The organism is Streptomyces sp. JNUCC 63, from assembly GCF_054366325.1.
On sequence record NZ_CM135963.1, the window covers coordinates 8,085,801 to 8,310,350 of the forward strand.

At 69.7% G+C, this 224,550-nt stretch carries 204 protein-coding genes, 23 pseudogenes and 1 riboswitch (1 of these 228 cut by a window edge); of the genes and pseudogenes, 112 read left to right on the plus strand and 115 right to left on the minus strand.

The window, feature by feature from the left end:
• The 3 genes from ACX25U_RS37610 to ACX25U_RS37620 all read left to right on the plus strand — a co-directional run.
• Positions 1–192, plus strand: partial view of a helix-turn-helix domain-containing protein gene (locus ACX25U_RS37610; RefSeq protein ID WP_454386716.1) — the 3' portion only. 528 nt of this gene lie to the left of the window's left edge; 192 of the gene's 720 nt are visible here — the last part of the coding sequence; the start codon falls outside the window, past its left edge; the stop codon is at positions 190–192.
• Between the two features lie 80 nt (positions 193–272).
• Positions 273–827, plus strand: a complete 555-nt coding sequence (locus ACX25U_RS37615) for a dihydrofolate reductase family protein (RefSeq protein ID WP_454386718.1) — start codon at positions 273–275, stop codon at positions 825–827.
• A gap of 121 nt (positions 828–948) precedes the next feature.
• Positions 949–1,083: a hypothetical protein gene (locus tag ACX25U_RS37620; protein WP_458633791.1), complete on the plus strand. Its 135-nt coding sequence runs from the start codon at positions 949–951 to the stop codon at positions 1,081–1,083.
• A gap of 153 nt (positions 1,084–1,236) precedes the next feature.
• Here the strand turns inward: ACX25U_RS37620 and ACX25U_RS37625 are convergent, their stop codons facing one another.
• Positions 1,237–1,734 carry a hypothetical protein gene (locus tag ACX25U_RS37625; protein WP_454386722.1) on the minus strand — a complete coding sequence of 166 codons (498 nt, stop codon included), beginning with the start codon at positions 1,732–1,734 and terminating at the stop codon, positions 1,237–1,239.
• A 646-nt stretch (positions 1,735–2,380) separates the two neighbouring features.
• On the opposite strand from ACX25U_RS37625, the gene ACX25U_RS37630 reads away from it, so the two are divergent.
• Entirely contained in the window at positions 2,381–2,884 is a 504-nt protein-coding gene (locus ACX25U_RS37630) for a hypothetical protein (protein ID WP_454386724.1), read from the plus strand.
• 110 nt (positions 2,885–2,994) lie between these two features.
• A complete protein-coding gene (locus tag ACX25U_RS37635) occupies positions 2,995–3,591 on the plus strand; it encodes a nucleotidyltransferase family protein (RefSeq protein ID WP_454386725.1) in 597 nt (198 codons plus the stop codon).
• Here the strand turns inward: ACX25U_RS37635 and ACX25U_RS37640 are convergent.
• Together ACX25U_RS37640 and ACX25U_RS37645 are read right to left on the minus strand one after the other, a co-directional pair.
• Entirely contained in the window at positions 3,566–3,838 is a 273-nt protein-coding gene (locus ACX25U_RS37640; protein ID WP_454386727.1) for a hypothetical protein, read from the minus strand. The two genes, ACX25U_RS37635 and ACX25U_RS37640, sit on opposite strands and share 26 nt — an antisense overlap.
• A gap of 24 nt (positions 3,839–3,862) precedes the next feature.
• On the minus strand, positions 3,863–4,036 hold the full coding sequence (locus ACX25U_RS37645) for a hypothetical protein (RefSeq protein ID WP_454386728.1): 174 nt from the start codon (positions 4,034–4,036) through the stop codon (positions 3,863–3,865).
• 391 nt (positions 4,037–4,427) lie between these two features.
• Between ACX25U_RS37645 and ACX25U_RS37650 the strand changes: the two genes are divergently transcribed.
• From ACX25U_RS37650 to ACX25U_RS37660, 3 genes are all read left to right on the plus strand, one after another.
• Positions 4,428–4,985 (plus strand): dihydrofolate reductase family protein, encoded by a 558-nt coding sequence (locus ACX25U_RS37650; protein WP_454386730.1) that lies wholly within the window; start codon positions 4,428–4,430, stop codon positions 4,983–4,985.
• Between the two features lie 1,077 nt (positions 4,986–6,062).
• The gene (locus ACX25U_RS37655; protein WP_454386732.1) at positions 6,063–7,925 is read left to right on the plus strand and encodes a twin-arginine translocation signal domain-containing protein; all 1,863 of its coding nucleotides are present in this window, start codon (positions 6,063–6,065) and stop codon (positions 7,923–7,925) included.
• Positions 7,926–8,099: 174 nt separating this feature from the next.
• On the plus strand, positions 8,100–8,549 hold the full coding sequence (locus tag ACX25U_RS37660; protein WP_454386734.1) for a hypothetical protein: 450 nt from the start codon (positions 8,100–8,102) through the stop codon (positions 8,547–8,549).
• A 113-nt stretch (positions 8,550–8,662) separates the two neighbouring features.
• Here the strand turns inward: ACX25U_RS37660 and ACX25U_RS37665 are convergent, their stop codons facing one another.
• The 4 genes and pseudogenes from ACX25U_RS37665 to ACX25U_RS37680 form a co-directional block, all read right to left on the minus strand.
• Positions 8,663–9,088: a hypothetical protein gene (locus ACX25U_RS37665; RefSeq protein WP_454394852.1), complete on the minus strand. Its 426-nt coding sequence runs from the start codon at positions 9,086–9,088 to the stop codon at positions 8,663–8,665.
• A gap of 19 nt (positions 9,089–9,107) precedes the next feature.
• Positions 9,108–9,338: pseudogene (locus tag ACX25U_RS37670) on the minus strand (replication-relaxation family protein); the annotation flags it as partial.
• Positions 9,239–9,559 (minus strand): hypothetical protein, encoded by a 321-nt coding sequence (locus ACX25U_RS37675; protein WP_454394853.1) that lies wholly within the window; start codon positions 9,557–9,559, stop codon positions 9,239–9,241. The gene ACX25U_RS37675 and the pseudogene ACX25U_RS37670, both read right to left, overlap by 100 nt.
• Before the next feature lie 455 nt (positions 9,560–10,014).
• A complete protein-coding gene (locus ACX25U_RS37680) occupies positions 10,015–10,392 on the minus strand; it encodes a transposase (protein WP_454386736.1) in 378 nt (125 codons plus the stop codon).
• Here ACX25U_RS37680 and ACX25U_RS37685 point away from each other — a divergent pair.
• The 4 genes and pseudogenes from ACX25U_RS37685 to ACX25U_RS37700 all read left to right on the plus strand — a co-directional run bounded on the left by ACX25U_RS37685 (position 10,371) and on the right by ACX25U_RS37700 (position 14,417).
• Positions 10,371–10,712 (plus strand): YciI family protein, encoded by a 342-nt coding sequence (locus tag ACX25U_RS37685; protein WP_454386738.1) that lies wholly within the window; start codon positions 10,371–10,373, stop codon positions 10,710–10,712. The two genes, ACX25U_RS37680 and ACX25U_RS37685, sit on opposite strands and share 22 nt — an antisense overlap.
• Positions 10,713–12,128: 1,416 nt before the next feature.
• A complete protein-coding gene (locus ACX25U_RS37690) occupies positions 12,129–12,329 on the plus strand; it encodes a hypothetical protein (protein ID WP_454386740.1) in 201 nt (66 codons plus the stop codon).
• A gap of 115 nt (positions 12,330–12,444) precedes the next feature.
• Positions 12,445–12,817 (plus strand): annotated as a pseudogene (locus ACX25U_RS37695) (transposase); the annotation flags it as partial.
• Between the two features lie 154 nt (positions 12,818–12,971).
• Positions 12,972–14,417, plus strand: coding sequence for an NF041680 family putative transposase (locus tag ACX25U_RS37700; protein WP_454383905.1), 1,446 nt, complete (start codon positions 12,972–12,974; stop codon positions 14,415–14,417).
• A 499-nt stretch (positions 14,418–14,916) separates the two neighbouring features.
• On the opposite strand, the gene ACX25U_RS37705 is transcribed toward ACX25U_RS37700, so the two are convergent.
• Positions 14,917–15,378 (minus strand): hypothetical protein, encoded by a 462-nt coding sequence (locus tag ACX25U_RS37705; protein WP_454386741.1) that lies wholly within the window; start codon positions 15,376–15,378, stop codon positions 14,917–14,919.
• 465 nt (positions 15,379–15,843) lie between these two features.
• Here ACX25U_RS37705 and ACX25U_RS37710 point away from each other — a divergent pair.
• Positions 15,844–17,036, plus strand: a protein-coding gene (locus ACX25U_RS37710; protein ID WP_454386743.1) for an IS3 family transposase whose coding sequence is annotated in 2 segments (ribosomal slippage) — positions 15,844–16,108 and positions 16,108–17,036 — 1,194 coding nt in all. Because the reading frame shifts where the segments join, the coding sequence is not laid out codon by codon here.
• A 448-nt stretch (positions 17,037–17,484) separates the two neighbouring features.
• Here ACX25U_RS37710 and ACX25U_RS37715 read toward each other — a convergent pair.
• Positions 17,485–19,134, minus strand: a complete 1,650-nt coding sequence (locus ACX25U_RS37715) for an ISAzo13 family transposase (RefSeq protein ID WP_454386745.1) — start codon at positions 19,132–19,134, stop codon at positions 17,485–17,487.
• A 220-nt stretch (positions 19,135–19,354) separates the two neighbouring features.
• Between ACX25U_RS37715 and ACX25U_RS37720 the strand changes: the two genes are divergently transcribed.
• The 5 genes from ACX25U_RS37720 to ACX25U_RS37740 all read left to right on the plus strand — a co-directional run bounded on the left by ACX25U_RS37720 (position 19,355) and on the right by ACX25U_RS37740 (position 24,302).
• Positions 19,355–20,359: a hypothetical protein gene (locus tag ACX25U_RS37720; protein ID WP_454386747.1), complete on the plus strand. Its 1,005-nt coding sequence runs from the start codon at positions 19,355–19,357 to the stop codon at positions 20,357–20,359.
• A complete protein-coding gene (locus ACX25U_RS37725; RefSeq protein ID WP_454386749.1) occupies positions 20,356–20,667 on the plus strand; it encodes a hypothetical protein in 312 nt (103 codons plus the stop codon). Before ACX25U_RS37720 ends, ACX25U_RS37725 begins: the two co-directional genes overlap by 4 nt.
• A gap of 424 nt (positions 20,668–21,091) precedes the next feature.
• On the plus strand, positions 21,092–21,940 hold the full coding sequence (gene ltrA, locus ACX25U_RS37730) for a group II intron reverse transcriptase/maturase (RefSeq protein ID WP_454386751.1): 849 nt from the start codon (positions 21,092–21,094) through the stop codon (positions 21,938–21,940).
• A gap of 558 nt (positions 21,941–22,498) precedes the next feature.
• Complete coding sequence (gene ltrA, locus ACX25U_RS37735; protein WP_454386622.1) at positions 22,499–23,764, plus strand: group II intron reverse transcriptase/maturase; 1,266 nt, start codon at positions 22,499–22,501, stop codon at positions 23,762–23,764.
• 175 nt (positions 23,765–23,939) lie between these two features.
• Complete coding sequence (locus ACX25U_RS37740; protein ID WP_454386753.1) at positions 23,940–24,302, plus strand: group II intron maturase-specific domain-containing protein; 363 nt, start codon at positions 23,940–23,942, stop codon at positions 24,300–24,302.
• 544 nt (positions 24,303–24,846) lie between these two features.
• Here ACX25U_RS37740 and ACX25U_RS37745 read toward each other — a convergent pair.
• Positions 24,847–26,262, minus strand: coding sequence for an IS4 family transposase (locus tag ACX25U_RS37745; RefSeq protein ID WP_454383449.1), 1,416 nt, complete (start codon positions 26,260–26,262; stop codon positions 24,847–24,849).
• 178 nt (positions 26,263–26,440) lie between these two features.
• Positions 26,441–26,845, minus strand: coding sequence for a gas vesicle protein GvpJ (gene gvpJ / locus ACX25U_RS37750; protein WP_454386755.1), 405 nt, complete (start codon positions 26,843–26,845; stop codon positions 26,441–26,443).
• Between the two features lie 562 nt (positions 26,846–27,407).
• On the opposite strand from gvpJ, the gene ACX25U_RS37755 reads away from it, so the two are divergent.
• The 5 genes and pseudogenes from ACX25U_RS37755 to ACX25U_RS37775 all read left to right on the plus strand — a co-directional run bounded on the left by ACX25U_RS37755 (position 27,408) and on the right by ACX25U_RS37775 (position 33,370).
• Positions 27,408–28,670 carry an IS701 family transposase gene (locus ACX25U_RS37755; protein ID WP_454386757.1) on the plus strand — a complete coding sequence of 421 codons (1,263 nt, stop codon included), beginning with the start codon at positions 27,408–27,410 and terminating at the stop codon, positions 28,668–28,670.
• A gap of 908 nt (positions 28,671–29,578) precedes the next feature.
• Positions 29,579–30,634, plus strand: coding sequence for a hypothetical protein (locus ACX25U_RS37760; RefSeq protein WP_454386759.1), 1,056 nt, complete (start codon positions 29,579–29,581; stop codon positions 30,632–30,634).
• Between the two features lie 347 nt (positions 30,635–30,981).
• Positions 30,982–31,167: pseudogene (locus ACX25U_RS37765) on the plus strand (hypothetical protein); the annotation flags it as partial.
• A 639-nt stretch (positions 31,168–31,806) separates the two neighbouring features.
• A complete protein-coding gene (locus ACX25U_RS37770; RefSeq protein WP_454386761.1) occupies positions 31,807–32,247 on the plus strand; it encodes a hypothetical protein in 441 nt (146 codons plus the stop codon).
• A gap of 50 nt (positions 32,248–32,297) precedes the next feature.
• Positions 32,298–33,370 (plus strand): IS630 family transposase gene (locus ACX25U_RS37775; RefSeq protein WP_454385098.1). Its coding sequence is split into 2 segments (ribosomal slippage): positions 32,298–32,781 and positions 32,781–33,370, totalling 1,074 coding nucleotides; the frame shifts between segments, so codons are not numbered across the junction.
• 28 nt (positions 33,371–33,398) lie between these two features.
• Here ACX25U_RS37775 and ACX25U_RS37780 read toward each other — a convergent pair.
• The 4 genes from ACX25U_RS37780 to ACX25U_RS37795 all read right to left on the minus strand — a co-directional run bounded on the left by ACX25U_RS37780 (position 33,399) and on the right by ACX25U_RS37795 (position 35,169).
• On the minus strand, positions 33,399–33,614 hold the full coding sequence (locus tag ACX25U_RS37780; RefSeq protein WP_454394689.1) for an IS3 family transposase: 216 nt from the start codon (positions 33,612–33,614) through the stop codon (positions 33,399–33,401).
• Positions 33,615–33,640: 26 nt separating this feature from the next.
• Positions 33,641–33,949 (minus strand): transposase, encoded by a 309-nt coding sequence (locus ACX25U_RS37785; protein WP_454386763.1) that lies wholly within the window; start codon positions 33,947–33,949, stop codon positions 33,641–33,643.
• A complete protein-coding gene (locus ACX25U_RS37790; RefSeq protein WP_454386764.1) occupies positions 33,912–34,196 on the minus strand; it encodes a transposase in 285 nt (94 codons plus the stop codon). The genes ACX25U_RS37785 and ACX25U_RS37790 overlap by 38 nt, the downstream gene beginning before the upstream one ends.
• A 292-nt stretch (positions 34,197–34,488) precedes the next feature.
• Positions 34,489–35,169, minus strand: coding sequence for a GntR family transcriptional regulator (locus ACX25U_RS37795; protein WP_454386768.1), 681 nt, complete (start codon positions 35,167–35,169; stop codon positions 34,489–34,491).
• Positions 35,170–35,237: 68 nt separating this feature from the next.
• Between ACX25U_RS37795 and ACX25U_RS37800 the strand changes: the two genes are divergently transcribed.
• Together ACX25U_RS37800 and ACX25U_RS37805 are read left to right on the plus strand one after the other, a co-directional pair.
• Positions 35,238–35,660, plus strand: a complete 423-nt coding sequence (locus tag ACX25U_RS37800) for a VOC family protein (RefSeq protein ID WP_454386770.1) — start codon at positions 35,238–35,240, stop codon at positions 35,658–35,660.
• On the plus strand, positions 35,657–36,418 hold the full coding sequence (locus ACX25U_RS37805) for an SDR family NAD(P)-dependent oxidoreductase (RefSeq protein WP_454386771.1): 762 nt from the start codon (positions 35,657–35,659) through the stop codon (positions 36,416–36,418). Before ACX25U_RS37800 ends, ACX25U_RS37805 begins: the two co-directional genes overlap by 4 nt.
• A gap of 178 nt (positions 36,419–36,596) precedes the next feature.
• On the opposite strand, the gene ACX25U_RS37810 is transcribed toward ACX25U_RS37805, so the two are convergent.
• Complete coding sequence (locus tag ACX25U_RS37810; RefSeq protein ID WP_454386773.1) at positions 36,597–37,316, minus strand: IS6 family transposase; 720 nt, start codon at positions 37,314–37,316, stop codon at positions 36,597–36,599.
• Positions 37,317–37,468: 152 nt separating this feature from the next.
• On the opposite strand from ACX25U_RS37810, the gene ACX25U_RS37815 reads away from it, so the two are divergent.
• On the plus strand, positions 37,469–38,515 hold the full coding sequence (locus ACX25U_RS37815) for an IS110 family RNA-guided transposase (RefSeq protein ID WP_454386775.1): 1,047 nt from the start codon (positions 37,469–37,471) through the stop codon (positions 38,513–38,515).
• 434 nt (positions 38,516–38,949) lie between these two features.
• Positions 38,950–39,255, plus strand: a complete 306-nt coding sequence (locus ACX25U_RS37820; RefSeq protein ID WP_454394691.1) for a DUF317 domain-containing protein — start codon at positions 38,950–38,952, stop codon at positions 39,253–39,255.
• A 41-nt stretch (positions 39,256–39,296) separates the two neighbouring features.
• Here ACX25U_RS37820 and ACX25U_RS37825 read toward each other — a convergent pair.
• Both ACX25U_RS37825 and ACX25U_RS37830 read right to left on the minus strand, forming a co-directional pair.
• Positions 39,297–39,713, minus strand: a pseudogene (locus tag ACX25U_RS37825) (hypothetical protein); the annotation flags it as partial.
• Between the two features lie 184 nt (positions 39,714–39,897).
• Positions 39,898–40,053 (minus strand): annotated as a pseudogene (locus tag ACX25U_RS37830) (relaxase); the annotation flags it as partial.
• 302 nt (positions 40,054–40,355) lie between these two features.
• Between ACX25U_RS37830 and ACX25U_RS37835 the strand changes: the two are divergent.
• Positions 40,356–40,916 carry a Chromate resistance protein ChrB gene (locus ACX25U_RS37835; protein ID WP_454394693.1) on the plus strand — a complete coding sequence of 187 codons (561 nt, stop codon included), beginning with the start codon at positions 40,356–40,358 and terminating at the stop codon, positions 40,914–40,916.
• Positions 40,913–42,118: an MFS transporter gene (locus ACX25U_RS37840; protein WP_454386777.1), complete on the plus strand. Its 1,206-nt coding sequence runs from the start codon at positions 40,913–40,915 to the stop codon at positions 42,116–42,118. Before ACX25U_RS37835 ends, ACX25U_RS37840 begins: the two co-directional genes overlap by 4 nt.
• Positions 42,119–42,487: 369 nt before the next feature.
• On the opposite strand, the gene ACX25U_RS37845 is transcribed toward ACX25U_RS37840, so the two are convergent.
• Entirely contained in the window at positions 42,488–42,706 is a 219-nt protein-coding gene (locus ACX25U_RS37845) for a hypothetical protein (RefSeq protein WP_454394855.1), read from the minus strand.
• A 215-nt stretch (positions 42,707–42,921) separates the two neighbouring features.
• On the opposite strand from ACX25U_RS37845, the gene ACX25U_RS37850 reads away from it, so the two are divergent.
• The 3 genes from ACX25U_RS37850 to ACX25U_RS37860 all read left to right on the plus strand — a co-directional run bounded on the left by ACX25U_RS37850 (position 42,922) and on the right by ACX25U_RS37860 (position 46,024).
• On the plus strand, positions 42,922–44,184 hold the full coding sequence (locus tag ACX25U_RS37850; RefSeq protein WP_454386779.1) for a DUF418 domain-containing protein: 1,263 nt from the start codon (positions 42,922–42,924) through the stop codon (positions 44,182–44,184).
• Positions 44,185–44,673: 489 nt separating this feature from the next.
• The gene (locus tag ACX25U_RS37855; protein WP_454386781.1) at positions 44,674–45,138 is read left to right on the plus strand and encodes a hypothetical protein; all 465 of its coding nucleotides are present in this window, start codon (positions 44,674–44,676) and stop codon (positions 45,136–45,138) included.
• Between the two features lie 238 nt (positions 45,139–45,376).
• Positions 45,377–46,024 (plus strand): transposase family protein, encoded by a 648-nt coding sequence (locus ACX25U_RS37860; RefSeq protein ID WP_454386783.1) that lies wholly within the window; start codon positions 45,377–45,379, stop codon positions 46,022–46,024.
• Between the two features lie 586 nt (positions 46,025–46,610).
• On the opposite strand, the gene ACX25U_RS37865 is transcribed toward ACX25U_RS37860, so the two are convergent.
• Together ACX25U_RS37865 and ACX25U_RS37870 are read right to left on the minus strand one after the other, a co-directional pair.
• Positions 46,611–47,087 (minus strand): histidine phosphatase family protein, encoded by a 477-nt coding sequence (locus tag ACX25U_RS37865; protein ID WP_454386784.1) that lies wholly within the window; start codon positions 47,085–47,087, stop codon positions 46,611–46,613.
• 378 nt (positions 47,088–47,465) lie between these two features.
• Positions 47,466–47,855, minus strand: a complete 390-nt coding sequence (locus tag ACX25U_RS37870; protein WP_454386786.1) for an ArsR/SmtB family transcription factor — start codon at positions 47,853–47,855, stop codon at positions 47,466–47,468.
• A 133-nt stretch (positions 47,856–47,988) separates the two neighbouring features.
• On the opposite strand from ACX25U_RS37870, the gene ACX25U_RS37875 reads away from it, so the two are divergent.
• Together ACX25U_RS37875 and ACX25U_RS37880 are read left to right on the plus strand one after the other, a co-directional pair.
• A complete protein-coding gene (locus ACX25U_RS37875; protein ID WP_454386788.1) occupies positions 47,989–49,971 on the plus strand; it encodes a heavy metal translocating P-type ATPase in 1,983 nt (660 codons plus the stop codon).
• Positions 49,968–50,366, plus strand: coding sequence for a (2Fe-2S) ferredoxin domain-containing protein (locus ACX25U_RS37880; RefSeq protein WP_454386790.1), 399 nt, complete (start codon positions 49,968–49,970; stop codon positions 50,364–50,366). The genes ACX25U_RS37875 and ACX25U_RS37880 overlap by 4 nt, the downstream gene beginning before the upstream one ends.
• A 59-nt stretch (positions 50,367–50,425) precedes the next feature.
• Here ACX25U_RS37880 and ACX25U_RS37885 read toward each other — a convergent pair.
• Positions 50,426–50,632: pseudogene (locus ACX25U_RS37885) on the minus strand (GNAT family N-acetyltransferase); the annotation flags it as partial.
• A gap of 198 nt (positions 50,633–50,830) precedes the next feature.
• On the opposite strand from ACX25U_RS37885, the pseudogene ACX25U_RS37890 reads away from it, so the two are divergent.
• Positions 50,831–50,923: pseudogene (locus ACX25U_RS37890) on the plus strand (hypothetical protein); the annotation flags it as partial.
• 520 nt (positions 50,924–51,443) lie between these two features.
• Here ACX25U_RS37890 and ACX25U_RS37895 read toward each other — a convergent pair.
• From ACX25U_RS37895 to ACX25U_RS37905, 3 genes are all read right to left on the minus strand, one after another.
• Positions 51,444–52,636, minus strand: a protein-coding gene (locus ACX25U_RS37895) for an IS3 family transposase (protein WP_454385104.1) whose coding sequence is annotated in 2 segments (ribosomal slippage) — positions 51,444–52,366 and positions 52,366–52,636 — 1,194 coding nt in all. Because the reading frame shifts where the segments join, the coding sequence is not laid out codon by codon here.
• A 64-nt stretch (positions 52,637–52,700) separates the two neighbouring features.
• The gene (locus ACX25U_RS37900) at positions 52,701–55,190 is read right to left on the minus strand and encodes an ATP-binding protein (protein WP_454386791.1); all 2,490 of its coding nucleotides are present in this window, start codon (positions 55,188–55,190) and stop codon (positions 52,701–52,703) included.
• A complete protein-coding gene (locus ACX25U_RS37905; RefSeq protein ID WP_454386792.1) occupies positions 55,187–55,567 on the minus strand; it encodes a hypothetical protein in 381 nt (126 codons plus the stop codon). The genes ACX25U_RS37900 and ACX25U_RS37905 overlap by 4 nt, the downstream gene beginning before the upstream one ends.
• 960 nt (positions 55,568–56,527) lie before the next feature.
• On the opposite strand from ACX25U_RS37905, the gene ACX25U_RS37910 reads away from it, so the two are divergent.
• Both ACX25U_RS37910 and ACX25U_RS37915 read left to right on the plus strand, forming a co-directional pair.
• Positions 56,528–57,811 (plus strand): MFS transporter, encoded by a 1,284-nt coding sequence (locus ACX25U_RS37910; RefSeq protein ID WP_454386794.1) that lies wholly within the window; start codon positions 56,528–56,530, stop codon positions 57,809–57,811.
• The gene (locus tag ACX25U_RS37915) at positions 57,808–59,199 is read left to right on the plus strand and encodes an amidase (RefSeq protein ID WP_454386796.1); all 1,392 of its coding nucleotides are present in this window, start codon (positions 57,808–57,810) and stop codon (positions 59,197–59,199) included. The genes ACX25U_RS37910 and ACX25U_RS37915 overlap by 4 nt, the downstream gene beginning before the upstream one ends.
• Positions 59,200–59,249: 50 nt before the next feature.
• Here ACX25U_RS37915 and ACX25U_RS37920 read toward each other — a convergent pair.
• Positions 59,250–59,480: pseudogene (locus ACX25U_RS37920) on the minus strand (GlcG/HbpS family heme-binding protein); the annotation flags it as partial.
• Positions 59,481–59,651: 171 nt separating this feature from the next.
• On the minus strand, positions 59,652–60,011 hold the full coding sequence (locus ACX25U_RS37925; RefSeq protein WP_454394695.1) for an aldehyde dehydrogenase family protein: 360 nt from the start codon (positions 60,009–60,011) through the stop codon (positions 59,652–59,654).
• A 17-nt stretch (positions 60,012–60,028) separates the two neighbouring features.
• On the opposite strand from ACX25U_RS37925, the pseudogene ACX25U_RS37930 reads away from it, so the two are divergent.
• Positions 60,029–60,937: pseudogene (locus ACX25U_RS37930) on the plus strand (glycerol-3-phosphate dehydrogenase/oxidase); the annotation flags it as partial.
• A gap of 77 nt (positions 60,938–61,014) precedes the next feature.
• On the opposite strand, the gene ACX25U_RS37935 reads toward ACX25U_RS37930, so the two are convergent.
• The 3 genes from ACX25U_RS37935 to ACX25U_RS37945 form a co-directional block, all read right to left on the minus strand.
• Positions 61,015–61,746 carry a YoaK family protein gene (locus tag ACX25U_RS37935; protein WP_454386798.1) on the minus strand — a complete coding sequence of 244 codons (732 nt, stop codon included), beginning with the start codon at positions 61,744–61,746 and terminating at the stop codon, positions 61,015–61,017.
• The gene (locus ACX25U_RS37940) at positions 61,743–62,192 is read right to left on the minus strand and encodes a GlcG/HbpS family heme-binding protein (RefSeq protein ID WP_454386800.1); all 450 of its coding nucleotides are present in this window, start codon (positions 62,190–62,192) and stop codon (positions 61,743–61,745) included. The genes ACX25U_RS37935 and ACX25U_RS37940 overlap by 4 nt, the downstream gene beginning before the upstream one ends.
• Before the next feature lie 62 nt (positions 62,193–62,254).
• Complete coding sequence (locus tag ACX25U_RS37945) at positions 62,255–63,655, minus strand: aldehyde dehydrogenase family protein (protein WP_454386802.1); 1,401 nt, start codon at positions 63,653–63,655, stop codon at positions 62,255–62,257.
• 196 nt (positions 63,656–63,851) lie between these two features.
• Here ACX25U_RS37945 and ACX25U_RS37950 point away from each other — a divergent pair, with 196 nt between their 5' ends.
• The gene (locus ACX25U_RS37950; protein WP_454386804.1) at positions 63,852–65,585 is read left to right on the plus strand and encodes a PucR family transcriptional regulator; all 1,734 of its coding nucleotides are present in this window, start codon (positions 63,852–63,854) and stop codon (positions 65,583–65,585) included.
• A gap of 220 nt (positions 65,586–65,805) precedes the next feature.
• Here the strand turns inward: ACX25U_RS37950 and ACX25U_RS37955 are convergent, their stop codons facing one another.
• The 4 genes from ACX25U_RS37955 to ACX25U_RS37970 form a co-directional block, all read right to left on the minus strand.
• Complete coding sequence (locus tag ACX25U_RS37955; RefSeq protein ID WP_454386806.1) at positions 65,806–67,215, minus strand: MFS transporter; 1,410 nt, start codon at positions 67,213–67,215, stop codon at positions 65,806–65,808.
• Positions 67,212–67,682, minus strand: a complete 471-nt coding sequence (locus ACX25U_RS37960) for a RidA family protein (RefSeq protein ID WP_454386808.1) — start codon at positions 67,680–67,682, stop codon at positions 67,212–67,214. The genes ACX25U_RS37955 and ACX25U_RS37960 overlap by 4 nt, the downstream gene beginning before the upstream one ends.
• Complete coding sequence (locus ACX25U_RS37965) at positions 67,675–69,231, minus strand: gamma-glutamyltransferase (RefSeq protein ID WP_454386810.1); 1,557 nt, start codon at positions 69,229–69,231, stop codon at positions 67,675–67,677. The genes ACX25U_RS37960 and ACX25U_RS37965 overlap by 8 nt, the downstream gene beginning before the upstream one ends.
• Positions 69,232–69,593: 362 nt before the next feature.
• Positions 69,594–70,055: a transposase gene (locus tag ACX25U_RS37970; protein WP_454386812.1), complete on the minus strand. Its 462-nt coding sequence runs from the start codon at positions 70,053–70,055 to the stop codon at positions 69,594–69,596.
• A gap of 666 nt (positions 70,056–70,721) precedes the next feature.
• Here ACX25U_RS37970 and ACX25U_RS37975 point away from each other — a divergent pair.
• From ACX25U_RS37975 to ACX25U_RS38000, 6 genes are all read left to right on the plus strand, one after another.
• Positions 70,722–71,447: a TenA family transcriptional regulator gene (locus tag ACX25U_RS37975; protein WP_454386814.1), complete on the plus strand. Its 726-nt coding sequence runs from the start codon at positions 70,722–70,724 to the stop codon at positions 71,445–71,447.
• A gap of 104 nt (positions 71,448–71,551) precedes the next feature.
• A complete protein-coding gene (locus ACX25U_RS37980; RefSeq protein ID WP_454386816.1) occupies positions 71,552–71,896 on the plus strand; it encodes a Rieske (2Fe-2S) protein in 345 nt (114 codons plus the stop codon).
• Positions 71,897–71,899: 3 nt separating this feature from the next.
• Positions 71,900–73,168: an NAD(P)/FAD-dependent oxidoreductase gene (locus ACX25U_RS37985; RefSeq protein WP_454386818.1), complete on the plus strand. Its 1,269-nt coding sequence runs from the start codon at positions 71,900–71,902 to the stop codon at positions 73,166–73,168.
• 2 nt (positions 73,169–73,170) lie between these two features.
• A complete protein-coding gene (locus ACX25U_RS37990; protein WP_454386820.1) occupies positions 73,171–73,521 on the plus strand; it encodes a Rieske (2Fe-2S) protein in 351 nt (116 codons plus the stop codon).
• A 98-nt stretch (positions 73,522–73,619) separates the two neighbouring features.
• A protein-coding gene (locus ACX25U_RS37995) for an IS630 family transposase (protein ID WP_454385098.1) occupies positions 73,620–74,692 on the plus strand; the annotation gives its coding sequence in 2 pieces (ribosomal slippage) (positions 73,620–74,103 and positions 74,103–74,692; 1,074 coding nt in all).
• An 86-nt stretch (positions 74,693–74,778) separates the two neighbouring features.
• On the plus strand, positions 74,779–74,919 hold the full coding sequence (locus tag ACX25U_RS38000) for a hypothetical protein (protein ID WP_454386821.1): 141 nt from the start codon (positions 74,779–74,781) through the stop codon (positions 74,917–74,919).
• Positions 74,920–75,241: 322 nt separating this feature from the next.
• Here ACX25U_RS38000 and ACX25U_RS38005 read toward each other — a convergent pair.
• The 4 genes and pseudogenes from ACX25U_RS38005 to ACX25U_RS38020 all read right to left on the minus strand — a co-directional run bounded on the left by ACX25U_RS38005 (position 75,242) and on the right by ACX25U_RS38020 (position 82,407).
• Positions 75,242–76,361, minus strand: a pseudogene (locus ACX25U_RS38005) (integrase core domain-containing protein).
• A 222-nt stretch (positions 76,362–76,583) separates the two neighbouring features.
• Complete coding sequence (locus ACX25U_RS38010; RefSeq protein ID WP_454386823.1) at positions 76,584–80,288, minus strand: FHA domain-containing protein; 3,705 nt, start codon at positions 80,286–80,288, stop codon at positions 76,584–76,586.
• A 49-nt stretch (positions 80,289–80,337) separates the two neighbouring features.
• Positions 80,338–80,781, minus strand: a complete 444-nt coding sequence (locus tag ACX25U_RS38015; protein WP_454386825.1) for a CBS domain-containing protein — start codon at positions 80,779–80,781, stop codon at positions 80,338–80,340.
• 402 nt (positions 80,782–81,183) lie between these two features.
• A complete protein-coding gene (locus tag ACX25U_RS38020) occupies positions 81,184–82,407 on the minus strand; it encodes an ISAs1 family transposase (protein ID WP_454386827.1) in 1,224 nt (407 codons plus the stop codon).
• Between the two features lie 143 nt (positions 82,408–82,550).
• Between ACX25U_RS38020 and ACX25U_RS38025 the strand changes: the two genes are divergently transcribed.
• A complete protein-coding gene (locus tag ACX25U_RS38025; protein WP_454386829.1) occupies positions 82,551–82,835 on the plus strand; it encodes a hypothetical protein in 285 nt (94 codons plus the stop codon).
• A 233-nt stretch (positions 82,836–83,068) separates the two neighbouring features.
• On the opposite strand, the gene ACX25U_RS38030 is transcribed toward ACX25U_RS38025, so the two are convergent.
• Positions 83,069–83,383 (minus strand): hypothetical protein, encoded by a 315-nt coding sequence (locus ACX25U_RS38030; protein ID WP_454386831.1) that lies wholly within the window; start codon positions 83,381–83,383, stop codon positions 83,069–83,071.
• A gap of 94 nt (positions 83,384–83,477) precedes the next feature.
• Here ACX25U_RS38030 and ACX25U_RS38035 point away from each other — a divergent pair, with 94 nt between their 5' ends.
• Positions 83,478–84,191, plus strand: coding sequence for a recombinase family protein (locus tag ACX25U_RS38035; protein WP_454386833.1), 714 nt, complete (start codon positions 83,478–83,480; stop codon positions 84,189–84,191).
• A 164-nt stretch (positions 84,192–84,355) separates the two neighbouring features.
• Here ACX25U_RS38035 and ACX25U_RS38040 read toward each other — a convergent pair whose 3' ends face one another.
• Positions 84,356–84,565 (minus strand): hypothetical protein, encoded by a 210-nt coding sequence (locus tag ACX25U_RS38040; RefSeq protein ID WP_454386835.1) that lies wholly within the window; start codon positions 84,563–84,565, stop codon positions 84,356–84,358.
• 72 nt (positions 84,566–84,637) lie between these two features.
• Positions 84,638–85,150, minus strand: a complete 513-nt coding sequence (locus ACX25U_RS38045) for a DUF3293 domain-containing protein (RefSeq protein ID WP_454386836.1) — start codon at positions 85,148–85,150, stop codon at positions 84,638–84,640.
• 195 nt (positions 85,151–85,345) lie between these two features.
• Positions 85,346–85,455, plus strand: a riboswitch (SAM riboswitch).
• A gap of 56 nt (positions 85,456–85,511) precedes the next feature.
• On the opposite strand from ACX25U_RS38045, the gene ACX25U_RS38050 reads away from it, so the two are divergent.
• A complete protein-coding gene (locus tag ACX25U_RS38050) occupies positions 85,512–86,579 on the plus strand; it encodes a hypothetical protein (RefSeq protein ID WP_454386837.1) in 1,068 nt (355 codons plus the stop codon).
• 419 nt (positions 86,580–86,998) lie between these two features.
• Here ACX25U_RS38050 and ACX25U_RS38055 read toward each other — a convergent pair whose 3' ends face one another.
• Together ACX25U_RS38055 and ACX25U_RS38060 are read right to left on the minus strand one after the other, a co-directional pair.
• Positions 86,999–87,364 (minus strand): group II intron maturase-specific domain-containing protein, encoded by a 366-nt coding sequence (locus tag ACX25U_RS38055; RefSeq protein ID WP_454394696.1) that lies wholly within the window; start codon positions 87,362–87,364, stop codon positions 86,999–87,001.
• 69 nt (positions 87,365–87,433) lie between these two features.
• Positions 87,434–88,786, minus strand: coding sequence for an IS110 family RNA-guided transposase (locus tag ACX25U_RS38060; protein WP_454386838.1), 1,353 nt, complete (start codon positions 88,784–88,786; stop codon positions 87,434–87,436).
• Between the two features lie 305 nt (positions 88,787–89,091).
• On the opposite strand from ACX25U_RS38060, the gene ACX25U_RS38065 reads away from it, so the two are divergent.
• Both ACX25U_RS38065 and ACX25U_RS38070 read left to right on the plus strand, forming a co-directional pair.
• Positions 89,092–89,475 (plus strand): hypothetical protein, encoded by a 384-nt coding sequence (locus tag ACX25U_RS38065; protein ID WP_454386839.1) that lies wholly within the window; start codon positions 89,092–89,094, stop codon positions 89,473–89,475.
• Between the two features lie 32 nt (positions 89,476–89,507).
• The gene (locus ACX25U_RS38070) at positions 89,508–90,500 is read left to right on the plus strand and encodes an IS3 family transposase (RefSeq protein ID WP_454386841.1); all 993 of its coding nucleotides are present in this window, start codon (positions 89,508–89,510) and stop codon (positions 90,498–90,500) included.
• Here ACX25U_RS38070 and ACX25U_RS38075 read toward each other — a convergent pair.
• Positions 90,495–90,824: a hypothetical protein gene (locus ACX25U_RS38075; protein ID WP_454386842.1), complete on the minus strand. Its 330-nt coding sequence runs from the start codon at positions 90,822–90,824 to the stop codon at positions 90,495–90,497. The genes ACX25U_RS38070 and ACX25U_RS38075 overlap by 6 nt on opposite strands.
• On the opposite strand from ACX25U_RS38075, the gene ACX25U_RS38080 reads away from it, so the two are divergent.
• Together ACX25U_RS38080 and ACX25U_RS38085 are read left to right on the plus strand one after the other, a co-directional pair.
• Positions 90,816–91,370, plus strand: coding sequence for a group II intron maturase-specific domain-containing protein (locus ACX25U_RS38080; protein ID WP_454386844.1), 555 nt, complete (start codon positions 90,816–90,818; stop codon positions 91,368–91,370). The two genes, ACX25U_RS38075 and ACX25U_RS38080, sit on opposite strands and share 9 nt — an antisense overlap.
• Positions 91,371–91,456: 86 nt before the next feature.
• A pseudogene (locus ACX25U_RS38085) lies at positions 91,457–92,098 on the plus strand (integrase core domain-containing protein); the annotation flags it as partial.
• 93 nt (positions 92,099–92,191) lie between these two features.
• On the opposite strand, the pseudogene ACX25U_RS38090 reads toward ACX25U_RS38085, so the two are convergent.
• A pseudogene (locus ACX25U_RS38090) lies at positions 92,192–93,043 on the minus strand (aldehyde dehydrogenase family protein); the annotation flags it as partial.
• A gap of 408 nt (positions 93,044–93,451) precedes the next feature.
• Here ACX25U_RS38090 and ACX25U_RS38095 point away from each other — a divergent pair.
• From ACX25U_RS38095 to ACX25U_RS38110, 4 genes are all read left to right on the plus strand, one after another.
• The gene (locus ACX25U_RS38095; RefSeq protein ID WP_454386846.1) at positions 93,452–93,652 is read left to right on the plus strand and encodes a MaoC/PaaZ C-terminal domain-containing protein; all 201 of its coding nucleotides are present in this window, start codon (positions 93,452–93,454) and stop codon (positions 93,650–93,652) included.
• On the plus strand, positions 93,649–93,840 hold the full coding sequence (locus ACX25U_RS38100) for a hypothetical protein (protein WP_454386848.1): 192 nt from the start codon (positions 93,649–93,651) through the stop codon (positions 93,838–93,840). Before ACX25U_RS38095 ends, ACX25U_RS38100 begins: the two co-directional genes overlap by 4 nt.
• A gap of 162 nt (positions 93,841–94,002) precedes the next feature.
• Positions 94,003–94,563 carry a MerR family DNA-binding transcriptional regulator gene (locus ACX25U_RS38105; RefSeq protein WP_454386850.1) on the plus strand — a complete coding sequence of 187 codons (561 nt, stop codon included), beginning with the start codon at positions 94,003–94,005 and terminating at the stop codon, positions 94,561–94,563.
• Positions 94,564–94,596: 33 nt separating this feature from the next.
• The gene (locus ACX25U_RS38110; protein WP_454386852.1) at positions 94,597–95,745 is read left to right on the plus strand and encodes an acyl-CoA dehydrogenase family protein; all 1,149 of its coding nucleotides are present in this window, start codon (positions 94,597–94,599) and stop codon (positions 95,743–95,745) included.
• Positions 95,746–95,805: 60 nt separating this feature from the next.
• On the opposite strand, the gene ACX25U_RS38115 is transcribed toward ACX25U_RS38110, so the two are convergent.
• Together ACX25U_RS38115 and ACX25U_RS38120 are read right to left on the minus strand one after the other, a co-directional pair.
• Complete coding sequence (locus tag ACX25U_RS38115) at positions 95,806–97,764, minus strand: oxidoreductase (RefSeq protein WP_454386854.1); 1,959 nt, start codon at positions 97,762–97,764, stop codon at positions 95,806–95,808.
• Between the two features lie 2 nt (positions 97,765–97,766).
• Positions 97,767–99,377, minus strand: a complete 1,611-nt coding sequence (locus tag ACX25U_RS38120) for an FAD-dependent oxidoreductase (RefSeq protein ID WP_454386856.1) — start codon at positions 99,375–99,377, stop codon at positions 97,767–97,769.
• A 509-nt stretch (positions 99,378–99,886) separates the two neighbouring features.
• Here ACX25U_RS38120 and ACX25U_RS38125 point away from each other — a divergent pair.
• Positions 99,887–100,192 (plus strand): annotated as a pseudogene (locus tag ACX25U_RS38125) (transposase); the annotation flags it as partial.
• A gap of 64 nt (positions 100,193–100,256) precedes the next feature.
• Here the strand turns inward: ACX25U_RS38125 and ACX25U_RS38130 are convergent.
• Positions 100,257–100,541: a hypothetical protein gene (locus ACX25U_RS38130; RefSeq protein ID WP_454394857.1), complete on the minus strand. Its 285-nt coding sequence runs from the start codon at positions 100,539–100,541 to the stop codon at positions 100,257–100,259.
• 193 nt (positions 100,542–100,734) lie between these two features.
• On the opposite strand from ACX25U_RS38130, the gene ACX25U_RS38135 reads away from it, so the two are divergent.
• Positions 100,735–101,922: a TauD/TfdA family dioxygenase gene (locus tag ACX25U_RS38135; RefSeq protein ID WP_454386858.1), complete on the plus strand. Its 1,188-nt coding sequence runs from the start codon at positions 100,735–100,737 to the stop codon at positions 101,920–101,922.
• Between the two features lie 107 nt (positions 101,923–102,029).
• On the opposite strand, the gene ACX25U_RS38140 is transcribed toward ACX25U_RS38135, so the two are convergent.
• Both ACX25U_RS38140 and ACX25U_RS38145 read right to left on the minus strand, forming a co-directional pair.
• A complete protein-coding gene (locus ACX25U_RS38140; RefSeq protein ID WP_454394698.1) occupies positions 102,030–102,236 on the minus strand; it encodes a transposase in 207 nt (68 codons plus the stop codon).
• Positions 102,202–102,924: an ABC transporter substrate-binding protein gene (locus ACX25U_RS38145; RefSeq protein WP_454386860.1), complete on the minus strand. Its 723-nt coding sequence runs from the start codon at positions 102,922–102,924 to the stop codon at positions 102,202–102,204. The genes ACX25U_RS38140 and ACX25U_RS38145 overlap by 35 nt, the downstream gene beginning before the upstream one ends.
• Before the next feature lie 239 nt (positions 102,925–103,163).
• On the opposite strand from ACX25U_RS38145, the gene ACX25U_RS38150 reads away from it, so the two are divergent.
• Positions 103,164–104,543: an FAD-binding oxidoreductase gene (locus ACX25U_RS38150; protein ID WP_454386862.1), complete on the plus strand. Its 1,380-nt coding sequence runs from the start codon at positions 103,164–103,166 to the stop codon at positions 104,541–104,543.
• Here ACX25U_RS38150 and ACX25U_RS38155 read toward each other — a convergent pair.
• Complete coding sequence (locus ACX25U_RS38155) at positions 104,529–105,314, minus strand: aldehyde dehydrogenase family protein (RefSeq protein WP_454386864.1); 786 nt, start codon at positions 105,312–105,314, stop codon at positions 104,529–104,531. The genes ACX25U_RS38150 and ACX25U_RS38155 overlap by 15 nt on opposite strands.
• A gap of 126 nt (positions 105,315–105,440) precedes the next feature.
• Here ACX25U_RS38155 and ACX25U_RS38160 point away from each other — a divergent pair, with 126 nt between their 5' ends.
• The 3 genes from ACX25U_RS38160 (at position 105,441) to ACX25U_RS38170 (ending at position 107,871) form a co-directional block, all read left to right on the plus strand.
• Complete coding sequence (locus ACX25U_RS38160) at positions 105,441–105,890, plus strand: MaoC/PaaZ C-terminal domain-containing protein (RefSeq protein ID WP_454386866.1); 450 nt, start codon at positions 105,441–105,443, stop codon at positions 105,888–105,890.
• A 238-nt stretch (positions 105,891–106,128) separates the two neighbouring features.
• Positions 106,129–106,689: a MerR family DNA-binding transcriptional regulator gene (locus ACX25U_RS38165; RefSeq protein WP_454386868.1), complete on the plus strand. Its 561-nt coding sequence runs from the start codon at positions 106,129–106,131 to the stop codon at positions 106,687–106,689.
• Positions 106,690–106,722: 33 nt separating this feature from the next.
• Positions 106,723–107,871, plus strand: a complete 1,149-nt coding sequence (locus tag ACX25U_RS38170; RefSeq protein ID WP_454386870.1) for an acyl-CoA dehydrogenase family protein — start codon at positions 106,723–106,725, stop codon at positions 107,869–107,871.
• Between the two features lie 74 nt (positions 107,872–107,945).
• Here the strand turns inward: ACX25U_RS38170 and ACX25U_RS38175 are convergent, their stop codons facing one another.
• The 3 genes and pseudogenes from ACX25U_RS38175 to ACX25U_RS38185 all read right to left on the minus strand — a co-directional run.
• Positions 107,946–108,830, minus strand: coding sequence for an FAD-dependent oxidoreductase (locus ACX25U_RS38175; protein WP_458633792.1), 885 nt, complete (start codon positions 108,828–108,830; stop codon positions 107,946–107,948).
• A complete protein-coding gene (locus tag ACX25U_RS38180) occupies positions 108,797–110,125 on the minus strand; it encodes an FAD-binding protein (protein ID WP_454386874.1) in 1,329 nt (442 codons plus the stop codon). The genes ACX25U_RS38175 and ACX25U_RS38180 overlap by 34 nt, the downstream gene beginning before the upstream one ends.
• Positions 110,126–110,288: 163 nt before the next feature.
• Positions 110,289–110,612 (minus strand): annotated as a pseudogene (locus ACX25U_RS38185) (FAD-dependent oxidoreductase); the annotation flags it as partial.
• Between the two features lie 95 nt (positions 110,613–110,707).
• Here ACX25U_RS38185 and ACX25U_RS38190 point away from each other — a divergent pair.
• The gene (locus tag ACX25U_RS38190; protein ID WP_454386876.1) at positions 110,708–111,952 is read left to right on the plus strand and encodes an MFS transporter; all 1,245 of its coding nucleotides are present in this window, start codon (positions 110,708–110,710) and stop codon (positions 111,950–111,952) included.
• A 36-nt stretch (positions 111,953–111,988) separates the two neighbouring features.
• On the opposite strand, the gene ACX25U_RS38195 is transcribed toward ACX25U_RS38190, so the two are convergent.
• The gene (locus ACX25U_RS38195) at positions 111,989–113,611 is read right to left on the minus strand and encodes a thiamine pyrophosphate-binding protein (protein WP_454386878.1); all 1,623 of its coding nucleotides are present in this window, start codon (positions 113,609–113,611) and stop codon (positions 111,989–111,991) included.
• Between the two features lie 126 nt (positions 113,612–113,737).
• On the opposite strand from ACX25U_RS38195, the gene ACX25U_RS38200 reads away from it, so the two are divergent.
• On the plus strand, positions 113,738–115,369 hold the full coding sequence (locus ACX25U_RS38200; protein ID WP_454386880.1) for an FAD-dependent oxidoreductase: 1,632 nt from the start codon (positions 113,738–113,740) through the stop codon (positions 115,367–115,369).
• Positions 115,370–115,463: 94 nt separating this feature from the next.
• On the opposite strand, the gene ACX25U_RS38205 is transcribed toward ACX25U_RS38200, so the two are convergent.
• Genes ACX25U_RS38205 through ACX25U_RS38220 form a run of 4 tightly spaced genes read right to left on the minus strand, consistent with a single transcriptional unit; the run spans position 115,464 to position 120,180 of the window.
• Positions 115,464–116,174 (minus strand): ABC transporter ATP-binding protein, encoded by a 711-nt coding sequence (locus ACX25U_RS38205; RefSeq protein ID WP_454386882.1) that lies wholly within the window; start codon positions 116,172–116,174, stop codon positions 115,464–115,466.
• Positions 116,171–116,908: an ABC transporter ATP-binding protein gene (locus ACX25U_RS38210; RefSeq protein WP_454386884.1), complete on the minus strand. Its 738-nt coding sequence runs from the start codon at positions 116,906–116,908 to the stop codon at positions 116,171–116,173. The genes ACX25U_RS38205 and ACX25U_RS38210 overlap by 4 nt, the downstream gene beginning before the upstream one ends.
• Before the next feature lie 34 nt (positions 116,909–116,942).
• On the minus strand, positions 116,943–118,208 hold the full coding sequence (locus ACX25U_RS38215; protein WP_454386886.1) for an ABC transporter substrate-binding protein: 1,266 nt from the start codon (positions 118,206–118,208) through the stop codon (positions 116,943–116,945).
• 25 nt (positions 118,209–118,233) lie between these two features.
• Complete coding sequence (locus ACX25U_RS38220) at positions 118,234–120,180, minus strand: ABC transporter permease (protein WP_454386888.1); 1,947 nt, start codon at positions 120,178–120,180, stop codon at positions 118,234–118,236.
• Positions 120,181–120,285: 105 nt separating this feature from the next.
• Here ACX25U_RS38220 and ACX25U_RS38225 point away from each other — a divergent pair, with 105 nt between their 5' ends.
• Positions 120,286–120,672: a nuclear transport factor 2 family protein gene (locus tag ACX25U_RS38225; RefSeq protein ID WP_454386889.1), complete on the plus strand. Its 387-nt coding sequence runs from the start codon at positions 120,286–120,288 to the stop codon at positions 120,670–120,672.
• Between the two features lie 98 nt (positions 120,673–120,770).
• Here the strand turns inward: ACX25U_RS38225 and ACX25U_RS38230 are convergent, their stop codons facing one another.
• Positions 120,771–121,025 carry a hypothetical protein gene (locus tag ACX25U_RS38230; protein ID WP_454386891.1) on the minus strand — a complete coding sequence of 85 codons (255 nt, stop codon included), beginning with the start codon at positions 121,023–121,025 and terminating at the stop codon, positions 120,771–120,773.
• Positions 121,026–121,061: 36 nt separating this feature from the next.
• Positions 121,062–121,454 carry a TauD/TfdA family dioxygenase gene (locus ACX25U_RS38235; RefSeq protein WP_454394700.1) on the minus strand — a complete coding sequence of 131 codons (393 nt, stop codon included), beginning with the start codon at positions 121,452–121,454 and terminating at the stop codon, positions 121,062–121,064.
• A gap of 406 nt (positions 121,455–121,860) precedes the next feature.
• On the opposite strand from ACX25U_RS38235, the gene ACX25U_RS38240 reads away from it, so the two are divergent.
• Positions 121,861–123,966: a hydantoinase/oxoprolinase family protein gene (locus ACX25U_RS38240; protein WP_454386893.1), complete on the plus strand. Its 2,106-nt coding sequence runs from the start codon at positions 121,861–121,863 to the stop codon at positions 123,964–123,966.
• A gap of 3 nt (positions 123,967–123,969) precedes the next feature.
• On the plus strand, positions 123,970–126,255 hold the full coding sequence (locus tag ACX25U_RS38245; RefSeq protein WP_454386895.1) for a hydantoinase B/oxoprolinase family protein: 2,286 nt from the start codon (positions 123,970–123,972) through the stop codon (positions 126,253–126,255).
• Between the two features lie 330 nt (positions 126,256–126,585).
• Here ACX25U_RS38245 and ACX25U_RS38250 read toward each other — a convergent pair whose 3' ends face one another.
• The 8 genes from ACX25U_RS38250 to ACX25U_RS38285 all read right to left on the minus strand — a co-directional run bounded on the left by ACX25U_RS38250 (position 126,586) and on the right by ACX25U_RS38285 (position 134,132).
• Positions 126,586–127,653 (minus strand): phosphotransferase family protein, encoded by a 1,068-nt coding sequence (locus ACX25U_RS38250; protein WP_454386897.1) that lies wholly within the window; start codon positions 127,651–127,653, stop codon positions 126,586–126,588.
• Positions 127,643–128,428 carry an enoyl-CoA hydratase/isomerase family protein gene (locus ACX25U_RS38255; RefSeq protein WP_454386899.1) on the minus strand — a complete coding sequence of 262 codons (786 nt, stop codon included), beginning with the start codon at positions 128,426–128,428 and terminating at the stop codon, positions 127,643–127,645. Before ACX25U_RS38255 ends, ACX25U_RS38250 begins: the two co-directional genes overlap by 11 nt.
• A gap of 167 nt (positions 128,429–128,595) precedes the next feature.
• On the minus strand, positions 128,596–129,444 hold the full coding sequence (locus ACX25U_RS38260; RefSeq protein ID WP_454386901.1) for a 3-hydroxyacyl-CoA dehydrogenase family protein: 849 nt from the start codon (positions 129,442–129,444) through the stop codon (positions 128,596–128,598).
• A gap of 33 nt (positions 129,445–129,477) precedes the next feature.
• Positions 129,478–130,680 (minus strand): acyl-CoA dehydrogenase family protein, encoded by a 1,203-nt coding sequence (locus ACX25U_RS38265; protein ID WP_454386903.1) that lies wholly within the window; start codon positions 130,678–130,680, stop codon positions 129,478–129,480.
• Complete coding sequence (locus ACX25U_RS38270) at positions 130,680–131,456, minus strand: SDR family NAD(P)-dependent oxidoreductase (RefSeq protein ID WP_454386905.1); 777 nt, start codon at positions 131,454–131,456, stop codon at positions 130,680–130,682. The genes ACX25U_RS38265 and ACX25U_RS38270 overlap by 1 nt, the downstream gene beginning before the upstream one ends.
• Positions 131,453–132,310, minus strand: coding sequence for a CoA-transferase (locus ACX25U_RS38275; RefSeq protein ID WP_454386907.1), 858 nt, complete (start codon positions 132,308–132,310; stop codon positions 131,453–131,455). The genes ACX25U_RS38270 and ACX25U_RS38275 overlap by 4 nt, the downstream gene beginning before the upstream one ends.
• Positions 132,311–132,312: 2 nt before the next feature.
• Positions 132,313–133,221, minus strand: a complete 909-nt coding sequence (locus ACX25U_RS38280) for a CoA transferase subunit A (protein WP_454386909.1) — start codon at positions 133,219–133,221, stop codon at positions 132,313–132,315.
• Positions 133,222–133,334: 113 nt separating this feature from the next.
• Positions 133,335–134,132: an enoyl-CoA hydratase/isomerase family protein gene (locus tag ACX25U_RS38285; RefSeq protein ID WP_454386911.1), complete on the minus strand. Its 798-nt coding sequence runs from the start codon at positions 134,130–134,132 to the stop codon at positions 133,335–133,337.
• A gap of 130 nt (positions 134,133–134,262) precedes the next feature.
• On the opposite strand from ACX25U_RS38285, the gene meaB reads away from it, so the two are divergent.
• From meaB to ACX25U_RS38330, 9 genes and pseudogenes are all read left to right on the plus strand, one after another.
• Positions 134,263–135,267, plus strand: coding sequence for a methylmalonyl Co-A mutase-associated GTPase MeaB (gene meaB, locus ACX25U_RS38290; protein ID WP_454386913.1), 1,005 nt, complete (start codon positions 134,263–134,265; stop codon positions 135,265–135,267).
• The gene (locus ACX25U_RS38295; RefSeq protein WP_454386915.1) at positions 135,264–136,931 is read left to right on the plus strand and encodes an acyl-CoA mutase large subunit family protein; all 1,668 of its coding nucleotides are present in this window, start codon (positions 135,264–135,266) and stop codon (positions 136,929–136,931) included. Before meaB ends, ACX25U_RS38295 begins: the two co-directional genes overlap by 4 nt.
• Before the next feature lie 47 nt (positions 136,932–136,978).
• On the plus strand, positions 136,979–137,386 hold the full coding sequence (locus ACX25U_RS38300; protein WP_454386917.1) for a cobalamin-dependent protein: 408 nt from the start codon (positions 136,979–136,981) through the stop codon (positions 137,384–137,386).
• Positions 137,387–137,533: 147 nt separating this feature from the next.
• A complete protein-coding gene (locus tag ACX25U_RS38305; protein WP_454386919.1) occupies positions 137,534–138,343 on the plus strand; it encodes an SDR family oxidoreductase in 810 nt (269 codons plus the stop codon).
• Between the two features lie 11 nt (positions 138,344–138,354).
• Positions 138,355–139,343 (plus strand): annotated as a pseudogene (locus tag ACX25U_RS38310) (formylglycine-generating enzyme family protein).
• Between the two features lie 328 nt (positions 139,344–139,671).
• Positions 139,672–139,977, plus strand: a complete 306-nt coding sequence (locus ACX25U_RS38315) for a sulfatase-like hydrolase/transferase (RefSeq protein ID WP_454394702.1) — start codon at positions 139,672–139,674, stop codon at positions 139,975–139,977.
• A gap of 239 nt (positions 139,978–140,216) precedes the next feature.
• Positions 140,217–140,396: a hypothetical protein gene (locus ACX25U_RS38320; RefSeq protein ID WP_454386921.1), complete on the plus strand. Its 180-nt coding sequence runs from the start codon at positions 140,217–140,219 to the stop codon at positions 140,394–140,396.
• Positions 140,397–140,435: 39 nt separating this feature from the next.
• Entirely contained in the window at positions 140,436–140,864 is a 429-nt protein-coding gene (locus ACX25U_RS38325; RefSeq protein ID WP_454386923.1) for a hypothetical protein, read from the plus strand.
• Between the two features lie 140 nt (positions 140,865–141,004).
• Positions 141,005–141,748: an SDR family NAD(P)-dependent oxidoreductase gene (locus tag ACX25U_RS38330; RefSeq protein WP_454386924.1), complete on the plus strand. Its 744-nt coding sequence runs from the start codon at positions 141,005–141,007 to the stop codon at positions 141,746–141,748.
• A gap of 82 nt (positions 141,749–141,830) precedes the next feature.
• Here the strand turns inward: ACX25U_RS38330 and ACX25U_RS38335 are convergent, their stop codons facing one another.
• The 4 genes from ACX25U_RS38335 to ACX25U_RS38350 all read right to left on the minus strand — a co-directional run bounded on the left by ACX25U_RS38335 (position 141,831) and on the right by ACX25U_RS38350 (position 145,666).
• The gene (locus ACX25U_RS38335) at positions 141,831–142,283 is read right to left on the minus strand and encodes a nuclear transport factor 2 family protein (protein ID WP_454386926.1); all 453 of its coding nucleotides are present in this window, start codon (positions 142,281–142,283) and stop codon (positions 141,831–141,833) included.
• Between the two features lie 108 nt (positions 142,284–142,391).
• Positions 142,392–142,919, minus strand: coding sequence for a VOC family protein (locus tag ACX25U_RS38340; protein WP_454386928.1), 528 nt, complete (start codon positions 142,917–142,919; stop codon positions 142,392–142,394).
• Entirely contained in the window at positions 142,916–144,067 is a 1,152-nt protein-coding gene (locus tag ACX25U_RS38345) for an acyl-CoA dehydrogenase family protein (RefSeq protein ID WP_454386929.1), read from the minus strand. Before ACX25U_RS38345 ends, ACX25U_RS38340 begins: the two co-directional genes overlap by 4 nt.
• A 51-nt stretch (positions 144,068–144,118) precedes the next feature.
• The gene (locus ACX25U_RS38350; RefSeq protein ID WP_454386931.1) at positions 144,119–145,666 is read right to left on the minus strand and encodes a class I adenylate-forming enzyme family protein; all 1,548 of its coding nucleotides are present in this window, start codon (positions 145,664–145,666) and stop codon (positions 144,119–144,121) included.
• 129 nt (positions 145,667–145,795) lie between these two features.
• Here ACX25U_RS38350 and ACX25U_RS38355 point away from each other — a divergent pair, with 129 nt between their 5' ends.
• Entirely contained in the window at positions 145,796–147,313 is a 1,518-nt protein-coding gene (locus ACX25U_RS38355; protein WP_454386933.1) for a class I adenylate-forming enzyme family protein, read from the plus strand.
• 170 nt (positions 147,314–147,483) lie between these two features.
• On the opposite strand, the gene ACX25U_RS38360 is transcribed toward ACX25U_RS38355, so the two are convergent.
• The 3 genes from ACX25U_RS38360 to ACX25U_RS38370 are packed head-to-tail and all read right to left on the minus strand — an operon-like array spanning position 147,484 to position 149,782.
• Positions 147,484–148,275, minus strand: a complete 792-nt coding sequence (locus ACX25U_RS38360) for an enoyl-CoA hydratase/isomerase family protein (RefSeq protein WP_454386935.1) — start codon at positions 148,273–148,275, stop codon at positions 147,484–147,486.
• Positions 148,276–148,286: 11 nt separating this feature from the next.
• Positions 148,287–149,309: a phosphotransferase family protein gene (locus ACX25U_RS38365; protein ID WP_454386937.1), complete on the minus strand. Its 1,023-nt coding sequence runs from the start codon at positions 149,307–149,309 to the stop codon at positions 148,287–148,289.
• Positions 149,306–149,782: a hypothetical protein gene (locus ACX25U_RS38370; RefSeq protein ID WP_454386939.1), complete on the minus strand. Its 477-nt coding sequence runs from the start codon at positions 149,780–149,782 to the stop codon at positions 149,306–149,308. Before ACX25U_RS38370 ends, ACX25U_RS38365 begins: the two co-directional genes overlap by 4 nt.
• A 156-nt stretch (positions 149,783–149,938) precedes the next feature.
• Here ACX25U_RS38370 and ACX25U_RS38375 point away from each other — a divergent pair, with 156 nt between their 5' ends.
• Entirely contained in the window at positions 149,939–150,667 is a 729-nt protein-coding gene (locus tag ACX25U_RS38375) for a hypothetical protein (RefSeq protein ID WP_454386941.1), read from the plus strand.
• Positions 150,668–150,698: 31 nt separating this feature from the next.
• On the opposite strand, the gene ACX25U_RS38380 is transcribed toward ACX25U_RS38375, so the two are convergent.
• Complete coding sequence (locus ACX25U_RS38380; protein WP_454386943.1) at positions 150,699–151,151, minus strand: nuclear transport factor 2 family protein; 453 nt, start codon at positions 151,149–151,151, stop codon at positions 150,699–150,701.
• 1 nt (position 151,152) lies between these two features.
• The gene (locus tag ACX25U_RS38385) at positions 151,153–152,241 is read right to left on the minus strand and encodes an LLM class flavin-dependent oxidoreductase (RefSeq protein WP_454386945.1); all 1,089 of its coding nucleotides are present in this window, start codon (positions 152,239–152,241) and stop codon (positions 151,153–151,155) included.
• Between the two features lie 91 nt (positions 152,242–152,332).
• Here ACX25U_RS38385 and ACX25U_RS38390 point away from each other — a divergent pair, with 91 nt between their 5' ends.
• The 12 genes from ACX25U_RS38390 to ACX25U_RS38445 all read left to right on the plus strand — a co-directional run bounded on the left by ACX25U_RS38390 (position 152,333) and on the right by ACX25U_RS38445 (position 165,345).
• Positions 152,333–153,325 (plus strand): DUF7064 domain-containing protein, encoded by a 993-nt coding sequence (locus ACX25U_RS38390; RefSeq protein ID WP_454386947.1) that lies wholly within the window; start codon positions 152,333–152,335, stop codon positions 153,323–153,325.
• Positions 153,322–154,377, plus strand: coding sequence for a quinone oxidoreductase family protein (locus ACX25U_RS38395; protein WP_454386949.1), 1,056 nt, complete (start codon positions 153,322–153,324; stop codon positions 154,375–154,377). Before ACX25U_RS38390 ends, ACX25U_RS38395 begins: the two co-directional genes overlap by 4 nt.
• A gap of 14 nt (positions 154,378–154,391) precedes the next feature.
• Positions 154,392–155,540 carry an acetyl-CoA C-acetyltransferase gene (locus tag ACX25U_RS38400; protein ID WP_454386951.1) on the plus strand — a complete coding sequence of 383 codons (1,149 nt, stop codon included), beginning with the start codon at positions 154,392–154,394 and terminating at the stop codon, positions 155,538–155,540.
• A 99-nt stretch (positions 155,541–155,639) separates the two neighbouring features.
• Positions 155,640–156,431, plus strand: a complete 792-nt coding sequence (locus ACX25U_RS38405; protein ID WP_454386953.1) for an enoyl-CoA hydratase/isomerase family protein — start codon at positions 155,640–155,642, stop codon at positions 156,429–156,431.
• Positions 156,432–156,478: 47 nt separating this feature from the next.
• The gene (locus tag ACX25U_RS38410; RefSeq protein WP_454386955.1) at positions 156,479–157,255 is read left to right on the plus strand and encodes an SDR family NAD(P)-dependent oxidoreductase; all 777 of its coding nucleotides are present in this window, start codon (positions 156,479–156,481) and stop codon (positions 157,253–157,255) included.
• Between the two features lie 172 nt (positions 157,256–157,427).
• Entirely contained in the window at positions 157,428–158,462 is a 1,035-nt protein-coding gene (locus ACX25U_RS38415) for an ABC transporter substrate-binding protein (RefSeq protein ID WP_454386957.1), read from the plus strand.
• Positions 158,463–158,503: 41 nt separating this feature from the next.
• Entirely contained in the window at positions 158,504–160,189 is a 1,686-nt protein-coding gene (locus tag ACX25U_RS38420; protein WP_454386959.1) for an FAD-dependent oxidoreductase, read from the plus strand.
• A gap of 112 nt (positions 160,190–160,301) precedes the next feature.
• Positions 160,302–161,345 (plus strand): ABC transporter substrate-binding protein, encoded by a 1,044-nt coding sequence (locus ACX25U_RS38425; RefSeq protein WP_454386961.1) that lies wholly within the window; start codon positions 160,302–160,304, stop codon positions 161,343–161,345.
• A 217-nt stretch (positions 161,346–161,562) separates the two neighbouring features.
• Positions 161,563–162,438 carry an ABC transporter ATP-binding protein gene (locus tag ACX25U_RS38430; RefSeq protein WP_454386963.1) on the plus strand — a complete coding sequence of 292 codons (876 nt, stop codon included), beginning with the start codon at positions 161,563–161,565 and terminating at the stop codon, positions 162,436–162,438.
• Positions 162,439–162,451: 13 nt separating this feature from the next.
• Entirely contained in the window at positions 162,452–163,291 is an 840-nt protein-coding gene (locus tag ACX25U_RS38435; protein ID WP_454386965.1) for an ABC transporter permease, read from the plus strand.
• Complete coding sequence (locus tag ACX25U_RS38440) at positions 163,284–164,483, plus strand: alpha-hydroxy acid oxidase (RefSeq protein WP_454386967.1); 1,200 nt, start codon at positions 163,284–163,286, stop codon at positions 164,481–164,483. Before ACX25U_RS38435 ends, ACX25U_RS38440 begins: the two co-directional genes overlap by 8 nt.
• A gap of 280 nt (positions 164,484–164,763) precedes the next feature.
• Entirely contained in the window at positions 164,764–165,345 is a 582-nt protein-coding gene (locus ACX25U_RS38445) for an SDR family NAD(P)-dependent oxidoreductase (RefSeq protein ID WP_454386969.1), read from the plus strand.
• Positions 165,346–166,112: 767 nt separating this feature from the next.
• On the opposite strand, the pseudogene ACX25U_RS38450 reads toward ACX25U_RS38445, so the two are convergent.
• Together ACX25U_RS38450 and ACX25U_RS38455 are read right to left on the minus strand one after the other, a co-directional pair.
• Positions 166,113–167,054, minus strand: a pseudogene (locus tag ACX25U_RS38450) (IS110 family RNA-guided transposase); the annotation flags it as partial.
• 181 nt (positions 167,055–167,235) lie between these two features.
• A complete protein-coding gene (locus ACX25U_RS38455; RefSeq protein ID WP_454386971.1) occupies positions 167,236–167,376 on the minus strand; it encodes a hypothetical protein in 141 nt (46 codons plus the stop codon).
• Between the two features lie 72 nt (positions 167,377–167,448).
• Between ACX25U_RS38455 and ACX25U_RS38460 the strand changes: the two genes are divergently transcribed.
• Both ACX25U_RS38460 and ACX25U_RS38465 read left to right on the plus strand, forming a co-directional pair.
• Complete coding sequence (locus ACX25U_RS38460; protein ID WP_454386973.1) at positions 167,449–167,760, plus strand: transposase; 312 nt, start codon at positions 167,449–167,451, stop codon at positions 167,758–167,760.
• Positions 167,757–167,960 (plus strand): hypothetical protein, encoded by a 204-nt coding sequence (locus ACX25U_RS38465; protein WP_454386974.1) that lies wholly within the window; start codon positions 167,757–167,759, stop codon positions 167,958–167,960. Before ACX25U_RS38460 ends, ACX25U_RS38465 begins: the two co-directional genes overlap by 4 nt.
• Before the next feature lie 200 nt (positions 167,961–168,160).
• Here the strand turns inward: ACX25U_RS38465 and ACX25U_RS38470 are convergent, their stop codons facing one another.
• Entirely contained in the window at positions 168,161–168,823 is a 663-nt protein-coding gene (locus ACX25U_RS38470) for a response regulator (RefSeq protein ID WP_454386976.1), read from the minus strand.
• On the minus strand, positions 168,820–169,947 hold the full coding sequence (locus tag ACX25U_RS38475; protein WP_454386978.1) for a sensor histidine kinase: 1,128 nt from the start codon (positions 169,945–169,947) through the stop codon (positions 168,820–168,822). The genes ACX25U_RS38470 and ACX25U_RS38475 overlap by 4 nt, the downstream gene beginning before the upstream one ends.
• A 220-nt stretch (positions 169,948–170,167) precedes the next feature.
• On the opposite strand from ACX25U_RS38475, the gene ACX25U_RS38480 reads away from it, so the two are divergent.
• A complete protein-coding gene (locus ACX25U_RS38480) occupies positions 170,168–170,599 on the plus strand; it encodes a DUF6223 family protein (protein ID WP_454386980.1) in 432 nt (143 codons plus the stop codon).
• Between the two features lie 237 nt (positions 170,600–170,836).
• A pseudogene (locus tag ACX25U_RS38485) lies at positions 170,837–170,985 on the plus strand (IS5-like element IS4811 family transposase); the annotation flags it as partial.
• A gap of 32 nt (positions 170,986–171,017) precedes the next feature.
• On the opposite strand, the gene ACX25U_RS38490 reads toward ACX25U_RS38485, so the two are convergent.
• Positions 171,018–171,236 carry a hypothetical protein gene (locus tag ACX25U_RS38490; protein WP_454386982.1) on the minus strand — a complete coding sequence of 73 codons (219 nt, stop codon included), beginning with the start codon at positions 171,234–171,236 and terminating at the stop codon, positions 171,018–171,020.
• A 597-nt stretch (positions 171,237–171,833) separates the two neighbouring features.
• Positions 171,834–172,418, minus strand: a complete 585-nt coding sequence (locus ACX25U_RS38495) for a hypothetical protein (RefSeq protein ID WP_454386984.1) — start codon at positions 172,416–172,418, stop codon at positions 171,834–171,836.
• 642 nt (positions 172,419–173,060) lie between these two features.
• Between ACX25U_RS38495 and ACX25U_RS38500 the strand changes: the two are divergent.
• Positions 173,061–173,204 (plus strand): annotated as a pseudogene (locus ACX25U_RS38500) (IS256 family transposase); the annotation flags it as partial.
• 32 nt (positions 173,205–173,236) lie between these two features.
• On the opposite strand, the pseudogene ACX25U_RS38505 reads toward ACX25U_RS38500, so the two are convergent.
• The 3 genes and pseudogenes from ACX25U_RS38505 to ACX25U_RS38515 form a co-directional block, all read right to left on the minus strand.
• Positions 173,237–173,398 (minus strand): annotated as a pseudogene (locus ACX25U_RS38505) (IS630 family transposase); the annotation flags it as partial.
• 365 nt (positions 173,399–173,763) lie between these two features.
• A complete protein-coding gene (locus tag ACX25U_RS38510; protein ID WP_454386986.1) occupies positions 173,764–174,285 on the minus strand; it encodes an SMI1/KNR4 family protein in 522 nt (173 codons plus the stop codon).
• Positions 174,286–174,298: 13 nt separating this feature from the next.
• Positions 174,299–182,992, minus strand: coding sequence for a golvesin C-terminal-like domain-containing protein (locus ACX25U_RS38515; protein ID WP_454386988.1), 8,694 nt, complete (start codon positions 182,990–182,992; stop codon positions 174,299–174,301).
• A 335-nt stretch (positions 182,993–183,327) separates the two neighbouring features.
• Between ACX25U_RS38515 and ACX25U_RS38520 the strand changes: the two genes are divergently transcribed.
• On the plus strand, positions 183,328–183,867 hold the full coding sequence (locus ACX25U_RS38520; RefSeq protein WP_454386990.1) for a hypothetical protein: 540 nt from the start codon (positions 183,328–183,330) through the stop codon (positions 183,865–183,867).
• 328 nt (positions 183,868–184,195) lie between these two features.
• Here the strand turns inward: ACX25U_RS38520 and ACX25U_RS38525 are convergent, their stop codons facing one another.
• A complete protein-coding gene (locus ACX25U_RS38525; protein WP_454386992.1) occupies positions 184,196–185,740 on the minus strand; it encodes an IS1182 family transposase in 1,545 nt (514 codons plus the stop codon).
• Positions 185,741–185,836: 96 nt separating this feature from the next.
• Between ACX25U_RS38525 and ACX25U_RS38530 the strand changes: the two genes are divergently transcribed.
• The 3 genes from ACX25U_RS38530 to asnB all read left to right on the plus strand — a co-directional run bounded on the left by ACX25U_RS38530 (position 185,837) and on the right by asnB (position 188,973).
• Positions 185,837–186,553 (plus strand): hypothetical protein, encoded by a 717-nt coding sequence (locus ACX25U_RS38530; protein WP_458633793.1) that lies wholly within the window; start codon positions 185,837–185,839, stop codon positions 186,551–186,553.
• Positions 186,554–186,611: 58 nt separating this feature from the next.
• Entirely contained in the window at positions 186,612–186,902 is a 291-nt protein-coding gene (locus tag ACX25U_RS38535; RefSeq protein WP_454386996.1) for an integrase core domain-containing protein, read from the plus strand.
• 229 nt (positions 186,903–187,131) lie between these two features.
• The gene (gene asnB / locus ACX25U_RS38540) at positions 187,132–188,973 is read left to right on the plus strand and encodes an asparagine synthase (glutamine-hydrolyzing) (RefSeq protein WP_454386998.1); all 1,842 of its coding nucleotides are present in this window, start codon (positions 187,132–187,134) and stop codon (positions 188,971–188,973) included.
• 173 nt (positions 188,974–189,146) lie between these two features.
• Here asnB and ACX25U_RS38545 read toward each other — a convergent pair whose 3' ends face one another.
• Entirely contained in the window at positions 189,147–189,416 is a 270-nt protein-coding gene (locus ACX25U_RS38545; RefSeq protein ID WP_454387000.1) for a hypothetical protein, read from the minus strand.
• Positions 189,417–189,513: 97 nt separating this feature from the next.
• Between ACX25U_RS38545 and ACX25U_RS38550 the strand changes: the two are divergent.
• Positions 189,514–190,634: pseudogene (locus tag ACX25U_RS38550) on the plus strand (integrase core domain-containing protein).
• 82 nt (positions 190,635–190,716) lie between these two features.
• Here ACX25U_RS38550 and ACX25U_RS38555 read toward each other — a convergent pair.
• Both ACX25U_RS38555 and ACX25U_RS38560 read right to left on the minus strand, forming a co-directional pair.
• Positions 190,717–191,361, minus strand: coding sequence for a TetR/AcrR family transcriptional regulator (locus tag ACX25U_RS38555; protein WP_454387002.1), 645 nt, complete (start codon positions 191,359–191,361; stop codon positions 190,717–190,719).
• Positions 191,358–191,993, minus strand: a complete 636-nt coding sequence (locus ACX25U_RS38560) for a TetR/AcrR family transcriptional regulator (RefSeq protein ID WP_454387004.1) — start codon at positions 191,991–191,993, stop codon at positions 191,358–191,360. Before ACX25U_RS38560 ends, ACX25U_RS38555 begins: the two co-directional genes overlap by 4 nt.
• A gap of 211 nt (positions 191,994–192,204) precedes the next feature.
• Here ACX25U_RS38560 and ACX25U_RS38565 point away from each other — a divergent pair, with 211 nt between their 5' ends.
• Positions 192,205–193,455: a flavin reductase gene (locus ACX25U_RS38565; protein ID WP_454387006.1), complete on the plus strand. Its 1,251-nt coding sequence runs from the start codon at positions 192,205–192,207 to the stop codon at positions 193,453–193,455.
• Between the two features lie 3 nt (positions 193,456–193,458).
• Here the strand turns inward: ACX25U_RS38565 and ACX25U_RS38570 are convergent, their stop codons facing one another.
• The 16 genes from ACX25U_RS38570 to ACX25U_RS38645 all read right to left on the minus strand — a co-directional run bounded on the left by ACX25U_RS38570 (position 193,459) and on the right by ACX25U_RS38645 (position 210,875).
• Entirely contained in the window at positions 193,459–194,802 is a 1,344-nt protein-coding gene (locus tag ACX25U_RS38570) for an FAD-dependent oxidoreductase (RefSeq protein WP_454387008.1), read from the minus strand.
• Positions 194,799–195,611, minus strand: coding sequence for an aspartate/glutamate racemase family protein (locus ACX25U_RS38575; RefSeq protein ID WP_454387010.1), 813 nt, complete (start codon positions 195,609–195,611; stop codon positions 194,799–194,801). The genes ACX25U_RS38570 and ACX25U_RS38575 overlap by 4 nt, the downstream gene beginning before the upstream one ends.
• Before the next feature lies 1 nt (position 195,612).
• On the minus strand, positions 195,613–197,067 hold the full coding sequence (locus ACX25U_RS38580) for an FAD-dependent oxidoreductase (RefSeq protein ID WP_454387012.1): 1,455 nt from the start codon (positions 197,065–197,067) through the stop codon (positions 195,613–195,615).
• Complete coding sequence (locus tag ACX25U_RS38585; protein ID WP_454387014.1) at positions 197,064–197,654, minus strand: cysteine hydrolase family protein; 591 nt, start codon at positions 197,652–197,654, stop codon at positions 197,064–197,066. The genes ACX25U_RS38580 and ACX25U_RS38585 overlap by 4 nt, the downstream gene beginning before the upstream one ends.
• 55 nt (positions 197,655–197,709) lie before the next feature.
• Entirely contained in the window at positions 197,710–198,480 is a 771-nt protein-coding gene (locus ACX25U_RS38590) for an SDR family NAD(P)-dependent oxidoreductase (RefSeq protein ID WP_454387016.1), read from the minus strand.
• Positions 198,474–199,904: an FAD-dependent oxidoreductase gene (locus ACX25U_RS38595; RefSeq protein ID WP_454387018.1), complete on the minus strand. Its 1,431-nt coding sequence runs from the start codon at positions 199,902–199,904 to the stop codon at positions 198,474–198,476. The genes ACX25U_RS38590 and ACX25U_RS38595 overlap by 7 nt, the downstream gene beginning before the upstream one ends.
• Positions 199,901–200,857, minus strand: coding sequence for an isocitrate lyase/PEP mutase family protein (locus tag ACX25U_RS38600; protein WP_454387019.1), 957 nt, complete (start codon positions 200,855–200,857; stop codon positions 199,901–199,903). Before ACX25U_RS38600 ends, ACX25U_RS38595 begins: the two co-directional genes overlap by 4 nt.
• Before the next feature lie 7 nt (positions 200,858–200,864).
• Positions 200,865–201,800: a VOC family protein gene (locus tag ACX25U_RS38605; protein WP_454387021.1), complete on the minus strand. Its 936-nt coding sequence runs from the start codon at positions 201,798–201,800 to the stop codon at positions 200,865–200,867.
• 34 nt (positions 201,801–201,834) lie between these two features.
• Positions 201,835–203,007, minus strand: coding sequence for a hydroxylase (locus ACX25U_RS38610; protein WP_454387023.1), 1,173 nt, complete (start codon positions 203,005–203,007; stop codon positions 201,835–201,837).
• 59 nt (positions 203,008–203,066) lie between these two features.
• Positions 203,067–203,918 carry an alpha/beta fold hydrolase gene (locus tag ACX25U_RS38615; protein WP_454387025.1) on the minus strand — a complete coding sequence of 284 codons (852 nt, stop codon included), beginning with the start codon at positions 203,916–203,918 and terminating at the stop codon, positions 203,067–203,069.
• A 122-nt stretch (positions 203,919–204,040) separates the two neighbouring features.
• Positions 204,041–205,213, minus strand: coding sequence for a hydroxylase (locus tag ACX25U_RS38620; protein WP_454387027.1), 1,173 nt, complete (start codon positions 205,211–205,213; stop codon positions 204,041–204,043).
• A 31-nt stretch (positions 205,214–205,244) separates the two neighbouring features.
• Positions 205,245–206,291 carry an ABC transporter permease gene (locus ACX25U_RS38625; protein WP_454387029.1) on the minus strand — a complete coding sequence of 349 codons (1,047 nt, stop codon included), beginning with the start codon at positions 206,289–206,291 and terminating at the stop codon, positions 205,245–205,247.
• Positions 206,292–206,293: 2 nt separating this feature from the next.
• Positions 206,294–207,883 carry a sugar ABC transporter ATP-binding protein gene (locus ACX25U_RS38630; protein WP_454387031.1) on the minus strand — a complete coding sequence of 530 codons (1,590 nt, stop codon included), beginning with the start codon at positions 207,881–207,883 and terminating at the stop codon, positions 206,294–206,296.
• A 3-nt stretch (positions 207,884–207,886) separates the two neighbouring features.
• Entirely contained in the window at positions 207,887–209,068 is a 1,182-nt protein-coding gene (locus ACX25U_RS38635; RefSeq protein ID WP_454387032.1) for a sugar ABC transporter substrate-binding protein, read from the minus strand.
• A 56-nt stretch (positions 209,069–209,124) separates the two neighbouring features.
• Positions 209,125–209,967 (minus strand): fumarylacetoacetate hydrolase family protein, encoded by an 843-nt coding sequence (locus tag ACX25U_RS38640; protein ID WP_454387033.1) that lies wholly within the window; start codon positions 209,965–209,967, stop codon positions 209,125–209,127.
• Positions 209,964–210,875, minus strand: a complete 912-nt coding sequence (locus ACX25U_RS38645) for a VOC family protein (RefSeq protein WP_454387035.1) — start codon at positions 210,873–210,875, stop codon at positions 209,964–209,966. The genes ACX25U_RS38640 and ACX25U_RS38645 overlap by 4 nt, the downstream gene beginning before the upstream one ends.
• A gap of 214 nt (positions 210,876–211,089) precedes the next feature.
• On the opposite strand from ACX25U_RS38645, the gene ACX25U_RS38650 reads away from it, so the two are divergent.
• Positions 211,090–211,935 carry an alpha/beta fold hydrolase gene (locus ACX25U_RS38650; protein WP_454387036.1) on the plus strand — a complete coding sequence of 282 codons (846 nt, stop codon included), beginning with the start codon at positions 211,090–211,092 and terminating at the stop codon, positions 211,933–211,935.
• An 87-nt stretch (positions 211,936–212,022) separates the two neighbouring features.
• On the plus strand, positions 212,023–212,442 hold the full coding sequence (locus ACX25U_RS38655) for an SDR family oxidoreductase (protein WP_454387037.1): 420 nt from the start codon (positions 212,023–212,025) through the stop codon (positions 212,440–212,442).
• Between the two features lie 24 nt (positions 212,443–212,466).
• Here the strand turns inward: ACX25U_RS38655 and ACX25U_RS38660 are convergent.
• A pseudogene (locus tag ACX25U_RS38660) lies at positions 212,467–212,718 on the minus strand (4-hydroxy-2-oxovalerate aldolase); the annotation flags it as partial.
• Here ACX25U_RS38660 and ACX25U_RS38665 point away from each other — a divergent pair.
• The gene (locus ACX25U_RS38665) at positions 212,608–212,883 is read left to right on the plus strand and encodes an alpha/beta fold hydrolase (protein WP_454387039.1); all 276 of its coding nucleotides are present in this window, start codon (positions 212,608–212,610) and stop codon (positions 212,881–212,883) included. The pseudogene ACX25U_RS38660 and the gene ACX25U_RS38665 overlap by 111 nt on opposite strands.
• A 69-nt stretch (positions 212,884–212,952) precedes the next feature.
• Here ACX25U_RS38665 and ACX25U_RS38670 read toward each other — a convergent pair whose 3' ends face one another.
• Positions 212,953–213,702 (minus strand): IclR family transcriptional regulator, encoded by a 750-nt coding sequence (locus ACX25U_RS38670; protein WP_454387041.1) that lies wholly within the window; start codon positions 213,700–213,702, stop codon positions 212,953–212,955.
• A gap of 70 nt (positions 213,703–213,772) precedes the next feature.
• Between ACX25U_RS38670 and ACX25U_RS38675 the strand changes: the two genes are divergently transcribed.
• From ACX25U_RS38675 to ACX25U_RS38700, 6 genes and pseudogenes are all read left to right on the plus strand, one after another.
• A complete protein-coding gene (locus tag ACX25U_RS38675; protein ID WP_454387043.1) occupies positions 213,773–214,579 on the plus strand; it encodes a 2-keto-4-pentenoate hydratase in 807 nt (268 codons plus the stop codon).
• Between the two features lie 9 nt (positions 214,580–214,588).
• Positions 214,589–215,551, plus strand: coding sequence for an acetaldehyde dehydrogenase (acetylating) (locus ACX25U_RS38680; protein ID WP_454387045.1), 963 nt, complete (start codon positions 214,589–214,591; stop codon positions 215,549–215,551).
• Positions 215,548–216,573 (plus strand): 4-hydroxy-2-oxovalerate aldolase, encoded by a 1,026-nt coding sequence (dmpG, locus tag ACX25U_RS38685; protein ID WP_454387047.1) that lies wholly within the window; start codon positions 215,548–215,550, stop codon positions 216,571–216,573. The genes ACX25U_RS38680 and dmpG overlap by 4 nt, the downstream gene beginning before the upstream one ends.
• Before the next feature lie 188 nt (positions 216,574–216,761).
• A pseudogene (locus ACX25U_RS38690) lies at positions 216,762–216,923 on the plus strand (transposase); the annotation flags it as partial.
• An 88-nt stretch (positions 216,924–217,011) separates the two neighbouring features.
• Positions 217,012–217,650 carry a transposase gene (locus tag ACX25U_RS38695; RefSeq protein ID WP_454387048.1) on the plus strand — a complete coding sequence of 213 codons (639 nt, stop codon included), beginning with the start codon at positions 217,012–217,014 and terminating at the stop codon, positions 217,648–217,650.
• 104 nt (positions 217,651–217,754) lie between these two features.
• On the plus strand, positions 217,755–218,030 hold the full coding sequence (locus ACX25U_RS38700) for a transposase (RefSeq protein WP_454394703.1): 276 nt from the start codon (positions 217,755–217,757) through the stop codon (positions 218,028–218,030).
• A 287-nt stretch (positions 218,031–218,317) separates the two neighbouring features.
• On the opposite strand, the gene ACX25U_RS38705 is transcribed toward ACX25U_RS38700, so the two are convergent.
• From ACX25U_RS38705 to ACX25U_RS38725, 5 genes are all read right to left on the minus strand, one after another.
• A complete protein-coding gene (locus tag ACX25U_RS38705) occupies positions 218,318–218,593 on the minus strand; it encodes an IS3 family transposase (RefSeq protein WP_454394705.1) in 276 nt (91 codons plus the stop codon).
• The gene (locus ACX25U_RS38710) at positions 218,556–219,668 is read right to left on the minus strand and encodes an IS110 family RNA-guided transposase (RefSeq protein ID WP_454387050.1); all 1,113 of its coding nucleotides are present in this window, start codon (positions 219,666–219,668) and stop codon (positions 218,556–218,558) included. Before ACX25U_RS38710 ends, ACX25U_RS38705 begins: the two co-directional genes overlap by 38 nt.
• Positions 219,669–220,151: 483 nt before the next feature.
• Entirely contained in the window at positions 220,152–221,246 is a 1,095-nt protein-coding gene (locus tag ACX25U_RS38715; RefSeq protein WP_454386658.1) for an IS110 family RNA-guided transposase, read from the minus strand.
• Positions 221,247–221,353: 107 nt separating this feature from the next.
• A complete protein-coding gene (locus ACX25U_RS38720; protein ID WP_454387051.1) occupies positions 221,354–222,130 on the minus strand; it encodes an IS3 family transposase in 777 nt (258 codons plus the stop codon).
• A complete protein-coding gene (locus ACX25U_RS38725; protein ID WP_454387053.1) occupies positions 222,127–222,414 on the minus strand; it encodes a transposase in 288 nt (95 codons plus the stop codon). The genes ACX25U_RS38720 and ACX25U_RS38725 overlap by 4 nt, the downstream gene beginning before the upstream one ends.
• Positions 222,415–222,608: 194 nt before the next feature.
• Between ACX25U_RS38725 and ACX25U_RS38730 the strand changes: the two genes are divergently transcribed.
• Positions 222,609–223,025 (plus strand): VOC family protein, encoded by a 417-nt coding sequence (locus tag ACX25U_RS38730; protein WP_454387055.1) that lies wholly within the window; start codon positions 222,609–222,611, stop codon positions 223,023–223,025.
• On the opposite strand, the pseudogene ACX25U_RS38735 reads toward ACX25U_RS38730, so the two are convergent.
• Positions 223,022–224,007, minus strand: a pseudogene (locus ACX25U_RS38735) (IS5 family transposase). The gene ACX25U_RS38730 and the pseudogene ACX25U_RS38735 sit on opposite strands and share 4 nt — an antisense overlap.
• 381 nt (positions 224,008–224,388) lie before the next feature.
• On the opposite strand from ACX25U_RS38735, the gene ACX25U_RS38740 reads away from it, so the two are divergent.
• Entirely contained in the window at positions 224,389–224,463 is a 75-nt protein-coding gene (locus tag ACX25U_RS38740; protein WP_138044330.1) for a 50S ribosomal protein bL37, read from the plus strand.
• Positions 224,464–224,550: the final 87 nt, after the last annotated feature.

The following is a 224,550-nucleotide window of genomic DNA, read 5'->3' on the forward strand; positions in this document are numbered from 1 at the left end:
CAGGCGGCGGTACTGATCCAGGAGGGTGTGCCGGCCCAGGACGTCGTGCACCGGCTGGGCTACTTCGACCAGCCGCACCTGGCGCGGTCCTTGAACCGGTACATCGGCCGGACCGCCACTCAGCTGAGCGCTCCGGACAGGGCGGAACCTCTGTCGCTTCTGTACAAGCCCTCGTCCTCGGCGCCCGCATAGTCTTCCTGACATCGCCGACGGGGGTCGGCTCGTCCCGGCCGGGACCGGGCAGACGACCCCTAACTGATCACGGAGGAATCATGCGCAAGGTCGTTTCGGGTCTGTTCGTCTCGCTCGACGGTGTCGCCCAGTCGCCGAACGAGTGGCAGTTCGCGTTCGACGAGGAGATGGGCGCGGCGCTGGGGGAGACGCTGGAGACGGCCGACACGATTCTGCTGGGCCGGGTGACCTTCACCGAGTGGGCCGGCTACTGGCCGACGGTGACCAGCGGCGAGGACGCCGGCTTCGCCAAGTGGATCAACGACTCGCCCAAGTACGTCGTCTCCTCCACGCTGAACAGCGTCGAGGACTGGGCGAACAGCACGCTCATCAACGGCGACCTGGCGGCCGCGATCGAGGAGCTCAAGGCGGGCGAGGGCAAGGACATCACCGTCGCAGGCAGCCCGACGCTGGTGCGTTCGCTGCTGGAGCAGGACCTGTTGGATGAACTGGTGCTGCTGATCCACCCGGTGGTGGCCGGCGAGGGCCGCAAGAAGCTGTTCGCCGACGACGCCACCCTGAAGAAGTTGCAGCTGGTGAGCGCCCGGCCGACCAGCAGCGGAGTGATCATCGCGACGTACCGTCCGACGCGCTGAGCGCTGCTCGGCGCGGGCTGGGTACAGGGACGGGCAGCTGGCCGCGATCTGCTTCTTCGTGGTGGGACTCATCACCGGCCCGGCCTCCTTCTGCGGTGCGTTCCGCACCGCGATGCCACGGATGAGCAGCCGGATCGGCGCCGTGTTGTGGCCACCGGGGGCCACCCGGATGGTGGGCGGGCTGTGCAAGGCGCTCGGGATCGGCATCGCCGTCTTCGGCGCGGTCGCCTTGATCGGATGGCTGGCCATGCCCTGACGGCCCACGAAGTGTCTCTGAATCGGCCCCGGGGGACGAGGAACATTGGAACTGCGACTCTTACCCCCGCCCTCATCCCTCGGCGACGCGCCACGCACCGCCACGAGCCCCGGCATCCGGTGGGCGACCTGAGCTTGGCCGCCTCACCTCACCTCATCTCCCGAACCGGCGGCGCGCCCGGCGCAGCCCGAAGGACCGGTCGGCCTGGTCGTCGAGGTACTCCCGGCAGGCGTCGATGAACGGAATCGTCAGTGCGCTGGTGGGGTCACCAGCCGGGCCGGGCCCGGCGTCGACGTCCAGGCCGTGGACGAGTCGCGCGCACTCCTCGACGAGCTGCAGCGCGGCCGCCTGGACGTCCGGGCCGCCCTCGAGGAGGACCGCGCCCAGGCGCTGCTCGAGATCCTGCAGGTGCCCGCGGGCCTGGTCCCGCTCCTCGAACCGGGCCGCGGTGGGCAGAGCCGGCCACCGGTCGACGATGCCGGCGATCTCGACCGCGGGCTCGACGAACGCGAGAAAGGCCTCGGCGCGCCGCAGGTTGGTGCTGGCCCGCCTGCTGGATGCTGCCACGCCGGTCCGGACCACGTAGTAGGCCACGATCCCGCCCGCGGCCGTAACGGCGAACGCGGCAGCGAAAGCGGCGGTGGAGTCCACGCCCGCATTCTGCCGGGCAGGTGAGGTGACGCGGTATCGGCCCGAGGCGCCACGTCACCTCACCCGGCCCGCTCCTCCCATACGGTGCGGCGCCCTCCTGCCCGGCGCCGCGTGTACGAGTCAGACCAGCCGACGACCCCGACCACACCACCGACCACGAAGGCCCGACCGCGGTCACGATGCGACAACACCCCCGCCGACCGGGTCGGCATCCCCGCCGACAACCCGTCCGGCAACTGTCCGCGCGTGAGCGCGCCTTGGGTGGCGTGTCCGCAGGTCACCAGGCCTGCCGGGCCGTGGTCGGGGGTCCGGCATCCCCCCGTGTGCCTCTCGCAGCCGACTCCCGAACAGAAAAGGGAGGGAGGGTGGGGCGGGCTGTGGCCGGCGGTCGGCGCGGCGGGGGATCGGGCGCCCTCGGGGGTGTCGTTGCGCGTCGGCGGGGCCTTGCGTGCTCCGTGCCGGGCGGGGCCCGGCACGCCAGAGGAACGGGTGGGCGGGGCGCAGCGACAGCTGGCTATGTTCACAAGGCTGACGGTCTAAAGATCACCAGCAGCATCAGTTCCGTGAACGGCTGCGCCGTATGCGGCGGCGGCTGGTGGTGCCGGTGGATCGTCCTGCAGTGGGGCTCGTGGGGCATGCTGTCGCGGTGAGTGATTCCCCATCCGAGTGGCAGGCCTGGCTGAACGGTCTGGACGCGCGCCGAAGGTCGGCTGCAAAGTCGTTGCGTGCCCGGTTCGAAGCACTCGGCGCGGCCGATGCCGACGACTGGGCCAAGTCGGAGATCTGCGAGGATCTTCCGCATCTCGCGCGGTTCGTGCTGCTGCGAAGCCTGTGGCGTGGTCCGATCGACGGTTGGGCCGATCCGGGTGCGTTCGATCAGCTTCCGGCCGCGCAACGGCTCCTTGCCGCTGGGGCGAACGAAGAGGATCTCGTTCGCCTGGCACGAGCCGTCGCCTATGAAGCGGTGTTCGCGACGCTCGACGAGCTCGACTCCGGCAGCGATGTGAACGTGTCGGGGATCGATGTCGGCTGGATCGTCATGGAGTCGGGCGAAGACGGCGCCCCGACCGGGCGAGCCCTCTCGGGTCTGCATGAAGACCTCTCGACCATGGACCCGAGCGGGCGGGATGGGGCGGACTTCTGGCAATGACCTTGGACGAGGTGCCGCAGGAATCACGGCTGTATGAGGATGCGGGTCCGAAGGAGTTCGAACGAGGCCCGGCCGTGATGCTCTGGCAGTGATCGTGGTAGGCAAGGCGGATGCTTGGCCGACTTCCTCTCATGGAGCAACTCGACGGCTTGTGGTCCGTGCTCTCCCAAAACGAGGTATTGACCGACGTGATGACCAGGGCGGCAGCACTGGAGTTGCCCGGCTGGTACGTGACGGCGGGCTGCCTGTTCCAAACGGTGTGGAACGTGGTCACCGGCAGGCCCCCGACCAACGGCATCAAGGACTACGACGTCTTCTACTTCGACGGCAACGACCTCTCCTGGGAAGCAGAGGACGCGGTGATCAAGACGGGTCAGGGAGTGCTCGCCGGCCTGTCGGCCGAGGTGGAGATCCGTAACGAAGCCCGCGTGCACCTTTGGTATGAGGAGAAGTTCGGGGTGCCCTGTCCGCCGCACCAGTCCACCGAGGCCGCGATCGACTGCTTCGCCGCGACGACGTGCTGCCTGGGCGTCCGCCTGGAACCCGATGGAGGATGGCGCGTCTATGCACCTCACGGGCTCTCCGACGTGTTCAACCTCGTCGTTCGGCCCAATCCGGTGCTTGCCCCGCGGGAGGTCTACGAGACCAAGGCGGCGCGTTGGAAGGACGAGTGGCCGGAGCTCACAGTCCTGCCGTGGCCGAGTTGATATCCGGACCTGCCTCGCTACCGACTCGTTCGGCTTCGTACAGCTTGCGGGCCTCGTTCACGGCACGCTGCCAGCTGCGGGGCACGCCGTGCTCACGGGCCAGCTGCGCGGCCAGCCCGCGGCTGTGCCCGCCGGCCTTGCGCAGCGCCTCGAGCGCGACCGCGACGGCCCGCTCGCGCTGCTCCCGGCTCGGCCCGCCTCGGTTGGCGCCCTGCCCGTCGCCGGGCCGGCGCTCCGCGGTGCCCAACCGACCGGTGCCGACCTCCTGTTGTCAGGCCGCCCAGAACGCTTCGACGGCCTGCTGGTCGAAGTAGTTGATGCGGCCGATGGCGCATGCGACTTCCGGATGCCGCCGGTCTTCCGGCTGCTGATGCCGTTGGCCGTACCAGCGGGCCGCCGTCGCCGCCGACGCACCCGTCAACTCCCGAATCCAGGCACGGCTCACCACCCACCGCCCCTCATGCATCCGACACACCAAGTTGGACCGCTACCGGCTCTGTGCACTCCAGCGCGGACGCGGCCGTGATTGTCTTACCGGACCCGGTCGCCGCGAAGAACATCCCGCTGAGTGCGTTGTGGCCAATCGAGCGGCGTTCGAGAGGCGGTCGAGGCGCGAGCGGCGGCCAGCACCGATGCCGTAGTAGGCCACTCGCTTCGCGTAGCGGGTGGCCAGGGCACGGAACTGCGCGGGCAGCCCGCCGACGAGGTGCGCTTCGTCCGGGATCTGACGGTTGACGGAACCGGCCGGCCAGCCGATCGATGAGTTCCGGGTCGTGCGGAGGTCACAGCCTGCAGGACCGCTGGCAGACTGACGCGCTCGTACCCGGAGGAGACGCATGGCAAAGCTCATCTACTCGATGATCACCTCGCTCGACGGCTACGCCGAGGCGGCGGAGGGCGACCTCGGCACAGGTGCCGAAGACCCGGAGGTGCATACCTTCATCGGCGACGTCTTCCGCCACGTGGGCACGTACCTCTACGGTCGGCGGATGTACGAGACGATGGTCTTCTGGGAGACCGTGCACACCGCGCCCGACGTGCCGCCGCACATCCTGCAGTACGCGGACGACTGGAAGGCCGCGGAGAAGATCGTGTACTCCACGACGCTGGAGTCGGTGTCCAGCGCGAAGACCAGGATCGAGCGGACCTTCGACCCGGAAGCGGTGCGCAAGCTCAAGGCCGAGGCTGATCACGACCTCACCGTCGACGGCCCGAACCTCGCGGCCCAGGCGATCGCGGCCGGCCTGGTGGACGAGTACCACCTGTTCATCACCACGAGCGTGGTCGGCGGCGGCAAGCGGTTCTTCCCCGACGGCGTGCGCCTCGATCTCGAGCTGGTCGAGGAGCGTACCTTCGACAGCGGACTGATCTATGCGCGCTACCGGACCCGCTGAGCCGCACCGGTTGGTCTCACCTGCCGGCGGCCGAGCCGGGGCAGGCGAGACCGAGCCGCAGGCGAGGAGCGGGGCGCCAGCGCGTTGGTGGCACCAGCCCAGTGACAACAGCACCCGGAGCGGTCAACGGTCAGTGCAGAGGACCGTTCACAAGTTGGCCGCGCACTTGGCCGCCGCCCCCGAGAGGCGGGTGGACCCGGGCATCGCGGAGGCCGTGGATCGGCAGAACCAGGGCGATGCGCGAGCTGAGCCGGCGGGCGTTCCCGGAGCCGGAGATGTCCTCGGATGACCAGCCGACCCCGATCGAGGCGGCCCGCGTCCAGCGCCGCCGCGAGTCTGCCACCGCTACACCCGCGCCGGCCCGGCGAGCGCTACCCGCTCACCAGCATGGCCCGGACACACCACGGGCCCCCGGGGGATCAGCCATGACCGGACGCGCCCGGCGGATGGTCGAACCAGTCGAGCGTGTCCAGGCCTGCCGCAGCTGATGGGTAGTGTTGTGCGGTTTTCCGGGCGCGTCGTGCCGGGTTGTGGCATACCGGGGATGCGGGCCCCCGGCGGGCGAGGCCGGGACCGGGAGGGAAAGGGACGGTGGGACCGTGCGCGTGGGGCAGGCGAGGGAACTGATCGGCCAGGCGGTGACGGACGCGGTGCGCTCCGGGTTCGCGGCCTGGTTCAACGACATGGATTACGCGAGGCATCCGGCCCCGCCCCCGGCGTTCCAGGCCGGGGGCGAGCGCGCGGGCCACGACATGCGACAACACCGCCCCCGACCAGGCCCACATCCCCGCCGACAACTGACCGCGCGTGAACGCGCCTTGGCGGCGTGTCCACAGGTCACCAGGCCTGTCCGGTTGCGGTCAGGGGCCCGACATCCCCCTATGCGCCTCTCGCAGCCGACCCCCAGGACAAGAAAAGGGAGGGTGGGGCGGGCTGGGGCTGGTGGTCGGCGCGGCGGGGGATCGCTCGGTCGGTTGGCCGCCAGTGTTGGGGTGTGCTTGTTCGCGTGATCACATCTGCTTCACCTGCACTGGCCACCCTCAGGCTCAGAGTCCGACAGTTGAGGAACGGTGGAGCATGAGTCCGATATCACGCCGCGATGTGTTGAAGACGACGGCAGCGGTGACTGCCCTGGGAGCCGGGCGTCTTGCGCTGGGGCCCCAGCCTCTTGCCGCAGCGGCCACCACGGACGGCGCCGTCGCACGTCCGGTGTCCATGGCGATGCACATCCACGCCTCCTGGAGCGAAGGCGCCGCCAGCATGCACGGCCACCTCGACCAGGCGACCCGCGCCGGCATCGACGTGCTGTGGTGGACCGAGCACGACTTCCGGATGGCCGAGCACGGTTATCCGAACCTGGTCCACATGGACGGCCCCGCGGAACAGGTGAACGGGGTGGCATGGTCGTGGGCCGAGAAGCGCGAGGGGACCCTCGCGTCGTCGCAGGTCCTGTGGGACAAGGCGATGGCCTCCCCCGGCGACGCGTCCACGCCCGGGTCGGTACGGCTCTCGGCGACCTCGGCCGGCCGCGACGCGGCGGCGGTGAGGATCTCGGCGAGCGCCGCGAACACCGTGGCCCAGCGGTCGCTGTACGACCAGACCATCGAGGTCGACGTCTTCCCTGCCGAGGTGTCGCCGCACGCCTGTCTCGCTGTGGTGGTCACCACGAGCTGGCGTCCGGCCACCGCGGGCCGGCCCGCCGGCAAGTACACGCTGACCTACCTCGTGGACGGGACCCAGGGCAAGTCCCGGAGCCGGTCCGGGCTGAACGCCGTGGTACACCTGCCCGCCCGGCAGGGACGGTGGAACACGCTGCGGATGTCCCCGGCCGAGGACATCGCGAGGTTCTGGCCGGACCTGGAGAACCGCGACGCCGCGATGCTCTCCCTGACCCTCGGCGCGGTCAGCGAGCAGGAGCGTCCCGTCGACGGCTGGTTCGACCTGCTGCGCATCTCCCGCCCGGCACGCTCGGCCGACGACTCCCTGCAGGTGCAGGCCGCGGTGATGGCCGGCTACGCCGCACGGTTCCCCGCGGTGCGCCAGTACCAGGGCCTCGAGGTCTCCCTCATCAAGCCCACGCACGTCAACTGGTACGGCCCCAGGATCACCATGCCCACGTTCACGAAACCCCGGCCGGTCGCCGACCCCGACCCGGCAGCCGCACTCGCCGTCATCCAGATGATCCACTCCACCGGCGGCCTCGCCTCCTACAACCACCCCTTCGGCACCGGCCGCCCCGCCGAACTCCCGCCCGCGGGGCAGGACGCCCTCCGTGCGGCGGTCGCCAAGACCGTCCTCGCCGACCGGGCCATGGGCTGCGACATCCTCGAGGTCGGCTACCCGAGCCGTGGCGGAGTCGACCTCGACCGGCACTCACAGCTCTGGGACGTCTGCTCGCGCAACGCGCTGTTCCTCACCGGCACCGGGGTCAGCGACGACCACTCCGGCCAGAACTGGCTCGGCCAGGAATCCAACTTCGTCACCTGGGCGCACGCACCCAGCCGCGACCTGGACGACCTGCTCGCCGCGCTGGCCGCCGGACAGGTCTACTTCGGTGACCCCGCGCGCTTCTCCGGCGTCGTCGACCTCCTCGTCGACGGGGCTGCCCCCATGGGCTCCGTCACGACGTCGACGGCCGCGACCCGTAGCGTGCGCGCCATCCTCACGGGCCTTCCCGCCGACGGATTCGTGCGCGTCGTGCAGGGCACGGTCGACCTCGCCGGAGCGGCCAAGCCCGAACCCGGCACCACCTTCACCGACATCCCGGCGTCCTCGTGGGCCCAGGGGTTCGTCGACCTGTCCATCGACACCAGGGCGCCCCGGTTCGTGCGCGTCGAGGTACGGGACCGGACCGGGCGCGCCATCGCCCTGTCCAACCCCGTCTGGCTGCTCCGCGACACCCCCGACGGAGGCATCCCCGCGGCACGAAGCGTGCGCTGACGCGGTTTTCCCGCGGAGCGTCTTCGGGACGCAGTCGGTCCCACCAGCGTCTACGCCGCTGGTGGGACGGCCGGGCGCCGCGTAGCAGGGTGCGGGCGCGGGCGACGCCTCTGGCGGTTGCGGTCCACGGCGGCGCGGCCGAGGCTGATCCGGGGCGCGGCGAGGCCCATCCCCTTGGCGAAGGTGCGGGCCTGTGCAAATGCGTTCCATGGCGGCGAACAGGCTGTCCGCGGCTTGTTCGGCAGCGTCCCGTTCCGCGGGCAGGTCGAAGGCGCGGGCCGGTTCGGTGAGCAGCGGAGCGCCTTCCTGAAGGACGCCGAGTTCGTGCATCCGGTCGTTGGACCGGACTTCGGTCACCTGAACTCCCCTTGGTTCCCGCTCGGTTCGGGCCGCGGCCCGGAAGCGCCATCCAAGCCGATGGCGAGCATGCAGGAAGAGCTCGCCGGCCGACCGCCGATAGACGACGGTCCCGTTGTCCTCGCCGCGTGTGGATGCGCTGCGCAGGGGCACACCGAAGTTCAGCAGTTCCAGCAGGTCAGCACGGAGACGTACGACGACGGCCGGGGCCCCGGCACAGGCGGATCCGGATCAGCAAGATTGATCACAACATCACACAGACCCTAGCTGGCACTGTCAGGCCAACTGGCTGGGCAACGCTGTGACCAGCTGTGGTTGGGCCTGTGGTCGGGGTGGTGGGCAGCGGCTACGCCAGGGCGGGCAGGGGCTGCGCGGGGCGTCTACAGGGGCGCGGAGTGCACCCAGCTGACGGTGCTGCCGGGGTCCCGGACCGGGCGCCACACGGGCTCCGCAGGGCCACCCTGCAGTACGTCGACCAGCGGCGCCGCCAGCACGGGGACGTCGCGCAGGAAGCCGACCGGCGCCGGGTCCGCGGCGGCCGCGCGCAGGGCCTTGATACGGGTCTGGATGCCAGCGGGTCCGGTGCCGTCCAGGACGAACAGCAGCCGCGGGAAGAGCGGGTAGTGCCGCCGCCACTCCTCCTGCAACGGCTCCGCGCCGGCCGGCCGCTGCCGCCTGCCGGGCGCGGGCACGTAGGGGTAGAGGCGGGCATACGAGGTGAGCTTGGCGGCCAGGCGTTCGGGGCCCGTGGTGGCCCGGCCGGCCCTCCACGAAGGCTCGCAGCATCGTTCCCTCGCCGCCCTCACGGCCGCGCCGGTAGAACAAGAGGGCGTCGGGGATGACGGCCTCGCCGCCCCCGATGGGGTGGTAGACCTCGGGGATCCAGTCCAGCGGCCGGCACAGCTCGCCGCGGTGCCGCGCGTCCTTAAGGAAGGCGAGTGCGGTCTCGGTCACGGTCAGCGCGTGCCCAACCCGCAGCCGCGCCGCGGTCCGGTCCGACACCGTTCTTGGCGGTCGCCGCCCCCGCAGCTCCGGCCACTCGCACGCGACCTGCACCCCGTACCGGGTGGGAAACCACACCCGGGTCCGCCGGCCTGCGGCAGGGTGATCCGGTCGACCAGCCCCTCGGTGCGCAGCTTGGCCGGCCGGCGCCGGGTCTGCTCGATCCGCACCTGGGGATTGAGGATGAGGTGCATCTGCTCGGTGGTCGCCATCCGGTACTGCGCCAGCACCGCCAGTGCCATCCGGTCCCCGCCGCCCGCGTCCACGTCCGCCATCGCCCGTCCCGCTCCTCCCATACGGTGCGGCGCCGACCCTGTCCAGCGCCGCGTGTACGAGCCAGACCAGCCGACGAGTCCGACCACACCACCGGCCACGAGGACCCGACCGCGGTCTCGATGCGACAACACCACCCTGGACCAGACCGATATCCCCGCCGACAACCCGTCCGACAACTGTCCGCGCGCGGCCGCGCCCTGGGTGGCGTATCCGCAGGTCACCACGCCTGTCCGGCCGTGGTCGGGGGCCCGGCGTCCCCCTGTGCGCCTCTCGCAGCCGACCTCAGAACAGGAAAGGAAGGAGGGTGGGGCGGGCTGTGGCCGGCGGTCGGCGCGGCTGGGGGATCGGGCGCCCTCGGGGGTGTCGTTGCGCGTCGGCGGGGGCCTTGCGCGCTCCGCGCCGGGCAGGGGCCCGGCGCGCCAGGGAAACAGGCTCTTCGGACATTCGGTGGGGGTCATGGGGTGAGTCCGCCGGCGGCGAGGAGCGTGCGTAGCCGGTAGGTGTGACGGTTGCGGAACCCGTGGGCGAGGCGACGGTGCAGCTCGATGATCCCGTTGATGGCTTCGGTGCCGGCGTTGTTCGCGCGGCTGGTCGCGACGTATGCCAGGAACGCGTCCCGCCACCGGCGTGGTGTGCGGCCGAGCCGGGCGATCTCGGGGATCGGGCAGCTGTGGAACGTGTCGACGACCTTCTCGGCGATCGGCCTCCCCTCGGGCAGGTCCTTCTCGTGGTAGGCGGATCGGAGCTGCTGCGCGCTCGCGTCGGCGAGGATGGGTCCGATCCCTGACGTGCGGAGAAGGAGTCGACGCGATGACGAAGTACCTGATCTCATTCCCCAGTGGTGCCATGGTGTTTCCCGACGAGGATCTGCAGGCGGTTTCGGATGCGGCGCACGCGGTGGTGGAGGAGGCGAAGGACGCCAGGGTGTGGGTGTTCGGCGGTGGCATCGACGAGAGCGTTCCGCCTGTCATGGTCGATGGGGACGGGACCGTGACCGAGGGTACGTACCCACAGACGAAGCAGCTCGAAGGCGGCTACGCGGTACTGGAGTTGCCCTCCCGCGAGGCGGCACTGGAATGGGCTGCGAAGATCGCGGTTGCCTGCCGGTGCGCGCAGGAGGTGCGCGCGTTCCAGTACGATCCCGCCGGCTGAGTCGCCGCGCCCTGGTGACGGGGGCGGCGGGAGCGCGGCGCCGGCACGAGGGCACGGAGAAGTCCGGGAAACAGGTGGGCGGGCAGGGCGGCGCAGCGGCCGCAGAGCCTGTCACGATGCCCCTGCGGAAGACTTTCCCCCTGCTCGGCTTCGTACCGCTCGCGGGCCTCGTTCACGGCGCGCTGCCGGCTGCGGGGGACACCGTCGTGCTCACGGGCCAGTTGCGCGGCCAGCCCGCGGCGGTGCCCGCCCGCCGTGCGCAGTGCCTCGAGCGCGACCGCGACGGTCCGCTCGCGCTGCTCCCGGCCCGCCCCGGTTCGCCCCCAGCCCATCACCCCGGCGACGTCCGGCTGCGCCCAATCGGCCGGTGCCGATGTCCTGTTGCCAGGCGGCCCAGAATGGTTCGGCGGCCTGCTGGTCGAAGTAGTGCCTGCCTTCCACCGTGCACACCACCTCCGGATGCCGCCGGTCTTCCGGCTGCTGCTGCCGCTGGGCGTACCAGCGGGCCGCCGTCGCCGCCGACGCACCCGTCAACTCCCGAATCCAGGCACGGCTTACCACCCACCGCCCCTCATACACGCGACGCAGCTGTCCCTCCTCAGCACCCGGCACCGCCACTCTCGCTGCGAAGGGGAGTGGGGTTGTCACCGTGCTGAATCGGACGTCACGGGACAGGTCTGCGGCGGTTGTTCTGGAGTGATGCCGTGGTCGGTGCCATGGTGCTGACGCGATCACGGTGGCGACGGGATGACGACTGGCTGGTCGGTGTGGTGCAGGTTCCGGAGCGGTCCGGGTGCGGTCTTTTCAGGAGGCGTCGATGTAGGCGAGGTGGGTGCCGCACACGGTGGGCACTTCCCCCTGGTAGGTGGACCTCACAGTCCAGTGTCCAGGATGTCCACCTACCAGGGGGAAGTGCCGCCTTCGAATACGCCCAGGGCCACCGGTGGGAAGGCCCCGCCCTCGTGCGGGGCCTGCAGGTCACCCTCGAAAACGCTCGCCCCATCACCGGATGGGGCGAGCACTCGATACCCGCCTTCGCCCGCCGCCGCAACCAGTACCTGTACCGCACCTGCCGCAACTAGCAGTTCGCATGGTGGCTGCGAACCAACCGGGACGCACCTGACGCACCGCCCTCCACCTGGCAGCCGCCGGAAGATCCTGACGCGCCTCAACAGCTGACCTTCCCGTAGGCCGCTCGGCCCGACGGCCAGCCAGGTCGCCGGGCCCGTGATGCCGCGTGGCGCCCTCGCGCTCTCCTTCGGTGGAGTCGGGGCGTACCGTCGAACGCGTGAGCGACACTGGCGACATGCCCGAGCCGGTACTGGCCCGCCCGTGGCGCCGCGACGACGGGCTTGAGCCGAGGGTCACGACGTACCCGTGGGTCGGCGGCCCGGCGCTCGAGGTGTGTCACGGCGTATGGCGATGGACATCCTGGCCGCCGGCGCCACACGGAAGATCACGGAGATGACGGCGGGCGGCACTGTGCCGGCGGCCGAGCTCGTCGACGCTGCCCGGCTGGAAGGCCAGGCCGCCACTCTGAGCCGCGCGCTGTCCGTGCTTGCACAGCCACATGCCCGGCATCCCAAATACCGACAGGAGCGGCGCCCACGAGGCTGACGGTGCACGGTCGTGGAGGTCTGACGTAACGGCCTCGGCTGGCGCGATGCCGTCGTACGAAGCCGCGTCGGCAAGCGTAGACCCTGCCCGCTGGCTGGCGATGTTCGATCAGGTCATGGCCCGGATCGCGGGCAGATCCAGACGAGTTGAGCCCCGTGCCGCAGCCCGGGCCGATACAACGCCTGCTGCGCTATGCCCGCTGGGACGCCGATGCCGTCCACGACGACCTGCGTGCCTACGCCGCAGACCATCTCGGCACCGACGGCGGCGTTCTCGTCGTCGACGAGACCGGCTTTGTGGAGAAGGGCCGGGCCTCGGCAGGCGTGCAGAGGCAGTACACCGACACCGCGGGACGTATCGAAAACGCCCAGGTCGACGTGTTCCTCGCCCTGGCCACCAGCCGGGGACGGGCCCTGATCGACCGACGGCTCTACCTCCCCGAACACTCCTGGTGCACTGATCCCGAACGCCGCACCGCGGCCGGGATACCCCTACCAGGTCAGGCACTGGGCCTCAGCTTGAGGTTTAACGTCGCTGGTCACTCGACCTGCTGAGATCAGCGAGATCCGGGCATGTGCAGGGCGGCCGTTCGCCACGCTTCGAGATGTCGAGTAACGAAGTGCGAGAGAACGGCCGCTGCCCATGAGTCTGCCCGTCGATCCGCCCACGTGCGAGGCGTTGGGCCTGTTGTCCCGCTTTCGGGTCGAGTTCTACGAGTGCCTGTACAGCCGCGCGGATGCGCTCTTCGAGCTCACCGACGCGGTGCTGTGCGCGGACGGGCCGGTGAAAACCCTGGTCGAGCTCTCCTTGGCGGCCGAGCACCGGCGGGGACATGGCGCGCTGTACGCCGCCCTGGACCGTGGCTGGCTGGAGCCGACACGGTTGCGCCGCACGCTGGCGGGCCTGCCGCTGCCGAAAGCAGCCGACGGACGGATCGTGCTCGCGGTGGACGTGTCGCACTGGCTGCGGCCCGACGCTCCCACCAGCGGCGAGCGGCTGTTCTGCCATGTCTACGGACGCGGCGACCGCAGCTCGGACCAGCTGGTGCCCGGCTGGCCCTACTCCTTCGTCGCGGCCCTGGAGTCCGGCCGCACCTCCTGGGTCGCGTTGCTGGACGCGGTCCGCCTGGGCCCGGCCGATGACGCGACCACCGTCACTGCCGCCCAACTCCGCGATGTCGTCGAGCGGTTGACGAGCGCAGGCCACTGGAGACCGGGCGATCCGGACATCCTGATCGTGATGGACTCCGGCTACGACGTCGCCTACCTGACCCACGCTCTCGCCGACCTGCCCGTCGTGCTGGTCGGGCGCCTGCGCTCGGACCGCGTCATGCTCCGCGACCCCGGCCCCGCCCGGTCGGGTCCCCGAGGCGGGCGTCCCCGTCGGCATGGCGGCGTCCTCACGTTCAAGAAGCCCGACAGCTGGCACGAGCCCGACGTCACGACCGCCACGGACACCACCCGCTACGGCACGGCCACCGCGACGGCCTGGGACCGGATGCACCCCCGGCTCACCCACCGCGGACCCTGGCTGAACCACGCCAAGGAAGAACTCCCCGTCCTGCACGGCACGCTGATCCGCCTGAAAGTCGAGCACCTGCCCGGTGACCGCGACCCGAAACCGGTCTGGCTGTGGTGCTCGGCCACCGCCGCCGCACCGGCGGATGTGGACCGCTGGTGGCAGTCGTTCCTCCGCCGCTTCGACCTGGAGCACACCTTCCGGCTGATGAAACAGACCCTGGGCTGGACCGCCCCGAAGGTCAGGAATCCCGACACGGCCGACCTGTGGACCTGGCTGATCATCGCCGCACACACCCAGCTCCGCCTCGCCCGGCCCCTCGCCGAGGACCTCCGCCGGCCCTGGGAACGGCCCGCGGAACCCCGCCGTCTCACCCCCGCCCGGGTCCGCCGGGGGTTTCGCAACGTCCGCGCGACAGCAGCCCGCCCGGCAAGCGCGCCGAAACCGTCCCGACCAGGCCCTGGACGGCCTCCGGGCTCGAAGAACAAGCAACGGGCCAGGCGCCACGACGTCGGCAAGACCGTCAAACGCGCCGAATCGATCAAGGAACACCAAGCCCAGCGAGGTTAAACGTCAAGCTCAGAAGCCGTATCTCAACCGATCACGGAACGTGCGGGTCGAACAGGTTTCCCGCCGGGGTGATCTTCCCGTTGTACGCGCATGAAGACAGGGCCTCGAGGTAGCTCGGGGATGCGAATCTAACCGAGCAATGCCGGAAGCCGTGACCGCCGCGAACGTGGGCGACCGCGAAGCGGCCACCGGCCTGCTGACCCGGCCGCGGAACATGCACCGGGACATCTGCCTGGTCTGGGCCGACGGCGGCTAGGGCGCCTGCGAGGCTGACCTGGAGTCCTTCGATCTCGCCGAGCCGGCCTTCGCGCTCGGCCTCGGCGATACGCCCCGGCGGATGAGTGAACCGAATGTAGTGCCAGGGGGCGGAAGCATCCTCCATGGCAGGGGGCCTGCTCGGCGTGTGTGGCATGCCCCGTTCCCCCTGATCGGGGACCGGGGGACGGGTCAAGCCCACGGCCCGTCCCCCCACTGTCGCCTCTCAGCGGAGCGTGTGAGGCTATGCGGTGTAGCAGTGAGGCCGGCCGTAGTAGTCGAGTTCGCAGATGACCCGGTCGTAGTCGTGGAAGCGTGTCCACATGAAGGCTGTGGGGGACTGGGCCCAACTGCCGTCCTGGTAGATGTAGTTCGATTCGACCATGACGCCGTCCGCGTCGTAGAACCAGCCGAATTCGCTGTCGCTGGACTTCCCGGACGGGAGCCACCTGGTGTTGCAGTTCCAGGTGGCCCGGACCACGTTGGCGCTGCCGTCATTTCCGCCGCTGGGGTTCCAGATCTTGCACTTGCTGGCGCCGTCGCTCAGGAAGCGGGCAGTCTTGACGGTGTAGCTCGACGGCAGCCTGTTCTCCACCGTCCCGAACGCGCCCGCATGAGCCGTTGACACCGGGCCCGCGAGGGTGAGGCCGTTCGCCCCGAGCATTAGGAGGGCGATGGCTGCGATGCGAAGCTTGTTCTTGATCAAATTTTCCTCCTGTGATGCCGTCTCGACGGGCTGATTCTGGTAATCATGGTGTATGGCATGTCAATGTCAAGTTTGGACACGGAGTGTGCCGTGCCGTAGTCGTCGGGCGCGGCGCAGGTTTGGCGGAGAACCCTGGCGCGCTCGACACACCACGGGAGTTGGGCCCGCTCGTCACAGCCCGAGGTACGCATGCGGCCCAGGCGGTGGCCGCGGGCCACGCCGACGCGCTGCGGGACCTGGGCCGGGGCTCAGACCGGACAGACGAGCGCACCGTCACCGGGCCGGGCCACTCACGGGCGGCTTGGGTTCACGGGTTGCGGACGTACCTGCCTGTGCAGATGTTGATGTAGTTGTTCGAGTCGAAGGTTCCGCCCTTGCCGGGGAAGTACCAGCTGAGCTGCACTGATCTTCGTGGAGTCCCTGAAGCCTGGGTTACGCTTCCAGGCGTAAGGAGAACCACGAGCAGTGCCAGCACCCCGTAAATACCCCGATGAACTCCGTGAGCGTGCCGTGCGCGAGGTCCGCTCGACGGGACGCCCGGTTGCCCACGTCGCCCGCGAGCTCGGCATCCACAAGGAGGCTCTGCGGTCCTGGGTCCGCCAGGCTGAGGCCGACGCCGGCGAGCGCGACGACCGCCTCACCAGTGCTGAACGCGACGAGCTGAAGGAACTCCGCAAGGAGAACGCCGAGTTGAGGCGGGCCAACGAGATCCTCAAGGCCGCCAGCGTGTTTTTTGCCCAGGAGATCGACCGTCCCCGGACGAGGCCGAGCAGGTGATCGACCATCTGCGCGACAAGGGCCTCGGGGTCGATCCCGTCTGCCGGGTGCTGGACCTGTCCCCGTCGACGTACTTCGCCCGTAAGACGCGGCCGAAGTCGGCCCGCCGCCTCCGCGACGAGGAGCTGATTCCGCTGGTCACGGCGGTGTGGGAGGACTCCGGCCGCACCTACGGCGCCCGCCGGGTCACCCGCGCGCTGGTCCGTGCCGGACACCAGGTGGCCCGGTGCACGGTGGAGCGGTTGATGCGCGAGCTCGGCATCGAGGGCGTCATCCGTGGCCGGCGGCGCCGCACCACGGTCCCGGAGCCGTCCGCGCCGCGCCCGCCGGACCTGGTCAACCGCCGGTTCGCCGCTGAGCGGCCGAACCAGCTGTGGCTGGCCGATCTGACCTACATCCGCACCTGGTCGGGCTGGGTCTACGTGGCGTTCGTCCTGGACGCGTACTCCCGCCGGATCGTGGGCTGGCAGGCCGCCACCCACATGCGCGCGGACCTGCCGCTGGACGCGCTGGAGATGGCGCTGTGGCGGCAGAAGATCAAGAAAGACGCCGACCTGATCCATCACAGCGACCGCGGGTCGCAATACGTGTCCATTCGGTATACGGAGCGTCTCGCCGAGGTCGGCGCCTCCGCGTCGGTCGGCTCCGTCGCGGACTCGTACGACAATGCGATGGCCGAGGCCCTGAACGGCACGTTCAAGGCCGAGTTGATCGACCATCAGGGGCCGTGGCGGGACTTCGACGAGGTCGAGCGGGCCGTCTTCCAGTGGGTCGCGTGGTACAACGGTGAACGGCTCCACTCCGCCCTCGGCTACGTGCCCCCCGACGAGTACGAACAGGCGTACTGGACGAGACAGGAGCAAGTCCCGCAGACCGCTTGATCACACGATCGCGGACTCCACGAAAGTCGGGGCAGCTCAAGCTGATTGCCCGGTAGGAGTGGGTGCCCCGGCAGTCTGCGAGAGCGAAGGCGACGACCTGCTGACCTCGGTCACTCCGGCTTGTTCGCTTCCCCAGGAAGACCAGCGAACGCCGGTCACCAGTCCGGTCGGATCACCGCCGTTGAAAACGGTGGCCGGTTTGATCACGCCGTACCCCCTGCTGGTAGGGCCCCACAAGGTGCCCAGGGCGGGAAGCGTGGTGGCCGTGACGGGTCGCCAGGCGAAGGCGGTGACAGCGTCAGCCAGGACGGTGTTGGCCTTCTTCGTTTGGGCCATGAGGCGGGGACCAGTGGCCTGGGAGGTGCCGTCGGTGGTGACTGAAGCTGCGCCATCTTGAAGTGGCTGGTCAGGGAGCTGTTGATAAATAACTCCTTGATCTTGGTGCGGGTCATGAGCTCGCGAGATCGTGCCCGGCGATTGCGGCAAGTTGTTGTGCCGTGGTCACGGTGAGGGCGCCGGTGGAGGCAGTGTGACCGAGTGCGGTGAGTACCGGGGTTGCGTCCCAGAGGGTCGCGCCGATCCTGCTCTTGCTCAGGCCGGTCGCCTCGGCGAGCACGGCGTTCGTCATGGACCAGCGTTTCTTGAGGAGGAAGACGACGAGTTGGTCGGCGGCGGAGAGTCGCCTGCCGCCGGCACCGGGGCCACCGTCGGGACGCTTTCCGGGAAGGAGGATCGGTGGATGTTCGGCACGCCAGGCGCGGTAGCGGGCGGCGAGGTCATCGAAGGCCGGGGGCTCCAGGCCGGTGAGGCTGGGGTGGCGCAGCCAGGTGGGGAGTTTGTCGCCGGCGGGGAAGCGGCCGAACTCGGCGGGCCGTGCCGGAGGCGGCGGGGCGAGGGGTTCGGGGCGCAGGGTGTAGTTCCAGGTGCCGTGCCAGTCGTGCGGGCTGAGGGGGAGGCGGTCCATGACGTCGTCGGGGACGGTGACGCCGGTGGGGTAGGCGCCGGGGTCGAGTTCGGCGTGGACGGCCAGTCCGGTGCGGGTGCGGGTCGCGCCGATCGTGCTGACCACGACTTCATGGCTGGTCAGGGGCCTGCCGCGCCAGTTGATGCTGATCTGGGAGAACAGCCGGTGCTCTATTTTGTTCCATTTTGAAGTACCCGGAGGGAAGTGACACACGGTCACCTCCAGGCCGCTCTCGTGGGCGAAGGCGGCGAGCTCGCTCTTCCAGGCGCGGACCCGGTAGCCGTTGGAGCCGCCGGCGTCGGCGGTGATCAGCAGGCGCGCGGCACGCGGGTAGCGGTGTCGTCCTTCCCCGCCCCACCAGCGTCGCAGGGTGGCCACGGCGAAGGCGGCGGTGTCGCCGTCGCAGCCCACCGACACCCAGCCGGCGTCCGCGCCGATGTCGTAGATCCCGTACGGCACCGCCTTCTTGGCTCCCTTCTCGGGGAAGTCGTGGGCGCGTACGCGGACCGGCTGCCCGGCCCGGTGCCACTCGCGCCCGGCGACCGCGTAGTTGCCCAGGGTCTCCTTCTTCTTGGTGTCTACGCTGATGACCGGCTGCCCGTCCGCGAGATACGTCTTGACCTGGTCGTTGATGTAGTGGAACTGGGCGTCCCGGTCCGGGTGGCGGGCGCCTTCGGTGGTGCGTGAGGTGCCCTGCAGGGAGAATCCTTCGGCCTTCAGCAGCGCGGCCACCGTGTCGTGGCCCACCCGGTGCCCCTGGCGGGACAGCTCCGCGGCCAGGGCCCGGGTGGACTTCACCGTCCACCGCAGCGGCGACTCCGGATCTCCCCGCTGGTCCGGCTCCACCAGCGCCAGCAGGGCCGGCACCAGCTCTGGATCAACGTCCCGCAGCTGCTTGCGGCCCGCGCCCGCCGCCCGAACCCGGCCATCGGGCTCCTCACCGCGTTCCAGCTCACGCAGCCCGCGCGACACCGTCGACTCCGCCACCCCCGCAGCACTCGCCACCAGGCGAATCCCGCCGTGCCCCCGCACTCGGGCAGCGGCCCCCAGCACCAGCCGTCGCTGCCGCTCGTCCAGATGCGGCAGCAACAGCCCGAACGCCTCCGCCAGCCCCGCCTCGATCCCCTCCGACACACCCGAATCCTACGGGCCAACAGCCCTCAGAAACCAAGGAGTTATTAATCGACAGCTCCAAGGGTACGACAAAGCCGCCGGCGCCCTGCGCGACTACGCGTTCGCGCTGGAGGTCGCCAAGGCCCACTACTCCAACGGCAAGGCGAACGAGCAGGCCCTCGCGAAACTGATCCACACCAAGGGCACGGCGATCACCCGCGAAGCCCAGGAGGCCGAGCCGATGCGCCAGTGGGAGGACATGCGGGCCACCACCGGTGTCATGGACTTCTTCGCCGAACTCACCATGGACGTCGACGACATCCGCGACGACGCGAACCGGCTGCACGACGCCGCCGGCGGCGATTTCCATCTGGCCAGGACCACCGAGCAGGAGGCACGCGAGATCTGCGTGCATCAGCTCAAGCAGGCGTACGACTTGTTGCCGGACTTCCGCATGGGCTTCATCCACCGCGTCGACATCGTCCCGGCCATCGCCGAGTTGCGGCGAGAGGCGGCCGAGGCAAGTACGAACCCGCTGACGCGGCTGCCCGGCAGCGGTCCCAAGCAGGATTACTTCCCCACCGCCGGGACCGACATCGTCTCCCCGACGCTGCGCGACATCCGACTCCAGGTCGCCAACCTCCCAGGCGCAAAGGACAGTTACTGGAGCCCTCCCGCCAACGCCCAGGAGCGCGCCGACTGGATCGCCGCGAACAAGGAGATCATCAGGGCTGCGGCCCGCAACTCGGGGCTGCCGCCGGACATGGTCGCGGGGATCGCCTGGCAGGAGATCGGCGGACAGCCCGGCATCCTCGACGACATCACCGACACCATCCGTGAACAGGCGGACTCCCCGTTGAGCCCGATCGCGCCGGAGAGCCTGCCCTGGCGTCTCGGTGGCGATCCCGACAACACTTCCATGGGGCCCATCGCCATCCAGGTGCGACGCGGCGCCGAGGTCCTCGGCTACGACCCCGCCCACCTCACCGACCAACAGCGCAGCATGGTGGAGGAGGCCCTCCAGGATCCCGCGCAGAACATCTTCATCGCCTCGGAGTACCTGGCCCAACTCAAGGCGGAGAGCGAGTTCGCCAATGTGCCGGCGGAGGAGATGACGCCCGCCCAGTATCAGGAGCTCGCATCCCGCTACAACGGCGGCCCGTACTGGCAGACCGACGATGCTCGGGCTTACGGCCGTGGCTTCACGAACAACTTGGACCAGGCAAGGAGCGCGCTGCGCCGATGACTCACCCTTCCCACGTGGACGACGACCGCGGCTGCCTCCGCCTGGTCCTCGCCGTACCACTCATCCTGCTCACCCTCATCGCCGCTTACTTCTGCTGGACGGCACTGACCATCCGTCCCTCCGGTCCCTGGGACGACGACGCGTACTCGGGGATCGTTCTGTCGTGCGTCCTCACCATCGGGGCTGCCGGGGCGGCGGCAACGTTGTGGGTGGTGCCGTCGGTGCGACGGGTCATGCGGTGGTGGTGGATAGGTCCGGCCCTGTTGCTGGGAGTGGTCGCGGGGGTGCGATGGATCGCAGGCGGATAGGCCGCTTTGCCGCCACCGCTGCGTCCACCTGCCCATACCGTCCTCAGGCAGTTGCTCCCGTCCCAGCACGCGGTTGATGTTCCATCCGCCAATGCCTTGCGACTTCAGGATCCCGGGACAAGCCTGGCGGGTGACCGCTTATTGGCCAGGCGGTGTCCGGCATGAAGGCGGCGCGAGCCCGGTCTGCGGCTTCCGTACGGAACGTGGGAAGGCGTGTCGCGATACTGCCCTGGCTCAGCGGCCGGGGCGACAGGGAGAACCCGGTGCGGAAGCCCTCCGGCCGGGTGCTGAGTACCGTTGCGCGGCGCGCCGGCGGACCGGCTCGTAGTAGTGGGGAAGCCCCGGTAATCGGGGTGGAGCGAAGGGGCCGGGTCGTTCGTGACTGGTTTGTTCGGTCAACCGGAAGTTCTCCGGGAGGAGCGGGATGGACGAGTTGAAAGCGTCGGCCAAGCCGTTCGGCATCTCCAAGCAGGAGGTGTGGGACGCCTGGGTGAAGGTGAGAGGGAACAAGGGCTCGTCCGGGGTGGACGGGGTGTCGATCGAGGCGTTCGAGAAGGACCTGAAGAACAACTTGTACAAGGTCTGGAACAGGATGTCCTCGGGCACATACTTCCCGCCGGACGTCAAAGCGGTGCCGATCCCCAAGAGCGGGGGTGGCACCAGGGTGTTGGCGGTGCCCACCGTCGCTGACAGGGTCGCGCAGACGGTGGTGGCCGGACATCTGTCGGAGCGGGTGGAGCAGATCTTCCACCCGGACTCCTTCGGGTATCGGCCGGGCAAGTCGGCTCTGGACGCCGTCGCGTCCTGCCGGGAGCGGTGCTGGCGGTTCGACTGGGTGGTCGAGTTCGACATCCGGAAGTTCTTCGACACCGTCCCGTGGGACAAGGTGGTGGCTGCGGTCGAGGCGCACACCGACGCCCGTTGGGTGGTGCTGTACGTCAAGCGGTGGCTGGCCGCGGGGCTGCGTCTGCCCGACGGGTCCACGACGGAAAGGGTGGAGGGCACGCCACAGGGTTCTGCGGTGTCGCCCGTCCTGGCGAACCTGTTTCTGCACTCCGCGTTCGACGCGTGGATGGTCCGGGAGTACCCGGGCTGCCCGTTCGAGCGTTACGCCGACGATGCGGTGGTGCACTGCCGCACCCTGGCGGAAGCGGAACGGGTCCTGGCCGCGCTGCGGTCCAGGATGGCCGAGGTCGGTCTGGAGTTGCATCCGGACAAGACCCGGATCGTGTGTGTGCCACGCGCGCAGAGGGAGAGGTCGGCATGTAGGTAGGTGACCTTGAACTCCGTGCTGCTGCGTGGGAGATGAAGGATTGTTGGCCCTTCAACGTCGCCCTTCGGGGGGTGGCGTTAAACCGCCTCATGCTGCGTTGGTTTGAAGACCGTCGTGGTGAGCGATGAGGAAAAGGCGTCGCAACAGGCGTCAGGTGGGGATCGGGAAGGCGAGCGCAAGCGAATCGCTGCTGAAGTGTCGAAATTGGTTTGAGTCGGCATCAAAACTGGGGCGCGTACGAGGTTCCAGGATAAGTCTGGCGGACACCCGGTTACTGGCCAGGCGGTGCCCGGCATGTAGGCGACGCGAGCCCGGTCTGCGGCTTTCACGTGGAACGTGGGAAGGCTGGTCCCGACACTGGGTCCGTCCGGGAATGGGCGGGCGCGAGAGGGAGTGTCTCAAGCGGCCAGAACCGTAAGGGATTGAGTACCGTCGCGGGATCGGCATTCGGACCGGCCCATAGTAGTGACGAAGGCTCTGTAATGGAGAGGGAGCGAAGGGGTCGGACCGTCCGTGGGAAGTTCGTTCGGGCAACCAGAGAACTCTGGGAGGGATCGAGTGGGCGAACCGAAGTCGAAAGAAAAGCCGTTCTATATCGCCAAGTGGCTTGTGTGGGAGGCGTATCAGAGAGTCAAGGCCAATCAGGGGGCTCCGGGTGTGGACGGGTGCTCGATCGAGGATTTCGAGGCCGACCTGAAGAACAATCTCTATCGGGTGTGGAACCGCATGTCCTCGGGGAGTTACTTTCCGCCCCCGGTGAAGGCAGTGGAAATACCGAAACCCCATGGCGGAGTCAGAGTCCTCGGGGTGCCCACCGTGGCGGATCGGATCGCGCAAACAGTGGTGGCCATGGAACTGGAAAAGAGGGTGGAGCCGCGGTTTCACCCGGATTCCTATGGATACCGGCCGAACCGGTCTGCGCTGGACGCGGTGGGGACGTGCCGGCAGCGCTGCTGGGAGAACGACTGGGTGCTGGACTTGGACATCCAAAAGTTCTTCGACAGCGTGGACCACGAGTTGATGGTCAAGGCGGTTGAGGCAAACACTGACCAACCATGGGTGGTGCTGTATGTAAAGCGGTGGCTTGTTGCACCGATACAGCACGCCGACGGTTCCCTGCACGAGCGGACCCGGGGGACTCCCCAGGGTTCTGCGGTATCGCCTGTGTTGGCCAATCTCTTTCTCCACTACGCGTTCGACATGTGGATGGCCCGGAAATTTCCGGGCGTTCGGTTCGAGCGGTACGTGGACGACGGAGTGGTGCACTGCGTCAGCAAGCAGCAGGCGGAGATGCTGCGAGACGCAATCGGTCAGCGGATGGTCGAAGTCGGGCTCACACTTCACCCGGACAAGACCAAGGTGGTGTACTGCAAGGACAGCAACAGGCGAGGTGAGTTCGAGAACACCTCGTTCACGTTCTTGGGGTACACCTTTCGTCCCCGCAGGGCGCACAACAAGCGGAAAGGGGTGAGGTTCACCTCGTTCCAGCCTGCGATGAGTCGGGAGAAGCTGATCGAGAAAGGCCGGGAGGTTCGCAGTTGGCGGCTTCACCGGCGGCCCAACGACACCCTGATAGACCTCGCGAAGGCGATCAACTCGATCGTGCGAGGCTGGATGACCTACTGGGGCCGGTTCTACCGAGAACAGATGATTCCACTCCTCAAGCGCATCAACACCTACCTGTTGCGCTGGGCCCGTAAGAAATATAGACGGTTGCGTGGGTTCAAACGTCTGAAAGCGTGGTGGATCAGGGTGACAAAGATTGCCCCGGGTCTGTTCGCGCACTGGGCATGGACACACCGTTTTCATCCGACTGGATGGTAGGAGCCCGGTGACGGGAGACTGTCACGCCGGGATCTGTGGGAGCCCGGGGGTGAGATTCCCCCGGGCTACCCGACACTGCAAGGACGACAACCGTCGGGGCCGGTTTCCGGTCACCGGGTTCACGTTCCTGGGGTTCACGTTCCGGCCGCGAGGTGCCAAGGACAGACACGGGGTGATGTTCGCCGCGTTCCTGCCCGCCATCAGTAATCAAGCCCTGAAGAGGCTGAGCAGGACAGTGCGGTCCTGGAGACTGCACCGGCGCACCGCGCAGGAGTCATCTGATCTGGCACGGACGGTCAATCCGGTGGTCAGGGGATGGATGAACTACTACGGGCGCTTCTACCGCTCAGCGCTGTATCCGCTGCTCCACCGCATCAACACCTACTTGCTGCGGTGGATCCAGAAGAAGTACCGGGTGGGGATGAAACAGGCCCTGCGGCGGCTGGCCCGTGGCCATACGCGGCGCCCGAAGTACTTCGCTCACTGGACCTGGACGGCCCCGGCAGGGGCGAGGCCCAGAACGACAAGAGCCGTATGACGGGAGACTGTCACGTACGGTTCCGTGGGAGCCCGGGGGTGAGATTCCCCCGGGCGACCCGACTACTAGGACGGGGTGATGCGGTCTGTGGAGGCAGGGGACACGGAGCGGCGCCGGGGCCGCGTCGGACGGGCAGGGCCCCGGGCGGGTGGTCGTGTCCGCGGGCGCAGGCGGTCAGGGCGAGAACCCCGTGCCCGACGAAATCGGCGCCCACGACCGGCATCACGCCGACTCCCCGCCAGTTCATGGGCCCCTGGTGCATCGGCACGGTCCCTTACTGACACTCAGAAGGCTCCCCTGACCCAGGTGGTTTCAGCGCGTCCACTCGTACGACTCGGCGTCTTCCCATCCGGCGTTATGGTCGTCGTCGCTGAGCAGGTCGTTCACCTCGGCCTCGGTTAGTTCGCTCGCATCGTCCATGGCCTCATGCTGCCGAGCCAGCCGGATGGACGGTGCCGTCAGCCGCCCGACGCTGGCCGGGAACCTGCGTTCGACCGTCACCGTTCAAGATCGAAAAGACAACAGCTACTCAACGCCGCTGCGTTTAGCGATGTGAGCGGGATGCAAGCCCCTTCTCCATGATCGTGATCTCGGTGTGGAGGGTGTAGTTCTGGGCGGTGGCGGGGTGCTTGCCGACGTTCGGGGCGTACTTGCTGTGGCTCTTGAGGCTGCGGGCTTTCATGCGTCGGCGGCGAAGGGCTGGCAGCAGGTTGTCCAGCAGCGCGCGGCCGATGGCTCCGACCAGACGGACGGGACCGTGGGGAAAAACGCCGGAGGCGGTCACGATCTGGTCGCGGGCGGCGTTCAGGGCCACGGTGAAGCTGAGCCGGTCCATGTCCAGGCCCGGCCGGTGGGCCGCGGCGTCGACAGCGGTGCGGATCAGGGCCTGGTAGACGGTAAGGATGCCCCAGACTTCCTGATCCAAGTCGGCGGGATGCCCGGAGCGCAGGACGCGGCCGTCCAGCAGGGTCGCCTTCAAGCTCGCATACGTGGTCTCCGCCTGCCACCTCTCGTGATACAGCGACACCAGGCGCTCGGCGGGGTGACGGGCGGGGTCGGTGAGACTGGTGACCAGCCGCCATTGCTCACGGCGTACGGTTCCGTCCGCCAGCGTCACCGTGATCCACGCCTCGATCACGCGGACGGTCAGCATGCCGTAGCCGTGTCCGGCCCGATAGGGCCCGGACAGGCGGGTCAGATAGGAGCCGTCCGGCAGACGGCGCTGGACGAGGGGGCGGCGGCTGGCCGAGGAGCGCACCAGGAACTGCGCCCCGGTGGTATGGATGTCACGTAGGAAAGCGACCGCGTCGAAACCGGCATCCGCCAGGACCAGCATTTTCGCCTCCAGATGAGCCAGCAGTCGCCTCGCGTAGGCGAGTTCACCGTCGCTCTCGGGTCCGAACGCGGCGGCGATTACAGCGCGGGTGCCTGTCTCGACCAGGGTGACCAGGCGCAGCAGTGGATAGCCGAACTCACGTTCCTGGCCGCTGCGCTTGGGGAAGTGGCAAGTGACCGGGGAGCGATCGGGTAACTGCAGGCTGGTGCCGTCGAAGGCGACCGTGCGCATCCCGCACCACCAAGCCCCTGCCGTATTTCTCGCGGCCACGGCCCCGGCCAGCGTCTCGAACAACACCCGCAACGGCCGCGCGCCCAGCCTGCGGCGGGCCCGCGAGAGCGACGAGGAGTGCGGTCGCGCTACCGGCAGCCCGGCCAGACCAGCGGTGAGCTTGTCCCACACCGCCCGGTACGAGCAGTCCTCGAACAAGGCCAGCGCGAGGACGAAGTACACCACCACCCTCGCCGGCAGCAGACGGATGCGCCGCTGCACCGCGCGGGTCTCGGCCAGCACCGCGTCCACCAGCGCGAAGTCCACGATCTGCGTCAACTCGCCCAGGTGCCCCGGCGCGAACACACCCCCGGCCGTCTCGATCGTGCGCGTGATGACAGACTTCTCCAGCAACGGGACTCCCGGACTTGATGATCACCTTGCTCGACACAAGCTGATCTACCAGGGGTCCCGTTCCTGCTGCTCAGGCAGGGGTTGCCAACGACTCAAGATCCCTAACGCAGCGGCGTTGAACAGCTACTCACTCAGGCGACGGGGTGTGAGCTGTGGATGATGGCGTAGACGTAGGTGCTCATCGTTCCTCGTCCCGGCGGTGGCGCGGCCGGGCGGCCTCCCTCTCGCGGCCCTCGTCGCGCGCCTGCTGGAAGGCATCGGCGATGGCCTCCGCAGCGCCGGACAGCGCCCCCTTCGTCTTGGCTTGACTGCCGGAACCGGTGAGCTGGCCGCCGACGATCTCCGGCAGTCCGACCGGCTTGCGCGGCCCTGCCTCCAGGTCCAGGCGGTTGCAAGCCTCGGCGTACCGCAGGTAGGTGTCCACGCTCGCCACCACGACCCGCACATCGATCTTCAGGATTTCGATTCCGACCAGGGAGACCCGCACGAACGCGTCGATCACCAACCCTCGGTCGAGAACCAGCTCCAGTACGTCGTACAGGCCACTGGAACCTCCCCCGCCCTGCGCTGCCACCACACTCACCCTGACCAGCTCCCTCGACTGTCCATGGCCCCATCACCCCAGCCCGACGACCGCATCCGCATGAGATCCACAGGCACGACTGCCACCAGCGAACCTCCCCGAGTGACCCCACCCATCCGGATCAAACAAATGTGCGGTAATGAGAGCGCAGCGTTGGCCGACGGGTGGCCATCGCCGCGTTCGTCCGTGACCATGTCGAGTACCCGGCCCCAGAGCCGGAGCCCTGCCCCTCTACACCGCCCGCGAGATCGAAGAGGCCACCGGCATCAAGGCCGCCACGATCCGCGTCGAGCGGCGCTGCGCGACCGACGACCCCGACCGCTCCCGCGAGTCCCCGCGCGCGCCGTACGCCCAGCCCTGGAAGTGGGTGCCCTGCCCGCACGCCTGCGGCTACGTCGGCCAGCCGGAGATCCGCCCGAGCATCCTGTACGGACCGGCCTCGCAGATCAGCCCGAGCAGCTAGTGTGCTGCGCCGCATGATTTGCGGCGCAGCACACTAGTAGTGCTTTGTTAGGTGGCCCGGTTGTCCCAGCGGGAGTGGGGTTGTGATCTCCTGCCAGGTGTGACACCTGAGGAGATGGAACAGGTCCGTCCGCGTCTGGAGGCGTTCGCGGCGGAGATGCTCGGCTCGCTGGCCCGGCGGGACCAGCGGGCGAAGGGCGAGCTGTACCTGCGCGGGCTGATGCTGGATGGCAAGCGCAAGTCGATGCAGCCGATGGCCGAGCGCCTGGGGGTGGACCACCAGCAGCTCCAGCAGTTCGTTTCTTCCTCGACCTGGGATTACGTCAAGGTCAGGGAGAGGTTGGCGCGTTGGGCGGCAGCGCACATCGCGCCCGAGGCGTACGCCATCGACGACGTGGGCTTCCCCAAGGACGGCTATGACTCCCCGGGTGTGGCCCGGATGTACTGCGGCGCGCTGGGCAAGCGCGGCAACTGCCAGATCGGGGTCAGCGTCAATCTGGTGTCCGACTGGGCCTCCTCGGCCGTCGACTGGCGCCTGTTCCTCCCCGAGAGCTGGGACGACGCACAGCAGGGCGAGGACGCGTTGCTGGCCGAGGCGATCCGCAGGCGACGGGTCAGGGCGGGTGTCCCCGAGGCCGAGTGGCACCGGGAGAAGTGGCGCCTGGCCCTTCAGATGCTCGACGAGATGCGCGAGGAGTGGGAGCTGCCCGGCCTGCCGGTCGTCGCGGACGCCGGATACGGGGATGCCACCGGCTTCCGGCAGGGGCTGACCGAGCGCGGCCTGGCCTACGCGGTCGCGGTCAAGGCCACCACCACCGCCCACCCCGGCGATGCGGTCCCCGAACGCCCGCCCTACAGCGGCCGGGGTCGCCCGCCCGTGCCGGCCTACCCCACACCGCACACCACCCTGCGCGCGCTGGCCCTGGCCGCCGGACGCGGCGCGGCGCGGACCGTCACCTGGCGCCAGGGCAGCAGGACCACCAAGAACAACCCCCGCGCCGAGATGCGCTCGCGCTTTCTGGCGCTGCGGGTGCGGCCGGCCAACCGCACCATCCGCCGGGGCGCCGACGGCTCGCTGCCCGAGTGCTGGCTGCTGGCCGAGTGGCCGCCGGGCTCCGCCGAGCCCACCGACTACTGGCTGTCCACCCTGCCCGCCGGCACCCCGCTGCGTGAGCTGGTGCGGATCGCCAAGATCCGCTGGCGAGTCGAGCACGACTACCGCGAGCTGAAGGACGGCCTGGGCCTGGACCACTTCGAGGGCCGCAGCTTCCACGGCTGGCACCGGCATGTCACCCTCGCCGCACTGGCGCAGGCGTTCTGCACCCTGCTACGGCTCGACCCAAAAGTCCCTGCGCCGGCCTGACCCTCTACGCGGTCCTCCGCCAGCTCCAGGCCCTGCTGGCCACCTGGACCGGCGCATGCTCGATATGCGGCCAGCCAGCGCCGACCCCAGAACCCCACCACAGAACCTAACAAAGCACTACTAGCTGCCCACCCGGGCTTGCCCAGGTTCTGATCAGGGCCGCGAGCCAGGTGATGCCTCGCTGTCCGGCCCGGTGGCATCGGCTCCACTGACACGGCCGGGGGCGTGCGACAGCATCACTGCTGCCTGCCAGCGAAGGGAGGCGATCGCCTCGGCCAGCTGGTCACGCAGGCACACACCCGCATCCATTCCGGCTGCCGCCGCGGTCGATCCCGGGCCGTCCGACTGGCCCTGGCCACCCAGTTCTGAATCTCTCAAGCGAGCTGGTCCGCAAGGGCAAGCACCACAGCAGCGGCAACGATCATCGCTGAGCAGATGACCATCACGGCCCGGCCCCCGCCGTCACGCTGGACGCCGTCGCTCAGGTCATCCCGCTCGGGCCGGGAGCCAGTAAGCCCGAGCGGTGCCGCATAGGGCACAGCGTCGTCGATGCGAGGATTCACGCCCGGACCAACGCGTGATCAGGATTTTCGGCACAGCACCACCGCCGTCATCACCCGTTCAGCCCACGCTGCCTTCACGGCGGCGCCCACCCGGGGCCGCGGGGTCGGGCCGCCCCGGAAGGTCTTCCCCGCCTGTTGCCTGGGCCCAACAGGGGTGGCAGGCGACAGGCATGAAGCGTCCCAGCCGATCTTAGCCGTACCGGACGCGAACCCAGCCGCCGGGCAATCTTGCTGGGGGTCCCACAAGATGGTCCCTGGTTGCCCGGCCTCGGGAATGCCCGACAGGCAGCCGATTCCCGATGCGCGGCCCTCTGGCCGGCCGCCTGACCTCCAGGGAGCACCCCTATGACAGTGATGACGGACGCGCTCGTACCGGCGCTGGAGGACGCCCGTGAGGCGCATGAGGCGCTCGTCGACCGATTGCGGGCGGATGTGACGGTCACGCCGTCCGGCCCGTACCGGCAGATGCTCGAGCGCCAGGTGGACGACGTCCAGGACAACCTCCAGCGCATCGAGCACCACGTGCGCGATCTGCGGCCCCGCAGCGGGCTTGTCGGAGACAGCGTCGATATCGCGCGGTTCATCTCGCGCAGCGCCGTGCGCACCGTCATGCTGCCGCTGACCATTGGATCCACGCTCGTGACGGAAATGCTGCGCGGCCGGCGGCCCAACGACGAGCGGCGGCTGCTGAGGAACGCCCAAGACGAGTACGCGGTCACAGCCCGTGCGCTGGCGGCCTGCCGGGCCGGGCAGAGCATCGCCGAAGAGGTCCACGATAAGGCCACCGCCGACCTGCTCGCCGCACTGCGCCGCCAGGACGAGGAACTGCTCGAAAGGCTGGAGGACAGCGTCGTCCAGAACGCCCGGGCCGTGGCGGCCGCGGCCAACGGCTTCATCCAGGAGAACGGCGGCGGCTGGGCCGACGCGGCCGCCCGCGCCGTGCGGACCATCACCGACCGGGTGCAAGACGTCGCCCAGACCGGCAGCCGGCGGGCCAGAGGTGCCGCCGAGGGCGCGGTGCGCGAGATGCCCGAGCCGACCCGCATGGCCGAAGAGGTCCAGGGTGCGGTGACCCGGGAGGAGGAGTTGCCGATCGCCCGCTTCAGCCAGCTCAGCGTCGACGAAATCCAGCAGCAACTGCGCACACTCTCCCAGTCGGACCTGACGGTCATCGAGGGATACGAGCGCACCCACTCCAACCGCCCCCCGGTCCTGGACGCCATCGAGCAGCTGCGCGGCAGCGAACCCTGGCCCGGCTACGACACCATGGACCCGGACAAGATCACCGCCCAGTTGCAGAACGTCCCCGCCAGCGTCGCCCGCCAGGTCCAGGAGTACGAACGGCGCCACCAGCAGCGCCAGAAGGTCGTCTCCGCCGCCGAAGCACGCACCACCCTATGACGCCAACAGGGCGAAGATTGCCTGATGCGGCACTGATAGCCTGTTGTTGGCGGCCCGCACAGGGCCGTACGGACGGCCACGAGAGGCCCTACCCCCGCCGACCGGGGTAGGGCCTTTTTGCGTCGCAAGGGCCGTGCGCTGGACGTCCCTTTGCCGCCCGGCCCCGAACTGGGGGCACGCCCGGCTGGGCCTCGGTCAGCCCGCCGACGGGGTCTTCCTGGGGCCAGGATGGGGCCGGAAGGACAGTGAAACCCCGTGAACGATCACCACAGCCCGGATACTCCAATGCCCGCTGACCTGCACAGACGGCGAAAACAGGGAGAGGGAGTGAACCATGAGGCAACGCTCTGGCGATCTTCCTCCTCGACGGCCACCACAAACTGGAGGCCGCAGCCACAGCAGGCCGACCGGTGCAGCTCCTCTCGCTCCTGGCCCTGGGCGAGGGCCTTGCCCAATCCGAGGACTACGCCCGACTGCCTGCCCTGCGCACTCAACCCCGCTCGGCCCGAGAAACCGAAGAGCGGATGACGTAAGTGGCCCCGTCCTCCTATGCCCTGGGGCGGTGGCGTAGGTGTCAGGCTCTTGGCGATCTCCGCCAGTCCGTGATCGAGGTCGTCATCAGCCCAGGAGGGTTCGTAACATCGCAAAGGCCGACGCGACCCGCCGCGGCCTTGCTCGATCAGCCACTCCGGCGGCGCGGGCCGCAGCCGCTCGGCGGTGTGCCTCTTGTTCTCCCGCCGTTGTTCGATGGCGATCCGTCGGCCGGTCTGAGCGAGTGAGGCCTTCGCCCTCCCGTCCTACTGCTTGTGCTGCGCGTCTTGTCCTGCGCAATGGCGGTGCGTATACGAGTGTGCAGGGCGGGGCGGTGGGCGGCGGCTGTGCGCACTGGGGTGGCTTGTCGGGCTGCGCACGTGCGGTCGCGGGGTGTGCCCGCGCAGTCCCCTGCACGCCTCTGTGCACCGATTGCGCAGTCGCTGCGCAGTGCACTGAAGATCCGCCATCTTGAAGGCGCTGGTCACGGGGCTGGTGTGAGTCGTTGATCATCTCCTCGTGCCGGTCGCGGGCGGTTGTCGGAGTTCAAGATCGTCTGCCGTTTCGGTGATCACGTATCCATGGGTTCCCTGGCGTGCGCGGGACGCCTGTCCGTACGATCCGGGCGGGAGGTGCGTCAGGTGGCCCAGGATGCGGAACCCAGCCTTCGTGAGCTGATCGCGGCCCGCAGGGCCGAACTCAAGGTGCTAGCAGAGAAGTTGAGCCAGCAGCTTCAGGAGGTGCGCGACGGGCTGGAGGAGCTCGATGTCGCCGAGCGGGTCGCACGCCGGCTGGCCGAGCAGTTGCACGCCGAAGCGGAGCGGGAAGCGACGTCGGCCCTGGCTGCCGGGCAGGTCGCGGGCCGTGCGGTGCTGCTGGTGCCGCAGCGCGAGCGCGGCATGGACGAGGCGATGCTCCCTGCGGACTACCAGCGGATCATGGGTGTGGTGCGGCGTGCGGACGGGCCGGTCATGGTCAAGCAGGTCTGCGCCGAACTGGGGATGTCCTCCGAGCCGGCCCGCTCGGAGGCGCTGCACGCGAAGCTGAACCGGCTGGCCGAGCGGGGCTGGCTGCGCAACTGAGTTTGGCTTCTCGGGGTGACGAATAGTGTATATGGGTGTATTCCGGAGGTATGCGGTACCCCGATGGTGGCGGCCTGACCGCGAAGCAACGTGCCCAGCGGGAGCGGCTGCGGTTCGAGGCCGCCGAGATGTTCGCCCAGGGGGTCCCGCCGCCCGAGGTGGCCAAGCGGTTGAGGGTCTCCCGGAAGTCGGCCTACGCCTGGCACGCACGCTGGCGCGAGAAAGGACCGGACAGCCTTGCCTCCAAGGGGCCCAGCGGCTTCCCCAGCCGGATGCGACCGCAGTGGCGGGCCTGGCTGGAAGCGGAGCTGGACCGCGGTCCCGCCGCTCACGGCTGGACCGAGGACCAGCGCTGGACCCTGGCCCGCGTGGCGACCGTGATCGCCCGCCGGTTCCACGTCCGGTTCAGCCTCAAGCATGTCTCGCGCATCCTGCACCAGATGGGCTGGACCGTGCAGAGCCCCGTGCACCGGGCCGCCGAACGCGACGAGCAGGCCGTAGCGACCTGGGTCAAGGAGGCCTGGCCCCGCGTGGGAAAACCGTGAGGAACCGGGATGCCTGGCTGTGCTTCGAGGACGAAGCAGGGCAGAGCATCAGGCCGCCCAAGGCGCGTACCTGGTCCCGACGCGGCCATCCGCCGGTGGTCAGGGTCAGCGGCAAGGGCTCCGGGCGGATCTCCCTGGCCTCGATGCTGTGCACCAAGCCCGGCACCCGCACCCGGCTGATCTACCGGATGCTGGTTCAGCACGCCGGGCGGAAAAAGGAGAAGAAGGGCTTCAAGGAGCCGGACCTCGCGGCGCTTCTGGACGCGGCGCACGCCGAGCTCGGTGCGGAAATCGTGCTGGTATGGGACAACTCCACGCAGCACACCGACCGCGCGATGCGTGACCTGCTCGCCGCACGATCCTGGCTGACGGTGTTCCACTTCCCGCCGTACAGCCCGGAGTTGAATCCGGATGAGGGCGTGTGGGCGAACCTGAAGGGGAGTCTGGGCAACCTGGCAGCGTGCACCACCGACCAGCTCGCGGCCTTCGCCCGGACCCGGTTGAAGAAGATGCAGTACCGGCCCGAGCTCCTCGACGGGTTCATCGCCGAGACCGGACTGGCCCTCGCGCCGCCGTAGAGATCGATGTCACCCCGAGAAGCCAACCTCAGTTGCGGCCCACCGCCACGCCCTCGCGTTTGAGGACGGCGTGCACGCGCGGCGAGCCGTAGATGCCGCCGGAATCCGCGTGGATCTTTTGGATCTGCTCGGTCAGCTCCGCATCCCGGCGCCTGCGCTCGCAGGGCTCGGTCTGTGCGCGGCGCCAGCGGTAGTAGGTGGAGGAGGAGATGTGCAGTTCCCGCAGTACGCACTCGACTCCCAGGTTGGGGTGCTAGTCAAGGAGCGCCGTCACCTGGGCCGGGTCGGGTCGAGCTGCGCCGCGAAAAACGCCGACGCCGTCCGCAGCACCTCGTTCGCCCGCTTGAGCTGGGCGTTCTCCTTGCGCAGGGCCACCAGCTCCTCGCGCTCGGCGGTGGTCAGCCGGTCGTCGCGCTCGCCGGCGTCCGCTTCGGCCTGCCGGATCCAGCCCCGCAGGGCCTCCGGATGCACGCCCAGCTCGATGGCGAGCCGCTTGATCTGCGGCTTCGGATCAGAGGCGCGATACATCCGCACCGCACGCTCACGCAACTCCAACGAGTATTTCCTCGGTGCAGCCATGATCAGATCTCCTCTTGTGAGAACCATCTGACCCTCTGTTACACAACTCCGCATCTCGGGGGAAGCTCACCTTCCACAGCAGGTAATCGACAGGCAGCACAGGCCACTTTACGCCGTTGTCCACCACGTACCTGATCGCGTCGAGTATGTCCCGGTGGCAGTACTTCTCGGGCCGGCCGCCTCGGCCCTCGCCCCCCACCGGCACCGGAATCATGTCGCGGACCACGGCCCACTCCGCGTCCGTCATGTCGGTCGGACAGCGATGCCCGCCGGACGGATTGTCCGCGGGGTTCCCGTACAGCAGTCACACGCCCGCGTGTTCAAAATGGACTCTTCCCCAGCGGACCGATACAACTGCGGCAACAGGGCCTCCCGGTAAGCAGTGGCGTCGACACCCTCTGTGCTACCGGGAGGCCCTGCCTTCATGCCCCGCGCGGCCACAATCACCCGAACAGCACGCCCGTACGGAACCCCCAGCCCCACACTCGGTTTCGAGGAACCCTCTGAGTGTGCACCAGACGCTCCGATGGCCTGCGGCGTCACATTGAGGGGCGCAGGCAAGTGAGCAAGCTGCAGCGAGCGGAGTCGACGTGTTCTTCGGCGCGCCGGGCCAGCGTCTCACGGTCGTCTGAACGCAGGAGCGTCACCAGCTCGCGGTGTTCGTCCACAACGCGAGCACGGTAGTGCTCATAACCTAGGGTGATACGGCGGATCTGGAACAGGTAGATCTGCGAGCGCACGGCGCGCCATGCGTCGACGAGCCTGCGGTTGTTCGCGGCGTCGTAGATCCGGTCGTGGAAGGCGATGTCCAGTGCGAGCAGCCTTGTCCCGGACGCGTCGCCGCTGATCTCTTCCGACATCGCACGGACGAGGGTGTCAAGTTCGGTCAGCTGGTCGGCAGTCGCATTCCTCTGCGCACTGGTCGCCGCGAGACGGTCCAGCGCGGCGCGCAAGGCGTAGACCTCCTCGACGTCCTGGACGGTGACGTCGAGGACGGTGGTGCCACGGTGCCAGACGCTGTGGACGAGCCCCTCGCGTTCGAGGAGCGCGAGTCCTTCACGCACCGATCCGCGGCTGACTCCCAGTGAGGCGGCGAGTTCGACTTCACGCAGCTGCGATCCGGGCGGGAAGTGGCCGGTGAAGATCGCCTCGCGTATGAGATCGGCAGCCTCTTGCGCCAGTCCACGGCGACTGGCTTTGGGGAGCGGTGCGGCAGTCATGCCCTAATGTTGACATTCGACATTGACTGATACAAGGTCAGAGCGCACCGAGTCGAAGGAGCGTTCACATGTCCGTGCGTCCCGGCGTCCACCTGGCCATACCGGTCGACGACCTAGACACCGCACGTCAGTTCTACGGAGTTGTCCTCGGGCTGAGCGAGGGACGGTCCACCGGCCACTGGGTCGATTGGGACCTGCACGGCCACCAGTTGGTGACCCATGTGGTCCCCGGTGGCCCTGTGCCCGCCGGGAGCAGCGAGGTCGACGGGCACGCGGTGCCTATCCCGCACTTCGGGCTGCTGCTGTCGACCGAGGACTTCCACACGCTTGCCGACCGACTCCGCGCGGCGGGTGCCGAGTTCGTCATCGAGCCGTATCGCCGCTTCCCCGACGAGCCGGCGGAGCAGTGGACGATGTTCCTCCGCGATCCGGCCGGCAACGCGCTGGAGTTCAAGGCGTTCCGCGACGAGTCCCAGGTCTTCACGCGATGAGGCGGGTGCTGGTCACAGGGGCGTCGCGCGGAATCGGCCGGGCTGTGGCCCTGGCGTTCGCCGAGCGCGGAGACCGCGTAGGAGTGCACTACGCAGCCAACCGCGCCGACGCCGAGGAAACGCTGCGGCGACTGCCCGGCTCCGGCCACGCCCTGCTCGCGGGCGATCTCGGTGATCCGCAAGAGGCGCGAGACATTGTCGAAGGTGCCGTGCAGAGGCTGGGCGGGATCGACGTCCTGGTCAACAACGCAGCCGCCGCACCGTCCGGCGATACCCGGCACTCCGTGACCGACGTGTCCTACGCAGACTGGCAGCGCATCTGGCACCGCATGGTCGACGTCAACCTGCTCGGCGCAGCGAACGTGACCTACTGCGTCGCCCGACACCTCATCGACCGCGGCGGCACAGGCAGCATCGTCAACGTCGGTTCCCGCGGCGCTTTCCGGGGTGAGCCCGACTTTCCCGCGTACGGCGCGAGCAAGGCAGCGCTGCACGCTTTCGGGCAGTCGATGGCCGTCGCGCTGGCACCGCACGGCGTCGCGGTGACCTCCGTGGCACCTGGCTTCGTCGCGACCGAACGGCAGGCCCCCAAGATGGCAGGCCGAGACGGCGAGACATTGCGCAGCCAGAGCCCGTTCGGACGGGTCGGGATGCCCGAGGAGGTCGCCGCCGCCGTGCTCTACCTGGCCTCACCGGAAGCCGCCTGGTCGTCCGGAACGGTACTCGATCTCAACGGTGCTTCTTATCTACGGACCTGAGGACTCGCAGACGCACCTGCACCCTGCGAAGGACTTCACATCGACGCGACGAAGATTGCCCTTCCACGAGGTACCTCGCCGGTTCTCTTCAGGGCTTGTTCGGGCGTTGTCACGTTGACGGGGGTGTGAGCGGCTGGCGGCGTGCCGGGGCGTGTTGCGGCCTGGCCAGTGTGCTGGGTCAGGCCGCCGCGGCCAGGCCGGTGCTGCCGGTGACCTGGTCCCAGATGGTGAAGCGGGTGATCATCTCGAGGCGGTGTTCGCCGGCGGTCATCAGGTGCCGTCGCGGCCGGAAGTGGGGGGAGATGCCGCTGAAGGCGGCGAGGAATCGATGGGCCGCTCCAGGGGAGCGGAAGCCCTTCATGGCACGCTCGCGCTGGCGGGTGGGCTGGTGGGAGTTCTCTGCCTGGTTGTTGAGGCCCTTGTGGGAGCGGTGCTCGACGGAGGGCATGACCGCGCGGTGGGCCGCGCCGTAGGAGCGCAGCTTGTCGGTGGCGACCACCCGGGGCACCGTACGGGTCTTCTTCAGCAGCCTGCGGAAGAGCCGCCGGGCCGCAGCGGTATCCCGCCGGTTCTGCACGGGGATGTCCAGGACGGTGCCGTCGGCGTCCACGGCCCACCACAGGTACTTCCGTTCTCCGCTGATCTTGATGAAGACCTCGTCCAGGTGCCACTTGTCCCCAGGCCGGGACCGCCGGCGGCGCAGGCCGTTGGCGCAGGCCTGACCGAACTTTGCGCACCAGCGGCGGACCGTCTCATGGGAGACGAGCACACCGCGCTCGAGCATCAACTCCTCGACCTCGCGGAACGACAGCGGGAAGCGGAAGTACAGCCACACGCAGTGCGAGATGATCTCCACCGGGTACCGGTGCCCCTGGTACGACGGCGGCGCGCTGTCCACGGACGACCCCTCCCAGCATGACCAACCCGAAGATCATCCCACCCGGTCAGCCAACGTGATGCGATGAAGGAGCGGGGCCTCCCGCTCCGGCCGGGTGCGGACGATGCTCGGTCCAGGAGAAGTAGCCACCGTCCACAGGCAGGAGGCCCCTGATGGACCAGGAAACAGCCTACGACGGACCGCAGATCGTGGGCATGGACCTGCACCGCAGCCGTTCGGTGCTGCTGCGGATGACGCCGGGGGGCACGCGGCTGGGCCGGGTACGGATCGACAACAGCCCGACCGGCCTGAAGGCCGAGATCGCCAAGGCCGGACCGCACCCGAGGGTGGTGCTGGAAGCCACCTACGGCTGGTACTGGGCCGCCGGCGCCCTCACCGAGACCGGAGCCGAGGTGCACCTCGCCCACCCCCTGGGGGTGAAGATGTTCAGCCACCGTAGGGTCAAGACCGACGAGAGGGACGCCGCCGACCTGGCGGACCTGCTGCGCATGGGGCGCCTGCCGGAGGCGTGGATCGCCCCATCACAGGTGCGCCAGCTGCGGGAACTGGTGCGCTACCGGCACAAGCTGGTCGGCATGCGCACCTCGGCCAAGGACCAGATCCACGCGGTGCTGGGCAAGGCCGGCTTGCATGTGCCGGTGTCCGACCTGTTCGGCCGCGCGGGCGGAGCCTGGCTGGCCACCGTCCCGCTGCACGGCGCCTACGCCACCCGCACAGCCTCGCTGCTCCGGCTGGTCGCCTTCCTCGATGCCGAGATCGCCGGCCTCGACCAGCGCACGGCCCAGGCCCTGGCCGGCCATGCCGGCTACGCGGCGGTGCAGACGATCCCCGGCATCGGCCCGGTCTTCGCCGCCGTGATGGTTGCCGAGATCGGCGACGTCGCCCGCTTCCCGGGCCCCGCCCAGCTGTGTTCCTGGGCCGGGCTGACCCCGCGGCACCGCGCCTCGGACACCAAGGTCCACCGCGGGCCGATCACCAAGCAGGGCTCGTCGCTGCTGCGCTGGGCCTGCGTCGAGGCGGTGCAGCGATGCTCCGCCGACACCCCGATGCGGCGGCTGAGGGACCGCATCATTCAACGCCGCGGCACCACGGCCCGCAACGTCGCCAAGGCCGCCGCGGCCCGCAAGCTGCTCACCTGGGTCTACTACGCGCTGCGCGACGGCGAGGTCCGCTGCCTGGCGAAGACGGGTCCGGCGTGAGCAGGCCGGAACCCGGCCGGCGCGCGATCGCGCACTGTCCGGCCCCCGCCTCGGCGGCGCGGCCGTTAACGTGATTGATCCCGCTTGCCGGAGCGGACCGCCCCATGCAGAGGGCCTGTTCCGCCCTTGCGGCCCGAACAGGGCCCCGCGAAGGGACGACCGGCAGCCGAGCCCGCCCACACCACGACCACACCCTTGGGGCGAGACACCACAACTCCACACCCCTGGTCCCGGCGCGACCAGTCTGCGCCGACCAGGGTGCGGCCTCAAGGCCGTTCGTCCTCGGCTCCGCCTGCGGGCTGCGGGCGCTCCGCCTTGACCCCGCACCCTGGGCTCAGCGCTGCCTGAAAGCGCCCGGAAACCGGAGAAAAAGGACGAGGAGAGCCTCTTGACCACCCCCGCTCCTTCAGGGATGACAGCGCCCCGTCGAGGCCCTGCGGCTGCGTGAGTGGCAGCTCGGCCCGGGCGAGCCCACGCTCGTCATGGGCCAGTTCTCCGCTGACGACTTCAATCTGGTCGTGGACGACCGCGCGGACGTGCACGTCAACTCGAAGGACGGCCGCTTCTACCTCGGATGGTTTCCGCTCGGCCGTCCCGGCACCGACGGGGAGGGATGGAAGATCGCCGTTGCCGGTACGGCGAAGGTTCGTGGCTACAGCATCTCTTTCGACGTGGAGACGTCGGCCGCTGTCGTCGCCGCGGCCGTGGCGCGTGTGCTGGAGACCTCCCGTCGCGTATGACGCCGGAGTCGCGAGCCGGAAGTACTCCCTCGGAGGCGGTTCTCCGTGAAGGTGGCGTGCGTCGCGTCCGCCGGCCCGGCGTGCCGGTTGTGCCAGGCGGTGTCGAGACGCCTCTCGTGCTGCTGGCGGCCGGCCCGGCAGCGCAGCCAGATCTGGTCGCGGGGGGAGAGGACGAGCCAGTCACGGTATGTGCCACATGTGGCACACTCGACCATCTCGCCGTCGAGGACGATCGGCCAGGGCATCATCCGGCCGTCGAGCTGGTCGTGGCTCGGGACACGCAATTCCGGCGGGAGGAAGTCGTCCACCGCCGGGACAGGCTCGTCGGCTCGCATCGCGACTCATATCCGTTCCGCCTCCGGCGGCACCAAGCCGTCCAGCCGAGCCCACATCGTCTCGTGGAGACGGCGCATCGCGCTGATCTCCTCCCCGCGACGGTGGCGTATCCGTTGGAACACCCTGACGTTCTCCCTCGTCTCGTCCTGCACGCGTCATGATCGTGCCCTGAGCCCCGACCTGCTTCAATTCACAAACTCCACAGTCGCGCCCGTCCGTGCCGGGACCCGGACCGCTGCGGTGCCTGCCGGCCCGTACGGCGTGCGGCCTGGTCTGCCCTGGGGTGTTGCTGACCATGCCGCTGGTGTCGGCGGGCAAGTCCGCGGTCCGGCGCAGTCGCCACACCAGGACGTCGCTGGCGGATTCGGCCGTGTCGAGTTCCCGTCGCCCGGCGGCGTGGGCCAGCAGGGCAGCAGGATCATGGCCGGCGGCTTCGGCGTCGGCGAGGGTGGCGGCGAGCGCACCCTTGCGGATGCCCGCGCTGTCGAACGCCACGACGTCGAGCGGCACGTCAGCCGCCCTTGCTCTCGCTGACCCGCCGCTGCACGAGTGTCGCGGAGCAGCAGCCGGGCGCGACGCGCGTCCGGTCGTGACCAGCTTCAGCAGTTTCTCGAAGCCCTCGATGAGGGGTCCGCTGCCCAACATGGCTGGGCAGCGTCGGTCTGGGGCTGCTGGGCCTCTTGGCCACCGGGGTGCTGAGCGCCTGAACCGTCCATCGGACATCGGAGGATGTAACCCCAGCTACATTCGCTGATGTGGCGAACATGGAATCGGCAGGTCGTTGGCTCGTCCTCGTGATCAAGGTCCCCGCGGAGCCGTCCCGGCACCGTGTCGCGGTCTGGCGTGAGCTGCGCAAGATAGGTGCGCTTTCCCTCGGTCAGGGCGTGTGGGCCGTACCGGACGTGCCCGTCTTCACGGACGGTGTCGCCCGGGCGATCGCTCTGACCGATCAGGCGGGCGGGCAGGCCGTCACCCTCAACGCCTCCGGGCGTGGCCCCGAGGACGCTGCCCGCTTCCAGGCGCTGTTCACCGCTGCCCGGTCCGAGGACTGGAAGGAGTTCCTCGCCGACTGCGGAAAGTTCGAGGCGGAGTTGGAGAAGGAGAGCCGCATCGGCAAGTTCACCCTGGCCGAGCTGGAAGAGGAGGAGCAGTCGCTGGAGCGGCTGCGGCGCTGGCACCGTGACCTGACGGCCCGCGACGTGTTCGGCGCCCCGGAGGCGCCGGAGGCGGGCAAGCGGCTCAAGGAGTGCGCCGCGGCCTGCGAGGACTACGCGGAGCGCGTCTTCGCGGCCCTCCACGAGGTGCCGGGGGTCGCCAGCCGATGAGCGGGACGGCTTCGGCGACTTCGGCGGCTTCGGCCCGGCAGATGTGGCCGCTGTACGCGGCCGGGTTCACCACGGCCTTCGGCGCGCACGGCATCGCCGCGAACCTCGGCGGCTTCTCCGCGGACGCGGTCACCTCGCTGCTGGTGCTGGGCGGGCTGCTCGCCTTGTACGACGGCGCCGAGGTGCTCCTCAAGCCGGTCTTCGGCACCCTCGCCGACCGGATCGGTGCCCGCCCGGTGCTGCTGGGCGGTCTCGTCGCGTTCGTGGCGGCGTCCGCGCTGTACGTGGTGGCGGACGCTCCCGGCTGGCTGTGGGCTGCCCGGCTCGGCCAGGGCGCCGCGGCCTCCGCCTTCTCGCCCTCCGCGTCCGCGTTGATGGCCCGGCTCAACCCGGCGGCCAAGCACGGCCGCGCCTTCGGCAGTTACGGCTTCTACAAGTCCATCGGCTACACGCTCGGCCCGCTGCTCGGTGGTGTCCTGGTGTGGGCCGGCGGTCTGCGGCTGCTGTTCGCCGTCCTCACGGTGCTCGGCGCGGTGGTCGCCGTCTGGGCCGCGCTCGCCGTTCCCGCCGTGCCGCCGCTGCCGAAGGCCCGGCAGACGGTGCTGGACCTGGCCCGGCGGCTCGCCGACCCGGCCTTTCTCGCCCCGACCGCCGCGCTCGCCGCGGCGACTGCCGCCCTGTCGGTCGGGGTGGGCTTCCTGCCGGTCTCCGGCCGCGCTGCCGGGCTGGGCACGGTGGCTACCGGGGCCGTGGTGTCGGTGCTCGCCGCATGTGCCGCCGTCGTGCAGCCGCGCGCTGGGCGAGCCTTGGACGAGGGACGCCTCACGACCCGCTCCGGTCTCGCCGTGGGACTCTCGGTCACCGCAGCCGGTCTGGCCTGTGCCATGCTGCCCGACCTCACCGGTGTCCTGCTGGGTGCCGCGCTGATCGGCGCCGGAACGGGTCTGATCACCCCGCTGGGCTTCGCCGTCCTGGCCTCGGCGACCCCTCAGGAGCGCCTGGGCCAGACCATGGGCGCCGCAGAACTCGGACGCGAACTCGGCGACGCAGGTGGCCCGTTGCTGGTCGCCGCCGTTGCCTCCCTTGCCACGCTGACCTATGGCTTCGCCGCGCTCGGGCTTCTCGTCGGGGCGGGTGCGGTGGTGGCGTTCGCTCACCGCCGCTCGGTGCCGGCCGAGCCCGTGACCGGGACTGACGGCTGAATGGTCGCCGGGTTGGGTGTTGGTGTCTGCGACGCAGTGGGCGCCGGGGGAGGAGCATGGTGGCGCCCGACTCCGAGGGCGGTGAGCGGGTGGGGCCGGTAGCGCGTGAATTCGTTGTGGAAGGCGGTGATGTGCTGTGTCACTGCCCGGAGATGGCACTTTTGATGCGATGGTCCGATCGGCGTCGATGAATGCTGATGTCAGGCACGGGACACCCGGGTGGCGTCAGGCTCAGGGCTCAGGAAGAGTGCGGAGCGGATGGACGGGGCTGCCGCAACGGCGAACAGTTGCTGACTGGTGAGTTGATCAAGGGCTCTGCTGCGTTCGAGGGCAGCCCCAGCGACATTGCACAAGCATATGGGACGACGATCACCTCCTGCGACACCGGCGGTTGCGCTGTGGAGACGAAGTAGTCCCGATGACCTTTGACGACAGCACCGGCCCTCCCTCAGCCAGGGCTCGTACGAGATGGGGCAGCTGCTCGGGGTCGTTGTCCTCGAGTAGAAATCCGGCAGTGACCTCGATGTCGTCCGCCGTATTGAGGAGGGCGGTGAAGCCCGTGCGGACCAGGGCTTCGTCGTCGACCATCAGTGCCCGGATCGATCATGTGCGCTCCGCTCGCCGCATGCCGGACACTCGATGCGTCCCACCGCGGCAGCCGGCTCTCGACGGCCCAGAGGCGATTTCCGCCGATCGGCGGCGCGGCCCCAGCCAGTCGGCCAGGAGGGCTTCGGCCGGTCGGCGGGGTGGCTTCGGAGCGGCGCCGCGTGATCCGTGGCGGGTGTTCGGCAATGTCTGAGGACATGACGCAGAACGCATTGTCGGCTGTGCCGACGCAGGTGCCGCGTGAGCTTGCGGTAGATCGCTCCCCTGCCCCCGCCGGCCCGCCATCGACGGGGCGGTTGGTCGGCATCGACCTGGCCCGCGGCCTTGCGGTCTTCGGCATGTACTCCGCCCATGTCGGCCCCGACGTGGCAGTGGGCGGGCCGGTGGGGTTCCTGCTGGAGACGGCCCGAGGCCGCTCCTCCGCCCTCTTCGCAGTGCTCGCCGGCTTCTCGCTGGTCATCATCACCGGCCGCCCGCACCCCCGGACCGGGCGGTCCGGGCGGCAGGCGGTGGCCCGGATCGTGATCCGCGCCGCCGTCCTCCTGGTGTTCGGCTACGCCCTGACCGCCCTGGACACCAAGGTTGACGTGATTCTCAGCTTCTACGGGCTGCTCTTCCTGACCGTCCTCCCGCTGTACCGGTTGCGGGCCGGAACGCTCGCGCTCATCGCCGGTGCGGGCGCACTGATCCTGCCTCAGGTCCTCTATGTGATCCGGAGGTCGATCGAGGGCGGGAACTGGGCGGACGCGGTCACCGCCAGGGACCCGTTGGCCCGGGTCAGCGGCACGGATGGGATCATCGAACTGCTGTTCACGGGGGAGTATCCGGTCCTCACCTGGATGTCGTTCCTGGTCGCGGGCATGGCAGTGGCCAAACTCGATCTCACCCGGCCCGGCATCCGCGCCCGGCTGGCCCTCGCCGGCGGAGCGCTCGCCCTGTTCGGTTACGGCGGCTCCTGGCTGGCCCTGCGCCTGGTCCCGCACGCCCTCGCCGCCGTCGCGGCCGCCACGGGCAGCGGTTCGGCAGCGTCGGGATGGTGGTCCGACGCAGTCGGCGAACCCGAGAGTCACACCCCGCTCGCCTGGCTGCTGGTGGGCGCGCCGCACAGCCAGACGACCTTCTCGATCCTCGGCAACGCGGGTGTCGCCCTCGTGGTGCTGGCCGCGTGTCTGATCGTCGCCGACCGGCTGCCGCGGCTCATCCACCTGGCCACCCCCGTCGCAGCGGTCGGCATGATGGCTCTGACCGTCTACGTCCTGCACATCGTCGCCCTCTGGTTCTTCGCCGACGTCTGGTACGTGGCCGTGATCGAGGCTGAGACCATGAACGCGCTGCCGGTACTCCTCGGCTTCATCGCGGCCGCCGCGCTCCTGGCGGCCGGTTGGACCCGCCTCTTCCGGCGTGGCCCCCTCGAGAACCTGCTCCACATCGCCACCCAGCCCGCGCGGCACGTCAAATAGGGCAGCGCACGCGAGTTGCGCGACGTGGTCATGGCCCGTCCGGCTCCTTTCCCTTCCGGGGCGGCGATGACCGGAGTGCCGGGGCCGTCGGTTCGGTCTCCACTCTGTCGTGGTCGGGAACGATGGCCGCGCGGAAGGAGCGGCCCGCCAGCAGCGGGACAGCCACCAGGCGGCGGTGTGCGGACCGATGCCGTCCCGGACATCTCCGGTCGACTGGCCACGGCCCAGCAGTTCCGCGAGCGCCTTGGCGAAGTGCCAGTGAACCTCCGCGAAGGGCGGTTCCGAGCTCCGGGTCATGGTCCAGTGAAGATCCACCATCTTGAAGTTGCTGGTTACGGGGCTGGTGTGAGTCGTTGATCGTGCTCTCGCGCTGGTCGGGGGCGGTTGTCGGAGCTCAAGATCGTCTGCTGTTTCGGCGATCACGGATCCACGGGTTTCCCGGCGTGCGCGGGGCGCCTGTCCGTACGATCCGGGCGGGAGGTGCATCGGGTGGCCCAGGACGCGGAACCGGACCTTCGCGAGCTGATCACGGCCCGCAGAGCGGAACTGGAGTTGCAGGCGGAGAAGTTGAGTCAGCAGCTTCAGGAAGTGCGCGAGGAGCTGGAGGAGCTCGCCGTGGCCGAGCGGGTTGCGCGTCGGCTGGCCGAGCAGCTGCGCGTGGAGCGGGAAGCGGTGCCGGCACCGGCTGCCGGGCAGGTCGCGGGCCGTGCGGTGCTGCTGGTGCCGCCGCGCGAGCGGGGCATGGACGAGGCGGTGCTGCCCGCGGACTACCAGCGGATCATGGGTGTGGTGCGGCGGGCGGACGGGCCGGTCATGGTCAGGCAGGTCTGCGCCGGGCTGGGGATGTCCTCCGAGCCGGCCCGCTCGGAGGCGCTGCACGCGAAGCTGAACCGGCTGGCCGAGCGGGGCTGGCTGCGCAAGCCGGCCGACGGGAAGTTCACCACCACGCTGTGAGCGTCCGCCCAGGACCGTAACCGAAGGTCCCCCGGCGGCAGTTGGTGTCGTATGCGAAACAAGACCAGCCCCGTCGGGGGCACCGAGACGGTTGTTTACCAGTCCAGCCTCACGCTGTCCACGGCCACCCTGGCCTTCCTCGGTGACCTGCTGCGCGGCCACCTGAAGAAGATCGGCTCGCGGTGGCGGAAGCTGCCGCCCGGAAGAATCGCCACGATCGTCCTTGCCGTTCTCCGCCATGACCAGCGGCTTGCCGACATGGCGGGCGGCAACCGCAATCTCCGCGACCACGGTGCGCCGCTGGGTGATGGAGGTGATCGAACTGCTCGCCGCGCGGGCCCCACGGCTGGACCGGGCGCTGAAGAAAGTCACCCGAAAGGGTGGCCACGTGGTCCTGGTCGACGGCACCCTGATCCGCACCCGGCGCCGCACCGGGAAAGACAACCGCCGCAACTACAGCGGGAAACACAAGACCCACGGCCTGCTCTTCCTCGCACTCACCGACGACAAGGGCCGCCTGCTGTGGATCTCCGCGGCCCGCCCGGGACGCTCCTCGGAGATCACCACCGCCCGCTACAACAGGCTCGTCGAGCACCTGCGCGCCCACGAGCTGGGCGCCATCGGCGACCTCGGCTTCACCGGCCTGGACGACGACCCGGACAACCCCGTGGTCATCACCGGCTACAAGGCCGCCCGCACCAAGCCACTCACGAAGGCGAAGAAGCAGGTCAACAAGCTGATCGCGTCCGTCCGCGCGGTCTGCGAGCACGCCTTCGCACACTTGAAGAACTGGCGCATCCTCACCAAGCTCCGGCTGTCGTCCCGTTACGCGACCACGCTGCTACGGGCGCTGCTCGTGCTGACCAACACCGAGGTCGCACGCTGACAGACGATCTTGGGAGCAGGCAACCGCCCGCGACCAGTACGAGTACGAGATCGCTGACTCACACCAGCCCCGATGACCTGCGGGTTCGAAGTTGGAGGAAGCTCAGTGACTCCGCGTCCGCGAGAGGAAGCCGTGTGAGCCGGGCTGGCGGAAGCGGTCTGTGTGGGCCGGGTCCAGGCCGTCAGCACCTCGGGGACCGGGCACCAGCACTGGACTCGTCTGTGCAGGGCTCGTGTCACGGCTGCACCGTGCCGGGTACCTCGTGGCCAAGCCGGTTCCGGTACCGGGATGAGGTGACGCGACTGCTCCAGCACTGGCCCCGGCCACGACGGCCGGGGCCTCGGCCGACGCTCGGTGTTCGGGATGCGGCGCGAGCCGCTGGGCAGCGCATCACTGCCTGTCTCGCTCTAGCGGACTGTCCGGCTGGCAGCGTCGCCGGACGCGCCCTTCCCGTATGGCTGGCCTGGGTCAGGCCGCTCTTTCCCCACAGAGGTAGGTGCCGCGGTCGCCGACCGTGCGCCGGGGCGCGGTCAGCACGGTGATGGGCAGAGTCGGATGCTGGCCAAGGCCGCGGACGGAAGACGTGTCAGCCGGCTGGGCACTCCAGACGCCATCGCGCCACGTCAAGGAGCCGGTGTACAGAGGCGGTACCTGGAGTGTCCAGAAGACTTGGACCGGTGCGGACAAAGCATGGACGAGTAGTGCCTGCATCACGGCTGGTTCGGCGATGGCCAGCGCGCGGCCCGTGTCTGGGGGCAGGGCGCTGAGCCAGTGCGCGGCCCGTGTCTGGGGGCAGGGCGCTGAGCCAGTGCGCGACACGGCGGCAGAGTTCGCGTACGGTTTCGCCTCCGTGTGGCGCGGCATCCGGGTCCGTGAGCCAGGCGCTGTATCCGTACGGGTCCGCGGCGGCGATGTCGGCCACTGTGCGGCCGCGCCAGGTGCCGTAGTCGAGGTCGCGCAGTGCGGGCTCCACTGCGGCCTTCAGTCCGAGGACTGCGGCGGTCAGCGCTGAGCCGGACGAAGGCGATCTCATGGCCGACGAGTGCGCAGGAAGCGATGCCACGGCGGCGCCCGCGCCCTGGAGCTCGCGCTCACTGAGCGGGGCGTCACCGAAGACCGTGTCTGCTGGGCGCGCACAGAAGCGTCAGGCGGATCGTCATGCAGATGCCCTCCTCTTTGGCCCGGCATGCCGCGGTGACGTGTTTTCCGGCGGCAGCCGCATGGCTGTCAGCGCCACCGGCTCCACGACGCGGAGCACGAGCGGTCGACACATTCCACGTCACGTGCTCCAGGGTCTGCGCACGCTCCTGCCGTTGCCATCCGCCAGGAGTCCGGAACGTCCCTGCCAACTGACCAGTGCGGGCCCGGCCACCTGGCGGACCTCCGATCCGATGGATGGATCCACGCTGAGGGCAGATGCGGTGGCTGTGCCAGGGATGACTCAGCGGGCGCCGGCCACCGTCGCCGGGGCCTCGGCCGGGGTGTCACGCAGGCCGAGGCGCAGGTGCTCCACGTGGTAGAGGGCCTGCTCCAGCAGCTCGGCGACGTGGTTGTCGTACAGCGCGTAGATGACCGACCGGCCCCGGCGTTCGCCCGTCACCAGACCCAGATTGCGCAGCAGGCGCAGCTGGTGGGAGCAGGCCGACTGCTCCATACCGACGGCGTCGGCCAGCTCGGTCGCCGCGCACGGGCCTTCCTGCAGGCGGGCCAGGATCCGCAATCGGGAGGGCGTGGCCAGGGCCTGGAGGGTGGCGGCGACGTCGGCGGCGCCCACGGTTTCGAGGCGCTCGCGCGCGGTGGCGGTGGTCTTGGCGTCAGCTCCGTGGCCCATGGCCTTCATCCTACGGAGCAGAACCCATGAACACATGAATGACTATTCATTTGATCCTGTACGGTGGATGTAGCGGCGCCGGTGTCCGGCTGCCCGCGATCACGTCATGCTGTCGCGAAGGACCTCCGCTCCGATGACCTCCACACTCGCGCCCGCCACGGCCGCCAACCGCGCCGCGCTTCCGCACGACGGGGGTGCGCCCTATCGCCGTACCCGGGTCTTCGCGCTGCCCGAGGCGCGCTGGGCAGCCGTGGCCACCGTCTTCTTCCTGCTCGCGCTGCCGCTGCAGCTGACCGGCGCCCCGGCATGGGCATGGGGCCCGCTGTACGCACTGACCTACGCGGCCGGCGGCTGGGAGCCGGGCTGGGCAGGTCTGCAGGCACTGCGGGAGAAGACCCTCGACGTCGACCTGCTCATGGTCGTGGCCGCACTCGGCGCGGCGGCCATCGGGCAGGCGATGGACGGCGCGCTGCTGATCGTCATCTTCGCCACCTCCGGCGCGCTGGAGGCGCTGGCCACCGCCCGCACGGCCGACTCCGTGCGCGGGCTGCTCGATCTGGCGCCGGCCACCGCCACCCGCGTCGACGCCGACGGCGGTGAGACATCGGTCCCGGTCGAGGGCCTGGTTGTGGGCGACACCATCCTCGTGCGGCCCGGAGAGCGCGTCGGTGCCGACGGCCGGGTGCTCGACGGGGCCAGTGACGTGGACCAGGCGACCATCACCGGCGAACCGCTGCCCGTGGCCAAGGAGAAGGGCGATGAGGTCTTCGCCGGCACTCTTAACGGCACCGGTGCGCTGAGGGTGCGGGTCGAGCGCGACACCTCCGACACGGTGATCGCCCGCATCGTGCGCCTGGTGGAGGAGGCGTCCCGGACCAAGGCGCCCACCCAGCTCTTCATCGAGAAGGTCGAGCAGCGCTACTCGCTGGGCATGGTGGCGGCGACCCTCGCCGTGTTCCTGGTGCCGCTCGCCTTCGGCGCGAACCTCACCGACTCGCTGCTGCGGGCCATGACCTTCATGATCGTCGCCTCGCCGTGCGCGGTTGTGCTGGCCACCATGCCGCCCCTGCTGTCGGCCATGGCCAACGCTGGGCGGCACGGCGTGCTGGTGAAGTCGGCGGTGGTGATGGAGCGGCTGGGACAGGTCGACGCGGTGGCGTTCGACAAGACCGGCACGCTGACCGAGGGCACCCCGCGGGTGACCGACATCCGCCCCGCGACCGGTTCCGGGCTCGACGCGGGCCAGTTGCTGATCCTCGCGGCCGCTGCGGAGCACCCGAGCGAGCATCCGCTGGGGCGGGCCGTCGTGGCTGCGGCGCGTGAGCGCGGGCTCACCCTGCCGGTGGCGGAGGACTTCGCCTCCACGCCCGGGGTCGGCGTGAGGGCCACCGTCGAGGGGCGCGTGGTCGAGGTCGGAGCGCCGGCCCGGCTTCTCGGCGAGGCCGCAGACGCCGACTCGGCGCAGGCCGAGGTGCTCGCCGGTGAGCTCGAGGACGGAGGCCGGACGGCAGTGCTGGTCACGGTGGACGGAGTGCCAGCGGGCATGCTCGGCATCGCCGACCGGCTGCGCTCCGACGCCGCCGCGGCCGCCGCGGCGCTGACCTCCCTGACGGGGACGCCGCCCCTGCTGCTGACCGGCGACAACCCGCGCGCCGCCGCCCACCTCGCCGCCGAGGTCGGCATCCAGGACGTACGGGCCGGGCTGCTGCCCGAACACAAGGTGAACGCGGTCAGGCGACTGGAAGCCGCCGGCCGCAAGGCGATGGTGGTCGGCGACGGCGTCAACGACGCACCCGCGCTGGTCGCCGCCCACACCGGCGTCGCCATGGGCCGGGCGGGCTCCGACCTGGCCCTGGAGACCGCCGACGCGGTCATCGTCCGCGACGAACTCGCCACGGTCCCCACCGTGGTCTCCCTGTCTCGCCGGGCCCGCAGCCTGGTCATCCAGAACCTCGTCATCGCCGGAGTGTTCATCGCCGGCCTGGTCGTCTGGGACCTGGTCGGCCACCTGCCTCTGCCGCTGGGCGTCGCGGGCCACGAGGGCTCCACCGTCATCGTCGGCCTCAACGGACTGCGACTGCTGCGCGAGGCGGCCTGGAAGCGGGCCGCCGAGTGAGCCGCCGCAAGGCACCCACGGCGCAGGCGGCGCCCCGGTGCACGGTCACCGTCTGCCGGGGCTGCTGCTGCGGCACCTCCAAGATCCCCGGCGTCGACCACGCCGCCCAACTCGCCACACTGAAGGCCGCGCTGGGCCCGAGGGCCCAGGTCCGGGCGGTGAACTGCCTCGACAGCTGCGAGCAGGCCAACGTCATCGTCGTACAACCGTCCCCGGCCGGGCGGGCCGCCGGCGGGCGGCCGGTCTGGCTCGGACTGGTCAACGACCCCGACGCGACGGACGACATCGTGGCCTGGGTGCGGGCCGGCGGTCCGGGGCTCGCCGAGCCGCCGGACATCCTCGACCTGTACGAGTTCGGCCCCTCCCGGCGCGTACGGCGGGCCGTGGAGGACTGAGTGGCTGTTCTGTAGCCTCCGGCTGCCTGGGTGTTCGCGTCCATCCGACACAAGCAGGGTCAGAGCAGGCTGAGGACCATGAGCACTTCGTCACGGTCATCGCCGGGAGCGAGGCGCAGGGCCCCAGGCCAGCGACCGACCTCCTTTCAGCCCAGTCGTCCGTAGAACTGTTCCAGGCCGACTCCGCCTCGTGCTGCAAGGTGGAGTTGTTCCAGGCCCATCTCCTCACGGACCACTCTGTGAGCCTCGGTCATCAGTGCTGCGCCGTCGGCTGCAGCGGCTGTCCGTCCGACTGCTGTGGCACTCCTACTGGAGCGGGCCGGGCCGGCCGCACGGGCCGAGCTGCGCCACCAGGTTCGCGCCCGGCAGGGGCAATGGTGAATCGGCGCTCGGAGCACCTGACCGAGCGGGAAGAGGAGTTTCTCCGCTGTATCCGGCGGTGGATCTAAGACAAGGGTGAGGGGCCGTCGGTGCGGCAGCTCGCCCACGACGTCGGGATGCGCAGCACCGCGTCGGTCGCCTGCCACCTGGCCCACTGGAACGGTCCGGCGCGCTGATATGCGACGGCCGCAGCTGGAGCACCTGCCGCCTGGGCCACCAACCGGCACTGCAGGCTCAACTGGCTGCGCAACGCTGTGACCAGCTGTGGCCGGGGCGGTGCGCGACTCCTGCGCCAGGGCGGGCAGGGGCTGCGCGGGGCGTCTCCAGGCTCGGGGGAGTGACTCCAGCTCACGGTGCTGCCGGGATTCCGGACCGGGTGCCACACGGGTTCGGAGGGGCCGCCTTGCAGCAGGTCGGTCAGCGGCGCCGCAGCCGCGCTAAACGTTCGACGCGGGCGCGTACTCCACCCCGAAGACGGCCGCACTGTACGGCCAGGCCCTGGAGTCGGTACGCGCTCTCGTCCAGGCGTGCGCCGACCGGGAGGGAACGCTGGACCGCCACAGCGGTGAATCGTGCCCCACTTGGGCCGCTTGGGTTCTCAAGCGCCCCGAAGTGGGTCACGATTCAGCCGACAGACGCCGGCAGGGCAGGCCGTGTTGAGCTGTCCCGAGTTTCGTAGAGTCCGGCGGTCTTGTTTCAGGCGGACTGCGGGGTGGCTTCCTGTTGCCGCCACCAGTCGCGTTCGTACTCGGCGGGCGGTACGTAGTCGAGGGCGGAGTGGAGCCGTTCCTCGTTGTACCAGGTGACCCACTGGAACACTGCTCGCTCGACCTGATCGAAGCCGGTCCAGGGCCCTTGCATCTCGATCAGCTCGGCCTTGAACGTGCCGTTCAGCGCCTCGGCCATCGCGTTGTCGTACGAGTCCGCGACGGAGCCGACCGACGCGGCGGCGCCGATCTCGGCGAGCCGGTCGGTGTAGCGAATCGACACATATTGCGACCCCCTGTCACTGTGATGGATCAGCCCGGAATCCTTCTTGATCCGCCTCCTCCACAACGCCATCTCCAGGGCGTCCAGCGGCAGGTCGGTGCGCATGTGGTTCGCGACCTGCCAGCCGACGATCATCCGGGAGAACACGTCCAGGACGAACGCCACGTACACCCAGCCCGTCCAGGTGCGGACATAGGTGATGTCCGCCACCCACAGCTGGTCCGGCCGGGATGCGGTGAAGTCCCGGTCGACCAGGTCCGGCGGCCTCGGCGCCGACGGATCAGGCACGGTGGTCCGCCGCCGCTGACCGCGGATGACGCCCTCCAGACCCAGCTCGGCCATCAGCCGCTCGACGGTGCAGCGGGCCACCTGGATGCCCTTGCGCCGCAGCGCGCGGGTGATCCGGCGGACACCATAGGTGCCACCCGACTCGGCGTGGACCTCCTTGATCAACGGCATGAGCTGCTCGTCACGCAGCCGGCGGGCCGACTTCGGCCGCTTCTTGCGCGCGTAGTACGCCGACTCGGACAGCCCCAGCACCCGGCAGGCGAACCCGACCCCGAGACCCTTGTCCCTGAGGTGCTCGATCACCTGGTCGGCCTCGTCCGGGGACGGTCGAGTTCGGCCGCAAAAAACGCGCTCACGGCCTTGAGGATCTCATTCGCCCGCCTCAACTCCGAGTTCTCCCTGCGGAGCTGTTTCAGCTCTTCCCGCTCAGCGGTGGTCAGCCGGTCGTCGCGCTCGCCGGCGTCCGCTTCGGCCTGGCGGACCCAACCGCGCAGGGCCTCCTTGTGGATGCCCAGATCCTTCGCGACGTGCGCAATCGGACGGCCGGTGGCGCGGACCTCGCGGACGGCCCGCTCGCGGAGCTCGTCCGGGTACTTACGTGGTGCTGGCACTGCTCGTGGTTCTCCTTCGGGCCAGGATCATAAGCCTGGCTTCAGGGACTCCACGAAACCGGGGTCAGCTCACCCGGAGCACGCTGAGGAGTTCAGGCCACATACGGTCCAGAGCCTGCGGGTGTTCGGCCGTCGAGAGCACGACGCGCGCGACGGTTCTCTGGACGAACGGGTCTTCCATGAGCGTGCGGGCCGCCTTGCACGCCCACGGGGCATCGGCGCAGGTCTGGGCACAGAACGGCCGAGCCAGGTAGAGCGCTTCCAGGCCGCTCGCCGAACGCCAGCGGGTCATCGCCTGCCTGACTCGTGAGTCGTCGGGAGATCCTTCGCCGTTCTTCACCCGCGGGACGCCGACCAGCAGCGGCGCGTCGTCGCCTTCGCTGTACACGGCGGCCTGGCCGATTCCGAGAGTACTGACGAACCGTTGCTGCGCGTCACTCATCGACATGGTGCCGCCGAGCACGGCACGGTCGTCCGAGGCCACCACCCGGTGAGCGATCTTCAGGTTGGTGTTCTTGACGACATCGGGAGCCAGGCGCACGGGTACCTGGTCGGCGATGAGGACCCCCTGCCCGTAGGCGCGGATCTCCGACAGAAGGTTGGTGAAGGTCTCCACCGCCTGCCCGCGCGGGTCGGCGACGTACTCCGAACGGCCGCGTGTCACATTGCTGATGAGCCGGTGCGCCTCCTCGATCACCAGCAGGTGGGTGAGGTCCTGGGCCTGACCGGCGGCACGGCGGTGCTCGGCGAGTCGGATCAGCAGCAGACCGATCAGGAAGGCCTTGTCGTCATCGTCGCCCATGCCCTCGAGCTCGATCACGGCGGGTACGTCGAGGAGTTCACGCATGGGAAGGGATGCCGCGGCGTTGAGCGCGGCTTCTTTGCCCCCACTTCGCAGCGAGTTGAGCCGGGTGGTCAGTGCGGCCTGGATGTCGTCCGTGGTCCGCTGCTCGTAACCGAGGCTCGGCACGACTTCCCGCACCTTGGCGCTGAGGTCGCCCAGCGTGGGGAACGCGCTCCAGGGCACTTCCCCTTCGCCCAGGCGGAGGTTGCGGTTGGTGCTCAGGTTCCAGCCGCGGTCCTCGTACACCTCGTGGAGGCATCGTTCGAGAACCTGCGGAAGGGGACCCCACATCGCGAAACTGGCACCGAACACGGCCCGCAGCAGATCCAGGCGCTCGCTGACCGACGTGCCCGCCGGAACTTCGAGAGGATTGAGCCGCAGCGGGGCCAGGTCCTCCTTGCCCGGCGTGAAGACCCGTAGCCGCCCGGTCAGTTCCGGATGCTCCAGGAGCACCCGGTACTCGGTCTTGGACGGCTCGATGACCAGGAACGGAGTACCCCGTCGGTGGATCTGGGTGAGCAGGTGAAGGATCGTGTTCGTCTTGCCGGAGCCTGTGACGCCGGCGACGAAGGCGTGACGCGTCAGGCTCTTGGGGGTTACTCCGTAGGGGGTGGCGGTGGTCGCACCCTGCTGGAGAACCTGCCCGAGGAGCACGCTCTGCTGCGTCGCGACCGTTCCGGGTACGACGTCGAAGGCGGGGGCGAGGCGGATCGAGAACCCGTTGGTCTCCAGGTTGGGCAGGTGGACGTAGGCGGCGAGCTGTGTCGAAGTGAGGAGGGTCTGATGCTGGAAGGGCTGGCGATAGTAGCCGGGGGCTGCGGTGTCGGGAACCGGGTCGATCATCGCCCATGACGAGGCGAGCCCCGGAACGTCCTGCCGGTCCCAGACACGCACCGTCTCAGGAAGGGAGAGCCCTCCGGAGAAGACGCCGCGCCACAGACTCGCCACCTGTTCGTAGCCCTCCTCGTCACCGAGAAGATAGACCGCGGTGCGCCAAGCGCCGTTGCTCTGGCCGTCCGTGAAGGCCCTGAGCTGTTTGTCGAGAAGCTCCATGTAGTGATCCGCCAGCGGGCTCGGCACTCCGCCCAGCGCCCTGGCAGTCTGCACCGAGCGCATCTCGTTGATCAGGCGGAGTTTCAGATCCCGTACGAAGCCCTCGCCGACCGGCTGAGCCAGGATCAGGGCGGCCCAGCTCAGCCGGCGCAGAGCGCGCAGCAGGCGGTCGAGCTGCGCGGCGCCGTCGGTGGCGTCCGGCGGTTTGGGTGTGGGGATGCCCATGACCAGGCCACCGATCGGCCATCTGTCCATCGCCGGCTCGTCGGCCACGAGTTCGATGGTGAGGTACAGGGTTCTCAGGGCGGTGGCGAGTAGCCGGCCGTTGCACTCGGCCGACTGGGCGGATGCTTCTGCCGGCAGCCAGGTACCGAAGTGGACGGCGGTGTTTCCGGGCTGGGTGCTGACGACGAACGCCATGGGGACCATGTAGTTGTTCAGGGTGACCAGCAGGTCTCTGGTGATCGGGATGCCCGGCCCGCTGCTAGCCGCGAGCGCCGAGCCCTTGTCCAGCCGTCCCACGCTGGTCGCGCGCAGGACCGTCCGCAGCTCTCCCGGCGCCCGGGTCAGCCGGTCGGCCGGAGTGGACGGTGGCGGCGTGAACCCTACGCGCTGGAGGTGGTCCAGACTCGCTGCCGTCAGGTCGTCGGCGGTCATGGGAGCTCACCCGGACCGCCGACCGGGGCCCCGAAGAAGAGGTTGAAGGCGACCCAGCCCATGAAGGCCAGGACGGCGCAGGCGAAGATGACGGCGAAGACCCAGACGATCTTCGGCGTCTGCTTGGCCTGCACACCGGCGCCCGTGGTCACATTCTCGAGGCGGCTGACGTGCAGGGTACCGGACCGTATGCGGCCGCGAGTGCGGACCCAGTCGCCGTCGTGGATGGAGCCCTCGAAGCCGATGCCCCGCATCTCGACGGGGATGAACATGACGCGCTGTCCGGCGTCGTTGTAGCGCTCGAGCCGGAAGGCCCAGACCGTGACGTCTTCGGTCTGGCTCCGGCGCTCGATCCGTATCTGAAGGCCGCGCACCATGCCTTCGACGGTCTCGCCGGAGGATGGCAGCGTGCGTGCCGGGGGCGAGGACGGCGGGGTGTCGGCAGGCTCCTCGGGGAACCGGGGAGGCCGTGAGGACGGCGGGTCCGGAGCGAACTCGCCGCCGCCCGGTCGATGCCTGGCGACGGGCGAGGGCGGGGCAGTCGGCGGCGGAGGCCACGACGGTCCGGCGCGCTCGCCCGGCGACCACAGTGTGAACGTACGTCTGCAGCCGGGGCACGCGGTGACGCCGGCCGGTACCTCCCTGCCGCAACCTCCCTGCCGCAGTGCTCACATACCCAGATGCTGCCCATGCGAGTCTCTTTCCGCGCGCCTACAGAGCACACCACAAAGGGCCACGGCTTCCATTTCCAGCACACACCCATTGAGTCACCAGGGCAAACGCAGATCCGACCCAGTGGCTGCGGCTTCCGAGCGTGGTCGTCGCTCTCACCGCCCGGGCCTTCACCACGGCGCGAGGCAGCGATGAACAGCACTGACATCGGCCCCGGCCGAACACTTCCGTCATGCCGTTCGACCCTTCGAGCGCGAGGCCGGGGAGAGCGGAGGGCGGGAGACGGGTCACGCTCTGCTCGGACAGTTCCTGGCGCGGTTTCCGACCGGTATGAGCCAGCGAGAGCGGCGGCTTGAAGGCTGTCGGAGTTCCCCTGTTCGACGAGAGCGTCTACCGGGCGGCTTGGGCAGGCCGATCAGAGACGGTGATGCCCGAGCAGGGCCCGTTCCTGGGCGAGGTTCACAATTCAAGCCCCACATGCGAGGCAGAGTGCACGTTGAACCCGTCGTCGCTGATCCGGAGACTTTAGTCTCCTATCATACCGAGCGTGTGCTGGAGGCGGGACTGCGATGGGAAGCGCTGGCGACCAGGTTGTGCAGCACCACACCGAACCGGTCGGGGGAACCGGTCGGAAGCCCCGTATGGGCCGAGATCAGCGGAGGGTGGTGCATGCCGCCACCATCGGGTTCTTCGTCGACGTCGTCGATATCTACCTGCCCGCGGTCGTGCTCGCACCCGCAATGGCACACTTCGTGCCGCCGGGCTCGGGGGTGTCGGCCAGCACTACGATGTTCTACGTGGTGTTCGCGGCAACCCTGCTGGCTCGTCCGGTGGGTTCGGTGATCTTCGGTCACATCGCCGACTCGGTGGGACGCCGCGCCGCCACGGTAGTCGCGATCCCGGGAGTCGGCATCTGCACGCTGCTCACCGCGGCGTTGCCCGGCTATGCCGTCTGGGGTATCGCCTCTTTCGTGCTGCTGACCGCCGTCCGGTTCATTGGCGGGATCTTCATGGGTGGTGCCACTGCGGGACTGACCCCCCTGGCCATGGAGGTGGCCTCGAAACCGATGCGGGGTCTGGTTGGCGGCTATACCAACGTCGGCTATCCGCTCGGGGCCGCGACCATCTCCCTCGTGACCGCGGTGATGTTGCAGCTGGTGCCTGCGAACGGCCCCGGTTCGCCCTATGTGGAGTGGGGTTGGCGCATCCCGTTCGTCTTCGGCGGCCTGCTGACGCTGGCCTACTTGGTCTACTTCCGCCGGGTGGTGGGCGAATCACCGTTGTGGCGGGGCGCGTCCGCCGGCTCCGGGGCCGGGCGGCGGCCGCTGGTCGAGCTGATGCGTGGGCGTAACCGCCGATCGCTGCTGCAGGTACTGCTGCTGATGACCGGGATCTGGATGGGGTTTCACGCCATCACCTCAGCTGTCCCCGGTGTCCTGGTGACGTACTTGGACCGTCCCGCATCAACGGTGACCTATTCGCTGATCGTGGCCAACATCGTGCTGGCCGCGTGCTACTTCGGATATGCGGTGCTCGGCCAGCGCATCGGTAGACGACGGCTGCTGCTCGGCGGAGGTATCTCGGTGGCAACAGTCGGCGCCGGGCTCTACGCGTTGGCGCTGGCCAACGCGGACCACGGCGGCTCGCTGGTCGTCACGATGGCGCTGGTGGGCGTGTGCATGGTGCTGGCTACCGGCCTGTTCCCGGTGGTCTGCACCTACATTGCCGAACGGTTTCCGACCGAGGTCCGCTCGACCGGTTGGGCGGTTGGGTATCAGGTGGCGGTGATCCTGCCCTCGCTCTACAGCGTCTACATGCTCGGCCTGGCCAACGTGATGCCGTACGTCTACACCCCGGTGGTGCTGGTGGTGGTCGGCGGTGTGGTGGCCGCGCTCGGCGCCTGGCTCGGCCCCGAAACCCGCGACGTCGACTTGGAGGTAGTCCAGTGAGTGAGCTGTGGCATCTGTCGGCGGAGCAGCTCGCGGCGCTGGTCCGGCGAGGAGAGGTGCGCGCCGGCGAGGTGCTGGAGGCGCACCTGGAGCGGATCGAACGGGTGGACCCGCTGGTGAATGCGCTGCCGGTGCGCCTGGTCGAGCGGGCGCGAGCGGAAGCGGCTGCACTGGACTCCGGACAGGTCGAGGCCGATGGTGCCCTGGCGGGTGTCCCGATCGCGATAAAGATCAACACTGCTGTGGCCGGGGTGCCGACCAGCAACGGCTGCCCGGGGCTGGCCACCACCCCGGAGGTCGCGGATTCCTGGGTGGTGACGGCACTGCGCCGGCAGGGCGCGATCATCGTCGCGCTGGCCAACGCTCCGGAGTTCTCGCTGCGTTGGCATACGGACAACCCGCTGTACGGGGCGACCGGAAACCCGTGTGCTCCGGGTCGGGTTGCCGGCGGTTCCAGCGGCGGTTCGGCCGCCGCGGTCGCCACCGGCATGATTCCGCTGGCCCAGGGCAACGATCAGGGTGGCTCACTGCGGCACCCAGCCTCGTGCTGCGGCGTGGTAGCCATCCGGCCAACCGTCGGGCTCACTCCGCCGGACGGCATCAACGCCAGTTACGGGACACGGCTGTTCGGGGTCGAGGGCGTGCTCTCCCGAACCGTGGCGGACAACTGGCTCGGGCTGAGCGCCGTCCTGGACGGCCGACCGGATCGGTTTCCGGCACCGACACCGTCGCCGCACGGCATCGACGGTGGCCGAATCGGCGTGGTCACCAGTCCCGGCGGCGGCGGTGTCGATCCTGAGGTCAGCGCGGCGGTGCACCAGGCGGCGTCGATCCTGGCCGATGCCGGGGCGCACATCGAGCTGATCGACCCGCCCGGAATTCGCGACCTCGAACAAGTCCGTGGAACGGTGGTCTATGCCGAAACGCGGGCAGGCTGGCACACCAACCGGATGCTCGGGGATGAGCGGACGACGCTGAGATCGCTGTCCCACATGGAGAACTACTTCCCGGCGGTCGACCTCCCCGGCTACCTGGCAGCGCTGAAACGGCTCACCGAACTGACTGCGCAATGGCATGAGTTCGCAGCGGGTTTCGATGCCATCATCGGCCCGGTGGCCACCGAGCCACCGTTCGAGATCGGGATGGACACTGGCGACGCCGAACGTGCCCACCAAGTGATCGACTCGATGCGGTTCGTCACCGCGATGTCGGCGGTGGGCAGCCCGGTGGCTGTGGTCCCGGTGAGCACCGGAACCACCGGCCCGCTCGGAGTGCAGATCGTCGCCCCGCCCTGGCACGAACGGCGATGTGCCGAGCTGGCCGGCATCATCGAGGCCGCCGTCGGCGCCAGCATGCCGGTCGACCCGGCTGGGCTGGTCGGCGTCTGACCAGCGTGCGGCGGTGTCTTGGAGGCGGTGGGCAGCTGAGGATGCCAGTCGTGGGCCCCGAGATGCGTGGCCCGCTGGTGGCCCGCCGCCGTGAAGGCCTTGGTGATGGCGATCTCCACTCCGGTCAGGCGTGCGCCGGTCATCCGGTGCAGGGCTATGGGGTGGGCGCCGTCGTCGGCGATGCAGATGGTCTGCTTCACGCCGATTCGTTCGGCTTCCGTCTCTGCGGCCTGCAGCATGATCAGGGCGTTTTCGAGGGTCAGCCGGTGCACGGTGAACATCAGGACTCCAGACAGCCGTAGTAGACGGTCTTGGGTGTCGGTGACGAATTCCAGGGCCGTACGGCCGCCCTCGGGGAAGGAGCCGGAGCTGGAGGCGCCCCACCCGCCGAACGGGTGGGCGACGCCGTGGCCGGTCGTGCGGTCGTTGACCTTGGCGATGCCAGAGCGGGCTTACCACACGAAGCGGCCGGTGGTGCCGAGGTCGCGGGTGTGCGCGGCGGTCACCAGGCCGTGTGGGTCCGCGTTGATCACGTCGATTCCCTCTTGGGGGTCGTCGACGGGCACGATGCTGAGCAGCGGGCCGAAGATCTTTGCTGTGTTCAGCGGGTGGTCCTCGGATACGCCTGCCAGCAGGGTCGGAATGACCCAGTACCCCTCCGGATCGAGATCGTGCAGCAGGCTTCCGCGGCCGACCGCTTGTGCCCCTGCGGCTGGGGTGGAGTTGAGCAGCCCGACGAGCCGGTCACGCTGTGCGCGGGTGGCGTCTTCGCCCGGGCCCACCCGGAGCCGGGTCACCTCCTTGCTCGACAGCTCGGTGAACGCGCCGGGTGCCGGGGGACCGGATCCACTCCACCACCGGGCTGATCCTGCGGGCGGAGAAGAGCGTCCTCTTCGTCATCCCGTGGGGGCGGCACTGGATGGTCGGGACCACCGACGCCGACTGGGGCCTGGACAAGGCGCATCCGGCGGCGTCGAGTGCGGACATCGACTACCTGTTGGAGCACGTGAACCCCGTGCTCGCGGCCTCCCTCTCCCGCGACGACGTGCAGGGCGTCTGCGCCGGTCTGCGGCCGCTGCTGGCCGGGGAGTCGGAGGCGAGGAGCAAGTTGTCCCGCGAGCACACCGTGGCGCGTCCGGTGCCGGGGCTCGTGGTGGTGGCGGGCGGCAAGTACACCACGTACCGGGTGATGGCGAAGGACGCCGTGGACGAGGCCGTGCACGCGCTCGACCAGGGGGTCGCGGACTGTGTGACGGAGGAGTGCCGCTGCTCGGCGCCGAGGGCTACCACGCGCTGTGGAACGTGCGGGCCGCACGGCGGCCTGCACGGGCCGGCACGTGGCGCGGATCGAGCACCTGCTGAACCGGTACGGGTCGATGACAAAGGAGCTGCTGGACCTCGTCGCCGCCGACCCCGCGCTGGGGGAGCCGATCGCCGCCGCGGAGGACCATCTGCGGGCGGAGATGGTGTACGCGGCGTCGCACGAGGGCGCCCGGCATCTCGACGACGTGCTGACGCGCCGCACCCGGATCTCCATCGAGACCTTCGACCGCGGGACGCGCTCGGCGCGCGAGTGCGCCGAGCTGATGGCGACGGTGCTCGGCTGGGACAAGGAGCAGGTGGAGAAGGCCGAGCACTACGAGAAGCGGGTGGAGGCGGAGCGCGAGTGGCAGATGAGCCGGACGACCAGGCGGCGGACGCGGTGCGGCTGGGCGCGCCGGACACAGTGCCCCTGTAGTAGTCGCGGTAGTCGTGGCACCCGCGGTGGCGTGGCGGCCGGGCCGGGCGCGGAGCCACGCGCCCGGCCCGGAGCGGTTACGCCCGGCCGCGCAGGAGCAGTGCGGCCGCCGTGGCCGCGGGCGCCACCATCGCCGCGACCGGTGGCGCCCACACGATGAGCAGGCCGCCCGCCACTCCGCCGACGAGCAGGGCGCCGAGGACGGCGGTGCGCAGGCCCGCGTGGGTGCGGTCGCCGTCGGCCAGGCCGGAGATGAGCGAGGTGAGGGTGCCGGTCACGAACGTGGTGGTGATCCCGGCCCGGTCCATCCGGCGTGCGGCGGCGGTCTGCAGGCCCATGGCCGTGGCCGACACCAGGATCAGGCCGGCGCCCGCGGCGGTGCCCGGATGGGTGCCCGTCGCCGCCCAGCCGGTCAGGAAGACCAGGTGCAGGACGAGCGTGCCGTGGAGCGCGGACGACCCGGTGCGGGCGGGGCGGCGGAAGCCCGCCAGCATGCCCGCCGTGAAGCCGGCGAAGGACGCGGTGCAGCGGAGCACGTCGCCGTGCAGGATCTCCGTCCAGGACTCGCCCCGGCCGACGGCCATGCCGACCATGACCAGGTTGCCGGTCATGTTGGCGGTGAAGACGCTGCCAAGGCCGAGGAAGGAGACCGCGTCGGTGACGCCGGCGGCGAGGGTCAGGAGCAGGAGTGCGAGGTCGGTTCGGCGGTGAGGGGTCCGCGCCGGAGACGTGCTGTCCGGCGCGGGCCCGGTCATGCCGGGGGGCCCGTCAGGGACCCCATCGGCTGCTGCGGTGGAGGCGGCGGTCATGCGGACCGTACGGCGATCTTCCGCTCGAAGGCCGCCAGCGCCGCGGCACCGACCGCCTTGTCCTGCTCGCCGTTGCCGCCGCTGACGCCGACGGCCCCGATCACCTGACCCTCGTACACCACCGGGAAACCGCCGACGAATGCGGCGAAGCGGCCGGGGTGCATGTGCTGGATGCCGAACGCCTCGTTGCCGGGCAGGGCCGGGCCCTTCGGCTCCTCGTTGAACAGGTGGGTGGCGCGCTGGTGGCCCGCGGCCGTGAACGCCTTCGCGATGGCGATCTCGACCCCCGTCAGCCGGGCGCCGGTCATCCGGTGCAGGGCGATCGGGTGGGCGCCGTCGTCGGCGATGCAGATGGTCTGCTTGACGCCGATCCGTTCGGCTTCGGCCTCGGCGGCCTCCAGCATGATCAGGGAGTCCTCGAGGGTCAGGCGGTGGACGGTGTGCATGGTTCTCCCGTCGGGTGGGTTGGTTCGGGCTCGGTCGTACGGACCGTCGGTACGGGCCGTCGTCAGGCCAGGACGTTGCAGTACACGGTCTTGGTGTCGGTGAGGAAGTCCAGCGCAGTGCGGCCCCCCTCGGGGAAGGCGCCGGAGCTGGAGGCGCCCCAGCCGCCGAAGGGGGGTGCCACGCCGTTGCCGGTGGTGCGCTCGTTCACCTTGACCAGTCCGTAGCGGGCCGCGCGGATGAAGCGGCCCGCGGTGGCCAGGTCGCGGGTGTGGATGGCGGTGACGAGGCGGTGGTCGTCGGCGTTGATCTCCGCCAGGGCCTGCTCCGGGCCGTCGACCGGGACGACGGACAGCAGCGGGCCGAAGATCTCGCCGGTGATCGCCGGGTGGTCGGCCGGCACGTCCGTGAGCAGCGTCGGCAGCAGCCAGTGGCCGGCCGGGTCGGTGCCGGGGACGAGGGTGCCCTGGCCGGCAATCTTCGCGCCCGCGGCCACCGCGGAGTCGAGGAGGGCGGCGACGCGGTCGCGCTGTGCCGCCGTGGCCGCCGGGCCCATCGCCGCGGCCGGGTCGTCGCCGCGGCCCGCGGTGAGCTTCGCGGCCCGCTCGGCCAGCAGCTCCGTGAACTCCGCCGCCACCGAGCGGTCCACCAGCACCCGGTCCGTCGCCGTGCACACCTGCCCGGTGAGGCCGAAGGCGCCCCCGACGACCTCGGCGGCGGCGTGCTGCAGATCCGCGTCGGCGCAGACCAGGGCGGCGTTGTGGCCGCCCAGCTCGAACTGGACGCGCACCCCGGGCCGTACCGCGCGGTGCAGGGCGGCACCGGTGCGGTTTGAGCCGGTGAACGTGACGGCCCGCACTTCCGGGGCGCCGGCCAGCGCCGCCATGGCCTCCGGGTCGTCGCCCTGGACGACGCGCAGCGCCTCCTCGGGCACGCCGCCGCGGTGGCAGGCGGCGGCCAGCCGCTCGCTCACCCCGGGGGTGACCGGCGAGGGCTTGAAGACGACGGTGTTGCCGGCCGCCAGCGCCGGGGCGATCTTGCGGGCGGCCAGGGACAGTGGGAAGTTCCACGGCGTGATGGCCACGAGGACACCGAGCGGCACCCGCAGCGTGAACGCGGACACCGCGGCCGACTCCGCGGGATAGGTGCTGCCCTCTGCGAGGAAGGCGAGCTGCGCCGCCAGCCGGAACTGCTCGACGGTCTTGGCGACCTCGCCCCGGGCGGCGCCGACCGTTTTGCCCTCCTCCCGGGAGATCAGCTCAGCCAGCTCCACCGCCTCGGCGGCCAGCTGGGCCGCGGCGCCGTGCAGCGCCTCGGCGCGGCGTCCGGCCGGGGCGGCGGACCAGTCGGCGAAGGCGCCGTGTGCAGTTCGCACTGCCTCGACGGCGTCCTCGGGGCCGGCCGCCGGCACCTCGGTGACCAGTTCGGAGGGGTTCGCGGGGTTGTAGGACGTGAGCGTCGTCATGGAGTCATCCCAGCGGTCTGGTGTGCAAGAAGGTTTCCCGTCAAGATGACCTCCACGTCCTCGTCGGCCGTGACCCGGCGTCGCTGGGCTCGTATCTCTGCCTTGTGTGAACCAGCATTCGCCGCGCACGGCCAGGCGGCTTCGTACAAACCGCACCTTCGCCGCAGGAGGATGTAGGCAGATGGCACAAGATGGCATGCACAAGAGGGGTCTCACCGTCGAATCGCTGCTGGCCGAGCCCGTGCTCCGCGGGCGGCTGCTCGGCGGCAAGGCGGGACTGAGGCGGCCGGTCACGTGGTGCCTGCCGCTGGCTGAGCTGCCGCCGGACCCCGGCCCGCAGCGGCCGGTGGCCGGGGCGGACCTGGCCGGCATAGCCGTATACGGGACGGCCGCCGAGCTGGTCTCGGCGACCGACTGCCGGCGGCTGCTGGCCGGGCTCGCGGCGCGCCGGGCGGCCGTGGTGCTCGCCCGGCTGCGGCCGGGGACCGAGCCGGACTTCGGGCCGCTGATGCGGGCCGCGGACAGCGCCGGGCTGCCGCTCGTACGGCTGGCGCCGGAGGCCGACTACCACCGGGTGAGCCGGCTGGTGGCGGTCAAGGCGATCGCCGACACGGCGCACGTGCTGGAGTACAGCGTCCGCGTGCACCGCACCTTGGGCGAGGTCTTCGCCGCCGGCTCCGGGCTGCCGGCGCTGGCCTGGTCCATGGCCACGCTGTCCGGCGGCTCGGTGCTGATCATGGACCAGGACGGCGAGCTGCTGGCCCGGGCCGAGCGGGACCGGGCGGCCTGCGACGCGGAGTGGCGGGAGCTGGCGGAGGCGGTGCACAAGCAGCAGGGATACGCCTTTGAGTCGGGTGACGACATGGCGGCCGACCATGCGCCGGACCACGGGCACGGCCATGCGGGCGCCCACGACCTGGTCGCCGCCGCGCCCTGGGGCGAGCAACTGCACGTGGTCACCGCGCCGGTGCGGGTGGCCGGCGAGCCGTACGGCACCGTCGCCGTCGTCGAGCCCGTGCTGCCGCCCGGAGAGCACGCGCTGGCCCAGCACCGGGTGATCGTCGAGCAGGGCGCGCCGCTGGTGGCGTCCGAGATCCTGCGGCAGCGCTCGGTCACGGAGGCGGAGGAGCGCTCCCGGGACGACTTTCTGGACACGCTGGTGCACGGGCGCTTCACCGACGTGCACGAGCTCCAGGCCCGCTCCCGGCACTACCGGTTCGACACCGAGGCGGCGCACGCGGTCTACGTCGTCCCGATGCAGGCGGTGGGGCCGGCCGCCCGGGCGCAGTCGCTGCCGCGCGCGGTGGGCGCGCTGCGCGGGTCGGCGGGCTTCACGATGGCGGCGCTGATGGGGCAGCTACTGGTGGTCGTCGCGGAATTCGGCGATCCGGGCGAGAAGGCCGAGCTGCGGCGCTTCGGGCGGCAGCTGCACCGGCTGGTGGCGGATCGTGCGGGTGGCGCGGCGCAGGTGGCGTACGGGCGGATGGCGCTGGGCGCGGCGGGGGTGGCCGCGGGCTACCGGGAGGCGCGGATCGCGCTGGAGCTGTCTGGGCGGGTGCCGGTGCCGGAGGTGTGCGGGTACGAGGAGCTGCGGGTGTTCGCGGCGGTCGAGGCGGCGGCGGACTCCGCGCAGGGGCGGGAGTTCGCCGCCGAGGTGCTGGAACCACTGCGGCGGGCGGACGGGCAGACCGGGAACCTGGAGGAGGTCGTGCTGGCGTACATCGCGGAGTCCGGGAATCTGAATGCCGCCGCGCGGCGGCTGCAGCTGCACCGGAACACGATGCTGTACAAGTTGGAGCGGGCGTCGCGGGCGCTGCAGATGGATGTGCGGTCGGCGGAGACGCAGTTCACGGTGTGGCTGGCGCATCGCATCGAGACGCTCAACGATTCTCTGCGAGTCCTGCAGGCCGAACTCTCACCGCCGGCATAGGAGGAGCAGCTCGGCCCCGCCTGGAGCGGGCGGCGCTGGTGGCTCCGCCCCGCCTCCTGGGCGGCTGGCGATGCTCGCCCTCTTCGGCGACCGGGGCAGCCCGGTGGCTCCGCCGCCTCTTTAAGCGACTGGGACCGCCCAAAGGGCGGCACAGGCGGGCAAAGAGGCCCGAGAGCTGCCCCACCCCTACCACGCAGCCGCCCTGCTGTAAGCGCCCCGGTCAGGCCCGGCGCTGGTCACGTCGGCGGCCGGCGGAGACGGTGCCCGCCCTCCCCCAAGCTCTCGGCTTCGCTCGAGCAGCCGGGGTGGAGCCGGCCTTCGTCGTCGCGAAGATCGCTGCTGCCGCTGTCAGGGTCGCGCATGTGGCGTAGACGCGGACCAGGTCTGGCGGCGACGTGCCTAGGAAGGCCACGCACGCCGCGCCCAGGGCGCTCGCTCCGAAGCGGGTCGTGCTGAACAAGCCCAGGCCCGCGCCCGTACGGCCGGATTTCGAGCGGGAGGCACCGGTGGCCGCCGGTGTCTGGACGAACGCGACCCCCGCACCGGCCAGCACCAGCGAAGCCACCACCGGCACCGGCCCCGCGTGCAGCCCGGTTGCCACGGCGAGCAGCACCAGGGCGATGACCAGGGCCAGCAGGCCACAGGTCATCACCGGCCGGCCGCCGAAGCGCTCGGTGGCGCGGCCGGCGGGCGTGGCGAGGCCCACCATGGCGAGCGGCAGCGCCAGCACGGCCACACCCGTGGTGGACTGCGCCAGGCCGCGGGTGCCGACCAGGTACGCGGGCGTGGCCAGCAGCACCGCGCCGAGCGCGAACATCTGCGTTCCGGCGGCGGCCGACGACCGCAGATAGCGCAGCTCCAGCAGATGGCGGGGGCGCAGGAACGGGGCGGGGCGGCCGCGTTCGACGAGGACGAAGGCGGCCAGCGCGAGCAGCCCGGCCACCGCCGTACCCCACACCATGGGCGCGCCCACCCCCTGCCAGGGCACGGCGGACGTCGACACCAGGAACAGCGCGGCGGTGCCCGTGATTGTCAGTGCGCCCGGCCAGTCCAGCCGCGGGCGGGGCGCCCTCCGGTCGTCGGCGGGCAGCAGCAGCCGTCCGCCCAGCACCACCAGCACGGCCAGCGGCACGATCTGCCAGAACACCGCCCGCCAGCCGAAGAGCTCCGACAGCAGCCCGCCCGTCGTCGGGCCGAGCGCCTGTCCGGCACCGTTCGCGGCGGCCCACAGCGACAGCGCCCGGCCGCGCCGCTCTTCGCCGAGGACCTGCACCACCAGGACCATCACCAGGGGCAGCACGGGCGCCGCGGCCAGCCCCTGCACCATCCGGAAGGCCACCAGCACCGGGAGGTTCGGCGCCAGCGCCGCGCCTCCCGCGCCGACGACCATGCACAGCATGGCCGCGCACAGCACCCGCCGGTGCCCGAACCGGTCGCCGAGCCAGCCGGAGAGCGGCATCAGCGCGGCCAGCGTCACCGGGAAGGCGGTGGCGACGAGGACGCCGCGGCTCAGCGGCGCGTGCAGGTCGGCGAGGATCGCCGTCATGGGAACGTTGACGACGGTGTTGCCCATCGTCGTGGTGAGCGTGGCGGTGAGCAGCGGGAGCAGCCCCCAGCGGACGGCCTTCACGGGCGGGTGCCGGAAGGCGCGTCGGGCGGCTGTGTGCCGTCACCGTCCACCGCCGCCGTGAGCTCGATCTCGACCGGCGCGCCGCCGGGCAGCGAGCGGACGCCGATCGCGGACCGTACGGGCAGCGCCGCGTCCGGCAGCGCCGCGCGCAGCCCCGCGGAGGCCCCGTCGGCGACCTTCGACAGCTCGTGGAAGCCGTCCGCGCAGGCCACGTACACCGTCATGCGCAGCAGCCGGCGTATCCGGCCGCTGTCGCCGCCCAGCTCTGCGGCGATCGCGGCGACCGCGTTGCGGGCCGCGAGGCCCGCCACCTCCTGCGCGGCCGGCAGGGCGACCGCCCGGCCGACGACGCCGGTGACCGTGAGCCGGCCGTCGATCCGCGGCGTCATGCCGGCGCTCATCGCGAAGCCGCCGTCCACCACGGCGGCCCGGTAGTCGCCCTGCGGGCGGGGAGCCGTGTCAGACACCGACCGCCACCCCGTCCTGCCGCGAGTCCGCGCCGCCGAGGAGGCAGCCGCGCCCGGCGTCCACCGAGATCACCATGCCGCTGCCGCCGGCGTCCCAGGCGCCGGTCTCGCGTACGGCGTGCCCGCGGGCACGCAGCGCGTCCAGCACGCCGCCGCCGAGCCGGTTCTCGCAGCGCAGCTCGTCCGGCTGGTCGAGGACGTCGGCGTCGCTGCCGGGGTGGATGGTGAAGCGGGGGGCGTCCACCGCCGTCTGCGGGTCGAGGCCGTGGTCGAGGAGGTGGGAGAGCAGCTGGGTGTTCCACTGCACCTGGCCGTCGCCGCCCGGGGTGTTGCCCACGTGCTCCAGCTCGCCGGCGGCGTTCGTCACGAGCCACGCGTTGAGGGTGTGCAGCGGGCGGCGGCGGGGCTGGACGCCGTTGGGGTGGCCGGGGACGAGGTACGCGCCGCGGCCGAGGCGGTTGTTGAGGAGCACCCCGGTGCCGGGAACCGTCGTCTTCGAGCCGAAGGTGAAGGCGAGCGAGTGGATGAAGCTCACCGCGCGGCCCTCGGCGTCCACCGCGACCATGGACGTGGTGTCGCCGTCGGCGGCGCGCGCGTACCCGCGGGGGATGTCGCCGAAGGCGATCCGCTTGCGGGCCACGGCGATCGCCTCGGGCGTGAGCGACTCCCGCCAGGTGTCGCTGTCGCTGCCGCAGCGCTCCACCCGCTCGGCGAAGGACAGCCGCGCGGCGGAGGCCAGCAGGTGCACGGCCTCCGCGCCGAGCCATTCCATGCCGCCGAGGCGGCCGTCGCAGAGCGCCGCCTGCTGCACCGCCATCCAGCCGGGGGAGGGCGGCGGCGTCTGGTGGACGGTGCGGCCCGCGTAGCTCCCGGTGACCGCGGGCTGCGGCGCGACGTCGCCGCACAGCGCCCACTCCTCGCCGCTGAACGGCGCGCCCGCGCCCTTGAGCGCGGCGACGGCTCGCTCGGCGAAGGCGCCGGTGTAGAAGCCGGCCGGGTCGGCGGCCAGCTCCCGGATCGTCCGCGCGAGGTCCGGCTGCGGCAGCTGCTGCCCGACGTCGGGCAGCCGGTCTCCGGGCAACAGCGCCCGTGCCGCCTGCGCGTCCTGTCTGAGTGCCGCCGCCGTGTCCGCGATGTCGCCGCGGGTCTTCTCGGTGCAGGGCAGGCCCGCCTCGGCCGCGCGGGCCGCCCGCTCCCACAGCCGGGACAGCTCCCAGGAGCCGCCCGCGGCGTGCAGTGCGGCGAGGGCGGCCGGGGCGCCGGGGACGGCGACGGACAGCGGGCCGGTCACCGGCACGGCGGACAGGCCCCGGTCCGTATAGAAGGCGTGGTCGCCGCCGTCCGGGCCGTAGCCGCTGCCGCACACCGTCCACACCCGGCCGTCCGGCTCGCGGACCACGGCGAAGGCGTCGCCGCCGACGCCGCACTGGCCGGGCAGCGCGATCCAGGACTGGGCCGCCATGGCGAGGGCGGCGTCCACGGCGTTGCCGCCGTCGGCGAGGACGGCGGCGCCGGCGAAGGTGACGGAGGGGTGGGCGGAGGCGGCCATGCCGCCGGCGGACAGTACCGATGTGCGCCGGGGGGTAGCGCCCTGTGCCCCGGCTGAGGCAGACGTCTGGGACTCGACCATGCCGGGAGTATCCGTCGGCCCGTCCGCGGTGAACCATGTGCAGGCTGACCTCGAACAGTGCGTCGTGCTGGGCGCTCTGCACATTTCGCGGCCCCGGAAACCCCTCCTGCACCCCAGGGGGAAATACCGCGGAAACGCCAAGCCCTTCCCGCCCGCACTCTGCACAAATAATCTTCCGGACAATGTGCATCTTTCGGGCAGGGTTGTGTGTCGGATGGCCGTTCCGGTGGCGGGTTCTCCAGGGTCCTCGGGTGGTGGGCGGGCAGGTCGAGGCAGCGGGTTCAGGTGCGCAGGCGCTGTCCGGTGGCGGTCCACAGGTCGGTGAAGTCGTCTTCCCACCGCCAGCGCTGAGGGAGATGGAGCGTGATCGTCCGGGCTTTGGTGGCAATCCGGGCCGGAACGTGGATCAGGTGGCGGCGGATGGTGCCGGTCCTTGCCTTGGCGTGGAAGGCGGAGGCGAGGCGGCCGGCGGCCCGGGTGAGGTTGTAGGCGGTGGCGGCCAGGGCCAGCCAGGCTGGGGGTCCCCCTCTGGGGGAGTTCGCGGTGAACTTCCCCGAGGGCAGACGGGCGAGCGCGGAGTCCTCCAGATCGGCGAAGTCCTGCTCGACCTGGGCGTGTTCGCGGTGCATCGGTTCGGCCTGGACCAGCTCGAAGGGGCTGTCGGTGAAGATGACGTGGTGGCGACAGACGCCGAACAGCTCGGCCTGCCCTTCAGGAACGCTCTTGGGGTTCAGGCGTTTCACGCGGCGCACGATGAGCCGGGCCGTGGTGTGGAACTGTTTCTTCTTGCTGGTGAACGCGGTGAATTCGATCTCGGCGTCGGAGACCCGGCATGCGTCTTCGTCGTCCCAGACCGCGGCGGTGTACTCGATCGGCGTCCAGGCGTCCTCGGCGATGGACGCGATCGCTTCGCGGATCTTCTATCCTGACCGCGACAGCCAGCGAGAAACGGGCCCCGGCCTTCCTGTAGGCGTCGACGACCTTGTGGGAGAAGAACGCCGAGTCGGCGCGCACGATGATCTGCGCGGTGATCCCCATGGCCCGCACCGTGGTCAGCGCCTCACGCAGCAGACTCGCCGCCCCCCTTGCCGGAGCCTGCCGCCCCCCTGCGCAGCCTCGTGGCGACGATCGCGGCGAACACCGCCGCCGGGCTGTGGGAGGACTTCACTTACGAGGTGCCTTGCTGGTTGCAACGGATGGAAGCGTGCGAACTCCCATCACCGCAGGTCAGCAGGCACCTCTCCTCGTTCCGCCTTCCGCAGTCCAGCCGTGATGCGGTGGATCCAGGCTGAATGCTTACCGGCACCTTGCACACAGATCGCCGCCCGGCCTGTGCACAAACACCATCCTCTCCTCCACGCGGGCCACCTAGCTTGTAGCCACACGGAACGCGGAAAGGACGCCGCAACATGACCGAACTTCTCTCTCGGGATGCATTCCGCAGCGCGCTCGAAGAGGCCATCAAAGGCCGTGAGGCCAAAAACGCCTCCTTCAGCAAGGCATGGGCGGAAGGCCAGCTCAAGCGAGAGCACTTCGCCCGCTGGGCGGAGAACCACTACCACTACGTGGGTCCGTTCGCGGACTACCTCGGGTACATCTACGGCAACACCCCGGACGAATTCACCAACGCCAAGGACTTCACCCTCCAGAACATGTACGAGGAGGAGATCGCCGATATCCGGCACACCGACCTCCTCATCCGTTTCGCGGAGGCGTGCGGTACCACCCGGGAGCGGATCGAAGACCCGAACAACATGAACGCGGTCACCCGCGGCCTCCAGTCCTGGTGCTACGCGGTCGCGATGCGCGAGCACTTCGTGGTCGCCACGGCCGCGCTGGTGGTCGGCCTGGAGTCGCAGGTGCCGAGCATCTACAAGAAGCAGATCATCCCGCTGCGCGAGCAGTACGGCTTCACCGAGGACGAGATCGAGTTCTTCGAGCTGCACATCACCTCCGACGTGGTGCACGGCGAGCGCGGTTACCAGATCGTGCTCGACCACGCCGACACCCCGCAGCTGCAGCAGCGCTGCCTCCAGTTCGTGCGCTGGGGCGCGGAAATGCGCTTCGCGTACACCGGAGCGCTGTACGACCACTACGTACGGCCGGATCTGGAGAACGCCGCGGCGGTCGCGTAAAGCGGCAGCAGGCCGAAAGGGCGGCGGCCGAAAGCCGGCCGCCGCCCTTTCCCTAAGCCGAGATACGCGAAGCCGCCGCACCCGAACGATCCGGAGGAAAACCCATGTCCGACTGGGTGGACGTCGCCGAACTCGCCGATCTCAGCCGGCGCCGCAAGAAACAGGTGACCATAGGCGAGATCGTCATCGCGCTGTTCTACGCCAACGGCGAGGTGTTCGCCTTCGCCGACGCCTGCGTGCACAAGGGCCGCCCCCTATCCCGCGGCACCGTGCTGCACGGCCGGGTCATCTGCCCCGGCCACCAGTGGGCCTTCGACCTGCGCACCGGGCAGGCAGACGACCGCGAGGAGTGCCAGCCCGGCTATCCGGTACGGGTCGAGGCCGGCCGCGTCCAGGTCCGCGCCGACGCCCTCGCCCCGCTCGCCCCCGCCCCGCTCGTCCAGGAGTAAGCCATGCCCGACAGCCCCAGCAGCGTCGCCGTCGTCGGCGCCGGACAGACCGCCGCCGTGGCCGCCCGCACCCTGCGCCGGCGCGGCTTCACCGGATCCCTCACGATCCTCGGCGACGAGGCGCACACCCCGTACCAGCGGCCGCCGCTGAGCAAGGAGCTGCTCGACGGCTCCCAGGAGCCCGCCGACGCCGAGCTGCTCTCCGCGCAGTGGTGCCGGGACAACGACGTCGAGCTGCGCCTCGGCGTCCCCGCCCGGCGCATCGACACCGCGGGCCGCGCGGTGGAGCTGGAAGACGGCTCCCGGGTCCGGGCCGACCGCGTGCTGCTCGCCACCGGCGCCCGCGCCCGGCGGCTGCCCGGCGTCCCCGAGGACGACGACCGGATCATCTACCTCCGCGGCCTCGACGACGCCCTGCGGCTGCGCGAGCTGCTGCGGCCCGGCGGCCGGCTCGTCATCGTCGGCGCCGGCTTCGTCGGCTCGGAGGTGGCCTCGACCGCGCTGGCGCGCGGCGTCACGCCGGTGGTCATCGAGCAGGCGGACGTGCCGCTGGAGCGCGTGCTGGGCACCGAGATGGGCCGGTTCTGCGCGGACCTGCAGCGCTCCCAGGGGGTGGAGCTGCACACCGGGGAGGCGGTCAGCTCGATATGGACCAGCGCCGACGGCGTCGTGGTGCGCACGGACGGCGGTCTCGAGGTGGCGGGCGACGCGGTCGTCGTCGCCGTCGGCGCGCAGCCGAACACGGACGTCGCGCGCGCCTCCGGCCTCTCCGTCTCCAACGGCGTCCTGGTCGACGAGCACTGTCGCACCAGTGTCGAGGGCGTCTACGCCGCCGGTGACGTGGCCAACCACCACCACCCGCTCTTCGACCGCCGGCTGCGCGTCGAGCACTTCGACAACGCCAACAAGCAGGCCATGGCCGCCGCCAAGAACCTCCTCGGCCGGTCGGTGGTGTACGACGACCCGCACTGGTTCTGGTCGGACCAGTTCGGCCTCAACCTCCAGCACTGCGGCGACGCCCACGGCTGGGACCGCCTCGTCGTGCGCGGCTCGGTCGCCGACCGCGACTTCATCGCCTTCTACCTGGCCGACGGCATGCTGCGGGCGGCCTTCGCGGCCGACCGCGGCGGCGATGTCTACGCGGCGAAGGAGCTGATCGCCCGCAAGGCGGTCCTCGACCCACGGCGGCTGGCGGACGAGGACACGGACCTGATGGAGCTCATGGACGAGCTGACGGAGGCGGCCGAGGCCGTCCCGGCGGGAGGGAACTGACCATGGACAGAGATGCGACCTCGGAGAGGGAGACGGCCGTGGAGTATGTGAGGGTGGCCCGCTCCGGGCAGGTCCCGGAGGGCGTCGTACGCCGCTTCTTCGTCGGCGAGCAGGAACTCGCGGTGTCCCGCTTCGAGGGCCGGGTGTACGCAAGCGCCAACTACTGCACCCACCTGGCCTGCCACCTCTCCGCGGGCAAGGTCACCGAGGACGGCCTGCTGTGCTCCTGCCACGGCAGCGTCTTCGACTTCGACACGGGCGAGCCGCTGTCGCCGCCGGCGCTGAAGCCGATCAAGGTGTATCCGGCCCGGGAGGAGAACGGGGAAATCCTGGTCGGAGGCCTCGAAGGCTGACCGCGGGACCGGTGCCACCGCACCTCCGGTCCCGTACGTCACAACTGAGTTTGGCTTCTCGGGGTGACGAATAGTGTATATGGGTGTATTCCGGAGGTATGCGGTACCCCGATGGTGGCGGCCTGACCGCGAAGCAACGTGCCCAGCGGGAGCGGCTGCGGTTCGAGGCCGCCGAGATGTTTGCCCAGGGGGTCCCGCCGCCCGAGGTGGCCAAGCGGTTGAGGGTCTCCCGGAAGTCGGCCTACGCCTGGCACGCACGCTGGCGCGAGAAAGGACCGGACAGCCTTGCCTCCAAGGGGCCCAGCGGCTTCCCCAGCCGGATGCGACCGCAGTGGCGGGCCTGGCTGGAAGCGGAGCTGGACCGCGGTCCCGCCGCTCACGGCTGGACCGAGGACCAGCGCTGGACCCTGGCCCGCGTGGCGACCGTGATCGCCCGCCGGTTCCACGTCCGGTTCAGCCTCAAGCATGTCTCGCGCATCCTGCACCAGATGGGCTGGACCGTGCAGAGCCCCGTGCACCGGGCCGCCGAACGCGACGAGCAGGCCGTAGCGACCTGGGTCAAGGAGGCCTGGCCCCGCGTGGGAAAACCGTGAGGAACCGGGATGCCTGGCTGTGCTTCGAGGACGAAGCAGGGCAGAGCATCAGGCCGCCCAAGGCGCGTACCTGGTCCCGACGCGGCCATCCGCCGGTGGTCAGGGTCAGCGGCAAGGGCTCCGGGCGGATCTCCCTGGCCTCGATGCTGTGCACCAAGCCCGGCACCCGCACCCGGCTGATCTACCGGATGCTGGTTCAGCACGCCGGGCGGAAAAAGGAGAAGAAGGGCTTCAAGGAGCCGGACCTCGCGGCGCTTCTGGACGCGGCGCACGCCGAGCTCGGTGCGGAAATCGTGCTGGTATGGGACAACTCCACGCAGCACACCGACCGCGCGATGCGTGACCTGCTCGCCGCACGATCCTGGCTGACGGTGTTCCACTTCCCGCCGTACAGCCCGGAGTTGAATCCGGATGAGGGCGTGTGGGCGAACCTGAAGGGGAGTCTGGGCAACCTGGCAGCGTGCACCACCGACCAGCTCGCGGCCTTCGCCCGGACCCGGTTGAAGAAGATGCAGTACCGGCCCGAGCTCCTCGACGGGTTCATCGCCGAGACCGGACTGGCCCTCGCGCCGCCGTAGAGATCGATGTCACCCCGAGAAGCCAACCTCAGAAGCGCGTCCCGGTCGCGGACCCAGCGCTTCTGCTGTCGGCCCCGTGGATCGTGATGGAGCTGATAGAGGGCCGCTCGCCGGCGGACATCACGCAGCAGGACGGCCCGCTGACGCCGCGCCGGGCCGGCCCGGACAACAGTCTCACACTGCCCTCCACCCGCACCCTGCTGCGGGTTGCCACGGCCCTGGGGTAGCCCCTCCACATCACCATCGGAGATACAGCCTGAGGACCGTGCCACAGGGGGCATGCAGTCCGGCTCCTCAAGCACACGGCAGCTGTAGATAGGTCTGCCGATGTTCGTTGCTGCTGTTCAGGACTTGAGGGGGGGTGGCTGCGGGCACGAGGACGGCTGCCTTGATCATGACGTCGTATGACGCAACATCAAAACGAGACGGCCGCTTCGGCCACGGTAGACCACGAAGGCCACGACATCGCGTTCAGGGGCCTGTTGGCCTCGGTGGCCGACTGCTTCGCCCGCTCCGAGACTGTGGGTGCCGATTATTCATCCGCCCAGCTCACGCTGCATGTTGGTACTCATGAAGGGTTCCGCCGAGTCGATCTCGTCGGCGGATCTTCAGGTGTCTGACCTGCCCTGGTTCGGTGATCGGTGCAGGGAGCGGGCGGAGCGGGGCCGCTTGCCGAAGGGCCCGATGTGGACGGTGCCCGTTGTAGAAGGACTCGAACTCGCCCAGTGCGTGGAGCAGATGCCGCTGGTTCCAGATCAAGGTGCGATCCAGAAGCTCATGTCGGCAGGTCTGGATCCAGCGCTCCACGATCGAGTTCATCCGCGGCATCCGGACGCCGCTGGTGACGATCTCCAGTCCGGCACCGGTCAACACAGCGTCGAAGGCCGGCGTGAACTTGGAGTCCCGGTCGCGTATCAAGAACCTGGCCCTGCTGCCTGCGTCCTCCAAGTCCATCACGAGGTTGCGTGAGAGCTGCACGATCCAGTCCCGGTGGGATGTACGGTGACTTCGAGGATCCGGACGCGTCTCGTGGCGTGCTCGATGGCCGCGAAGACGTACAGGCGCGCCCCGGTCAGGGTGCGGGTCTCGAACAGGTCGCAGGCGAGCAACGCCTGGGCCTGGCTGCGCGGGAAGGCAGCCCAGGTGGTGCTCTGCCTCTCGGGCGCGGGCGGGATGCCGTGCTCGCGGAGGATTTCCCAGACGGTGGAGGCGGCGACCTTGATGCTCAGGGCCGCGAACTCGCCTGGGGGCACCTCCCGGCCGAAGGCTGGGGGAGGATTCGGCGATACCCCCACGAGACATTCTCCCGGGCCAGGCGCAGGACGATGGCGCGGATCGAGCGGATGGTGGGCGGGCGCCCGCGACGTTTCGGCACGCAGGTCGCGGCATGGCGCCGCTTGAGCAGGTCACGGTGCCGGCGCACGATCGTGTCCGGACGTACCAGCAGCAGGAGGTGTCGCAGCTTCCGCATCGGAAGGTGCTGGAGCAGGCCGGCAAGCACGATGCGGTCGGTGTCGGTGAAGGTGGGCTTGCCGACCTGGCGCTGTAGGACCAGCAGTTGGTGCCGCAGCGCCAGGATCTCCACGTCTTTCTCCCGATCGCTCATCGGCAGCAGGCGAATGAGCGCGAAGGTGTTGGTCGCGGCGAGATAGGCAAGACGCAGCGGCACGACAGATCATGATGCCGTCCGGCCCCTGTCCCGTGAAGACCGCGGGGCGAACGCGGGCACGGCCAGAGACCGGCGATCAAGACCGTGACCTGTGCGGATGATTTATCGGCACCCGCAGTGTTCCCGCAAGACGTTCGTCGAGCAGGTGCCGAGGCTGTCCGAGCGGCACCGTCGCTCCAGCACCGGGCTGACAGGCTGGCTGCGGTCGATCGCGATCGAGCGTCAATCGGGAAGCGGTAGTGGACCGCCGTGGCCGGGCAGGCCCCGGTCGGCCGGGATCGCCTCCTCGACCGCACCGTCGACGGTGATGCCCTGGCCGCGGGTCTGCTCGGCGAGGCGCTGGTAGTAGGCCGAGACCGCAGCGAGCGCCTTGCGCACCGCGTTCAGCAGCGTGGCTCCTGCCTGCTCGACGACGTCGGCCTCGTGGATCTCGAACGCCCGAATTCCTTCCAGCACGGCAGTTTTCAGGTCGCGCAGCAGTTGGACGTCGACGTGCGCGTAGATGCGGCACAGCGCCGTGACCCGCCGGGAGTCGTCCCCGGCGAGGAGTAGCTCCTTGACGGCGGATACGGAATGCCGGACCAGCCCGACATCCGACCGCGCGGACATGGCGGCGAGATCGGTGTCGAAGGACCGGATGTCCAGGTGCGGGTCGCAGAAGCCGACGGTGAGTTGCCACAGGGTGCGCAGGTCCTCGTGCACCAGCCCGTCCAGATAACTGACCAGGAACCGCCGGTGCGCCTCGAGGACGTACTGCGCCTTGAAGGGTGTCAGCTCCCGGGGATCTTCGCCCAGGGTGGTGACCGACGTGGTGAATCCGTAGTCGGCGGTCAACGCGTTTTCCATGCCGACCAGCAGGTACACGAACCGTACCCAGGTCCGGAACAGTTCTTCCAGCGGCAGCGCGTGCAGACCGTCCTCGGTGAGCACCACGCCCCACCGGGCGCCGAACTGCAGCCGGCGCAGATGGCCGATCTGGTACATCGCGAGTTGGGCGTCGATCTCGGCGTGCGCGTGGTGCAGCACCTTTCGATACGCCGCGGTCGCGTCGAGCCCGGCGTGATTGCGGATGATGTGCGGCCCGCCGATGTGCAGGTGCAGGAATTCGCCGACGTCGAACACCGCACCGCCGACCGCCATCCAGTAGCCCGCCTCGGAGTTGTTGTGCTGCGCCAGATCCGACACCTCGAAGCGGGGACCCTGCTGCGCGTGGCCCAGGTAGGTGGTGAAGACGTCCTGGCCCAGACGTCCGTCGGCCACCAGTTGGCGGAGGAATTCGCGGCCGTCGCCGGGCACGATGTCGGTCAACGCCTGGAGTACGGAGACGGCGAACCGTGCGCTGCCGCACACGTAGACGAATGCACCGCGGCCGCCGTCGTCGGTGGACCGCAACAGCTCCCAGAGTGCGTCCGCCTCGGCGCGGATCACGTCGTCCACCCGGCGCCGCTGTCCGGCTTGGACGACGTGGCGCCGGCCGTCGAATCCGATCGCGGCATCGGCGCGGGAGAACGCGACGGAGAGTTTCAGCCGGCCCGCGGCCGCCGCCGCGTCCAAGTCCGGGTGCTCGACGAATTCCTCCGCCGTCCGGATCCCCACATAGAGCCGGTTCTCGCCCGGCCCGGTGCGCGCGGCAACGAACCCCAGGAACGGGGCGATCCCGGAACCGGCCGCGAACATGACGACAGGCCGGGCAGGATCGGCCGGCAGCCGGAACCGGGGCGTGGAGACGATCTGCAGCGACAGCCGGTGCTGACCCTCGACGCTCGCCCGGCGCAGGAAATGCGATGCCGTGCCTTGCCGTTCCCGCGAGTACGACCACGACGTCTGGGCGGAGGTGTAGTCGAGGCCGGCGACCACCAGCTTCAGCGTGGTGGCCGGCCCGCCGGGCGGGGGCGCCGAGGCGATTGAATACAGCCGGAACGGCTCGGGCGGAATCACCGCGCAGAACGCGTCGTCCTCGCGTGGATCGGCCTTCCACAGCCGGGTGACGTCATATCCGCCCGCGTACAGCAGGTTCAGGGCGTCCCACAGCTCCCACTGGTCCTCCATACGGGCGTCCACCACTCGCTGCCACGAGCCCACGGCTGTCAGTTTCACCAGCCGTTTCGCCACTTCCCGTCCGATCGGCCGGAGCCGGGCGAAGCGCAGCAATGTCCGCAGCGGCAGTACGTCGACCTCGCCGTGGCCTGCCCGGCAGGCCACCGCCGCTTGCCACTGCGGGGTGAGCCGCACCAACTCGTCGCCGGTCGCCTGCAGGGCGGCGACGGTGCGGCGCACCAACTCGTCGTCGTTCTCGGCCAGCACGCCGACCCGGTCACCGGGCAAGTGGTGCACGCCCTGCCCGGTGACGTCGATCTCCGGATAACAGGTCCAGGCGCCGGACTCTCCGGTGACGACACGGCCCCGACGGGCGGTCCCGAACACCACTGGCGGACCCACCGGTGGGCGGCGCTCCTCGCGGACGACGGCCAGCTCGGTGTCCACCTTGTCCCAGGTCCGGTCCTTGAACAGTCCGGTGAACCGGGCGCCGGTCGTCACCTGCCGGCCGACCTTGAAGGCCACCTCCAGAAAGCCGTACGCCTTGATGCGGTGCAGGCCCATCCAGCCGCGGTCACCCACATAGGCGTCGAGCATGGCGTTGTAGATGCCGCGCAAGGTGCTGTTGCGGGTGTCCTCGACGTACTGGCGCACCGACACCTCGCGCAACGCGGCCACCAGCTCCTGCCAGTGCCGAGGGAAAAATCCGGCGAGGTAGACGCTCTGTTGCCCGACCAGCGAGCCGTAGTTTCGGCGCTCGAGAAACGCGTCCAGCGCGTGGATCTGCGGTTGCGCGGTGCCACTCGGGCTGGGTGCGCCGTCGAAGATCGGGACTCCCGCGGTGCCGACCGTCTTGGCCCACAGCACCTGGTCGAGCGGATACCGGGCCCGGGGGTTGGGATCGATCCGCGGATAAATGGCCTGGGTGACGTACTGCAGCCGGTCGAGGATCACCAGTAGCGCGCTCTCCAAGGCGGCCGGATCGTCCGCGACAACGGCCTCCTGGGCATCCAGCATGGCGCCCAGTACGGGCGTGAGTCCCATCGCGAATTCGGTGGTGCCCAGGTAGAACACCCGCTCCGCCGCGTTGTTCCAGGTCGGCACGAGCAGGTCCATGTTGTCCAGCGCCCGCGGCCCGGCGGGATCGCGCAGCCGCCAGTTGTAGAAGAACAGATCGATGTAGGAGACGGCCGGGATCTTCTTGCCCAGTCGGCGCGAGACCGTGGTCCACGGTCGCAGCAGCGACTCGGGCAGAGCAGCCGGCGGATCGGTCGCCATGTACTGATAGGCGTGAGCGAAAACGCCGAGCAAAGTCGAGGCGCGCAACAGGTATCGGTCGGGTAATGTCGCGGGCCGGGCGTCGAGCACCGGCATCGCATCGAACGTCCGGCGCAGCGACAACCGACGGAACAGGTCGGGGAGCCGGTCGGTCATCTCGTCCCAGGCCCGGTGCGATTCCGGGAAGGCCGACAGCGGCGGCTCGGCCGGCAGAAATCCGTGCGCAAGCGACAGGAATCCGTCGAGTTCGTGCCCGACCCGCCGGTTGTGCGCCTCGGCGGCCTCCACCACGCGTCGTGCGGCGACGCGCGGCGGCGCAACCGGCCGCACCACGGTCAGCCGGCCCGGATCGACGAGCACCGTCGCCCCCGGGTCGAGGAACGTCCACGTCAGCTCGTACCGGCCGATGCGTATTCGATCCCCGGGGACGAGCACCCGGCGTGTCACCCGTGCGTTGTTCACGTGGGTTCCGTTGGAGCTGCCGAGATCGGTGAGCACCAGATGGTTGTCGACGATCTCCAGCCGCGCGTGGCGCCGGGAGACGGTGGCGTCGTCCAGCACCACCGCCGCCGCACCGCTGTCCCGGCCGAGAGTCGCCGGCAGCGCGCACACCCGCTCGCTGGTCTCTCGGGTGTGCCGATCGGTGAGGATCAGCCGAAGTTCAGGAATGGTAGATCACCGCCCGGCACAGATCGGCCCGGGACAGCGTGCCCACGAGGGTCCCGTCGTCGACCACGGGAATTCTTCGGATCCCGCGGTCGATCATCACGATCGCCGCCCGGGCGAGTTCGTCGATCGATCGGACCGTCGCCGCGTCGCGCACGACGAGGGGGTCGATGACGCGGTCGGCGAGGGCGCGGCCCCGCTCCAGGAAAATCCGGAACGCGTCGGCGAGCGTGCCGCCGCCGGCGGTCACGTCGTCGAAGCCGGGCAGCATGGCCCGCACCAGGTCCTCCTCGGAGAGCGACCCGACGAACCGGCCGTCGTGGTCCAGGACCATCAGCTGGCCGACCTCCGACACGCTGACCACCTCAGCCGCCCGCCGGATGGTCGCGCCGAGCCGTATGTGGGCCGGGAACGCCGTCATGACGTCGCTGACCAGCACGCCACCTCCCAGGTCCGCCCTGCGGTCGTCCCGCACAATCGGCTACCCGGCCAACTCATCCGAAAAAATCATGCGTGAGTATAAAACCATCACGAATGCGGTGTATACCCATCCGGACGTGATCGACGCGTATGTCAGGTCGGCCACCCAACGTGCTTTTGTGAGGGTCTCCGGCCCGGTCGGGTCGTAGGAGGAGAACGGCCCGTGGTGGGTGTGTGGGTGCCGACAACCCTGTCACCTGTGCTGAGCTGCGGTTTCAGGGTCACGATGTGATCACATCGAAGGTGCTCGTGAGTCCTTCGGCGCAAGCTCGGGACGTGTGACGTTCCGTCTGGTCTACCGATTCGGCTGCCTCTCGGCTGGCTGCGCCTGCCGGCCCGCTCCACCAGGCGTGATGCGTGCTCATCCCGTGAGACCGAGTTCGCGTAGGGCGTCGGCGGGGTGGTTGCGGTAGTGGTCGTGGGCGGCGGCGTTGTTGGTCCATCCGGCGAGGTGGGCGAGGCTGATCGCCAGGCTGCGGAAGGTCGCCGGCGCGCGGGGCAGGTTGCCGGTGCGGGCCCGGCAGGCGTCCTCGCCGAAGGTCACATCTCGTACGAAGTGCTGGGCCTCGATGGCCCATTGGCCGCGTACGCAGCGGGCGAGGGTGGCCGCGTCGGCGGTCTGGGCGGGGGCGGTGGTGATGCCGAGTTCGGCGTCCGCGTGGATCTTCCCGTCGCCGCGGCCTGTGGTGTATCGCTCCACGAGCAGGGCTCGGGTGGCGTGGGGGAAGTTCACTTGTCCCGGGGCCAGGGGCTGGACGCGGACGATGCGGATCTCGTGACGGCCGCTGTTGGTCTCCTCGGTGCGGACCACGGTGATGTGCGGGTTGGTGCGCTCGTCCCAGTCGAGCGCGTCGAGCTGGGCGAACAGGGTGGAGCGGTTCTCCTTGACCGGGAAGAGCCCGAAGGCGCCGCGGGAGTGCGGATAGTGGGCGTGGTCGGCGACGGTGTGCAGGGCATCGGCGGTGACGATCGCGCCGGTGATGTCGGCGATCAGGTCCAGGGCGGCGGTGAAGTGAAGGGTCTCGTGCGGCTTGTGGCGCATTTCGCGCTGGGCGAGCATCACCCCGGGATCGACCTGGTAGACGCCGAGCAGATGCAGCTGCAGGCCCGCCTCGTCGCGGGCGCCGCGGACCGTCTTGCCGTCGGCGGCCAGCTGCAGCACGGGCGGCTCGCCGGCGATGCCCGCGAGCGGGTCGGCCGCGTGGGCCTGCACGAAGGCCCCGACAGCCGCATCCAGTGCATCGGCGTCGACCCGGGCGAGCGTGCGGGTGAGGGTAGTGGCCACCGGCAGCCGGCCGGGGTCGCCGCCGGGGACCTCGAGCGCGGCCAGGACGCCGGCGCCCTGGCCATTCGCCCAGCGGATCACACCGCGCACCGAGCGCACCCCGCACAGCGTGGCGCAGGCGAGAAGGCCGAGCAGCATCGGCCAGGCGTGCGTGACCAGGTGCGGCGTGCGTGGGTCGGGCACCGCCCGGACCGCCTCCAGCAGCGACGGGAGTCGTTCCGGCGTGCACAACTCCTCACCGATGAGGTCGAGTTGCTCGGCGAGTTGACGGGAGGCGGGCAGGGTCGGGCAGGATGGCATGCGGGCGCGGCCTTCACGATCATGCTGAGTGGTATCAACGTGATCATGGACGGTCGCGCCCTTCGCCGTTCACCCAGCCCCTGTCCAAGACCCGAGCACGCATCACGCCTGCCCGCTCCACTGCGGCCAAGGACGTCGAGATCTTGGTGCTCCGCCAGCAGTTGGCCGTCCTCCAGTGCAACAGTCCCAAGTCGGCCTTCACCCGCGGGGACCGCGCGGTGCTTGCATCCCTGGTCCGTTTGCTCAGTAAGTGTCACCGTTCGGCGCTGAAGCTGCTGGTCACCCCGCGTACCGTGCTGCGCTGGCACGCGAGGCTGGTCGCGAAGAAATGGACCCATCCGCACCGCCGGTCAGGCCGACCGCCCAAGCCCGAGGCACTGCGTGCTCTGGTGCTGCGCCTGGCGCGCGAGAACGACGGATGGGGCTAGGGTGCGTTTCAGAAGTGGATTTTTACATATCAAGATCCACTTCTGGAACGCACCCTAGCCTGAGTGCCTTCCAAGGGGCAGAGTGGGCGGGGAGGCTACGGGACTGCTGCCCACCGAGTGCCGCACTACCATCCGCAGCACCCTGGACTGGGTCATCGCCCATGCCACACCACGGGAGGCGGCATGACGGCGCCAACTCCCCGTTATCGCCCCCGCCCTGGATTGCCCCACGGCTAGGGCGTGCCGGTGCCCTGTCGATTACGACCCGTGTGCTGGCTCACGATCATCACGATGATGCCGGTCAGCAGAAGCGCGATGCCGGACGCGGCCCCCCACTCCCGGATGTCGGGGCCGCTGATCACCAGCCCGAAGACCACCTGCCAGCACAGGGCGAAGGCAAGCATCAACTGACCCCAGCCGTAGAGGCGAACGCGGCGAACCGAACGCCGGTTCCAGGGGAGCACCCAGCCACGGGTAACCGCCGCTATGCCCGAGGCGGCGATGAGCAGCGCCAGCAGAACAAGAGGTGTGGCGAGATAGAGCCTCATGGTCCCTTCCTGCACGCCGGCCCCGCGCCAGGCGTCGCCGTGATCATGACACCCCCGCACGCCGCGTCCACGCGCTTCCATAGCCCACGACACCATGGCAGACGAACCGTATCCCGGCTCCACCGGCGGCCAAAAGCTCGAACGGCAGCTCGACGCGCTCACCGCCGCCAGGTGCCGGAAGATCTTCGCGGACAAGAAGTCCGGCAAGAACGCGCTCCGCCCGGAGCTGAGGGCATGCCACGCCTTCCTCGACGCGGGCGACACCCTCGTCGTCCCCTCGCTCGACCGCTACGGCCGCAGCCTCCAGAACCTCATCAACATGGTCGCCGAACTGCGCGACCGCGGGATCGGCTTCGCCTCGCTGCACGAGAACCTGGACACCACCACGCCCGGCGGCCGGCTCGTCTTCCACGTCTTCGCCGCCCTGGCGGAGTTCATCCGCGAACTCATCGTCATCGGCACCAACGAGGGCCTGGCCGCCGCCCGCGCCCGCGGTCGCGTCGGCGGACGCCCCACCGTCGCCACCGAGGAAGTCATCCGTGCCGCCCGCGACCTGCTGCCCGACCCCGGCCGCTCCATCATCTTGATCGCCAAGCTGCTGGGCGTCTCCCCGGGCACCCTCTACAACCACATCCCGGACCTGAAGGAACTGCGCGCCGGCGCCGTCCCCCGCCAGCTCGAAGCCCCGCGAAGTAGGCGCACCCGAGCAAGATCAATCTCACCGGCACTTTCTGTACCGCAACTACTCACGCCCGGCTCCCGCACGGATGTGGGCGTGATCCGCATCGGTTGTGACGGCTGCTGGTAGCCGCTACGAGTCGTTGACCTGTGGCAATACGAGAGAGAAGAAGGCACCCGCCGGGACGCCGGGCAGAGGTTTCGTTCTGGCGGCGGGCGGCAGGGGCGCGCTGGGCGACGTTCCGGGCGACCGCGTCGACGTCGGGGCGGGCGTACGGCTGCAGCATCGTGACGTCAGCATGTGCCGTCCACATGGGGGCGGGCCAAGTGGCGCAACGGGGAGGTCTTGTCCCACACGTGCCAGCGCGCACCGCACACGGGGTCGGTTTCGTAGGTCACCTCCGCGGGGAAGCCGTCGACCCTGACCCGCTCGGCGAGCGGACCGGAGAGCACCCTGCCGCATCGGGGGCAACGGTCCGGGGTGCGCATGGGGTACATGCCCATCGTTGTTCCTGTTCCTGGTCCTGTTGTCTCGGCGTGCGTGTTCGCGGGCTTCGGCGGCCGGTCGCGGGTCCGTCAGGCGGGCGGCCAAGTGACGAAGCTCCAACCCCTGTTGGTGAACGCCGTCCATCCCTGGACGTCCGTCGCGCCGCCGTCGCAGGACAGCAGACGCCAGGCGCCGGGGGTCCAGGCGAAGACCGCGTCCTGGCCGGAGCACCGACCCAGTTCACGCGCCGCCGAGTCGTTCAGGCCGGCGATGGCGACGCTCTGCTCGATGTGCGTGCCGTGCGCATCGCCTCCCGCTGCGGGCCACCACGCGAGCCCTCGCCGGTCGAGCTCGTCGAGGAGCAGGGCCTGGGCGCGGGCGTTGTCCTCGGCGGGGGCGGGACGGCCGTGGGGGTCGCACGCCGTGACGACGTGGAGGGCGGCGGTGCCGGCGGGTTCCGGGAGTTCGGGGAAAGGGCCCTCGGCCGTGCCTCGCGGACGCGGTTCGACCCGTACCGTCCGATCCGGGAATCGGATGTCGACGACCGTCCGCCGGTAGAGTTCCCAGTTCGGGGGTGTGGTCGCGGCGTCGGTGACCTGCATGAGGGCCTCCTGTGGACGAAGGACCCCCTTACCCACCGGCAGGGAGATCGGTGCTCGCTCCCACAGGGCCGTGGGAGCCGGTCCTCGGCGCGATCGGCGTCGTGACCGAGCGGAACGATGCCACACCACCGGTCAAGGGGCAAAGCGTCGTGGATCACATTGTGCAAGATCCGGACGGGTGTTAGCTTCGCGCCCGGTCACGAGTTCCAGCGTCAAGCCCCGGCTTGCTGGACGACATCCGGCTCGCCGCGGATGCCCCGGGTGACGACCGGCCCAGCGCGCGGTGCGTTGGGAAACCGCAGATCACCGGGGTGCGGACGTGCACTACCGGGGTCCATCGACTCCGGAGGGTTGACCGCCCGTGCCCGTTTCCGACGCGATCCCCGAAGTGCCGATGGGGCGGCAGGCCCAGAAGCCTGAGCCGACGCCCGAACCCGCCGTGTCCGCAGTCGCAGAGCCGGGCCGCGCGGGCCTGGTGACCATCGGCCTTGACGCTGCCCGGGCGCTGTTCTGCACGGCCGAGGCGAGCGGCTCCGGCCGGCCAGGAACGGACGAGATCTTCGACCAGTGGCTCGACAGCGGATTCGACGTCGCCTTCTACCGCAGCGCGGACCGACCCCTTCAGGCACGTGCTGTCAGCCAGGGGGATCGCGTTCCCGGGTCGCTGGCCAGCAGCCGTATCGGAAAGGCCCGGTTGGAGTCGGTCTGCCCCAATCCTCGCCGGCGCGCACCCGTCGGGCCGCAGGAGCCGGACCCGGTGTCTGCGGAGGGCGAGGAGGCCGACGGAACAGCTGCCCGGACGGGTGCCGGCATGCCCGGCACCCGCTGGGGAGACGAGGAGGACAAGCGGCGGTACGCGAAGGTGGAGTACCAGGAGGACGCCGGCTGCGTTCTGACGGTCGTGGACGACTTCACCGAAGGAACGGGGAAGGAGTCGGCCTATCACCTGGGCGGCGACATCAGCTCGTACACCGACGGAGATTGGTTCGAAACGCTCACCACCCTCACCGAACTCGCCCGGGCAAGGCTGGAAAGGGAGGGATGGGCCCCGGACGGCCCATGGCAGATCCAGTGGTCCTCCAGCTCGTGCGACGTCACGAACCCGCCGTACGAGACCCTTGAAGTGTTCGAACAGTACGGCTTCGATCCGGACGAGATCACGCAGCACTACGTGTGCATCTACAGCCAGGGCAGCGACGGCTATTACACCGTCGAGTTCACCGCGGAGCACCGGGGAGAGGACCACGTCATGTACCTCCAGCTGGAGTTGGATCCCGGCAGCAAGGAGCCGGGCAGCGGCAGTCTCGAAGAACTGCGGAGCCACCTGGAACAAGCGACGGAACGGGTGCGGGAGGCCGGCTACACCCCGCTCGATGGCGACTGGAGCGTCCACTGGACACGCTGCCACGTGCCTCTGGCCGAGCTGTGAGCGACTGACGGCCCCAGGCCGCGGTGTCCTGTGCCCTGTTGTTTCCGTCCAGCCGAAGGGCGGAGAGCGAGCAGCTCCCGAGTATGCGACATCCCGCGGGTTCGTCCTGGCTTTCATCTCCCGTTGCCGCAGGTCAGCCCGGCAGACGGGAGCGATGGATCAGCGTAGATCGTGATGGACCTTCGGGATTCCTGAAGAGCCATCAGGATCCCTGCGCAGACGCACAGGCCGAGGGCGACGAGGTGCTTGGTCAGGCCCTGTGTCGAGGAACCGAGGGGCACGGCGGACTGTGAAGTCGGTCCGGGGCGCGGTTCCGGTCTTCCGACCGGCCCGTTTCCCCGGGCCGCTTCCCGCACCCGGCGTGCCCGTTTCCGGGCACCGGGCGCTCCACAAGCCCTGTCATGGGCTTCTGTGAGTCCTCATCCCGTGACCAGCCAGGGAGTTGGGATCTTCGCTCCCCGGTATCGGTAGCGTGTCGTGCCTACTTTCGCCGGATTGAACAGTGATCGTTCCTCCGAGGCCGGCCACCAGACACCGCCCTTGTAGTAGCGGCGGCGCAGGTCCTTCCAGCTGGACCGGCGGTGTTTGCGGCGCAGCCATCGGCCGACCTGTTGCCACGTGTAGTAGCTCAGGTAGCCGAAGGAGGCACTGGACACGCCGGGGCGGAAGTAGACGCACCAGCCCTCGAGCGCCGGATTGAGCTGGCGCAACAGGGCATCGAGCGGCTGGCTCGTGTCCATCTGTCGGCAGAGTGTCCTGACCTCCCTCTGAACGGAAAATCCCAGATCAGCGGGGCAGGCGGCAGCGTCCGTTCGGCGCCAGCCGGGCGGACGGGCTTGGAGCGGTTGTGGTGCTCAGCCCACAGCTTCCACGGGGGTGAGGGTGACCTGGTGGCCGAGGGTCTGGAGCTGGCGGACGAGGGCTTGGGTCTTGCGGACGGGGTTGGCCAGGCGTTGGTGATGGTCGGGCCCGAGGTCTTCGAAGCGGGCGGCGGGATCGTTGATGATGTGCCAGACGATCACCAGCATCGACCGGGCCACCGCGACGATGGCCTTCTTGTGTCCCCGGTGTTTGACGAGTCTGCGGTAGCGGGCTCCGAGGAAGGTGTCGGTTCGGGCCGCGGCCATCGCCGCTTCCCCGATCATCCCCTTGAGCCACGGGTTGCCGTGCCCGGTGGGCCCCGAGGTGTTCTTGCCGCCGGACTGGATCGTGCGAGGCGCGAGCTTGGCCCACGACACCAGGTGGCCGGAGGTCGGGAAGACTCGCATGTCCGGGCCGAGTTCAGCAACGATCACCTCGGCTGCAGTCCGGCCGATCCCGGGGATCTCGTCCAGACGCTCGACCAGCGATAACAGGTCCGCCCCGCCGGTACCGCCCGGGGCACCGCGGGGCCGGCCTGTGCCCCCGTCCGCCTCCGGCAGACGGATCCCGGCGAGCTGGGCGGTGATCCGCTGCGACAGCTCGTCCACCTGGACGGTGATCCGGTCGATGGTTTCCAGCAGCAGCCGGCACAGGTAGGCATGGTGATCGTCGAACTGGCCGGTCAGTGCCTCCACCAGCGCATCGTGCTTGGAGACCAGCCGGCCACGGGCGAGACCGGCCAGTGCTTGCGGACTTCGCTCCCCATCGATCAGCGCCTCCAGCATGGCGCGTCCCGAGACGCCGAAGAGGTTGGTGGCCACCGACGAGAGTTTGATCTGTGCGTCCTCCAGCACCTTCTCGATGCGCTGCCTGTTACGGCTGCGTTCGCTGATGAAGACCGAGCGGAGTCGGGTCAGGTCGCGCAGTTCCCGGATCGGCTTGGGCGGCACGAAGGAAGGCCGGAGCATGCCCCGTTCGGCGAGCTTGCACAGCCACACCGCGTCGAGTTTGTCGGTCTTGGGGCGGCCCGGGACGTTCTTGACGTCGCGGGCGTTGACCAGCCAGCATTCCAGGCCGCGGGCTTCGAGGAGGTAGAACCACGACTTCCAGTAGCTGCCCGTCGCCTCCATGACCACCCGGGTGACGCCCTGGCAGAGCAGGTGATCGCCCAGTTCCAGAATGGCGTTCGTGGTCGCGCCCACGTTCCACACCCGCTGGGTGCGGCGTCCCTCGATCCTTTCGTGCGGCAGACGCAGGCACAGCATCCCGGATGCCTTGGCCACATCGATCGCGGCGACTCGCTCCACCAGTTCCGCTGTCTGGTCGACCGCCTCGGACTCGTCCATCCACGTCCCCTCCCTCACACGGCCCTGCGGGCGGCAGCCACCCGCAGGGCCGTGAGGGGAAAACGAGAATCTGAACGGCGTGCTCGAAGGCGACAGTGCGCGGCCCCTCCGGCCGGCCCCGGCGCCAGACTCTGTCCCGGGCTCACTGTCCCAAAGAGGGAGCGACGTCGACGGGCGGCCACCACGGCCCATTTTCACGCCTGTGAGGCGTCCCCGCAGGGGATATGAGGGACTCTGACACCGTTGGGTGAGACGCCCCAAAATGATCAGATATTGTGGGCGGGCACGACAGGAGCATCACCCGCATGACCAGCACCAATCCTTCCGAGCAGGATCCCGCGCCGCGGCCGAAGCGGCGCCGCTTCTCGGCCGAGTACAAGCTGCGCATCGTCGCCGAGTACGACGCCGCCCCCGCCGGGGAAAAGGGCGCGATTCTGCGCCGGGAGAGGCTGTACCACTCCCACGTCATCGAGTGGCGCCAGGCCAGAGACGCCGGCGCGCTGGAGAAGCTGACCGACCACCGCACCAGCCCCACCCGCCCGAAGAGGCACCCCGCCGAAGCCGAGAACGACAAACTGCGGCGGCAGGTGGAGCGGCTGGAGAAGGAGGTTGCAAAGCGGGATGCCGCGCTGGATGTGCTGGGAAAAACTCACGCGCTCTTGGAAGCACTCTCCGAGAGCGCGGACTGAAGGACGCCCTGGAGCCTCTCCTCCACGAGGCCGTGGAGGAACTGGCCCCGTACCTGGGCATCGTGGCCGCGTGCCGGATCACCGGACGTTCCCGAGCCACCCACCACCGGCGGCTGAACCCGGCCCCGCCCGGACCCAGGACACCGAGGCCGGCACCGGTCAACGCCTTGTCGGACGCCGAACGGCAGGCAGTGCTGGCGTTGATGAACCGGCCCGAGTACGTGGACCTGCCGCCCGCGCAGATCTACGCCCGTGAGCTGGACGAGGGCCGCTATCACTGCTCCGAGCGCACCATGTACCGGATCCTGAAGGAGGCCGGGCAGGACGGCGAACGCCGTCGTCAGGCCACCCACCCGCCCCGCACGGTTCCCGAGCTCGTGGCCGACGGTCCCTCGCAGGTATGGAGCTGGGACATAACGCGCCTGGCCGGCCCGGCGAAGGGGATCTGGTACCACGGCTACGTGATCCTCGACATCTACTCCCGCTACGCCGTCGGGCACACCGTCGAGGCGGCCGAATCTGCCGCGCGGGCAGAGGAGTTGATCCGTGAGGCGATCGACCGCAACGGCATCGTGCCGCACACCGTGCACGCCGACCGCGGCACCTCGATGACCTCCAGGCAGGTCTCCCAGATGCTCCTCGATCTCGGCGTGACCCGGAGCCACTCCAGGCCCAGGGTCAGCAACGACAACCCGTTCAGCGAGAGCCAGTTCCGCACCACGAAGTACCAGTCGGACTACCCCGAACGCTTCGATTCCCTCGCCCATGCGCGGGAGTGGATGGACGCGTTCGTCTCGCACTACAACCACGTCCACCGGCATTCCGGGATCGGCTACCACGCCCCCGCCAGCGTCCACTTCGGCACCGCCGAACTCGTCCGCGAGCAACGGGCGGCCACCCTCACAGTCGCGTTCGAGCAGCATCCCGAACGCTTCAACCGCCAGCCGGTGCCGCCGAAGATTCCCCAGCAGGCGTGGATCAACGACCCCGCCCGACGAAGCGAACCACAGCAACACAGTTCATAGCTGCACATTCGTTTCATTTGACTTGACAGCTACCGCCTTGCCCGTCACAGCCTGCACGGCCTTGCGTGCGGGATAGGTGTAGACGTACTGCTTGGACGTGCCTCGCTTGCGGTGGCGCTGGATGTGCCATCCGAGGAAGTCGAGGCCCTCGTCGATGTGGGTGATCAGAGTCTTCTCCGGTGACAGGCGCAGGCCCATCACAGAGAGGAATCCGGCGATCTCCTCGCGCAGGACCTCAGCGTCGGCTTCGGTGCCTGAAACGACCAGGCACCGGTGAGTCGGCGGCGGGGGAGATTCCCGCCGCCGACTCACCCGGTGGTGCACTGCACCACCAAGTACCAGGCCCGCAGGGTCCTGGCCGCGCTGCACGAGCGGATGGCCCAGGTCGGACTGGAACTGCACGCGGACAAGACGAGGATTGCGTACTGCAAGGACAGCAACCGGCGCGGTGCCTTCGAGTACACGTCGTTCACGTTCCTGGGGTACACCTTCCAACCGCGTGCGGCCCGCCGGAAGGACGGGGTGCAGTACACCTGCTTCCTTCCGGCCGCCGGCAAGGACGCCCTGAAGAAGATGAACGCGGTCGTGCGGTCCTGGCGGCTGGACCACCGCGTCAGCAGCACCGAAGCCGACCTCGCACGCATGATCAACCCGGTCGTGCGGGGATGGATGGCCTACTACGGGGCCTTCCACCGCTCGGCGCTGACGCCCCTGCTCCACCGCATCAACACCTACCTGCTGCGGTGGATCAGAAACAAGTACAAGAAACTGCGGGGATGGAGAAAGGCCCTCGATGCCATGCGCGCCGCTGCCGCCCGTCAGCCTCGGTACTTCGCTCACTGGATCCGGGTGAAACCGGCCGTCAGATGACCAGAACGACAAGAGCCGTATGACGGGAGACTGTCACGTACGGATTCTGTGGGAGCCGAGGGTGAGATCCCCTCGGGCTACCTGACCTCCACGCGCACGGCATCCCGCCCGCGCCCGAACGGCAGAGCACCACCTGGGCCGGTTTCCTGCGCAGCCAGGCCGACGCACTGCTCGCCTGCGACCTCTTCGAGACCCGCACCCTGACCGGGGCGCGCCTGTACGTCTTCGCCGTCATCGAGCACTCCAGCCGGCGCGTCCGGATCCTGGGCGCCACCGCACACCCGTCCGCGGAGTGGATCGTGCAGCTCGGCCGCAACCTCGTCATGGACCTGCAGGATGTGGGCAGTAGGGCCAAGTTCCTGATCCGGGACCGCGACTCGAAATTCACCACCGCCTTCGACGCCTTGCCGGCCGACGCCGGGCTGAAGGTCGTCACCAGCGGCGTCCGGATTCCGCGAATGAACTCCCTTGTGGAGCGCTGGATACAGACCTGCCGCAGGGAGCTCCTGGACCGCACTTTGATCTGGAACCAGAGCCACCTTCTGCATGCGCTCTGCGAGTTCGAGTCCTTCTACAACTGGCATCGACCCCACCGAGCGCTGAAGCAAGCCGCGCCGCTTCGCCCACTACCCGAACCGATCACCACCCCAGCGCAGATTAGACACCTGGAGATCCATCGGCGAGACCGACTCGGCGGAACCCTCCACGAGTACCAACATGCCGCCTGAGCAGCCCGGATGATTAATCGGCACCCGCAGGGCTGCATGAGGCTGCCCTCCCGGGTGCCGCCGTGCACCAGCACGGCGCCGGCTGCGACTGCGTCATCGACCATGCACCGCGCCGGTCGCGGTCTCCGGGTCGACCAGCGGGGTGATCTGGGCGTTGTTCCGCGGATCGCCGACCGTGAGCCGTGCGGCCCTCTCGGTGATCCGCGCGACCAGCTCGTCGGCGATGCTGTCGACCGCCAGTACCCGTTTGACGGCCGTGCAGTGCTGGCCGCTGTAGGAGAAGCCGCCGACGACGATGTCGGCGGCGGCCGCTTCCAGATCCGCGTCGGCGAGCACGATCGCCGGGTCCTTGCCGCCGAGTTCGAACAGGAGCGGGACCATGCCGGCCTTACGAGCCAGATCGACGCCCGTCCGGGAGGAGCCGGTGAAGGTGATCAGGTCGATGTCGCTGTGCTGGACCAGATGATCCCCGATACGGGAGCCGCGGCCGGTGACCACCTGCAGGACCTCGGGCGGGACTCCGGCGTCATAGGCGAGTTCGCACATCAGGAGCGCGCTCAACGCCCCCTGGGAGGGCGGCTTCAGCACTACCGCGTTGCCGGTCGCCAAAGCGGGCGCGATCTTGGAGGCCGCGAGGTTCACCGGGTAGTTGAACGGGGGGATGGCAAGGACGGTACCCAGCGGGACGCGGTGGACGACGGCCAGCTTGTCGCGCCGCCGGCCGGGGAACGCGTCGGAGAACTGCGACTCTCCGATGATCCTTTTCACGCCCTCGGCGGTGTGTCGGATGTAGTCGGCGGATCTGACGACCTCGTCCCTGGCCTCCTTGCAGGGCTTGGACACCTCCATCATCAGCACGTCCCCGATGTCCGCGGCGCTCTCCGCCAGCCGGTCGGCGAACCGGTGCAGCAGATCGGTGCGGTCGGTCAGGGGCCGGGCTGCCCAGCGGGGCTGGGCCGGCGCGCGGACGCAATGACCAGGTCGATCTCCTCACGTGTGAATTCGTGGGCACCCCCGACCACGGACCCGTCGACCGGTGACACCACCGGTAGGGCCTGGCCTTCGTCCGTTTCCCGCCACCGGCCGGAGAGCCTGTACCGACTCCCCGATGCGCTGATCGTTTTGCCTGCCACCGTCATGTCCGACCCTCCGTTGTGGGCACGCTCCGGTCGGCGCGGAGTGTCCGGCGGAGCGCTGCTGGACCGTGACATCATGATGAGATATAACGTTGAACGTCAAGGATGTATTTCTTGGGTGCCGTCTCGCGCGGTCCGAAGAACTCCAGCGAGGAGTGAGCATGTTCGACCGGTACTACGACCAGCTCGCCGTCGGCGACAGGCGTGAGTTCACGGGGTGACCATCACGGAGACGCGCGTGGTGAACTTCGCCGGCGTGGCGGGCGACCACTTCGGGCTGCACATGGACGCCGAATACGCCAAGACCACGCCGTTCAAGCGGCGGATCGCTCACGGGCTGCTCGTGCTCTCGTGCGGTGCCGGCCTGATTCCGTTGCTGCCGGACCTGTCATCGCCTTCCTGGGCGTGGAGCAGGTGACCTTCAAGGCTCCGTGTTTCATCGGCGACACCATCCATCCCGTGATGGAGGCCGTGGCGAAGAAGGACAAAGCGCCGGGAGGTGTGGTCACCCTTCAAGAGGACATCCTCAACCAGCGTGACGAGGTCGTCGTCTCGGCGCGCAGTGCCATCCGGACCGGCTCCGATCCGGAAGCGTCCCGGCGTTGAGCGTGCGATGCGGGCCGGACTGTCGAGGGGGTCGGAGTAGTCTCCGGTGGAGCGCTCCCAAGGAACTCCGGTCGGCGTCCGCGCCGACAGCGGGGATTGATACCCTTAACGGGTTCCGTCAAATGTAGGCGCTTGGCGCACGTATCTGGAAAGGGGAGCATCATGGCAGCTCGGCGCGCGTCGTCGACGCGCACGCGGTCATCGGCCGGCGAACCAGGCGAGACCACTCGTTCGGAGGCCGACGCGAGCACATCGGGCGGCAAGCCGGCGGACGCCGCGTCCAGGAGCGGTGCGAAGCGCGAGCTCCTCAGCATCGGGGAACTGGCCAAGCAGGCCAACGTGTCCACCCGGACCATCCGCTACTACGAGGAGCTCGGCATTCTTCCCGCTCCCGAGCGCACCTCGGGAGGCACCCGTCGCTACCCCCGCGACTACATCTTCTACGTCGAGGGCGCCCGGACCCTCAAACAACTCGGGTTCGGACTCGAAGAGATCGCCGAACTGGGCCAGTTCGCGCTCACCGGTACCGCCGCGTCGGCGCGGACCAAGGCGATCCTCAGGGAGAAGCTGTCCGAGCTCGACCATCGCATCCGGGTTCTCAACCGCCTGTACGAGCTCGTCAACGAAGCCGCTGCGTCCCCCCGTTCCCACAGGTCTCCGGTGTCGGAGCTGTTGCGCTGGGTCGGTCAGGGGGAGGACGACGCGAACCGCGAGGCGAGCTGACCGAACGCAACCTCTCAACCGCCGGAGCTGCCGATGGAACGCAACCTCTTCGAACCGGAGCACCATGCCTTCCGGGACGCTGTACGTCAGTTCATCAAGCGGCATGTCACTACCGAGTACGACCGCTGGGAGGCCGAAGGTCTGGTCGACCGAAAACTGTGGCGTGTGGCGGGGGAGTCGGGTTTCCTCGGCACTTCCGTCCCCACGGAGTACGGCGGTGGGGGCGAGGCGGACTTCCGCTACAACGCGGTACTCGTCGAGGAGTTCGCGCGCTGCGGTGCTGCCTCGCTCAGCTCGGGCTTCGGGCTGCACAACGATGTCGTGGCGCCGTATCTGCTGGAGCTGGGGACCGAGGAGCAGAAACGACGCTGGCTGCCCGGCTTCTGCACGGGTGATCTCGTCACGGCGATCGCCATGACAGAGCCGGGCGCGGGCAGCGATCTCAAGGCGGTGAGCACCACCGCGGTGCGTGACGGTGACGCGTATGTGCTGAACGGCACGAAGACGTTCATCACCAACGGCATCCACTCCGACCTCGTGATCGTCGTCGCGAAGACGGATCCGGCGGTCGGCGCGCGCGGCATCAGCCTGCTCGTCGTGGAACGGGACATGCCCGGCTTCCGCCGCGGCCGCAGGCTCGCCAAGGCAGGCATGCACGCGCAGGACACCGCCGAGCTCGTCTTCGAGGACGTCCGGGTGCCGGTGGGGAACCTGCTGGGCGAGGAGAACCAGGGTTTCTCCTACCTGATGCGCAACCTGCCTCAGGAGCGGCTGTCGATCGCGGTCGTCGCCGTCGCCGTGGCCCGGGCCGCGTTCGACTGGACGGTCCAGTACTGCCACGAACGCAAGGCGTTCGGACAGAAGATCGGCAGCTTCCAGAACAGTCGGTTCAAACTCGCCGAGATGGCCACCGAGATCGAGCTCGCCCAGGTCTACGTCGATCGGGCGATCCTGGAGCTCAATGCGGGAACGCTCAGTCCGGTCGAGGCCGCGAAGGCCAAGTGGTGGACCACTGAACTGATGAAGCGCACCACCGACACCTGTCTCCAACTGCACGGTGGATACGGGTACATGGACGAATACCCGATCTCCCGGGCCTGGCGCGACGCCAGAATCCACACCATCTTCGGCGGCACCACCGAGATCATGAAGGAGATCATCGGCCGGGACCTCGGATTCTGAGCCGTGTGAGGAAACGGACGCGCCACGGCCGCATGACGTCCAACCCAGGCGGTCCCGCGGTCAGACGCACCGCGCGAGTTCGTACGCCTGCCGGGTGGCGAAGGAGATCCGGCGCGGCGCGTAGGCGTCTCCCAGGACGTGCAGCTCCGGCACCCGGCCCCGTAGCTCGTGGTGCAGGAGGGATTCCGCCTCTCCGCCGCAGGCCAGGACGACCGAGTCGTAGCCGGTGTGTTCGCGGGCGGCTCCGGAGTAGACGTGGCGGGAGACGACCCGGTCCGGCTCGATGCGGGCCACCCGCTCCATCACCTCCACCCGCGCGCCCGCGGCCGACAGTTTGGCGAGCGGCGCGCCGATCGAGTACTTCCCCACCAGCGGGGCGATCGCAGGGGTCGAATAGAGCACCGTCACCTCCCGCCCCAGGTCGGCGAGGTGGCCGGCGATCGTCAGCGGCTGCATGTGATCCTCCATCGCGACCACCAGCACCCTGCGGCCCACCTCCGTCCGGCCGAGCAGTACGTCGCGGCCCTCGGCGACGAACGGCAGGTCCACTCCGGGCAGACCGGGACGGCGGGGCCGTGCGCCGGTGGCCACGGCGACCACGTCGAATCCGGCGTCCGCCACGGCATCCGCCACTGCGGCGTGGCCGAGCTTCACCTCGACGCCCAGTTCGGCGAGGCGACGTTCCTGGAAGGCCAGGAAGTCCGCGTACGCGGCATTCTCCGCAGCCCGTGCGGCGACACGCATCTGCCCGCCGACCTCGTGCTCGCGCTCCCACACACTGACGCGGTGGCCGCGTTCGGCCAGGAGCGCGGCCAGTTCGAGCCCCGCGGGGCCCGCGCCGGCCACCAGAACCCGCTTGGCCTGCTCGGCGCGGGACAGCGGCGGTTCGCTCTCCCGCCCCGTCCGGGGATTCACCGAGCAGCCGAACCGCAGTCCCTCCACGACGACCCGGTGCAGGCAGTCGTTGGTGCCGACGCACGGCCGGATCCGGTCGGCGCGTCCGCCACGGGCCTTGGCGACCAGGTCGCCGTCGGCGAACATCGCCCGGGCCATGCCGACCACGTCGGCGTCCCCCTCGTCGACGACTCGGGCCGCCGCGTCGGCCGTCGCGATCCGGCCGGTGTAGACGACCGGGAGGCCCAGCGTCTCCTTGAAGCGACGGGCGAGGCCGGACCACTGGGCGACGGCATAGTGGTGCGGCTGGATGTAGCTGGGCGCACCCCAGTTGTTGCCGACCACGCAGTGCAGATAGTCGATGGTGCCACTGGCTTCCAGGTCGGCGGCGATGGCCAGGCCCTCCTCGAGTCCGTAGCCGCCCTCGAAGAACTCGTCCATGTTGAGCCGCACTCCGACGGTGAAGTCCCGGCCGACCTCCCGCCGGATCCGGCGCAGGATCTCCAGCAGCAGCCGCATCCGGCCGGCCCGGTCACCGCCGTACTCGTCCTCGCGGTGGTTGGTGGCGGGGGAGAGGAACAGCTGGAGCAGGTCCTCGTGGTTGGCGTGCAGCTCCACGCCGTCGAGACCGGCCGCCCTGGCCCGGCCCGCGGAGAAGCCGTACTCCTCGACGAACCAGGCGATCTCCTCCCGGGTGAGCACGTGCGGTACCTGGTTGTTGGTGTGGTTGGCCAGGACGCCCGACGGTGAGTGAGGCATCCCGCCCTGCATGATCAGCTGGGCGGAGGCGTAGGCGCCCTGCGCGTGGACCGTTTCCGCGAACAGGGCGGTCCGCTCCACGAACAGCGGATGCCGGAAGACCCCGCGGGTCGTGGCGCCCAGGCCGGTCGGCTCGAATCCGGGGATGACGGTGTTGCCGACGAACGCGTTCAGCCCGCAGATCCAGGCGGCCCCGCTCGCGGCGCGCTCGCGCCAGTACGCGAGATGGGCCGCCGCCTGGCGTTCGGAGCCCAACGGGTCGCCGGTCAGCCGGCCGTGCGGCGGCAGCATGATCCGATTGCGCAGCTCCATGGTGCCGATACGGATCGGCCGGAACAGCAGGCTGTCCTGCTCCTGCTCGGGCATGCTCAGACCTCCTGGCCTTGCGCGGCGTGCTGTCCGGCGAGACGGGCGAACACGATGGCCGGGCCGAGGGTGCCCCCGGCGCCGCCGTACGCCATGCCGGTGGGTGCGGCCATGGCGTTGCCCGCCGCGTACAGGCCCTTGATCACACGACCGTCGACGTCGAGGACCGCGCCGTGGGTGGCGGTTGCCGGGCCGCCCTTCGTACCGAGCGTGCTGGGGTGCACGGGCACCGCGTAGTACGGGCCCGTGGCGAGCGGGGCGAGGGTCGCCTGCGGGGTGCGGTAGTGGGTCCGGTCGCCGCACCAGCCGTCGTAGACGCTCTCACCCCGGTGGAAGTCGGGGTCGCTCCCGTCCCGGGCGAAGGAGTTGAATCGCTCGACCGTGGCGGTGAGCGCGTCGGCGGGGACGCCGATCCGTTCGCCGAGGGCGTCCAGGGTGTCCGCCCGGATCAGCCATCCCGGCGCCTCGGTGCCGGGAACGGATCCGAAGACGCCGTAGCTCTTCACGCAGGCGTCGTCGAGTACCAACCACGCGGGAAGGTTGGCGTAACGGAAGGAGACGACGTCGAAGGCGTGGAAGGCGGCGCCCAGGGCGTTGTAGTTGGCGGCTTCGTTGGTGAATCGCCGCCCCTCGGCGTTGACCATGAGTGTCCCGGGCAGGGTGCGCTCCCGCAGCAGCAGGGTGGGGAACTGAGTGCCGTCGGCGCCCGGGACGAGCACCACAGGTACCCACCATGCCTCCCGCATGGCGCTCAGCCGGGCTCCCAGGCGCATCGCCATCCGCAGTCCGTCGCCGGTGTTGCTCTTCACTCCCGGCGGATGCTCGACCGGCCCGCGGAGGAAGTCCCTGACGAGGTCCTGGTCGTGTTCGAAGCCGCCAGTGGCGATGATCACCGCCCTGCGGGCCCGGATCCAGTGGGAGTGCGAGCCGTGGTCGAACCGGACGCCGGCGACGCGGTCGCGCTCGACCAGCAGTTCGCGTGCCTTCATCCCGGTGCGCGGCTCGACGCCGCGCTCCAGACAGCCCTGCAGAAGGGCTGCGATCAGTCCGCGTCCCAGGCCCTCCAGACAGTCCGCCTCCCGCTGCCGCATCCGCTCGGGAGCGATGACGCCGGTCCCGCCGCCGCTGGGGATCTCACCGATGTACAGGCGTCGGGGTTCCCCGACGATACGGTCCCGCCAGGGTCCGAGTCCGGCTGTGCTCACCAGTTCCGGCTCCAGAGAGCGGCCCCCGTCGGGCATTCCGCCGGGATGCTCCGGATGGTAGTCGGGATAGCCGGGGACCGGCTTCAGCCGCAGCGGGGTCTCCTGCTCCAGCCAGTCCAGGGTGGGCGCCACCTCATCGACGAAGGCCTCCACCATTTCCCGGCGCATGCTGCCGTTGGACAGCGAGTCCAGATAGGTCAGTGCCCGCTCGCGGCTGTCGTCGACTCCGGCCGCCGCGGCATGCCTGTTCGCCGGCAACCAGACGACACCCCCGGAGAGAGCCGTCGTTCCGCCGACGCGCTCGGCCTTCTCGAACAGCCCGACCGAGGCGCCCCGGCTTGCCGCCGCCAGCGCGGCGGTCAGTCCTGCCGCTCCGGTGCCCAGCACCACCACGTCGTACTCGTCCACGTGCCACCTCCTCACGGGGGAACTTACTTGATTACACGCTTGACGTATAGGGTTAAATTTATTCGGGTGGGGTGCAGCACCGGGGGACGCCGCGGGGACAGCGGGCCCCGGCCGAGCTGGGGAGGCGCATCCGATGACCGCTCAACCACCGGAAGCCATCGGACGTGTGGGCGAGTCCGCACCGGCCGTCACCCAGCCCGTGCGGGCCCGGATCCTGCCCGTCCTCCTCGTCATGGCCTCCGCCGCGGTCTCCTACACTCCAGCCGGACTTTTAGATTTCCGCTGGTCAACGGCCTGGCGGTGGGGAGTGTAGCGGGTGTGTGGTGGTCGCGGGACGGTCTTGGACGGGCCGTCCCGCGAACGTGTGCCCGCGCCGCATGCAACGGCAGCGTGCCGAGCAGTCCGTTGTCGTGATCAACGACATGCCGACGAGCGTGTGGGAACAAGAACTCGAAGAACTTTTCCTGCGGACCGGAGCCCGCTTCCCCCGGGTGGAAGCCCGTCGCCGCATGCGGGACTACGTGCGTGGGCTGCTCGGCCCGGTAGGCCGCAAGCGCGGCTGGCAGCTCGCCGAGTACGCCGGCCACGCCACCCCGGACGGCCTGCAGCACCTGCTCTCCCGCGCCCGCTGGGACGCCGACAACATCCGCGACGACCTGCAGGCGTACGTCGCCGAACAACTCGGCGAAGCAGACGGGGTGTTGATCGTGGACGACACCGGCTTCGTGAAGAAGGGAACCACCTCCGCCGGCGCGCAGCGCCAGTACTTCGGCACCGCCGGCCGGACCGAGAATCCCCCAGAGGGGGTGCCCCCAGCCAGATCGGCGTCTTCGCCGCCTACGCCACCACCCGCGGCCACACCCTGGTCGACCGCGAGCTCTACCTGCCCAAGTCCTGGACCGGCGACCGCGAGCGCTGCCAAAGGGCCCGGCGGGAGAACGCGTCGTGGACACTCGCGAGGTAGAGCTTGCCCTCGCCAGTGTCGATCTCTGTCATGTCGTCCCACCACAGCACGTTCGGAGCGATGGCGTCGAACGTGCGCCGCACCCGGTCAGGAGCGGTCTTCCGCTTGCCGGGGCGGGTGAGTGAGCGGCGCCGGCGAGGCGGCTTGCGGCCCTGCGGGCCGAGCTCGGCCATGATCTCGGCGACGGTATTCTGCGACACCTGCCAGCCCCCTCCCACAAATCCAGCGTGATCCTCGGCGAGCCGTACGTCCGGCCGGAGCGGTTGAAGAAGTAGCGGATCCTCTCGGCCAGCATCCTCCGCCTGACCTCGCGTTTCGTCGGCTCGGAGGGACGGCGGCGCCACTTGTAGGACCATGCCTCCGACACGTCCCATCGCCGTCGCGCCGCTCACGGTGGGCAACCTCGCCGCCGCACTCCTCCTCTTCACCACCACCGGGCACCAGAGTCAAGTCATGACAAACCGACGATTGACGCTGAACGTCAACCTCCCGAATACTGGATCCGCAGGAATCCTGCCAGACAAGGAGTCGCGTATGCTCCCCGCCGACGATGAACGCCTCACGGCCTTGCGGGACAGGCTTGACGGAGTTCAGACAGGCTTCGACCCGCAGGTCGACGAGTCACTGCCGCTGTTCATCCGCCCCCTCGACGGTGCGATCGTGACCTATGACGAGGCACTCGAGTGGTTCCTCGCCCACCGGCCGGTCCTGGACGAACTCGTCACCATCGTGGGTGGTGTCGTCCTCCGCGGCTTCCCCATTCGCACCTCGGCGGAGTTCTCTGGGCTCGCCGCGCCCTACCCAGAGCCCGAGTTCGGCTACAGCGGCGGTGCGACCCCTCGTAAAGATATCGAGGGCCGGGCCTACGAGGCCACGCAGTTGCCCCCCGAGGGATACCTGCACCTCCACCAGGAGATGTCTTACCTCCCGCGGTGGCCTGCGAAGCTCGCTTTCTTCAGCAAGGTGCCCGCCGAGACCGGCGGCGAGACGATCATCGGCGACATGCGCCGGTTCAGCGCCCTAGTGCAGGGCGCGTTCTACGACAAGATCAAGGAGAAGGGGATCCGCTATGTGCGAAACTTTCGATCCCCCGACTGGAGCACCGGCAACGCGACCGCGGACAGGTACCACCGTCCTTGGACCGAGGCGTTCGACACCACCGACCGCGCTACCGCCGAGCGGGACATCACTGCGATGGGCATGGAGTACGAGTGGGAGGGCGACTCCCTGACGGTGAGCAATTTCTCGCCTGGCATCGTCACCCACCCAGTCACGGGCGACGAGCTGTGGTTCAACCAGATCGCCGGTATGGCCGAGACCGAGGAGGCCATCGGGGCCGAGCGGATGGAGCTCAACGCACGGGTGTATGCCGACCGACCGCACCCGCTGGTCACCCAGTTCGGCGATGGGTCGCCGATCGGGATGGACGACATCCTGTCGCTGTACCCGAAACTGCACCAAGTCACGGTTGCCTTCCCGTGGCAGCAGGGCGACGTGATGATCATCGACAACTTCAACACCGCGCACGGCCGGGCGCCGTACACCGGCAGGCGCGACACGCAGGTGGCCCTCCTCGGCTGACCAGCCCCACGTCCCGATCCCGGGGTGTCTCTGTATCTGTCAAGCGGCTTGGGTGGCTCGCTGTCTGCGTCGCGGATCAGCGATCATGATGCGCCAGACGTGATCGGTCAGCGGCGCTTGAGGCACCGCTTGGCCTCCTTGGAGGTCTTGCCTTCGGCGATCTTCCGGTCGTAGTAGGCCCGTCCGGGGCTTCCCGGGATCCGGATCTGGATGACCGCGGTGGTATGCAGGACCGAGTTGAGCTGCCGGTCACCAGCGTGGGAGAGCCGGTGGCGGGCCTTATCCGCACGGGCGATCTCTATCGGTGCAAGCAGTTCGCGTAGGACGCCGCGGTGAGGAACCGGCCGGGTCGTCCGGTGCGGGCCAGCAGTCGGCTGGCCGCACCGGACTGATCCCGGGTGTATCCATCAGAGTGCTGCGCGACGCGTCGACCGCGTGTCGCAGCTGCTCGGCGATCGCCGCCAACGGCTCGTCGAGCCTGCGAAGTTCGATGACCAGATCCTTGGCCAGTTGCTGGGAACCGTCTCGACCACTCCGGCCGGACGGATGCGGCGCAGCAGTTCCGCTGCCTCGGCGGTCGACAGTTGCACGGGTGCGCCGCCGGGCAATAGGTCGCGCAGGAGCGCGTGCAGTTGATCGGCCGCGCGCACCCGGCACTGAGCCAGGTTGACCCGTCGTTCGTCGAGCAGGGTTCAGCACCGTCTTCCAGTCGGCGCCGTCCTCGATGGACGGCAGCTTGCTGCCCACCGGAGTCACCAGCGTGGTCTGCGGCACCTTGATGCCGCCGCAGAAGAACCTGCCCTCGCTGCCCGCCTGCCAGCCCTGGCCGAGGGTGCCCACGATGATGATGCCGACGTCCGACTTCTTCGTGGCCGAAAGCCCCTGCATGTCCTGCAGATTGGCGGGCTGCTCGGTGATGTCGAGCTTGAGGCCGTGCTTCTTGAACAGCCCCTTCTCCTGTGCCAGCAGCACGGGCAGCCGGTAGGACTGGGCGGGGTACATCGTCCCCCGCATGGTTCCCGAGCCGCCCTTGTCCAAGCCGGCGTTCGCGGTGCCTCCGCCTCCGCCTCCGCTTACGCAGGTGGTGGCCGCGGCGAGCAGCCCGGCGGTCAGGGGAGCGAAGCGAGTACGAGACCTTCTGCGCACAGTGCACTTGCATAGTCCAAGCCCCGGCGGGCGGCGTTCCAATAATTTCACGTTGAACGATAGACTGCAACTACGCGACGCAATACCCTCGGGGCATGGACGCACCCCGGGCACTGCACCTGCTGGCCACCGGACTCGGCCCCGGACAGCTCGTCACCGATGCGGACGTGCTGGCCGCGCATCGCACCGACAGCGCCTCGTTCTGCGCGAGCGGCACCCCGCTTGCGCTGGTCAGACCACGACGTACCAAGGATGTCGCGCACGTGCTGACCGTCGCGGGGGAGTGTGGCGTCCCGGTGGTGCCGCAGGGCGCGCGCACGGGACTGGCCGGCGGCGCCAACGCCATCGAGGGCTGCATCATGCTGAGCCTGGAGCGGATGGACGCGATCGTGGAGATCGATCCGGTTGACCAGGTCGCCGTCGTCGAACCGGGCGTCATCAACGCCGACTTCTCGGCCGCGGTCGCCGAGCACGGCCTGTGCTACCCGCCGGACCCGGTGTCCTTCCGGCAGTCCACGATGGGCGGCAACGTGGCTACCAACGCCGGTGGGCTGTGCTGCGTGAAGTACGGCGTTACCGCGGACTTCGTGCGCGGGCTCGAGGTGGTGTTGGCGAGCGGCGAGGTGCTGCGCACCGGCAGGCGCACGGCCAAGGGCGTGGCGGGGTACGACCTCACCCGGCTGTTCGTCGGCTCGGAGGGCACGCTCGGCGTGATCACGCAGATCACCGTCGCCCTCGTGCCGCCCGCTGCGGCGCCCCGTACCGCGGTCGCGTTCTTCCCGTCCGCCGCCGCGGCCTGCGCGGCCGTGACGGAGTTCATGGCCGACGGCGTGCGTCCCTCGATGCTGGAGCTGATGGACCGCACCTCCGTCGAGGCGGTGACCGCTTACCGGGACCTGGGGTTCCCGCCGGACACCCGGGCGGTGCTCATCGCCCAGTCCGACCGCGGCGAGCAGGCCCCCGGGGACCTGGAGCGCTTCGTCGGCGCCGCAGCGAAGCACGGGGGAGAGGCGCTGGTGGCGGCCGACGCCCAGGAGGCGGACCTGCTACTGGAGGCGCGGCGCGCGCTCCAGCCCGCACTGGAGCGGCTCGGTGCCTTCCTCGCCGACGACGTGTGCGTGCCCCGCTCCGCGCTCGCGGCGCTGATGGCGGGCATCGAGCGGATCAGCCGCGAGAGCGGGCTGCTCATTACCTGCAACGGGCACGCGGGCGACGGCAACACCCACCCGACGGTCATCTTCGACCGGGACGACCCGCGGCAGGTGGAACGGGCCCAGCAGGCCTTCGAGGACGTCATGGCGCTCGGCCTCGACCTCGGCGGTACGATCACTGGCGAGCACGGCATCGGCACGCTGAAGGTCGCGTGGCTGGAGCGCGAGCTCGGCCCGGTCGGCCTCGGCGTGCAGCGCGGCATCAAGCAGCTCCTCGACCCGCAGCACATCCTGAACCCCGGGAAGGTGCTACGGGTCCCGTGAGCGGCCCGCAGCACCTTCGCGTCGGACCCGGCCGCCTAAGTCCTTCTCGCGCAGGTTCACCACCAGGGACTTCACCCGGGTCATCGCCTCGATCGACGGCCTGACGCCCTGCGTGCCCATGCCCGACGCCTTCGTCCCGAGGAACGGGAAGTAGTCCGGGCCGCGGGCGGTGCGGCCGTTGACCTGGACGGTTCCCACGTCCAACCGGGCCGCGATCTGGATGGCGATGTCGATGTCGCTGGTGAAGATGGCCGTCTGGAGCCCGTACTCGGACCGGTTGGCCAGCCGGATCGCCTCGGCCGCGCTGCGCACCCTGATTACCGGGAGCACGGGGGCAAAGGGCTCGACCCAGGCGAGGTCCATCTCCTCGGTCACGTGGTCGACCACGGTGGGCTGGACGAGGTTGCCGTCCCGGCCGCCGCCGTGGACGAGCACCGCGCCCGCGGCGCCCGCGTCCTTGGCGTCCTTGCAGGCCTTGGCAACCTCCATCATCAGCACGTCCGCGACCTCCGCGGCGTTCTCCGCCAGCAGGTCGGCGAACCGGTGCAGCAGATCGGTGCGCTCGGTGAGCGGTCGGGCCGACCAGCGGGCCCTGGCTCGCTGCGCCGTCGCGAAGACCTGGTCGATCTCGCCGTGCGTGTACTCGTGGACACCCCCCGATGACGGACCCGTCGACCGGTGAGACCACCGGGAGGGTCCGGTCGGCGTCCGCTTCCAGCCACTTCCCGGCCAGGCGGTACCGGCTCGCAGGGGGTGCCGTGCTCGTCTCACCAGTCGTCATCGTTTCCGGCCTCCCGTCGGGAGCGGGTGCGAAGTGAGTGGACGGGGACATCAGGATGAGATATAACGTTGAACGTCAAGAAAGAGTTTTGAATCCTGAAACACCGAGGAGCCCGGATGTTCGACCGGTACTACGACGAACTCGCCGTCGGCGACAAGCGCGAGTTCACCGGCATCACCATCACCGAGACCCACGTGGTGAACTTTGCCGGAGTGACAGGCGACCACTTCGGGCTCCACATGGACGCCGAGTACGCCAAGACCACCCCGTTCAAGCAGCGCATCGCGCACGGCCTGCTCGTGCTGTCCTGCGGCGCCGGGCTCATTCCGCTGCTGCCCGGCCGAGTGGTGGCGTTCCTGGGTATGGAGGAGGTCAGGTTCCTCGCCCCCTGCTTCTTCGGGGACACCATCCACCCGGTCATGGAGGTCCTGAAGAAGAAGGACAAGGCGCCCGGCGGCGTCGTGACGATCAAGGAGGACATCCTCAACCAGCGCGGTGAGGTGGTCGTCTCGGCGCGCATCAACATCTGGGTCGGCTCCCGGCCGGCCGAAGAGCCCTCCGCGTAGCCGCGGAAGGCGGACAGGGCAGAGCGCTGCGGGGACGCGATTCAATCGCTTGACCATGACCCGCGACGGTAGGAAGCGTTGTACGCCGCCCACCAGGAGCGCGCGGGTGCGTGACGGACTCGGGTGGTCATGAACACGTTCACGTAAACGGGCGCCCAGGGCGGGATGTGGATTTTGATACGCTTAACGAGATTTGTCAAGTATTGAATCCTGGCTACGCACCAGAAAGGGGCACCCCATGACAGCTCGTCGCACACCGTCGACGCGCACGGCGTCAGCGGAGGCCGAAGCGGAGCCGAAGCGTACCGGCCGCGCGGCATCCTCAGCGGCCGAATCGGGCGAGAAGCCCAAGGGCACGAAGCGCGAGCTGCTGAGCATCGGCGAGCTCGCCGAGCAGACCAACGTGTCCACCCGCACGATCCGTTATTACGAGGAGCTCGGCATCCTCCCGCCGCCAGAGCGCACCAGCGGCGGCACCCGCCGCTATCCCCGCGACTACATCTTCTACGTCGAGGGCGCGCGCATCCTCAAGCAGCTCGGCTTCGGTCTCGAGGAGATCGCCGAGCTGGGCCAGTTCGCGCTGACGGGAGCCTCCGCCTCGTCGCGTACACAGGCGATCCTCCAGGAGAAGCTCTCCGAGCTCGACCACCGGATCCGTGTCCTCAACCGCCTCTACGAGCTCGTCAACGATGCCGCTTCCTCCACCCCCAAGTCCGGGGGCTCCCCGGTGGCCGAGCTGCTGCGCTGGGTCAGCGCGGGGAACGGGAAGCGGGCCGCCGAGTCGGGCCTCGAGGCCTGACACCACTCAAACCCTCACCCGCCGGAGCTGTCGATGGGACGCACACTCTTCGAGTCCGACCACAACGCCTTCCGGGACGCCGTCCGCCAGTTCGTGAAGCGGCACGTCGTCTCTGAGTATGACCGTTGGGAGGCCGAAGGCCTGGTCGACCGGAAACTGTGGCGCCTGGCCGGAGAGTCGGGCTTCCTCGGCATGGCCGTACCCACCGAGTACGGCGGCGGGGGTGAGCCGGACTTCCGGTACAACACGGTGCTGGTCGAGGAGTTCGCGCGCAGCGGCGCCGCCTCGCTCAGCTCCGGATTCGGCCTGCACAACGATGTCGTGGCGCCCTACCTCCTCGAACTCGGCACCGAGGAGCAGAAGCGGCGCTGGCTGCCCGGCTTCTGCTCAGGCGAGCTGGTCACCGCGATAGCGATGACCGAGCCCAGCGTCGGCAGCGACCTCAAGGCGGTGCGCACCACCGCGGTCCGCGACGGCGACTCGTACGTTCTCAACGGCAACAAGACGTTCATCACCAACGGCATCCACTCCGACATCGTGATCGTCGTCGCCAAGACCGACCCGTCGGCCGGGGCGCGCGGGATCAGCCTGCTCGTCGTCGAGCGGGGCATGCCGGGCTTCGAGCGCGGCCGGAAGCTCGCCAAGGCCGGAATGCACGCCCAGGACACCGCGGAGTTGGTCTTCACCGACGTGCGGGTGCCCGCGGCGAACCTCCTCGGCGAGGAGAACCGCGGCTTCGCGTACCTGATGAACAACCTGCCGCAGGAGCGCCTGTCCATCGCCGTCGTGGCCGTGGCCACGTCCCAGGCGGCCTTCGACTGGACCGTGCAGTACTGCCGCGACCGCAAGGCGTTCGGCCAGCAGATCGGCAGCTTCCAGAACAGCCGGTTCAAGCTCGCCGAGATGGCCACCGAGATCGACATGGCCCAGGTCTACCTCGACCGGGCGATCCTGGAGCTGAACGCGGGCACGCTCACGCCCGTCGACGCGGCCAAGCTCAAGTGGTGGACCACCGAGCTGATGAAGCGCACGACCGACACCTGCCTGCAACTGCACGGCGGTTACGGCTACATGGACGAGTACCCCATCTCCCGGGCCTGGCGCGACGCCAGGATCCACACGATCTTCGGCGGCACCACCGAAATCATGAAGGAGATCATTGGCCGCGATCTGGGCTTCTGACCGCACCTCACAAACACAGGGGGCGCCCCGCACATGGTGCGGGGCGCGCCCCCTTGGTGTGCTCGGACGGCGCCTTACAGCTTGCGGGCCAGCTCGTATGCCTGCCGCGTCGCGAACGAGATCCGGCGCGGCGCGTAGGCGTTACCGAGGAGGTGCAGCTCCGGCACCCTGCCGCGCAGCGCGGTGTACAGCCCCGACTCCGCCTCACCGCCGCACGCCAGCACCACCGAGTCGAAGCCGGAGTGCTCACGCTGGGCGCCTGAGTAGACATTGTGGGAGACGACTCGGCCCGACTCGATGGCGCACACCCGCTCCGTCACGTCCAGCCGGGCGCCCCCGGCGGACAGCTTGGCCAGCGGAGCGCCGATCGAGTACTTGCCCACCAGCGGAGCGATCGCCAGTGTCGGGTACAGCATGGTCACCTCGCGGCCGAGGTCGGTCAGGTGGCCCGCGATGGTAAGCGGCTGCATATGGTCCTCCATCGCGACCACGAGAACGCGCCGGCCGGTTTCCGCCCGGCCGAGCAGCACCTCGCGCCCGTCGACCACGAACGGCTCGTCAGCGCCGGGGATCGCCGGGCGGCGGGCCCGGGCTCCGGTGGCCACGGCGACCGTGTCGAAGCCGGCCTCGGCGACGTCGTCGGCGCGCGCCTCGCGGCCCAGCTCGACCTTGACCCCGAGGGCGGCCAGGCGCCGCTCCTGGAACGCCAGGAAGTCGGCGTACGCGGCATTCTCGGCGGCGCGGGCCGCGACGCGCATCTGCCCGCCGATCTCGTCCTCGCGCTCCCACAGGGCGACCTGGTGGCCGCGTTCGGCCAGCAGCGCGGCCAGTTCCAGACCGGCGGGCCCGGCACCCGCGACGAGCACCCGCTTGGGGGAGCCGGTGCGCGCCGGCGCGGGCTCGCTCTCCCGGCCGGTCCGCGGGTTCACCGAGCAGCCGAAGCGCATCCCGTCCACCACGACCCGGTGCAGGCAGTCGTTTGGCGCTCGGGGCCGAACGGGTCACCGGTCAGGCTGCCGTGCGGCGGCAGCATGATCCGGTTGCGCAGGCCCATGGTGCCGATGCGGATCGGCTGGAACAGCAGGCTGTCCCGGACGGGCTGGGGCATGTCGGTTCTCCTCAGCGCTGTGCCGCGTGCCGGCCGGCGAGGCGGGCGAAGCCCATGGCGGGGCCGAGCGAGCGTTCCTCCGGAGCCTCCGTAGGCCACTCCGGTGGGGGCCGCCATCGCGTTGCCGACGGCGTACAGGCCGTCGATCACGGTGTCGTCGACCCGGAGCACCTGACCGTCGGTGGTCGTGCGCGGACCGCCTTTGGTGCGCAGGGTGCTGGGGTGGACGCGGGTGGCGTAGAACGGGCCGGTGGCGACCCTGCCGAGGGTCGCCCGCGGGGTCCGGTAGTGGGTCTGGTCGCCGACCCAGCCGTCGTAGACGCTCTCACCGCGGTGGAACTCGGGGTCGTGCCCGGCCTGGACGCCGTCGTTGAAGCGCCGCACGGTCGCGGACAGCGCGTCCGCGGGGACGCCGATGCGCCCGACGAACTCATCGAGGGTGTCGGCGCGGATCAGCCAGCCGGGGGCCTCGTTGCCGGGGGTGTTGCCGAAGACGCCGTACTTCTTCACGCAGGCGTCGTCCAGGACCAGCCAGGCCGGGTCGTTGGCGTAGGTGAAGGTCGTGACGTCGAAGGCGTGGAAGGCGGCGCCGAGGGCGTTGTAGTTGGCGGCCTCGTCGGTGAAGCGCCTGCCCTGCCCGTTGACCATGAGCGTGCCGGGCAGCGTGCGCTCGCGCAGCAGCAGGGCGGGCGCGCTCGTGCCGTCGGCCGCCCGGGTGAGGACGACCGGCATCCACCAGGCCTCGCGCATGGCGCTCAGCCGGGCGCCGAGCCGCATGGCCATGCGCAGCCCGTCGCCGGTGTTGGACGGTACACCGGGCGGGTGGCCGATCGGACCGCGCAGGAAGTCCCGTGCCAGCTCAGGGTCGTGCTCGAAGCCGCCCGTGGCGATGACGACAGCCTTGTCGGCGCGGACCTGATGGGTGCCGGAGGCGGATTCGAAGCGGACGCCGTCCACTCGGCCTCCGGCCTCCAGCAGCGCGGTGGCCCGCATCCCGGTGCGGGGCTCGATACCGCGGTCCAGGCAGCCCTGGAGCAGTGCGGCGACCAGGGCCGCGGCCGAGCCCTTCCTGGGCTGCCGCGGTGCGCTCCCGCATGATCTCCGGGTCGATGACACCGGTCCCGCCCCCGCCGCCGGGGATCTCATGCACGTAGAGCCGCTGTGGATCGCCGACGATGCGCTCCAGCCAGGGCCCGAGGCCGTCGGTGGAGAACAGCTCCGGCTCCAGGGAGCGGCCTCCGCCGGGCAGGCCGCCGGGGTGCTCCGGGTGGTAGTCGGGGTAGCGGGGGACCAGCTTGAACTGCAGCGGGGCCTCGTTCCTGAACCAGTCGAGCGTGGGCGCGGCGCCTGCGACGAAGGCCTCCACCATCTCCTGGCGCATGCTGCCGTTGGACAGGGAGTCGAGGTAGGTCAGCGCCTGCTCGCGGCTGTCGGTGACACCCGCCTGCGCCGCGTACTCGTTGCCGGGCATCCAGCCGGGCATCCAGATGATGCCTCCGGACCGGGCCGTCGTCCCGCCGACCTCGTCGGCCTTCTCGAAAAGCCCCACCGAGGCCCCGGCGCTCGCTGCGGCCGGCGCCGCGGTCAGGCCCGCTGCTCCGGTGCCCAGCACCACCACGTCGTACCGCTCCATGAGGCTCCCTTCATCTGCCCGTAACGGGAACGTGCATCATCACACGTCTTACGTGTAGGGTAAGATTTCTCGGCCGTGTCGAGAGGATCATCCAGATGACGGCTCAACCACCGGAGACCGCGGAGTCGTCGCCGGGGGCGGGGACCCCTGCCGTCCCGGTGCGGACGTGGATCTGGCCGATCCTGCTGGTGATGTGCGCCTCCGGGGTCTCCCAGGGATTTGTGCGGTTCACGTTCTCCTTCGTCCTGCCGGACATGACCGAGGACGTGCTCGGCTCCTACAGCGTGGCGGGCCTGCTCAGCGGGGCGAATCTCGGTGCCTACCTGGTGGGCGTCCTGGCCATGACCTCGCTGGCCGCGCGTTTTGAGAGCACCAGGCTGCTGAAGACGGGTCTGGCGCTGATCGTGCTCGGCCTGCTGGTCATCGCGGTGGCCCCGTGGACGTGGCTGCTGTTCGCGGGCATGGCGCTGGCCGGTCTGTGCGGGGCCGCGGTGTGGATTCCGGTCCCCTCGATCGTCGCCGTGCACACACCGCAGCACATCCGAGGGCTCGGCTTCGGACTGGTCACCGCCGGAATCGGGATCAGCGTCGCGCTCACCGGACCGGCCGTGACGCTGGTGCAGCGGGTCTTCGGCGCGGGCGAGTGGCGTCAGGTCTGGGGGCTGACGGCCCTGGTGTCCGCGGTGGTCCTGGTCCTGCAACTGCTGTTCCTCAAGCCGGTCGGCACCCACGCCGACGAACCGCGGCCCGTGCGCAGACCGCTGGGCAGCATGCTCCCGGGCGCGTGGACGCTGCTGCTGTCGTACTTCCTGTACGGGGCGAGCTTCGCACTCTTCACCAACTACTTCATCGCCGCGCTGCAGCAGGAGATGGACTTCGGGCTCCCGGACGCCACCGGGGTCTTCTCCCTCGTCGGCCTCGCGAGCATCTTCGGGGGAGTGGTGGGCGGGTGGCTGTCGGACCGGATCGGGCGCCGCGCGACGCTGGTGGCCTTCCTGCTGATCATCGGCCTGCCCCCGCTGGTCGTCCCGCTGGACTGGCACGGCGGCGTGTACGCGGCGGCGGTCCTGTACGGGCTGCTGATGACGGGGATCGGCACGGTGCTGGTCGCCTACGTCAGCGACCGGCTCGGCCCCCGGGAGATCAGTGCCGCGTTCGGCGCGACGACGGTGAGCCTCAGCATCGCCCAGTTCCTCGCCCCGCCGCTCGGCGGCCGGCTGACCGACGCGACCGGCTCGTTCGACCTGACCTTCTACGTTGCCGCCGCCACCTCTGTCCTGTCCGGAATCGTGGCGGTCTTCCTCCCGGGCGCGCGCATACGGAAGGGGCACCGGCCCTGATCCGGTGCCCCTTCCGGGTCTGCCGCCTGCTGCAGGTCAGTGGCCCGGCAGGCTCACCTTGTCCGGGTCGATCCTGATGTCGAGCAGGATCGGGCGGTCCCGGTTCTCTATGGCGGCCAGTGCCTCGTCCAGTTCGGCCAGGTTGCGGACGGTGAAGCCCCGGCCGCCGAGGGCCGTGGCGACCGGGCCGAAGTCGGGCCAGTCGAAGGTGGAGATCTCCGGGTCCATGTTCTTGTTGCGGAACTGGATGTGCTCGGCGCCGTAGGCGGCGTCGTTGAACATCGCCACGACCAGGTCGACATTGTGCCGGACCGCGGTGTTGAACTCGGCGAGGCCGCCGAGCATGAAGCCGCCGTCGCCGGTGACCAGCAGCGTGGGCCGCCCCGGAGCGCCGAAGGACGCGCCGATGGCATTGCCCATACCCAGGCCGATGGAGCCGAAGTTCACGGTGTGGATGTACGCCGAGGGCTCCGGGCAGTGCATCCGGGTGAACGACTCGAAGATCCACCGGCCGCCGTCGTGGACCAGCGTGCGGTCGGCCGGGAACGCCTTGTCCAGCCTGACCATGGCCGTGCGGATGTCCACCGTCTCGTCCGTGCTGGCGTCGGTGAAGTCCTCGTCGGAGTACGCGGCCAGGCGCTGCGCCAGATCCTCGGAGGCGAAGCCGGTGGGCTTGGCCTCGGCCTCGTCCAGCCACTGAACGATCGTGTCCGCCACCGTGGCGGCGTCACCGACGACGGCCGCGTCGGTCGGCGAGAACCGGTTGATGCTGTCGCGCTCGATGTCGACGTGGACGACCTGCTTCTTGTCGAGCACCGAGCCCTCGGCGGTGGTCCACTTGTTGAGACTGGCACCGAACGCGATGATGCAGTCGCTCTGTGTGATCGTGTCGAGCGCGACCTGGTGCGAGAGGGTGCCGCAGATGCCCAGATCGAACCGCTCGCCGCGGAACAGGTCCTTACCGCGCAGCGTCGTGGCGACCGGGGCGCCGATCCGCTCGGCCAGCCGCAGCAGGGCCTGCTTGGCGCCCGGCGTCGAGGCGCCGCGGCCCGCGAGCACGATGGGGCGGTTGGTGCTGGCGATGATGCCGACCGCGCTGTCCAGTGCCGCCGGGTCGGGCGCGACCGCCTGCGGCTCGACGAACGCGGGCTCGGTCTTGTTGTACTCGACCTCCTCCCACTGGAACTCGATCGGCACGTTGAGTACGACCGGCCGCTTCTCCAGATGGGCCCTGCGGATCGCGGTGGCCACGTCCTCGGCGACGGTCTGCGGAGAGCGGACCTGCTCGAAGCCGGCACCGGACGGCAGGACGACGTCCCGCTGCGGGATGTTCTGGAAATTCTCCCGGTCCACCACGGCCGTGTCTCCGGCGATCAGGAGGATCGGGGTGTGGTCCTTGACGCTCTCCACCAAGGCGGTGACGGTGTTGGTCAGCGCCGGGCCGTGGGTCACCGTGGCAACCCCGAGCCCGCCCGAGGTGCGCGCGAACCCGTTGGCGGCGAGGACGGCCCCTGCCTCGTTGGAGAACGAGTAGTAGGAGCCCCCGGTCTCCCGCTGGAAGCTGTCCATCATGTACAGGTTGGCGTCCCCGAGGACTCCGAAAACGGTGCGTACGCCATGATCGGCTAGGGCGCGTGCTATGGCTTCGTGGAACAGCATTCCGGCTCCCTCTTTAGGCCTGGTCGCACCCTGGCAAATCTGCCCTTGTACGTCAATAGAGAAGTCGCGTATAACTTTGAGGATACAAGCGGGAGCGATCGAGAAACGACAAAAGAAGGTGCCGGTATGACCGAGCCGTACGACGTCATCGTGCTGGGAACCGGGGCCGCGGGGCTGACCGCGGCCGTGACCGCCGCCGAGGGCGGCGCACGCGTGGGCCTGTTCGAGAAGGCGCCCGAGATCGGAGGCACCACCAGCTGGTCCGGCGGCCATGTGTGGATCCCGTGCAATCCGCACCAGGCCGCCATCGGCGTGGAGGACAGCGAGGACGAGGCGTACGAGTACATCATGTCGCTGTCCCGGGGCTTGCTGGAGGAGCGGCTGATCCGCACCTACCTGAAGGCCGGGCCGGAGATGGTCCGCTTCCTCGACGAGCGGGCCGGCACCGAGTTCCACGCTGTCCCGGACTTCCCCGACTACCACCCGGAGCACCCGGGCGGGAAGCCCGGAGGCGGCCGTACCGTCGAGTGCCCGCTCTTCCCCTTCGCCGAGCTGGGGAAGTGGCAGGAGAAGATGACCCGCACCCCGTACTACCCGACTGAGCACCTCACGATGAGCGAGACCTCGCTCGGCGCGGTCGTCCCCGAAGTGCCCTCGCCGGAGGAGATGGCCCGCCGCGCGGTCCGCGACGAGCGCGGCCGGGGCCAGGCCCTCGTGGGGCGGCTGCTGAACGCCCTGCTGGAGGCGGGTGTGGAGCCGCGGCTCGAGCACCGCGCCCGCGAACTGGTCACCGAGGGCGGCCGGGTCGTCGGTGTGCGTTTCGACACGCCCGAAGGACCGCGCGAGGTGCGCGCCGAGTGCGGTGTCGTGCTGGCCACCGGCGGCTTCGAGTGGAACGAGGAGTACAAGCGGGCCTTCCTGCGCGGACCGCTCACGCACCCGGTGTCGATGAAGACCAACACCGGTGACGGCCTGTACATGGCGATGAAGGCCGGGGCGATGCTCGGCAATATGCGCGAGGCATGGTGGATTCCGGCCGCCGACCTGCCCGAGGGCATCAACGACATGAACCGGGCCATGATCAACGCCGACCGCACCCGCCCCCGCTCGATCATGGTCAACCGACGCGGGCGCCGCTTCACCAACGAGGCGGCCAACTACAACGCCTTCGGCGGCGCATTCCACGCCGAGGACGTGGGCGCGTTCGAGTACGCCAACCTGCCCTCCTGGCTGATCTTCGACCGGGAGTACCTGCGCCGCTACGGCACCATCGGCCCCCACCCGGCAGGCGAGGAGCCCCCGGCGTGGCTGAAGGCGTACGCCACCTTGGACGCGCTGGCCGAGGGCATCGGCGCGCCCGCCGAGGAGCTGAAGGCCACGGTGCAGCGGTGGAACGACAACTGCGCCAAGGGCGCCGACCCCGACTTCCACCGAGGCGGCAGCGCCCACGACCGCTGGTGGGGCGACCCTGCCCACAAGGGCGATGTGCGGGGCACCCTCGGGCCGATCGACGAGCCGCCGTACTACGCCATCAAGGTCGTCAGCGGCGGCCTGGGCACCAAGGGCGGGCCCAGGACCGACCAGCACGCCCGGGTGCTCGACCTGGACGGGCAGGTCATCGAGGGGCTGTACGCCGCGGGCAATGTGATGGCATCTCCGTTCGGGATGACCTACGGCGGTGCCGGGGGCACGCTGGGCCCGGCGATGGTCTTCGGCTACCTCGCCGGCCTGCACGTCACCCGGAGCACCACCGGCTGAGCGGCCCGCTGAGCAACGGGTAAAGCCCCCGCCCTTGTAGGGCGGGGGCTTTACCCTGGGGTCCGGTCGAGTACGGGGCTGGGGGCGTGCGGGTCTATCGGCCCAGGTAGGAAGACTCGATCTCCGACCAGCGGTCCACCAGCTCCTCCGCCGACCCCTGCGTCCGCACCCGGCCCCCGGACAGCACATAGCCGCGCTGGGCGTACTTCAGCGCCAAGTGGACATGCTGCTCCACCATGAGCACCCCCAGACCGCCGCCGGCCGCGATGTCCTGCAGCGCGGCGAACAGCCGCTCCACGACCACCGGGGCGAGCCCCATCGACATCTCGTCGACCAGCAGCACCCGCGGATTGGTGGCCAGCGCCCGCCCGAGGGCCAGCATCTGCTGCTCGCCACCGGAGAGCACCCCGGCCTTCTTGTTGCGCCGCTTCTTCAGCTCGGGGAAGAGCTCCAGCACATCGAGGCCGCCCGGCCTCGCGCACAGCCGCAGATGCTCGTCGATCGTCAGCGACGGGAAGAGCGAGCGGTCCTCCGGGATGTGTGCGAGACGCTTGCGCGCGATGACATGCGCACTGTGCTTGAGCAGCGACTCGTCGTCCAGCGTGATGTCGCCGCCGGAGACCTTCACCAGGCCCGAGCACGCCAGCAGGGCGGTGGTCTTGCCGGCGCCGTTGGGCCCGAGCAGGGAGACGATCTCCCCGGCGCCCACGGACACCGAGACCCCGTGCAGCACCTTGATGTTCCCGTAGCCCGCGCTGATGTCCGCGATCCGCAGGACCGCGGTACGGGTGGCCGTGCCGGTCATGCCGCACCTCCGGTGGCGGGCTCGGTGGTGGCCTGTGTGCCGAGGTAGGCACGGGCGACCTCGGGGTCCTCGCGGACCGCCGCCGGTGGCCCGGAGGCGATCCGCTTGCCGAAGTCCAGGACCTGGATGTCGTCGCAGACGTTCATGATCAGGTCGACATCGTGGTCCACGAGCAGGATCGTCGCCACGCCCGTGTCGACGAGGTTCCTGAGCTTGGCCCCGAGCTGCTGCGACTCCCCGGCGTCCAGGCCCGCGGCCGGCTCGTCGAGGAGCAGCAGCCGCGGCCCGGCCGCCAGGGCACGTGCGACGGAGACCAGCCGCGCCGTGCCGGTGGACAGCTCGGAGGGGTACTTGTCGGCCGCCCAGCCGACCTCCAGCTGCTCCAGCGCGTACTCCACAGGGTCGGCCGGGCCGCCCTCGCGGGTACGTGCGTAGGTCTGGAGGTTCTCCCGGACGGTGAGCTCCAGGAACAGCTCCATCGACTGGAACGTGCGGATGATGCCTGCCCGGCTCCGTCGGTGCGCCGCCCAGGAGGTGACGCTCTCACCTTCCAGCCGGATGTCCCCTTGGCAGCGGACCATCCCAGTGATCGCGTCAATCATCGTGGTCTTCCCGGCGCCGTTCGGACCGATCAGCCCCACCAGGCTGCCGGGCCGGACCGCGAAGCTCACCGAGTCCACCGCGGTGACACCGCCGTAGCGGACCGTCAGCCCGTCGAGTTCGAGCAGGCTCATCGCTTCCTCCTTACCAGGGTCTCGCGAGGGACCGTCAGTTCTTGGGCGGGGCCCCGGCGACCCAGGAGAGGTCGCCTTCGGTGTCGATGTACTTCGCCAGGTCGCCGGGCTCCTTGATGGGGGCCGGGGTGAACTTGCCGTCGTTGTACCGGGAGACCAGGTTGTACGGGTTGGAGATCTGCTGCATGGTCTCGGGTGCGTGCGCGGGGTCGGTCCCGTGGGTCAGGAAGCCGTCCCACGGTGCCTTCTCCTGGAGCTTCTTGAGTACCGAGTCCTTGGTGATGTCGCCCTTGATCGACGACAGGATCTCGTAGGCGTACTGCATGGAGGAGGCCGCGACAGCGGTCTGGTTGGTCAGCTCCAGCTTGGGCGCCTGAGCCTTGATCACGTCGCGGTAGGTCTTGGCGTCCTCGCTGTCGTAGTCGGACGGAACCGACGCGAACGCGAACAGGAGGCCGTTGACCGCGTCCCCTGACGCGTCGAAGACCGACTTCGTGGCCGGTGTGGCGGAGGTGCCGATCTCGGCATCGACCTTGGCGACCTTGGCCGCCTGGAACATCCGCGCCGCCGGACCCTCGCCGACGGCGAGGATGACCGCGTCCGGCTTCTGCGCGGCGAGCTTCGACATGGTCGGGGTGAAGTCGGCGGCGGCGGGGTCGAACTCGACCTTGGAGAACCCGGTCCCGCCGAGCGACTCCCACTGCTTCTTCAGTTGGTCACCGACCACCTGCCCCGCAGGAGTGTTGGTGAAGGCGACGGCCAGCTTCTTCGCCCCGGTCGCACGGAAGTGGACGGCGAGCGCCGGGTAGGAGCCCGCGGCACCCGGGGAGGTGGGGAAGTTGTACTCGCTGGTGTACTCGTCCGGACTCACCGGCCATCCGCCGATGTTAGGCATTCCGGCCTTCTCCATGGCGGGCAGCGCGTTGGCGCCGAACGCGAGGGAAGAGTTGTTGACGAAAGCGACCACATCCGAGTCGATCAGGTTGTTCAGGCACTGCGAGGTCTTGGCCGGGTCGCCGTGGTCGTCGCAGGTCTCGACGGTGACCGGGCGGCCGTCGATGCCGCCGAGCTCCTCGTTGATGTACGACGCCCAGGCCTCGTTGACCGTCTTCACCGAGCCGTTGTCCCATGCCGGGTTGGTGATGGTCAGGATCGATCCGAGCTTGATCGGCTTGCCCTTAAGGCCGCCGGTGCTGGTGCCCGGGTCCTCGGACGACTCCGAAGCGCAACCGGCCAGCGCGAGCGAGAGCGCCGCGGCGACCACCGCTCCCTGTCTGAGGGAGCTCTGACGGAACCTCATATCACTCACTGCTCCTTGCTCTGAACTACTTGGCGGGTACCGACGGCTCCAGCGACCCGGACCGGGTTTCGTCGTCGTTCGGTGGTGATGGTGGTTCGGCTGTGTTGGTGCGCCGGCCGCGGCGCTCCCGGATGGTGTGCAGCAGGGAGGCGAGGCCGTCGGGGTGCAATTGGACGGAGAGCAGCAGGGCGCCGCCCGCGATGACCAGTTGGTAGTCGCTGAGCCCTCCGGCGGAGAGCAGTTGGGAGAACAGGCCGCCGCTGGCGCCGAGCCCGGCCAGGACCGCTCCGCTGACCATGCCGATTCCGCCGATGTAGGCCATCACGATCACGTGCAGCGACTCGAACACGGTGAAGCGCTCATAGGCGAAGACGTTCGCCTGGTAGCCGAGCAGGGAGCCCCCGACACCGGCCATGAACGCGGAGAGCGCGAAGGCACCCAGCTTGAAGTGCCTGATGTTGATGCCCGCGGCGACGGCGGCGGCCTCGTTCTCGCGTACGGCCAGGGCCCGTCGGCCGGGTGTCGACACCCGTAGGGCGGCGACCAGGGCGGCAGCGGCGACGACGATGACGAGAGCGAACGTGGCGAACTCGGTCTCACTCAGCTCATGGCCGAAGATGCTCGCCGTGGCGACCCGGTTGTAGCCCTTGCCGCCGAGCAGGCGGCCGTCGGAGAACACCGCCACCTGGCAGACGAAGGCCGCGCTGAGCGTGACGAGAGCGAGACTGGGGCCGCGCACCCGCAGCGACGGCAGGCCGACGAGCAGGCCGAGCAGCAGCGCGATGACACCGCTGAGCAACAGGACCAGCAAGAAGGGCAGCCCCTTGCTGGACAGCAGGGCGGTCATCATGCCGCCGATGCCGGCGAAGGCCACCTGCGCGAGCGAGATCTGCCCCACGAAACCGGTGACCACGACGACGGACAGGGCGATCAGGATGCCCGCCAGCGTCACCACACCGGCCGACAGCCACGACGGGCGGGCGGAGTGGATGAAGACCAGACCGGCCACCAGCGCGACGATCGGGCCGGTCACCCGGAAGCACGGCGGCAGGCTGATAGGCAGCCGGCCGCGGACGACCTCACCGCGGGCGGGCAGCAGGCGGCCGGAGAAGATCATGGCGAGGATGACCACGAGCGCCGGGATGGCCTGCGCGCGTCCGGGGCCTGTCCACAGCCAGGTGTACCAGGCCCCTTCGGAGCCGGTGACCAACTGGAGCGCCGACTCCGCCATACCGAGCCCGAGGCCCGCGATCACGGCCACGCCGAACGAGGTGAACCGGGCGATCAGCGCGGCCCCGAAGACCGGAACGACCAGGAGCGTCAGGGCCTTGGAATCCAGGCCGGCGATCGGGCTCAGCATCACACCCGCGACCGCTGCGAGCACAAACCCCACGGCCCAGGTGAGCGCGCCGATGAGCACGGGCGACAGTCCGCTCAGCGAAGCGCCCTTCTCGCTGTCGGAGATCGCCCGCACGGCCAGGCCGACCCGGGTCCGGCGGGAGACGAAGGAGAGCACGACCGCGAGGACGACGGCGACCGCGGCCAGGATGATGCGGTCCATCGGCAGGGACACGCCGAACACATCGACGGGTGTCGAGGCGACCACCGGGACGGGTGTCCTGGTCTGCACGTCGAAGAGCAGGGTGGCCAGGCCCTGGAGCAGCAGGAGCAGCGCCAGGGTGGTGATGATCCGCGCGAGGACGGGGGAGTTGCGCAACTGCCGCATCACCAGCAGGTAGAAGGCGAGCCCCAGCACGACGGCGAACGCGATGGTCATCAGCGCCGAGGGCACCACCGGCCAGCCGAGGTCGTCGCGCAGCGCGTAGAACACATAGGCGCTGATCATGGCGACCGCACCGTGACTGAAGTTGAGGACGCCGGTCCCCCGGTAGATCGTCACCAGGCCCAGCGCCAGCAGCGCATAGGCACCGCCCAGCCCCAGTCCCAGTAGCGCAAACTGCAGCACAGACATCTTGACGTCCTTGTCTTCCGGCCATTGTGTGCGGGTGCAGGTGAAAGTATTCTTTCTCACGTTAAACGTCAATAGTTGCGCTGAGATTCACCGGAGAGGGGCCCCATGTCCTACACCACCGACGCCGTCACGCATGTCCGGGAGCTGGAGAAGCGCAGGTGGGAGGCGCTGGTCGGCTCCGATACGGCGACCCTGCGCGCCCTGTTCGCGGACGGCATGTCCTACACGCACTCCAACGCGATGGTGGACACCAAAGACAGTTACATCGGCGCGATCGAGAATGGCGTCGTCAGTTACGTCGCTGTCGACCCGCAGGACGAGCAGGTGCGGATCTTCGGCGGCACGGCCGTGGTGACCGGGTCCGCCGTGCTCGACGCCCGGGCCGGCGGCCGTGATGTGCGTACGAAGGCCCGCTACAGTGCGGTATGGGCGCAGGAGAACGGGAACTGGCGGTTCGTCTGCTGGCAGTCGACACCGCAGCCCCAGCCATGAGGTGAGGTGAGGTGCGCGACGCTCGCGCGGGAGCCGCCGCGCACGGGGCGTGGGGGCACCCGGCCGCGTCAGGAGCCGGGCGTCACCAGGGTGTTGAATCACTCGCGTGAGGGCAGCGGGTGCTGGAACAGCTCGCAGGCGTTGCCCAAGGTCACCGCCCTGGCCACCGCCGGGTCGATGCCTTCGAACTGCTGCCGCGGGATCTCCTGGGTATACGGCCACGAGGAGTCGGCGTGCGGGTAATGCCCGGTCGCCGGATGGGTGCGCACCACCGCGTGCCAGGCGCCCTTCATCCGGCTCGGCACCTCGTCCGGCCCGGTGTCGACGGCACCTGCCGCGGCCTGCGAGTACATCAGAGAGTGATATGCCGTCACCTCCTCCAGGTGCCGCTACGCATCCTCGGGCACCTCGCCCCAGGCCGCGCGCATGTCCGCGTACCCGGTGCCCCCGCCCTCCTCGAGCGCCTCGATGCAGCACAGCATCGACACCTTGGCCGAGACCGGCTTGAACGAGCTGCCGGAGTGACAGACCTCGTTGTCGCCGAGGCAGCGCACCGGCGGGTGGCTCCGGTCGGTGATCAGCTCCCCGTTCTCGTCCACGTTCGAGATGTCGAGCACGATCGGTTTCCCGATGAGGTCCGCGCTCATGGTCTCGTCGGTCTGGTGCTCGATCTCCTCGGAATTCCGTGCGAACGCGATGTGCTCGTCCCGGCTTAGAACACCAGGTTGGCCAGTTCGCCGGTGAGGTACTCGATCTTCATCAAGGCTACTTCGGCCCCTCATCTCCTCCTGCGGGCCGGGCGGCGCACCGAGCGCGTCCACCGGCCCGGCGGGCGTCCGGACAGGGGTTGGTGCTCGCCGCTCGGGCTGTGAGGTCCCGGCGAAGGTAAGTGACCTAACGTCGGACGTCAATGGGTAATGCAAATGCTGTCCGCCGTCAGCTTGTACGGCGACATGCCCCCTTTGGGGTGCCGTGGGCCGGAGGCGGAGTGCATGCTAGCCACCGGTTCCTTGTCTCTTGTCCACTGCCGTTCAACGTGACATGTTGAGTTTTCTGACGGCCGTCGGCGGTGCGGCAGGCGAGGCAGCGGCCTGCCTGACGGCCCATCCGGCCAGGTGCGGCTGCCCGGGCAGCACCGCCATGACCTCGTTCGAAAACCCCGATCCCCGACTGACAGGGAGAAGCGCCATGCGCATCGGAGTGGACATTGGAGGCACCTTCACCGACCTGGTTGTCGAAGACGACACCGGCACCCGGAGAACCTGGAAGGCCTCCAGCACCCCACCGGACTTCGGCGCCGGTGTCCTGGCCGCCCTGGATCTCGCCGCGGCCGACCTCGAGACCAGCACGGCGGAACTCCTCACGGCTACCGCCCAGTTCGTCCACGGCACCACGGTCACGACCAATGTCGTCCTGACCCGCACCGGCGAGCGGGTCGGACTCATCACCACCCGCGGTTTCGCCGACACCTACCCCCTGGCCCGCCAGTACCGAGGGCAGGAACAGGACCCGTCCAAGGTCACCCACCCGGTGCCGCTGGTCGACGCCGCGGACACCGTCGAGGTCACCGAACGCGTCGACTACGCGGGCCGCGTGGTGGCTGGGCTCAACGAGGACGACCTCAAGAAAGGCGTGCGGCACCTGCTCGACCAGGGCGTGCGGTCCTTCGCGGTCTGCTTCCTGTGGTCCTTCCGCAACGCCGAGCACGAGCGCAGGGCCAAGGAGCTCATCCTTGAACTCGCCCCCGATGCCTATGTCTCGATCTCCTCCGAGACCTGCCCGGTCCTCGGCGAATACGAGCGGACCAGCACCACCGCGATCAACGCCTACGCGGGACCCGCCCTCAAACGCTATGCCGAGCGCCTGGACCAGAACCTGCGCGACGGCGGCCTCAGCCACCCCATCCTGCTGATGAAGTCCGACGGCGGCGCCGCCAGCATCGCCAGCGCGGTCACCGCGGCGGCGCAGACCGTGTACTCCGGCCCCGCGGCCGGTATCGTCGCCGCGCAGCAGCTCGGCGAACGCCTTGGCGAGCAGAACCTCATCACCTTCGACATGGGCGGCACCAGCACCGACGTGGCGCTCATCCACCACGGCCGGGTCCAGACCACCTCCCTGCAGCGTCTCGACCGGCAGGCCCTGGCCGTCCCCATGATCGACGTGACCTCCGTCGGCGCGGGCGGCGGCTCGCTCGGCTGGGTGGGGGTGGACGGCACCTTGCGGACCGGCCCGCAGAGCGCCGGAGCCCTCCCCGGTCCGGCGTGCTACGGCCGAGGCGGCACCCAGGCGTCGGTCACCGACGCCAACCTGGTGCTCGGTCTGCTGGATCCCGGTTACTTCCTCGGCGGGCGGTTCCGGCTCGACCGCGACGCCGCCGAACGGGGCGTGGCCGAACTGGGGGAGCGCACCGGTCTTTCCGCGCCCGCCGCCGCGCACGGGATGTTCCGGGTCGTCAACTCGGTGATGACGGACGCCATCAGGCTGCGCACCGTCTTCGCGGGGCTCGACCCGCGCGATTTCGCCCTGGTCTCCTTCGGCGGGGCCGGCGGTCTGCACTGCGCCGCCGTCGCCGCGGACCTCGGCATCCGCAAGGTGATCGTGCCGGCGATGGCCTCGGTGTTCTCCGCCGTCGGGCTGGTCAGCAGCGACGTGGTCTACAGCTATGCGAAGTCCACGACGACCTCGGTGGCGGCCGGCGGCGGGATCACCGACGACGCGCTGGAGAGTGTGAACGCCATCTTCGCCGAACTCGAAGCGCGCGCCCGGGCCGATCTGGGGCAGCACGATGTGCCTGAGGAGGAGTGGAGGATTGAGTACGGGCTGGAGCTGTCCTACCTCGGCCAGATCCTCAACTTCCAGATCGAGGCCCCGGCCCGGCCGCTCGGCTATGGCGACATCAAGGACCTGGTCGCCGAGTTCGACAGGCGGTACCGCGAGGTGTACGGCCCCGGCGCCGCCTCCCCCGAGAACGGCTACATGCTCAAGACCTACACGGTAACCGGCACCGGACGCATCCAGCGTCCGGCGGCCGCCCGGCAGTCCGCCGCGAAGGCGGGCGGCGAGGGGTTCGTCAAGAAGGGGACCCGGCGCGCGGCGGCCGACCTCGACAGCCCGAACTTCACCGACATTGCCGTCTACGACGGCCTCGCGACGGCGCCCGGCTCCGTCACGGCCGGTCCGGCGCTGATCGAGTACCCGGACACCACGGTGCTGGTCCCCGCCGGATTCACCGCTGCCGTCGACGAGTTCGCCAACGTCGTTCTCGAACAGTCCGAGCAGAAGCGAGAGGGCTGACCCATGACGATCCACACGGATGCCCCCACGGACAGCGTCGCCGCCGAGGAGCACGACCCCGTCCTGTCCCAGATCATCTACAACTACGAGCTCACCTTGAACCAGGAGATGGGCCGGGCGGTGGTCAACCTCTCCGGCTCCCCCCTCTTCGTCGGCGCTTCCGACTTCGCCTGCGGCTGCCTGGACGCCGAGGGCAACATCCTGACCAGCATCTCCTGGTCGCTTCAGATGGGCTACGCGGTGTCCAACACCGTCCGCGCCTCGCTGCGCCGCTACGGAGACGACATCCACCCCGGCGACATGATCTTCTGCAACGACCCGTACGAGGGCGGCGGGCTGCACTCCTCCGACGTGGTCGTGGTCGCCCCGGTCTTCGCCGACGGCGAGCTGTCGGCGTGGGTCGGGGTGTCGGCCCACGTCACCGATGTCGGCGGCGCGGTTCCCGGCGGGTTCTCCGTCGAGCCGATGGAGTGCTACGGCGAGAACATCCGCTTCACCCCGGTCAAGTTCTACGAAAAGGGCGTCTACCGCGGCGACATCGTGGACGCCTTCCTCACCAACGTCCGGCTCCCGGAGCGCACCGGTATCGACCTCAAGGCCCTGATGGGCGCCACCTGGATCGGGCGCGAGCGCATGGAGGCGCTGTTCGCCCAGCACGGGGCCGACCGGATCCGCGCCGTCCACGCCGGCCAGATCCAGCAGTCAGAGCGGGCGATGCGCGAACGCCTGGCCGCGCTACCGGACGGCGTGTACGAAGGCGCCGCGCACATGGAGCACGACGGCGCAGAGGACCGGATCTACACCATCCGCATGCGGGTGACCAAGGAAGGCGAGTCGATCACTTTCGACTACACCGGCACCGACCCGCAGTCCCCCGGCATCCTCAACTGCGCGGAGGTCGGCAGCACCGGCAACGTCGTCGCGGCGCTCGCGACCGTGGTCGCCCCGGACATCCCCTTCAACGAAGGGCTGATGCACCCCGTCGAGATCGAATCGCCCGTCGGCACCCTGGTCAATGCGATCAAGCCCGCGCCCATCTCCGGCGCCACGATCTACGGCGCCTGGTTCGGCACCGACGCCATCCTCGAGGCGCTCAACTACATGGTCGCCGGGAACCTCGAGCACGAGCAGCGGCGCACCGGCCCGTGGGGAAGCTGGACCTTCGCCTGGCTGCACTGCACCAACCAGTACGGAGAGCCCTGGTTCTTCAACATCTTCACTGCCGGTGGCGGCGGCGCCTCGGCGATGTCGTTCCGGGACGGCGAACCGGCCATGATGGGCGTGCAGACGGTCGGCTCGTTCACGGCCAACATCGAGGACTACGAACTGCAGAGCCCGGTGCTCTTCCTGGACCGGTCCTTCGCCGCCGACACCGGGGGTGCCGGACGCTACCGGGGCGGGCTCGCCCTGCAGTCGCTGGCCGTGCCCTGGGACACCTCCAAGTGGGACACCGTGGTGTTCCACAACCGGCTGAGCACCCCCTCCTCGGCCGTCTCCGGCGGCCAGTCGGGGGCCGGGTCCTCCCTCCGGTTCTCCCGGGGCATCCGCGACGACGTGCGCGACCGGTGGAGCAGGGGCGAGCCGCTGCCGATCGAGGATTACGCCGAGGGCGCGGAGCGGACACCGACCCGGGCCAGGGGCCTGGTGATCGACGGCCAGGACGGCTACTACATGCGCGCGACCGGCGGGCCCGGGTACGGCGACCCGCTGGAGCGGCCGGTTGAGGAGGTCGCAGACGACCTGCGCCGCGGGTTCGTCTCCCCCGCCACGGCCCGCGACGCGTACGGTGCCGTGCTCACCGCGGAGAACACCCCGGATCCGGACGCCACGGCCCGGAACCGTACCGAGATCAAGCGCCGCCGGGCGGCCCTGCCGACCGCGGCCGAGGCACTGGCCGCGCTGCGCGGCAGCCGGTCGGCGGCCCCCGGAGGCTCCGCCGACATCGCCACGACGCAGGTCCTGGGCGAGTACCTGGAGGTCGACCCGGCCGGGATGTACCGGTGCCGGGCCTGCGGGCACGAGTTCTGCGACGTGCGCGACAACTGGAAGTGGCACGCCGCCTTCGAGCAGGCACCGGTGAGCCCGGAGTCCGTGCAGACCCCGATCCGTGAGCGTGACGACCTGTATTACCGCCGGTACTACTGCCCCGGCTGCGGGGTGCAGACCGAGACCGAGGCCGCGCTGGGGGACGAGCCCCCGCGCTGGAACTTCCGCCCGCTGTCGGTCTGGCGCGCCCAGCAGGAGCAGACGGCGGCAGGGAAGTCCCCGGAAGCGGCGCCGGTGAGCTGACCTGATGCGAGGGGCACCCGCGGTGACGGAACAGGGTGACGAACACGGAACGGGCCGCCACTTACCCGGGCGCCGTCGTTCGGCATCGGCGCGCGGGGCGGGCCCGGGCAGAACGGTGGACGGCCGCGGCAGGCCGGCACCGGTCGGGGTGCCGTTGCCCGGAGGGCCGACGACCCTGTTCATCGGCCCCGGCACAGCCTCCGGTGCACTGGCGGGCCCGGCAAGGCATCGCGGAAAGACAGGAAAGACAGGAAAGACAGCGGAAAGACAGACAGCCTCGGGTGCCGTTCCCCGCCAGGGGAACGGCACCCGAGGAAACGGCGCCGGGCGTCAGACCCAGGCAGTCGAACCCAGCACGGCGAGGCCGGCTTCGACAAGGCCGGGGACTGCGGCCCCCGCCTTCTCGAAGCCCTCGCCGACCGTCTGGCCCGCCAGGTACCGCGAGTGGATGCCTTCCGCGATCACGGCCAGTTTGAAGTAGCCGAACGCCACGTAGAAGTCGAGCGCGGACAGGTCGAGCCCGGAGGCCGTGGCGTAGGCGTCCGCCAGGTCGCGGCGGCCGGGGAAGCCGGGGTTGGCGCTTACCGCGTGGCGGGTGCCGGTGACGTTCTCGGTGATCTCGTCCCAGTACACGAGCATCAGGCCGAGGTCGGTCAGCGGGTCGCCCAGGGTGGACATCTCCCAGTCGATGACCGCGGCGATCCCGGTCGGCCCGCCCTGCTCGCCGGGGGCGAAGATGACGTTGTCGAGGCGGTAGTCGCCGTGGACGACGCTTGCGCGCTGGGCCTGCGGCACCGCCAGCTCCAGGCGGCGGACCAGCTCGTCGATCCCGGGCAGCTCGCGCGTCGCCGACAGCGACCACTGGCGGGCCCACCGCGAGACCTGCCGGGCGACAAAGCCCTCCGGGCGGCCGAAGCCCTCCAGGACGGCCGGGTCGGTGGTGTGCAGGGACACCAGGACGTCGACCAGGTGGCGGGCGCAGCGGGCGGCCACGTCCGGGGCGAGGTCGCGCGTGTCGTCGGCGCCGCGCAGGACCGGGCCCTCGACCCGCTCCATGACGTAGAAGTCGGCGCCGAGGATGTCGTGGTCCTGACACAGCACCACGGGTCCGGGGACGGGTACGTCGGTGTCGTGCAGCGCGTCGATGACCCGGTACTCGCGGGCCATGTCGTGCGCGGTCGGCAGGACATGGCCGACCGGCGGCCGGCGGAGCACCCAGTCCCCGCGGCCGTCGGTGAGCCGGTAGGTGAGGTTGGAACGGCCGCCCGCGATGAGGGACGCCCGCAGGGGTCCCGCCAGACCGACGGCCGCGTCCAGGTACGGGGTCAGCCGGTCGAGGTCGACGCCGACCAGGCCGGTGTCGGCGGATCCGGCGTCCGCATGGGCGTCAGCGGCCACTGAACTCGGCCTTTCCCACACCGTTCTCCACGAAGCTCGTCATCCCGATCGTCCGGTCCTCGGTCGCGAACAGCCCGGCGAACAGGCCCCGTTCGAGCTCCAGGCCGTGGTCGAGCGACGTCTCCAAGCCCCGGTCGACGGCCTCCTTGGCCGCGCGCAGGGCCAGCGCCGGGCCGCGGAGGTAGGGCGTGGCGAGCTCCTTCGCCTTCTGAAGAACCTCGTCAGGCTCGACCACGTAGTCGACAAGTCCGGTCTCCAGCGCCTGCTGCCCGCGGATCATCCGGCCGGAGAAGATCAGGTCTTTCGCCCGGGAGGCCCCCACCACCCGGGGCAGGCGCTGCGTCCCGCCGGCACCGGGGATCACGCCGAGCAGGATCTCCGGGAAGCCCAGCTTGCTGTTGACCGCGCAGACCCGGAGGTCGGCGGCCAGGGCGAGTTCGAGGCCGCCGCCGAGCGCGAAGCCGTTGATCGCGGCGATGACGGGCATAGGCAGCCGCGCAAGCGCGGTGCACGCGTCGCCGAGCGCGCCGGAGTCGCGGACCGCCTTGCGGTAGTCCCAGCCCAGCATCTCCTTGACGTCGCCGCCCGCCGCGAAGACCATCGGGCCGCCGGTGACGACCGCCGCCCGCGCCTCCTCGGACCGGCGCACCTCGTCCAGGACCTCCATGAGCTCCCGGACAAGGTGCCGGTCCAACGCGTTGACGGGCGGTTGGGTGAGGGTGATGGTCGCGAGCCCGTCGCTGATGTCGAGCGCGACCCGAGTTCGTTCGCTCATCGAAAACTCCTTGCATGGAATGCCCCGGTTTCAGCCGAGGCGGAGGGTGACTCCCGCCAGCGACGGAGGAAGCGCCCCGGGGCCGGTGTCGTCGCATAGCGGTCAGCGAAGCGGAGACCCTGATCCGCGAGGGAAGGAACCCCCCTCCGTTAGGAGGGGGGACGATGTCAGGAGTGGTCGTACCAGCCCTTGCCGGTCTTGCGGCCGTGGTCGCCCGCGCCCGCCATCCGGACGGACAGCTCCGGCGGGTAGAACTTGGGGTCGACGGTGTCGGCGAAGATGTTCCGGGAGGCGTTGACGAACACGTCGACGCCGGTGAGGTCCATCGTCTCCAGGGGGCCCATCGCGTGGCCGAAGCCCAGGCGGCAGGCGGTGTCCACGTCCTCGGCCGTGGCCACGCCGGACTCCACCAGCTTCACGGCTTCGACGCTGAGCGCGACGATCAGCCGGGTGGTGACGAAGCCCGCGATGTCACGGTTGACGACGACGCAGGTCTTGCCGAGGTCCTCGGCGAACGACTTGGCCCGCTCCAGGGTCTCGTCGCTGGTCTTGAAGCCGCGGACGATCTCGCACAGCCGCATCATCGGCACGGGGGAGAAGAAGTGGGTGCCGACGACCTGCTCCGGACGGCTCGTCACCGAGGCGATCCGGGTGATCGGCAGGGCGCTGGTGTTGGTGGCCAGCACCGCGTCCTCCCTGCAGATCTTGTCGAGCTGCCGGAAGACCTCCTGCTTGACCTCCAGCTTCTCGAAGATCGCCTCGACGGCGACATCGGCGGTCGCGGCCGCATCCAGGTCGGTGGTCTTGGTGATCCTCGCCAGCGCCGCGGCGGCGTCGTCGGCGGAGATCTTCTCCTTCTTCGCGAGGCGCCCCAGCGAGGTCTCGATCTCGCGCAGTCCGCGGTCGAGCTGTTCGGCGCTCAGGTCCTGGAGGACGACGTCGTAACCGCCGAGCGCGGCAACCTGGGCGATACCGGAGCCCATCAGGCCGGCGCCGACGACTGCAAGGTTGGGCACGGGAGTTCCCTTCATCGTGGTCGAACAGTGGAGTCAGCGGGCTTCGCGGGCCGCCGAGCGGCGGCGCACCGCGCGCCGGGCGAGCGACATGCGGTGCACCTCGGAGGCGCCGTCGTAGACCCGAAACGGGCGGACCTCGCGCAGGTACAGCGACAGCGGCAGGTCATGGGAGATACCGAGGGCGCCGTGGATCTGGACGGCCCGGTCGACGACCTGCCCCACCGCCTCCGCGACGAACGTCTTGGCGATGGACGTCTCGGCGGAGCCGCGCTCACCCTGGTCGAGCACCCAGGCGGCATGGGTGATCAGGCTGCGGGAGGCGGCCAGATCGATCTCGTTGTTGGCCAGCATCTGCTGGATCATCCCGAGATCCGCGAGCTTGCTGCCGAACGCGTCGCGCTCGGACGCCCGGTCGAGCGCCATGTCCTGGGACCGCTCGGCGAGGCCGAGCCAGCGCATGCAGTGGGTGAGCCGGGCGGGGGCCAGGCGCACCTGGGCGTACGCGAACCCGAGGCCGACCTCGCCGAGCACGGCCTCGGGCGGGACCCGGCACTCGTCGAAGACCACCTCGCAGTGGCCGCCGACGAAGCCGACGTCGAGGCTGCCGATGTGCCGGGTGACCCGCATCCCGGGGTTGTCGGCGTCGACGAGGAACATGGTGGCGCCCGCGGCCTGGCCCTCGTGTTCAGGGGTGCGGGCCATGCAGATCGTCCACGCCGCCCCGTCGGCGCCGGTGATGTACCACTTGGTGCCGTTGATGACCCAGGCGTCGCCGTCCCACCGGGCCGCTGTCTTCAGCATGGAGGGGTCGGACCCGGCGCCGGGGCTCGGCTCGGTCATCGCGAAGCAGGACCGCACGGTCCCCTTGACCAGCGGGGCCAGGTACTTCTCCTGCTGCTCGGGCGTCGCCACCTTGTGCATCAGGTGCATATTGCCCTCGTCGGGCGCCGCGCAGTTGAGCGCCAGCGGGCCGAGCAGGCTGTACCCGGCCTCGCGCAGGATCACCGACTGGGCGGAGGTGGACAGGCCCAGGCCGCCGAACCGCTCGGGCCCGGTGGGCGACAGTAGGCCCGCGGCGGCAGCCCCCTTCTGGAGGCTGCGCCGCAGGTCGTCGGTCGGACCGGAGCTCGAGGCGGCCATCGCCAGTTCGGCCGGGACCACCTCGTCCCGGATGAACGCGCGGACGCGCTCGGCCAGCTCCAGGGTGGCGTCGTCGGGCGTGAGGTCGACGGCCATTACTGGGCCGTCCAGCCGCCGTCGACGATCAGGGAGGAGCCCGTCATGTAGCTGCCCGCGTCGGACGCGAGGAGCAGCAGGGCTCCGACCAACTCGTCGGAGTCGCCCAGGCGGCGCATCGGGATGCTGGAGAGCGCGGCGGCGTTGGCCGCCTCGTCCGCCTGGATCGCGGCCGTCATGTCCGATTCGACCAGGCCCGCCACCAGCGCGTTCACCCGGATGCCGCGACGGCGCGTCCACTGCATCGCCAGGTCGCGGGTGATCCCGAGCAGGCCCGCCTTGGAGGCGCTGTAAGCCGCTTGGGGAGCGTCGGTGGAGACCATGCCGAGCACGGACGAGATGTTGATGATGGAGCCGCCGTGGCCCGCGGCGATGCACGCCCGGCCGAAGGACTGCGCCATCTGGTAGGCGCCGGTCAGGTTGACCTGGAGGACGCGGGCGAACTCGGCCGGGTCGTCCTTGTGTGAGGGCACGACCCGGGCGATCCCGGCGTTGTTGACCAGGACGTGCACGTCGCCGAGCTGGTCGCGGGCCGCCGCGACCAGAGCCTCGCAGTCGGCCGGGTCGGCGACGTCCGTGGGCACGGCGATGCAGCGGCGGCCCAGCGCCTCGACCTTGCCCTTGGTCTCCTCCAGCAGCTCCGTACGCCGCGCGCCGAGCGCGATGTCGGCGCCAGCCTGGGCCAGGGCCAGGGCGAACGTGACGCCCAGGCCCGAGGAGGCACCGGTGACGATGGCGGTCCTGCCTTCCAGGCTGAACCGGTCGAAGACGCTCATGACGCGTTCACCTTCGCGCTGGCCCTCTCCCACTCGGCGTCGAGGATGCCCTTGAGGTAGGACAGCCGGTCCTTGCCGGAGACGAAGTCGAACTTCACGGTGCCGAACGGGTCGATCCTGTTGCGCAGCAGGTCGAGCTGGTCCTGCGTCGGCTCGGCCGTGACTGGCACGTCCGCCGGGACCTCCAGCTCGAAGCCGGTGTTGTCGACGACGGTCTGGACATCGACGCCCGGGTGCACGCTCTCGATGCGGAACGGCCGGTCGTCCTCGTCCTTGACCAGGACGGCGAGGTTGGTCACCACGACGATCGGACCGGGCTGCAGGCCGGCCTCCTCGCGCGCCTTGGCACCGACCTTCCAGCGGGTGCCGGTGACAAAGCCCACCTTGTCGACCAGCGTGCGGGAGTTGTGGTTGCCGAAGTAGGCGATCATCTTGCGGTACATCTTGATCACCTCGGCCGCGCCCGCGCCGCCGGGGAGGCGGACCTTGGGGGCGTCGAACGGGCCGATCGTGGAGAGGTTGATCGCACCGTCGCCGTCGAACTGGGCGGAGGAGACCGCCTCGACCCCGCCGTGGTTGGCGAGGTGGATCGAGTTGACCTCGGTCAGCATGCCCCAGCGGGCGGCGGCGCCCTTGTACGCCGACGCCTCGGCACCGGTGAACGACAGCTGGATCGGGGCCATGCCCACCGCGTCGAAGCCGACCAGGTAGGCACCCTTGGCGTGGGTGAGCTTGGCGAGCATGTACGAGGCGTAGGCCAGCGGGGTGAACGACCCCATGACGGTCACGCCCTGCTCGTCGACCTCGGCTGCGACCCGGCAGGTCATCAGCTCGTGGATCTCGTAGTCGGTCATCCTCAGGCTCCTTCGATGACTTCGGCGGCGTCGACGAGCGCGTGCAGGACGGTGTCGCGGTCCTTGAGCACCCGGGTGCGGTAGTCCGCCTCGCTCTCGCCGCGGATCTGGTCCACGTAGTCAAAGAACGAGGGGCCCCCGGCTGCAGCGGCGTACTCCATGATCTCCCAGGCGTCCAGGGCGTAGCGCGGGACGTGCGAGGTGGGGTGGGCACCGAACGGGGCTTCGATGACCGCTTCGACGTAGAAGCCGGGGAGCTTGGTCATGTGCGAGTTCTCGACGATCACGCTGCGGTCGACGATCTCCTCGCAGGTGACGATGACCTTGCGCGCCGCCTTCGCCATCTCGACGTCGGGGCCCGAGGTGTTGTCCCACTGCGCGTTGCCCTCGGCGTCGGCGCGCAGCGCGTGCACGATCGCCACATCCGGCTGGATGGCGCGCACCGCGGTCAGTTCCTCGCCGGTGAACGGGCACGTGGTGGTCGAGTAGATCTCGGGGTATCGGGCCGGGATGTCGGAGCCGAACGGGCCGCGGTAGGGCAGGAACGGCACGCCGCGGCCCTGCGCCTCCAGGCCGATGAGCAGGCCGAGGCCGGTGTACTCGGTGAACGGCAGCTTCCCGGACTCGATGGCCTTGCGCACGTTCGGGGCGAGGCCGAAGGCCTCCAGGGTGACCATGGCGAACGACAGGTGGCCGAGCGTCCCGGCCGCGGCCAGCAGGTCCATGTCGGCCGAGCCGACAACGGTGATGGCGTGGATGTCCTTGCGCCCGGCGCGGATCAGCTCGCGGACCGCCGCCATCGGGTGGTTGGCGAACCAGCCGCCTCCGAAGGCCACGGAGTCTCCGTCGTGGACGAGGTCCCCGAGCGACTCCAGGGGGACCACCTTGTCGGGCATCTTGCTCTCGCTCATGGCCTCACCACAGCTTTCCGGTTGGACACGGTTCCTCCTCGGCGGATCACAGGGGAATAATCTACCGTTGAACGTCAAATGTGTAAAGCTCGGGTCGGGTGGGTCCGGAGGGGTCAGCGCTCCAGGCCCCGCAGGCCCTTCGAAGTCATGAAGTCGGAGATCGACTTCCAGACCTCGTCCTGGCGGAGCATGACCTGGTCGGCGATGGCCTCGATGTCCGCGGCGCGCCGGGGGTCGAGCCGGGGCCCGGACTCGATGGCGACGGAGGCGAAGTACGCCGACGGCCAGGGCAGCGACTCGACCGCGGTCGCGATGCCCTCCAGCTCCTCCTGCAGCTTGTCGTGCTCGACGACCCGGCTGACGATGCCCGCGCGCAGCGCCTCCTCGGCGCCCACCACCCGTGAGGTGAGGATCATGTCCTTGGCGAACGCCTCGCCGGTCGCCCGCGACAGCCGGCTGGTGCCGCCCACGTCGGGGACGATGCCCATCCGCATCTGCGGCATTGCGAACACCGCCCGGTCGCTGGCGATACGGATGTCGCAGGCCAGAGCCATCTCCAGGCCGGCGCCGATGACGGGGCCGTTGATCGCGACGACGCTCGGCTGGGCGACGCGCTCGAAGCGGTCGACGATGTTCGCCCAGCGGCGGATGAACGAGGGGTAGCTGCCCTTCTCGACCTCCAGCGAGGCACCGATGGCCCCGAAGTCGACCCCCGCGCAGAACGCGGGGCCGTTTCCGGTGAGCGTCACCACGCGCAGGTCGTCGCGCATCTCGACGCCCGCCATGACCCGGTCCAGGTCGTCCCAGGCCTCGAAGGTGAGGGCGTTGCGCTCGTCGGGGCGGTTCAGTGTGATGTCGAGGCGCGTGCCGGAGTCCCTGACGGTCAGGGTCTTGAGGTTATCGGCTGCCATGTGCATCTCCCGGGGTAAACATGCCATGTAACGTATGACGTTAGCCTAGTCGCGCCTGACCGGGGTCCTGGCGCTCCCGTAGGATATATGTAAGACTGACGTTGAACGTAAGAAATTAACTCTGATGGGGATGTCCGTGGAAGCTACGACGAGCCCGGCAGGTGAGGTCGCCGCCGGAAGCGTGCTGCACGCCGGACGGCTGATCACCCAGATCGAGAACGGGTACGAAGGCGCCCGGGAAACGCTGCGCGAGCTGGCACCGCACTGCGGGAAGGCGCAGATCATCGGCGTGACCGGTCCGCCGGGCGCAGGCAAGAGCACCCTGCTCGCGGCGCTGATCCGCGAGCTGCGCGGCCAGGGCCGCACCGTCGGCGTCATCGCCGTCGACCCGTCCAGCCCGTTCAGCGGCGGCGCCCTGCTCGGCGACCGGGACCGGATGCTGGAGGCGTCGAGCGGGGACCGCGAGGTCTTCATCAGGTCCATCGCCTCCCGGTGCGCCTCGGGCGGGCTCGCCGCCGCCGTCAACGACGCGGTAGACGTCATGGACGCGATGGGCAAGGACGTCGTCATCGTCGAGACCGTAGGCGTCGGCCAGGGCGAGTTCGACATCGCCAAGATCGCGCACACCGTCGTCCTGGTACTCGTACCCGGCTACGGCGACTCCCTGCAGGCGATGAAGGCCGGAATCACCGAGATCGCCGACGTCGTCGCCGTCAACAAGGGCGACACCCCCGGCGCCGAGCAGACCTCCAAGGACCTGAACGCGCAGGGCTTCGAGCGGACCGGACCGCCCGGCACCGAGCCGTGGCCGGTCCCCGTGCGCAAGGTGTCCGCGCTGCGCCAGGAGGGCACCGCCGAACTGGTGGCGGCCGTGGACGAGCACTACGCCTTCACCGGCTCGTCCGAGTGGCGCACCGCGGGCGAACGTGCCCGCAGGCACGCCCAGTTCGTCGCCTTCGTCGGCGACCGGCTCCGCGACGAGCTGCTCGGCCCGGCGAGCGCCGAACTCGACGACGAGCTGCTGGCCGACCCCTACGGGGCGGCCGAACGCTACGTCGAGGCACTGATCAGTGCCCACCGCCACATGGCCACCCGGCCTCGAATCGGGACAGAGCCAGGATTGGAGAAGTCGTGACATCCCTGCTGAGCGCGAAGTTCGAGGCCGCGAAGGAGGCGTGGGCCGCCCGCCGCGCCCGCTACGCCGACAAGCTGCGGCCCGCCAAGACGATCTCCGGCCTGCCGGTGAAGACGGTCTACACCCCGGACGACGTGGTCGACTCCGACCTTGAGGAGATGCCCGGCGTCTACCCCTTCACCCGCGGCCTGCACCCCGACGGCTACGCACTGACGCCGTGGATGCAGCAGATGGTCTTCGGCTACGGGACCATCGAGGAGACCCGCCAGAAGATGGAGAAGATGGTCGCAGAGGGAATGGAGGGATACTTCGGCCACAAGGTCTTCAACACCGTCTACGACGTCCCGTGCATGTACGGCATCGACGCCGACCACCCCGAGGCCGTCGGCAACATCGGCCAGTGCGGTGTGCACATGTCCACCGGTGACGACTACGACGAGCTGGTCCGCGACTGGGACCTGAAGTCCACCAACTTCTCCATGATCACCGGCGACAACTGCCTGCCCGCGCTGGCCCTGCTCGCCGCCGCCGTCGAGCGCCGCGGCGAGCCTACCCAGCTCATGCACGGCAACTCCATGAACTGGTACCCGCGCATCGCCGTCCAGGACGTGCCGTCGTGGGAGCCCAAGTGGGGCTACGCCCTGATGGTCGACCTGATCAAGTGGGCCAAGGACAACGCGCCCGACTGGAACCCGGTCAATATCTTCATGTACGGCCTGTCCGAGGCCGGCGCCACCCCGGTCCAGGAGCTGGCCTACGGCCTGTCCTGGGGCAAGTCGATCATCGACGCCGGTCTTGAGGCGGGCCTGGAGCCCGACGAGTTCATCGGCCGCCTGTCCTTCCAGATCGGCTGCACGGTGAACGTCTTCGAGGAGGTCGCCAAGTTCCGGGCGCACCGCCGGATGTGGGCGAAGCTGTGCAAGGACGCGGGCGTCACCAAGCCGTCCAACATGTTCGCCCGTGTGCACGTGCACACCAGCGGCTACGTCCTCACCCAGCAGCAGCTGATGAACAACAACGCCCGCATCACGCTGCAGACCCTGGCCGCGGTGCTCGGCGGCGTCCAGTCGATCCACACCTGCTCGTACGACGAGGCCGTCGGCGTGCCGACCGAGGAGTCGCACCGCACCGCGCTGCGCACCCAGCAGATCCTGATGTGGGAGAGCGGCCTGCGCGATGTGGCCGACCCGCTGGGCGGCTCGTACTTCATCGAGAAGCTGACGGACGAGATGGAGGCCGAGGCCTGGAAGATCTACGAGGAGCTCGAGGCCGCCGGCGGCTACCGCAAGGGCCTCGAGACCGGCGAGATCAAGCGGAACATCGACAACGCCTCGTACGAGATGAAGAAGCTCATCAACAGCGGTGAACTGCCGGTCGTCGGCGTGAACCGATACGTCTCGGAGGACAAGGAGAACTACGAGCCGTTCCGCATCGACGAGACGATCGAGACCAAGGCCAAGGCACGCCTCGACGCCTACCGCGCGAGGCGCGACCAGGCCGCCGTCGACGCCGCGCTCAAGGACGTCCGGGACGCATGCCAGGCGCTCAAGGACGGCACGGGTCCGCTGATGCCGGCCCTGGTGGAGGCAGCCCGCAAGGGTGTCACGAACGGCGAGATGATGGTGCCGATGCGCGAAGCGTTCGGCTGGTACGTCAGCGAATGAGCCCGCACGCCGGAGCGAATCGCACATCACACAAGGAGTAGTGGACCGTGTCCAAAGAGCACATCAAGGTCCTGCTGGCCAAGAAGAAGATCGACGTCCACGGGCGCGGCTCCAAGCTGATCGCGCGGGAGTTGCGCGACGCGGGCATGGAGGTCGTCTACTTCCGGTTCGGCGTCCCGGAGGAGATCGCCGAGGCGGCGCTCCAGGAGGACGTCGACGTGGTCGCCGTCAGCATCATGACCAGTGGGCAGATGCAGATCGCCCGTGAACTGATCCCGGCGCTCAAGGAGCGCGGTATGGACCAGGTTCTGGTGATCATGGGCGGCATCATTCCGGAGGTGGACTTCGAGCCGCTGCAGGAGATCGGCGTGCACCGCAGCTTCCCGCCCGGGCTTCCGGGCGGCGTCGTCGCCGAGTACATCCGGGACAACGTCGGCACGGCGACGCTCACCTGACCCCGGCGGCACCGGCCATAAGTGCGGATGGCCGGTGCGGGGCGGGGCAGGCCGTGGTGAGCCGGCCTGCCCCGACGCCCCGATCAGACACCAGTTCTTGACAGCAGACCTCAAGCGGCAGCGAGAGGTGATGACAGGAGGGCCCAGATGGCTGCGTTGGCGGGAGTGGACGGCAAGGGGATCGTCGTCACCGGAGGTGGCGGCGGGCTGGGCTCGGCCATGGCGGCGGAGCTGTGCCGGCTCGGGGCCCGCGTGGTCGTCTCGGGCCGCACCAAGGACACCCTGAACCAGACCGTCGAGGCGATCGACGCGGAGCTCGGCCCGGGCAAGGCGTTCGCCGTGACCGCCGACGTGCGCGACCCCGCGTCCGTCGCGGCGCTGCTCGACCAGGCCACGGAGCTGCTCGGCGCGGTCGACGGCCTGGTCAACAACGCCTCGGGCCTGTTCCCCGTGAAGGCGGAGGACCTGACGGCCAACGGTTTCGACGCCGTCATCAAGATCGTGCTCAACGGCACCTGGCACTGCACCTCCGAGGCCGGCCGCCGCTGGCTGGCCGCCGGGCGCGGTGGAGCGGTCGTCAACGTGCTGACCCCGTACGCCTGGATGGGCGCCCCCGGCATCGTGCACAACGCGTCGGCCAAGGGCGGCGTCCTCGCCATGACCCGCACGCTGGGCGCCGAGTGGTCCGGCCGCGGCGTCCGCGTCAACGCCGTCGCCCCCGGCTGGATGCCGGTCGGCGGCACGGACTTCCTCGCGGGCGACCCGGCGGTGCGGCAGCGCCTGATCGACGCCATCCCGGCCGGGCGCCTGCTCAAGCCCGAGGAGACGGCGCGCGCCGTGGCGTACCTGCTCTCCGACGACGCGTCCTACGTCGTCGGAGAGGTCCTGACCATCGACGGCGGCCACCACCTGTCCAAGGGGCTCTACGAGTTCACCGACGAGTTCCCGGGCCGCTGAGGGAGGCTGCCATGACCGGATGCTGCACCCCCCGCGCCGACGCCCCCGGGCCGGGTCCCGACCCGCGGTCGCGGGCGGATGCCGAGGCGCCCCGCCCGTCCGGGCCGCGCCAGGCGGCCGCGGTCGACGGCATGGTGGCCATCGCGGGCGGGACGTTTCTGATGGGCGACGACCGCGACGAGGCGTTCGCCGCCGACGGCGAGGGCCCCGTGCGCGAGGTCGAGCTGAGTCCGTTCCATCTCGACGCCACAGCGGTCCCGAGCGCGCGGTACGCGGAGTTCGTCGCCGCGACCGGCCATGTGAGCGACGCCGAACGGTTCGGTTGGTCGTTCGTCTTCGCCGGTTTCATGGGCTCCGAGGCGCGGCGCCACATCCTCCCCGGCCGGATGGCGGGTCCGCCGTGGTGGCTTTCGGTGCGCGGCGCCACCTGGCGGTCGCCGGAGGACCCGGGTTCGACCATCGAGGAGCGCTCGGACCATCCGGTGGTGCACGTCTCCTGGCGGGATGCGGACGCGTACGCGCGCTGGGCGGGCAAGCGCCTGCCGACCGAGGCCGAATGGGAGCGTGCCGCCCGCGGCGGCCTTGAGCGGGCCCGATTCCCCTGGGGGGCGAACTGGAGCCAGCAGGCGAGCACCGGTGCAACTTCTGGCAGGGCGACTTCCCGGACCACAACACCGGGGCGGACCGTTACCTGGGCACCGCGCCTGTCACCGCCTTCCCACCCAACGGGTTCGGACTCCACAACGTCGCAGGCAACGTCTGGGAGTGGTGCGCCGACTGGTGGAGCACGACCTGGCATGTGCCCGCTACCCCTCCGACGCGAAAGAACCCCCGGGGTCCGCACGAGGGCGCGGAGCGGGTCATCCGCGGCGGCTCGTACCTGTGCCACCACTCCTACTGCACCCGGTACCGCGTGGCCGCGCGGACATCCAGCACCCCGGACAGCACGACGGGCCACATGGGCTTCCGCTGTGCCTCCGGCGCGGCCGATCCGGCCTGATCCGAGGTAGCCCCACCTTATTCGACGCCTTCCAAACATCAACCTCTATCTCGCTATTGACGTTGGACGTTAATCCCCCATGCGGTCCTGCCGGTCGCTCACCCGACGAAAGGGCTGTCATGGCTGGTGCAGGTCCGTATGCGGGTTTTGAGGGGAAGATCGGTCGGACGTTTGCGGGGTCCGGGCCGTGGTGGCCGCCGAGGTCGCAGGCGCCCAGGGGTGCGCCGAACGTTGTTGTGGTCCTTGCCGATGACCTGGGCTATTCCGATCTCGGGTGCTATGGGTCTGAGATCGCGACTCCCCATCTGGATGCGATTGCCGGTGGGGCCTGCGGTACGCCAACTTTCATGTGACGCCGCTGTGTTCACCGACTTGGGCGGCGCTTTTGACGGGGCGTAATTCCCATGCGGTCGGTGTGGGGATGGTCAGCAACATCGACCCGGGTTTCCCGGGTTACACGTCGGAGTTGCCGGCGAACCAGCCGACCATGGCGGAGGTGATGCGGGGCAACGGCTACAGCACCCTGATGGTCGGTAAGTGGCATCTGTGCAAGGACTCGGATCTCAACGAGGCGGGTGACAAGAGCTCCTGGCCGTTCAGTATCCGGAGGGCTACTACCTCACCGATGATCTGACGGACCGTGCACTGCGGATGATCCGTGAATCGACGGCAAGCGCCTGGCCCAGGAGACTTTCCCGCAGTTCACCGGCCTGATGCCCTTCTCCGGGATTGATGTCGGCATGGACCGAAGGTCCCCCGTGTCCTGGGAGCTCTACAGCACCCACGGCTCCTCCCCCTACATCGACAGTTCCCTGGGGGCAGGGCCTGGTCGCCTACGCCGGGTTCAACAGGATCGAGCTGTTCCAGCCGCTGGTGCGCTCCGGGTACGACCTGCCGCGCAAGTCCGAGGGCTGGAAAGGCGTCATGAAGGACCTGGACGGCGCCAAGATCGGGGTGGTGGCGCGGGGAGGGGCAGCCGAGTTCCTCACCAGGGCGCTGTTCGAGCAGGTCGGCCCGGACCCCGACAAGCAGACCTACATCCCGACGCAGTAGTCCGCGGCCCTGGCCGCACTGTCCTCGGGCCGGATCGACATGGCCCTGGTCACCGAGCCCACCTCCACCCAGGCGCTCCACGACGGCATCGCAGTGCAGCCCTTCCTTATCGGCGAGGACTCGAGCCCCCCGGAGATGAGGTGGGGATCGACGATCCTGGTCTCCAGCCGCGCCTACGCGGAGAAGAACAAGGAGCCGCTGTGCCGGTTCAAGAAGCTGTACGGACAGGGCATCGACTACATCCGTGACCCCGCCAACCGCGACAAGGTCCTTCAGGCGCTGATCCGCGAGACCAAGACGGACAAGGAGGTCGCGGAGAAGGCACTGGACCGGGCCATCGCCACCTATCCCGAGACCGTCGATGTGAACCCGGAACTGTGGGATCCCGTCTTCGCCTTCTACCACAAAATCGGTCAGGCGAAAAAGGCCTACACCAGCAGGGAGTACGCCATGGACGTGTGCGGATGAGCGCGGACCGAGCTTGCCAGCGGTCCCGGTCGTCCCATGACTCCACCACCACCATATCCATCTGATGACCTGGTGCGCCGGTCGCGATGGCGGCCGGCGCACCGTACGAGGGGAGAACCGTGTCAGGTACGGGAAGGCTTATGGGCAAGGTCGCGGTGATCACGGGGGGTGCCTCCGGGCTCGGTCTGGCGACCGTCGAGAGGTTCTCCGAAGAGGGCGCCACCGTGGTGGCCGTCGACCGGGACGCCGAGGTACTGGGGAAGGCTACCGGGGAGCTCCCGGGGGTCAGTGCCCGTGTCGCCGACGTCTCGTCCGCCGAGGAGATGAAGGAGTTGGCCGAGTCGGTACTCCGCGAGCACGGCAGGGTGGACGTGGTGTTCGCCAACGCCGGGGTGGAGGGCGTAGGGACGGCGGGGGAGGTCAGCGAGGAGCACTGGCAGCGGGTCATCGACGTCAACCTCACCGGGGTGTGGCTGACGTCGAAGTTCTTCCTGGCGTCCATGGTGGAGGCGGGAGGCGGCTCCGTTATCAACACCGCCGGCGTCGGCGGCCTGGTCGGGGTGGCCAAAATCTTCCCCTACGCCGCCGCCAAGGGCGGGGTGATCGCCATGACCCGGCAGATGGCCGTCGACTACTCGCCCCACGGGGTCCGGGTGAACGCGATCTGTCCGGGCACGGTCGTGACGCCTCTGGTCACCCGCAACTGGGAGCAGAAAGGGCAGAACCCGCAGGAGCAGACCGAGCGGCTGGCTGCCCGGCACCTGGTCAGGCGGGCCGGTGAACCCGCGGATGTGGCCTCGACTGCGCTGTTCCTGGCCAGTGACGACTCCTCCTGGGTGACCGGCACCACCATCACCGTCGACGGAGGGCACACCGCGGTGTGACCGGCCGCCGGGCAAGCGCAGGGGCGGGGCTTCCCGAGGGAAGCCCCGCCCCTGTTGCGTACGCGCCGGAAAGAAGCGGTCGTCAGCCGGCCTCGGTGCGCGGGTGCGGGTGCCAGCGGGCCGAGCCGTCGGGCTTGACGCGCCGCAGGAAGGCGAACGAGCGGCTGGCGAAGCGCCAGCCCTCCTCGGTCCTGACCAGGTTGTCGGTGTAGACGCCGGTGAACGCGAAGGCGTTGCCGTCGGCGTCCTCGGCGTTCTCGGTGATGTACCACGTGGCCGTCGCGGTGTCGCCCGCGACGTCGATGTGGCCGCTGTGGGTGAGCTGGATCAGCCGCTCGAAGTTCTTGAGCAGGTTGTGCAGGACGGCGCTGATCGCCTCCCGGCCAGTCGCGGCCGGGACGCCGGGGACGTGCCACTCGCCGTCCTCGGTGAACAGGTCGCCCAGCTCCTTGGGGGCGCGCCGGTTGACCGCGTCGGTGAAGCGGGCGGTGAGATCGCGGATCTCGATCTGGCTGATGGCGTGGTCGGAGGCCATGGTGCTCCTGAGGTGGGGACGATGGGGGTGGGTCCGCGGCGGCGGCCGAGGCCGCCGACCGCCGGTCGGTGCTGCTCGGGCGCCGGGGTTGGTTCCCCCGGACCGGGGTCACGGGCTGGGGAGTCCGCAGCCGTTGGGTGCCTTGCCGGCGAGGACGTCGTCGAGCGTGTAGGTGGTGGCGGGGCCGTAGTTGGGGCCAGGGCGGGCGAGCTGCAGCAGTGTGCCGAAGGCCTCACGCGGGTGGATGAAGACCTCGTGCCATTCGGGGTCGGCCTCTGACGCTCCGTGCACCCGGTAGCCGAGCCCTTCCAGGGCGGCGATGGTCCCCGGCATGTCCGTGACCGTGAAGGTGATATGGTGCTGCCCGCCCAGCGGGTTGCGGCGCAGGAAGCTGTCGAGGAACGTCGAGCCCTCCAGCGGCTCCAGGAGTTCGACCTTGCCGCCGCCGCGGAAGGTCAGCTGGAGCCCGCGGTAGCCGACCCTGGCGTTGTCGCCGCCGAGGTAGAACTCGCCGCCGAGCGTGTCGCGGTAGAGTGGCAGCAGGTCCCTGATCCGGCGGGCGGCCACCGCGACGTGGTCGAACGCGGCGTCCAGCGGAAGCCCGGGGACGGCTGCGGCGGCGTCCGGAGCGGTCACAGGCCGCGCCTGCCGAGCTGCTTGGCGATCATGTTGCGCATGATCTGGTTGGTGCCGCCGGCGATCTCGTAGAGCTTGGTCTCGCGCCAGTAGCGCTCCATGCCGTACTCGACCATGTAGCTGTAGCCGCCGAGGATCTGCATACCGCGGTTTGCGCACCTGGTGCCGGCCTCCGAGCCGTACACCTTGGCCATCGACGCCTCCATGGTGCAGTCGAGGCCCTGGTCGAGCTTCCAGGCGGCCTGCCAGGTGATCAGCCGGGAGGTCTGCACGTCCATCGCCATGTCAGCGAGCATGTGCGCGACCGCCTGGTGCTCGATGATGGGCTTGCCGAACTGCACCCGCTCCTTGGCGTACTTGAGCGCCATGTCGAGCGCGCCCTGGCCGAGGCCGGTGCCCTCGGCGCCGACGTAGATGCGCTCGCCGTTCATGAGGCCGAAGATGATGGCGGCGCCGCCTCCCAGCTCCCCGACCAGGTTCTCCTTGGGCACCCGGACGTCCTGGAGGAAGACCTCGCAGGTGTGGGTCGCCTGCCCGGCCAGCTTGCGCAGGGGCCGGACCGTCACGCCCTCGGTGCCCTTGGGGACCAGCAGCACCGACATGCCCTTCGACGCGTTCGCGTCCGGGTCGGTGCGCACGAAGGCGAAGATGTACTCGGCGCTGTCCGCGCCGGTGGTGAAGACCTTCTGGCCGTTGATGACGAAGTCGTCGCCGTCGCGGACGGCCCGGGTGGACAGGTGGGCCAGGTCCGAGCCGGCTTCCGGCTCCGTGAGGCCCATGGCGATGCGGACGCTCCCGTCCGCGATCCGCGGAAGGATCTCCTTCTTCTGCTCATCGGTCCCGAACCGGGCGATGCCCTTCGCGCAGAACGTGGCCGTGGGCAGCCAGGCGTAGGCGAGCGCGGCGCTGGCGCGGGCCACCTCCTCGACAGCTATACAGATCGAGATCTGGTCGGCGTCCGAGCCGCCGTACTCCTCGCCGAAACCCATGCCGCACAGGCCGATCTCGGCCGCCTTGCGGTACAGCTCCGAGTTGAACTCCTCATCGCGGTCAAAGCGTGCGACCTCGTCGATCGGGGCCTCGGCTTCGAAGAACTCCCGGAGGGTCGTGCGCAGTTGCTGGTGCTCGGCGCTGATCGTGAAGTCCATACCGTCTTGTCTCCTGGCGGGTGTGCTGCTGGTGGGGGAAGGGGCGACGGCTCAGCCGCGTGCGGTGCGCTCGGCGCGGAGTTCCTTCTTGAGGATCTTGCCGGTGGCGCTGATCGGGAGCCTGTCGACGAACTCGACCGAGCGGGGCTTCTTGTAGCCGGACAGGCGCTGCGCCGCGAACTCGATCAGTTCGTCCTCGGTCAGGACGGACCCGGTCCTGCGCAGCACGACGGCGTGGATCGCCTCGCCCCAGCGCTCGTGCGGGACGCCGATGACGGCGCACTGCTCCACGTCCGGGTGGTCCTGCAGGACGCGCTCGACCTCGACGCTGAAGACGTTGATACCGCCGGTGATGATCATGTCCTTGAGGCGGTCGACGATGGTGATGAAGCCCTCGCTGTCGATGACCGCGACGTCTCCGGTCTTGAACCACTCGCCCTCGCGGCTCTTCGCGGTCTCCTCCTCCATGCGGTAGTAGCCGGGGGACATGGAGTCGCCGCTCAGCCAGATCTCGCCGGAGGTCTTGCCGTCGTGCGGCACGTCCTCGCCGAGCGGGTCGACCACGCGCAGCTTGATCAGGACAACGGGCTTGCCGACGGACGACAGCTGCCTGATCTGATGCTCGGTGCCCTCGGTGAACTGGTTCTCCAGCCGCAGGACGGCGCCACACGAATAGCTCTCGGCCATGCCGTACAGCGGGTAAATGACATTGCCGATGATCTGGCGGGCCCGCTTGAGGACGCCCAGGACGTACGGCGACCCGCCGGAGATGATCCCGCGCAGGGAGGAGAGGTCGTAGTCCTCGACGCCCGGCTGCGAGACGACCATCTGGACCATCGTGGGCACGATGATCGTGTTGGTGACCTTGTACTCCTGGACCAGGCGTGGGAACTCCGCCGGGTCGAACGCCCGGGGGACGACCGTGCGTCCGCCTTTCATCAGCACCGGATGCAGTCCGGCCGGGCCGCCGGGGTTGAAGAACAGGGGGATGCACTGCAGGGCTGTGCCGCACTCGGGGGTGGGCAGCTCGGCTGCCCAGTTGAGCATCGCGGCGATGGCGTTGCGGTGGGTGAGGATCGCGCCTTTGGGGATGCCGGTCGTGCCGCTGGTGGCGCCGAGCTGGTAGATGTCGTCCTCGTCGATGGCGACGGCGGGGGGCTCCGCGGGGGCGGCCTCGATCAGCTGCTCGAGGTCCAGGTCGAAGGGGTGGTCGCCGCCGAAGCCGATGATCCGCTTGGCCGACTTGACGTCCGGCAGCCAGGCGCGGGCGGTCTCGGCGAGCTCGGCGTGCACGAGGACCGCGCTCGGCTCGACGTACGAGAGATACGAGGAGAGCTCATAGGGTGCCAGGCGGATGTTGGTGGCGGCGCCGATGATCCCCGACTTGGCGGTAGCGAAGAAGAACTCGACATACTCGCCGCAGTTCGGGGCAAAGATCGCGATCCGGTCGCCTTTGGTCAGGCCCAGGCCGGTCAGCGCGTTCGCGAACCTGTCGGTACGAGCGTCCAGCTCGGCCCAGGTCCGGGTTGAGCCCCCCGGAACGACCACAGCATGCTTGTCGCCGAAGAACTGGGCGTTGCGGCGGACAATATCGCTCACCAGCATTCCTGTACTCCTCGCGTGCTCGGGCCGAGCTTGCCCTCTGGCGCTCGAAACAGCGCCACTGTAGCCTGATCTAACGCTGTACGTAATATGTCGGTTGCCATTTCATGAGGCGTGGGTGGTGGGATGCGTTACCTCGATCTGGTCCGCGCTGCGGCGACCCGGTTCCCGGATAAGGCGGCGGTGGTCGGCAACGGCCGTCGACTGACCTTCGCCGAGTTGGACGGCCGGGTGGGACGGCTGGGGGCGGCCTTCCGCGCCATGGGCCTGAAGCCCGGCGACCGCGTGGCGCTGCTCGCCGCCAACGAGCTGGAGCACCTGGAACTGCAGGCCGCCTGCCTGCGCTCCGGCTTCGCACTGGTGCCGATGAACAACCGGCTTACCGAGCGCGAGCTGAGCTTCATCCTCACCGACTGCGACCCCGCCCTGCTGGTCCTGGGCCGCAACGAGGAGAAGCGGGGAGCGGCACTGGCCGGGCAGCTCGGCATCGCCAACCTGCTCGCCCTCGGCAACCCGCAGGAGCTGCCGTCGTACGACGCGGCGCTTCAGGCCGCGCGCCCGGACCCGGACGCCGACCCCGGTGACCCGGAGCTGCCCGCGAAGATCATGTACACCTCGGGCACGACCGGCTCGCCGAAGGGCGCCGTGGTCGACCGGCTCGGGTTCACGGCCCGGGTGATGATCAACGCGGTCGACCTGGAGACGCGGTCCGGCGATGTGCACCAGGCCTGCCTGCCGATGTTCCACATCGCCGCGTTCCTGTCCTACGCGCACACCGTCGTCGGGGCCACGGTGGTGATGCTGCCCCAGTTCGACCCGGCCGAGGCGCTCGCGACCATGCAGCGGGAGCGGGTGACCACCACGGTGCTGGTCCCCACGACGATCGCCATGGTGCTGGACAGCCCCGCCATCGAAGGGGCCGACTTGTCCGCCCTGCGCCTGATCATCTACGGCGGCTCTTCGATCGAGCCCGGACCGCTGCGCCGGGCGATGGACCGCTTCGGCTGCGACTTCCACCAGCAGTACGGCATGACCGAGACCGGAGGCCAGACTCTGCTGCGCCCGGCCGACCACGACCCGGCCGACACCGAGCGCCTGGCCTCGGCCGGCACCGAGGCGGTGGGCCTTGAGGTGCGTGTGGTCGACGACGAGGACGTACCGGTCGCCCAGGGCGAGGTCGGCGAGATCGTCTGCCGGGGGCCGTCGGTGATGCTCCGCTACTGGAACCGGCCCGAGGCGACCGCGGAGGCGCTGCGCGGCGGGTGGATGCACACCGGCGACATGGGCTACCGCGACAGTCGCGGCTACCTGCACATCACCGACCGCCGCAACGACATGATCATCACCGGAGGGGAGAACGTGTACCCGCGCGAGGTGGAGGCGGTGTTGATCGAGCACCCCGGCATTGCCGAGGTCGCGGTCGTCGGCGTGCCGGACCCCAAGTGGGGCCAGACGGTCACCGCCGTCGTGGTGGGCGAGGTCCCCGCGGACGATGAGCTGACCGCCTGGGCGAAGGAGCGGCTGGCCGGCTACAAGGTGCCCCGCCGCTGGATCCGCGTCGACGAACTCCCGCACAACGTCACCGGCAAGGTGCTGAAGCACAAGCTGCGCACGATGCTGTCGGACAGCGCCGGGGCCCGCTGACGCCGTAGCAGCCGCGCCGCGGACACCGTCGCAAAGGTGTCCGCGGCGCGCATTTCATCGCACGGGGTCTCACCGCAAGAGACCGCATGGGCCCGCCATACTGTCGCACAGGACGAGGGCGCGCCCCGGGACAGCTCCCGGGGCGCGCCCTTCGCGGTCTCGTCCGCGGATCAGTTGCCGCGGAACTCCGGCTTGCGGCGCTCCAGGAAGGCGCGGACGCCCTCGGTGAAGTCGTGTGTGCCCCACAGCTCGGTGACCAGCCGCTGTTCGAGGTCCAGCTGGTCCGCGAGGCCGAGCACCGTCGCCCGGTCGACCAGCTCGCGCACCCGCAGCAGCGCCAGCGGCGGGGTGCCCGTCAGGGTCCCGGCGAGCTGCCGGGCCGCCTCCAGGGCCGAGCCCTGCTCGGCCACCGACTCCGCCAGGCCGAGCGCCACCGCCTCATCGGCGCCGACCGGCCGGTTGCGCAGCAGGAGCCCGGCGGCCCGGGCGGAGCCGAGCATCCGGGTCAGGAAGTACGAGACCCCGCCGTCCGGGGAGGATCCGATCCCCATGTAGCCGGGGATCAGCCGGGCGCCCTTGCCGAGGACGCGCAGGTCCGCGGCGAGCGCGAGACCCATCCCGGCCCCGACCGCGGGCCCCTCGACCGCCGCGACCAGCGGGACCGGCAGGCCGCGCAGCCTCTTGAGCGAGGCGTGCAGGCCCTCCACCAGGGGGGTGAGGACGGGGGCGGGCTCCCCGGCCAGGGCCCGGTCGACCAGGGACAGGTCAGCACCCGCGCAGAAGGCCGGGCCGCGCCCGCTGAGCACCAGCACACGGGCGCCCTGCTCGACGAGGGAGGCCGCCGTCGTGCCGAGCGATGCGACCAGCTCGACCGTGAGCGCGTTCATCTGCTCCGGCCGGTTGAGCTCGATCGTGCCCACCCCGTCGGTGAGCGAGGTCTCCAGGGATTTCTCCAGTGACACAGGGGGGCTCCTCAGTAGCCGATGGTGCGCAGGCCGTGGTCCATGCAGTAGTAGGGCACGCCCATGCCGAGGCGGGCGAAGGTGGCGTCCCTGGTGCGGTCCGGGCCGAACTCGGCGAGCAGCGGGAAGGACGTGCAGACGTACTCCGCGTCGATGAAGACCGAGTAGTACTTGATCCGGTCCTCGTCGATCCGCAGGCCGCTGGCCTTCTCGTAGATCTCGAACATCTCCTCGCGCGGCAGCAGCGCGTCGGCGCCCCGCCACAGCGCCGAGGCCCAGTCCTTCATCGGGTCGCCCAGGTGGGCCTGCTCCCAGTCGGTGAGCGCGACCACCTCGTCGCCGCGGTAGATGAAGTTGCCGATGCCGACATCGCCCCACACCAGCGAGGTGCGTTGCACCTCGGTCGGGACGTTGCGCTTCAGCCACGAGAACAGCGCCTCGACCACGGGCATCGGCTCGGGGCCGGCGGCACGGTACGCCTCCTCGTAGTGCGCCAGCTCCAGCAGGGCGCAGTCCTCCGCGCGCTGCGGTACGGCCATGAAGTCGCCGAGCCCGGCCTTCGCCCAGTCGAGGGTGTGCACGGCGGCCAGCTTCTCGGCGAGGCCGGCGCCGATCTTGCGGCGCATCTCCTCGTTGTCCGGCTTGAACAGCCTCCCGGCGGATGCCGATCCCACGACGGTGCGGCGCACATAGAACGGGGCGCGGCCGATCAGCGCCTCGTCCGTCTCGTACCACAGCGCCTCCGCGACCGGGACCTGCGTCGGGGTCAGCGCGGCGAAGGTGCGGTACTCCCGCTCCAGGCTGACGGGGACGACCGACCCCTCCGGGTGGTCCACGCGGATCGTCAGGGCGTCGGTGAACGGCTCCCCGGCGCGCACGCCGGAGACATCGGCGAACCAGGTCTGGCGGGACATCCCGCCCACGTTGCGCTTGAGCGAGGTCACCTGGAGGGAGTCGGCGCCGAGCCGGTCCCGCAGGTAGGCGCCGACCAGGGCGCTGTCAAGCCCGCCTGCCGCGGGCGTCGGGGCGCTCATGACGCCACCGGCCCGAAGGACATGAACAGTGGGGTGACGAGCGGCTTGGTCCGGTCGACCTGCCGCCGTACCAGCTGGTGTACCTCGTCTCGCATCTCCCGCACCGCGGGGCTGTCGCCCTGGGCGTCGGCCTCGTCCAGCCAGCGCATCACCGCCACGACGGCGCCGCGCAGCCGCTCGTTCCCGGTGGTGGCGTCACCGAGGTCGTGGTGGTGGACGCTGCCGGCGGGCGAGGGCAGCAGCTCGGCCAGCTCCGCCCACCGGGGGCCGTCGGAGCCCTCGGTCCGGGCGCCGAGGGCGGCGGCCCGCCCGCCGATCGCGGCGAGGACGGCGGCCATGTCGGCGCTGTCCTCGCCGAGCGCGTCCAGCTCACCGGCGAGGCGGAGCTGGAGGTGCTGGATGACGAGGTCCATCGCCGTGCCGACGTAGCGCGCCCAGCGGTCCTCGACCTTGGGGAGGAGGGTCTCGTTCAAGGACAGACGGAGGCTGGCCAGCAGCTCATCCGGGGACGGTCGCATAGGGACCCCTTCGGGCTCGGGACGTACGACTGTTGAGAATCTAACGTGAAGCGTCAAGTTAATGCAAGTGATGTCTTGTGTGAGATGTAACGTCAATGGTCAAATGTGGCCATGGACAAGACTGTCTCGCACTTCCTGCCGCTGCCGACGGTGACGGCCGACGAGGCGGATCAGCACTACCTGCAGGTGCACACCCGCTTCGCCCGGCACTTCCTGCGGGAGATGGAGCAGGTCGTCAGCTACCACATCAACCGGGCCGTGGCCGAGTACGACCTCGTCGGCGGCTGGGCCCAGCGCCCGCACGCGTTCCGCTTCATCGTCATGCGCTTCCTGCCCGGCCGCGGCCTGGAGCTGCCGGAGCAGCTGCGCGAGCTGATCGTGCAGGACCACCGCAACTTCCTGTGCGACCTGCGCCCGTTCCGGGTGCGCGAGGAGGTCGTGCTCGACCGGCTGAACGGCCAGACGGCGCTGGAGAAGTACGTCTTCGAGCTGGACCGCCCGGACGGTGCCGACCCGGAAGAGGCATCCGCCCACCTGCGCGAGCGGATGGCGGTGCTCGCCGAGGAGGCGTCCCGCGCCTTCGGTATCCGGCAGATCCTGGTGGACCACGTGGAGTCCGAAGGGGCGACGGAGCCCGTCGACGAACCCGGGCAGCGGACCCTGCCCGGCACGCTTCCGGCGACCTCGCGCCAGGCGTTCGTGGAACTGTACTTCGACCAGCGGGAATGGGCCGAGGACTGGTTCGCCCGGCCAGCCGTCCGCGGCGTCCTCCAGGACCGCTACTGGCAGCCTATCCGCGGCTACCGGGTGAAGGAGCTGTGCGGGCTCGACCGCCGCTGAGGACTGAGGACGGCCGAGCCGCGCAGCGCCGTCACACCGCGCGCGGCAGCGGCTCGTAGAGCGTCGCCCGGCCGTCCTCGGGGACGGTGCCCCGCTCGGCCGCGATGCGCAGCTTGCGCTCCTGGACCAGCCAGACGCCGCCGACCCGGACGAACCGGTCGTGGTACTGGCCCCAGACGTGCACCTCGGACTCGTCCGCGCGGCGCACGTGGTAGGCGTACAGCGCGGTCCGGGACCGCGCGGTGTCCCCGCTCGGGTCCACATCGACCGCGATGTTGCCGACGTGGTGGCTCGTCGCCCGGTAGGCCTCCACCCGGCTGAACAGAGTGCGCAGTTCGTCCGGGCCGCGGAAGACCCGGCCGAAGCCGAAGTCGTAGGCGCCGTCCCGGGCGAACAGGGCGAGCACGCCGTCCACGTCGTAGCGATCGATCCGGTCGCAGTAGTCGGCCAGCGATCGAGTGATCGCCTGCTCCGGAGTCGTCATCTCAGACTCCGCCCGCCGCGGCCAGAGCGCCGAGGTCGAGCAGCGGCTCGAAGGAGTCGAGCAGGGCGTGCCGGGCGCTCGACGTGCTGCTCCCGGCCTCGTAGCGCATCCCGCTCACGTTGACGAACAGCAACTCGTCCACGCTTTCCCCGTACTGGGCGATCCTGGCCAGGCACTCGTCAGGGGTGCCCGCGATGACCAGTTGCTCGACCACCTCGTCGGTCACGGCGCGGCGGGCCGCGTCGAGGTCGCCCGCGCGGACGAAGCGGTCCACGTCGTCGGCGACCCGCTCATGGCCCTGCTGGCGCAGCAGGGAGTCGTAGTGGGGGTGCGGCTTGCCCGCGTACAGGTTGACCACGGCCGCCCTTGCCGCGTCGCGGGCCCGCTCCGGATCCTCGTCCACGGCGACGAGCGACGCCATCATCACGCCGAAGTCCTCGCGTCCAGCGGCCCGGCGACAGGTGGCGGCGATCCCGGCGGTGAACTCGGCCGACTGGACGGTTCCGAGCGCGACACCGTCGGCGACCTCGGCCGCCAGGCGGGTCATCCGGGGCGAGGTGGCGGCCAGGTAGAGCGGGATCGACGGGCGGAGCGGGTCGACCTGGCAGGTCCAGCCGGCCATCCGGTGGATCTCGCCCTCGTAGTCCAGGCGCTGGCCCCGCCTGGCGCGGGTGACCAGCCGCAGCAGTTCCACGTACTCCCGCATCTTGCGCAGCGGCCGTTCGACGGGCACGCCCTGGTAACTCTCGTTCGTCACGCGGTTGCCGCTGCCGACCCCGAGCAGCAGGCGGCCCCCGGACACCTCGTCCAGGTCGACCGCGCTCATACCTGCGATCATGGGGGTGCGGGCATGCGCGTTGAGAACGTAGGGACCAAGGGTGATCCGCTCGGTCCTGGCGGCCATCGCGGCCAGCGGGACGAAGCCGGAGCGCCACGCCTCGGCCATGTAGACGCCGTGGAATCCGGCGGTCTCGGCGCGCGCGGCGAGGTCTGCCATGTCGGGGACGGTCATCCCTCCGCCGCCCGCCAGCATCAGGCCGATCCGTACGCGGTCCGAGCCCTCCGGACGATCGCTGCCAGTCGTCTGCACGGTCTCTCCCCCCTGGAAATATGACGCGTTACGTTAAAAAAGTTCTCCTTGAGTATTGCATAACATCTAACGTGAAGGGTCAAATAGGAGCATGGCCATCACACCGATCCTCGCCGAAGACGAGTACATGCACGAGCCGACCGACCACCCGCAGTTCAACGAGTCGGCCTATTACAACTTCGTGGACGGTGAGTCCGGCTTCGCCGTCCTGATCCGCATGGGCAACCGCGTCAACGAAGGACACGCTGAAGTCACCGTCCTGCTCTACCTCCCGGGCGGGAAGGCGGCGATCCGCTTTGACCGCGCGGAGATCAGCAGTAACGACAAGTTCGAGGCCGCGGGCCTGAAGTTCGAGGTCGTCGAGCCGCTGCGGAAGATCAAGGTCACCTTCGACGGCACGTCCCACCTGCTGAACAAGGGCACCGACCTGGCCGACCCGAAGAAGGCCTTCACCACCAGCCCGGTGGTCCCGATCAAGCTGGAGCTGCACTACGACAACGTCGTCCCGGTCTACGGGCTCGGCGGCGGCTCGGGCATCCAGGGCGCCGAGGACAGCATCGCGGTCGGCCACTACCAGGGCCCCTGCACGGTGCGGGGTTGGGTCGAGGTGGACGGCGAGCGCCGCGACATCAACGGACTCGGCTTCCGCGACCACTCCTGGGGGCCGCGCAAGTGGCAGGGCCCGCACTACTGGCGCTGGATCTCCTGCATGGTCGACGAGCGGAACGGCTTTGTCGCCTGGAGCCAGAAGATCGGCGACACCCAGTCGCCCGGCAACGGCATGGTGCTGCGCGACGGTGTCCTTGAGCTGGTCAACGAGGTGACCGTCAAGAGCGAGTACGGCGACGCCCCCTACTACCCGACGGCGATGCGGGTCTCGATGACCACGGAGTCGGGGGAGCAGGTCGAGGCGAGCGGCAGCGTGTTCCACAACGTGCCGCTGCGCAACCGCCGCGACGGCGAGGTGGCCCGGCTCGCCGAGGTCATCATGAAGATCGACTACCAGGGCGCGACCGGCTACGGCATCTGCGAGTACCACGACCGCATGGTCGACGGCATCCCCGCGGGGATGAACGAGGTATGAGCGCCGCAAGCCGGGAGATCGGCCCGGACGGCGCCACCCGGCCGTCCGGGCCTGGCATGAAGGGTCTGCGCTTCCCCTTGCACGGCGGTCCGGAGGTCCTGAGCTGGGACGATGTACCGGTTCCCGTACCGGGGCCGGGCGAGCTGCTGGTCGAGGTGCGTGCCTTCGCGATCAACTGGGCGGACCTGCTGGAGCGGGCCGGAAAGTACCCGGGCGCTCCCGAGCCGCCCTATGTCACCGGCCACGACCTTACCGGAGTGGTGGTCGGCGCCGGTCCGTACACCGAAGGGCCGCCGCCGGGCACCCGGGTCTTCGGGGTGATCCCGCGCGGCGGCGCCGCGGCGCAGTACATCGCCGCGCCCGCCGAGCAGTTCTACCCCGTGCCCGACACGCTGGACGACGCCCAAGCCGCGGGCGCCGCCGGCCCGTACCTCACCGCGGACGCGGCGATCATGACGCTCGGGCGGCTGGAGAAGGGCGAGGACGTCCTGGTCCAGGCCGCGGCAGGCGCCTACGGCTCGGCCTGCGTCCAGCTGTGCCGGGCCTACGGGGCGGGCCGCATCATCGCCACCGCGGGCTCCGACGAGAAGCTGGAGCGGGTCCGGGAGTGGGGTGCCGACGTCGTCGTCAACTACACCGAGGCCGACTTCGCCGAGGTGGTCCGGGACGTCACCGGCGGGCGCGGAGTGCCGCTGGTGCTGGAGTCGGTCGGCGGGGACGTGCTCGGCCGCAGTCTGGAGTGCGTCTCGCCCGGCGGGCGCCTGGTCAGCGTCGGCGCCAGCAGCGGGCGTGGCAGCAGGCGATTCCGCCTGCACACGCTGTTCGAGCTGGGCATCTCGGTGTCCGGCTTCACGCTCGGCAACTGGCTGCGCAGCAACCCCGAGCTGGTCCGTCCCTCCGTGGCCCGCGTCCTCGACCTGTTCGAGAACCGCGGTGTCGCACCGGTGGTCGCGCGGGTCTTCCCCGCGTCCGAGATCGCCGCAGCGCATGAGTTCCTAGCCGGCCGCCACTCCGTCGGCCGCACGGTCGTCACCGTGAACCCCACCTTCTGAGAGTGAGAAGATCCGTGGCCGAGGCCTACATCGTCAGTGCTGTCCGTACCCCCGTGGGGCGCCGGAAGGGCAGCCTCTCCGGTGTCCACCCCGCCGACCTCGCCGGGCACGCCCTCAAGGCCGCCGTCGAGCGGGCCGGTGTGGACGCCGGTGAAATCGAGGACGTCATCCTGGGCTGCGTCGACCAGATCGGCGCCCAGTCCACGAACATCGCCCGTACCGCTTGGCTGTCCGCCGGACTGCCGGAGCACGTCCCCGGCACGACCGTCGACCGCCAGTGCGGCTCGGCGCAGCAGGCCGTGCACTTCGCCGCCCAGGGCGTCATGTCCGGCACCCAGGACCTGGTGGTCGCCGGAGGCGTCGAGGTGATGAGCCTCGTCCCGATCTCCAGCCCGGCGATCATCGGCGAGCAGCAGGGGCTCGGCGCCCCGTACAACAGCCCCGGCTGGACCGCCCGCTACGGCACGCAGGAGGTGTCGCAGTTCCGCGGCGCCGAGCTGATCGCCGAGAAGTGGGGGATCACCCGCGAGGCGATGGAGGAGTTCGCGCTTCTCAGCCACCAGCGGGCGATCTCCGCGCAGGCGGCAGGCGCCTTCGACGAGGAGATCGTCTCCTTCGGTGACCTGTCGGTGGACGAGGGCCCCCGCCCGGACACCTCGTTGGAGAAGATGGCGGGCCTGAAGACCCTGACCGAGGGCGGCCGGATCACCGCCGCCGTTTCCAGCCAGATCTCCGACGGCGCCGCGGCGCTCGTCATCGCCTCCGAGGCCGCGGTCGAGCGCCACGGCCTGACCCCGCTCGCGCGGGTGCACACGATGACCGTGACCGGCGCCGACCCGGTCCTGATGCTGACCGCGCCCATCCCGGCGACCCAGCAGGCGCTGAAGAAGGCCGGCCTGTCGATCGGCGACATTGACCAGTACGAGATCAACGAGGCGTTCGCGCCCGTCGTGCTGGCCTGGCTGCAGGAGCTGGGCATCGACCCGGCGAAGACCAACCCGCTCGGAGGGGCGATCGCGCTCGGCCACCCGCTCGGTGCGACCGGCGCCCGGCTGATGACCACGCTGGTGCACAACCTGCGCCGCACCGGAGGGCGTTACGGCCTCCAGACGATGTGCGAGGGCGGCGGCATGGCCAACGCCACCATCGTCGAAGCACTCTGACCCGGCCGGTCGGGGCGGCGTGCGGGACGGCAGACTTGCGCGCTATACTTAACGTTGGACGTAAAACAAGCAATCAGACTCGCCGAGGAGCGAACAGATATGGCTGACATGGAGCGCATCGACAAGGAGACGCTGTACGTCGAGAAGTACCCGGCGGAGCGCTACGCGGTGGTCACCCTGCACCGGCCCGACGTTCTCAACGCCGGCAGTCCCACGCTCTTCGGTGAACTGGCGGAGACCATCGCGTCGTTCGAGGACGAGGACGACGTCTGCGCCGTCGTCCTGACCGGCGGCAACAGCAAGGCCTTCTCCGCGGGCGCCGACCTCGGCGGGATGACCTTCGACAGCATGGGCAACTGCCGCAAGTTCATCCGCCTCGCCCACGCGCCCTTCGAGGCCATCGAGCGCCTCGGCAAGGTCGTCATCGGCGCGGTCAACGGCTACGCCTTCGGCTTCGGCACCGAGATCGCGCTCGCCTGCGATCTGGTCATCGCCTCGGACAAGGCCCGCTTCGGCCTGCGCGAGATGAACCACGGCCTGGTGCCCGCGGTCACCATCACCCGCGGCATCGACATGATCGGCCGCCGCCGGGTGGCGTGGATGGCGTACACCTCCGACGACCTGAGCGCCGAAGAGGCCCGCGAGTACGGCTTCGTCAACAAGGTCGTCGCCCACGAGTCACTGGTGGAGGAATACACCGCGCTGGCCACCCGCATGGCCAAGCGCGCCCCGCTCGCCGTCGCGGCCACCAAGTGGACGCTGAACAAGGCCGCGGGCGGCCACTACCGCGAGGGCGAGAACCTCATGCCCGCGATCTTCGCGTCGGACGACGTCGCCGAGGGCCGCAAGGCGTTCGAGGAGCGCCGCTCCCCGGTGTTCCGCGGCGAGTGACCGCCAACCAGGCAAGCACCCCCACTCCGAGAGGATTAGAGGCACACATGAGCGTGTTGGACCAGTTCAGGCTCGACGGCAAGGTCGCGATCGTCACCGGCGCGTCCTCCGGCCTCGGTGTCGGCTTCGCCGAGGCGCTGGCCGACGCCGGTGCGGATGTGGTGCTCGGCGCCCGCCGGGTCGAGCGCTTGGAAGAGGTCAGGGACAAGATCCAGGCGACCGGCCGCCGCTGCATCGCGGTGCCGACCGACGTCTCCAAGGTCGAGGACTGCGACGCCCTGGTCGCCGCGGCCGTCGAGCAGCTGGGCGACGTGCAGATCCTGGTGAACAACGCCGGGGTCGGCCACGCCGCCCCGGCGCACAAGGAGGACCCGGCGGACTTCAACCGGGTCATCGGCATCAACCTGACCGGCGCCTACTACATGGCCCAGGCGTTCGGCCGCGCGTGCATCAAGGCCAAACACGGCGGTTCGGTCGTCAACGTCTCCTCCGCGCTGGGCATCAGCGGCGGGGACATCCCCCAGGTCGCCTACTCCTCGTCCAAGGCCGGGATGAACGGTATGACCCGCGACCTGGCCATGCAGTGGTCGGCCAGGTACGGCATCCGGGTCAACTCACTTGCCCCGAGCTTCTTCGCCTCCGAGCTGACCGGCCCCCTCCTGGAGACCGAGATCGGTACCAGCAAGGTGCTGGCCCGTACCCCGCTCGGCCGGGTCGGAGAGACGCACGAGCTGTACGGTGCGCTGCTGCTCCTCGCGTCGGACGCGGGCTCGTACATCACCGGTATCACGCTGCCGGTGGACGGAGGGTGGAGCCTCCACTAGCCCCACCCCCCACCGAAGAGAACAACGGTCGGGCAGGCCCTCTTCGAGGGCCTGCCCGACCGGCGTTTCCGGGCGGTTTCCGCCACGTTAAGCATTGTTATCTCTCGTTCAACGTGAAATGCTGAGCCTGTCGTGACGTGGATCACGCGGAGCTCGAACGCGGAGGATCGCCATGCGCAGAAGGTTGCAGTCCCGCATCGCTCTCGCCGGGGTCGGCCTGCTGGTCGCCACTGTTGCCGCCTGCGGCGGTGGCGACGACGCCGCACAGACGGCGTCGGCCGGGGACGGGGACGTGGAGACCGTGAAGGTGATGATGTACCCCGCCCAGGCATACCGGCTTCCGGTGCTGGTCGGGCAGGAGCGGGGGCTGTTCGAGAAGCACGGTCTCAAGCTGGAGATCACCGAGCAGCCGACCAACCTGCAGGGTATGCAGGGCCTGGATGCCACCAAGTCGGACATCGGTCAGATGTCGGTCGCCACACTGGCCCAGAGCTACCAGGCCGGGAACAAGGGCGCCTACTTCTGCGGCGGTCTCGACGTCATCCAGACCACGCTGATGGCCGCCCCGGACTCCAAGCTCCCGTCCACCGACGACGGCGCCTCCTGGCAGGAGGCGCTCAAGGCCCTGGACGGCAAGAAGATCGGCATCCAGACCCCGGTCGGCTCGGGGGTCCAGTTGCTCTTCGCCGCCGCCCTCAAAGAGGCCGGGGTCACGGATGTGACCTATGTGAACATCGGTACGTCCCCCAGCGCGGTCGTCGCCGCCCTCGGCAACGGCAGTGTCGACGCGGCGCAGATCTCCCCCACGGGCACGCAGTTCATGCTGGACGCGGGCTCCGGCAAGCCGCTGGTCTACCTGCCGGATGGGCCCGATGCGTACAAGGAGCTCTACGGCAGCGGCTGGACCGGAACCCGGAAGTTTCTTCAGGAGCGGCCCGAGGCGGCCAAGGCGTTCTGCGACGTGATGGGCGAGGCCCTGAAGTTCATCCAGGATCCCGCCAACACCGAGGCCAGCGCGTCGATCCTGGCCAAGGACACCGGGGTGACCCCCGAGGTCTCCAAGCTCGTCGTGGAGCAGACCTACGACGACCACTCGACCGAGCTCGACAAGGCCAGGCTCGACAAGACGTTCGACACCTATATCGACCTCGGCATCCTCAAGGCCGAACCCGAGCCGTCCTTCGACACCCTCGTGGTCGTTCCGTAAGCCCTCACCGCCACTCCGCCAAGGAACAGGAGACTTTCAGCATGCCCGCAACCCCTGACAGCAGGAACGTCATCGTCGTCGGCGCGGGGCTCTCCGGTATCGCGACCGCCATCGGCGCGGCCCTGCGCGGCTGTTCGGTCACCGTCTTCGAATCGGCCGACCTGGTCGGCGGGGCCGCGGCCTACTCGGGCGGCCAGGTCTGGGTCGGTGACAACCACGTCGCCCGGCGCGAGGGCATCGAGAACGACAGCCGCGAGCTGACCGAGCGGTACGTACGCGATATCGCGCACGCCGTGCCGGAAGCGCTCGATCCGCGCGCCATGGACCACTGGCTGACGCTGGCACCGGAGGCGATTCGCTACTGGGAGGACATCGGCGCGATCCGCTGGACGGTGATCCCGGGTTTGGCCGACTACCACGCCGAGGCGGACGGCGCGCTCGGCGCCGGGCGGTACCTGACCAACGAGGTCATCGACGGTCGGGTGCTCGGCGACTGGCGGCAGCGGATGCGGGTGAGCCCGTACTTCCCCGTCGGGACCACCTACGCCGAGATGTTCGTCGAGGGCCGCAGGGTGCGGGGCGACGACAGCGGTGACGGCGGTGCGCGCAAGGAGGAGGCGCAGGGGTTCGGCCTCACCCGTGCGCCGGCGGAGCCCACCGCCGGGCAGGCGGACGAGAACAAGCCCGACCCCCTCACCTTCGGCACCGGAGTGTTCGCGAGCTTCCTGGCCAGGGCGCTCAAGGAGGAGTGCATCGAGATCCTCACCTCCCATCCGGTCACCGAACTCCTCCGCGACGACGAGGGCCGTGTCATCGGCGTACGGGCGCAGGGCGAGCAGGGCCCGGTCGAGCGCCGCGGACCCGTGGTGCTGGCCACGAGCAGCTACGACTGGAACCCCGACCTGGTCCGCGAACTGCTCGGGCTCGGCCCGGACGACTTCGGGAGCATCGCGCCGCAGAGCCTGCGGGGGGACGGGATCGCGCTCGCCCGTGCCGTCGGCGGTGCGGTGGCCAAGATCCCGGCGACCAGCGTGCCGATGCTGCCCGGTTGGGAGTCCGCGCCCGGTGCCGGATTCGCCTACGGTCCGGAGTTCGCCAAGCCGCACGCGATCATCGTTGACCGGACCGGCCGCCGCTTCTGCAACGACTCGTACTGGGTCGACATCGTCGCCAAGGCGCTGGACCCGGACGACCCGCACCTGCCGTTCTTCCTCATTTGGGACGAGCAGCACCACCGCAAGTACGGCCTGGGCGCCGTCCGGCCGGGCGGCGCATACCCCGAGGGCACGGTGACCTCCGCGCCGACGCTGCGCGAGCTGGGCGAGGCCCTGGGCATCGACGGTGAGCAGCTGGAGAAGACGACGGCCTCGTTCAACGAGCACGCTGAGCGCGGCGAGGACCCGGACTTCGACCGAGGGTCCCTGGACTACGTCCTCCGCTTCTACGGCGACGCCGCCCACCACCCCAACCCCGTCCTGGGTCCTGTGTCCGAGCCGCCCTTCCACGGGCTGCGGCTGCGCTTCCTGGGGACCGGGATCGGGTCGAGCGGGGTGCACATCGACGAGTCCGGCCATGTGCTGGACGAGCAGGGGAACGCCGTGCCCGGGCTGCACGCGGTGGGCTCGGTCGCCGCGCTCACCGCCACGGGCACCGGGTACAACAGCGGGTTCGCGCTGAGCCGCGGTCTGACGTTGGCCTACACGGTGGCCCAGGAGCTGGGCGGCTGATCCGCCGCGGGCGACATCCGGGGGCGTTCCGATCGTTGTTATCTGCCGTTGAACGTGAAATGCTGCCTTACCGTCGCCAGCCGTCGGCGGGGGCACCGAGTGGAGGTTCGCAGTGCGCAGAAAGTTCCGATCCCGCATAGCTCTCGCGTCGGCGGGTCTGCTCGCGGCCGTCACCGTCGCCGCGTGCGGTGACGACAGCGGCGGCGGTACGAAGGCGTCGTCCGAGGGCGGTGGCGAGGAGACCGTCCGCGTGATGATGTACCCGGCCCAGTCCTACCGGCTCCCGGTGAAGATCGCCGAGCAGGAGGGCTACTTCAAGGACCGCGGTATCAAGCTCGACGTCACCGAACAGCCGGCCAACCTGCAGGGCATGCAGGGCCTGGAGGCTACGAAGTCCGATGTCGGGATCGTGACGGTCGGCACGCTCGGCCAGGGCTGGCAGGCCGGCTCCAAGGGAGCCTTCTTCTGCGGCGGCATCAACGTCCTCCAAACCACCCTGATGGCGCCCAAGGGCTCCAAGCTCCCCTCCACGAAGGAGGGCGCCAGCTGGCAGGAGGTGCTGAAGTCCCTCGAGGGCAAGAAGGTCGGCATCCAGACCCCCGTCGGCTCGGGTCTCCAGCTGATCTTCGCCGCCGCACTGAAGGAGGCCGGTGTCAAGAACGTCACCTATGTGAACCTCGGCGGCGGGAGCAGCGCCGCGATCGCGTCGCTCGGCAACGGCAGCGTCGACGTGGCCCAGGTTAACCCGACCGGCAAGCAGTTCATCGAGAACGCCGGGTCCGGCAAGGAACTGATCTACATGCCGGAGGGTCCGTCGGCCTACAGGGACTACTACGGCAGCGCCTGGGTGGCGCCCACCAGGTTCCTGACGGAGCGGCCCAAGGTCGCCAAGGCCTTCTGCGACGCCATCGACGAGGCGCTGACGTACATCAAGGACCCGGCGAACGCCAAGGCCAGCGAGGACATGCTGGTGAAGGACGCGGGTGTGACGCCGCCGGTGGCCAAGCTCACCGTCGAGCAGACCTACGGCGACTTCAACACCAAGATGAACAAGGCCAGGCTCGAGACGACGTTCGACGCCTACGTCAAGCTCGGCATCCTCAAGGCCCAGCCCGACCCCACGTGGGATTCCCTGGTGGTCGAGCCCAAGGGCTGACCAATGCATATGTGGTATAGGGCCTCGGCCCGGGGCGGCTGCGAACGCCGCCCCGGGCCCGGCCGTGCCGCGACCGGTGCCACGAGTGAGGGGCGGAGGCGGCGGACCGGATGACTTTACTTGTAATCTTGCGTTCAACGTGAGATTTTCTACTTTGACCCCGCGCCGAACCCCAACCGGTGTGACGTTTGCAGACGAGACTGAACGGAGGTCGACCATGACGGTCGAATCCACCGCCGGAACCGGAGCATCACCGCTGATTTCGTTCAAGGACGTCAACCAGGTGTTCCGGCTCCAGGGACAGCGGGCCGCAGCCGGCTCGGACGGCAAGGCCAAGGAGCTTGTGGCCCTCAAGGACGTCAACGTCGAGATCGAGGCCGGCCAGTTCGTCGCCCTCGTCGGAGCCAGCGGCTGCGGCAAGACGACGATGCTGAACATGCTCGCCGGCCTTGTCCAGCCCACGCACGGCGAGGTCAGTCTCGCGGGTCAGGCGCCCCAGCTGCCCAACATGGACATCGGCTACATGTTCGCCCGGGACGCCCTGTTGCCGTGGCGCAGCGCCCGCAAGAACGTCGAGCTGCCGCTGGAGACCCGCGGCTGGGACCGCACCAGGCGCCAGGAGCGCGCCCGCGACATGCTCGACCTCGTCGGGCTCAAGGGCCGCGAGTCCCAGTACCGGCTGCAGCTCTCGCAGGGCATGCGGCAGCGCGTCGCGCTGGCGCGCACGCTGGCCGCCGACCCGTCGATCCTGCTCATGGACGAGCCGTTCGCTGCGCTCGACGCCCGTACCAAGCTGACCCTGCAGGCGGAGTTCCTGCGGATCTGGGAGCAGCACCAGGGCAGCGACAAGCGCAAGACGGTCATCTTCGTCACCCACGACCTCACCGAGGCCGTGCTGCTGGCCGACCGGGTGATCGTGATGCTGCCGAACCCCGGCCGCGTCGCCGAGGACCGCGTCATCGACCTTCCCCGTCCGCGGGCCGAGGACCTGGGCGAGATCCAGTTCACCGATGAGTTCAAGCGCACCACCCATGACCTGTTCGAGCGGCTCGAGGGCGCCATCGGCGACCGGGCCTCGCGGGTTGCGAGCTGAAGGGGCGGGAACCGTGACCACGACCACCGAGAGGCCGACCGCGGTGAGCACCCGCCCGGCCGAGAAGGAGAAGACAGCCAAGCGCTCCGGGCCGCTCCAGTCGAAGGCGTTCATCTACGCCGCCCGGGTGGCGCTCCTCGTCGGCTTCCTGGTCCTGTGGGAGACCGCGTCCAGCAAGGGTTGGGTCGACGAGAACCTCTTCGGGCGCCCCAACGGCGTCTGGGACGCGATGGTGGACTACCTGCCGTCCGAGAAGGCCCTGACATCGCTGAAGGACACGGGCACCGCGGTCGCCGTCTCCTTTGTGATCGGTTCGGTGACGGGTACGGTCGCCGGACTCGTCCTCGGCCTCAGCCCCACGCTGAACGCGATCGTCGGTCCGTTCCTCGCGCCGATCAACAGCATCCCGCGTATCGCGCTCGCCCCCCTGTTCATCGCCTGGTTCGGACTGACCCTCACCGCCAAGGTGGTCCTCGCGGTCAGCATCGTCTTCTTCATCCTCGCCGAGAACGCCCGCTCCGCGGTGCGGTCGGTGGACGCCGACCTGATGATGATGGCGCGCGTGGTCGGGCTGAAGCGGTCCACGCTGCTGCTCAAGGTCGTGCTGCCGTCGGCCGTGCCGACCATGATGGCCGGGCTGCGGCTGACCTTCACCTACGCCCTGCTGGGTGTCGTGGCCTCGGAGATGGTCGCCGCGACGGGCGGCCTCGGCCAGGACATCGTGCTGTACTCGTCCTCGTACCAGATCAACACGGTCTTCGCGATCCTCGTCGAGCTGATGGTCGTCGCGATCGTCATGAACTGGCTGTTCACCTTGTTCGAGCGGTGGCTCCTGAGGTGGCAGCATGCCTGACGGCGAGGGTGCGGCGGAGATGACCAAGGGATTCCGGTTCCGGCTCGCCGGACGCACGGCACCGCTGACCGTCGAGGACTGGCGGAAAAGGGCGCGCAGCCGGGTCCCCGGCATGGTGTGGGCCTATATCGAGAACGGCGCCGACGACGAGCGGACGCTGCGCGAGAACCGGGAGGCCTACCAGGAGTGGTACCTCAACCAGCGGGTGCTCACCAAGACCTCGGGTGTCGACCTCCGGGTGAAGATCGCGGGCACCTCGCTGGACCTCCCGGTCCTCCTGGCGCCCACCGGCCTGGCGGGCGCGGCGCACTGGCACGGTGACCTGGGGGCGGCCCGGGCGGCCGAGCGGGCCGGTACGCGGCTGGTGCTCAGCAGCGCGTCGGCGTACTCGATCGAGGAAGTGGCGCGGGGGACCGCCGAGAACCACTGGTTCCAGCTGTACCCGTGGCGCGACCGCGCCCTGATCGCGTCGCTGATGGACCGGGCCAGGGACAGCGGCTTCACCGCCCTGTGTGTCACGGTCGACGTGCCCGTGTACGGCAACCGGCTGCGCGAGCGGCGCACTGGGATGGACCTGCCGCCGACGCTCACCCCGGCCCGGGTGCTGAACGCGGCGACCCGGCCGCGGTGGTCATACGGGTATCTGCGGCATCGGCGCACCACGTTGCGCAACCTCGTGGCCGACGAGAGCCGCCAGGGCGGCTTCGAGTCCGTCGAGGTCCAGTCGGACAACCTCACCGCGGACATCGGCTGGGCGGACCTGGAGTGGATCCGGTCGCGCTGGGAGGGCCCGCTGCTCGTCAAGGGGGTCATGCACCCCGACGACGCCGAGCGGGTTGTGGACATCGGCGCGGACGGCGTCGTCGTCTCCAACCACGGAGGCCGCCAGCTGAACGCCGTCCAGCCCACGCTGCGGGCGCTGCCCGCGATCGCCGAGCGGGTCGGGGACCGGGCCGAGGTGCTGCTGGACGGCGGCATCAGGTCCGGCTCCGATGTCATCATCGCCCTCGCCCTGGGCGCGGACGCCTGCCTGGTGGGCCGCCCCCTGGTCTACGGGCTGGCCGGGGGAGGCACTGAGGGAGTCGCCGACGTGCTGCGGATCCTCAAGGAGGAGATGGTCCGCGACATGACGATGATGGGGACGGCCTCAGTCGGCGAGCTGAGCCGGTCTAACCTGCTGCCCCGGCACTGAGGGCTGCGCGACCGCTCCTGCCTCGCGAACGCGGCCGGGGGCCCGGGCGAACCCGTGTTGAACGTGGAAAGCGACGACACCTACGCGGAAGGACGCAGCATGCGCAGGCTCGACGGGCGGACAACGGTCATCACAGGAGGCGCGCAGGGGCAGGGGGAGGTCGAGGTCCGGCGGTTCGTCGAGGCCGGCGCCCATGTCCTGATCGCCGACGTGCTCCAGGACAAGGGCCGGGAACTCGCCCGGGAGCTGGGGGAGCGGGCGCGCTTCGTCCGGCTGGACGGTGGGCTCCGAGGAGGACTGGGCGTCCGCGATCGAGGGCCTGGACCCCGGATGGCCGCCGCTGCGGGTCCTCGTCAACAACGCCGGGGTGCACTGGCAGCGGGGCATCGAGTCCGAGACACCCGGCGACTTCGCCAGGATGCTGCAGGTGAACCTGGTCGGCGCGCTCCTCGGGACGCAGGCGGTCATTGAGCCGATGCGCGCTGCCGGCGGCGGTTCGATCGTGAACGTCTGCTCGGTGCTGGCGCTCGTCGGCGGGTGCGGCGCCAGCGCGTACAGCGCGTCGAAGTGGGGGCTGCGGGGGCTCGCCAAGAGCGCGGCGCTCGAACTGGGCCGGTACGGGATCCGGGTGAACGCGATCCATCCCGGATACATCGACTCGCCGATGCTGCACGCGGTGGCCGGGCCCGACAGGAGCGACGACTACTACGACTTCCTGGCCCTGCGGCGGATCGGTACTCCCGTCGAGGTCGCCGATCTCGCGGTGTTCCTGGCGAGCGACGACAGCACCTACATGACTGGCGGGGACTTCGCGGTCGACGGCGGGATGACCGCGGGCGGCGGCCCGCGCACGCAGCTCTGATCCGGGGGGTCTCCCCGCCTCCCTCGCGGCCCTGTGGGGCTCGTGAAGTCTTTGCTGCTGGTCAGCACCCGCCTTCGAGCCCCACAGGCCTGGCTGACCTCGATTCTTCTGTGGCGTGACGGCCTCGCCGTGGGCGGCTGTCTGCCCGTTATGTCCCGGGCGGGCGCGGGCGTTCCGGCGTACGGCCTCGGCCTGCGAAGATCAAGGCGGCAGCTGTCATGTCTCGGCCTGATTCGCCTCGGACGGCTGGCTGGGGGGATCTCGGGGAGGGGATCACATGGAATCGAGCGCTGCACGATCTGATCCGTCACGGCGTCGCCTCGCCCTGTACGCCGCCGGCTGGTTCCTCTTTGCCCTCTTTATGCTGGGCGGTTCTGTGGCGTGGGGTGCGCTCGACTGGGCCGCCGCTCTGGGCACAGGCGCGGCAACTGGCACACTGCAGATCGATCGGTGTGGGACGAGATCTGGTTCGAGGGGTACGCCGAAGCGGGTCTGCCTGGGTGTCTTCCGCTCGGAGACAGGTGAGCTTGATGAGCATGCAGACGTGCCATCCCAGAGCCAGGCCGGCAACTCCATCCCCGTGACACGAACGCTCCTCGGGGAGTATGTACAGCGGGATGGGAGTACCACAGCAGGAGCAGCATTCCGGACACTGGTCTTCGCGACTGTGGGTGCCGGGGGCGGTGTGGCTGGTGGACGCTACGTACGTCGCTGCTTCAAGTGATCCGCAACGTGTGATCGCGGTTGGCGGAGTCTTAATGGCCGGGTCAAGCTGTTGTGGCGGTGTGTGTCCTTGCCGGTGGGGTGGTGGTGAAGGGGCGGTTGTCGCGTAGCAGGGCCCAGAGGACGTCGACGCGGCGGCGGGCGAGGGCGATGACAGTGGGGATGTGTTTGTGGCCCTCGGCTCGTTTCTTGAGGTAGTAGGTGCGGTTGGGGCCGTCGCGGATGATGCTGGTCTGCGCGGAGAGGTAGAACACTCTGCGCAGGCGGCGGCTGTAGCGCTGGGGCCGGTGCAGGTTGCCGGTGCGGCGTCCGGAGTCTCTGGCGACGGGGACCAGGCCGGGGTCGGGATAGGTGGCCAGGTCGCCCGCGGCGACGAGGAACTCGGCTCCCAGGATCGGGCCGATGCCGGGCAGCGACTCGATGACGGCGGCCTGCGGATGGGTGCGGAAGGCATCGCTGATCTGCCAGCCGAGTTGCTTGAGTCGTTCGTCCAGGGCCAGCACCTGCGCGGCGAGGTCTGCGGTGATGCCGGCGGCGGTTTCCTGGCTGGGCAGTTGGATGTGCTGGGCGTGCGCGGCCGTGAGGGCGGTGGCGGCGACCGTTTCGGGGTGGCGCACGCCTCGGGCGGCGAGCCAGCGGGTCAGGCGGGCCTGGCCGCAGCGGCGCAGGGCGGCGGGGGTCTGGTAGCCGGTGAGCAGGACGAGGGCGCCTTTGTGGTCGGCGTGGTCGAAGGCGGCTTCCAGGGCGGGGCTGATGCCGGTGAGCACGTCGTGCAGACGGTTGGGCAGGCGGACCCGGTCGGCGATCAGATCGGATCGGTGGGTGGTGAGCAAGGCCAGGTCGGTGGCCAGGTCTGTGGGGACGTCGAGGGGAGCGAAGCTTTGTCGCAGGCGGGCGGTGTCGGCGATGACGTAGGCGTCGCGGGCGTCGGTCTTGGCCTCGCCCCGGTAGGCGCCGGACATGCGGTTGACCGCTCCCGGCGGCAACTGCCCCTGGACAGCACCAAACCGCCCGCTCCAGCCAACGTCACCGACCTCCAGGCCCAGCGAATCCGGCGACAACCCCTCCTCGGCGGCCTGATCAACCAGTACCAGAGAACCGCCTGACCGAACGGCCTCGCCGCAGCTCACAGCACCGAATCGTATTTTCGAGCGACACAGGAATCGGTCAGGCCCCCTGATGCGTCAAAGCGTGCCGGTCCAGCGTCGCGAGGACGGTGTTGACCGCGATCACGACGGCGAAGATCGTGGCCCACCCGTGTCGGCCGATGCCGTACAGGGCAGCCACTGCGGCGCCGAACACCAGCACTGAGCTGACCCCGGTTTCGTGGAGTCCCTGAAGCCAGGCTTATGATCCTGGCTCGAAGGAGAACCACGAGCAGTGCCAGCACCACGTAAATACCCGGACGAGCTCCGCGAGCGGGCCGTCCGCGAGGTCCGCACCACCGGCCGCCCGGTCGCGCATGTCGCCCGGGACCTCGGCATCCACAAAGAAGCCCTGCGGGGATGGGTCCGCCAGGCCGAAGCCGACGCCGGTGACCGAGACGACCGGCTCACCACCGCCGAACGCGAGGAGCTGAAGCAACTCCGCAAAGAAGTCGCGGAGTTGAAGCGGGCGAACGAGATCCTGAAAGCCGCCAGCGTGTTTTTTGCCCAGGAGATCGACCGTCCCCGGACGAGGCCGAGCAAGTGATCGACCACCTGCGCCAGAAGGGCCTCGGGGTCGATCCCGTCTGCCGGGTGCTGGAGCTGTCGCCGTCGACGTACTTCGCCCGCAAGAAGCGGCCGAAGTCGGCCCGCCGGCTCCGCGACGAGCAGCTCATGCCGCTGATCGAACGGGTCTACGCCGAATCCGGCGGCACCTATGGCGTGATTTCCGGCGCATCGCGCTAGACATGGACAAGCGGCTCGACCTGATACCTCTGGCCATTCCCTGCCCCCGGGAGGCCGCAGACGATGCGGCACGGGCCGCGCGATCCGCCCCGTGAGTGTCAGGGGCTCCCGAAGGCACGGCGAAGCACAGCTTGTGAAGCTTGCGAGGGCGTTCAGAAAGAGGATCATCGGCGGGCAGGCCAGGACCCGGGCCGTGGATGTCAGGAGTTGCGTGGGGTTACCAGGCCGGATTCGTAGGCGAGGACCACGAGCTGAGCGCGGTCACGGGCTTGGAGCTTGGCCATGGCCCGGTTGATGTGGGTTTTCGCGGTCAGCGGGCTGATCACCATGCGGTCGGCGATCTGGTCGTTGGACAGGCCCTGCGCGACAAGGACAACAGCCTCGCGTTCGCGGGTGGTCAGCTCTTCCAGCCCCGTCTCGGTGCCGGTGGGGAGCGGCTGGGTGACGTACCGGTTGATCAGCCTGCGGGTGATCGAGGGTGCCAGCAGGGCATCGCCGCGAGCGGCGACGCGTACGGCGTGCAGGAAGTCTTCCGGCACGATGTCCTTGACGAGGAATCCGGCAGCGCCGGCGCGCAGCGCGTCGAAGACGTATTCGTCCAAGCCGTAGTTGGTCAGGATGACGACGTGCACCCTGGCCAGGACCGGGTCCGCGGCGATGCGCCGGGTCGCCTCGATGCCGTCGATGACCGGCATCTGGATGTCGATGAGAGCGACGTCGGGCAGGTGTTCCCTGGCCAGAGCCAGGCCCTTCTTCCCGTCGGTGGCCTCGGCCACCACCTCGATGTCGTCTTCGAGGTCGAGGAGCGCGCGGAATCCGCTGCGAATGAGCGGCTGGTCGTCGACCAGCAGGACACGGATCATGACGCCTGATCCACGGGGAGTTCGGCCTGGATGGTGAAGCCGCCCTCGCCGCGCGGTTCCGCGCGCAGCCGGCCGCCGAGGGCGGTGACGCGTTCGCGCATGCCGAGCAGCCCGAGGCCGGGTACCGGGGCGGTGGCCGGCGCGGCCTTGCCGTCGTCGTCGATGCGGATCGCGAGGGCGTCCGGACGGCAGTCGATCCGGACCGACGCCGTGGCCGCGTCCGCGTGCCGGGCGACGTTGGTGAGCGACTCCTGAACGATCCGGTAGACGGTCCGGTCCACCGCGGCCGGCACGTCGTGTCGCTGTCCCTCGATCGTCAGCGTCACGTCCAGGCCGAACATACGGGCCCACTCCACCAGTTCCGGGACATCGTCGAGCCCGCGCGGCGGGGCCGTGTCGTCGTCGCGCAACGCCTCCAGCGTCGCGCGCAACTCCCGGCTTGCCTCGCGCCCGGCCGCCTGGATCGCCAGCAGGGAAGGCGGCACCTCCTCGCCCCGCCTGCGGGCCACGTGCACGGCGACCTCCGCCTGCACCTTGATGACCGAGATCTGGTGGGTGAGCGAGTCGTGCAGTTCCCGAGCGATACGGAGCCGTTCCTCGTCGGCGCGGCGCCGCGCGGTCTCCTCCCGGGTGCGCTCGGCCTCGTCCGCCCGCCGCTCGGCCTGCCGCAGCGCCTCTCCTGCGGCGCCGGCCGCGATCAGCCAGGCGATTTCGAGGGCGCCTCGGGCCTGCGCGAACGCCTCGCCCGTGTCGTGCAGTCCCGAGGCCAGGGCCGCGAGCGGGAGCAAGGTCAGCATGACCACGCTCGCCGCCACCGTGACGGTGCGGTGTCCCGCCCGTACGGCCGCGTACACCGCGAACAGGTACGCGACAGCGGGCACGTCGAAACCGGCCGCCTGGTACCCCACCGCGCACAGCCCGGTGACGGCCAGGACGGCAACCGGAACCCGGCGGCGTGCGCCCAGCGCCAGCCCGCCGATCGTCAGCAGCGCGTACCCGAGCAAGGCGAGGCCCGTGGCGGAACGCTGCCCGGACAGCCCTGTGACCAGCAGCGCCGCCACCACGCCGACAGCGATGCCCCAATCTCCGAACCGGGCCCGAACACCGGACTCGCCTGCACTCATGCGCGCACCCTAGCTGGCTGCCGCCGCGGGCGGGTCCCCCTCGTGAACGAGCGGCCGGCTACCGCACACGCAGTACCTTCGCGCCTCCTGCGGCGTCCGTGGTAGCCGGATGCGGCATCGGCGGCAGTGCGAAGTGTCTGCGTCCGCCGGACGACCGTGGGTGGGGCCGGCAGACATGCTCAGGTGACGCCCAGTCGCAGGAAGAGAAGGAGCACCTCGAATGTCTGTTCGTCGCCTGCTTGCCGCCGCCGCCGCGGCCGCCCTGATCAGCGGTCTCGCGCTCGCCGAACCGGCGGCCGCGGACCCCACTGCCCAGCCGGTCGCCGCAAGCGTCTACACCCTGAGCGCCGGCCGCATCGGATCCTCCTTGGCCGCACTGGTCGGCCTCCTCGGCGCGGTCAACGGCGGCCTGGCCCTGGCCCGCCCCACCGGTCAGGGTCACATCGGCACCTGGGCCCGGCGGAACGGGGCCGTCACGGCTCTCGTGGCGGGTCTGATCGCCGTGGTCGTCGGCGGGTCGGTTGCGGCCACCGCCGACGGCGGTCTCGGCACCGGCAACGGGCTAGGCGGCGCCTACGTCGCCATGCTGGTGGGCCTGATCGCCGTCACCCTCGGTTGGCTGGCCCGCTCCCGCTCCCGCCGGACCGGCTGACCGAACCGGCTGACCGAACCGTGAATCCTCTGGAAGGCCCGGCTGTATGCGGCCGTGGCCGGCGATGGCCGCACGATCGTTGGCGCGGCGGTCCGGGCCTGTCACCAGCCGCAGTGTCGCCGGATCAGCGCTGTCGTACCCAGAGCCCAGCGCGACCGTGACGCCGGGCGTCGTTCGCCTTCCTGGCCGACGGTGACGGTCCGCGCGCAGGTGCGCGTAGCGGAACGGGGACAGGTGGGCGACGTCCTCCTCCCGGACTGGCTCGCCGACCGGCCCTCAAGTGGATGCGCGCCCGCCGCCACGCCAGGGACTACGAGAGGCTCGTCCAGCACAGCGAAAGCCTCAGCACCTGGGCAGCGATCACCCTCATGACCCGGCGCATGACTCATGGCAAGTCCGTGGCCTGAGCGAGACCAGTTCAGCCCTGCTCATACTCTGCTCTGGCGACTGTGGGGCGGCGGCGATATAGCCCGTGCAGGCTGAGGACGACCATCGCACCGGCTATCACGGGCCACCACAGCGAAGCTCCGTGCCGGGCCAGCTCTATACCCTTCATCAGCAGCATGGTCGAGAGCAGCACGGCGAGCCATCCCATCGCGATGTCGACCGGACCACCGTTCCGGAACAGATTCTGCATATTTCGCCTACCCCTGTGCTGCGGCACCACACGATCACGGTGCGCGCGAGCGTAGTCATCACTCCCTCGACGCCATCACCCGGGCGGAGGTTGAGAAACAGGTACTGAAATCTACCGGCGGGTTACTTGCTCCCTGGTGTCCGAGCTGGGACTACAGGGCCGACAAGGACAACGCTCGGCGGCCGCCAAGGCCACCCGGTAGCTGGAGATCCCTCAATGGTGCCGACCGTTGCTGTCATAGGCCGGGCAAGGGGAGCCGGATCAGGCGTGCGGTCTGCGTTTTCGTCACCCGTTCGGGCTCGCCCGACCGCCGCGAAGGAGACCGGTGGCCGTTGCTCGGGAATGGCGCCAACAGGGGGTGTTCCAGCGGGAATCTGCTTGGGGGTGAGCCGGTGGAGCAGGTGGACGTCGGCGCGGGCAGGCTCGCAGCGCCTACTGTCCGGTTTTAGGATGGCGTGGCAGGCACGTGGACTGTCAGGCAGTGGTCGGGGGCGGGCACCACGAGCGGGGTGCCCACGGGAGGCGGGGGCTGAGACCAGAACCCCGGCCCGATTACGGCGGGCCGGGGTTCTACATGGTTCGCCTCAGGCGGCTGGCTCAGTCGTCGAACTCGTCGAAGCCGAAGCCCTCCTTGCCGTGGTGGCGGTGGATCACCCGGAAGCTGCCCACCACTCCGTTCTTGACCTTGACGCCATCGTGGACGTGATGCACCTTGACGCCGTTGGCTTCGCTGTGGGGGCCGACCGTGGCGACGGGGGCGCCGTTGTCGCAGGTCGCCCCGCGGAAGAACTCGACGGTCCTCTTGCTGTCGTTGCGGATGTTGAAGCTCTTGGAGCCCAGGCCGCTCACCACGGTGATGCAGCCGTCCGGGTGGGCTGAGAACGACCGCTCGTTGATGAAGATCCGGCCCACCCTGTGGTGGCGCTCCTTCTTCTCGTGGCCGCGTTCGCCGCCGCGTTCGCCGCCGCGTTCGCCACCCTCGCCGCGTTCGTTGCCCTCGTTGCCCTTCCCCTGTCCGCTTCCGCCATCCAGGGGGGCCTGGGCGGGAGCGGGCGCCTGCTGGACGACGGCCGGGGCCGCCTGGGGCGCGGGGGCGGCCGTGGCGTAGGTGATGCCGGTCGCGGTCAGAGCGGCGGCGGCCGCTACGCCCGCGGTGATGGCAGAGGAACGGGACATGATCATGTTGCTGTGCTCCTTCTCTGAGAGGCGGGCTTTGACGGCCGCCGTGTGATTGAACGTACCGACGGCCCCCGGAGCCGTCATTTCGGGCATACGGGAAGGGCCGGCGCCGGAGAGCCGAACGGGGTACTCCCCAGCTGCTGATGGCGCGTCAAATAGCCCAATAGAACAGGCGAATCGGTGATCGATTAGGCCTTCAAGGTGATCTCTGACGTCTGCTCACCCATGCGGCAGCGAGTCGCCTGGAATTGCCGGCGCGATGAGCCCCGGCATACCGGGGCAGGCGGGTCACCGACCGGATCGCGGCAGCCGCCCTGCCCCGCCAGGGCTTTGTGCCCATGACGTCCGCCATCCGGCGTTGACCGGGCCGCCGTGCGGCGGTCAGGGGGGAAGCCCTCAGCCCGGGCCTACGGCGACCGCCTCACCCGGCCGGCGTGCCCGCACAGGATTTCTGAATTCACGTGAGGTCTGTTCAACGCGCGGACACTGGTGCAGGTCACGCCGCCACGCAGCTGACAAGCTCGCCTGCGGTCCACGCTGCTGCGCGCCATGACCTTCATGATCGTCGCCTCGCCGTGCGCCGTGGCACTGGCCACCGTGCCGCCGCTGCTGCCCGCCATCGCCAACACCGGACGCCACGGCGTGCTGGCCATGGTCTTCAAACGCGTCGAGTCCGCCCAGGGCCGGTGGTGGGCGGTGAACGCGCCCCACCTCGTCGCCCTCGTCCGCGCCGGGGACCGCTTCGAACGCGGACAGCTCATCGAGTGCCCCGAGCTCAGCGCAGCCTGAGCCACCTCAACTGATCCACAACTCTTGACAATGACTTCCTGCGCGATCACCGGGACCCGGTTCCCGCCGGCCGATGCCAGCAGCATCATCGCCCGCCGGTAGCGCACCGAGTCGGTACTTCCCCGGCGCACGATCTGCTGCAGCTTCTGCCCTTCGTGATCGGTCAGTCTGCGCACCCGCACAGGCTCGGCCACCACACCTCCAGCGATCAAAACCGACGTCACCGCCCATCCAACCGCCCTAACCACCAACCCGGCGAACCTTCCCGGTCACAGCACTAGCGACCAAAGATCGTTAGTGGGCCAACTGAAAGAGCTCAGTCGACTTGAGGCTCTCGGACTCAGCGACGTTGTGACCGGCACCCGAGTTGTCCAAGCGCTTCTGGAGTCGAGCCCGGAATCGGACGACATTGCCACTTACCCCATTGTTGATGAGAGAAATGCCGATCGGTTAGCGGAGCCCCACCATTAAATGGTGGGGCTCCGCTAACCGAAACGGGGAGATCTTCACACGGTGGTACCCCCTGTCACCAGGACAGGAGATACCACCGTGTTCATTTTCAGGACAGGGCTTCGTAGAACGGGCCGTGAGGCGCGAGATTGCGAGAACACAACGTCACGTCTCTACCCTTGAGATAAGCCAGCAGCCACTCACTGAACGTCATCTCGTAGAGGGTCCAGGCCGGACTGTCGAACTCCTGGACCACGACGCGCCAGGGCAACGAGGGGCCATCGGGAACGCGAAGGAAAATCCATTCCCCCGTCATGGCTGACGCCACCGGCATCAACTCACCGGGGTTCGCCCCTGCCGGACTGGGCAGGAACTCTGCCATGTCCTCCTCGCGCCACATCTCGAGGTCCCCCCTGATGGTTTCTCCCAGACTGTGCAGAAGATGGCAGGCGGGATGCTCCAGATACAGCTGCCCGTTGATCTGGATCGAACCGTAGGCGTCCACGATCTCACGGAAGTCCGCAGGAAATTCGATACCGAGTTCCTGCTCCAGTTCGATCCACGGCGCCGGATCCGACCAGTTGAACCGTGGTTCACCCAACAGGGCTTGGATCTCTGAAAGCGTTGCCACCACTAGGACCCTTCTAGCACTTCGAACCGATGCCGGTCTTGGAGTTGATCGCAGTGCACGAGAACGTGTCCACAATATTTCCCTGGGGTCCGTATGCGGTCATTCCCACCTGAACGAGTGTGGGAACGGCCGAATGTGGATCTCCGTAGATGGGAACGACCGACATGAACAGTTTGTTGTCCCCGGTCAAGTGCTTCCACCCGAAGGCTTCCACCTTGCTGGCCATTCTTGCATTTGCCCTGCCGTGCAAAGCGACCAGGTTTCGGACGTCCTGACCGGTGCCCTTGCCCCAGTAACCTATCAGGTGGCCGGCCTGCGGTCTCCCGCCTCCTGCCCTGATTTCCTCCATTCCGTCCGGCGAAACAGACGGCTCGCATTCGGGGCACTTCGGCAGGCCGCCCGCTCCGGTGCGCGACCTGCGGTCGCTCTTGGTGAGGAATGCAAAGGCGCCGGTCGCCCTGCAGCCCTTGTTCCCCTGGTGGTTCGTGTACTCCTGAAGACCTCCGTAAATCCGCCCTCCGTCGATCAGCGGCAGCGGGCTGCAAGAGGCGCTGTCGGTGTCGGTACCCCGTGGTTGAGGCCTGGGCGCGGGGCCCGGCGACGGCTGGGGGGTGGGACCCGGACGCGGTTTGTTGGACGATTCGCTGGAACCGGACTCCTCCGCGGACGGTCTCAGCATGTCGCCGACGGCCTGTCCCGCGTCCTGCAGGCTCTGCTGGCCCTGCGGCGTCGACGCGTATGCGGCGGTGCCGAAGAGCGCCGCGTACCCCCAATAGGCGAGCGGAATCCCGAACCAGGCGAAGTGACCGTCGAGTTCAATGCCGCTCACCGGGTTGCCGCCGGTGAAGGCGTAGCGGTTGCCGGTGAACGGGTCCGCGCCCAGGCTCATGTCGGCCAGGGCGCCGTTGTACATGTCCCGGGTGGTGAAGCGGTTGAGGCCCGGGTTGTAGTCGCGGAAGCCCATGTCGTACGTGCCGGAGTGGGCATCCCAGCGCTTGGCGTTGAAGCGGTAGGGGTTGTACTCCTCCTTGTCCGGCTGGCCGGCCTCGGGCTTGTCGATGCCGGTGAACTCGGACTCGTCGTTGTTGCCGTAGGCGGTGTAGCCGTAGGTGGCCTTGGTGTCGCCGTTGCCGTCGGTCAGGGTTTCGACGTCGGTGTGGCCGTTGTAGCCGTAGAAGCCGTCCTCGGTCGTGCCGTCGGTGTTGTGCTTGATCTGCGACAGGCGCTCGCCCCAAGGGCTGTACTGGTACGACTTGGTCAGCTCGCCGGCGACCTTCTCGTCCAGTACCTCGCCGGACAGGCCCAGGTACTCGAAGTCGGTGGTCTTGCCGTCGGCCGTCTTCGACGCGGTGCGGTCCAGTGGGTCGAAGGTGTACGTCGTCGACTTCATCGCGCCGGTGGCGTCCAGCTTCTGGGACTCCACGACGTGGTCGAAGCCGTCGTACACGCTCCGCTCGATGACCTTGCCGCCGGAGGTGACGGACTGCTGGCGCCCGAACGGGTCATAGGCGTAGGAGGCCGTCGAGGTACCGGTGACGGCCTTCAGTAGCCGGTTGCGGTCGTACTCGTACCTCGTGGTGACGTTCTTGACCGTCTGGCTGATGACGTTGGCGTTGTCGTCGTGGACGTACGTCTCCGTGGCAGCGCCGGTGCCCGTCTTGACCGATTTGGCGAGCCGGTCGGCCGGGTCGTAGGTGTAGTCGGTCGTGGAGTCGAGGTACGCCGCGTGGTTGTCGGCGTTCATCTTCTTCGCGACGTCCTGCGCCTTGTTGCCGTTGGGGTCGTAGGCGTAGGTGTGGGAGGCGACGAGGGTGCCGTTGCCCTTCTTCTCCACCGTCGACTTCAGCGCGCCGTCGAGGTAGTAGGTGTGGTCGACGGTGTTGTCGTTGGCCTTGGTCTCCTTCAGCTTCTGGCCGCGGTCGGTGTACGTGTACGACGTGACCTTGGGGGTGCCGTCCGTCGCGGATTTGCCGACGGACACCGTCTTGACCTTGTCCCGCAGGTCGTAGGTGTACTTGGAGAACTGGTCGGGGTGGGTGACCGTCTCCGACTGCCCGTTGGCGTCGTACGTGTACGACGTGACCTTCTTCTCCTGGCCCGCGAAGGCCTCGGTCACCTTCTGGACTTGGTTGAGGCCGGTGTAGGCGACCGTGTACGCGTCGACCTTCGCCCCGGACGAGGTGTCCTCGATCGACGTCAGGTTGCCGTTGACGTCGTACGCGTAGGTGAAGGTTCGTTTCTCGTAGTCGGTATCCGCGGAGTTGTCACGAACCAGCTTGACCGCGTCCGCAACCACGGTGCCGGTGCTGTTCTGTTCCAGCTTCAGCCTGGTGTCCTCGCCCTGCTCGAGGGCGTAGCTGCCGAGGCTGACCCAGGTGCCGGTGCCGGCCGTCTGGTCCTTGGTGACCGCCGGTTCGGTGGTCGTGCCGTGGGTGAGTGTGTACTTCGCGGTCGTGGCGGCGCCGGTCACCTCCGGGTACTTCACGTACGCGGTGTACGTGCCGTCCTCGGGGATGTCGAGCGTCCACGTGAAGGCGTCCGTGCCCGTGCCGGCCGCGTGGGTGCGGTGGTCGTAGCCCTGCTGCCCGGTGAGGTCCCCCTTCGTCCAGGCGCCCGTGGAGGCGGTGTGCTGGGTGTCGGAGTTGTCCACCAGGACCACCGACTTGCCCACCGGGACGCCGTCGTCGGAACGGGACTTGAGCTTTCCGTCGGGGTAGAACGACCACGTCATGGTGCGGTTGGAGGAGCCGCCCGCCGACGTCAGCGTCCTGGCCGTCTGCTGGCCCAGGGCGTTGTAGTCGTAGGTGGTGGCGATGGACCACGGGTCCGTGGAGGCCTTCACCCAACCGTTGTCGAAGTAGTCGAATACCGTGGTGTTGCGGACCGTCTGCCCCTCCGAGGGCGGCAGCGAGGTCTTCGCGACCCGGCCCACGGCGTCGTACACGGTCTCGGTGTAGACGTTGGGGTCGCTGTGGCGGGTGTCCGCCGGGTCGTACGGCTGGTACTGCTTGACCGGCCGGTTCAGGGCGTCGTACTCGGTGCGGGCGGTGAACGCCGTGGTCGTCCCCGCCTCGACGGCCCGCGGGGTGATCACCTTGGTGGTGTTGCCGACCTGGTCGTACTCGTACCGGGTCGTGCGGTAGGTGATCGACGTGGTGCCGCTGTGCGGGACCTTGACCTCGGTCTGCTTGCCGCGCTCGTCGTAGCTGATGAGCGTGGTGTTGTTCTCCGCGTCCGTGGTCGAGACGACCCGCGAGTCCTTGTCGTAGCCCCGCTTGGTGGTCTTGCCCGCGGCGTCCGTGACCGCGGTGACCCGGTGGTTCAGGTCGTAGGCGGTCATGGTGGTGTAGTCGGTCGTGTCGGCCGTGGCGTTCTTCTTCGGGTCGATGACCTTGGTGGCGTTGCCGACGTTGTCGTACTCGTAGCTGACCTTGTCGCCCTCCGCGTTGACGACGGAGGTGAGCTGGTAGATCTCGTCGTAGTGGTTGGTCGTGACGAAGTCCGTCGCGTCCGACGTGGTCAGCGTGCCCTTCGGCTCGGTCGTCGTCCTGAGGTTGCCGACCTTGTCGTAGGTGTAGAGCGTCCTCCGCTCGTCCGACGTCGTGGTGTACTTCGGCGCGGTCGCCGAGGTCATCTGGTCGGTCTCGTCGTACACCGCGGTGGACACCGCGCCGTTGGGCGCCGTCGACGTGGTGACGTTGTCGTTGGCGTCGTACACGGGCGCCGGAGCGGTGATCAGGTCACCTGCGGCCTGGTCCTTGGGCTCGGTCTTGACCAGCGGACGTCCGAAGGTGTCGTACGTCTGCGTGATCGTCTTGCCCAGCGCGTCGGTGACCTCGGTGACCTGGCCACGCTCGTCGTAGACGAACGTCGTCGACTTGTTCAGCGCGTCCGTCATCGTCCTCGGGAAGCCCGTGGGCCCGAAGTCGCTGTTCGTGTCCGCGTTGCCGTTGGCGTCGATGGCCTTGGTCAGCTGACCGTGTATGTCGTACTCGTACTTTGTGGTGTAGTCATCCGCCGTCGTGGTGGCGACGCCCTTGGGGTCGGTGACTGTGGTCAGGTTGCCGAAGGTGTCGTAGCCGAACTGCCAGGCCCGCCCCTCGGGGGAGGTCTTGCGGAACAGGTCGGCCGCGTAGCCGTCGGCGCGCGTCTGGTACTCGTACGTCGACGCGTTCGCCGGCCACTTGGAGGTGTCCGTCACGCAGGCGGTCGACTGGTCGGGCACGTCCGCCTTGTTGTTCTCCGCGTCGCGCTGCCAGAGCGGGTAGCCGGTCTTCTGGTCGTAGCAGTAGGCGGTCTTGGCGTCGTTGGCCTCCTCCAGGTAAGTGACGTTGTTGTCCGCGTCCCAGCTCATCTTCGTCGTCTGGGACTTGGCGTTGGTCGTCTGCACCGGGCGGCCGTAGTCGTCCGTCACGTACTTCGTGGCGTGCGACTCGGCGTCCGTGACGGTGGTGTCGGTGAACTTCGCGTTGCCCGCGTCCACCGTGTAGGTGAAGCCGGTGTCGCCGCCGAGGCGGTCGGTGATGGTCTTGGTCCACCAGTGGTACTTCGGGTCGTCACCGGCCTTGGGCTCGTTGTACGCCATCTGTGTGGCGTGTCCGCGTGGGTCGGTGGCCTTGACCAGCTTGACGTTCTTGTTGCCCTGGATGGCGTCGTAGGTGAACTTGAAGACCTTCGGCTGGCTGGAGCCGTCGCCGTCGGTGATCCGGCCGAGCAGGCCCTTGTCCGTGTAGTAGAACGAGATCTTGCGTACCGGCAGGCCCGTGACCGAGCCCGAGATGTCCGTGATGGACTTGACGTGGTCGTAGATCTTGGAGTTGTTCAGCTTGCTGCCGGTGACCTTGTTGCCCGCGTCGTCGATGTACTCGTACGAGGCGTCGCCCTTGTTGTAGTACTCCACCGTCAGTGACTGACGCCCGGCCGGGTCGGTGATGTACTTCAGGAACTTGGTCGGCTTGTTGTTGGACTTGCGCTCCTCGTAGGTGTACGTCTGCGTGTTGCCGTTCTTGTCGACCACCGAGGTCAGGTAGCCGTCGCAGCCGAAGAGGAAGCGGGTGCCGTCCGGGCGCAGCAGGGTCCAGGCGTCCGGGATCGGGTCCTTGTTGGGGGTGCAGTCCAGGCCCGCCTTGGCCGTGATCTTGTAGTGGACGCCGGCGGGCGCCTTCCATCTGCCGTCGTCCTGCTTGCGGAAGACGTGCGTGGTGCCGTCGCCGTCCGGCAGGCGGATCTCGGTGGGGTTGGGGTTGGGGTGGAAGTCCAGCGGCGCCCCGAGCCGGATGGGTCCGGCCAGCTGCGCGGACCAGCCCGCGCCCGTCACCGTGTCGGAGGTGTCGAGCGAGTTGTAGGCGAACCGCGCGAAGGTGGTCAGGCCGCGGCCAGGGTTGGTGAACGCGTTGTAGGACCACACCGCATTGCCGGAGGCGAGGTTGTTCATCACCGTGGAGCCGGCGCCGGTGTTCTTGCCGGTGTAGGAGTAGAACTTCTCCAACCCCAGCGTGTTGGAGGTGGGGTCCTCGACCGCGACGTTCTGCTTCAGGGCGGAGATGCCACCGGTGCCGGCGGACAGCCAGCTGCCGTCGGAGACCTTCTTGATGTCCCAGCCCAGCACGTAGTCGGTGCGCTTGTTGCCGGAAGCCGAGTTGATGGGCGTCTTGACCTGCGCCTTGATCGTGGCCGACTGGCCCGGTGCGAGGGCCGGGACGGCGGTGGCCAGCTGGTTGCCGCCGGTGGTCACGTCCGTGCCGTCCGGGAGCTTCCAGGTGTAGGACAGGACCCGCTCACCGGCCGCCCACGCGGTGCTGGTGGTGTTGGTGACGGTGAAGTCCACCGTGTAGGTGGAGTTCGGGGTCATGCGGGCCGGGGTCTGCGGCGCGTAGTAGGTGTCCTCGGTGGTGGAGTCGACGTAGATGACGCGCAGCAGCGGGCCGAGCTGCCAGTCCGAGGCGGCCGAGGACAAAAACAGGGTGCGTTCCTGCGGGCCGGTGGACGATTCGTCCTTCAGCCTGACCAGGGCGCCCTTGTTGGAGGCGGGGGTTTTGGTCCAGCCCTGGGTGAGGCTGGTGGCGTCCCACCAGTGCCGGCCCACCTCGGACATCTGGGCGACGGTGTCGGAGACGGTGGCCGAGTAGTCACCGCCCGCCTTGGTCCACGCGGTGGTGGAGGTGGCGTTGTTCCACGTGGTGGTCTTCTCGTCGAAGTCCCGTGTCAAGCCGCGCAGTTCGTAGATCGCGCCGTTGGTGTCGGTGGTGGTCTCCGCACCCCACATGAACAGCCGCGACTCCAGCACCGTCGCGGTGGTGGGGATCGTGGTGGTGGGGAACTTCAGCACCGTGCGGGTCTTGCCGTAGGTGGCGGAGTTGTTGCCCACGCTCAGCCAGTTTTGGGCCTTGTAGGACTGGATGGTGTCCTGGTTGGTGGTCGGCTGGGCGGAGGACAGCGTGGAGTCGGTGACCCCGGCGCCCCGGCCCTGGACCAGCCGCATGGTGCGGCCCGCCTTCGGGACACCCACGATGCGGGTGGGCGAGCCCAGCAGCTGCCCGTTCTTGGTCTTCACCGCGAGCTGGTAGTAGTACGACCGGCCGATCTCCTGCGAGGAGGAGTCCGGGGTCGGGGTCGCGGTGGTGTCCGTGTACGACGTGACCGACTTCGCGATCGGGGCGATGAGGGTGGCCGCGGACGGGGTGAACGACTGCTGCGTGGAGCGGTGCAGCTGGTACTCCACGATGTCCAGCCCGCTGTCACCGGTGGTGTTGGCGTACGCCTTCCACGACAGCTCCGGACCGGTGGAGTGCACCACCGTGGGCGAGTCGAGTTCGGTGCCGACGGTGCCGTAGGTGACGGTCAGGCGTGGGATGGTCGCGGTCTCGCCGCCGTAGTTGCCGTCGCCGGACTCGTACCGCGGGCCGCCGAGCGGCGCGGTGGACGACTCGTCCGCGGCCTTCAGGACGAAGCCGTGGTTGGTGTACGTGCCGTTCAGCCACTGCTGGACGGTGTCGGTGACCGGGAATTTGTGCCACTGGTTGTAGGCGCCGACGGACTTGGTGATCTGGGCGGGGTTGACCAGCCGGACCGCGTCCGCGATCACCGCCGTCGAGGTGGAGGCCGGACCGTCGCCCAGGACGACCTTGCCCGCCGTGCCCTTGGCGAACGGCAGCTTCTTGCCGCCGTTCAGCGAGGTCCACACGCCGTTGGTGCCGGACTGCTGGTTGACTGTGTAGGTCGCCGTGCCGCCGCTGTGGGTCACCGTGTACGGGGCGTTGGTGGCCCGGTCGGTGGCGGCCACGTAGTGCACGTCCACGCGGTAGCCGTCGGTCTCGGGGACCCTGGGCTGCCAGGTGTAGGCGTCGCCGGAGACGGTGTCCTTGTTGTAGCGGTAGTCGCCGCCGATCGCGTACTGGGCCAGCGACGAGGTGGACACCGGCCAGCTGCCCTTCGCCGCCGTGGTGCCCGCGTCCCCGTCGTCCACCTGCACGGACGTGCCGGACAGCTCACCCACCAAAGCGCTGGTGTTGGACCAGGTGGCCTTCGCCTCGTCCCACGCGCCGGTCGCCCGGTGCGCCTCGAGGGTGACATCGCTGCCGTTGGTGGTGTGCGACTGGTCGTAGTACAGCTCCAGACGCGCCGAGTCGATCTTCGTGCCCGCCGGGACCTCGTCCAGCGGGAACTTCACCAGCGAGCGGGCGATCCCGGTGTCGGTCTTGCCCGCCGGCAGCTTCCACGTGTTGTTGAAGTTGTACGCTGGCTGGTCCGACAGGACCATGACATCCTGGGACTGCGACGGCGACGGGGCGATCGTGATCGTCGGGTCGATCGCCACCGGGTACTGCCGCTCCTTCGCGGCCAGCCACCCCGCATCCGGCGTGACCGTGATCTTCCAGGCCTTGCCGTCCCGGGCCAGCTTCTGCGAGACTTTCGGGCTGTAGGCGTACCCGTACGGGGAGGAGGCGTCCTTCTTCGCGTCCGTCATGAACGCCGCCGGGATCACCATCACCGGCGTGTTCGGCAGCTCGCCGAACAGGGCGATCGAGCCGTCCTTGCGCGCCTTCGGCGTCAGGCCGTCGGCGTCCAGGGTGAAGGTGAACTGCATTGGCCTGTCCGGGCGTTCGGCCAGGGTGATGTTCTCCTTCACCCGGCCCGGCCCCACCTCGTACACCAGGTCCGCGCCGCGCACCGCGTCCTGGTACGTGACCGTGGAGCCCTTCGCCTCCGGCTTCAGGCTGCCGGCCGCGCCCTTCAGGCCCAGGGTGACGGACCGGCCGTCGCCCGCTTCGAACCGCAGCAGCCGGTCCGGGTGGGATCCGAACCAGCTCTTGCCGAAGTTGGTGGTGTTGGCGAACTCGAAGTCCTTCGCCGCACTGCCGCGGACGGTGGGGTCGATCGCCTTCCATGCCGCCTTCGTGCCGGACCCGGATCGGTAGGAGGTCGGCGTCGCCGACAGCTCCGCCTGAACCCGGCCGTCCGACAGCTGCCAGAACCGCGCGTTCGCCGTCCGCCGGCCGGTCAGCTCCTTGACCCGCTTGGCCTTCGGGTCCTTCTTTCCCTTCGGCAGTTTCTGCCGGTCGGCTATCCCCAATTCGTCATGCGACGGCGGTTTCCCGTCTGATTTTCTGTCCTCCGCGAACCAGCCCTTGACGGTGTCGACGATTTCCTCTCCGCCACCGTCATCAGCGGGTGCCGCATAAGCGATCTGGGGCAGCGCGGCACTCATCACCGCGGATACCACCAGGCACGCAACCAGCCTGCCCAATCTGGGTCTCACGCCAAACCTTTCCCATGCATCGTGTCCAAAAACTGCCGCCGAGAACCCGCCCCCACCTGCGGTGACGGAAGATCATGCACAGCGGCGCCGGGTTTCTAACACAGTTCGATGACAGGAAGTCAAGCGACCGGATATTACCGGCACTTGACCCTCTACTTCGGCACCCGGGGGCGAATCGACCAGCAGAATGTCCGCTATTTCCGCTCGCTGGACAGGTGTTCTCACGGGCATGTATAAACGCTCGGCTTACGCAACAGCGATGGCATGTGCGAGAGGACGAAATAATGGGCACCACGGCCTCCGAACCGACGACAGATCAGCCGCAATCCACGGGAACCACCAAGGGAACTCCCGGTGAATTCCCCGACTCGACAATCGGGTCGGCAGCCGATACCGCCGACCGGCGCTCCCTGCGCGCCGGACTCGTCGCAGGCGGTGCGGTGCTGGCCGCCTGCGCGGGGCTGGTCCTCTACGGCGTACTCAACACCAGCGGCAGCGACAGCAAGGCACAGCAGCGCAGCCCCGCCGCTCCGGTGACCTACGAGGTGACCGGCGAGGGCACCGCGGACATCACCTACCAGGGGCGCAGCGAGACCGGACAGGCCACCGCCGTGAAGGCAGCCACGCTGCCGTGGCGCGCGACCGTGGAGGTCCCGCTCGGCCAGGACCCGACCGTCAGCATCGTCCTCGACAGGAAGGGCGGGCAGGCCCGCTGCACCCTCGCCATCCGCGGACAGCACGTCCAAAGCGCCACCGCGGCCGGGGAGTTCGGCCGCGCCACCTGCGCCGGCCGGCTGCCTCGCCCGGACATGTCTGAGAACTGACGTGGTGCCTCGCCCCCGGCACGGCGACCCACACCACGCACCGCAGGCACGAGACAACCGCAAGGGAAGGCCAAGAGCTCCAGAAGATCCCGCGCCCGCCGACCGCAGATCGGCAAGCGCAGAACCTGGCCGGCCGTCGGCGCCACCGTGCTCGGCGGAGCGGGCCTGGCCACGGCCGCCGCCGCTCCCGACCACTCTGCGGACGCCCAGGAGGCCCGCCCGGCCAGCGCGGACACGAGCGCGCTCGCCGGCTCCAGCACCTCCTAGAAGATCACTGAAGATCTTGCCTGGTCACTGTGGTTTTCGGGGTGGGGATCGCTCCCTGTTGTCAGGGGGTGGCGGGGACGAGTATCCAGGTGTTGTTGCTGCGGGTGAGGCCGAGGTTGATCAGTCGGCGGAGGTTGAGGGCGGCGGCCCGGGTGTGGAGCCAGGTGTCGTTCTTGAGGGTGCCGAGGTAGCGCAGGCGGCGGTTGCCGTGGGCGACCAGCCAGGCGATGCCGCGTTCGACCGGTGGCCTCCAACGTCGGTAGGCGGCCTGCCAGTCGGGGTGGGTGGCGGTGCGGCGGGCGGCGGCCTGCTGGTCGTGGTGCGGCCGGATGGTGAGGATCCGTCCGTTCCTGGCGTTGGTGCACCGCTGCCGCAGCGGGCAGTTGGTGCACCGCTCGGCGAAGAAGGCTTTGCGCTGCAGATGCTGTCCGGCGGGGTCACCGAGCAAAACGGTGCGGCCGGCCGGGCAGGTTACCGCCCCGGTGGCGGTGTCGATGAAGAAGTCGTCCAAGGTGAAGCCGCCGGGGATGGCGGGCTTGAGCGGGGCGGGCTTGCAGAACACCTGGTGGCCGGCCGCGGTCAGGGCGGCCCGGCATTGGTGGCCGGAGCAGGCGGTGTCGGCGAAGAGCCGAAGCGGCCCGGTCTCGTCGGCCGGCAACTCCAGGGCGACCGTGCCCTCGGTGTGGTCGGTGCCGCTGCCGGGGTGCAGGGCCACCGCGGTGAACAGCCCGCTCTCCGGCTCGAAGGCGAGGTGTCCTTTGAAGCCGTCTGTCTGCCGGTGGGTGGTCTTGTGGATGTGCCGGGCCTCGGGGTCGGCGGTGGAGATGACGCGGCCCTCGGCGGTGCGGCGGGCGATGCGCCACCGGCCGTCGGTGCCGTCGGAGTCCTCGGCGGGCTCGACGTCCCGCCCGGCGACCAGGGCCAGGATGCCCACCGCGTTCGCGGCCCGTTCCCCGAGCTCCTGGTCGGGCAGGTGGGCCAGGACCCGGATCGCGTCGGTGACCAGGGCGTCGACGAGCTCGGCCCGTGCCTTCTCGTCGTCCCAGGCGATCTTCGGCTTGCCCGGGCCGGCGAGGTGGTCGTGCCCGGTGCACCGGGCCTTCACGGTCTCGGCGCCGCCCGGGACCTCCCGGGCGACCCGGCGGACGGCGGAGATCAGCTGGGTGACGGTGTCCTGGGTGGCCACCGCGTCCTCGAACACGGTGGAGTCCAGGGCCCGCCGGTGGCGGCCCTGCAGGATCCCGGTGGCCTCCACGACCTGGCGCACGGCGGTGAAGAGGCGGTGCGGATCGCGCGAGTGCTGCAGGCGGCGCCGGAAGGACGTCAGCAGCGAGGGATCGAAGCCGCCGTCCAGCAGCCCGAGCCCGCACGCGGCCTTCCACCGCAGGTCACACCGCAGTTCCTGCACCGCCTCCAGATCCGACAGGCCGTGCAGGACCTGCAGTATCACCACGGTGGACAGCACCTGCGGCGGACAACTGGGCCGCCCATTGGCCGACGGGTACATGTCCGCGGACATCCCCACCGGGAGCAGCGCCGCCCGGTGCTCGGCCAGGAACGCGAACACGCTCCGCTCCGGGATCAGCTCCCGGCAGACCTCCCACACATCAGGCCCGACCTGTGCCGCTCGAAAAGTCGTCGTCGCAGGTGGCCGCGGTGACGGGTCGTCGGCTGGGAGCATGCCCGGATGATCGTGTCCCTGTTGTACGAGGTGACCCGGAAGTTGCTCTCCCTGCCGTCGTTGCTGTTTTGCGGGGATGCGGCGAAGGACGCTGGGCTTCTCGTGCTGCGCCACGAGAACGCGGTGCTGCGCCGGCAGCCGGCCGGCCCGATCCGCTACGAGCCGGCCGACCGGTTCTGGTTCGCTGCCCTCTGCGGGCTGATGCCTCGGTGTCGCCGGCGCGAGGTCTTCCCGGTCACTTCGGGCACCCTGCTCGGCCGGAATCGCCGATTCGTCGCCGTGAAGTGGGACTGCAGCGCGCGCAGGCGCACCGGTCGGCCGCCGGCCGCCACGGCGCTCAAGAACCTCGTCCTGCGACTGGCCGGCGGGAATCCGCGAGAGGGCCACCGGCGGATCCAAGGAGAGTTGGCGCGGCTCGTGCACCGGATCGCCCCCCTCGACGGTGGGGAGATTCTCCACGCGGCGGGCATCGACCCCGCGCCGCGTCGTTCTGGTCCGGCCTGGCGTGAGTTCCTCACCGCCCGGGCCGAGGGCATCGTCGCGGCGGATTTCTTCCCCCTTCGACACCGCGCTCGGCAGGCGGCTTTCTGCGCCGGCCTTCCCCGGGCACGGCACCCGGCGCCTGCACATCACCGGCGTCACCGCCCGTCCGACCCGGGAGTGGACGGTGCGGCAGGCGAGGAGTCTCGCCGCCGGCCCCGGGATGCGCAGGGAGTCTCTGCGGTTTCTGCCGCGTGACCGCGACGGCAGGTACGGTGCGGCGTTCGACGCGGTCTTCGAGGCAGAGGAACTGGACGTGATCAGGAGTGCACCGCGGGCGCCTGGGACGACCGCCCCCTGCGAGCGCGTCGTCGGCAGCCTTTGCCGCGAGGTACTCGACCCCATCCTCGTCAGGGCAGAGACGCATGCCCGGCAGGTGCTCGCGGCCTGTCAGAGGCACCACGACGAGCATCGGCCCCACCCGGCGCGCAGCCAGCTACCACCCGATGCCCCAAAACAGCCCACCGCGATGGACAGCGGCGCCCACAAGCTGCTGCGCACCCGGATCCTCGGCGGCCTCATCAGCGAGTACAGATACGCCGCGTGACCTGCGGCGACGACTTCTCGAGCGGCACACGTTCTCCACGTCTCCCGGGAGGGCCCGGCCCGCGAGAGCGACTCCCGGCGTGGCGCTTTTGACCGCCGGCACTTCGTGAAGGACGCTGACATATAGATGGCAAATGCATTCGCTTTCTGTCGCCGGTCGGTTTGCTCCCTGTCGTCCATCGGCGGCGCTGCTGCCGGTGGCACATCAGCGACCGGAACGGAGGACGACCGTGTGCGGTATCACGGGATGGATCTCATACCAGCGGGACCTGCGCACCGAGCAAGCCACCGTGGACGCAATGACCGAGACAATGGCCTGCCGCGGCCCGGACGACCGCGGCACCTGGGTCCAGGGCCCCGCCGCGCTCGGCCACCGTAGGCTGGCCATCATCGACTTGCCGGGCGGCCGGCAGCCGATGAGTGTCCAGGAGGCGGGGAAGGCAGTGGCCCTGGTCTACTCCGGCGAGGCCTACAACTTCACCGAGCTGCGCAAGGAGCTCATCTCACGGGGGCACCGCTTCACCACCGACTCCGACACCGAGGTGGTGCTGCACGGCTATCTGGAGTGGGGGGAGGCCGTTGCCGAGCGCCTCAACGGCATGTACGCCTTCGCCATCTGGGACCAGCGCGAGCAGAAGCTCGTCATGATCCGCGACCGGATGGGCATCAAGCCCTTCTACTACTACCCCACCGCCGATGGCGTGCTGTTCGGCTCGGAGCCCAAGGCAATCCTCGCCAACCCGCTCGCCGCCCGCACCGTGACCCTGGACGGGCTGCGAGAGGCGTTCGCCTTCGTGAAGTCACCCGGTCACGCGATCTGGCAGGGGATGCGTGAGGTCGAGCCGGGGACGGTGGTGACCGTGCGCCCGGAGGGGGCACAGACCCGCGTCTACTGGTCGTTGGAGACACGGCCGCACCCGGATGACCGCGACGGCTCCATCGCCCGGGTCCGGGAGCTGCTCGAAGACATCGTGCGCCGCCAGCTCGTGGCCGACGTGCCGCGCTGCACCCTGCTCTCGGGCGGCCTGGACTCCTCCGCCATGACCGCCCTGGCCGCCCGTGAACTCGCCGCGGTGGGCGAGAAGGTCCGCAGCTTCGCCGTCGACTTCGTGGGGCAGAGCGAGAACTTCGTCCCCGACGACCTGCGCGCAACCCCGGACACCCCCTACGTACACGACGTGGCAAGCAGCTCCAAAACCGAACACCAGGACATCGTCCTGGACTCCGACCAGCTGGCCGACCCCGAGGTGCGGGCCCGCGTCATCCGGGCCAGGGACCTGCCCATCACCATGGGCGACATGGACGCCTCCCTCTACCTGCTGTTCAAGGCCATCCGGCACCACTCCACGGTCGCCCTGTCCGGAGAGTCCGCCGACGAAGTGTTCGGCGGCTACCAGCAGTTCTTCGACCCCACCGCGCGGGAGGCCGACACCTTCCCCTGGCTGGTGCACTTCCGGCAGCACTTCGGCGACGAGGACAGCATCCTCACCGAGGACTTCACCAAAACCCTGGATCTCGCCTCCTACGTGCAGGACAGCTACCGCCAGGCGGTGGCCGGCATCCAGCGGCTCGACGGCGAAAGCGGCTTCGAGTACCGGATGCGACAGATCAGCCACCTCCACCTCACCCGCTTCGTCCGCGTCCTGCTGGACCGCAAGGACCGCATGAGCATGGCGGTGGGACTGGAGGTCCGCGTGCCGTACTGCGACCACCGGCTCGTGGAGTACGTGTACAACACCCCCTGGCGGCTGAAGTCCTTCGACGGCCGGGAGAAGAGCCTGCTGCGCGAAGCCACCGCCGACCTGCTGCCCCCATCCGTCTACGACAGGGTGAAGAGCCCCTACCCCTCCACCCAGGACCCGGCCTACGCCGTGGCACTGCAAAACCAGGTCAAGGAACTCCTGGGCAACCCTGCACACCGGGTGTTCGACATGGTCAGCCACGAGCGGCTGACCCGCGCCGCCGAATCCCACGCCCCCCACATCGGCCAGGCGTCCCGGCGCGCCCTCGAAACGGCCCTCAACATCGCCGCCTGGATCGACCTGTACTCCCCCTACCTCACACTCGGCTGAGCCCCTGCCGGGGCTGCGGAGGACATCGAGGCACCGGCGGGAATCACCTGCTCGCACCTCAGCAGATCGCGGGCAGGCTGGAAAACCAGTTTCGTCTCCTGAGGTCGTCGCGCGCCGTCGACAAACGGCATCAGACGCTGCGAGCGACGATCGAGTGGAGCTACGACCTGTGCTCACGAGCGGAGCAGCTGTGCTGGGCCCGGCTCTCCACCTTCCCCGCCGACTTCGATCTCGACGCGGCCGAAGCCGTGGCGTGCGGCGGCGACATCGAACCGGACGCCGTGCTCGAACTGGTCGGGGCCTTGATCGAAAAATCGATCCTGCGCACCACCCCGCGACATGGCGACCAGACGCGATACCGGTGCACCGATCCGGTCCAGGACTTCGGGCGCGAGAAACTGGCCGAGCTGGAACCGAACGGATTGCGGGTGCCGATAAATCATCCGCTCAGGTCACGGTCTTGATCGGCCGTCTCTGATGCGGCTGCCGGCCGCTCCGCTGTCTTCGCCTGGGCGGGGGAGGACGGCATCATGACCGGTCGTGCTGCTGCGCCTGGCCTACCTCGCCGCTACCAACATCTTCACCCTGCTACGTCTCCTGCCGATGAGCGACCGCGAGAAGGACGTGGAGATTCTCGCTCTGCGGCACCAACTGCTCGTCCTGCAACGCCAGGTTGCCAAGCCCGCGTTCACCGACGCCGACCGCGTGATGCTGGCCGGTCTGCTCCATCATTTGCCGAGGGAGAGGTTGCGGCGGCTCCCGTTGCTGGTCCGCCCGGACACGATCCTGCGCCGGCACCGTGACCTGCTCAAGCGATGCCATGCCGCGACCTGCGCGCCCAAGCGCCGTGGGTGCCCGCCCACCGTCCGCTCGATCCGCGTCCTGGTCCTGCGTCTGGCCCACGAGAACAGCTCGTGGGGCTACCGCCGGATCCTCCCCCGGCCTTCGGCCGGGAGGTGCCCCCAGGCGAGCTCGCGGCGCTGGGCATCGAGGTCGCCGCCTCCACGGTCTGGGAGATCCTTCGCGAGCACGGCATCCCGCCTGCGCCCAAGCGGCAGAGCACCACCTGGGCCGACTTCCTGCACGGCCAGGCCGACGCGCGGCTCGCCTGCGATCTCTTCGAGACCCGGACGCTGACCGGGGCGCGGATGCACGTCTTTGCCGTCATCGAGCACTCCACGAGGCGCGTCCGGATCCTGGGCGCAACGGCACACCCGGCCGCGGAATGGATCGTGCAGCTCGGCCGCGATCTCGTCATGGACCTGGAGGACGCGGGCAGCAGGGCCAGGTTCCTGATCCGGGACCGGGACTCGAAGTTCACCGCGGCCTTCGACGCCCTGCCGGCCGATGCCGGTCTGAAGGTCGTCACCACCGGCATCCGGATACTCCGGATGAACTCCCTCATGGAGCGCTGGATACAGACCTGCCGGCGCGAGCTCCTCGACCGCACCTTGATCTGGAACCAGAGCCACCTCCTGTACGCGCTCCGCGAGTTCGAAACCTTCTACAACGAGCACCGGCCGCACCGAACGCTGAAGCAAGCCGCGCCCCTTCACGCACTACCCGAACCGATTAACGTGCCAGCGCACATCAGACACATGGAAGTCCCCCGACGGGACCGACTCGGCGGAACCCTTCATGAGTACCGACATGCTGCTTGACCAGGCCGGATGATGTGTCGGCACCCGCAATCTCAAGAGGGGGACGGTGATGCTGCCGGAGGCGGACCGGCCGCCCGTCGGGTCAGCCCGCGGTCGCGTCCTCCGGCGGAAGGCAGGTGAGTACGCCGGACATGAGGTCGACGTACTCCTCGGAGTCCCAGTCGGAGTAGACCTGTGAGCCGACGGCCGCGCCGTCGGCGAAGGCGACGACGAGGGTCGCGACGTCGTCGGCCCGGTCCGCCGATGCGCTCGGCTCGACCCGGCGCACCCAGGCAGAGATCATCCGTCGGACCTGGAGCCGGCAGTCGAGGAACGCGCGGCGGGTCTTGGCGTACGTGTCGCCCTTCTCGAGGAGGACCTGCATCCCGACGCGCATGAAGTCGGGGACCATGCCGAGGGTCCGGTGCGATCCGCCCACGACATTGCGGACGCCCTCCCCGAGAGTCGTCCCGTCCTCGGCCTCCCACCGGGGCACCGTCACGAGCCACTCGGCGAAGCTGTGCCGGATCACCTCGGCGAAGAGTCCGTCCTTGTCCTCGAAGTGCCAGTAGACCGAGCTGACCGGCAGGCCCGAGCGGCGGCACACGGCCGCGATCGTCGCGCCGGCCACCCCGTGGGTCTTCGCCAGCTCGGCGGCCGCCTTGAGGATGCGGTCGGCCGACCGGGCGGTCGGGGCCTCGTCCTCGGACACCGCCTCGAGGTCGGCCGCGGACTGCCGCGCCTTCATGCCGCTGCTCCTGTCCGGACGAGGTGCTCGGCGAGGCCCAGGGCGGCGAGGTTGACGACGCGCTTGACGTCGCGGCCGGAGGTCGAGCGGACATGCATGAAGAGACCGTCCATGAGCATCATGTGGAACCGGGCGAGGCGGTGCGGCAGCCGCGGGTCCTCCGCCACCGCCTCGGGCCGGAGGAGCTGGACCCACCAGTCCGTGATCGCGGTCTCGGTGTCCTGCCGGACCTCGGCGTAGAGGCGGCGCGCGGCCGGCTCCTTGACCCGCTGCTGGAGCGTGAGCAGGAGCCCGAGGGACCAGAACTCCGGCGAGGTCGTGAGCGAGACGGCGGCCCGCTGGAACCGCGTCTCGACCTCCTCGGCGACCGAGCCGGTCTCGATGGGGCCGGCCCAGGTCGGGGCGAGCGCCCGCCACTCCCGGTAGGAGAAGTCGAGGGTCGCGGCGAGCAGGTCGTCCTTGCTCCCGAAGTGCCAGTAGATCGAGCTCGCGGGCAGCCCCGTCGCCTCGGTCACGGCGGCGACCGTCGTCCCGTCGTAGCCGTTGCGCGCCGCGATCTCGAGCGTCGCCTCGAGGATCGCGCGCCGGGACTCGTCACCCTGGCGGTGACGGCGGTCGGTCTTGCGTGGCACTGCTCTGCTCTCCCCCTGCTGCCGGGCCCGGGTCGGGAGCATCCGGGCTTCTTTCACTGTAACAGTAACTCCGGAAGGACCTGCTCTCCCGCCAATCTGGACATCGGCCATTTCTCGTTGTTGTGCACGCGGAACCTTGCGCTACAGCGTCGGAGACTCTACCTTTCGCTGTAGTGATCACTACAGAATCGTGGACCAGTGAGGTGACGCCGTGACCGATTCCCAGCAGGCGGGCGAGCCGGGAACCGTCGACCCCGCGCACTACCGGGAGGTCATGGGCCACTATCCCACCGGCGTGGCCGTGGTGACCGGGACGACCGAGTCGGGGGAGCCGGTCGGCATGGTCGTCGGCACCTTCACGTCGGTTTCGCTCGATCCGCCGCTCGTCTCGTTCATGCCGAGGACGACGTCGGGGACCTTCGCCCTCATGCGCGACTCGGGGACCTTCTGCGTCAACGTCCTCGCGCACGACCAGCTCGAGCTGTGCCGGACGATGGCCGTGCCGCGGCCGGGGAAGTTCGACGACGTCGCGTGGTCCCCGTCGGCGTACGGTGCGCCCGCCCTCGACGGTGCCGTCGCGCACATCCACTGCACCCTCGACCGGGTCGTCCCCGCCGGTGACCACCTCATCGTCCTGTGCCGCGTCCAGGACATGGCGGTGACCCGGCCCGCGACGCCGCTGCTCTTCTTCCAGGGCGGCTACGGCGGCTTCTCGCCGCGCGGCCTCGCGGCGCGCGGCGACGCCGAGCTCATCGAGGCGGTCCGGCTCGCCGACGTCGGGTGGACGGCGGTCGAGCGGCTCGCCCGCGAGCACCGGTGCGAGGCGGCCGTCCTCGTCGCGGTCAACGACCACGAGCTCACGACCGCGGTGAGCGCCTTCGGCGGCTGCGCCCGGCCGCAGGAGCAGCTCGGGCAGCGGGTGCCGCTCATGCCCCCGCTCGGCGAGGCGTACATCGCGTGGGCGCCCGAGGCGACGATCGAGGCGTGGCTGCGGCGCGCGTCCTCGCAGGAGCCCGAGGTCGTCGAGAAGTACCGCCGCCGCCTCAAGACGGTCCGCGAGCTCGGCTACGCGATGTCCCGGATCCAGCCCGAGGACGGCCCGCAGTACGCCGACCTCACCGAGGCGATGCGGGAGTACGCCGCGGGTGAGCTGACGCCGGCCCGCGAGCGCGCCGTCCGGGCTGTGATCTCCGGCGCCTCCCCGTTCTACGAGACGTGCGAGATCGTCGACGGCGAGACCTACGACCTCGGCACGATCGTCGGACCCGTCCTCGGCCCGGACGGCTCGGTCGCGCTGTGCCTCCGGCTCGGCCAGCTGCCCCGAGGGGCCGACGCGCACCAGGTGCGCCGGTGGGTCGCGTCCCTCAAGGAGGCCGCGGCCAGGATCTCGCGCAGCCTCGGGACGCGGGCGGGCAGCCAGTACGCCGCATGGCAGGCGACGACCGGCGACTACCTCATGTGAGTCTCAGGTGAGGCCGGCGGCGAGGTCGTTGCCGACGATCCAGCCCATGCCCATCGCGGCGAGCAGGCCGTTGCCCGAGCTGTAGCCGGAGGAGTCCGGGCCCGCGAGTCCGACGGCCGTCCCGCCGCCCGCGCGGAGGCCGGCGATGGTCGAGCCGTCCTTCCGGAGCACCCGGCCGTGCGTGTCGATCGCGGCCCCGCCCTGGGTCGTGAGGACGCCGTGCGTCAGCCAGGCGTAGTGGAACGGAGCGACGAGGCGACGACGGCCGGGGATCGGCTCGAGGGCGCGACCGAGGAGGAGCGGGTCCATGCGTACGTCCTCGGCCAGGGTCGCGAGGTCCGGAGCACTGCCGAGGGCCCCGGCCCTCGCCGAGTTGCGCATCATCTCCGAGTGCGAGGCGACGAGGTCGGCCTCGGCATCCCAGACCATGAGGGCGCGCTCGTTCGGCTGGGCGGCGACGTGTGGTGCGAGCCCCGAGTAGCCGTACGCCTGCTCGTCGACGAACCGTTCGCCGCGGGTGTTCACGAGGACGGCGCCGAGCCAGGGCAGGTTCGGGTTGACCCGGGTGCCGTGGATCGTGACCTGGCCATGGCGCAGGCAGGCGCCCATGTTGCGGAACTCGCCGCCGAGGCCACGCAGCCACGCGATGGCGTCCCCGGTCGCGGTGCTCACGCCTCCGTGGAACGGGTCGCCGAGCTCGGCGCAGAACTCGCGCATGAGCGCCCGGTTGCCGGCGAAGCCGTCCGTCGCGAGGACCGTCGTCCCCGCGGAGACGGTCACGTCGGCCCCGCTCTGGCGGGCCGTCACCCCGATGACCCGGGCATCCGGTCCCGAGCCCTCGACCCGCAGCCCGGTCACCGGTGCCTCGTCGAGGAGGGCGACGTTCGGGCGTTCGGCGAGGATCCTGCGGAGGTGGCTGACGAGCGGGCCGCCACCTCGGCGCAGCGGATCGGCGTGGAGGCGGGGCGCGGAGATCCCGTGCCGGGTCATGTCGACCCCGACGTCGAGCGGGTAGCCGAGGTCGTCGGCGATCCAGTGGACGTAGTGGGGTGCGACCGCGGTCAGAGCCTCGACGAGAGGGCGGTGCCGCTCGTCGCCGTTCTCGGCGAGGATGTCCGCGGCGTGCCGGGCGGGTGAGTCCTCGATCCCCGCGGCGGCCTGGAAGCGGGTCCCCCCGGCGGCGAGGCTGCCGCTCGACACCTGCGCGTTGCAGCCCTCGCGCGTGCTCTTCTCGAGGACGGCGACGACCAGGTCGGGGTTCTCCGACGCGCGGAGCCCGGCGAGCAGGCCGCAGGCCCCCGCCCCGGCGACGACGACATCGACCTCGAAGTCCTCGGCCACGGTCACCGCCCGCCGGTCAGGACGCGGCCCGTCCCGTAGAAGTCCCGCGCCCGGTCGACGAGTTCGCGCGGCGGCTGCTCATGGTGGAAGCCGACGCGGGAGGCGACGAGCCCGGCGCCGCGGTACTGCCGCGCCCGCATCTCCGCTACCTGGAGGCAGGTCCCGAGGGAGTCGAGGACGGGCACGTCGCCGACACGGCTCACACCGTGGTCGGCGAGGAAGACGTTGAGCGGCCCCTCCCCGGGGACGATGACGGTCGCGCCGGCCGCGATCGCCTCGCGGGCCGCCTCGGTGAACGCCGCGAGCAGACCGTCCGGGGACGCGTACGCACCCATGACGTCGGTGAACTCCGCGGCGACCTGGCGGATCGACCCGACGATCCGGTCCAGGCCGTAGACCCGCATGTTCCGGCGCAGCTGCGGCTCGAGGGCGCCGATGAAGTTGACGATCCCGACCGTGCCGCCGAGGGTCGCGGCGAGGAGGACCGAGGTCTGCCCGAGCGTCACGACGGGGATGTCGACGAGGCTGCGGCACTCCTCGTACGCCGTGTCCGGGATCGTCGCGATGAGGAACGCGTCGTAGCCCTCGTCCTGGGCGCGGAGGGCCGCGTGGACGAACTGCTCCTTGTGCAGCCCGGACAGGTAGGCGTACCGGATGTGCGTCCCCGGGTAGTCGCTCGGGTAGGTCCCGGGCGCCATCCCGTGGAGGACGACCTCCGTCCCCGGCGCGGCGACCGCCCCGAGATGCCGCGTCAGGGCGTCCCGGTAGTGCGGGACGTCGTCGAGAACCGTGAAGGACTGGTGCCAGATCCGCATGTCAGACCGCCCTCGTGGCGGCGTGCGCGCCCGCGATCTTCCCGAACGTCGCACCGCGCAGGACCGAGGTCGAGCCGGTGTAGTTCGAGTAGTACAGGCCCGTCATCTCGCCGGCGGCGTAGAGGCCCGGGATGATCCGGCCGCCCTTGTTCACGACGCGCGAGGACGCGTCGACCTTGAGCCCGCCGAAGGTGAAGACGTTCGCGGCCATGACGGGGTAGGCGACGAAGGGTCCCTGAGAGATGGGCTGGGCCCAGTTCGACTTCGGCGGCGTGACACCGGTCGTCGCGAGTCCGTCGGGCCGGGTCGGGTCCCACCCGCCGTCGGGACAGGCCGCGTTGTACGCCTCGATCGTCTCGGCGAGGACGCCCGGGTCGACGTCGATCGCCTGCGCGAGTGCCGCGATCGAGTCGCCCCGGACCGGTTTCTCCTCGGTGCGGATCGCGGTCTTGAGGTTCGGGATCGCCTGGCCGGCGGCGTCGAGGATCATCCACGCCATGCCCCTCGGCTGGGCCTGGATGTCACGGGTCGTCCGCTCGTACCACGCGTCGACCGGGCCTCGGGCCTCGTCGACGAACCGACGTCCCTCGACGTTGACGAGCACGCCGTAGGTGAAGGCCATGATCGCCGCCTCCGGGTCGCCGGAGCGCGGGTCGACCGGCTCGGCGTGGAAGAGGCTGAAGTTGCCGGCGGTCGCGGCGCCGGCGGCGATCGCCATCTCGATGCCCTCGCCCTTGTTGTAGTTGCCGCCGCGGGCGACGGGCCGGCAGGTCATGCCCTTGTCACCGTGGTAGCGGGCCATCATCTCGGCGTTGCCCTCGTAGCCGCCGCAGGCGAGGACGACCCGGCCGGAAAAGACGCCCCTGGCACCGGTGGCGTCGGTCGCGACGAGGCCGGTCACCTCGCCGGAGTCGGCGACGACGAGATCGCGGGCCGTCGTCTCGTAGAACCGGTCGACGCCGAGCTCGACGGCCTTGCGGCCGAGGGTCTCGACGAGCGCGAGCCCGCCGCCGACCGGCGCGAGGCGGGTCGTCGAGACGGTGAGGAAGAGCGTCGGCAGCTCGGCGAAGGAGATGCCGTGGCCCTCGAGCCAGCGCAGCGTCGGTCCCGCGTTGTCGGCGAACGCGGCGACGTAGTCGAGGTCGACGACGGGGTGGGCACGCAGGAGCGGGTTGCGGCGCTCCCAGTCCAGACCCGAGTCGGCGGTGATGCCCGGGTCCGGGTGGCCCATGAAGTCGTCGACGATCGCCTCGGCGAGGCCGTCGGAGACCTCGTCAAGCGACTTCATCCGCAGATACGCCTCGGTGTAGCGGGTGTTGCCGCCGCTTTCCTTCTCGGTCGCGCGGTCGAGGAGCGCGACGCGCGCCCCGGACTCCCGGGCGCTGATCGCGGCGCTGAGGCCGGCGATGCCGCTCCCGGCGACGACGACGTCGTACGTCTGCTCCATCATGCTCATGCCCAGCTCCTGATGACGTCGTCGGCCGGGGAGACCGTGCCGAACAGGGGGAGGGTCGCGGTGACGGCGTGCTCGTGCAGGGCGGACGCCGGGGCCGCGCACATGTCCTCGACGACCGTGACCTGCAGGCCGCAGTCGGAGGCGTGCCGGGCGGCGGACTCGACCACGAGATGCGTGGCGATCCCGCCGAGGACGACGTGCCCGACGCCCTCGGCCGCGAGCACGTCGCGCAGTGGCGTCCCGATGAACGGGTTGACGCAGCCCTTGTCGACGACCGGCTCACCGTCGGCCGGCGCGAGTTCGCCGACGATCCGCGCTTCCGGCGAGTCGGCGAGCATCGTGCGGTTCGCCCGGTAGCCGTCGAAGCGTGCGAGGCGGTTCGTGCGCAGGCCGTACGTCGGGTCGAAGGCGAGCCGGACGTGGAAGACGGGAACCTGCGCGGACCGGGCGGCGTCGAGGACCCGGCGCGCCGTCTTGAGGACGCCGCGCTCGCGGACGGCTGCGGCGAGCGGGGGAGCGAGGCACAGGTCCCCCTCCTCGGCGAGGGCGACCTGGTAGTCGAGCAGGAGCAGTGCGGTACGGGTCATCGGGCGATCCTCGGGTCGGGTGCGGATGGACGGTCGGTGGCTGGGGGAGCGGCGGTCACCATGCGGACCAGCCGCCGTCGGCGTAGAGCACCTGGCCGGTCACGTAGGCCGAGGCGTCGGAGGCGAGGAAGACGACCGGCCCGGCGAGGTCGGTGGCGGGATCGCCGAGCCGGCCGAGCATGGTCCGCTGCTCGAACCACGTGAGCCGGTCCGGGGTCTGCGCCAGCGGCGCGGTCATCGCGGTCGGGTAGAAGACGGCCGGGGCGAGGGCGTTGACGGTGACGCCGGAGTGTCCGAGCTCGGCGGCGAGGGAGCGGGTCACGTTGACGACGCCGGCCTTGCTCGCGTAGTAGGCGCTCTCGGGGACGGGGCCGACGCGCTCGGCGTAGACGGTCGTGAGGTTGACGATCCGGCCGCTGCCGGCCGCCGCGAGCCGGAGGCCGAACTCGCGGCCGACGAGCCAGGTGCCGGTCAGGTTGACCCGGACCACGTGCTCGAACTCCTCCAGGGTGGTCTGCTCGACCTCCTTGCGGAGCATGACGCCGGCGGCGTTGACGACGACGTCGATCCGGCCGTGCGCGGCGGCGACGGCGTCCGCGAGCGCGTGGACGGACGCCTCGGAGGTGACGTCGACGGCGTGACACGAGGCGCCGCCGCAGGCCCGGGCGGTCCCGGCGAGTCCGTCCTGCTGCGCCTGGAGGTCGGCGAGGGCGACGGTCGCCCCGTGGTCGAAGAGCCCACGGGCGGCCGCAGCACCGAGTCCCCCGGCCGCGGCCCCGATGACGAGCGCGACCTTGCCCGTCAGGTCGAACAGGGTGCTCACCACTCCAGCTCGCTCTCCTCGGCCGCTGCAGACGTGCCCGCGACCCGGCCGAAGATCGCGGACTTTCCGATCGAGGTGCCGGTCATGTATCCGGCCCCGTGGAAGCCGCCGACGAGCTCGCCGGCGGCGTAGAGGCGAGGGATCGGCTCGCCGAAGACGTCGAGGACCCGCATCGTCGGGTCGACCGTGACGCCGCAGTACGTCGCGAGGACGACCGTCCCCGACAGCTGGGCGTAGAAGGGCGGGGTCTTGATCGGGCGGCGCTCACCGACACCGCCGACGAGGTGGACCCGGCCGAACGGGTCCGGCTCGCCGGACACGATTCGGTCGTTGTACTCCGCGACAGTTGCCTCGAGGACGCCGGGCTCGGTCCCGAGCTTGGCGGCCAGTTCCTCGACCGTGCCGGCCGTCTCGAGCATCCCGGCCCGCAGTCGGTCGCCGAAGTTGTAGATCGGGACCTCGTCGTTCGTCTCGGCCATCGTCGTCGCGTCGAATACCTGCCAGGTCCGGGCCGTCGGCTGGGCGAGGCTCGCGTCGCCGAGCGCCTTGTAGGGGAGCGACTCGTCGACGAAGCGGTGCCCGGCGCGGTTGACGGCGATCGCACCCTTGTAGACGGCGAGGATCCCCGTGCCGTCCTCGCCCGGGTGCGGCTCGTGGTAGATCCCGTACGTCCCCTTGACGTAGGGCAGGTCACGCATGCCCGCGCCGAGCTGCCAGGCCATGAGCAGGCCGTCGCCGTGGTTCTCGCCGCCTCCGGCGAGGAGCGCCTCCTTCATGAGCGGCGCGAAGAGGGTCAGCATGTCCCGGTCGCGGGAGAAGCCGCCGGTCGCGAGGATGATGGCGTCGGCCCGGACCTCGTGGCGCTCGCCGCCGCGTTCGACCTCGACGCCGACGACCCGGCCGTCCTCCTGGCGGAGCCGTCGCGCGCCGGCGCCGGTCACGAGGCGCGCACCGAGTCGGCCGGCGGCCATGAACAGCGCCCGGAGCATCGCGGTCGTGTCGCTCGGGTGCGACCTCGGCACGCTCTGCCCGGAGGCCGCGTGGATGTGGCCGTAGCGGACGCCGAGCCCCTTGAGCCAGCGGTAGGTGTCGAGTTGGTGATCACAGTAGAGGTCGACGAGAGCGGGGTCGTTGACGCGGCCGCCCGTCGTGAGGATGTCCTCACGGAGGAGGTCGACCGAGTCGGTGATGCCCTGCTCGGCCTGCTCGTCGGTCCCCGCGAACGCCGAGAGCCCGGCCGACCGCACGGTCGACCCGCCGAGGGTGTCCGCCTTCTCCAGGAGGACGGCGTACGCCCCCGCCTGTGCGGCCGCGAGAAGGGCGGCCGCACCCGCGAGGCCTCCGCCGAGGACGAGGACACCGACCCGGTCGGGCAGCTCTGTTTCGACCGGCAGGCCCTCGGGCGGGAGACCGGGTTCGGGGCTCACGGCCGGACCCCGACCGCGTCGAAGTGGGCCTCGGCGGCGCTGAACTCCGGGAGGTGGAACAGGTCCTGGCGTTCCTGCCAGGTCGCGATGCGGTCGGCGTACGTCGCCGTCTCCCCGGTCTCGCGGAGGTGGGCGAGCGCGTCGGTGCCGGCGCGGATGACCGCGCGCATGAGGAAGTTCGCGTAGAGGACGACGCGGAAGCCGAGGCCGGCGTACTCGTCGAGGGTGAGCTGGGGCGTCTTGCCGCCCTCGACGACGTTCACGACGAGGGGGATGCCGGCGAGTTCGCGACCGACCCGCTCGAGCTCCTCGACGGTCCGCGGCGCCTCGACGAAGAGGACGTCGGCCCCGGCGTCGGCGTAGCGGGACGCGCGCCGGATCGCCTCGTCGATGCCGCAGACGCTGCGCGCGTCGGTCCGCGCGACGATGACGGTCGCCGGGTCCTCGAGCGCCTGCCGGACGGCGACGAGCTTGGCCGTCATGTGCTCGGCGGGGATGAGGGCGTGGCTGTCGAAGTGCCCGCACCGCTTGGGCATCTCCTGGTCCTCGAGCTGGATCGCGGCCGCGCCGGCCCGTTCGAGCATCCGCACCGCGCGCATCGCCGTGACCGGCCCGCCGAAGCCGGTGTCGCCGTCGACGACGACCGGCAGCGCCGTGGCGGACGCGATCCGGTCGGTGTGGGCGACGACCTCACCGAGGGAGATGAGGCCGATGTCCGGCACGCCGAACTGGGCGTTCGCGAGGCCGGCACCCGTGGCGTACGCGGCCTCGAAGCCGGCCGACTCGACGAGCCGGGCCCCGAGCGCGTCGGTGACCCCGGGCAGCACGAGCGGACCGGCCGCGGGGCCGGTGAGGAGGGACCGGAGCCGGGCGCGCCGCGCTGCCGGGGTCGGCGCGGGGCCGACCCCGGTCAGCGCGCCTGCATCCGGGAAGGGCGCAGTGGTGCTGGCCATGTCTGGATCAGCCCTCCGCGCCGGCCGGCCGGGCGGGTGGCTCGGCGAGCGGGTGCATGATGCCCGGCGGGCGGCCCTGGCTGTCCGGGTGCTGCGCGTGGCCCCAGACCGCCGTGCGGTCGTAGACCTTCGGCACCCACGTCTCCTCGTCGACCTCGAGGCCGCCGAAGCCGTACTCGACGTGGAACGAGCTCGGCGTCGAGTGGTAGAAGCTGAACTGCTGGTCGTTCGTGTGCCGGCCGAGGGTCAGCGTGATCGGGATCCCCATCGCCTGGGCGATCTCGTAGCCGGTGCCGACGTCGTCGAGCGAGCCGACCTGGATCATGAGGTGGTTGAGGCCGGCGACGCCCGGGGGGCACTGCCCGAGCGCGAGGGTGTGGTGACGTGCGTTGCAGTGGTAGAAGCGGGCGTTGAGCCGGCCGGGGACGATGATCTTGTCGGAAAGGCGGAAGCCTAGCCGGGTGAAGAAGCGGTGGCCCTCCTCGATGTCCGGCATGAGCAGGAGGACGTGTCCGAGGCCCTGCTGACCGGTCACGAACCCGGAGATCGCGCGGCCGGGGCGGAACGTCGACCGCTGGGCCGTGCGGCCCCACGTGACCTCGTGGCGGAAGCCCCACGGGTCGGTGAAGAAGAGGATCCGGTTGACGTCACGGGCCGCGGCGAGCTCCGCGTCGCCGTGCCGAGCGGTGACGCCCACGTCGGCGAGGGCCTTGTCGACCGCGTCGAGGTCCTCCTCCCAGTCGACGCCCCAGCCGATGTAGCGGGTCTCGTCCTGGTCGGCCGGGTGGATCTGGATGCGCCAGGGCGCGTCGTCGATCTTGATGCGGACGGCCCCGTCGGGGCCGGGGTCGGCGACCATGGCGCCCCACATGCCGGTGGCCATCCGGGGCCACTCGTCCTTGTTCGGGGAGCCGACGCCGAGGTAGGCGAGAGAGGTGATCATCCTTGGTCTCCTGGCGGTTTCGTGGTGGGCCGGGTCAGGCGAACGGCGGGGGCGGCGGCAGCTCCCCACCGAGGTCGTCGGCGGCCCAGGCGACGCTCACGGCCTCGGTGAGGTTGCAGATGTGGCTCAGGCCTGACTGCAGGTCGCGCCAGTACCGCTCGTTCGGCAGGCGCAGGTGGATGCCCTGGGCGCCGGAGAGCTTGTAGAGGCGGTCGACGGCGTCGGTCGCGCGGCGGACGGCGCGGACCCCGTTGCGGCGGGCGGTGAGCCGCTGGCTCCAGCTCATCTCGCCGCCCTTCTCGACGAAGTCGAACAGCTCACGCATGTCGCACAGGAGGTGGGCCCTGGACGCGGCGACGTCGGCGGCGGCCTCGGCGTAGGCGTTCAGCTGGATCGGGTCCTTGCTCGCCACGCGGCCGTCGGCGGAGACACGCTGGACCATGTAGTCCCGGTAGACGTCGAGCGCGCCCTGGGCGATGCCGATCGTCGCGCTGTTGATCGCGGCGGAGAAGACGACGGGGAACTTCAGCCGGTAGAGCGTCTTGCCGGGCCGGCGGTCCTCGTAGGCCCCGTCGTGCATCGCCATCCCCTCGACGACGCGGTAGTCCGGGACGAAGACGTCGTGTATCTCGACGTCCTTGGAGCCGGTCCCCTTCAGACCCAGGGTGTTCCACGTGTCCTCGAGGATCGCGTAGTCCTTGCGCGGGATGACGAAGTGACGGATGTCCGGCGGCGTACCGGGGCTGCCGGCCTCGCCGACGACCATCCCGCCGAGGATGACCCACGCTGAGTGGTCGGTACCGGTCGAGTAGGGCCAGCGGCCGGAGAAGAGGAAGCCGCCGTCGACCGGCTTGGCCCGGCCGAAGGGCGCATAGGGCGACGCGGTCCACGTGTCCGGGTCCTCGCCCCAGATCTCCTCCTGGAGGCGGTGGTCCATCATCGCGATCTCCCACGGGTGGACCCCCACCACCCCGCTGACCCAGCCCGCGGAGGGCGAGGCCGCGGCGACGGCTATCACGGCCTCCATGAACTCGACCGGGTGGGCCTCCTCACCGCCGAACTCGACCGGCTGGTACATCCGGATGATGCCGGTGTCGCGGAGGGTCGCGGCCAGCTTGTCGGTCAGCCTGCCGAGGTCGTCGCTCGCGACGGACTCCTCCTTGAGGACCGGGATCGCGGCCTCGACCTTGTTCTTGACATCGCTCATGTGCGTATGCCCTTCCTGCATCGCGCGTCGGGTCGCCGTCGCGCGGGGTTTCGGGACTGTCAGTTGTGGGTGACGAACCCGGTCACGAGCCGGTTGAACTCGTCGGCGTGCTCGACCTGCGCCCAGTGGCCGCACTGGTTGAGCAGGACCAGCCGCGAGTTCCGGATCCGGGCCAGGAGGGTCAGGGAGTTCTCGAAGTGGACGACCCGGTCGTCGCGGCCGTGGATGAGCAGGGTGGGGATGTCCATCGAGTCCAGGGCGTCGAGGGAGAACCACTGGGCGATCGCGCCGCCGCGGGCGAAGCCGTCGAGGTAGTTCGAGAGGTGCTCGGGGTGCTTGGCGGCGCCCGCGGCGCGCTCGGCCGCGAGCTCGTCGGTCGCGAAGCGCGCGTTGTCGAAGGTCATGACCTCTGTCAGTCGCTTCATCGACTCCGCGGACGGGTCGCGGTAGGCGGCGACGAGGACCTTCATGCCCTCGGACAGCCCACCGCCCGGCGTGAGGAGCTTGGGCTGGGGGCCGGAGCCGGGCCCCATCGTGATGACGTGGCTGACCCGCTCGGGATACTCGGTCGCGAGGCGGAGGGTCGTGATGCCGCCCATGGAGTTGCCGACGAACGCGGCCTTCTCGATCCCGAGCGCGTCGAGGAGCTGGACGGCGGCCTTCGCGTGGTCGCGCTCCTCCTTGGTCACCGGGTCGGACTCGCCCCAGCCGGGCATGTCGGGCGCGATCACGCGGAAGTGTGCGGACAGCGGTTCGAGATTCGTCTTGAAGTTGCTCCAGCCCGTCGCGCCCGGTCCGGAGCCGTGGAGGAGGACGACGGCGGGGGCGTCCTGAGAGCCCGCCTCGTTGTAATGAATGTTCCAGTCCTCGGTCTTCACGGACCGGCTGGTGTCGTCGTACGTCAGCGCCATTGCTAAAAGACTCCTGATAGCTGGTGTGGTGACGGTTACTCGGACCAGAGAGCGTCAGCGCATCCCTGGATCGGGCGATGCAGGCCGCACAGGGGAGCCGGGTCGGCTTCGCCTCTGGCGGATCAGTACTGCGCAGTGGGCGGGATCTCGCCGCCGAAGTGGTCCAGGCCCCAGGCGAGATAGCAGGGTTCGCGGCTGTTGCACACGTGCGTCGCCGCGACCTGGAGGTCCCGCCAGTAGCGTTCGAGTGACGACGCCTTCTGGATCGATGAGGAACCCATGAGCCGGTAGAGCTCGTTGACCGAGCTGATCGCGCGGTCGGTCGCCCGGACCTGGTCGCGTCGGAAGCGGAGCCGGTCCTTGACCGTGATGTCGCCGCCGGAGCCGACTGTGTCGTAGAACCCGGCGATGATCGCGCGGACGTGCGCGATCCCGGCCTCGACGTCGGCGTGCGCCTTCGCGAGCGCGTCGAGGACGAAGGGGTCCATCTTCGAGACGCTGCCCTGGGAGGAGACCCGGCCCTCGATGTGCTTCTCGGCGACTGCGACGGCCCCGCGGGCGATTCCGAAGGTGCCCGCGCTGATCGCGAAGGGGAACATGACCCCGAATCGCATGGCGTACAGCGGCGCGCCCGGCCGCCACCGGTTGCTGTACGTGTTGTCCCGGACCTCGACGCCGTCGAGGACGCGGTAGTCGGGGACGAACGCGTCGGTCATCCGGACGTCCTTGGAGCCGGTGCCGGACAGGCCCATGACGTTCCACGAGTCGGGGACGATCTCGTAGTCCGACCGCGGCAGGATGAAGTGGCGCATCGTCGGCGGTGTCGTCGGCCTGCCGGACTCGTCGGCGAGCATGCCGCCGAGGATGACCCACTCGCAGTGGTCGGTGCCGGTGCTGAAGGGCCAGCTCCCGCTGAACCGGTAGCCGCCCTCCACCGGCACCGCCCGTCCGAAGGGGGCGTACGGCGAGGCGACCCAGACGTCCGGGTCCTGCCCGTAGACCTCCTTCTGGAGTTGCGGTGCCGCGATCGAGATCTCCCACGGATGGATGCCGACGACGCCGGCGATCCAGCCGGCCGACGGGTGCTGCTCGCCGACGGCGAGGACCCAGTCGAGGAAGTCGTTCGGGTGGGCCTCGAAGCCGCCCAGGTCCTTGGCCTGGAGGAGGCGGATCCCGCCCGACTTCCGAAGGATCTCCGCGGTGCGGTCGGTGATCCGTCCGAGTTCGTCGCCGGGTTCGGCCTCGGCGCGCAGCGCGTCCGCGTGCTCGCGGATGTACGCCGTTGCCGGGTGCATGGTCGGTGTTCCTTTCGGCGTGGGGGGAGGTCTATTCGGTCGTCCGGTCGCGGACAACCTTGGCGAGGGTGACCGCGACGACGAGACCGGCGCCGTAGAAGACGTTCTGGATCCAGCCGGAGAAGCCGAGGAGTTGGAGGCCGAAGATGCCGGTCGTGAGGAAGTAGATGGCGATCATCGTGCCGATCGGGTTGAACATGCCCGGCTGGACGACGGCCGTGCCGAGGAAGACCGCGGCGAGCGCCGGCAGCAGGTATGTGGCCGACGACGAGGAGTCGAAGCCGCCGACGGTCGCGACGAGCATGACCCCCGCGAGGCCGGCGATGAGCGCGCCGGTGAGGTACGCACCGATCCGGATCCGGCGTACGGGGATGCCCGCGAGCCGGGCGACCTCGGGGCTCGCGCCGACGAAGATCATGCCGCGACCGAGCGGCGTCCAGCCGAGGATGTACGCGAGGAGGGCTGCCAGGAGGATGCCGTAGTAGAACGAGATCGGCATGCCCAGGACCTCGTGGAGCGCGAAGCCGCTCAGCGACGGGCTCGCGACCGAGACGATCGTCGACCCGGAGATGGCTTGAGCGACTCCCATCAGCAGCGTGCCCATGCCGAGGGTGACGACGAAGCTGGGCACCCCGATGATCACGACGAAGAACGCGTTGATCATGCCGGCGACGAGGCAGACGAGGAGCGCGAAGAGGCACGCGCCCCAGACGTTCCAGCCATGACTTGTCACGAGGACCGGGATGAGGGTCGCGGCGATGCCCATGACCGAGGCGATCGAGAGGTCGAACTCCCCGACGACGAGGGTGGTCATCGCCGACATCGCGAGGAAGACGAGGACCTGTTGGGAGCCGAAGATCGAGGAGATCGTCGCCGTGGAGCCGAACCGGTGCGGCATGAGGATGTAGTAGACGAGTGCCATGAGCGCCCAGACGACGACGAGGGCGTACCTGCTTGCCATCGTCCCGAGCCAGGGCATCCGACCGCGGCCCGTCGCCGCGGCCGACTGGTCGGCGGTCGGTTCCTGGTCGGCCCCGGCTGCGAGGACGGAGTCGGAACGTCCCGTGAAGTTCGACATGGTCACCTCCCCTCGGTCCCAGGGGACCGGTTGTCTCGTACGTCGGTGGTGGGGTCGGCCGGTGCCGGCTCGGTGGGCGCGGGCTCGTCGTAGACGGCCTCGAGCACGTCGTCCGGCTCATGGGTGTGCAGGGTCTGCACCTGCCCGTCCCGGCCGACGACGAGGATCCGGTCGCAGGCGTCGACGAGGTCGGTCGGCGCGATGCTCGCGAGGAGGACACCGAGGCCCCGGGACGCGGCCTCGCGGATCGAGCGGAGGATGTCGGCCCGGGCGCCGACATCGACGGCCTGGGTCGGCTCGTGGAGGACGATGACGTCCGGTGCGATCGAGAGCCACTTCGCGAGGAGGACCTTCTGCTGGTTGCCCCCGGAGAGCTCGCGGGTCAGGGTCCGCGACGAGCGGGTGCGGATGCCGAGTCGGGTGATCGCCTCGGCCGCCGTGGAGTCCTGCCAGCGGCGGCCGACGAACCAGGGCCTGCCGCGGTGCCTGATGTTGGGGATGGCGATGTTGTCGCGGATGCTCAACTCGAGGGCGAGCCCCTCGACGATGCGCTTCTCGGGGACGAGCGCGACGCCGGCCTTGAGGCAGTCGCTCACGTCGGCCCGGCTCAGGTCGACCGTCCGCCGGTCGGTCGTGAGGGTGCCGGCCCTCGCCCGCTCGACGCCGGCGACCAGGCGGGGGACCGAATCGAACCCGGTGCCGGGAAGCCCGGTCAGGCCGACGACCTCCCCGCGCCGGATCTCCAGTGTGAGGTCCTCGAGGCCCCGGGCGGTGAGCCCGGAGACCGTCGCGACGACCGGGGCGTCGGTGAAGTCGCGTTCCTCGCGCGCCACGGCGTCGACGGTGCGACCGAGCATGTGCTTGGCGAGGTCGTGCTCGGCGAGGCCCTTCGTCGCGAGTGCCCCCGCCGCGACCTTGCCGTCCCTGAGGACGGTGACCCGGTCGGCGAAGCGGAGCACCTCCTCCAGGTTGTGGCTGACCATGAGGATCGACGTTCCCTCGGCGACGACCCGCTGGAGCAGGCCGTGGAACCGGTCGAGCTCCTCGCGGGGGAGGGCCCGGGTCGCCTCGTCCAGGATGACGAGGCCGCGCCCCGGCTCGAGGTCGCGCAGCGCCCGGGCGATCGTGACTTCCGTCCGGCGTGTCGGGGAGAGGGACGCGACCGGCGCGGTGGGGGCGATCGGCACCCGGAGGCGGTCGAGGACCGTGCGCGCGACGTCGTTCTGGGCGCGCCAGTTGATCTTCCGTGTCGTCTTCGAGTGTTCGTAGCCGCCGACGCCGATGTTTTCCGCGACGGTGAGGTGGTCGAGGAGCCCGAGGTCCTGGTGGACGACGGACACCCCGGCCGCGGTCGCCTCGCTCCACCGCACGGGCAGAGTCAGCTCGGTCCCGTCGACACTGATCGAGCCGCCCGGATCCGGTGTGTGGTAGCCGGTCAGGATCTTGACGAGGGTGGACTTGCCGCACCCGTTCTGGCCCACGAGGGCGTGGATCTCACCGGGCGCGATCTCCAGGCCGGCGTCCTGGAGAGCGCGGGAGCCGCCGTAGGTCTTGGACAGTCCGCGCGCCTCGAGCCGGAGTTCGGTCCCCATCGGTTACTTCAGTCCCCAGGCGGTGAGGAACTTGTCCCGGTACCCGCTGCCGCCGAACCAGTCGTCGGTGAGGTACTCCCGCGGCGTCAGGGTCAGCTCGCCGAGGTTGTTCCTGGTGAAGTCTCGGGTCACGAGCTGGTCGCCCTTGGTCACCTCGTCACCGGCGAGGAGCTGCATCATCGCGTGGGTGAAGCGCCACCCCTCGTAGAGGACCGGGGTGCCGAGGTCGGAGGCCTGCCGGCCGTCCTTGACCCGCTGCAGCCCGGCGAGGTCGGAGCTCGAGGAGAAGACCTTGATCTTCCCCGTCTTGCCCGCGCTCTGGATACCCTGCAGCGCCGACGGGACCATCGTGTCGACCGGGACGACGATCGCGTTCGTGTCCGGGTTCGCCAGCAGCGCGGCACTGATCGCCAAGCCGAGCTTGTCGAGGTCGACCGTCGTGAACTGGACGCTCTCGATCTGGCAGCGCGGGCAGAGTTCCTTGAACTTCGCGATGCCCTTCGCGCTCGCGGTCCGGGTCGTTGTCGAGTCCATGAGCTTGGCCCACACGACCTTCGCCGAGCCGCCGAGCTGGGCGAGGACGCTCTGTGCCATCGCCTCGTGGAGGGCGAAGACGCGCGGGGTGTTGTCGTAGAACGCGAGGGTGGCGTCGCTCGTCCGGCCGCCCGACGGGGCGACGCCGCCGACGACGACCTTGACGCCCTTGCGTGCGAGCTGATCGAAGGCGGGTCCGGCCATCTGGTAGTCGATGAACGAGGTGATGACGCCGTCGACCTTCTCGTCGCCCGCGGTCTTGAGACAGGACGCGACCGAGGTCGGGTTGAACCTTCCGTCGCAGATGTTCACCTTCGCGCCCGCGGCGGAGAGAGCCTGCTCGACACCGACACCGACGCCGTGGATGACCGGCACCTGGTCGCCGAGGGCGACGTAGGTGAACCTCTTGCCCTTGAGATCGACCTTCTTGCTCAGCTTTTGGACGTCCGGCCACTGGGGGGCGCCGGCCCAGGTGGCGACGTTCTTCTTGGCCTCGTCGGTACCTGCGCTGCCGGCCGAGGCGGAGGTGCCGTCGGACGTGTTCGCGTCCGCTGAGCCCTTCTCGCCCGCGCCGCAGGCGGTGAGGAGCAGGGCGGTGGCGGAGGCCGCGGCGAGGGCGGCGAACCGCCGGGTGGAGAGGGGAGGGGTCATGGGTTCGGCTCCTTTGCCGGTGTGTGCCTGGTCCGACGAGCTCGGGCGGCGCGGGTTCAGCGGAAGACGTGCCGCATCCGCCCGATGCCCTCGACCCAGGTCTCGAGGACCTCGCCCGGGGCTAGGTGGCGGGGTGGGTTCATCCCCATGCCCACGCCGTCCGGCGTCCCCGTGAAGACGAGGTCGCCCGGCTGGAGGGTGAGGACCTTCGACAACTCGGAGAGCGAGCGCGGGATCGAGAAGAGCAGCTTGGCCGTCGTGCCTTCCTGGACGACCTCGCCGTCGACCGAACAGCCGAGCCGCAGGTCGTTCGGGTCGTCGAGTTCGTCGAGGGTGACGACCCAGGGCCCGATCGGTGAGAAACCGGGGTAGGACTTCGCGAGACCGAACTGCGGTGCGGGCCCGGATAACTGCCGGGTCCGCTCGGAGATGTCCTGCCCGATGGTCAGGCCCGCGAGGTGGTCGAAGACCTCGCCGGGCGCGACGTCGTGCATGGGGGCTCCGACGACCGCGACGACCTCGACCTCCCAGTCGGTCGTGCCGCCCGAGGGCAGGGCGATCTCGCCGTACGCCCCGGTGATCGACGAAGGGAACTTCGCGAAGACCGGCGGCAGTTCGGTCGGTGCCTCGAAGCCGGCCTCGGCCGCGTGCTCGGCGTAGTTCAGACCGATCGCGACGATCGCCCCCGGCTTGGGCACCGGTGCGTCGAGCTCCTGAGGGCGTACGGTCTCGGCCGCGGTTCCGGGGCAGGCGGCGAGCCACTCCCGGATCTCGGCGACGCGGGCGTACATCGCCATCGGGTCGGCCGGGAACCGGCCGCCGCTCGCGGACTCCAGGTCCCAGCCGGTCGACTCGTCCCGGAGGACGAGCGCGCGGCCTCCGCGGCTGGCGAGCCTCATCGGGCCACTTCCTCGAGCTTGTTCAGGATGCCCGGCGGGTTGTCCCGCCCCCAGTCGGTCAGTTCGTGGCCCCACAGGGAGGGGCGGTCGTTCGTCGAGGCGACCCACGTGCGGTCGTCGACGACGAGACCGCCGCAGCCGTACTCGATCTGGAACGAGGACGGCGTCGACATGTAGAAGCTCGTCATGAGGTCGTTGGTGTGGCGGCCGATCGTCCTGACGATGGGGTGGCCCTTCTCACGGGCGAGGTCGTACCCGGTGCCGACGTCGTCGAGGTCGCGCACCTCGAGCATGAGGTGGTTGAACCCGACTGTCCCCGGCACCTCGGCGATCCCGAGGGAGTGGTGCCGCCCGTTGCAGTGGTAGAAGCGGACCTTCATGAACTCCTCGTTCACCCGGTCCGAGAGAGTGAAGCCGAGCAGGTCGCCGTAGAACGCGTCGGCCTCGGCCATGCTCGGCGCGATGAGGACGATGTGGCCGAGGCCGAAGTCGTCACTCACGAAGCCGCTGATCCGCCGGCCCGGCCAGAACGTGCCGGGGCGGCGCTGCTGGCCCCAGGCGAACTCGTGACGGGTCCCCCACGGGTCGGTCACCCACCACATGCCGGCGACGGCGCGGTCGGCGCACTCCTCCGGGGTGCCCTCGGTGACCCTCAGCCCGGCGCCCCTGAGGCGCTCAACGTATGCCGCGAGCTCGGTCTCGTTGACGAAACCCCAGCCGGCGGCCTCGAAGGCGTCCTCTCCCCCGGGCGAGATCGTGATCCGGTGGGCTGCGTCGTCGATGCGGAGGCGGACCGAGCCGTCGGCTCCACGGGGGGCGAGCCGGCAACCGAGGACCTCGGTGGCGTAGGCGACCCAGTCCTCGTGGCGCGGGGAGGCGACTCGGAGGTACGCGAGTTCCCTGATCATCGAATCTCCCTTGAGTCTGGACCACGATGGACGTTGCATCGACGTCCCTGTAGTGGTTGCACCAGAGGATGCAGGACCAGTCATGCGAACGCAAGGGTGGAGAATCACGAATTTCAGTGGCTGGTTGAGCCTTGTGACAGTGCTGACGCAGCCTTAAATTGTAGTGATCGATTCAGGACAATCCGCAGCCCTTGCGAGCGCGAAGGAGTCGCCCATGACCACCGTGACCAGCAGTGACGTCTCCGTCGGAGACGTCACCTACCGGCTCCACCAGACAGGGACCGGGGCCAAGGAGGCCCTCCTCTTCCTCCACGGCTCGGGACCGGGGGCAACGGGAACGTCCAACTGGAAGGCCGTCATCGAGGAGCTCGGCGAGCGCTACTACTGCCTCGCGCCGGACATGATCGGCTTCGGCGACTCGACCCATCTCGAGGACCCGCCGACCGGCATGGGCCCGCTCAACCTCATCCAGGCCGACACCCTGTGGGACCTGCTCGACGAGCTCGGCGTGGAGAAGGCGCACCTCGTCGGGAACTCGATGGGCGGGATGATCGCACTCCGCATGGCCCTGAGCCGGCCGGAGCGCGTCGGCACCATGCTGCTCATGGGATCCGGTGGCGCGCCGAACCTGCCGATCACGCCCGGGCTGGAGCACCTGCGCACCTTCTACGCCGACCCGACGCCCGGGCAGCTCCAGAAGCTCCTCGCATCCTTCGTCTTCGACATGGACACGCTCTCCGGGGTCGTCGACCGCGTCGTCGCCGAGCGCATGCCCTACATCGAGCGGGCCGATGTGAAGCGCTCGCACGCCGCGATGTTCGCGCCCGGCACGCAGCCGCCGGCCTTCACGGTCGAGGAGCTCACCTCACTGCCGCACAAGACCCTGTGCGTCCACGGCCGCGACGACATCATCGTCCCCGTCGAGTCGAGCACCTATCTCGCGAAGACGCTGCCGAACGCGACGCTCCACATCATCCCCAAGTCCGGTCACTGGACCCAGATCGAGGCGCACGACGTCTTCGTCCACCTCCTCGAGGATCTGCTGCACGGCCGGATCTGAGGTGACCTCGGCCGGGGCCCGTAGCCCGTGGGGTCACGGGCCTCGCCCTGTCCAGAGTGCGGGCGGTCGGCGACCGATGCGGGCGACATGTGCTGCGACGACACTCCCGCGACGGCGGCCATGACGGAGGTATCCGGGGCGATCGACTCGTTCCTGCACCACCAGATCATCAAGCGTGCAGGGGAGCCCGAGGACATCGCCCACGTGGCCTTGTTCTTCGCCTCCGACGAGGCTTCCTTCAGCGCGGGGCGGAACCTGGTCGTGGTCGGCGCGCCAGGTCGCACCGCTGGGCGGAAGATCGTGCGGGAGACAGTCCCAGCGGTGATCACCCGCTCGATCAGCGCCCACCGCTCGTCGGACAAGCCACTGGGGTATGGCTTGCGCTCACCGTCCCGCCACCCCGGCAGACCTCATCCCGCCGACCAGGCCGGACCGCCCGCTCTCACACCGTCAGGTGAAGACGAAACGGACGTCAACTCATGTATCGCCCTCTCGGGGCGGGTGTGATGCGCACCCGCCCCGACCACCACGTCAGACCGACGAGGCTTGTGACACGAGGTCGAGAGCGATATCGGTGATCATGTCCTCCTGGCCGCCGACCATCTTGCGGCGTCCGACCTCGACGAGGATCGCGCGGGTGTCGACGCCGTAGCGCTCGGAGGCCCTTTCGGCATGGCGCAGGAAGCTGGAGTACACGCCCGCGTAGCCGAGCGTCAGCGTCTCGCGGCCGACCCGTACCTCGCGGTCCTGCAGCGGCCGTACGAGATCGATCGCGGCGTCCATCTGCATGGTCGTGAGGACCGGATGCTGCCGGTGGCAGTCGGCTATTACCTGGCCGAGAACCTTCCCAACGCCCAGCTGCACGTGCTCCCGCACGCCGGCCACTGGATCCAGATCGAGCAGGCGGTCGGCTTCACCGCACAGGCGAAGCTCTTTCTCGCCGAGTAAGGCTTCAGCGGTTCGAGGGCCCCGGAGCGATCCGGGGCCCTCGTTGGTTTGACGGGAGCTGCGGCAGTGTCAGCGGCCTCGGCGCGCGAGCGTGGCGCCCAGCGCTGTTGCCGCGGCACGCACGGCGGTTTCGTGGGATTCGGGGCGGAAGCGTCCGACGGGGCCGGTCACGCTGACGGCGGCCACCACTGTCTGCCCGTCGGGCTTGAGGACCGGCGCGGCCACACAGAGCAGGCCGGGCGTCGATTCCTCCCGTTCGTAGGCGACACCGGTTTCGACCGCCTTCGAGAGCTGCCTGCGCAGGATGCCCGGCGCGATGACGGTATGGGGCGTGCGGCGCTCGAGAGGGCCGGTCAGTACGGCGGCCTGCTCGTCCTCCCCGGCATGGGCCAGCAGCACCTTGCCGATCGCGGTGCAGTGCATCGGCATACGCCCGCCGGTGCGCGACGGCGCCTTGGCCTGGCGGTGTCCGCCGATCTTCGCGATGTAGACGACCTCATGGCCCTCGCGCACGCCGAGGTGCACCGTCTCGTGGGTGCGCTCGTAGAGATCCTGCAGGAACGGCATCGCCAGCTCCAGCAGGGTGCGCTCGGTGGCGGCGCGCAGGCCCAACTCGAAGAGGCCGCGGGAGAGCTGGTAGCCGTGGGCGGTCTTGTCGAGCAGCCGGTGGTGGACCAGGTCTCCGGCCACGCGGTGGACCGTGCCCTTGGGCAGACCGGTACGCCGGACCAGCTCGGCGAGCGGCAGCACGGAGTCGGCCGGGCCGAACGCGCGCAGGATCGCCAACGCCTTGCCCAGGACGGTGTCGCGATCCTCCATGTCCAAGAGCGTACCGCTGAGTGGAACGCCGGCGTGGAGTTCGCTCCGCCCATGCCGCAGATTGGGCACCATGCCCGAGACCCAGCCCGCTGTCGGCACCGACAGCATCGCCGCCGCCGCGGCCCGGCTCCACAAGGCCGCGGCCACCGGCACCCCTGCCGCGCCCGTGCGCGACCTGATCGGCCCCGACGACGTCGAGGCGGCGTACGCCGTGCAGCTGCGGCTCACCGCCGAGCGGATCGAGGCCGGCGCCACCGTTGTCGGCCGGAAGATCGGCCTGACCTCCGTGGCCGTGCAGGAGCAGCTCGGCGTCGACCAGCCCGACTTCGGCGTCCTCTTCGACGACATGGAACACGCGGACGGCGCGGTCGTGCCGGCCGGCGCGATCCTCCAGCCGCGGGTCGAGGCCGAGATCGCCTTCGTGCTCAAGGCCGACCTGGCCGAGGGGCCGCTCGACGACGTCCAGGTGCGCGAGGCCATCGACTACGCCGTGGCCGCGATCGAGATCTGCGGCAGCCGCGTGGCCGACTGGGACATCAGCTTCGGCGACACGGTCGCCGACAACGCCTCGGCCGGCGGCTACGTGCTCGGCACGCAGCGGGTGCCGCTCACGGGCTTCGACCCCGTCGCGGCCGAGATGACGATGGCGATCGACGGCGAGACCGTCTCCACCGGCAGCGGCGCCGCCTGCCTCGGCGACCCGGTCAACGCCGTCGTCTGGCTCGCCCGCCAGGCCCGCGAACTGGGCGCGCCGCTGCGCGCCGGCCAGGTCATCCTCTCCGGTGCCCTCGGCCCGATGCGTCCCGTGAGGCCGGGTGCCGCCGTCCACGCCACTGTCACCGGCCTCGGCACGGTGTCGGTCACCTTCTCCGAGTAAGGAGTGACGATGAGCAAGACGAAGGTCGCCATCATCGGGTCGGGCAACATCGGCACCGACTTGATGATCAAGGTCATGCGCAACGCGCGGCACCTCGAGATGGGGGTCATGGCCGGCATCGACCCGGCCTCCGACGGCCTGGCCCGCGCGGGACGCTTCGGGTTCGAGACCACCGCCGAGGGCGTGGACGGGCTGCTGAAGTCGCCGCAGATCGACGAGATCGGCATCGTCTTCGACGCCACCTCGGCCGGCGCGCACACATACAACGACGAGAAGCTGCGCCCGCTCGGCCTCCGGATGATCGACCTGACACCGGCCGCGATCGGGCCGTACGTCATCCCGGCGGTCAACCTCGACGAGCACCTCGACGCGCCCAACGTCAACATGGTCACCTGCGGCGGCCAGGCCACGATCCCGATCGTGGCCGCGATCAGCCGGGTCGTCCCGGTGGCGTACGGCGAGATCGTCGCCTCGATCGCCTCCAGATCGGCCGGCCCCGGTACGCGGGCGAACATCGACGAGTTCACCGAGACGACCTCCGCGGCGATCGTGGAGGTCGGCGGCGCCCAGCGGGGCAAGGCGATCATCATCCTCAACCCGGCCGAACCGCCGCTGATGATGCGTGACACCGTCTTCGCGCTGGTCGCCCTGCCCGAGGGGGAGGACGGCGAGACCGCGAAGGCGCAGATCACCGAGTCGATCGAGAAGATGGTGGCCGAGGTCGCCGCGTACGTCCCGGGCTACCAGATGGTCCAGGAGGTCCAGATCAGCGAGATCCCGGCCGACCAGCCGGTCGAGACGCTGCTGACCGACGGATCGGACACGCGGCCGACCCACCAGGTGTCGGTCTTCCTCGAGGTCGAGGGCGCGGGCATGTACCTCCCGGCGTACGCCGGAAACCTCGACATCATGACCTCGGCCGCGGTGCAGATGGCCGAGAAGATCGCCGCCGCGAAGGAGACCGCGAAGTGAGCACCCCGATCTTCGTGCAGGACGTCACCCTCCGCGACGGGATGCACGCCGTCCGGCACCGCATCACGCCCGACGACGTCAAGCGCATCGTCGTGGCGCTGGAGGAGGCCGGCGTCGACGCGATCGAGGTCGCCCACGGTGACGGCCTCGCCGGCGGCTCGGTCAACTACGGCCCCGGCTCCCACACCGACTGGGAGTGGATCGAGGCCGCCGCCTCGGTCATCGACAACGCCCGCCTCACCACCCTGCTGCTGCCCGGCGTGGGCACGATCCACGAGCTCAAGCACGCCTACGACCTCGGCGTCCGCTCGGTGCGCGTGGCCACGCACTGCACCGAGGCCGACATCTCCGCCCAGCACATCGCCGCGGCCCGCGAGCTGGGCATGGACGTCTCCGGTTTCCTGATGCTCTCCCACATGGCCGAGCCCGAGCAGCTCGCCCGGCAGGCCAAGCTGATGGAGTCCTACGGAGCCCACTGCGTCTACGTCACCGACTCCGGCGGCCGGCTGACGATGAACGACGTCGCCGCCCGGGTGCGCGCCTACCGCGACGTCCTCGATGCGGCCACCGAGATCGGCATCCACGCCCACGAGAACCTCTCGCTGTCCGTCGCCAACTCGGTGGTCGCGGTCGAGAACGGCGTCCGCCGCGTCGACGCCTCGCTCGCCGGACACGGTGCGGGCGCGGGGAACTGCCCGATCGAGGCGTTCATCGCGGTCGCGAACCTGTCGGACTTCAAGCACAACTGCGACCTGTTCAAGCTGCAGGACGCCGCGGACGACATCGTCCGCCCACTGCAGGACCGACCGGTCCGGGTCGACCGCGAGACCCTCACACTGGGCTACGCGGGCGTCTACTCCAGCTTCCTGCGGCACGCGGAGATCGCCTCGCAGCGGTACGACGTCGACGTACGCGACATCCTGATGGAGTGCGGCCGGCGCGGCCTGGTCGGCGGGCAGGAGGACATGATCATCGACATCGCCCTCACCCTCGCGTCCGGCCGGCAGGCGCTCTCGCTCTAGCTTGACTCTGTCGGGGATCTTGGAGTTTCCCGGTGCGGCAGCATGATCAACGGGCATGCTCGGGGCTGTTCCGAAGGCCGATGCAGTTGTCGAGGTGCCCGTTGTCCCTCCGTCCCCGTTCCGGTGAGCAAGTCCCGTCTCTGACTGCGTAGGTCGCGCGGGCGAGCAATCCGGGCGGTACGACGGCGATGGGGGTGAGAGACCGGCTCGACGGGCTGTGGTGCGACGAGGATTTCACCGACTGGTACCCGCGCGACGGGCGCCCCGGCCTCTCGCCCGCCCAGCTGGCCACCGTCTGCGTGCTGCAGTTCCTGCTCGGCCTGTCGGACCGTCAGGCTGCCGAGGCGGTGCGCTGCCGCATCGATTCCACATACGCCCTGGCCCTGGAGCTGGACGATCCCGGCTTCCACGCACCTGGTCGACGGCGGCTACACCTCTTTGGTCCGCCTGGAACGAGCCGAGCGCGAACACCAGGTCACCCTCAGCGGGCCACTGCCGGGCAACCCCACCCGCCAGCACCGCAGGAACGAAGGCTTCGACCGGGACGACTTCCGCATCGACTTCGACCGCCGGCAGGTCACCTGCCCCCGGGGCCAGGTCGGCCAGGGCTGGCACGGCCCCTACCCGACCTCCTCACCCACCGCGGCACCGCTGATCGTGGCGCGGTTCACCAAGAGTCAGTGCCGGCCGTGTCCGGCCCGCCCCCGGTGCACCAGCTCCCGCGAGAGCGCCCGGAACGTGGGCTTTCCCCCGCGCGAACTACGCGACCTGCAAGTCCGCATCCGCACCGAGCAGCAGACACCCGGCTGGAAGGCCCGCGACACGGTCCGCTCCGGAGTGGAGGGCACCATCAGCGAGTTCGCCCACGGACACGGCATGCGCCGCTCCCGCTACCGAGGACAGCCGAAAGCCCACCGGCAACACGTACTCACGGCCATCGCCGTGAACATCGAACGCCTCAGCGGCCGGTCAGCGACCGAGGAAACCTCTTCATCGAGACCGCCCACCGCCTTTCAGGCCTTCCTGGACCAGAAGGACATCCCCCGGCCGAAGTCCTGGCGAACCCTCGGCAGCTGACCCTGGCGCCTTCAAGATCCCCGACAGAGTCGACACGGGTCATCGAGCTCTGCACCTGCCCGCCCGAGGGTGCGACGGTCGTCTGCGCCGACGAGCTCGGCCCGGTGATCCCCCGTACGTTCCCGTCGGCGCCGGGCTGGTCGCCGGACGGCCACCGCATCAAGTCCGAGGTCGACTACGGTCGTGGGCCGGAGAAGACCTGGGTCTACGGCGCCTTACGCGTGCGGGACGGACACGAAGTCACCATGACCGCCTCCTTCCGCAACAGCGCCTTCTACCAGCAGTTTCTTCAGAAGATCGAGGCAACCAATCCTGTCGGCGACATCTACGTCGTCACCGACAACCTGTCCTCGCACAACAGCCTGTCCACCTGCACCTGACTGGAGGACCACCCCAGAATCCGGCACGTTTTCATCCCCGTCGGCGCCTGCTGGCTCAACCTTCAGGAAGGCTGGTGGCGCATCTTCCGCAGGCCGCCCTCGCAGGACAGTCATTCGCTGGGCCACCCGAGATCGAACAAGCCACCCGCCTGGCAACACGCCAGCTCAACGCCCGAGCCCGGCCCTGGACATGGGGCAGGCCTGCACCACCCACCAGGCGCTTACGCCGCCGATATGTGTACATCCTGGAGTTGCCCCGGTCTGACAGACACTGATGGGCTTGCGCGCTATGCGGCTGCGTAGAGCACTCTATGTGGTGTCTTCGCGGCGTGACGACGTTCGTACTCGGCTGGGCTGAGCTGGCCGTTCGCCGAATGGCGGCGCCGGGGATTGTAGAAGCCTTCGATGTAGGCGGAGAGGGCCTGCTCGGCGTGGTGTCGGGTGGGGAAGGCGGTTCGGTCGATGAGTTCGGTTTCCAGGGAGGCGAAGAAGCTCTCGGTGACGGCGTTGATGCCCCTATGGATGTCAAGCGACGCCTCGGGCTGGTCCCGTGTCGTTTGCAGCGGTGTTTGTGGGGGCGATGAGTCGGTAGATCTCTCGTGCGACGTACCGCTTGAGGCAGCGGATGATCTCGCGCTTGGTCTTGCCCTCCGCGAGGCGTCGCCGCAGGTAGTCCTGGGAACGGCCCTCCCAGCGCAGGCGGCTGAGGACGATCCGGAAGAGGGCGGCGTTGGCCTGGCGGTCGCCGCCTCGGTTCAGTCTGCGGCGCTGGGTCTTGCCGGAGGAGGCCTCGACCGGGCTGGTGCCGCACAGGGCGGCGAAGGACGCCTCACTGTCGAGGCGTTCGGGGTTGTCACCTGCTGCGATGAGCAGGGCTGCTGCGCCGTCCGGGCCAACACCGTGGACGTCGAGCAGGCCAGGAGCACTCGCTTTGATCGCTTCGGTTATCCGCGTGTTGAGGTCGTTGATCTCCGCGGTCAGGTTCTGGATGCGGCGGGCCAGCAGTCTCAGGGTGTGCCGTGCGGCCCCTGCCGGCCCGGAGAGCCCTGAGTCCTCCAGCTCGGCGCACTGCTTGAACAGCTTCGGGTTGCTCAGCCCGGCCAGGGACTCACGAAGTTCGGCATCGGCGCAGACCAGGACGCTCTTGAGCTGGTTGATGGCCTGAGTCCTCGACTTGGTCGCGGACCCCTTCGCCAGCTTGAACAGCCGCAGCATCTCCACCGGACCATCACTCGTCTTCGCCGTGGCAGTGGCGCGACCGGACAATACGGCGCGGGCGGCGGCTTCGGCATCGATGGCATCGGTCTTGCCGTGACGCCGTCGGGCGGCCTTGTCGGGCTGGTTGACCTCGGTGACCTCAATGCCTTCGGCCCGCAGGTGCCGCGTGAGGGCGGCTCCATAGGAGCCGGTGCACTCGACCCCGGCTCGCCGCAGCATGCCGAACGAGCGGGCCCAGGAGACGAGTTGACGATAGCCCTCCGCAGTCGCCGGGAAGCTGCGGCCGTCCAGAGCGGCGCCGAGCGTGGTGATGACGGCTGCGGCGTGGATGTCCTTGTGGGTGTCCACCCCGAGCAGAATGTCCTCCTCGGCTTCGGCCGGGACGTGACGTGGGGCCGTGGGCTGCATGATGCTGGGCAAGGTCGCCTGTCTCCTGATCGCCTCGGGTGCTGGTGGCCGTCGCCGGGCCGGGGCGGTCAAGACTGTGACGGTGCCTGTCGCGAAGGCCCCTATCGGGACACGTCCCCTGCCCGGCGGCAGCGAAGGCCGCTCCAGGCAGTGGCCGACAGATCAACGCCAAGGCAACAACGCCAGTCGAAGCACGGGTCAGGCCACCGCCCGAAGCGGTACCTGACCATCCTCACAGTCGAAGCACGAGCCGGTGCGGCCGGTGGAGGGCCGGATGCCTGCTTCCTCGCATCGCTGACTGAACGTCAGACTCGTGTATTGGGAGCCCTTGATGCTCTCCTGTGTGTCAACCTCCTGGGATCGGCCCATTGCCGGGAGCGCCCGAGCCTGAAGGATGCCGGGCCGGGCTGGGCTGTCAAGGGCGCCTGCGGCGTCGCTGCGCGATGGGCTTCGCCCACCCTGGACAGCACCGGCCTCCGGCCCGGGAGGGGCTGGCTATCGGGCGGTCCGGTAGGTGCGGCGTCCGGTGGTGGCCCGCCGACTGGCGTCCTGTTTGATCAGGTAGTACGCCTCGCGGGCGGTGTACCGCTTGAGACAGCGGATGATCTCCATCTTCGACTTTCCCCCGGCCGTCCGGCGCTCCACGTACTTGCGCGTCCGGTCGTCGACGCGCATGCGGGTGACCACGGCCAGGTGCAGGGCGGAGTTCGCCTGCCGGTCACCGCCGCGGTTGAGCCGGTGGCGCTGGTGCAGGCCCGAGGAGGCCGGCAGCGGGGCCACTCCGCAGAGCTTGGCGAAGCGGGCCTCGCTGCTGCAGCGGTCGGGGTTGTCGCCCGCAGTGACCAGCAGTTGGGCGGTGTTCTCGATGCCGAACCCGACCGCCGCCAGCAGGCCGGGAGCGAGCTCGCGGACCAGCGGGGCGACCATCTCGTCCAGGTCGGCGACCTCGTCGTCGAGTTCGAGGTAGCGCCGGGCCAGGGATTTCAGCGCGATCCGGGTGGCGGCGACCGGATCGCGGAAGGCACTCTCGTCCGGCCGCCAGGCCGCGCAGGTGCGGATCAGCTGCATCCGGGTCAGGTTGCGGACCTGGTCGCGCAGTTCCTCGGGGGCGGAGACGATCTGGCAGCGCAGCATCTGCAGGGCGACGCGGCGGGACTTGACCGCCGTGCTGCGGGCCACCCGCAGCACCCGCAGCGACTCGACCATGCCGGTGCGGGTCTTGGGAGTGACCGTGCGCCGTTCGGCCAGGGCCGCGTGGGCGGCGTTCTCCGCGTCGAGGGTGTCGTCCTTGCCCCGGCGACGGCGGTCCGAGCGGTCGGGCCGGTCGACCTCGAGGACCTGGACGCCGGCCTGGTCCAGGTGGCGCAGGAGCCCGGCGCCGTAGGAGCCGGTGCCCTCCACCCCGATGCGCCGCACGTCCCCGAAGGTGCGCATCCAGGCGAGCAGGGCCCGGTAGCCGGCCCGGGTGGTGGAGAAGGAGGCGGTGCCCAGGACGCGGTCGTCGGTGTCGACGACCGCGCCGACGTGCAGGTCCTTGTGGGTGTCGACGCCCCCGATGACGAGAGGGGACGTGAGTGGGATGCTGGCCATGTCGGCCTCCGAACGGTTGTGTCCGACTGGTTCCGGGGTCGGCACGGGCTCGTCGAAGGCGGCGGACACGACAGTGATGGGACGCCTCTGGCCAGGCTCTCCTCAGGTCACGGCCGTCGGCGAGGCGGGTGCCTCGCCGGGATGCCCCGGGCCACCGACAGATCCGAGGAAGGACAGCGCGGTCGGTCGGAGTGCGGGTCAGGAGGCCGCGGGGCATCCCGGCACCGGTATCCTCGCGCGTCCGTCGCTGTGCGGGCCAGGAAGCCCGGGGACATCCAGCACTCCACATACTCACTGTCGCTGTGGTGCACGAGGCCGGGGCGGGGTCTGCGGGCCGTGACTGCCATGGCGAGGGCATCGGTGACCAGCTCGGTTCGCATGTGGTCGGCCATCGCCCAGCCGACGATGCGGCGGGAGAACAGATCCATGATCACGGCGAGGTAGAGCCAGCCCTCGCCGGTGGGCACGTAGGTGATGTCGGCGGTCCAGCGCAGGTTCGGCGCGCTGGCGGTGAAGTCCCGGCCGATCAGGTCGGGAGCCGGCTGGGCCCGTCGGTCCTGGCGGGTCAGTGATGCCCTGCCGGTGCGGCGGTGCACGCCGACCAGCCCGGCCTGGCGCATCAGGCGAGCGACACGCTTGCGGCCCACCTTCAGGCCGTCGATCTCGCGCAGGTCGGCGTGGATGCGCGGGGCGCCGTAGGTGCCGTGGGACCGCTCGTGGTGCCCGCGGATCTTCTCGGTGATCTCGGCGTCCTCGCGCCGTCTGCGGGACGGGCCGCGGTCGCGCCAGGAGTAGTAGCCCTGCCGCGACACACCCAGCAGCCGGGCCATGAGGGAGACGTCGTGGTGTGCCCTGTTCTCGTCGATCAGCCGGTAGCAGATCACCGGCTGGTCTCCCGGACGAAGAAAACCGTGGCCTTGCGGAGGATCTCCTTTTCCTCGCGCAACTGCTTCACCTCACGGCGCAGCTGGGCGAGCTCCTCCCTTTCGTCGCTGGTCAGTCCCGGGCGTTCCCCGGCGTCCACGCGGTCCTGGTTGGCCCAGGTCCGGATGGTCTGCGCGGACGGCTCGAACTCCTTCGCCAGCTCCTCCGGCGAACGGCCGGCCCGAACCAGCTCGACTATCTGGCGACGGAACTCCGGCGGGTAGGCCGGACGCGTCCTCGGCACGATGAACTCCTCCTTGCGGGACCCAGTGTCCCAAAGCGAAAGGTTGTCCATCAAACCGGGGCAACTTCATCCTTTGAGGAATCCAGCACTAGATGATCGATTCCAAGGGTTGGTGGTCGTAGTGATCCCGGACTTGCCGGACGGGCGGCGCGGCCCCATAGGCTGAGCCCCCGTCCGCACTGTCTGGGGGAGTAATGACCAGTAGGTTCACCGAGTTGGTTGTCGACTGCCACGATCCGGAGCGGCTCGCGGCCTTCTGGTGCGCGGTCCTGGGCTTCAAGGTGATCGACCGGAGCGAGGGCAAGGTCGAGATCGGCTCCTGGGTGCCGACCGTCGAGGAGGTCCGGGCCCGCCAGATGCCGCCCACCCTGGTGTTCATCCGGGTGCCCAAGGGCAAGACCGTGAAGAACCGGCTCCACCTCGACGTCAGCCCGATCGACGGCAGTACCGAAGACGAGGTGGCCAGGCTGCTCGGCCTCGGCGCCGCCACGGTGGACGTGGGCCAGGGCCCCGGCCGGAGCTGGGTGACCATGGCCGACCCCGAGGGCAACGAGTTCGACGTCCTGCGCACCCTGGCACCGTCCAACTACATGATCGCTCCCAAGGGTTAGCGGTCGTAGGCGGTCAGTGAGCGCAGGACGGGCTGTCCGCTCTGGTCGTTGTGCCAGATGGCGGTGGTCAGCGTGAGGATGCGCTGCATGACGCGGGCGACGACGCCGGCGGGTGCGCGGCCGTGGTGCCGTTCCAAGTCGAGCTGGCCCTTGAAGCTCTCGTTGACCGACTCGATGACCTGCCGCAGTGGTTTGAACAGCTCGGCTCCGGGCCGCTCCGGTTCGCCCTTGCGGGTCGGCCGCAGCAGCCGGATGCCGTGCTCGACCTTGCGCTCGTAGCGGCGGTGGAGGCAGCGGCAGCCGGCGAGCCAGGCCATGGTGCGTTCGATGGTCCACCGGTGCCGTCCGAGCCGCTGCGAGGTCTCGATGCCCTTCCGGGCGATGCGATGCCGGATGCCGCGCCGGGCCAGCCATCGCCGCAGGTGGGCGTAGTCGTAGCCCTTGTCGGCGTGAAGCTTGCCGGGCCTGCGCCGACGGGGCCCCCGGCGGGAGCGAATGGGCGGAATGCCCTTTACCAGCGGGATCAGGGCCTGGCTGTCGTGGACGTTGGCGCCCGAGATTCCGACGGACAGGGGCAGACCGGTCCGCTCGGTGATCAGGTGGATCTTCGAGCCGTACTTGCCCCGATCTACAGGATTCGGGCCTGTCAGGTCCTCCTTTTCAGGGCCCGCATGTTCACCGAGTCGATCGCGCACCTCGACCAGTCCAGATCGCCGCGGGAGCCGAGTTCGTCGAGGACCAGGCGGTGCAGCTTGGCCCAGACCCGGGCCTTGGTCCACTCGGTGAACCGGCGGTGCGCCGTCGCGCCGGACGGCCCGAACGACTCCGCCGGCAACTGCTGCCACGTGCACCCCGACGTCGCCACGAACACGATCGCGGCCAGCACCTCCCGGTCGCCGTGCCGGCGCCGGCCGCCGCCCTGAGGCCGCGTCGGCGCCTCCGGCACCACACGCTGGAACAGCTCCCACAACTCATCCGGCATCAGCCGCTCAACGATCCCTGCCACGGCCGACAGCCTACCCAGCCAAATGAGATGACCTCTTAGGAGTTCGATCAGGCACCTTCTGCGGCTGGTCGTCCTGTAGTCGTCGGCGCCGCGCCCAGCTGCCCCGCTCCGCCGTCATCGGGTGCCGTTGATGTCAGGCGTAGATGTCAGGCCCGGCCCTGGACTCCGCTCATGGCCGACGGTACGCAGACCGATCGACACCCGGCTTCGGGTCCCTCCTGAGCGCCAGATAGGCGGGGTACTCAGGATCGCCCACCTTCATGACGGCGAAGGAGCTCCAGCTCCGCTGATGCGTACTCCACGGGCCAAATTTAGACTGACGAAGGCGCGGAAAGTCCTGAATTAGGGAGACATCCCATGTCCAAGCGAGGCAGTAAGCGACGCGGACGTAAGAAGAAGAAGGCCAACCACGGCAAGCGTCCCAACGCCTGAGCCGTCGACTGTGGTCACACCGGTTGCCGTACTCCGCTTCTGTACAGCACCAGGTTGCAAGATCGCGTATACGGATGGTCGCTGACC

What these genes read in the sequence shown, in the direction of transcription:
- ACX25U_RS37720 (WP_454386747.1), top strand. Translation starts at nt 19,355, where the DNA reads ATGCGCCAGTGGGAGGACATGCGGGCCACCACCGGTGTCATGGACTTC.
- ACX25U_RS37845 (WP_454394855.1), bottom strand. Translation starts at nt 42,706, where the DNA reads ATGGTCGACGACGAAGCCCTGGTCCGCACGGGCTTCACCGCCCTCCTC.
- ACX25U_RS38265 (WP_454386903.1), bottom strand. Translation starts at nt 130,680, where the DNA reads ATGGCCGTCGACCTCACGCCCGACGACGCCACCCTGGAGCTGGCCGAG.
- ACX25U_RS38680 (WP_454387045.1), top strand. Translation starts at nt 214,589, where the DNA reads ATGAGCAAGACGAAGGTCGCCATCATCGGGTCGGGCAACATCGGCACC.
- ACX25U_RS37740 (WP_454386753.1), top strand. Translation starts at nt 23,940, where the DNA reads ATGTTCGCCGCGTTCCTGCCCGCCATCAGTAATCAAGCCCTGAAGAGG.
- ACX25U_RS37805 (WP_454386771.1), top strand. Translation starts at nt 35,657, where the DNA reads ATGAGGCGGGTGCTGGTCACAGGGGCGTCGCGCGGAATCGGCCGGGCT.
- ACX25U_RS38205 (WP_454386882.1), bottom strand. Translation starts at nt 116,174, where the DNA reads ATGACCGGCACGGCCACCCGTACCGCGGTCCTGCGGATCGCGGACATC.
- ACX25U_RS38665 (WP_454387039.1), top strand. Translation starts at nt 212,608, where the DNA reads ATGGCGCAGGAAGCTGGAGTACACGCCCGCGTAGCCGAGCGTCAGCGT.
- ACX25U_RS37840 (WP_454386777.1), top strand. Translation starts at nt 40,913, where the DNA reads ATGAGCGGGACGGCTTCGGCGACTTCGGCGGCTTCGGCCCGGCAGATG.
- ACX25U_RS38470 (WP_454386976.1), bottom strand. Translation starts at nt 168,823, where the DNA reads ATGATCCGTGTCCTGCTGGTCGACGACCAGCCGCTCATTCGCAGCGGA.
- ACX25U_RS38335 (WP_454386926.1), bottom strand. Translation starts at nt 142,283, where the DNA reads ATGGCCTCCGACCACGCCATCAGCCAGATCGAGATCCGCGATCTCACC.
- ACX25U_RS38240 (WP_454386893.1), top strand. Translation starts at nt 121,861, where the DNA reads ATGCGCATCGGAGTGGACATTGGAGGCACCTTCACCGACCTGGTTGTC.
- ACX25U_RS38330 (WP_454386924.1), top strand. Translation starts at nt 141,005, where the DNA reads ATGGGCAAGGTCGCGGTGATCACGGGGGGTGCCTCCGGGCTCGGTCTG.
- ACX25U_RS38345 (WP_454386929.1), bottom strand. Translation starts at nt 144,067, where the DNA reads ATGGACTTCACGATCAGCGCCGAGCACCAGCAACTGCGCACGACCCTC.
- ACX25U_RS37870 (WP_454386786.1), bottom strand. Translation starts at nt 47,855, where the DNA reads ATGGGCCACGGAGCTGACGCCAAGACCACCGCCACCGCGCGCGAGCGC.
- ACX25U_RS37650 (WP_454386730.1), top strand. Translation starts at nt 4,428, where the DNA reads ATGGCAAAGCTCATCTACTCGATGATCACCTCGCTCGACGGCTACGCC.
- ACX25U_RS38670 (WP_454387041.1), bottom strand. Translation starts at nt 213,702, where the DNA reads ATGGAGGATCGCGACACCGTCCTGGGCAAGGCGTTGGCGATCCTGCGC.
- ACX25U_RS38035 (WP_454386833.1), top strand. Translation starts at nt 83,478, where the DNA reads ATGGCAGACGAACCGTATCCCGGCTCCACCGGCGGCCAAAAGCTCGAA.
- ACX25U_RS37620 (WP_458633791.1), top strand. Translation starts at nt 949, where the DNA reads ATGAGCAGCCGGATCGGCGCCGTGTTGTGGCCACCGGGGGCCACCCGG.
- ACX25U_RS38060 (WP_454386838.1), bottom strand. Translation starts at nt 88,786, where the DNA reads ATGGACGAGTCCGAGGCGGTCGACCAGACAGCGGAACTGGTGGAGCGA.
- ACX25U_RS38145 (WP_454386860.1), bottom strand. Translation starts at nt 102,924, where the DNA reads ATGTACCCCGCCCAGTCCTACCGGCTGCCCGTGCTGCTGGCACAGGAG.
- ltrA (WP_454386751.1), top strand. Translation starts at nt 21,092, where the DNA reads ATGGACGAGTTGAAAGCGTCGGCCAAGCCGTTCGGCATCTCCAAGCAG.
- ACX25U_RS38545 (WP_454387000.1), bottom strand. Translation starts at nt 189,416, where the DNA reads ATGATTTATCGGCACCCGCAATCCGTTCGGTTCCAGCTCGGCCAGTTT.
- ACX25U_RS38375 (WP_454386941.1), top strand. Translation starts at nt 149,939, where the DNA reads ATGGACAAGACTGTCTCGCACTTCCTGCCGCTGCCGACGGTGACGGCC.
- ACX25U_RS37615 (WP_454386718.1), top strand. Translation starts at nt 273, where the DNA reads ATGCGCAAGGTCGTTTCGGGTCTGTTCGTCTCGCTCGACGGTGTCGCC.
- ACX25U_RS38630 (WP_454387031.1), bottom strand. Translation starts at nt 207,883, where the DNA reads ATGGGGACCGAACTCCGGCTCGAGGCGCGCGGACTGTCCAAGACCTAC.
- ACX25U_RS38230 (WP_454386891.1), bottom strand. Translation starts at nt 121,025, where the DNA reads ATGTACTCGCAGGCCGCGGCAGGTGCCGTCGACACCGGGCCGGACGAG.
- ACX25U_RS38640 (WP_454387033.1), bottom strand. Translation starts at nt 209,967, where the DNA reads ATGAGGCTCGCCAGCCGCGGAGGCCGCGCGCTCGTCCTCCGGGACGAG.
- ACX25U_RS38515 (WP_454386988.1), bottom strand. Translation starts at nt 182,992, where the DNA reads ATGAGTGCCGCGCTGCCCCAGATCGCTTATGCGGCACCCGCTGATGAC.
- ACX25U_RS38275 (WP_454386907.1), bottom strand. Translation starts at nt 132,310, where the DNA reads ATGACCGACTACGAGATCCACGAGCTGATGACCTGCCGGGTCGCAGCC.
- ACX25U_RS38235 (WP_454394700.1), bottom strand. Translation starts at nt 121,454, where the DNA reads ATGAGGGGCCGAAGTAGCCTTGATGAAGATCGAGTACCTCACCGGCGA.
- ACX25U_RS38615 (WP_454387025.1), bottom strand. Translation starts at nt 203,918, where the DNA reads ATGGCGCTGACGTACGACGACACCAGCCGGTCCGTGAAGACCGAGGAC.
- ACX25U_RS38635 (WP_454387032.1), bottom strand. Translation starts at nt 209,068, where the DNA reads ATGACCCCTCCCCTCTCCACCCGGCGGTTCGCCGCCCTCGCCGCGGCC.
- ACX25U_RS38495 (WP_454386984.1), bottom strand. Translation starts at nt 172,418, where the DNA reads ATGATCATGTCCCGTTCCTCTGCCATCACCGCGGGCGTAGCGGCCGCC.
- ACX25U_RS37760 (WP_454386759.1), top strand. Translation starts at nt 29,579, where the DNA reads ATGACAGTGATGACGGACGCGCTCGTACCGGCGCTGGAGGACGCCCGT.
- ACX25U_RS38520 (WP_454386990.1), top strand. Translation starts at nt 183,328, where the DNA reads ATGGGCACCACGGCCTCCGAACCGACGACAGATCAGCCGCAATCCACG.
- ACX25U_RS38715 (WP_454386658.1), bottom strand. Translation starts at nt 221,246, where the DNA reads ATGGCCAGCATCCCACTCACGTCCCCTCTCGTCATCGGGGGCGTCGAC.
- ACX25U_RS38195 (WP_454386878.1), bottom strand. Translation starts at nt 113,611, where the DNA reads ATGCTGTTCCACGAAGCCATAGCACGCGCCCTAGCCGATCATGGCGTA.
- ACX25U_RS37980 (WP_454386816.1), top strand. Translation starts at nt 71,552, where the DNA reads ATGTCCGACTGGGTGGACGTCGCCGAACTCGCCGATCTCAGCCGGCGC.
- ACX25U_RS38305 (WP_454386919.1), top strand. Translation starts at nt 137,534, where the DNA reads ATGGCTGCGTTGGCGGGAGTGGACGGCAAGGGGATCGTCGTCACCGGA.
- ACX25U_RS37935 (WP_454386798.1), bottom strand. Translation starts at nt 61,746, where the DNA reads ATGACCGCCGCCTCCACCGCAGCAGCCGATGGGGTCCCTGACGGGCCC.
- ACX25U_RS37985 (WP_454386818.1), top strand. Translation starts at nt 71,900, where the DNA reads ATGCCCGACAGCCCCAGCAGCGTCGCCGTCGTCGGCGCCGGACAGACC.
- ACX25U_RS37790 (WP_454386764.1), bottom strand. Translation starts at nt 34,196, where the DNA reads ATGACGGACGCGGAGTGGGCCGTGGTCCGCGACATGATTCCGGTGCCG.
- ACX25U_RS37950 (WP_454386804.1), top strand. Translation starts at nt 63,852, where the DNA reads ATGCACAAGAGGGGTCTCACCGTCGAATCGCTGCTGGCCGAGCCCGTG.
- ACX25U_RS37800 (WP_454386770.1), top strand. Translation starts at nt 35,238, where the DNA reads ATGTCCGTGCGTCCCGGCGTCCACCTGGCCATACCGGTCGACGACCTA.
- ACX25U_RS38000 (WP_454386821.1), top strand. Translation starts at nt 74,779, where the DNA reads ATGGAGCTGATAGAGGGCCGCTCGCCGGCGGACATCACGCAGCAGGAC.
- ACX25U_RS37945 (WP_454386802.1), bottom strand. Translation starts at nt 63,655, where the DNA reads ATGACGACGCTCACGTCCTACAACCCCGCGAACCCCTCCGAACTGGTC.
- ACX25U_RS37860 (WP_454386783.1), top strand. Translation starts at nt 45,377, where the DNA reads ATGACCAGCGGCTTGCCGACATGGCGGGCGGCAACCGCAATCTCCGCG.
- ACX25U_RS37815 (WP_454386775.1), top strand. Translation starts at nt 37,469, where the DNA reads ATGGACCAGGAAACAGCCTACGACGGACCGCAGATCGTGGGCATGGAC.
- ACX25U_RS37990 (WP_454386820.1), top strand. Translation starts at nt 73,171, where the DNA reads ATGGACAGAGATGCGACCTCGGAGAGGGAGACGGCCGTGGAGTATGTG.
- ACX25U_RS38255 (WP_454386899.1), bottom strand. Translation starts at nt 128,428, where the DNA reads ATGAGCGAACGAACTCGGGTCGCGCTCGACATCAGCGACGGGCTCGCG.
- ACX25U_RS38165 (WP_454386868.1), top strand. Translation starts at nt 106,129, where the DNA reads ATGACAGCTCGTCGCACACCGTCGACGCGCACGGCGTCAGCGGAGGCC.
- ACX25U_RS38270 (WP_454386905.1), bottom strand. Translation starts at nt 131,456, where the DNA reads ATGAGCGTCTTCGACCGGTTCAGCCTGGAAGGCAGGACCGCCATCGTC.
- ACX25U_RS38675 (WP_454387043.1), top strand. Translation starts at nt 213,773, where the DNA reads ATGCCCGAGACCCAGCCCGCTGTCGGCACCGACAGCATCGCCGCCGCC.
- ACX25U_RS37635 (WP_454386725.1), top strand. Translation starts at nt 2,995, where the DNA reads ATGCTTGGCCGACTTCCTCTCATGGAGCAACTCGACGGCTTGTGGTCC.
- ACX25U_RS38730 (WP_454387055.1), top strand. Translation starts at nt 222,609, where the DNA reads ATGACCAGTAGGTTCACCGAGTTGGTTGTCGACTGCCACGATCCGGAG.
- ACX25U_RS38395 (WP_454386949.1), top strand. Translation starts at nt 153,322, where the DNA reads ATGAGCGCCGCAAGCCGGGAGATCGGCCCGGACGGCGCCACCCGGCCG.
- ACX25U_RS38105 (WP_454386850.1), top strand. Translation starts at nt 94,003, where the DNA reads ATGGCAGCTCGGCGCGCGTCGTCGACGCGCACGCGGTCATCGGCCGGC.
- ACX25U_RS38415 (WP_454386957.1), top strand. Translation starts at nt 157,428, where the DNA reads ATGCGCAGAAGGTTGCAGTCCCGCATCGCTCTCGCCGGGGTCGGCCTG.
- ACX25U_RS37875 (WP_454386788.1), top strand. Translation starts at nt 47,989, where the DNA reads ATGACCTCCACACTCGCGCCCGCCACGGCCGCCAACCGCGCCGCGCTT.
- ACX25U_RS38220 (WP_454386888.1), bottom strand. Translation starts at nt 120,180, where the DNA reads ATGTCTGTGCTGCAGTTTGCGCTACTGGGACTGGGGCTGGGCGGTGCC.
- ACX25U_RS38225 (WP_454386889.1), top strand. Translation starts at nt 120,286, where the DNA reads ATGTCCTACACCACCGACGCCGTCACGCATGTCCGGGAGCTGGAGAAG.
- ACX25U_RS38280 (WP_454386909.1), bottom strand. Translation starts at nt 133,221, where the DNA reads ATGAGCGAGAGCAAGATGCCCGACAAGGTGGTCCCCCTGGAGTCGCTC.
- ACX25U_RS37700 (WP_454383905.1), top strand. Translation starts at nt 12,972, where the DNA reads ATGAGTCTGCCCGTCGATCCGCCCACGTGCGAGGCGTTGGGCCTGTTG.
- ACX25U_RS38190 (WP_454386876.1), top strand. Translation starts at nt 110,708, where the DNA reads ATGACGGCTCAACCACCGGAGACCGCGGAGTCGTCGCCGGGGGCGGGG.
- ACX25U_RS37655 (WP_454386732.1), top strand. Translation starts at nt 6,063, where the DNA reads ATGAGTCCGATATCACGCCGCGATGTGTTGAAGACGACGGCAGCGGTG.
- ACX25U_RS38625 (WP_454387029.1), bottom strand. Translation starts at nt 206,291, where the DNA reads ATGTCGAACTTCACGGGACGTTCCGACTCCGTCCTCGCAGCCGGGGCC.
- ACX25U_RS37905 (WP_454386792.1), bottom strand. Translation starts at nt 55,567, where the DNA reads ATGGTGCGCGGCCTTCAGATACGGATCGAGCGCCGGAGCCAGACCGAA.
- ACX25U_RS38440 (WP_454386967.1), top strand. Translation starts at nt 163,284, where the DNA reads ATGCCTGACGGCGAGGGTGCGGCGGAGATGACCAAGGGATTCCGGTTC.
- ACX25U_RS37900 (WP_454386791.1), bottom strand. Translation starts at nt 55,190, where the DNA reads ATGACCGCCGACGACCTGACGGCAGCGAGTCTGGACCACCTCCAGCGC.
- ACX25U_RS38405 (WP_454386953.1), top strand. Translation starts at nt 155,640, where the DNA reads ATGGCTGACATGGAGCGCATCGACAAGGAGACGCTGTACGTCGAGAAG.
- ACX25U_RS37725 (WP_454386749.1), top strand. Translation starts at nt 20,356, where the DNA reads ATGACTCACCCTTCCCACGTGGACGACGACCGCGGCTGCCTCCGCCTG.
- ACX25U_RS37850 (WP_454386779.1), top strand. Translation starts at nt 42,922, where the DNA reads ATGACGCAGAACGCATTGTCGGCTGTGCCGACGCAGGTGCCGCGTGAG.
- ACX25U_RS38600 (WP_454387019.1), bottom strand. Translation starts at nt 200,857, where the DNA reads ATGGCCAGCACCACTGCGCCCTTCCCGGATGCAGGCGCGCTGACCGGG.
- ACX25U_RS38040 (WP_454386835.1), bottom strand. Translation starts at nt 84,565, where the DNA reads ATGGGCATGTACCCCATGCGCACCCCGGACCGTTGCCCCCGATGCGGC.
- ACX25U_RS37675 (WP_454394853.1), bottom strand. Translation starts at nt 9,559, where the DNA reads ATGGCGGACGTGGACGCGGGCGGCGGGGACCGGATGGCACTGGCGGTG.
- ACX25U_RS38475 (WP_454386978.1), bottom strand. Translation starts at nt 169,947, where the DNA reads ATGAGTGCAGGCGAGTCCGGTGTTCGGGCCCGGTTCGGAGATTGGGGC.
- ACX25U_RS38645 (WP_454387035.1), bottom strand. Translation starts at nt 210,875, where the DNA reads ATGATCAGGGAACTCGCGTACCTCCGAGTCGCCTCCCCGCGCCACGAG.
- ACX25U_RS38380 (WP_454386943.1), bottom strand. Translation starts at nt 151,151, where the DNA reads ATGACGACTCCGGAGCAGGCGATCACTCGATCGCTGGCCGACTACTGC.
- ACX25U_RS38160 (WP_454386866.1), top strand. Translation starts at nt 105,441, where the DNA reads ATGTTCGACCGGTACTACGACGAACTCGCCGTCGGCGACAAGCGCGAG.
- ACX25U_RS38480 (WP_454386980.1), top strand. Translation starts at nt 170,168, where the DNA reads ATGTCTGTTCGTCGCCTGCTTGCCGCCGCCGCCGCGGCCGCCCTGATC.
- meaB (WP_454386913.1), top strand. Translation starts at nt 134,263, where the DNA reads ATGTCCGTGGAAGCTACGACGAGCCCGGCAGGTGAGGTCGCCGCCGGA.
- ACX25U_RS38110 (WP_454386852.1), top strand. Translation starts at nt 94,597, where the DNA reads ATGGAACGCAACCTCTTCGAACCGGAGCACCATGCCTTCCGGGACGCT.
- ACX25U_RS38180 (WP_454386874.1), bottom strand. Translation starts at nt 110,125, where the DNA reads ATGAGATCCCCGGCGGCGGGGGCGGGACCGGTGTCATCGACCCGGAGA.
- ACX25U_RS38575 (WP_454387010.1), bottom strand. Translation starts at nt 195,611, where the DNA reads ATGCGGATCTGGCACCAGTCCTTCACGGTTCTCGACGACGTCCCGCAC.
- ACX25U_RS37835 (WP_454394693.1), top strand. Translation starts at nt 40,356, where the DNA reads ATGGAATCGGCAGGTCGTTGGCTCGTCCTCGTGATCAAGGTCCCCGCG.
- ACX25U_RS38355 (WP_454386933.1), top strand. Translation starts at nt 145,796, where the DNA reads ATGCGTTACCTCGATCTGGTCCGCGCTGCGGCGACCCGGTTCCCGGAT.
- ACX25U_RS38065 (WP_454386839.1), top strand. Translation starts at nt 89,092, where the DNA reads ATGACCAGCACCAATCCTTCCGAGCAGGATCCCGCGCCGCGGCCGAAG.
- ACX25U_RS38245 (WP_454386895.1), top strand. Translation starts at nt 123,970, where the DNA reads ATGACGATCCACACGGATGCCCCCACGGACAGCGTCGCCGCCGAGGAG.
- ACX25U_RS38410 (WP_454386955.1), top strand. Translation starts at nt 156,479, where the DNA reads ATGAGCGTGTTGGACCAGTTCAGGCTCGACGGCAAGGTCGCGATCGTC.
- ACX25U_RS38150 (WP_454386862.1), top strand. Translation starts at nt 103,164, where the DNA reads ATGGACGCACCCCGGGCACTGCACCTGCTGGCCACCGGACTCGGCCCC.
- ACX25U_RS38045 (WP_454386836.1), bottom strand. Translation starts at nt 85,150, where the DNA reads ATGCAGGTCACCGACGCCGCGACCACACCCCCGAACTGGGAACTCTAC.
- ACX25U_RS37965 (WP_454386810.1), bottom strand. Translation starts at nt 69,231, where the DNA reads ATGGCCGCCTCCGCCCACCCCTCCGTCACCTTCGCCGGCGCCGCCGTC.
- ACX25U_RS37940 (WP_454386800.1), bottom strand. Translation starts at nt 62,192, where the DNA reads ATGCACACCGTCCACCGCCTGACCCTCGAGGACTCCCTGATCATGCTG.
- ACX25U_RS38490 (WP_454386982.1), bottom strand. Translation starts at nt 171,236, where the DNA reads ATGCAGAATCTGTTCCGGAACGGTGGTCCGGTCGACATCGCGATGGGA.
- ACX25U_RS37975 (WP_454386814.1), top strand. Translation starts at nt 70,722, where the DNA reads ATGACCGAACTTCTCTCTCGGGATGCATTCCGCAGCGCGCTCGAAGAG.
- ACX25U_RS38020 (WP_454386827.1), bottom strand. Translation starts at nt 82,407, where the DNA reads ATGCCATCCTGCCCGACCCTGCCCGCCTCCCGTCAACTCGCCGAGCAA.
- ACX25U_RS38325 (WP_454386923.1), top strand. Translation starts at nt 140,436, where the DNA reads ATGGCCCTGGTCACCGAGCCCACCTCCACCCAGGCGCTCCACGACGGC.
- ACX25U_RS37785 (WP_454386763.1), bottom strand. Translation starts at nt 33,949, where the DNA reads ATGGCTGCACCGAGGAAATACTCGTTGGAGTTGCGTGAGCGTGCGGTG.
- ACX25U_RS38030 (WP_454386831.1), bottom strand. Translation starts at nt 83,383, where the DNA reads ATGAGGCTCTATCTCGCCACACCTCTTGTTCTGCTGGCGCTGCTCATC.
- ACX25U_RS37680 (WP_454386736.1), bottom strand. Translation starts at nt 10,392, where the DNA reads ATGAGATCAGGTACTTCGTCATCGCGTCGACTCCTTCTCCGCACGTCA.
- ACX25U_RS38610 (WP_454387023.1), bottom strand. Translation starts at nt 203,007, where the DNA reads ATGAGCGATGTCAAGAACAAGGTCGAGGCCGCGATCCCGGTCCTCAAG.
- ACX25U_RS38210 (WP_454386884.1), bottom strand. Translation starts at nt 116,908, where the DNA reads ATGAGCCTGCTCGAACTCGACGGGCTGACGGTCCGCTACGGCGGTGTC.
- ACX25U_RS38620 (WP_454387027.1), bottom strand. Translation starts at nt 205,213, where the DNA reads ATGCACCCGGCAACGGCGTACATCCGCGAGCACGCGGACGCGCTGCGC.
- ACX25U_RS38585 (WP_454387014.1), bottom strand. Translation starts at nt 197,654, where the DNA reads ATGACCCGTACCGCACTGCTCCTGCTCGACTACCAGGTCGCCCTCGCC.
- ACX25U_RS38420 (WP_454386959.1), top strand. Translation starts at nt 158,504, where the DNA reads ATGCCCGCAACCCCTGACAGCAGGAACGTCATCGTCGTCGGCGCGGGG.
- ACX25U_RS38365 (WP_454386937.1), bottom strand. Translation starts at nt 149,309, where the DNA reads ATGAGCGCCCCGACGCCCGCGGCAGGCGGGCTTGACAGCGCCCTGGTC.
- ACX25U_RS38285 (WP_454386911.1), bottom strand. Translation starts at nt 134,132, where the DNA reads ATGGCAGCCGATAACCTCAAGACCCTGACCGTCAGGGACTCCGGCACG.
- ACX25U_RS38650 (WP_454387036.1), top strand. Translation starts at nt 211,090, where the DNA reads ATGACCACCGTGACCAGCAGTGACGTCTCCGTCGGAGACGTCACCTAC.
- ACX25U_RS38200 (WP_454386880.1), top strand. Translation starts at nt 113,738, where the DNA reads ATGACCGAGCCGTACGACGTCATCGTGCTGGGAACCGGGGCCGCGGGG.
- ACX25U_RS38655 (WP_454387037.1), top strand. Translation starts at nt 212,023, where the DNA reads ATGTGCTGCGACGACACTCCCGCGACGGCGGCCATGACGGAGGTATCC.
- ACX25U_RS38580 (WP_454387012.1), bottom strand. Translation starts at nt 197,067, where the DNA reads ATGAGCATGATGGAGCAGACGTACGACGTCGTCGTCGCCGGGAGCGGC.
- ACX25U_RS38430 (WP_454386963.1), top strand. Translation starts at nt 161,563, where the DNA reads ATGACGGTCGAATCCACCGCCGGAACCGGAGCATCACCGCTGATTTCG.
- ACX25U_RS38170 (WP_454386870.1), top strand. Translation starts at nt 106,723, where the DNA reads ATGGGACGCACACTCTTCGAGTCCGACCACAACGCCTTCCGGGACGCC.
- ACX25U_RS38115 (WP_454386854.1), bottom strand. Translation starts at nt 97,764, where the DNA reads ATGCCCGAGCAGGAGCAGGACAGCCTGCTGTTCCGGCCGATCCGTATC.
- ACX25U_RS38215 (WP_454386886.1), bottom strand. Translation starts at nt 118,208, where the DNA reads ATGAGGTTCCGTCAGAGCTCCCTCAGACAGGGAGCGGTGGTCGCCGCG.
- ACX25U_RS37795 (WP_454386768.1), bottom strand. Translation starts at nt 35,169, where the DNA reads ATGACTGCCGCACCGCTCCCCAAAGCCAGTCGCCGTGGACTGGCGCAA.
- ACX25U_RS38390 (WP_454386947.1), top strand. Translation starts at nt 152,333, where the DNA reads ATGGCCATCACACCGATCCTCGCCGAAGACGAGTACATGCACGAGCCG.
- ACX25U_RS37690 (WP_454386740.1), top strand. Translation starts at nt 12,129, where the DNA reads ATGGCGATGGACATCCTGGCCGCCGGCGCCACACGGAAGATCACGGAG.
- ACX25U_RS38555 (WP_454387002.1), bottom strand. Translation starts at nt 191,361, where the DNA reads ATGAAGGCGCGGCAGTCCGCGGCCGACCTCGAGGCGGTGTCCGAGGAC.
- ACX25U_RS38605 (WP_454387021.1), bottom strand. Translation starts at nt 201,800, where the DNA reads ATGATCACCTCTCTCGCCTACCTCGGCGTCGGCTCCCCGAACAAGGAC.
- ACX25U_RS37685 (WP_454386738.1), top strand. Translation starts at nt 10,371, where the DNA reads ATGACGAAGTACCTGATCTCATTCCCCAGTGGTGCCATGGTGTTTCCC.